This window comes from Lacticaseibacillus parakribbianus, from assembly GCF_025490915.1.
GTDB lineage: Bacteria > Bacillota > Bacilli > Lactobacillales > Lactobacillaceae > Lacticaseibacillus > Lacticaseibacillus parakribbianus.
Window position 1 is genome coordinate 171,842 of record NZ_JANQBA010000001.1, and the last position, 226,743, is coordinate 398,584.

General features: G+C 61.5%; 210 protein-coding genes, 3 tRNA genes, 1 other RNA gene, 1 pseudogene and 1 other annotated feature (2 of these 216 only partly in view). Of the genes and pseudogenes, 51 read left to right on the top strand and 164 right to left on the bottom strand.

The genetic code is table 11. From position 1 onward, the window contains the following. Positions 1 to 62 carry the 5' end (the start) of an SLOG family protein gene (locus NUH19_RS00805; protein WP_262314657.1) on the bottom strand. It extends 517 nt beyond the left edge of the window, so the window shows 62 of its 579 coding nt (coding positions 1-62); it begins with the start codon at positions 60 to 62; its stop codon lies off the left edge, out of view. 66 nt (positions 63 to 128) lie between these two features. On the opposite strand from NUH19_RS00805, the gene recU reads away from it, so the two are divergent. Together recU and NUH19_RS00815 are read left to right on the top strand one after the other, a co-directional pair. Beyond that, entirely contained in the window at positions 129 to 746 is a 618-nt protein-coding gene (gene recU / locus NUH19_RS00810) for a Holliday junction resolvase RecU (protein WP_262314658.1), read from the top strand. Further along, entirely contained in the window at positions 739 to 3,021 is a 2,283-nt protein-coding gene (locus tag NUH19_RS00815) for a transglycosylase domain-containing protein (protein ID WP_262314659.1), read from the top strand. The genes recU and NUH19_RS00815 overlap by 8 nt, the downstream gene beginning before the upstream one ends. A 66-nt stretch (positions 3,022 to 3,087) precedes the next feature. On the opposite strand, the gene NUH19_RS00820 is transcribed toward NUH19_RS00815, so the two are convergent. The 9 genes from NUH19_RS00820 to NUH19_RS00860 are packed head-to-tail and all read right to left on the bottom strand — an operon-like array spanning position 3,088 to position 17,898. After that, positions 3,088 to 3,555, bottom strand: coding sequence for a deoxycytidylate deaminase (locus NUH19_RS00820; protein ID WP_262314660.1), 468 nt, complete (start codon positions 3,553 to 3,555; stop codon positions 3,088 to 3,090). Then, positions 3,548 to 4,216: an endonuclease III domain-containing protein gene (locus tag NUH19_RS00825; RefSeq protein WP_262314661.1), complete on the bottom strand. Its 669-nt coding sequence runs from the start codon at positions 4,214 to 4,216 to the stop codon at positions 3,548 to 3,550. The genes NUH19_RS00820 and NUH19_RS00825 overlap by 8 nt, the downstream gene beginning before the upstream one ends. 10 nt (positions 4,217 to 4,226) lie before the next feature. Beyond that, positions 4,227 to 4,838 (bottom strand): DnaD domain-containing protein, encoded by a 612-nt coding sequence (locus NUH19_RS00830; RefSeq protein ID WP_262314662.1) that lies wholly within the window; start codon positions 4,836 to 4,838, stop codon positions 4,227 to 4,229. Between the two features lie 53 nt (positions 4,839 to 4,891). Continuing rightward, a complete protein-coding gene (gene asnS, locus NUH19_RS00835) occupies positions 4,892 to 6,190 on the bottom strand; it encodes an asparagine--tRNA ligase (RefSeq protein ID WP_262314663.1) in 1,299 nt (432 codons plus the stop codon). Positions 6,191 to 6,227: 37 nt separating this feature from the next. Then, positions 6,228 to 7,406, bottom strand: coding sequence for a pyridoxal phosphate-dependent aminotransferase (locus tag NUH19_RS00840; RefSeq protein ID WP_262314664.1), 1,179 nt, complete (start codon positions 7,404 to 7,406; stop codon positions 6,228 to 6,230). Between the two features lie 26 nt (positions 7,407 to 7,432). Continuing rightward, complete coding sequence (locus NUH19_RS00845; RefSeq protein WP_262314665.1) at positions 7,433 to 7,924, bottom strand: cell wall elongation regulator TseB-like domain-containing protein; 492 nt, start codon at positions 7,922 to 7,924, stop codon at positions 7,433 to 7,435. Continuing rightward, positions 7,911 to 10,718, bottom strand: a complete 2,808-nt coding sequence (locus NUH19_RS00850) for a helicase C-terminal domain-containing protein (RefSeq protein ID WP_262314666.1) — start codon at positions 10,716 to 10,718, stop codon at positions 7,911 to 7,913. The genes NUH19_RS00845 and NUH19_RS00850 overlap by 14 nt, the downstream gene beginning before the upstream one ends. Positions 10,719 to 10,751: 33 nt before the next feature. Then, entirely contained in the window at positions 10,752 to 14,408 is a 3,657-nt protein-coding gene (gene addA / locus NUH19_RS00855; RefSeq protein ID WP_262314667.1) for a helicase-exonuclease AddAB subunit AddA, read from the bottom strand. Then, positions 14,392 to 17,898, bottom strand: a complete 3,507-nt coding sequence (locus tag NUH19_RS00860) for a PD-(D/E)XK nuclease family protein (protein ID WP_262314668.1) — start codon at positions 17,896 to 17,898, stop codon at positions 14,392 to 14,394. Before NUH19_RS00860 ends, addA begins: the two co-directional genes overlap by 17 nt. A 134-nt stretch (positions 17,899 to 18,032) precedes the next feature. Here NUH19_RS00860 and mvk point away from each other — a divergent pair, with 134 nt between their 5' ends. From mvk to fni, 3 genes are read left to right on the top strand one after another with little or no spacing between them, the layout of a single operon-like run. Then, positions 18,033 to 18,983: a mevalonate kinase gene (mvk, locus tag NUH19_RS00865; protein ID WP_262314669.1), complete on the top strand. Its 951-nt coding sequence runs from the start codon at positions 18,033 to 18,035 to the stop codon at positions 18,981 to 18,983. Then, positions 18,980 to 19,936, top strand: coding sequence for a diphosphomevalonate decarboxylase (gene mvaD, locus NUH19_RS00870; protein ID WP_262314670.1), 957 nt, complete (start codon positions 18,980 to 18,982; stop codon positions 19,934 to 19,936). Before mvk ends, mvaD begins: the two co-directional genes overlap by 4 nt. Position 19,937: 1 nt before the next feature. After that, on the top strand, positions 19,938 to 20,969 hold the full coding sequence (gene fni, locus NUH19_RS00875; protein WP_262314671.1) for a type 2 isopentenyl-diphosphate Delta-isomerase: 1,032 nt from the start codon (positions 19,938 to 19,940) through the stop codon (positions 20,967 to 20,969). Positions 20,970 to 21,018: 49 nt separating this feature from the next. On the opposite strand, the gene NUH19_RS00880 is transcribed toward fni, so the two are convergent. From NUH19_RS00880 to NUH19_RS00905, 6 genes are all read right to left on the bottom strand, one after another. Next, positions 21,019 to 22,356: an RsmB/NOP family class I SAM-dependent RNA methyltransferase gene (locus tag NUH19_RS00880; RefSeq protein WP_262314672.1), complete on the bottom strand. Its 1,338-nt coding sequence runs from the start codon at positions 22,354 to 22,356 to the stop codon at positions 21,019 to 21,021. Further along, positions 22,343 to 23,305, bottom strand: a complete 963-nt coding sequence (locus NUH19_RS00885) for a hypothetical protein (protein ID WP_262314673.1) — start codon at positions 23,303 to 23,305, stop codon at positions 22,343 to 22,345. The genes NUH19_RS00880 and NUH19_RS00885 overlap by 14 nt, the downstream gene beginning before the upstream one ends. 15 nt (positions 23,306 to 23,320) lie before the next feature. After that, a complete protein-coding gene (locus tag NUH19_RS00890) occupies positions 23,321 to 24,052 on the bottom strand; it encodes an SAM-dependent methyltransferase (protein ID WP_262314674.1) in 732 nt (243 codons plus the stop codon). A gap of 49 nt (positions 24,053 to 24,101) precedes the next feature. Beyond that, a complete protein-coding gene (locus NUH19_RS00895; protein ID WP_262314675.1) occupies positions 24,102 to 24,446 on the bottom strand; it encodes a metal-sulfur cluster assembly factor in 345 nt (114 codons plus the stop codon). Positions 24,447 to 24,454: 8 nt separating this feature from the next. Beyond that, on the bottom strand, positions 24,455 to 24,664 hold the full coding sequence (locus NUH19_RS00900; protein WP_262314676.1) for a 2-hydroxymuconate tautomerase: 210 nt from the start codon (positions 24,662 to 24,664) through the stop codon (positions 24,455 to 24,457). Between the two features lie 592 nt (positions 24,665 to 25,256). Next, the gene (locus tag NUH19_RS00905) at positions 25,257 to 26,159 is read right to left on the bottom strand and encodes a YitT family protein (protein WP_262314677.1); all 903 of its coding nucleotides are present in this window, start codon (positions 26,157 to 26,159) and stop codon (positions 25,257 to 25,259) included. A gap of 212 nt (positions 26,160 to 26,371) precedes the next feature. On the opposite strand from NUH19_RS00905, the gene NUH19_RS00910 reads away from it, so the two are divergent. Further along, positions 26,372 to 27,781, top strand: coding sequence for a C69 family dipeptidase (locus NUH19_RS00910; protein ID WP_262314678.1), 1,410 nt, complete (start codon positions 26,372 to 26,374; stop codon positions 27,779 to 27,781). A 46-nt stretch (positions 27,782 to 27,827) separates the two neighbouring features. On the opposite strand, the gene NUH19_RS00915 is transcribed toward NUH19_RS00910, so the two are convergent. The 8 genes and pseudogenes from NUH19_RS00915 to NUH19_RS00950 form a co-directional block, all read right to left on the bottom strand. Further along, complete coding sequence (locus tag NUH19_RS00915) at positions 27,828 to 28,622, bottom strand: Nif3-like dinuclear metal center hexameric protein (RefSeq protein WP_262314679.1); 795 nt, start codon at positions 28,620 to 28,622, stop codon at positions 27,828 to 27,830. A gap of 9 nt (positions 28,623 to 28,631) precedes the next feature. Beyond that, complete coding sequence (locus tag NUH19_RS00920) at positions 28,632 to 29,324, bottom strand: tRNA (adenine(22)-N(1))-methyltransferase (RefSeq protein WP_262314680.1); 693 nt, start codon at positions 29,322 to 29,324, stop codon at positions 28,632 to 28,634. A 92-nt stretch (positions 29,325 to 29,416) separates the two neighbouring features. After that, positions 29,417 to 30,523, bottom strand: a complete 1,107-nt coding sequence (gene rpoD / locus NUH19_RS00925) for an RNA polymerase sigma factor RpoD (protein ID WP_262314681.1) — start codon at positions 30,521 to 30,523, stop codon at positions 29,417 to 29,419. A 51-nt stretch (positions 30,524 to 30,574) separates the two neighbouring features. Then, positions 30,575 to 32,383 carry a DNA primase gene (dnaG, locus tag NUH19_RS00930; RefSeq protein WP_262314682.1) on the bottom strand — a complete coding sequence of 603 codons (1,809 nt, stop codon included), beginning with the start codon at positions 32,381 to 32,383 and terminating at the stop codon, positions 30,575 to 30,577. A gap of 148 nt (positions 32,384 to 32,531) precedes the next feature. Next, positions 32,532 to 34,601 carry a glycine--tRNA ligase subunit beta gene (gene glyS, locus NUH19_RS00935; RefSeq protein WP_262314683.1) on the bottom strand — a complete coding sequence of 690 codons (2,070 nt, stop codon included), beginning with the start codon at positions 34,599 to 34,601 and terminating at the stop codon, positions 32,532 to 32,534. Further along, entirely contained in the window at positions 34,601 to 35,497 is an 897-nt protein-coding gene (glyQ, locus tag NUH19_RS00940) for a glycine--tRNA ligase subunit alpha (protein ID WP_262314684.1), read from the bottom strand. Before glyQ ends, glyS begins: the two co-directional genes overlap by 1 nt. 272 nt (positions 35,498 to 35,769) lie before the next feature. Continuing rightward, positions 35,770 to 36,336: an LOG family protein gene (locus NUH19_RS00945; protein WP_262314685.1), complete on the bottom strand. Its 567-nt coding sequence runs from the start codon at positions 36,334 to 36,336 to the stop codon at positions 35,770 to 35,772. 101 nt (positions 36,337 to 36,437) lie between these two features. Next, a pseudogene (locus tag NUH19_RS00950) lies at positions 36,438 to 39,821 on the bottom strand (MMPL family transporter); the annotation flags it as partial. Positions 39,822 to 39,985: 164 nt separating this feature from the next. Between NUH19_RS00950 and NUH19_RS00955 the strand changes: the two are divergent. Then, positions 39,986 to 40,576 (top strand): TetR/AcrR family transcriptional regulator, encoded by a 591-nt coding sequence (locus NUH19_RS00955; RefSeq protein WP_262314687.1) that lies wholly within the window; start codon positions 39,986 to 39,988, stop codon positions 40,574 to 40,576. Between the two features lie 56 nt (positions 40,577 to 40,632). Here the strand turns inward: NUH19_RS00955 and NUH19_RS00960 are convergent, their stop codons facing one another. Both NUH19_RS00960 and NUH19_RS00965 read right to left on the bottom strand, forming a co-directional pair. Next, positions 40,633 to 41,451 carry an HAD family hydrolase gene (locus NUH19_RS00960; RefSeq protein WP_262314688.1) on the bottom strand — a complete coding sequence of 273 codons (819 nt, stop codon included), beginning with the start codon at positions 41,449 to 41,451 and terminating at the stop codon, positions 40,633 to 40,635. Continuing rightward, complete coding sequence (locus tag NUH19_RS00965) at positions 41,451 to 42,008, bottom strand: TetR/AcrR family transcriptional regulator (protein ID WP_262314689.1); 558 nt, start codon at positions 42,006 to 42,008, stop codon at positions 41,451 to 41,453. Before NUH19_RS00965 ends, NUH19_RS00960 begins: the two co-directional genes overlap by 1 nt. A 276-nt stretch (positions 42,009 to 42,284) precedes the next feature. Here NUH19_RS00965 and NUH19_RS00970 point away from each other — a divergent pair, with 276 nt between their 5' ends. Next, positions 42,285 to 44,030: a glycoside hydrolase family 2 protein gene (locus tag NUH19_RS00970; protein WP_262314690.1), complete on the top strand. Its 1,746-nt coding sequence runs from the start codon at positions 42,285 to 42,287 to the stop codon at positions 44,028 to 44,030. 47 nt (positions 44,031 to 44,077) lie between these two features. Here NUH19_RS00970 and NUH19_RS00975 read toward each other — a convergent pair whose 3' ends face one another. Continuing rightward, complete coding sequence (locus NUH19_RS00975; protein WP_262314691.1) at positions 44,078 to 45,112, bottom strand: hypothetical protein; 1,035 nt, start codon at positions 45,110 to 45,112, stop codon at positions 44,078 to 44,080. Between the two features lie 285 nt (positions 45,113 to 45,397). Next, positions 45,398 to 46,141 (bottom strand): amino acid ABC transporter ATP-binding protein, encoded by a 744-nt coding sequence (locus tag NUH19_RS00980; RefSeq protein ID WP_262314692.1) that lies wholly within the window; start codon positions 46,139 to 46,141, stop codon positions 45,398 to 45,400. A 213-nt stretch (positions 46,142 to 46,354) separates the two neighbouring features. Here NUH19_RS00980 and NUH19_RS00985 point away from each other — a divergent pair, with 213 nt between their 5' ends. Further along, a complete protein-coding gene (locus tag NUH19_RS00985) occupies positions 46,355 to 46,492 on the top strand; it encodes an SPJ_0845 family protein (protein ID WP_262314693.1) in 138 nt (45 codons plus the stop codon). 47 nt (positions 46,493 to 46,539) lie between these two features. On the opposite strand, the gene NUH19_RS00990 is transcribed toward NUH19_RS00985, so the two are convergent. The 3 genes from NUH19_RS00990 to clpX form a co-directional block, all read right to left on the bottom strand. Then, on the bottom strand, positions 46,540 to 46,830 hold the full coding sequence (locus NUH19_RS00990; RefSeq protein ID WP_262314694.1) for a nucleoside triphosphate pyrophosphohydrolase family protein: 291 nt from the start codon (positions 46,828 to 46,830) through the stop codon (positions 46,540 to 46,542). Between the two features lie 12 nt (positions 46,831 to 46,842). Continuing rightward, positions 46,843 to 47,442: a ribosome biogenesis GTP-binding protein YihA/YsxC gene (yihA, locus tag NUH19_RS00995; protein WP_262314695.1), complete on the bottom strand. Its 600-nt coding sequence runs from the start codon at positions 47,440 to 47,442 to the stop codon at positions 46,843 to 46,845. A gap of 119 nt (positions 47,443 to 47,561) precedes the next feature. Then, positions 47,562 to 48,818 (bottom strand): ATP-dependent Clp protease ATP-binding subunit ClpX, encoded by a 1,257-nt coding sequence (gene clpX, locus NUH19_RS01000; RefSeq protein ID WP_262314696.1) that lies wholly within the window; start codon positions 48,816 to 48,818, stop codon positions 47,562 to 47,564. Positions 48,819 to 49,046: 228 nt separating this feature from the next. Here clpX and NUH19_RS01005 point away from each other — a divergent pair, with 228 nt between their 5' ends. Next, positions 49,047 to 49,178 (top strand): hypothetical protein, encoded by a 132-nt coding sequence (locus NUH19_RS01005; protein WP_262314697.1) that lies wholly within the window; start codon positions 49,047 to 49,049, stop codon positions 49,176 to 49,178. A gap of 584 nt (positions 49,179 to 49,762) precedes the next feature. Here NUH19_RS01005 and tig read toward each other — a convergent pair. The 12 genes from tig to NUH19_RS01065 form a co-directional block, all read right to left on the bottom strand. After that, positions 49,763 to 51,082: a trigger factor gene (tig, locus tag NUH19_RS01010; RefSeq protein ID WP_262314698.1), complete on the bottom strand. Its 1,320-nt coding sequence runs from the start codon at positions 51,080 to 51,082 to the stop codon at positions 49,763 to 49,765. A 129-nt stretch (positions 51,083 to 51,211) separates the two neighbouring features. Next, complete coding sequence (gene trpA / locus NUH19_RS01015; protein WP_262314699.1) at positions 51,212 to 52,000, bottom strand: tryptophan synthase subunit alpha; 789 nt, start codon at positions 51,998 to 52,000, stop codon at positions 51,212 to 51,214. Then, positions 51,993 to 53,186: a tryptophan synthase subunit beta gene (gene trpB, locus NUH19_RS01020; RefSeq protein ID WP_262314700.1), complete on the bottom strand. Its 1,194-nt coding sequence runs from the start codon at positions 53,184 to 53,186 to the stop codon at positions 51,993 to 51,995. Before trpB ends, trpA begins: the two co-directional genes overlap by 8 nt. 13 nt (positions 53,187 to 53,199) lie before the next feature. Then, the gene (locus NUH19_RS01025; protein WP_262314701.1) at positions 53,200 to 53,772 is read right to left on the bottom strand and encodes a phosphoribosylanthranilate isomerase; all 573 of its coding nucleotides are present in this window, start codon (positions 53,770 to 53,772) and stop codon (positions 53,200 to 53,202) included. After that, a complete protein-coding gene (gene trpC / locus NUH19_RS01030; protein WP_262314702.1) occupies positions 53,772 to 54,554 on the bottom strand; it encodes an indole-3-glycerol phosphate synthase TrpC in 783 nt (260 codons plus the stop codon). Before trpC ends, NUH19_RS01025 begins: the two co-directional genes overlap by 1 nt. After that, positions 54,551 to 55,573 (bottom strand): anthranilate phosphoribosyltransferase, encoded by a 1,023-nt coding sequence (gene trpD, locus NUH19_RS01035; RefSeq protein WP_262314703.1) that lies wholly within the window; start codon positions 55,571 to 55,573, stop codon positions 54,551 to 54,553. The genes trpC and trpD overlap by 4 nt, the downstream gene beginning before the upstream one ends. Before the next feature lie 491 nt (positions 55,574 to 56,064). Continuing rightward, positions 56,065 to 56,952 (bottom strand): DUF4767 domain-containing protein, encoded by an 888-nt coding sequence (locus NUH19_RS01040; protein WP_262314704.1) that lies wholly within the window; start codon positions 56,950 to 56,952, stop codon positions 56,065 to 56,067. Between the two features lie 283 nt (positions 56,953 to 57,235). Continuing rightward, entirely contained in the window at positions 57,236 to 57,658 is a 423-nt protein-coding gene (gene mgsA, locus NUH19_RS01045; protein ID WP_262314705.1) for a methylglyoxal synthase, read from the bottom strand. A gap of 86 nt (positions 57,659 to 57,744) precedes the next feature. Next, on the bottom strand, positions 57,745 to 58,437 hold the full coding sequence (locus NUH19_RS01050; protein ID WP_262314706.1) for a class A sortase: 693 nt from the start codon (positions 58,435 to 58,437) through the stop codon (positions 57,745 to 57,747). Positions 58,438 to 58,515: 78 nt separating this feature from the next. Further along, positions 58,516 to 59,361 carry a hypothetical protein gene (locus tag NUH19_RS01055; protein ID WP_262314707.1) on the bottom strand — a complete coding sequence of 282 codons (846 nt, stop codon included), beginning with the start codon at positions 59,359 to 59,361 and terminating at the stop codon, positions 58,516 to 58,518. Continuing rightward, positions 59,358 to 60,101, bottom strand: a complete 744-nt coding sequence (locus tag NUH19_RS01060) for a gamma-glutamyl-gamma-aminobutyrate hydrolase family protein (protein WP_262314708.1) — start codon at positions 60,099 to 60,101, stop codon at positions 59,358 to 59,360. Before NUH19_RS01060 ends, NUH19_RS01055 begins: the two co-directional genes overlap by 4 nt. Positions 60,102 to 60,261: 160 nt before the next feature. Continuing rightward, positions 60,262 to 61,704 (bottom strand): 6-phospho-beta-glucosidase, encoded by a 1,443-nt coding sequence (locus NUH19_RS01065; RefSeq protein WP_262314709.1) that lies wholly within the window; start codon positions 61,702 to 61,704, stop codon positions 60,262 to 60,264. 172 nt (positions 61,705 to 61,876) lie between these two features. Between NUH19_RS01065 and NUH19_RS01070 the strand changes: the two genes are divergently transcribed. Then, the gene (locus tag NUH19_RS01070; RefSeq protein WP_262314710.1) at positions 61,877 to 62,722 is read left to right on the top strand and encodes a MurR/RpiR family transcriptional regulator; all 846 of its coding nucleotides are present in this window, start codon (positions 61,877 to 61,879) and stop codon (positions 62,720 to 62,722) included. 78 nt (positions 62,723 to 62,800) lie between these two features. Here NUH19_RS01070 and recO read toward each other — a convergent pair whose 3' ends face one another. From recO to rpsU, 9 genes are all read right to left on the bottom strand, one after another. Beyond that, a complete protein-coding gene (gene recO, locus NUH19_RS01075; RefSeq protein WP_262314711.1) occupies positions 62,801 to 63,580 on the bottom strand; it encodes a DNA repair protein RecO in 780 nt (259 codons plus the stop codon). Further along, positions 63,580 to 64,482, bottom strand: a complete 903-nt coding sequence (gene era / locus NUH19_RS01080) for a GTPase Era (protein WP_262314712.1) — start codon at positions 64,480 to 64,482, stop codon at positions 63,580 to 63,582. Before era ends, recO begins: the two co-directional genes overlap by 1 nt. Beyond that, entirely contained in the window at positions 64,479 to 64,868 is a 390-nt protein-coding gene (locus NUH19_RS01085) for a cytidine deaminase (RefSeq protein ID WP_262314713.1), read from the bottom strand. Before NUH19_RS01085 ends, era begins: the two co-directional genes overlap by 4 nt. Before the next feature lie 22 nt (positions 64,869 to 64,890). After that, positions 64,891 to 65,286 carry a diacylglycerol kinase family protein gene (locus tag NUH19_RS01090; protein WP_262314714.1) on the bottom strand — a complete coding sequence of 132 codons (396 nt, stop codon included), beginning with the start codon at positions 65,284 to 65,286 and terminating at the stop codon, positions 64,891 to 64,893. Further along, positions 65,270 to 65,728 (bottom strand): rRNA maturation RNase YbeY, encoded by a 459-nt coding sequence (gene ybeY / locus NUH19_RS01095; RefSeq protein WP_262314715.1) that lies wholly within the window; start codon positions 65,726 to 65,728, stop codon positions 65,270 to 65,272. The genes NUH19_RS01090 and ybeY overlap by 17 nt, the downstream gene beginning before the upstream one ends. Before the next feature lie 3 nt (positions 65,729 to 65,731). Next, the gene (locus NUH19_RS01100) at positions 65,732 to 67,858 is read right to left on the bottom strand and encodes an HD family phosphohydrolase (protein ID WP_262314716.1); all 2,127 of its coding nucleotides are present in this window, start codon (positions 67,856 to 67,858) and stop codon (positions 65,732 to 65,734) included. A gap of 20 nt (positions 67,859 to 67,878) precedes the next feature. After that, the gene (locus NUH19_RS01105; protein WP_262314717.1) at positions 67,879 to 68,847 is read right to left on the bottom strand and encodes a PhoH family protein; all 969 of its coding nucleotides are present in this window, start codon (positions 68,845 to 68,847) and stop codon (positions 67,879 to 67,881) included. A 106-nt stretch (positions 68,848 to 68,953) separates the two neighbouring features. Beyond that, entirely contained in the window at positions 68,954 to 69,397 is a 444-nt protein-coding gene (locus tag NUH19_RS01110) for a GatB/YqeY domain-containing protein (RefSeq protein WP_262314896.1), read from the bottom strand. A gap of 116 nt (positions 69,398 to 69,513) precedes the next feature. Next, the gene (gene rpsU, locus NUH19_RS01115) at positions 69,514 to 69,690 is read right to left on the bottom strand and encodes a 30S ribosomal protein S21 (protein WP_054661478.1); all 177 of its coding nucleotides are present in this window, start codon (positions 69,688 to 69,690) and stop codon (positions 69,514 to 69,516) included. Positions 69,691 to 69,942: 252 nt separating this feature from the next. Here rpsU and NUH19_RS01120 point away from each other — a divergent pair, with 252 nt between their 5' ends. Then, positions 69,943 to 70,773, top strand: a complete 831-nt coding sequence (locus tag NUH19_RS01120; protein WP_262314718.1) for a pyruvate, water dikinase regulatory protein — start codon at positions 69,943 to 69,945, stop codon at positions 70,771 to 70,773. Positions 70,774 to 70,836: 63 nt separating this feature from the next. On the opposite strand, the gene NUH19_RS01125 is transcribed toward NUH19_RS01120, so the two are convergent. The 9 genes from NUH19_RS01125 to hisS form a co-directional block, all read right to left on the bottom strand. Beyond that, a complete protein-coding gene (locus NUH19_RS01125; RefSeq protein ID WP_262314897.1) occupies positions 70,837 to 71,751 on the bottom strand; it encodes a deoxyribonuclease IV in 915 nt (304 codons plus the stop codon). Between the two features lies 1 nt (position 71,752). Next, on the bottom strand, positions 71,753 to 73,153 hold the full coding sequence (locus NUH19_RS01130; RefSeq protein ID WP_262314719.1) for a hypothetical protein: 1,401 nt from the start codon (positions 73,151 to 73,153) through the stop codon (positions 71,753 to 71,755). 77 nt (positions 73,154 to 73,230) lie between these two features. Continuing rightward, positions 73,231 to 74,139, bottom strand: coding sequence for a YitT family protein (locus NUH19_RS01135; protein ID WP_262314720.1), 909 nt, complete (start codon positions 74,137 to 74,139; stop codon positions 73,231 to 73,233). Between the two features lie 128 nt (positions 74,140 to 74,267). After that, positions 74,268 to 74,681, bottom strand: coding sequence for a hypothetical protein (locus NUH19_RS01140; protein ID WP_262314721.1), 414 nt, complete (start codon positions 74,679 to 74,681; stop codon positions 74,268 to 74,270). Next, positions 74,668 to 74,874, bottom strand: coding sequence for a helix-turn-helix transcriptional regulator (locus NUH19_RS01145; protein ID WP_262314722.1), 207 nt, complete (start codon positions 74,872 to 74,874; stop codon positions 74,668 to 74,670). The genes NUH19_RS01140 and NUH19_RS01145 overlap by 14 nt, the downstream gene beginning before the upstream one ends. 103 nt (positions 74,875 to 74,977) lie before the next feature. Then, positions 74,978 to 75,403, bottom strand: coding sequence for a peptide-methionine (R)-S-oxide reductase MsrB (gene msrB / locus NUH19_RS01150; RefSeq protein ID WP_262314723.1), 426 nt, complete (start codon positions 75,401 to 75,403; stop codon positions 74,978 to 74,980). Between the two features lie 62 nt (positions 75,404 to 75,465). Then, complete coding sequence (locus tag NUH19_RS01155; protein ID WP_262314898.1) at positions 75,466 to 76,236, bottom strand: nucleoside phosphorylase; 771 nt, start codon at positions 76,234 to 76,236, stop codon at positions 75,466 to 75,468. A gap of 35 nt (positions 76,237 to 76,271) precedes the next feature. After that, complete coding sequence (aspS, locus tag NUH19_RS01160; protein WP_262314724.1) at positions 76,272 to 78,071, bottom strand: aspartate--tRNA ligase; 1,800 nt, start codon at positions 78,069 to 78,071, stop codon at positions 76,272 to 76,274. After that, positions 78,068 to 79,354: a histidine--tRNA ligase gene (gene hisS, locus NUH19_RS01165; RefSeq protein ID WP_262314725.1), complete on the bottom strand. Its 1,287-nt coding sequence runs from the start codon at positions 79,352 to 79,354 to the stop codon at positions 78,068 to 78,070. The genes aspS and hisS overlap by 4 nt, the downstream gene beginning before the upstream one ends. Before the next feature lie 342 nt (positions 79,355 to 79,696). On the opposite strand from hisS, the gene NUH19_RS01170 reads away from it, so the two are divergent. Further along, the gene (locus NUH19_RS01170) at positions 79,697 to 81,016 is read left to right on the top strand and encodes an N-acetylmuramoyl-L-alanine amidase family protein (RefSeq protein WP_420844656.1); all 1,320 of its coding nucleotides are present in this window, start codon (positions 79,697 to 79,699) and stop codon (positions 81,014 to 81,016) included. 62 nt (positions 81,017 to 81,078) lie between these two features. Here the strand turns inward: NUH19_RS01170 and NUH19_RS01175 are convergent, their stop codons facing one another. The 16 genes from NUH19_RS01175 to NUH19_RS01250 all read right to left on the bottom strand — a co-directional run bounded on the left by NUH19_RS01175 (position 81,079) and on the right by NUH19_RS01250 (position 100,006). Then, complete coding sequence (locus tag NUH19_RS01175; protein WP_262314726.1) at positions 81,079 to 81,705, bottom strand: HAD-IA family hydrolase; 627 nt, start codon at positions 81,703 to 81,705, stop codon at positions 81,079 to 81,081. Next, positions 81,695 to 82,150 carry a D-aminoacyl-tRNA deacylase gene (gene dtd / locus NUH19_RS01180; RefSeq protein ID WP_262314727.1) on the bottom strand — a complete coding sequence of 152 codons (456 nt, stop codon included), beginning with the start codon at positions 82,148 to 82,150 and terminating at the stop codon, positions 81,695 to 81,697. The genes NUH19_RS01175 and dtd overlap by 11 nt, the downstream gene beginning before the upstream one ends. 47 nt (positions 82,151 to 82,197) lie before the next feature. Next, positions 82,198 to 84,426 (bottom strand): RelA/SpoT family protein, encoded by a 2,229-nt coding sequence (locus NUH19_RS01185; protein ID WP_262314728.1) that lies wholly within the window; start codon positions 84,424 to 84,426, stop codon positions 82,198 to 82,200. A gap of 189 nt (positions 84,427 to 84,615) precedes the next feature. Beyond that, a complete protein-coding gene (mreD, locus tag NUH19_RS01190; protein ID WP_262314729.1) occupies positions 84,616 to 85,155 on the bottom strand; it encodes a rod shape-determining protein MreD in 540 nt (179 codons plus the stop codon). Beyond that, positions 85,145 to 86,017 (bottom strand): rod shape-determining protein MreC, encoded by an 873-nt coding sequence (mreC, locus tag NUH19_RS01195; RefSeq protein WP_262314730.1) that lies wholly within the window; start codon positions 86,015 to 86,017, stop codon positions 85,145 to 85,147. The genes mreD and mreC overlap by 11 nt, the downstream gene beginning before the upstream one ends. Positions 86,018 to 86,095: 78 nt before the next feature. After that, on the bottom strand, positions 86,096 to 87,100 hold the full coding sequence (locus NUH19_RS01200) for a rod shape-determining protein (RefSeq protein WP_276580098.1): 1,005 nt from the start codon (positions 87,098 to 87,100) through the stop codon (positions 86,096 to 86,098). Between the two features lie 119 nt (positions 87,101 to 87,219). Continuing rightward, on the bottom strand, positions 87,220 to 87,867 hold the full coding sequence (radC, locus tag NUH19_RS01205) for a RadC family protein (protein ID WP_262314732.1): 648 nt from the start codon (positions 87,865 to 87,867) through the stop codon (positions 87,220 to 87,222). 38 nt (positions 87,868 to 87,905) lie between these two features. After that, a complete protein-coding gene (locus NUH19_RS01210; protein WP_262314733.1) occupies positions 87,906 to 89,186 on the bottom strand; it encodes a bifunctional folylpolyglutamate synthase/dihydrofolate synthase in 1,281 nt (426 codons plus the stop codon). A 144-nt stretch (positions 89,187 to 89,330) separates the two neighbouring features. Next, complete coding sequence (locus NUH19_RS01215; RefSeq protein WP_262314734.1) at positions 89,331 to 90,686, bottom strand: L,D-transpeptidase family protein; 1,356 nt, start codon at positions 90,684 to 90,686, stop codon at positions 89,331 to 89,333. A 169-nt stretch (positions 90,687 to 90,855) separates the two neighbouring features. Continuing rightward, entirely contained in the window at positions 90,856 to 91,527 is a 672-nt protein-coding gene (locus tag NUH19_RS01220; RefSeq protein WP_262314735.1) for an ABC transporter ATP-binding protein, read from the bottom strand. Position 91,528: 1 nt separating this feature from the next. Then, positions 91,529 to 92,584, bottom strand: a complete 1,056-nt coding sequence (locus NUH19_RS01225) for an ABC transporter permease (RefSeq protein ID WP_262314736.1) — start codon at positions 92,582 to 92,584, stop codon at positions 91,529 to 91,531. Between the two features lie 4 nt (positions 92,585 to 92,588). Further along, positions 92,589 to 93,086 (bottom strand): TetR/AcrR family transcriptional regulator, encoded by a 498-nt coding sequence (locus NUH19_RS01230; RefSeq protein ID WP_262314737.1) that lies wholly within the window; start codon positions 93,084 to 93,086, stop codon positions 92,589 to 92,591. Between the two features lie 621 nt (positions 93,087 to 93,707). Continuing rightward, positions 93,708 to 96,350 carry a valine--tRNA ligase gene (locus NUH19_RS01235; RefSeq protein ID WP_262314738.1) on the bottom strand — a complete coding sequence of 881 codons (2,643 nt, stop codon included), beginning with the start codon at positions 96,348 to 96,350 and terminating at the stop codon, positions 93,708 to 93,710. A gap of 50 nt (positions 96,351 to 96,400) precedes the next feature. Then, positions 96,401 to 96,603: a binding site (T-box leader), on the bottom strand. A 160-nt stretch (positions 96,604 to 96,763) separates the two neighbouring features. Beyond that, positions 96,764 to 97,414 carry a redox-sensing transcriptional repressor Rex gene (locus tag NUH19_RS01240; protein WP_262314739.1) on the bottom strand — a complete coding sequence of 217 codons (651 nt, stop codon included), beginning with the start codon at positions 97,412 to 97,414 and terminating at the stop codon, positions 96,764 to 96,766. A gap of 200 nt (positions 97,415 to 97,614) precedes the next feature. Then, positions 97,615 to 98,832, bottom strand: a complete 1,218-nt coding sequence (gene thiI, locus NUH19_RS01245) for a tRNA uracil 4-sulfurtransferase ThiI (protein ID WP_262314740.1) — start codon at positions 98,830 to 98,832, stop codon at positions 97,615 to 97,617. 13 nt (positions 98,833 to 98,845) lie between these two features. Then, the gene (locus NUH19_RS01250) at positions 98,846 to 100,006 is read right to left on the bottom strand and encodes a cysteine desulfurase family protein (protein ID WP_262314741.1); all 1,161 of its coding nucleotides are present in this window, start codon (positions 100,004 to 100,006) and stop codon (positions 98,846 to 98,848) included. Between the two features lie 398 nt (positions 100,007 to 100,404). Between NUH19_RS01250 and NUH19_RS01255 the strand changes: the two genes are divergently transcribed. From NUH19_RS01255 to NUH19_RS01280, 6 genes are all read left to right on the top strand, one after another. After that, the gene (locus tag NUH19_RS01255; RefSeq protein WP_262314742.1) at positions 100,405 to 108,702 is read left to right on the top strand and encodes a mucin-binding protein; all 8,298 of its coding nucleotides are present in this window, start codon (positions 100,405 to 100,407) and stop codon (positions 108,700 to 108,702) included. Positions 108,703 to 109,168: 466 nt separating this feature from the next. Next, on the top strand, positions 109,169 to 110,074 hold the full coding sequence (locus NUH19_RS01260) for an ABC transporter ATP-binding protein (RefSeq protein ID WP_262314743.1): 906 nt from the start codon (positions 109,169 to 109,171) through the stop codon (positions 110,072 to 110,074). Between the two features lie 12 nt (positions 110,075 to 110,086). Then, positions 110,087 to 110,980, top strand: coding sequence for an ABC transporter ATP-binding protein (locus tag NUH19_RS01265; protein WP_262314744.1), 894 nt, complete (start codon positions 110,087 to 110,089; stop codon positions 110,978 to 110,980). Between the two features lie 37 nt (positions 110,981 to 111,017). Continuing rightward, entirely contained in the window at positions 111,018 to 111,737 is a 720-nt protein-coding gene (locus tag NUH19_RS01270; RefSeq protein ID WP_262314745.1) for an ABC transporter permease subunit, read from the top strand. 78 nt (positions 111,738 to 111,815) lie between these two features. Further along, the gene (locus tag NUH19_RS01275; RefSeq protein ID WP_262314746.1) at positions 111,816 to 113,024 is read left to right on the top strand and encodes a sensor histidine kinase; all 1,209 of its coding nucleotides are present in this window, start codon (positions 111,816 to 111,818) and stop codon (positions 113,022 to 113,024) included. Beyond that, complete coding sequence (locus NUH19_RS01280; protein ID WP_262314747.1) at positions 113,021 to 113,644, top strand: response regulator transcription factor; 624 nt, start codon at positions 113,021 to 113,023, stop codon at positions 113,642 to 113,644. Before NUH19_RS01275 ends, NUH19_RS01280 begins: the two co-directional genes overlap by 4 nt. A 262-nt stretch (positions 113,645 to 113,906) precedes the next feature. Here NUH19_RS01280 and NUH19_RS01285 read toward each other — a convergent pair whose 3' ends face one another. Beyond that, complete coding sequence (locus tag NUH19_RS01285) at positions 113,907 to 114,440, bottom strand: helix-turn-helix domain-containing protein (RefSeq protein ID WP_262314748.1); 534 nt, start codon at positions 114,438 to 114,440, stop codon at positions 113,907 to 113,909. A gap of 367 nt (positions 114,441 to 114,807) precedes the next feature. Here NUH19_RS01285 and NUH19_RS01290 point away from each other — a divergent pair, with 367 nt between their 5' ends. From NUH19_RS01290 to NUH19_RS01300, 3 genes are all read left to right on the top strand, one after another. Then, the gene (locus NUH19_RS01290; RefSeq protein WP_262314749.1) at positions 114,808 to 116,115 is read left to right on the top strand and encodes a replication initiation factor domain-containing protein; all 1,308 of its coding nucleotides are present in this window, start codon (positions 114,808 to 114,810) and stop codon (positions 116,113 to 116,115) included. 82 nt (positions 116,116 to 116,197) lie between these two features. Continuing rightward, the gene (locus NUH19_RS01295; RefSeq protein ID WP_262314750.1) at positions 116,198 to 116,395 is read left to right on the top strand and encodes a DNA-binding protein; all 198 of its coding nucleotides are present in this window, start codon (positions 116,198 to 116,200) and stop codon (positions 116,393 to 116,395) included. A gap of 88 nt (positions 116,396 to 116,483) precedes the next feature. Next, complete coding sequence (locus NUH19_RS01300) at positions 116,484 to 117,542, top strand: tyrosine-type recombinase/integrase (protein ID WP_262314751.1); 1,059 nt, start codon at positions 116,484 to 116,486, stop codon at positions 117,540 to 117,542. Between the two features lie 69 nt (positions 117,543 to 117,611). Here the strand turns inward: NUH19_RS01300 and rpsD are convergent, their stop codons facing one another. Both rpsD and NUH19_RS01310 read right to left on the bottom strand, forming a co-directional pair. Beyond that, on the bottom strand, positions 117,612 to 118,223 hold the full coding sequence (gene rpsD, locus NUH19_RS01305) for a 30S ribosomal protein S4 (protein WP_262314752.1): 612 nt from the start codon (positions 118,221 to 118,223) through the stop codon (positions 117,612 to 117,614). A gap of 175 nt (positions 118,224 to 118,398) precedes the next feature. After that, the gene (locus tag NUH19_RS01310; protein WP_262314753.1) at positions 118,399 to 118,881 is read right to left on the bottom strand and encodes a GAF domain-containing protein; all 483 of its coding nucleotides are present in this window, start codon (positions 118,879 to 118,881) and stop codon (positions 118,399 to 118,401) included. Between the two features lie 171 nt (positions 118,882 to 119,052). Here NUH19_RS01310 and NUH19_RS01315 point away from each other — a divergent pair, with 171 nt between their 5' ends. Continuing rightward, positions 119,053 to 120,759, top strand: a complete 1,707-nt coding sequence (locus tag NUH19_RS01315) for a septation ring formation regulator EzrA (protein WP_262314754.1) — start codon at positions 119,053 to 119,055, stop codon at positions 120,757 to 120,759. A gap of 77 nt (positions 120,760 to 120,836) precedes the next feature. Here the strand turns inward: NUH19_RS01315 and wecB are convergent, their stop codons facing one another. The 25 genes from wecB to NUH19_RS01440 all read right to left on the bottom strand — a co-directional run bounded on the left by wecB (position 120,837) and on the right by NUH19_RS01440 (position 143,352). Next, on the bottom strand, positions 120,837 to 121,991 hold the full coding sequence (gene wecB / locus NUH19_RS01320; protein WP_338085516.1) for a non-hydrolyzing UDP-N-acetylglucosamine 2-epimerase: 1,155 nt from the start codon (positions 121,989 to 121,991) through the stop codon (positions 120,837 to 120,839). A 148-nt stretch (positions 121,992 to 122,139) separates the two neighbouring features. Continuing rightward, positions 122,140 to 122,826 (bottom strand): methionine ABC transporter permease, encoded by a 687-nt coding sequence (locus tag NUH19_RS01325; protein WP_262314755.1) that lies wholly within the window; start codon positions 122,824 to 122,826, stop codon positions 122,140 to 122,142. Then, positions 122,826 to 123,878: a methionine ABC transporter ATP-binding protein gene (locus tag NUH19_RS01330; protein ID WP_276580099.1), complete on the bottom strand. Its 1,053-nt coding sequence runs from the start codon at positions 123,876 to 123,878 to the stop codon at positions 122,826 to 122,828. The genes NUH19_RS01325 and NUH19_RS01330 overlap by 1 nt, the downstream gene beginning before the upstream one ends. A gap of 21 nt (positions 123,879 to 123,899) precedes the next feature. Further along, positions 123,900 to 124,718 carry a MetQ/NlpA family ABC transporter substrate-binding protein gene (locus NUH19_RS01335; protein ID WP_262314756.1) on the bottom strand — a complete coding sequence of 273 codons (819 nt, stop codon included), beginning with the start codon at positions 124,716 to 124,718 and terminating at the stop codon, positions 123,900 to 123,902. A gap of 384 nt (positions 124,719 to 125,102) precedes the next feature. Beyond that, positions 125,103 to 126,692: a glycoside hydrolase family 3 N-terminal domain-containing protein gene (locus tag NUH19_RS01340; RefSeq protein ID WP_262314757.1), complete on the bottom strand. Its 1,590-nt coding sequence runs from the start codon at positions 126,690 to 126,692 to the stop codon at positions 125,103 to 125,105. Between the two features lie 77 nt (positions 126,693 to 126,769). Next, positions 126,770 to 127,963 (bottom strand): FtsW/RodA/SpoVE family cell cycle protein, encoded by a 1,194-nt coding sequence (locus NUH19_RS01345; protein ID WP_262314758.1) that lies wholly within the window; start codon positions 127,961 to 127,963, stop codon positions 126,770 to 126,772. Positions 127,964 to 128,035: 72 nt separating this feature from the next. Continuing rightward, positions 128,036 to 128,257 (bottom strand): DUF2969 family protein, encoded by a 222-nt coding sequence (locus tag NUH19_RS01350; protein ID WP_262314759.1) that lies wholly within the window; start codon positions 128,255 to 128,257, stop codon positions 128,036 to 128,038. Positions 128,258 to 128,271: 14 nt separating this feature from the next. Next, entirely contained in the window at positions 128,272 to 128,556 is a 285-nt protein-coding gene (yidD, locus tag NUH19_RS01355) for a membrane protein insertion efficiency factor YidD (protein WP_262314760.1), read from the bottom strand. Between the two features lie 4 nt (positions 128,557 to 128,560). Then, positions 128,561 to 128,731, bottom strand: a complete 171-nt coding sequence (locus tag NUH19_RS01360) for a DNA-directed RNA polymerase subunit beta (protein WP_262314761.1) — start codon at positions 128,729 to 128,731, stop codon at positions 128,561 to 128,563. 23 nt (positions 128,732 to 128,754) lie between these two features. Further along, complete coding sequence (gene mreB, locus NUH19_RS01365) at positions 128,755 to 129,744, bottom strand: rod shape-determining protein (protein ID WP_262314762.1); 990 nt, start codon at positions 129,742 to 129,744, stop codon at positions 128,755 to 128,757. Between the two features lie 58 nt (positions 129,745 to 129,802). Next, entirely contained in the window at positions 129,803 to 130,036 is a 234-nt protein-coding gene (locus NUH19_RS01370) for a DUF1146 family protein (protein ID WP_262314763.1), read from the bottom strand. Positions 130,037 to 130,193: 157 nt separating this feature from the next. After that, on the bottom strand, positions 130,194 to 130,604 hold the full coding sequence (locus NUH19_RS01375; protein WP_262314902.1) for a F0F1 ATP synthase subunit epsilon: 411 nt from the start codon (positions 130,602 to 130,604) through the stop codon (positions 130,194 to 130,196). 35 nt (positions 130,605 to 130,639) lie between these two features. Next, positions 130,640 to 132,091 carry a F0F1 ATP synthase subunit beta gene (atpD, locus tag NUH19_RS01380; RefSeq protein ID WP_262314764.1) on the bottom strand — a complete coding sequence of 484 codons (1,452 nt, stop codon included), beginning with the start codon at positions 132,089 to 132,091 and terminating at the stop codon, positions 130,640 to 130,642. A gap of 66 nt (positions 132,092 to 132,157) precedes the next feature. Continuing rightward, positions 132,158 to 133,090 carry a F0F1 ATP synthase subunit gamma gene (locus NUH19_RS01385; protein WP_262314765.1) on the bottom strand — a complete coding sequence of 311 codons (933 nt, stop codon included), beginning with the start codon at positions 133,088 to 133,090 and terminating at the stop codon, positions 132,158 to 132,160. 11 nt (positions 133,091 to 133,101) lie between these two features. Beyond that, a complete protein-coding gene (gene atpA, locus NUH19_RS01390) occupies positions 133,102 to 134,616 on the bottom strand; it encodes a F0F1 ATP synthase subunit alpha (RefSeq protein ID WP_262314766.1) in 1,515 nt (504 codons plus the stop codon). A 5-nt stretch (positions 134,617 to 134,621) separates the two neighbouring features. Beyond that, positions 134,622 to 135,179, bottom strand: coding sequence for an ATP synthase F1 subunit delta (atpH, locus tag NUH19_RS01395; protein WP_262314767.1), 558 nt, complete (start codon positions 135,177 to 135,179; stop codon positions 134,622 to 134,624). Beyond that, complete coding sequence (gene atpF / locus NUH19_RS01400) at positions 135,166 to 135,654, bottom strand: F0F1 ATP synthase subunit B (RefSeq protein WP_262314768.1); 489 nt, start codon at positions 135,652 to 135,654, stop codon at positions 135,166 to 135,168. The genes atpH and atpF overlap by 14 nt, the downstream gene beginning before the upstream one ends. 47 nt (positions 135,655 to 135,701) lie before the next feature. Next, entirely contained in the window at positions 135,702 to 135,914 is a 213-nt protein-coding gene (gene atpE, locus NUH19_RS01405; RefSeq protein WP_125702956.1) for a F0F1 ATP synthase subunit C, read from the bottom strand. Positions 135,915 to 135,928: 14 nt separating this feature from the next. After that, positions 135,929 to 136,651, bottom strand: a complete 723-nt coding sequence (gene atpB / locus NUH19_RS01410) for a F0F1 ATP synthase subunit A (RefSeq protein WP_262314769.1) — start codon at positions 136,649 to 136,651, stop codon at positions 135,929 to 135,931. Positions 136,652 to 137,813: 1,162 nt separating this feature from the next. Further along, positions 137,814 to 138,443, bottom strand: coding sequence for a uracil phosphoribosyltransferase (gene upp, locus NUH19_RS01415; RefSeq protein WP_225047091.1), 630 nt, complete (start codon positions 138,441 to 138,443; stop codon positions 137,814 to 137,816). An 86-nt stretch (positions 138,444 to 138,529) separates the two neighbouring features. Next, complete coding sequence (locus NUH19_RS01420) at positions 138,530 to 139,762, bottom strand: serine hydroxymethyltransferase (protein ID WP_262314770.1); 1,233 nt, start codon at positions 139,760 to 139,762, stop codon at positions 138,530 to 138,532. Positions 139,763 to 139,804: 42 nt separating this feature from the next. Then, positions 139,805 to 140,821 carry an L-threonylcarbamoyladenylate synthase gene (locus NUH19_RS01425; protein ID WP_262314771.1) on the bottom strand — a complete coding sequence of 339 codons (1,017 nt, stop codon included), beginning with the start codon at positions 140,819 to 140,821 and terminating at the stop codon, positions 139,805 to 139,807. Then, positions 140,802 to 141,674 (bottom strand): peptide chain release factor N(5)-glutamine methyltransferase, encoded by an 873-nt coding sequence (gene prmC, locus NUH19_RS01430; RefSeq protein WP_262314772.1) that lies wholly within the window; start codon positions 141,672 to 141,674, stop codon positions 140,802 to 140,804. The genes NUH19_RS01425 and prmC overlap by 20 nt, the downstream gene beginning before the upstream one ends. After that, a complete protein-coding gene (gene prfA, locus NUH19_RS01435) occupies positions 141,667 to 142,746 on the bottom strand; it encodes a peptide chain release factor 1 (protein WP_262314773.1) in 1,080 nt (359 codons plus the stop codon). Before prfA ends, prmC begins: the two co-directional genes overlap by 8 nt. A 9-nt stretch (positions 142,747 to 142,755) precedes the next feature. Continuing rightward, entirely contained in the window at positions 142,756 to 143,352 is a 597-nt protein-coding gene (locus tag NUH19_RS01440) for a thymidine kinase (RefSeq protein ID WP_262314774.1), read from the bottom strand. Positions 143,353 to 143,500: 148 nt separating this feature from the next. Here NUH19_RS01440 and NUH19_RS01445 point away from each other — a divergent pair, with 148 nt between their 5' ends. Further along, a complete protein-coding gene (locus NUH19_RS01445; protein WP_262314775.1) occupies positions 143,501 to 144,862 on the top strand; it encodes a Mur ligase family protein in 1,362 nt (453 codons plus the stop codon). Between the two features lie 15 nt (positions 144,863 to 144,877). Then, positions 144,878 to 145,219: an SHOCT domain-containing protein gene (locus NUH19_RS01450; protein WP_262314776.1), complete on the top strand. Its 342-nt coding sequence runs from the start codon at positions 144,878 to 144,880 to the stop codon at positions 145,217 to 145,219. A gap of 138 nt (positions 145,220 to 145,357) precedes the next feature. Here the strand turns inward: NUH19_RS01450 and sufB are convergent, their stop codons facing one another. From sufB to sufC, 5 genes are read right to left on the bottom strand one after another with little or no spacing between them, the layout of a single operon-like run. Beyond that, the gene (gene sufB, locus NUH19_RS01455) at positions 145,358 to 146,794 is read right to left on the bottom strand and encodes a Fe-S cluster assembly protein SufB (RefSeq protein WP_262314777.1); all 1,437 of its coding nucleotides are present in this window, start codon (positions 146,792 to 146,794) and stop codon (positions 145,358 to 145,360) included. Continuing rightward, positions 146,787 to 147,230: a Fe-S cluster assembly sulfur transfer protein SufU gene (sufU, locus tag NUH19_RS01460; protein ID WP_262314778.1), complete on the bottom strand. Its 444-nt coding sequence runs from the start codon at positions 147,228 to 147,230 to the stop codon at positions 146,787 to 146,789. Before sufU ends, sufB begins: the two co-directional genes overlap by 8 nt. Beyond that, entirely contained in the window at positions 147,217 to 148,413 is a 1,197-nt protein-coding gene (locus tag NUH19_RS01465) for an aminotransferase class V-fold PLP-dependent enzyme (RefSeq protein ID WP_262314779.1), read from the bottom strand. Before NUH19_RS01465 ends, sufU begins: the two co-directional genes overlap by 14 nt. Then, positions 148,406 to 149,401 carry a SufD family Fe-S cluster assembly protein gene (locus tag NUH19_RS01470; RefSeq protein WP_338085517.1) on the bottom strand — a complete coding sequence of 332 codons (996 nt, stop codon included), beginning with the start codon at positions 149,399 to 149,401 and terminating at the stop codon, positions 148,406 to 148,408. Before NUH19_RS01470 ends, NUH19_RS01465 begins: the two co-directional genes overlap by 8 nt. Further along, the gene (gene sufC, locus NUH19_RS01475) at positions 149,394 to 150,161 is read right to left on the bottom strand and encodes a Fe-S cluster assembly ATPase SufC (protein ID WP_262314780.1); all 768 of its coding nucleotides are present in this window, start codon (positions 150,159 to 150,161) and stop codon (positions 149,394 to 149,396) included. The genes NUH19_RS01470 and sufC overlap by 8 nt, the downstream gene beginning before the upstream one ends. A 253-nt stretch (positions 150,162 to 150,414) precedes the next feature. On the opposite strand from sufC, the gene NUH19_RS01480 reads away from it, so the two are divergent. From NUH19_RS01480 to NUH19_RS01495, 4 genes are read left to right on the top strand one after another with little or no spacing between them, the layout of a single operon-like run. Continuing rightward, positions 150,415 to 151,062, top strand: a complete 648-nt coding sequence (locus NUH19_RS01480) for a response regulator transcription factor (protein ID WP_262314781.1) — start codon at positions 150,415 to 150,417, stop codon at positions 151,060 to 151,062. Then, positions 151,052 to 152,056 (top strand): sensor histidine kinase, encoded by a 1,005-nt coding sequence (locus tag NUH19_RS01485; RefSeq protein ID WP_262314782.1) that lies wholly within the window; start codon positions 151,052 to 151,054, stop codon positions 152,054 to 152,056. Before NUH19_RS01480 ends, NUH19_RS01485 begins: the two co-directional genes overlap by 11 nt. Positions 152,057 to 152,109: 53 nt before the next feature. After that, the gene (locus tag NUH19_RS01490) at positions 152,110 to 152,778 is read left to right on the top strand and encodes an ABC transporter ATP-binding protein (RefSeq protein WP_262314783.1); all 669 of its coding nucleotides are present in this window, start codon (positions 152,110 to 152,112) and stop codon (positions 152,776 to 152,778) included. Further along, entirely contained in the window at positions 152,775 to 155,120 is a 2,346-nt protein-coding gene (locus tag NUH19_RS01495; protein WP_262314784.1) for an FtsX-like permease family protein, read from the top strand. Before NUH19_RS01490 ends, NUH19_RS01495 begins: the two co-directional genes overlap by 4 nt. Before the next feature lie 52 nt (positions 155,121 to 155,172). Here the strand turns inward: NUH19_RS01495 and NUH19_RS01500 are convergent, their stop codons facing one another. Further along, on the bottom strand, positions 155,173 to 155,538 hold the full coding sequence (locus NUH19_RS01500; RefSeq protein WP_262314785.1) for a pyridoxamine 5'-phosphate oxidase family protein: 366 nt from the start codon (positions 155,536 to 155,538) through the stop codon (positions 155,173 to 155,175). 129 nt (positions 155,539 to 155,667) lie between these two features. Then, positions 155,668 to 156,603 carry a formylglycine-generating enzyme family protein gene (locus NUH19_RS01505; protein WP_262314786.1) on the bottom strand — a complete coding sequence of 312 codons (936 nt, stop codon included), beginning with the start codon at positions 156,601 to 156,603 and terminating at the stop codon, positions 155,668 to 155,670. Positions 156,604 to 156,840: 237 nt separating this feature from the next. Here NUH19_RS01505 and NUH19_RS01510 point away from each other — a divergent pair, with 237 nt between their 5' ends. Both NUH19_RS01510 and NUH19_RS01515 read left to right on the top strand, forming a co-directional pair. Next, positions 156,841 to 157,716 carry a zinc ribbon domain-containing protein gene (locus NUH19_RS01510; protein ID WP_262314787.1) on the top strand — a complete coding sequence of 292 codons (876 nt, stop codon included), beginning with the start codon at positions 156,841 to 156,843 and terminating at the stop codon, positions 157,714 to 157,716. Positions 157,717 to 157,725: 9 nt separating this feature from the next. Continuing rightward, the gene (locus NUH19_RS01515) at positions 157,726 to 159,351 is read left to right on the top strand and encodes a zinc ribbon domain-containing protein (protein ID WP_262314788.1); all 1,626 of its coding nucleotides are present in this window, start codon (positions 157,726 to 157,728) and stop codon (positions 159,349 to 159,351) included. Between the two features lie 106 nt (positions 159,352 to 159,457). On the opposite strand, the gene NUH19_RS01520 is transcribed toward NUH19_RS01515, so the two are convergent. Next, positions 159,458 to 160,900, bottom strand: coding sequence for a hypothetical protein (locus NUH19_RS01520; RefSeq protein WP_262314789.1), 1,443 nt, complete (start codon positions 160,898 to 160,900; stop codon positions 159,458 to 159,460). A 147-nt stretch (positions 160,901 to 161,047) separates the two neighbouring features. On the opposite strand from NUH19_RS01520, the gene NUH19_RS01525 reads away from it, so the two are divergent. Genes NUH19_RS01525 through NUH19_RS01535 form a run of 3 tightly spaced genes read left to right on the top strand, consistent with a single transcriptional unit; the run spans position 161,048 to position 165,421 of the window. Then, positions 161,048 to 163,237, top strand: a complete 2,190-nt coding sequence (locus tag NUH19_RS01525) for a vWA domain-containing protein (RefSeq protein WP_262314790.1) — start codon at positions 161,048 to 161,050, stop codon at positions 163,235 to 163,237. Continuing rightward, the gene (locus NUH19_RS01530; RefSeq protein ID WP_262314791.1) at positions 163,234 to 164,634 is read left to right on the top strand and encodes a pilin N-terminal domain-containing protein; all 1,401 of its coding nucleotides are present in this window, start codon (positions 163,234 to 163,236) and stop codon (positions 164,632 to 164,634) included. The genes NUH19_RS01525 and NUH19_RS01530 overlap by 4 nt, the downstream gene beginning before the upstream one ends. Continuing rightward, a complete protein-coding gene (locus NUH19_RS01535) occupies positions 164,621 to 165,421 on the top strand; it encodes a class C sortase (RefSeq protein WP_262314792.1) in 801 nt (266 codons plus the stop codon). Before NUH19_RS01530 ends, NUH19_RS01535 begins: the two co-directional genes overlap by 14 nt. A 175-nt stretch (positions 165,422 to 165,596) precedes the next feature. On the opposite strand, the gene NUH19_RS01540 is transcribed toward NUH19_RS01535, so the two are convergent. Next, the gene (locus NUH19_RS01540) at positions 165,597 to 167,027 is read right to left on the bottom strand and encodes a C69 family dipeptidase (protein ID WP_262314793.1); all 1,431 of its coding nucleotides are present in this window, start codon (positions 167,025 to 167,027) and stop codon (positions 165,597 to 165,599) included. Positions 167,028 to 167,172: 145 nt separating this feature from the next. On the opposite strand from NUH19_RS01540, the gene NUH19_RS01545 reads away from it, so the two are divergent. From NUH19_RS01545 to NUH19_RS01575, 7 genes are all read left to right on the top strand, one after another. Next, positions 167,173 to 167,243: transfer RNA gene (locus NUH19_RS01545), tRNA-Gln, on the top strand. 129 nt (positions 167,244 to 167,372) lie between these two features. Then, positions 167,373 to 167,443: transfer RNA gene (locus NUH19_RS01550), tRNA-Gln, on the top strand. A gap of 117 nt (positions 167,444 to 167,560) precedes the next feature. Continuing rightward, the gene (locus tag NUH19_RS01555) at positions 167,561 to 168,193 is read left to right on the top strand and encodes a TMEM175 family protein (RefSeq protein ID WP_262314794.1); all 633 of its coding nucleotides are present in this window, start codon (positions 167,561 to 167,563) and stop codon (positions 168,191 to 168,193) included. Positions 168,194 to 168,302: 109 nt separating this feature from the next. Further along, positions 168,303 to 168,761 (top strand): hypothetical protein, encoded by a 459-nt coding sequence (locus NUH19_RS01560; protein WP_420844659.1) that lies wholly within the window; start codon positions 168,303 to 168,305, stop codon positions 168,759 to 168,761. A gap of 89 nt (positions 168,762 to 168,850) precedes the next feature. Further along, a tRNA-Glu gene (locus NUH19_RS01565) sits at positions 168,851 to 168,922 on the top strand. A 165-nt stretch (positions 168,923 to 169,087) separates the two neighbouring features. Beyond that, on the top strand, positions 169,088 to 169,420 hold the full coding sequence (locus NUH19_RS01570; protein WP_262314796.1) for a DsrE family protein: 333 nt from the start codon (positions 169,088 to 169,090) through the stop codon (positions 169,418 to 169,420). Between the two features lie 270 nt (positions 169,421 to 169,690). Next, positions 169,691 to 169,819, top strand: a complete 129-nt coding sequence (locus NUH19_RS01575; RefSeq protein ID WP_262314797.1) for a hypothetical protein — start codon at positions 169,691 to 169,693, stop codon at positions 169,817 to 169,819. Positions 169,820 to 169,873: 54 nt separating this feature from the next. Here NUH19_RS01575 and NUH19_RS01580 read toward each other — a convergent pair whose 3' ends face one another. Then, positions 169,874 to 170,782 (bottom strand): Gfo/Idh/MocA family protein, encoded by a 909-nt coding sequence (locus tag NUH19_RS01580; protein WP_262314798.1) that lies wholly within the window; start codon positions 170,780 to 170,782, stop codon positions 169,874 to 169,876. Positions 170,783 to 170,959: 177 nt separating this feature from the next. Between NUH19_RS01580 and NUH19_RS01585 the strand changes: the two genes are divergently transcribed. Together NUH19_RS01585 and NUH19_RS01590 are read left to right on the top strand one after the other, a co-directional pair. Continuing rightward, complete coding sequence (locus NUH19_RS01585) at positions 170,960 to 171,631, top strand: sunset domain-containing protein (protein WP_262314799.1); 672 nt, start codon at positions 170,960 to 170,962, stop codon at positions 171,629 to 171,631. Next, positions 171,631 to 172,533 carry a DNA/RNA non-specific endonuclease gene (locus NUH19_RS01590; protein ID WP_262314800.1) on the top strand — a complete coding sequence of 301 codons (903 nt, stop codon included), beginning with the start codon at positions 171,631 to 171,633 and terminating at the stop codon, positions 172,531 to 172,533. Before NUH19_RS01585 ends, NUH19_RS01590 begins: the two co-directional genes overlap by 1 nt. Positions 172,534 to 172,729: 196 nt before the next feature. On the opposite strand, the gene NUH19_RS01595 is transcribed toward NUH19_RS01590, so the two are convergent. The 3 genes from NUH19_RS01595 to NUH19_RS01605 form a co-directional block, all read right to left on the bottom strand. Next, positions 172,730 to 174,070 (bottom strand): glucose-6-phosphate isomerase, encoded by a 1,341-nt coding sequence (locus NUH19_RS01595; RefSeq protein ID WP_262314801.1) that lies wholly within the window; start codon positions 174,068 to 174,070, stop codon positions 172,730 to 172,732. Between the two features lie 135 nt (positions 174,071 to 174,205). Next, positions 174,206 to 175,054 (bottom strand): GRP family sugar transporter, encoded by an 849-nt coding sequence (locus tag NUH19_RS01600; RefSeq protein ID WP_262314802.1) that lies wholly within the window; start codon positions 175,052 to 175,054, stop codon positions 174,206 to 174,208. Between the two features lie 849 nt (positions 175,055 to 175,903). Next, positions 175,904 to 176,500, bottom strand: coding sequence for a VanZ family protein (locus NUH19_RS01605; protein ID WP_262314803.1), 597 nt, complete (start codon positions 176,498 to 176,500; stop codon positions 175,904 to 175,906). A 178-nt stretch (positions 176,501 to 176,678) separates the two neighbouring features. On the opposite strand from NUH19_RS01605, the gene NUH19_RS01610 reads away from it, so the two are divergent. From NUH19_RS01610 to NUH19_RS01625, 4 genes are all read left to right on the top strand, one after another. Beyond that, on the top strand, positions 176,679 to 178,874 hold the full coding sequence (locus tag NUH19_RS01610) for an LTA synthase family protein (RefSeq protein ID WP_262314903.1): 2,196 nt from the start codon (positions 176,679 to 176,681) through the stop codon (positions 178,872 to 178,874). A 193-nt stretch (positions 178,875 to 179,067) separates the two neighbouring features. Continuing rightward, entirely contained in the window at positions 179,068 to 179,829 is a 762-nt protein-coding gene (locus NUH19_RS01615) for a hypothetical protein (RefSeq protein ID WP_262314804.1), read from the top strand. A 37-nt stretch (positions 179,830 to 179,866) separates the two neighbouring features. Continuing rightward, positions 179,867 to 180,439, top strand: a complete 573-nt coding sequence (locus tag NUH19_RS01620; protein ID WP_262314805.1) for a hypothetical protein — start codon at positions 179,867 to 179,869, stop codon at positions 180,437 to 180,439. A 156-nt stretch (positions 180,440 to 180,595) separates the two neighbouring features. Continuing rightward, positions 180,596 to 181,894: a Y-family DNA polymerase gene (locus NUH19_RS01625; protein ID WP_262314806.1), complete on the top strand. Its 1,299-nt coding sequence runs from the start codon at positions 180,596 to 180,598 to the stop codon at positions 181,892 to 181,894. Here NUH19_RS01625 and NUH19_RS01630 read toward each other — a convergent pair whose 3' ends face one another. The 5 genes from NUH19_RS01630 to NUH19_RS01650 form a co-directional block, all read right to left on the bottom strand. Beyond that, positions 181,895 to 182,395 carry a hypothetical protein gene (locus NUH19_RS01630; protein WP_262314807.1) on the bottom strand — a complete coding sequence of 167 codons (501 nt, stop codon included), beginning with the start codon at positions 182,393 to 182,395 and terminating at the stop codon, positions 181,895 to 181,897. Positions 182,396 to 182,497: 102 nt separating this feature from the next. Beyond that, a complete protein-coding gene (locus tag NUH19_RS01635) occupies positions 182,498 to 182,932 on the bottom strand; it encodes an ACT domain-containing protein (RefSeq protein WP_262314808.1) in 435 nt (144 codons plus the stop codon). A 69-nt stretch (positions 182,933 to 183,001) separates the two neighbouring features. Continuing rightward, complete coding sequence (locus NUH19_RS01640; protein ID WP_262314809.1) at positions 183,002 to 183,346, bottom strand: hypothetical protein; 345 nt, start codon at positions 183,344 to 183,346, stop codon at positions 183,002 to 183,004. An 81-nt stretch (positions 183,347 to 183,427) separates the two neighbouring features. After that, positions 183,428 to 184,903 (bottom strand): sensor histidine kinase, encoded by a 1,476-nt coding sequence (locus tag NUH19_RS01645; RefSeq protein WP_262314810.1) that lies wholly within the window; start codon positions 184,901 to 184,903, stop codon positions 183,428 to 183,430. Beyond that, entirely contained in the window at positions 184,900 to 185,628 is a 729-nt protein-coding gene (locus NUH19_RS01650; protein WP_262314811.1) for a response regulator transcription factor, read from the bottom strand. Before NUH19_RS01650 ends, NUH19_RS01645 begins: the two co-directional genes overlap by 4 nt. A 161-nt stretch (positions 185,629 to 185,789) precedes the next feature. On the opposite strand from NUH19_RS01650, the gene ssrA reads away from it, so the two are divergent. Together ssrA and NUH19_RS01660 are read left to right on the top strand one after the other, a co-directional pair. After that, positions 185,790 to 186,155: a transfer-messenger RNA gene (ssrA, locus tag NUH19_RS01655) on the top strand. Between the two features lie 258 nt (positions 186,156 to 186,413). Next, positions 186,414 to 186,752: a hypothetical protein gene (locus tag NUH19_RS01660; protein WP_262314812.1), complete on the top strand. Its 339-nt coding sequence runs from the start codon at positions 186,414 to 186,416 to the stop codon at positions 186,750 to 186,752. A 44-nt stretch (positions 186,753 to 186,796) separates the two neighbouring features. Here the strand turns inward: NUH19_RS01660 and NUH19_RS01665 are convergent, their stop codons facing one another. The 24 genes from NUH19_RS01665 to NUH19_RS01780 form a co-directional block, all read right to left on the bottom strand. Next, on the bottom strand, positions 186,797 to 188,158 hold the full coding sequence (locus NUH19_RS01665; protein ID WP_262314813.1) for an amino acid permease: 1,362 nt from the start codon (positions 188,156 to 188,158) through the stop codon (positions 186,797 to 186,799). Between the two features lie 146 nt (positions 188,159 to 188,304). Next, a complete protein-coding gene (locus NUH19_RS01670; protein ID WP_262314814.1) occupies positions 188,305 to 188,760 on the bottom strand; it encodes a hypothetical protein in 456 nt (151 codons plus the stop codon). Between the two features lie 96 nt (positions 188,761 to 188,856). Further along, positions 188,857 to 190,047, bottom strand: coding sequence for an acetate/propionate family kinase (locus NUH19_RS01675; protein WP_262314815.1), 1,191 nt, complete (start codon positions 190,045 to 190,047; stop codon positions 188,857 to 188,859). A 2-nt stretch (positions 190,048 to 190,049) separates the two neighbouring features. Continuing rightward, positions 190,050 to 191,066: a class I SAM-dependent methyltransferase gene (locus tag NUH19_RS01680; RefSeq protein WP_262314816.1), complete on the bottom strand. Its 1,017-nt coding sequence runs from the start codon at positions 191,064 to 191,066 to the stop codon at positions 190,050 to 190,052. Positions 191,067 to 191,136: 70 nt separating this feature from the next. Continuing rightward, entirely contained in the window at positions 191,137 to 191,346 is a 210-nt protein-coding gene (locus tag NUH19_RS01685) for a hypothetical protein (protein ID WP_262314817.1), read from the bottom strand. Continuing rightward, on the bottom strand, positions 191,333 to 191,800 hold the full coding sequence (locus NUH19_RS01690; protein WP_262314818.1) for a prepilin-type N-terminal cleavage/methylation domain-containing protein: 468 nt from the start codon (positions 191,798 to 191,800) through the stop codon (positions 191,333 to 191,335). Before NUH19_RS01690 ends, NUH19_RS01685 begins: the two co-directional genes overlap by 14 nt. After that, a complete protein-coding gene (locus tag NUH19_RS01695; protein WP_262314819.1) occupies positions 191,772 to 192,011 on the bottom strand; it encodes a hypothetical protein in 240 nt (79 codons plus the stop codon). The genes NUH19_RS01690 and NUH19_RS01695 overlap by 29 nt, the downstream gene beginning before the upstream one ends. A 38-nt stretch (positions 192,012 to 192,049) precedes the next feature. Next, positions 192,050 to 192,499, bottom strand: a complete 450-nt coding sequence (locus NUH19_RS01700; protein ID WP_262314820.1) for a prepilin-type N-terminal cleavage/methylation domain-containing protein — start codon at positions 192,497 to 192,499, stop codon at positions 192,050 to 192,052. Further along, positions 192,496 to 192,813: a prepilin-type N-terminal cleavage/methylation domain-containing protein gene (locus NUH19_RS01705; protein WP_262314821.1), complete on the bottom strand. Its 318-nt coding sequence runs from the start codon at positions 192,811 to 192,813 to the stop codon at positions 192,496 to 192,498. The genes NUH19_RS01700 and NUH19_RS01705 overlap by 4 nt, the downstream gene beginning before the upstream one ends. Further along, positions 192,810 to 193,787 carry a type II secretion system F family protein gene (locus tag NUH19_RS01710; protein WP_262314822.1) on the bottom strand — a complete coding sequence of 326 codons (978 nt, stop codon included), beginning with the start codon at positions 193,785 to 193,787 and terminating at the stop codon, positions 192,810 to 192,812. The genes NUH19_RS01705 and NUH19_RS01710 overlap by 4 nt, the downstream gene beginning before the upstream one ends. After that, the gene (locus NUH19_RS01715; RefSeq protein ID WP_262314823.1) at positions 193,784 to 194,632 is read right to left on the bottom strand and encodes an ATPase, T2SS/T4P/T4SS family; all 849 of its coding nucleotides are present in this window, start codon (positions 194,630 to 194,632) and stop codon (positions 193,784 to 193,786) included. Before NUH19_RS01715 ends, NUH19_RS01710 begins: the two co-directional genes overlap by 4 nt. 109 nt (positions 194,633 to 194,741) lie before the next feature. Further along, positions 194,742 to 195,173, bottom strand: coding sequence for a MarR family winged helix-turn-helix transcriptional regulator (locus NUH19_RS01720; protein WP_262314824.1), 432 nt, complete (start codon positions 195,171 to 195,173; stop codon positions 194,742 to 194,744). 15 nt (positions 195,174 to 195,188) lie between these two features. Beyond that, positions 195,189 to 196,763, bottom strand: coding sequence for a HAMP domain-containing sensor histidine kinase (locus tag NUH19_RS01725; RefSeq protein ID WP_262314825.1), 1,575 nt, complete (start codon positions 196,761 to 196,763; stop codon positions 195,189 to 195,191). Continuing rightward, positions 196,763 to 197,449, bottom strand: coding sequence for a response regulator transcription factor (locus tag NUH19_RS01730; protein WP_262314826.1), 687 nt, complete (start codon positions 197,447 to 197,449; stop codon positions 196,763 to 196,765). Before NUH19_RS01730 ends, NUH19_RS01725 begins: the two co-directional genes overlap by 1 nt. A 360-nt stretch (positions 197,450 to 197,809) precedes the next feature. After that, a complete protein-coding gene (gene gndA / locus NUH19_RS01735) occupies positions 197,810 to 199,234 on the bottom strand; it encodes an NADP-dependent phosphogluconate dehydrogenase (RefSeq protein WP_262314827.1) in 1,425 nt (474 codons plus the stop codon). A gap of 80 nt (positions 199,235 to 199,314) precedes the next feature. Further along, positions 199,315 to 199,860 carry a YceD family protein gene (locus tag NUH19_RS01740; protein ID WP_262314828.1) on the bottom strand — a complete coding sequence of 182 codons (546 nt, stop codon included), beginning with the start codon at positions 199,858 to 199,860 and terminating at the stop codon, positions 199,315 to 199,317. After that, the gene (locus NUH19_RS01745) at positions 199,853 to 201,016 is read right to left on the bottom strand and encodes a nucleotidyltransferase (RefSeq protein ID WP_262314829.1); all 1,164 of its coding nucleotides are present in this window, start codon (positions 201,014 to 201,016) and stop codon (positions 199,853 to 199,855) included. The genes NUH19_RS01740 and NUH19_RS01745 overlap by 8 nt, the downstream gene beginning before the upstream one ends. Next, positions 201,013 to 201,765: a class I SAM-dependent DNA methyltransferase gene (locus tag NUH19_RS01750; RefSeq protein ID WP_262314830.1), complete on the bottom strand. Its 753-nt coding sequence runs from the start codon at positions 201,763 to 201,765 to the stop codon at positions 201,013 to 201,015. The genes NUH19_RS01745 and NUH19_RS01750 overlap by 4 nt, the downstream gene beginning before the upstream one ends. Continuing rightward, positions 201,762 to 202,121 (bottom strand): ribosome silencing factor, encoded by a 360-nt coding sequence (rsfS, locus tag NUH19_RS01755; protein WP_276580115.1) that lies wholly within the window; start codon positions 202,119 to 202,121, stop codon positions 201,762 to 201,764. The genes NUH19_RS01750 and rsfS overlap by 4 nt, the downstream gene beginning before the upstream one ends. Before the next feature lie 16 nt (positions 202,122 to 202,137). Further along, positions 202,138 to 202,740, bottom strand: coding sequence for a bis(5'-nucleosyl)-tetraphosphatase (symmetrical) YqeK (yqeK, locus tag NUH19_RS01760; protein WP_262314831.1), 603 nt, complete (start codon positions 202,738 to 202,740; stop codon positions 202,138 to 202,140). Then, positions 202,733 to 203,374 carry a nicotinate-nucleotide adenylyltransferase gene (locus NUH19_RS01765; protein WP_262314832.1) on the bottom strand — a complete coding sequence of 214 codons (642 nt, stop codon included), beginning with the start codon at positions 203,372 to 203,374 and terminating at the stop codon, positions 202,733 to 202,735. Before NUH19_RS01765 ends, yqeK begins: the two co-directional genes overlap by 8 nt. A 20-nt stretch (positions 203,375 to 203,394) precedes the next feature. Beyond that, complete coding sequence (locus tag NUH19_RS01770) at positions 203,395 to 203,706, bottom strand: YhbY family RNA-binding protein (RefSeq protein WP_262314833.1); 312 nt, start codon at positions 203,704 to 203,706, stop codon at positions 203,395 to 203,397. Positions 203,707 to 203,716: 10 nt separating this feature from the next. Beyond that, positions 203,717 to 204,823, bottom strand: a complete 1,107-nt coding sequence (yqeH, locus tag NUH19_RS01775; protein WP_262314834.1) for a ribosome biogenesis GTPase YqeH — start codon at positions 204,821 to 204,823, stop codon at positions 203,717 to 203,719. Beyond that, positions 204,810 to 205,331: a YqeG family HAD IIIA-type phosphatase gene (locus NUH19_RS01780; protein WP_262314835.1), complete on the bottom strand. Its 522-nt coding sequence runs from the start codon at positions 205,329 to 205,331 to the stop codon at positions 204,810 to 204,812. Before NUH19_RS01780 ends, yqeH begins: the two co-directional genes overlap by 14 nt. 248 nt (positions 205,332 to 205,579) lie before the next feature. On the opposite strand from NUH19_RS01780, the gene NUH19_RS01785 reads away from it, so the two are divergent. Further along, entirely contained in the window at positions 205,580 to 206,518 is a 939-nt protein-coding gene (locus tag NUH19_RS01785) for an NADP-dependent oxidoreductase (RefSeq protein ID WP_262314836.1), read from the top strand. Between the two features lie 59 nt (positions 206,519 to 206,577). On the opposite strand, the gene NUH19_RS01790 is transcribed toward NUH19_RS01785, so the two are convergent. The 5 genes from NUH19_RS01790 to NUH19_RS01810 all read right to left on the bottom strand — a co-directional run bounded on the left by NUH19_RS01790 (position 206,578) and on the right by NUH19_RS01810 (position 210,592). Continuing rightward, entirely contained in the window at positions 206,578 to 208,275 is a 1,698-nt protein-coding gene (locus NUH19_RS01790; protein ID WP_262314837.1) for a M3 family oligoendopeptidase, read from the bottom strand. A 593-nt stretch (positions 208,276 to 208,868) separates the two neighbouring features. Beyond that, the gene (gene rplT, locus NUH19_RS01795; protein ID WP_225047021.1) at positions 208,869 to 209,225 is read right to left on the bottom strand and encodes a 50S ribosomal protein L20; all 357 of its coding nucleotides are present in this window, start codon (positions 209,223 to 209,225) and stop codon (positions 208,869 to 208,871) included. 54 nt (positions 209,226 to 209,279) lie between these two features. Further along, entirely contained in the window at positions 209,280 to 209,480 is a 201-nt protein-coding gene (gene rpmI, locus NUH19_RS01800) for a 50S ribosomal protein L35 (protein WP_003565872.1), read from the bottom strand. A gap of 31 nt (positions 209,481 to 209,511) precedes the next feature. Further along, entirely contained in the window at positions 209,512 to 210,018 is a 507-nt protein-coding gene (gene infC, locus NUH19_RS01805) for a translation initiation factor IF-3 (RefSeq protein WP_262314838.1), read from the bottom strand. 205 nt (positions 210,019 to 210,223) lie between these two features. After that, on the bottom strand, positions 210,224 to 210,592 hold the full coding sequence (locus NUH19_RS01810) for a hypothetical protein (protein ID WP_262314839.1): 369 nt from the start codon (positions 210,590 to 210,592) through the stop codon (positions 210,224 to 210,226). A gap of 118 nt (positions 210,593 to 210,710) precedes the next feature. Between NUH19_RS01810 and NUH19_RS01815 the strand changes: the two genes are divergently transcribed. Further along, positions 210,711 to 211,244, top strand: a complete 534-nt coding sequence (locus tag NUH19_RS01815; RefSeq protein ID WP_262314840.1) for a histidine phosphatase family protein — start codon at positions 210,711 to 210,713, stop codon at positions 211,242 to 211,244. 75 nt (positions 211,245 to 211,319) lie between these two features. On the opposite strand, the gene thrS is transcribed toward NUH19_RS01815, so the two are convergent. From thrS to NUH19_RS01875, 12 genes are all read right to left on the bottom strand, one after another. Further along, a complete protein-coding gene (thrS, locus tag NUH19_RS01820) occupies positions 211,320 to 213,290 on the bottom strand; it encodes a threonine--tRNA ligase (protein ID WP_262314841.1) in 1,971 nt (656 codons plus the stop codon). Positions 213,291 to 213,630: 340 nt separating this feature from the next. Beyond that, positions 213,631 to 214,548, bottom strand: a complete 918-nt coding sequence (gene dnaI / locus NUH19_RS01825) for a primosomal protein DnaI (protein WP_262314842.1) — start codon at positions 214,546 to 214,548, stop codon at positions 213,631 to 213,633. Beyond that, the gene (locus NUH19_RS01830; RefSeq protein ID WP_262314843.1) at positions 214,545 to 215,912 is read right to left on the bottom strand and encodes a replication initiation and membrane attachment family protein; all 1,368 of its coding nucleotides are present in this window, start codon (positions 215,910 to 215,912) and stop codon (positions 214,545 to 214,547) included. Before NUH19_RS01830 ends, dnaI begins: the two co-directional genes overlap by 4 nt. Positions 215,913 to 215,974: 62 nt before the next feature. Further along, positions 215,975 to 216,445, bottom strand: a complete 471-nt coding sequence (gene nrdR, locus NUH19_RS01835; RefSeq protein ID WP_262314844.1) for a transcriptional regulator NrdR — start codon at positions 216,443 to 216,445, stop codon at positions 215,975 to 215,977. 93 nt (positions 216,446 to 216,538) lie between these two features. Then, complete coding sequence (coaE, locus tag NUH19_RS01840) at positions 216,539 to 217,144, bottom strand: dephospho-CoA kinase (RefSeq protein WP_262314845.1); 606 nt, start codon at positions 217,142 to 217,144, stop codon at positions 216,539 to 216,541. Continuing rightward, entirely contained in the window at positions 217,141 to 217,989 is an 849-nt protein-coding gene (gene mutM / locus NUH19_RS01845) for a DNA-formamidopyrimidine glycosylase (RefSeq protein ID WP_262314846.1), read from the bottom strand. Before mutM ends, coaE begins: the two co-directional genes overlap by 4 nt. Before the next feature lie 11 nt (positions 217,990 to 218,000). Next, the gene (gene polA / locus NUH19_RS01850) at positions 218,001 to 220,652 is read right to left on the bottom strand and encodes a DNA polymerase I (protein ID WP_262314847.1); all 2,652 of its coding nucleotides are present in this window, start codon (positions 220,650 to 220,652) and stop codon (positions 218,001 to 218,003) included. A 201-nt stretch (positions 220,653 to 220,853) separates the two neighbouring features. Continuing rightward, entirely contained in the window at positions 220,854 to 221,564 is a 711-nt protein-coding gene (locus tag NUH19_RS01855; protein ID WP_262314848.1) for a Bax inhibitor-1/YccA family protein, read from the bottom strand. 201 nt (positions 221,565 to 221,765) lie between these two features. Beyond that, complete coding sequence (gene murC / locus NUH19_RS01860; protein WP_262314849.1) at positions 221,766 to 223,091, bottom strand: UDP-N-acetylmuramate--L-alanine ligase; 1,326 nt, start codon at positions 223,089 to 223,091, stop codon at positions 221,766 to 221,768. Positions 223,092 to 223,117: 26 nt separating this feature from the next. Then, positions 223,118 to 225,682 carry a DNA translocase FtsK gene (locus NUH19_RS13220; protein WP_262314850.1) on the bottom strand — a complete coding sequence of 855 codons (2,565 nt, stop codon included), beginning with the start codon at positions 225,680 to 225,682 and terminating at the stop codon, positions 223,118 to 223,120. Between the two features lie 96 nt (positions 225,683 to 225,778). After that, complete coding sequence (gene ytpR / locus NUH19_RS01870) at positions 225,779 to 226,417, bottom strand: YtpR family tRNA-binding protein (RefSeq protein WP_262314851.1); 639 nt, start codon at positions 226,415 to 226,417, stop codon at positions 225,779 to 225,781. 20 nt (positions 226,418 to 226,437) lie between these two features. Next, positions 226,438 to 226,743: the 3' portion of a thioredoxin family protein gene (locus NUH19_RS01875; RefSeq protein WP_262314852.1), read on the bottom strand. 15 nt of this gene lie beyond the right edge of the window; the window shows 306 of its 321 coding nt (coding positions 16-321); its start codon lies off the right edge, out of view; the stop codon is at positions 226,438 to 226,440.

Sequence of the window (226,743 nt, forward strand, 5' to 3'; positions counted from 1 at the left end):
GAATCGCCGTAAGCGTTCAGCTCCCAGGACCGGTAACCGGTCAACCACAGGCGTGTTCCCATCGCGTCCTCCCATTCGATTAGGCCAAATCTCCCTGGCTTGTTATAATAAGGCCAGGAGTTGATCGCATGCCCATTCACTACCCTAATGGTAAGCCATACCAAGACGTCGCGCAACCGGCGGCCCCGCGCCCCGTTTCCTACGGCGGCCGCGGCATGACGCTTGAAGACGAGCTGAACCAAAGCAACCAGTTCTACCGCGCCGCCAACAAAGCGGTGGTGTACAAGAAACCCACGCCGCTTCAGATTGTCAAGGTCGACTATCCCAGCCGCGCCCAGGCGGTGGTCAAAGAGGCCTACTTCAAGACGCCGTCGACCACCGACTACAATGGGGTCTACCAGGGCTACTACCTGGACTTTGACGCCAAGGAAACCAAAAACAAGCAGAGCTTTCCGCTCAAGAACTTCCACCCGCACCAGGTCGCCCATTTCAACGCCTGCCTGGCCCAGGCCGGCATCTGCTTTGTGGTGATTCGCTTCGTCACGTTGCGCCGCCTGTTCGTGTACCCGGCCAGCGCCTTGAACCGCTACTGGCAGGCCAGCCTGGCCGATGGGCGCAAGTCGATTCCACTCAAAGAAATCGAGACCCACGGCTTCGAGCTTCACCCCAAGCTGCAGCCACCGGTGCCGTACTTAGACGGTGTCGACTGGCTGATTGCAACCAAGAAAGGACAGACACATGGCTAATCAGGCCCCATCGAGAATGGCCAAGCGGCGCCAAAAACCCGCTAAAAAAGCAAAGAAGCGCGGCGGCCGCTGGCTGCGCTTCTTCAAGTTCGCGGCGCTGGCCGTGGTGGTGGCCTTGGCCGCCGGCATCGGCCTGTTCGCCTACTACGCCAAAGACGCGCCGGCCATCACCAAAACCGAGCTGATGAGCGGCGGCGGCTCCACGCTTTACGCCAGCAACAACAAGGCGCTGACGCACCTGGGCGTGGAAAACCGCGTCTACGCGACCGCCGACAAGATTCCCCAGCGGCTCAAGGACGCCGTGGTGTCGATTGAGGACCGGCGCTTTTATAAGGAGAAGTTCGGGGTCGACCCGATTCGCATCGCCGGGGCGGCCTTTGCCAACCTCAAGGCCAAGGTGACCGGCAACACCGCCGGGCTGCAAGGTGGCTCCACCTTGACCCAGCAGCTGGTCAAGCTGTCGGTGTTCTCCACCAAGGTCTCCGACCAGACCCTGCGGCGCAAGGCCCAGGAGGCCTGGTTGGCCGTCAAGGTCGAGCGCAGCTACTCCAAGGAGCAGATTCTCGAGTTTTACATCAACAAGGTCTACATGAATTACGGCCAGCGGGGCATGGCCACCGGAGCCCAGTTCTACTACGGCAAAAGCCTGAGCCAGCTCGACTTGGCCCAAACCGCGTTCATCGCCGGGCTGGCGCAGTCCCCTTCCGGCTACGACCCCTATGTCTCGCCGGCCCGGGCCACGACCCGCCGCAACGCGGTGCTCGACGCGATGCTGCGCGACAACAAGATCACCCAGGCCCAGGCGGCCACGGCCAAGGCCGAGGCAATCAGCACCGGCCTGAAGAAGAAAAGTGAAATCACCAACACCGCCTTGGTCGACAAGGTGATCGATGCCTACCTGACCCAGGTGATCAAGCAGGTCAAGGCCAAGCTTCACGTCGATCCATACGCCGAGAACCTAAAGATTTACACTAACCTAGACTACAACGTTCAAAAAAAGCTATACGAAATTGTAAACGACGGCCAAGACGTCGTTTTCCCGGACAACAAGATTCAAACGGCGGTGACGATGACCAATCCGCAGACCGGTGCCGTCGTCGCCCAGATCGGCGGCCGCAAAACCGGCAACGTCCGGCTGGCGTACAACCGCGCGACCCAAAACGACCGCAGCAACGGCTCGACGATGAAGCCTTTGATGGACTACGCGCCTGCCATCGAGTACCTGAACTACTCGACGGCCACCATGCAATCCGACACGCCTTACAACTATCCCGGCACGAACACCCCGCTGTACGACATCGACCACAAGTACATGGGCACGATGACGATTCGCCGCGGCCTGGAGCTGTCCCGCAACATCATCGCCATCAAGACGCTTGAGGCCGTGGGGCTGACCAAGTCTCTGAACTTCATCAAGGGGCTGGGTATCACCCTGCCAGCCAACCAGCAGGTCTACCCAAGTGGCATCGGGGCCTCCGTGACCACGGAGCAAGAGGCCGCCGCTTACGGGGCCTTGGCCAACGGCGGCACGTACTACAAGCCAAGCTACGTCAAAAAGGTTGTGACCCCGGACGGCGATTCGGTCACCTTTCAAAACGCCGGCACCCGGGCGATGAAGTCCAGCACCGCCTACATGGTGACCGACATGCTCAAGGGTGTAATCGCCAAGGGGACCGGGATGGCCGCCCAGATCAGTGGCCTTTACCAGGCCGGCAAAACCGGGACCACGGATTACGCGGCCAACGAGTTGGCCGCCAACGCCGCCTTGAAGGGCACCGCCAAGGATTCCTGGATGGTCGGCTACACCCGCTACCGCGTCGCCTCGGTGTGGCTGGGTTACGACAAGGCCAATACGGCCGGCGTCACGACGGCCATGCAGCTGATTCCCAAGGAAATTTACAAGGTGCTGATGACCTACGCGTCCTCGAGTCTGCCCAACAAGGATTGGGTCAAGCCGGAGTCCGTCATTGCCAAAACCGTCAACGGCAGCCGCGAGCTTTATGTACGCGGGTTTGCCCCGACCACCCCGGCCGTCAGCTCATCCAGCTCCAGTTCGGTCAGCTCAAGCGTTGCGACCACCAGCAGCGCGACCAGTTCAAGCGTCCTGAGCTCGAGTTCAAGCAGCGCAAGCACCAGCAGCGTTGACAGCTCCAGTGACTCCGAATCAAGCGGAGCGAGTGACGCCGGGTCGACGCCTGCGACCGAGTCACCGAGCAACTCCGTCAGCCTGCCCGAAACGCCAAGCAAGACGGAATCAAGCCACACCACCCAGTAGAACGCATGCCAAAAGACCGCCCCCCTTGTGTGAGGACGGTCTTTTTGCATGGGCCAAGCCGGCGCGTCAGGCCGACTCCTGCGTCAGTTGAACCACGGCCACGTGATGCGCGGCCAGCAGTTCCAGAGCGTAGGGGTCGTTGTGGTAGGCCGATTGGTAGTAGACGGCGGTGATGCCAGCTTGAATCAGCGCCTTGGTGCAGTTCAGGCACGGGAAGAAGGTCACGTAAACCGTCGCGCCCTTGGTCGAGACGCCGTTTAAAGCGCATTGCAAAATGGCGTTCATCTCGGCATGCAGGGTGCGGATGCAGTGGCCGTCGCGCATCAGGTGTCCAGCGGTATCGCAATGTGGATCCCCGGCGATGCTGCCGTTGTAGCCCGTGGCAATGATGCGGTGGTCGACCACCAAAACCGCACCGACCGTCGCCCGTTCGCAGGTCGACCGCTCGGCCACGTTGCCGGCCAGTTTCATGAAGTAGTGATCCCACGACTCGCGGTGGCCGTGGCGCTTGGAGTCAACGATTTGATCAGGCATGTGTTGGTCCCTCCTTGGACTTGCGGGCAACCGGCTTGTAATCGGCCGCAAAGGCGGCCCAGGCCGGGCCCGGTGGTAGCTTGGGGTTGCGGGCGGTCAGCCACTCCCGCCCCAGGCGAATCAGGGCGCGGTGCAGGTTGATCCAGGTTGCAGGCGGCATCAGCCCCTCCAGACGCCGCTGGATGGCCTGCGGGGTCGCATTGGGCGGTGCGATGCCAAACCCGCGAATGATGCGCGAAACGTGGGTGTCCACGGCGACGCCGGGAATGTTGAAGGCATCGGTTCGCACCACCGTGGCGGTTTTGGGCCCGACCCCAGGCAAGGCCACCAGCGCCTTAGTCGACTCGGGGACCTGGCCGTCGTACCTGGTCACCAGCGCCTGGCTCAAGGCGACCAGGTACTTGGCCTTGTTGTGGTAAAGCCCCAGGCGGTCGATGTAAGGCTCGATGACCGCCGGGGTGGCCATCGCCAGCGCCGCGGCATCCGGGTAGGCCGCAAAGAGCCGTGGGGTCACCGCGTTGACGGCCACATCGGTGGTTTGCGCCGACAGCAAGACGGCGACCAGAATTTGAAATGGGGTCTTGGCGTTGAGCGTCGGGGGAACACCAGGGTACAGCGCGAGCACGAGGTTCAACAGTTTCACCGCGCGTTTGTCGTCCATGTCGTACCTCCTACAAGCCCAGGTGCCGGTTCTTATCCGCCTGCACCTCCGCCGGCGTGGTGAAGTGTCGCCGCTCCCAGCCAATCAGGATTTTATCCATGTAGCGCAGCGAATACACCCGGTTGAGCACGGCCTCGCGCAGCGCCAGTTGGATCATCTCTGGCTTGTAGTGGTCAACGGTCAGCCAATCGCCGATGGTCTGCTGCTCGATGGGTGACAGTGGCCGGCCGAACTCCACCTCGATTTGGCTGAACACCGTCTTGCTCGCCTGGTCCTGTGCCGTGATAGCCTGGCGGTCCAGCGGCGCCAGCACCTGAGCCAACAGCGGGGTCACGTCGTACTGGTCGAACTGGCGGCCGTCGCGAGCGGTGGCATTGAGCCGCCGAATCGCCTTTTTATCCGTCAGGCTTTGAATCACCCCGAACACCTCCTGCGGCCGCAGCTTGGCCGCCTGCCCAAGCGCCGCCAGGTCCGGCGTCTCGGTGTGGTGCTGGGCCCATTGCAGCAAAAACAGGTAGGTGACAAACTCGCGGTGGGTCAGCTCGGTCTGCGCGAACCGCGCGAATAAGGCGTCGGACACGCTGGTGCTGCCGGCCTGCAGGTAATCGGTCAAATTAGGCATGGTGACTCCCTTCTCAGTGCAAAAAGAGACTGATCGCCCAGTCTCTTGTGTGCTTACGGCTTGATGCGGTTGATCATGCGGGGGAACGGAATGGTCTCGCGCAGGTGATCGAGGTGGCAAATCCAGGTGATCGCGCGTTCCAGCCCCAGCCCGAAGCCGGCGTGAGGCACACTGCCGTACTTGCGCAGGTCAAGGTACCATTCGTACTCGGCCAAGTCGAGCCCCTTGGCTTCGATGGCGGCCTTCAGCTTGTCGTAGTCGACTTCACGCTCGGAGCCGCCGATGATTTCGCCGTACCCTTCCGGCGCCAGCAGGTCGGCGCAGACATACGTGTCGTCGCGGCCTTCCTCCGGCAGCATGTAAAACGGCTTGATCGCCTTCGGGTAGTTCAGGACAAAAACCGGCTGCTCGAACTGATCGGACAAGTAGGTCTCCTCCGGTGAGCCGAAGTCTTCGCCCCACTTGACGTCAAAGTCTGCCTTTTGCAGCATCTCAATCGCCTCATCGTAGCGAATGCGCGGGTAAGGCAGCTTGGTGTACTTCCTGAGCGTCTCAACGTCGCGGTCCAGCAGCTTCAGGTCATAGGCGCAGTGGTCAATCACGCTTTGCACCAAAAAGGCGATGTAGCGTTCCTGCACCTGCAGGCTCTCCTCCTGGTGTGTGAAGGCCATTTCGGGCTCAATCATCCAAAACTCGGTCAGGTGCCGCCGGGTCTTGCTCTTTTCGGCGCGGAACACCGGGCCGAAAGTGAACACCTTGCCGTAAGCCATCGCCCCGGCTTCGGCGTAGAGCTGGCCGGACTGGCTGAGGAAGGCCGGGCGATCGAAGTACTCGGTTTCGAACAGCTCGGTGGTCCCTTCCGGCGCGGAGCCGGTAAGAATCGGCGCGTCCATCTTGATGAAGCCTTCTTGGTTGAAGAACTCATAGGTCGCGCGAATCATTTCGTTGCGAATCTGTTGAATCGCAAACTGGCGCTTGGACCGCAGCCACAGGTGACGGTGGTCGAGCAGGAACTCGATGCCGTGCTCCTTAGGCGTAATCGGGTAGTCATCGGCGCCACCCAGGACCTCGATGTCGTGAACCTCGATTTCGTAGCCGAAGTGGCTGCGGGCGTCTTCGTGAATCTCGCCGGTCAGCCACATGGACGTTTCCTGGCGCATGTCCTTGGCGGCCTGGAAAACGGCCTCGCTGACCTTGTTTTTGAGCACCACGCCCTGGAAAAAGGCGGAGCCGTCGCGCAGTTGCAGGAAGGCAATCTTGCCGCTTGAGCGCTTGTCGGTCAGCCACGCCCCGATTTTGACTTCCTCGTTGACGTGGTCTTTGGCATCGATGATGCGAATCTGTTCTGTCATGTTATCCCCCTGTGTCATTAGAAAAGTGATGCAAATGCTAGTTCTGGCCGACGAAGGCCTGAATGCGGCTGATGGCCTCGACCAAATCGGCCTTGGCCGCCGCGTAGCTCAGCCTGGCGTGATCCGGCAGGCCGAACGCCCGGCCCGGCACCAGCGCCACGCCGGTTTCGGCCAAAAGTGCCGCTACGAAATCGTCGACCGACGTGTGGTGGGTCAACGTCGCCGCCCGGCGAACGTTCGGGAAGAGGTAAAAGGCCCCTTGTGGCTTGTCCGGCAGCTCAAAGCCTGGCACCTGAAGCAGCAGCGGGTAAACCGTGTTCAGCCGGTCCTCAAAGGCGTCGCGCATCGCGGCCACGCTTTGGCCGTCGCTTGAAAACGCGGCGATGGCCGCGTACTGCGCGGCGGCGGTTGGGTTGCCGGTCGCGTGGCCCAGCAGCTTGGTCATGGCGGCGATCAGCTTTTCCGGCCCGGCCGCAAAGCCAATGCGCCAGCCGGTCATCGCGTAGGACTTAGAGGCTCCGGAGATCAGCACCGTGTTGGCGGTGATGGCCGGATCGATTTGGATAATGGAGGTGTAAGTCGCCCCGTTGTACAGCAGGTCGCGGTAGATGTCATCGGCTACCACCAGTATGTCGTGGCGCAGCGCCCAGTTGCCGATCAAGGTCAGCTCGGCCTTGGTGTACACGGCGCCGGTCGGATTGCTCGGCGAGTTGATGATGACGGCGCGGGTATGTTTGGTGCGTTGCGCCTCGAGGTCATCGACGGTGACCTTGAAGTGGCTGCTGCTCATCACCGCGCGTGGCACCCCACCGGCGAGGCGCACCTGCTCGACGTAAGAGACCCACCCGGGAACGGGAATCAAGACCTCGTCACCGGGGTCCAACAGCACCTGGAACAGGCCATACAGCGCCAGCTTCGCCCCGGTGGTCACCACCAGCTGCTTGGGGCTGTAACGCACGCCGGTTTGGTCCAGCACATGCGCCGCAATCGCGTCTTTGAGCGCCGGCAGCCCGGCGGCCGGCGTGTAGAAGCTGGCCGCCCCGCTTTGGATCGCGGCGACCGCCGCCTGGTCGATGAAGTCGGGTGTGGTGAAGTCCGGCTGGCCGATCGACAAGTCGAACACGGTTTCCCCTCGCGCCTTCATCTCCTTGGCCAGGTTACTGACCGCAAGCGTCGCGCTGGGGGCGACGTTCAAAATTCGTTTGGCTAAATGCAAAAGCGTCACTCCAATCGGGTCTCCCCTTATAGGTTACGAATCGCTGCCAGCTCCTCACCGGTGGCAAAGTCGTAAGTCACATACCCAAGTTTACCAGACTTTGTGCGATAGCCAATATCCCAGACAAATTTCTTTGCCCGGCGGCTCAAGCCAATGCTTGAGATGCGCTTGGGCGCGTAGCTGGCCGCGACCTTGGCCAGCGCCTGCTGGCGGGTGATGCCGGCGGATTGGCGCAGCACGTGGACCTTACCGGTTTTTTGGCGGATGACCACGTACACTGCGCGGTGGTCGGTGGTGGTGCCGGCCACGGTCAGGTAGGAGTCGCGCTGCGTGTCCCAGTAAAACTGCGACACCGTGGTGACCTTGGCCTGGCGCTTGGCGATGGCCGCGGCCTGCTCGCGAACCGACCGCAGCGGCGAGACGCTTTTGGTCCACACAAACACGACGGCGGCCAACAGCGCGATGCCGGCGATCAGGCGCAACAGGCGAAACATTCTACGACGATTAGCTGGACGCATGGGCGTCCTCCTTTCTTGAGTCCGTTGCCGCCTGGCGCGTCAGCCAGTCACGGCTATGCAAAACGGCCGAAGCCAGCGGCAAGACGGTCGGCTTCAGGTTAGGCAAGCTCTTGGCGAGCTTGCGGCCGTAAGCGGTAGTGGTCAGGCGCGGGTCCAGCACCACGAACACCCCGCGGTCGGATTCGGTGCGAATCAGGCGGCCGAAGCTTTGGCGAAAGCGCAGCGTGGCCCTGGGCAAGGCGTCGGCCTTGAACGCGTCTTGGCCGGCCTGACGAAGCGCCACGTAACGCGCCTTGGTCACCGGCGCGTCCGGCGCATCAAATGGCAGCCGGGTCAAAATGACCATCTCCAGCTGCTTGGCCGGGTAATCGATGCCCTCAAAGAAGCTGGCCGCCCCCAGCAGCAGACTGTTGTGGCCCAAAGCGAAGCGCTTGGCGATTTTCTCCGCCGAACCGGTCACGCCCTGGGCCAAGACCTCCTTGTCGCGACCGATTGGCATCGCCGCCAGCCGCCGGTACACCGCGGCAATCACCGCAAGCGACGTGAACAAGGCGATGGTCTGGTGCTCGCCGGCCGCAAGCGCGGCGATGGCCTGAGCCAAGTAGTCGGCGTAGGCGTCGGGCGTGAGGTCCTGCACATTCGGGGCGTCGGCCACGGCCACCACAGCAGCCTGGCGCTTGTAGCGAAACGGGCTGCGCAGCCGCAGGCACTGGTCCTCGGGTAACGCGGGGTAACCCAGCTGGCGGGTCAAAAAGCCAAAATCGCGATCGACGGTGAGCGTCGCCCCGACAAACGTGGGGGCACAAAAATGCGCAAGCGCCGCCTGCAGCGGCTCGGCGACGCGGAAGCGGTCCCAGGTCATGCCCAGGCCCATCGCCCCCGCCCCGGTTTCAAGCGTCACGCAGGTCACCCCGTCGGCGCTGGCGTCCAACACCGCCGGCGTCAGCGCGACCACCTCGGCCTGAATCGCACTCAGTGCCGCCGTCAGTCCGGCCAGGGCCTGAAACACCGCCGCATCCGAGGTTAAAAAGCGCTCGGGTCGCGCCGCGTAGACGCCGCTCAGCTGGCGGCAGGCCGCAATCAGCCCGGCTAGATCTCGGCCCAGCCGCTCCCGCGGCTGAAGCAGTGCCGCCTTGAGCCAGCTGACCTGCTCGGGCATCAGCATTTTGGTCACCGCCGCAAGCGGCGGCTGGCGGAAGAAGTGGTGAAACAGCGTGGTCTGCAAGTCGGCGACCTGCTCCTGCAGGCTGTCAATCTGCTGGCGCATCGTGGTCAGCTGGTAGCCACGTGCGATGTCTTCTGCAAATAGGTGCTGCAAGTCGCGGTGGTTACGCCACTCGAGCAGACCGCGCAGGTGGTTGAGGTGAATGCGCAAAGCCGGTAGCGCTAATCGGTGCGAGAACGCCGCCGCGGTGTTGTCGGCAAAGTGCTGGGCCTCATCCACCACCAGAAACGGCGGGTTGGCGAAGCGCAACGCGTCAAAGTGGCGCGACAGGTAGGCGTGATTGGTCACCACCACGAAGGCACCGGCCACCGCCTGCTGCTGCAGGCGGTAGAAGTCGACCGCCGCGTACGGGTCCCCCGCGGCCGCATCGGTGGTACCGGTGTGGCGAATCCGGGCGAACAGCGGCGCCTTGTAGGTGGTCAGGTGCAGCTCGTCGAGGTCCCCGGTTTGCGTCTGCGTCAGCCAGACGATCAGGCGCAGCTGCAATAGCCGCGAAAGCCGGTCGTCGACGGCCGGCAGGCTGACATCCAGCTTCTGCAAGTCGAGGTAGTGCCTCGCGCTTTTGAGCATCACCGCCGGTAGCTCTCGCCCAGTCATCGCGGCCACCTGCGGAATGGTCGCCATCAGCTGCGCCTGCAACACCGTGGTCGAGGTGGCCACCACCAGCTTGTGCTCGGCGTCTGCCACATACGCGTATGGCAGCAGGTACCCAAGGCTTTTGCCAAGGCCGGTGCCGGCCTCAATCATCAAGGGTTTTTGGGCGGTCGTCGCATTGGCGTAAATCGCATCCATCATCTTGGCCTGGCTCTTGCGGAACCGCAACTGGGGCCGCAGCAGCTTGCGCTTGGCCGCGTCCCCTGCCGGGTAGGCCGGCGCCGCCCCCAGGGGCGAAAGCAACGGCTGCGGCCGGCGTAGCACGAAGCGGCCGCACCGCACCTGAGAGGCGGCCAGCGCAACGCCTGGGACCGTCTGTGCGGCCAGCCAGTCGCCGGTTTGGCGAATCAGGCTGCCGGCCAGCTGCGCCAGCTGTTTTTGGGTCACGCTGGGCAGCGCCTGCAAGCGGTCGCGCAACTGCCACAAGAGCTTGGCGGTCGACACCGCGTCGGAGTCGGCGCGGTGCGGGTTGTCGTGGCGAATCCCCAGTGCGTGGGTCAGGTCGGCCAGCCGAAAACTCGGCGCAGTCGGGACCAGAATCTGGGCCAGCTGCACGGTGTCGATGGCCGGGCCAATCAGGGGCCGGGAGCCGACCCGGGCGAGCTCGGCGCTTAAAAACGGGTAGTCGAAATTGACGTTATGCGCGACGATTACCTTGCCTTCCAGCAGGTTTTCAATCATGTAGGCGACGTCTTCAAAGTACGGCGCCGCCACCAGGTCGGCCGGGTGAATGCCGGTCAGCGCCTGAATGGCCGCCGGCACCGGCCGGTCGGGATTAATCAGCTGCGAGACGGTTTGAATGATCTGGCCGTCTGCCATGATGGCACAGCCGAACTGAATGATCCGATCGCCTTCGTCGACGCTGGTGCCGGTAGTTTCCAGGTCAATGACGGCGTATGTGGAGGGAAAAGTCATGCACTCACCAATTTTCTCAAGTCTGCTTCCATTCTACTCTGGTTGCGCGGCCAGGTCGACCACCGCCCCGGTGGCCAGGGCCACCAGGTACTGATGAACTACGGGCTGACCCGTGGCCGCGGTCAACGCCGCGGCGTACATCGCCAGCTGGCTGCGGTACCGCGCAATCAGCGGCGTGAGGTCTGGGGTCACGTGGTCCGTTTTATAATCGAACAGCGTGAGGCCGTCGCCGCTTGCGTAGTAGCCGTCGATAATCCCGTGGACCAGGATGTCGGCGGTTTCGTTGGGCATGTCGGCAAACAGCGTGTTGGCCGGCCGCAGCAGCGAGAACGCCGCCTCGCGGTGCAAGGTCTGACGGTGTTGAATGATGGCTTGGCCCAAACCGCCCTCAAAAAACGCGACCAGCCGCGCCACGGCAATTTTTTCGGCCACCGCTGCCTCCAGGCTGCCTTCCTGCACCAGCCGGTCAATCAGGGCGCTCAGGTGAGCCGCGTCTTGGGCCTGGCTCAGATCCGTCAGCTGCAGCACCAGGTGGGTGGCGGTGCCGATGGCCGTGGCGCTGGCCGCCTGCGTGGCGGTCAGAAACTTCGGACTGGCAAACTCGCCGACAAAGCGGTTACCGTCGGTTTGCGCCGCGGCCTGCAACAGCTCTTGCTGGGTGGGATCGGCGTAGGCCTGCTTGATTTCGGACACCGTCTGAAAGCTCGTGGTCTGCGTCGCTAGCTCGTGCGGGTAGGTAAAGGCCAACCAGTCGGCCAAGGTCCCAGGCGTTGCGGCCGCGGCGGCCGGCGCCGGCTTGGCGGTCGGCGCTTGAAGCGGCGGCTCAACCTTGCTGATGAACCGCACATCGATCGGGGTCTCGAACGGCGCCAGGGCCGCCAGCGGATGGTCCGAGACCGATTGCGTTCGGGCAATCGCCATCCCCAGCCAGTCCAGGTAGGAATGCGCCCCCGCCCGTTGCCCCGCCGGCAGCAGCAGCGCCGAATCGCTTTCGTACTTGGCCCAGCGCTCCTTGAGCTTGGCCTGATCCGGCGTGGAGCCGATGATCACCAACCGCTGCTCGGCACGGGTCAAGGCAACGTAAAGCAGGCGCATCTCCTCGGCGCGAAGATCGGCGGCCTTGGCCGCCTTGGCCGCCGCAAACTGCGGCAGCACATAGGTTTCGCGGGTGGCGGGATCCAGCCACTTGACACCCAACCCGTCCTTGGTGGCAATCACCGCCTGCTGAAGGTCCTGCTGGTTCATTCGCTTGCCGGTGTTGAGCAAAAACACCACCGGAAACTGCAGCCCCTTGCTGGCGTGAATGGTCATCAACCGCACCGCGTCGACGTCGGGCTCCAGCGTGACCGGCGTGGCCAGGTCCTTGGCCTTTTTTTGCATCAGCTCGATGAAGTGGATGAAGGCAAACAGGCCCTTGAAGCCGCCTTGTTCGTAGCTGGCGGCGCGAGACGCCAACGCCTGCAGGTTGGCCTGGCGCTGGGTGCCACCGGGCAGGCCGCCGACGAAATCCAGGTAGCCGGTGCGGTCGTACAGGTGCCAAATCAGCTCGACCAAGGCGTGTTCCCGGGCAAAGTCGCGGTACTCCTCAAGGTCTGCCAAAAAGGCCTGGCACTTGCGCCGGGTCGCCGCGGCAAAGGCCGTGCCGCCTGCTTGCTGGGTGAAGGTCAACAGGGCCGCGTCAAAGGTTGCGTGCGGCTGAGCCAGGCGAATCAGCGCCAAGGCGTCGGCGGAGAGCCCAACCAAAGGCGACCGCAGCACGGCCACCAGCGGAATCTCCTGCAGCGGGTTATCGATCACCCGCAAAAGCGACAGCATCACCATCAGCTCGGTGGTCTTAAAATAATTCTTGGCGTTGCCGATGACAATCGGCACGTTGGCCGCGGCGAACACGCTTTGCAGCGTGACGTTTTGCTTGCTGGCTCGGGCCAAAAGCGTGATGTCCTGGTAGCGAATGCGGCGCGTTTGGTGGGTCTCGGCGTCGTACAGCTGGTAGCTTGGGTCTTGTACCATCTGCTGAATGTGGGCGACCACCATTTGGGCCTCGGCCTGATCGCGGTCCAATGCGGCCGCGTCTTCGGTGTCGTCATCGTCACCGGCGGTCTCCGCCTGGGTCTCATGAATCAAGAATTCGGTGGTCGGCGCAAAGTCGCGGTACTTGTCCGGATCGCCCAAAACCAGTTGCGCCGGCTTATCGTAGTCCATGGCCCCCACCTGACGGTCCATGATCTGGCTGAACACCAGGTTGGTGAAGGCCAGCACGTTTTGGCTGGAGCGAAAGTTCTTGGTCAAGTCGATGCGCCGCCCCACGCCCGGCGTGGCCGGGGCTACGGCGCTTTCAAAGTCGTGGTACTTGCTCAAAAACAGCGTGGGGTCGGCCAGCCGAAAGCCGTAAATGCTCTGCTTGACATCCCCGACCATGAACCGGTTGCCCGGGTTTTGGCGGCTGACCGCCGCCAACAGCGCCTCTTGCAGCTGGTTGATGTCTTGGTACTCGTCGACCAGCACCGCATCAAAGTCGGCCTGGTAGCTGGCCGCCACGGTTTGACCGGTCTGCGGATCCTTGGCGGTCAGAATCTGCAAGGCGGCCTGCGCGACATCGGCAAAGCCCATCACCTGCCGCCGCGCCTTTTCCGCGGCCAAGGCGCCCATGTACCGGCTGGCCACGGTACTCAAAAGCTGCACCATGGCTCGGGCCTTGGGCAGCGCCTGGGCCAGGTCGGCCGGGGTGATGAGATAGGCCGCACTCAGGCCCTCGACCGCCTTTTTGATCCGGTCACGGTCTTTTTTGGCCTGGTCTTTAAGGGCCTTCATGTCCGGCGTCAGCTTGCGAACGGTCGGCCACTTGGGCCAGCTGATGCCGGCCAGCACTGCCTGGGCCGCCGCGTAGCTGCTAGGTGCTTCGGCAATCGCGTTGGTCAACACATCGAGCGTGTCGGCCAGGTTGCCCGCATAAGCCGCCAACTCGCCGCCGGGCAGGTCGACTTGCCGGCGCAGCCCCTCGAGCTCCCCGGCCGCCGCGACCAGCCGGGCTGCGGTGTCAGGCCACATCCACTGGCTCACGGCGCGGTCCGTGCCGGCTTCGTCGTAGGCGGCCGGCAGCTTAGCCAGCCAGGCCGCGGGGTCGGGGGTGGTCATGGCGAAGGTCACCAGGTTGGCCACGATGTCTTGCAGCTCGGTGCCGGTCGGTGAATTGGTGAAGTTGTCCACGAGATCGGCGTAGGCCGCCTGGTCCGGGCCGGTGTAAAGCGTCTCCTGCAGATCGGCCCACACCGCGCTTTGAATCATCAGGTCCTCGGTGTCATCCGTTAGCTGGCGGAAGCCCGGCGCCAAGTCGATCACGTAGTAGTACTGCCGCACCACCTGCAGCGAAAAGGCGTCGAGGGTCATGATCGACGCGGCGTTCATCTTGGCGACCTGGTTGGCCACGTGCTGGCGCTGGGCTGCCGTCAGCGGGTCGCTTGGTGCCGTCAGCTCCGCCTTCAGGGCCTGCTGAATCTTGAGTTTCATCTCCGCGGTCGCCGCGTTGGTGAAGGTCACAATCAGCATCCGGGTCACATCGGCACCGGCCACCACCATTTCGACGATGCGCCGCACCAGCACGGCGGTTTTGCCCGAGCCGGCGCTGGCCGACACCAGCAGGTCGCTGCCTTGCAGGCGAATGGCCGCCAGTTGATCAGTCGTGAATCCCATCGTTGTCCTCCTTTGCTAAAAGCGCTAAGACCTCACCCAGGCTCAGCCGCGCGACGTGGTGGTACGAATCCACGCCGGTGGCCGGGTCGAACAGCATGATCGCCTGGTAATCGCTGTTGGTGATCACCGTGCTTTCTTGGTCGAATTGAATCGGTGCCAGGTCGATGGTCCCGGTCAGAATCTTGGCCGCCGCCGCCTGAATCATGCGGCGGTTGTGCGCCAAAAACGCGGCGAGTCCCGCCGGCGTCAGCCACTTCTTGTAGCTGCCGTCGATCGCCTGCTTGCCGGTCACACCGATCGGCACCACGGCCGATTTGCCGCCATGCGCGAGGTCTTGATCCAGCGCCACCGCGAGCTTGACGGCCGAAGCCTGATCCTCCGGCAGGACCAAAAGCCCTGCCATGCGATGCTTTTTGAACCGCGCGGCACTGGCGTCTTGGCCCGGCAGGTAATCGAGCTTGGGCCGCTTGAACATCATGTATACCCCACCGGCCGGCGCCGCCTGCGTCTTGCTACCGCTTTGGTAGGCGTCGATGTAGGTCAACAGCTGCAGCGACACGCCGTAAAAGGCCTTTTGCGGGTCAAAGTCGTGATCGGAGGACTTGTAATCGACCACCAGGAAGTAATCCTGACCGTCAACTGCGACCTCGTCCAGCCGGTCGATCTTGCCGCGAACGCTGATCGTGCCACCGGTGGTCACCGGCAGCACCAAGGGCGGCAGGCTGGCCGCTCGGGCGTCGAGGGCCCCAAAGCTCAGCTCCGTAGCCCGGGGGCGAAACGCCGAGCGGTTCAGTTGACCGGCGACGGCGCTGAGCATCCCGACCAGCATCCGCGCGATGCGGCCCTGAACCGCCTGCATCGCCGTTGAGCTCAGCAGAATTTGGTACTGCGGCATGGTGGTGACATCGTCACGCAGCCGCGCCGCCACCGCCTTTTCAATCTCGGCGAGGCTGGGGTTTTCCGGCACGGCCCCTTCCCAGTCGGCCACCAGGGTCGCCATCACATCGTGGTACAGCGTCCCCAAATCCGCCGGCGTCAGCTCGAACTCGGGCCGCTTGGCCAGCTTCAGCCCGTAAGCCAGGAAGTACTCGTACGGATTGCGGTAGAATGACTCGAGCCGCGACACCGACAGCTTCAGGTGATCGCCGTAGAGTTTTTGGGCCAGCTGCGGGTCAAGCGTCCCCACCGCGTTGCGGTAGTCGATGCTGGTCGCCAGCCGGGCGGTCAAGGCGCCGAGCTTGGGGTCTTGACGCAGCGCGGCGTACACCGCCTGCCAGCCTGGGGCCACGGCGATTTTTTGGTCACGGGCCAGCCGGGCGACGGTGATGAAGTCGGTCAGCAAACTCCGCGGGGTGCCGGCCACTTCAGCCACTGCGGTCTGCGGCGTCACCGTGCTCCAAAATGCAAGCGAAAGGCCCAGCCTTGCACGCATCGCCGTGAGGTACGGCGACGCCTGGTTTTGGTCCTCCGCGTAAGTGGGATAGCTGACCGTCAGCGTCTCGGCCCCGGCCATCATGCCCAGGTAGTTGACGAACGGATCGCCCAGCGTGGTGTCGGCCCCGGTTTGCGGCAAAAAGGCGCCGTCCGGCAGCCGCTCCTGAAGCACCGCGCGGTCGCCGGCCGTCAGCACCCCGGCGTCCGTCGGCGTGTCCGGCATCACGCCGCTGGTGGCGCCGATGACGAACACATGCGCAAAGGTCGCCTGCCGGGCCAAGGCGGTTTCGGACACCACGACCTGATCGAGCGTCGAGGGAATCTGAGTGAACGTCGCCCCGGTGATGCCGGCGGTCAAGAGCGCGATGAACTGGTCGCGGTCAAAGGCCGCATCGCCGAGCAGCGCGACGTAATCGTCCAGCAGCCCGACAAAGGTGGCCCAGGCCTGCTCGCCGGCCGTCGAGGCGCTGATGTCGCCGGCGTCAATGGCCGCCTGGCGCCAGTCCGCCAGCCGGTGCTGCACCCCGCTTTGGATCAGCCAGTCGTACAAGCTGGCGGCTGCCGCTCGCCCGTCGGTGCAGGCGGCAAGCGCCGTGAACAGCGGCGCGACCTGCTTGGCCACCAGATCCTTGATCAGGTTGATCTGCGCAGTTTTGACCGGGTCGTTGTCGGTGCGGTCCTGGTCGGCGTAGCGCTGAAAGTAAAGCCACGGGGTGTCTGAAAGCCACAGCTTGCCGGCGATGCCGGTTCGCAGCAGGTGGTTGTCGCAGACGTCAAGCGCCGCCCGAAAGTCGGCCACGGTCACGCCGGTTGGCAACAGCAGCTCGGTTCTAAGCAGCCGCATGATGTCTTGGTACTGGAAGTGGTGCTGCCACACGGCAAACAAGCTGTCGAGCAGGGTCATCAGCGGGTGGTCTTGCATCGGGTGTTCGACGTCCACGAACACCGGCACGTCAAGGCTTTCAAACACCGGCGCGATCAGGTCCTTGTACGGGTCCAGGTGCCGGGCGATCACCAGCATGTCCTGGTAGCGGCTGCCTTGGTGAACCAGCTGGTTGATGCGCGTGGCGACGGCTCGTAGCTCGACGAACGGCGAGCTGGCCACGGCCAAAGTCACCCCAGGCACCGGCTTGGGCTGCGCGGCGGGACTGGGCAGCGGCACCAGGTTGGTGTCGTCTTCCCAAAACTGGGCCACCGCCGCCATGGCCGGTGAAAGCTGACGCGGCGGCGCCTGGCGGTCCAGCCGCACCGGCTGGTTGGCGGCGAAAGCGGCGTCGACCAAGGCGCGGTAAAGCCGCGCCGCCGGCAAGAAAAGGTAAGGCGGCGCCGGCACCTCTGACACCCCGTGGTCGAGAACCAGGGCCACGGTCACCTCTTGGGCGCAACTCACCAGCGTTTTGACCAGATCACGCTCGGTGGCCGACAGGTCATTGAAGTGCTCGAGGAAAAAGTAAGTGTGGGACAAGTCGCGCTGCGAAAGCGCCTGCGTCAGGGCCGTCACCAGGCTCGGCGTGGTGACGTAAGGACCGATAGCCGCCTCGTAAGCGGCCAGCAGCACCACCAGGTCGGCGAACTTGCGCCCCTGGCGGCTGGTCGGACTGAGGCCTTGGATCGCGTCGGCCAAGGCGGCCGCCGTGACGCGGCCCAGGGTCAGCTCGCTGAGCTGCTTGGCCAGCTGCGCGATGAAGCCAGGCTTTTTGGCCTCACCAGGATACACGCGCAGCTCGCTTTGGTGCTCGCTCAACAGCCGGGCGACCAGCATGGTGTTGGCCGCCGCATCGAGGCGGGGCTGCTGATAGACCGGGTCGTTTTTGAGAAAGTACCACGCCAGGCGCGAAATTGAGAAGGTCTGCACGGCAAACTGCGCGTAGGTGGTCACGTCCCGGTCGCCGCGCAGTCCCTGCAAAAGCCCCACCTCCGCCTCGAACTTCACGTGGTTGGGCACCAAATAAAAAATGTGGGCCGCCGGGTCCTTGGCCCGGGTGGCCTTGATGGCCGCGATGATCGCGCGGTGGTGATCCTGCGCCGCCGTACCGAGAATGAACTGAAGCCCCATCGTCACTCACTCCTTGCTGGGTCGAATTTGACAATGCCTTAAGTTTACCATACGTGCCTAGTTGAACCCGGGCCTTTGCGGTATCATTATAAGAAGTTAATCTGCCGGTCCCGCCGGCGCAAGGAGCGATTCGCTTGAATTCTGCAACAGGAACCAGTTTTGCCAAAATCATTCTGATCGGCGAACACGCCGTCGTGTACGGCCAGCCGGCCATCGCCTTGCCGGTGCCGACCATCCGCCTGACCGCCTCGCTGACGCCGCGCAATGACGCCGCTCAGCTGATTCACACCAGCTACTTCACCGGGGCTTTGAGCGATTCGACCGCCACCGACTTTGCCGGCATCGCGGCCCTGGTCACGGCGCTTTTGGCCCATTTTGAGGCGACCAACCAGGGGTTTGAGCTGACCATTCAAAGCCAGCTGCCGGCCGAGCGCGGCATGGGGTCCAGCGCCGCCACCGCCACCGCCATCATCCGGGCGTTTTACGCGGCCTTTGCGACGCCTTTGGCCCGACCAACGCTTTTGCAGTGGGCCGCCGTGTCCGAAAAGGCGATCCACGGCAACCCTAGCGGCCTGGATGCGGCGACCACCAGCGCCGTCGTGCCGCAGTGGTTCGTGCGGGGTCAGGCGCCGACGCCGATCGCCTTTCCGGCCGCTGGCAGCCTGGTGATTGCCGACACCGGGCTGCTCGGCCAGACCAAACGCGCCGTGGCCGCCGTCGCGGCGCTGCGCAAGGCCCAGCCGGCCCAGTGTTCGGCGCATCTCTCCGCCATCGGCGCCGCGGTTCGCCGGGCCGCCTTGGGGCTGGCCCAGTCGGACCTGCCAAGCCTTGGGGCGGCGCTTGACACCGCCCAAGGTGAGCTGGCCGCGCTGGGCGTCAGCGCCCCCGCGTTGGACCGCCTGATTCAAGCGGCCAAGGGCGCCGGGGCCCTGGGGGCCAAGCTGACCGGCTCGGGCCAAGGCGGCTGCATGATTGCCCTGGCCGACACCCCGGCCGCCGCCGCGCGGATTGAGGCCGCCTTGCAGGCCACCGGGGCGACCCAGACTTGGCGCCACGATTTTGCCGAAAGCGAGGAACCCGCATGACACTGGCTCGCGCCCACACCAACATCGCCTTGATCAAGTACTGGGGCAAAAAAGACGCCCGGCTAATCCTGCCTTACACCAGCAGCATCTCGCTGACGCTGGCCGACTTTTACACCGACACCCGCGTGACCTTCGACCCAACGCTTGGTGAGGACCGCTTCACACTGGACGGGACAATCCTGCCGACCACCAAGGTCACCCCTTTTCTCGACTTAGTGCGTGACCTGGCCGGTCGCCACCAGTTCGCCAGCGTCAGCTCGGTCAACCACGTGCCGACGGCCGCCGGGCTGGCCAGCTCGGCCTCGGCCTACGCCGCCTTGGCCCTGGCCGCCAGCCGCGCGGCCGGGCTGCGCCTGGCGCCGCGGGAGCTGTCGCGGCTGGCGCGGCGCGGTTCGGGGTCGGCCAGCCGCTCCCTGTTCGGCGGCCTGGCGATTTGGCACCGCGGCTTCGATGACGCCACAAGCTTCGCCGAAGCGCTACCTGCCCCCAAACTGGACCTGGCGATGGTGGTGGTGCTGGTCTCCGCCAAGGCCAAGGCCAAGGCCTCGCGCAGCCTGATGGCCAATACCGTGGCGACCAGCCCCTACTACCCCGCCTGGGTTGAACACAATCAGCAGGCTTGCGAGCGGATGCTTCAGGCACTCGCCGCCAGCGACTTTGAACGCATCGGCGAGCTGACCGAGCAAAGCGCGATGCAGATGCATGCCGCCATCATGGCCGGCGACCCGGCGTTCACCTACTTTCAGCCCGAAACCTTGGCGGCCTGGCAGACCGTGCAGCAGCTGCGAGCGGCCGGCGTTGCCGCCTACGCCACCATGGATGCCGGACCCAACGTCAAGGTGCTGACGCTCGCCGCTCACGTCCCGGCCGTGGTCGCCGCCTTAACCCCGCAGTTTGCCGGGCGGCTGTTGACCACCCGCCCGGGGCCGGCCGCCACCGTTTTGGAGGATTAACATGACCCAGTCGGTTCAATCACACCGCAAGGACGAACACGTCTTCTTGGCGGAAAAATACTTCGCACCGGCGGCCGCCGCCGGCTTCGATCAGGTGCGGCTGTTGCACAACCCGCTGCCCGAAACGGCGGTCGAACACGTCTCGTGTCGGCCTGCCCTGTTCAACTGGCGCTGGCCGTTTTTTATCAACGCGATGACCGGCGGCTCCACTCAGACCAAGGCGCTGAACGCTCAGCTGGCCGCCGTGGCACAGGCCTGTGACCTGGCCATCGCCAGCGGCTCCCAGTCCGTGGCGCTGCGCGAACCTGACCTCGTCGACACCTTCGCCGTGCTGCGGGAGCAGGCCCCCACCGCCTTCATCATGGCGAACCTAGGGGCCACAGCGGATTTGGCCGCGGTTCAAGCGGCCGTCGCCGCCGTCGGTGCCGATGCGATTGAGATTCACCTGAACACCGTCCAGGAAGTGGTCATGCCGGAAGGCGACCGCGACTTTCACTGGTTGGCCAACCTAAAGCGCCTCGTCGAAGGCGCCGCGGTGCCAGTGGTGGTCAAGGAGGTCGGCTTTGGCATGACCCGCGAGGCCCTGGCGGCGCTGGCCGGAATCGGCGTTCAGGTCGTCGACCTCGGCGGCCGGGGCGGCACCAACTTCGTCACCATCGAAAACGCCAGGCGCCCCGACCGCGACCTCGCCTACCTCACGGACTTTGGGCAGACCACCGTGGAGTCGCTGCTGGAGGCCCAGGGCAGCAGCATGGCGGTGATTGCGACCGGTGGGATTCGCACCCCGCTGGACGTCGTCAAGGCCCTGCGCCTCGGCGCCAGCGTCGTGGGCATCAGCGGCCTAATCCTCCACTGGCTGATTCAAGACGGCCAGGCCGCGACCATCGCCCGGCTGCGCAGCTGGCAGGCCCAGCTGCCGGCGCTGCTGGCGATGCTTGGGGCAAGCGACCTGCAGGCCCTGAACCGGGTGCCGGTGGTCCTCAGCCCCACGCTTGAAAGCTACGCCAGACAGCGCCAGTTGCCGCTGCCGTGACGCCAAAATGGCCCTCCCACGATGATTGTGGGAGGGCCATTTTGGCGGGTTAAAAGCGCAGCCCCTTGGGGAATGCGTTTTTGATGGTGCCGTTGACCAGCTTGCCGATGGCAAAGGCCTTGTCGTCCAGGGTCAAAAGCACCGTCAGCTTGCCGCTCAGGCCAGGCCGCGCCAGCGTCTCGCCGTGGCAGTAGCTGGCGTATTCGGCGGCGCTGACCGGCACCACGCACCGAAAGGCCTGCGGCGCAAGCGCCGTGGCCAGGCTGTGGCTGGCCTCAAAGCGGTTCTTCTTGAAGGTGCCAAGCTGAAGCCCGGGGCGAATCACGCGCAGCCGCGCCAGGTCCGGCGCGTCAAGCGGCAGCGCGTAAAGCTGGTCGCGCCAGGGCCAAAGCAGCCGATCGGCCAAAGGCGTCGTCAGGCTCGCCTGTTCGAACGCCTGCCAGCTCGCCTTGTCGACCGAACTCAGCCGACCCGGTTGGGCCGGACCGACCGGGCGGCCCGCGTCGCCCTCGGGCTTGCGGAATTTCGCCACGAAATGCCCCTCGCCGGCCAACCGCTGCGGCCACAGCCGCGCGGTTTTTTTCAGGTTGGGATCGCCGTTAGCCCATTCCGGGCGACCATCGGCGATGCCGGCGGGTTTGGCAATCGGTTCAAGCGCCCAGCCCAGCGTGGCGACGGCCCAGGCCGCAATCTGCTCGTCTTCTTCGGGGGCGAAGGTACAGGTCGAGTAAACCAGGGTACCACCCGGCCGCAGCATGGCGTCGGCCTGGGTCAGAATCTCCTTTTGCCGCGCCGCGCAGGTCGCCGGGTAAGCGGGCTGCCAGTACTGCATCGCGTCGGGATCCTTGCGAAACATCCCCTCCCCGGAGCACGGGGCGTCGACTAGAATGCGGTCGAAGTAACCCGGCAGCGCCTGGGCCAAGGTCGCGGGGTCATTGTTGGTGACCACGGCGTTTTGCAGGCCGAAGCGCTCGACGTTGGAGGCCAAAACCCTGGCGCGGCCCGTGTTAATCTCGTTGGCAATCAGGACGCCTTGGTTTTGCATGAAGCTGGCCAGGTGCGTGGTTTTGCCGCCTGGGGCCGCACACAAGTCGAGCACCCGCTCACCCGGTTGCGGCGCTACCGTGGTGCCGACGAACTGGGCGCTTGGCTCCTGGCTGTAGACGTACCCGGCCACGTGGTCGATGCCGTGGCCCGCCACCTTGCCGTAATGCCCCCAGGTACTCCAGGGAATCGCGGGACCGGTGACCTCAAGCGCCGCCTTGGGCCGCAGCGGGTTTTCGCGGAAGCCGTGCTGCACCGGTTGCGCGAATGTTGCCAAAAAGGCCGGGGCGCTGGCCCCCAAAAGTGTCGTGTACTTGGCTGCAAAGCCTTCAGGCAATGTCATCTACGTCGTCCTTTCGTGCTTGGTGCCGGGTCCAAAACCACAGCGCAAGGGCCCCAACGGCCCAAAGCGCCACGGCAAAACCCAGCATCCGAGTCTTGTCTGTCAGGTAAAACCACCACCACGACCCCGCCACCCCGGCGGCGGCGGCAATCGCGCTGTGGCCAAGCGCCCGGGTGAAGAGGCTGCGAGCGTAGCGCTGGCGCATGGTGGCGTCCAGTCCTTGCGGCAGCCCCACGTGCATCAGTCGAGCGGCCAAGGCGGCCAGCACCACCGCACCGGCCACCAGGCCAACGCTGCGCAGGATCGTCAGGCCGACCTCGGCCCACCAGGAGCGGTTGCCGGTGGTGTCGTAGGTGTAGGCGTGCCAGCTCACCCCCAGCAGCTTGCCCAGCGCGGCGCGTTGGGCGGCCAGGTGCTTGCCGTCGACGTAAATGGTGGTTTGACTCAAGCGGACCGCCGGCGTCGCCTGGCCGCTGGCGTTTTGAAAAATCACGCGGTTGAGCGGACTGGCACCGCGGGTCGCGACCACCCCAAGCACCGGGACGAAGCCGGCTTGGCCCTTGAGGTACTGCTGGCTGCTGCCTGTGTACAGCGGCTTGACGGCCTGGCCAACCACCACCACTGGCAGTGCCGAGCGCAAATCGGCGTCCGAGAACCACTGGCCCGAGCTAAGCGGCAGGCTGCCGTAATCGCCGTTGGCGTACAGCAGCCGGCGGTTGGCACTGACGCGAAACTGCACCTGCAGGTCGGCCAAGTTGGCGGCCGCAAGCTGCTTGGCGGCCGTGGTCACGGTCGTGGTTTTGGCCGAGTGCCCCACCAAGGCGTTCTCCGACAGGCCGTAGTGGTCCAGCCGGTCAGCGTATTCGGATTGGTCGTGCAAAGACCAGGTCCAGCCGGCCAGCACAATCAGGCCGATCCACAACAGGTCAATGATCACGAATCGCTTCATAGTTTCTCCTTTGGGCTAGCGCATCAGGTACAACCGCTCGTTGATCGCGTCAAACCGCGGCAGCGCGCGGTTGACGGTCAGCAGCCGACGGTCCGGCACGAACTGCGCGAGCTGCCAAAACAGCGTGCTGTTGGTCGCGCCGCGCCGCTCGCCAATCACAAACAGGCGCAGCTGGGGAAACGACCGGCGCAGCGTCAGCAGGAAGCTGGCGTCGCTCCACTCGTTGTCCGGCGACCACGCCATCACCACCGCGTCGACTTGGTCGCCGTAGCGCCACAGGGCCGCGCTGGCCCCGGCTTGCTGCAGCGGCACCAGCGGCGTTTGACCCGTCACGTTGTGGCTCACCCAGGCCAGCGGGTCCGTGGTGATTACCTGGTTGCCAACCTCTTGCAGCCCACGCGAGACGTAGCCGTTGCCGGCCGCAACCTCCAGGTAGCGCATCGGTCCAAAGGCCGCCTGCCAGCTGGCAAAAAAGTCGCGCTGCACGAACGCCCACATGCCGAAGTGATAGGCGATGTACTGGCGAAAGTGCCGGGCCAGGTGATCGAATGCCTGCAGCCGTCGCGCGACGCCCTCGGGCTCCCCCAGCCAGGTCAGGGGATCAAGGCCCAGCGGCGGCAGCGCGGTCTGCGGCAGCCGCTGGGCCTGGACCGCCCGGCGCCAGTCGCGCATCGCGGTGACTTGCGCCTGCAGCGCCTTTTGGTCACAGGTCGCCGCCAGTTGTGTCACGTGTTGCCAGTAATCCATAGGGCCTCCCATTCGGTCTCAGCAAAAAGGCCGCCAGCGGCGGTCTTGATCAGTGAATACCCAGCGCCATTTTGGCGTAGCGCGTCATCCGGTCCGGACTCCACGCCGGGTACCACACCAGGTGAATGTCAACCGACTCGATGCCATCGATGGCCAAAAGCGCGTGGTGAATGCTATCGTCCAGGATGTCCGTCAAGGGGCAGCCCATCGTGGTCAGCGTCATCTCGATGTCGCAGTGACCATTCTCGTCCAGGTCGACGCCGTAAATCAGCCCGAGGTTGATGATGTCGATGCCAAGCTCGGGGTCGATGACCAACTCAAGCGCCGCCACGATTTTTTGTTTCATGTCGGCGAAGTAGGCCGCTTCCTCCGGGGTCTGTGTGTCTTCTGCCATGGGCCCTCCTACTCGTCTGACTTCAACACGCCGCCGACTGCGTAGTGTTCCTTCGCCATTTCGTTGAGCACAATGTGGATGTGTTCCTTAGGGGCCCCGGTGTTCTTGGCAATCGCCGTGGTCACGTCGGCCACCATCTGGCGCAGCTGCTCGGGGCTGCGGCCGGCAATCAGATCAATGTGTACTAAAGGCATAGTCGTCTTCCTTTCGTTCGCCACGCAGGCTAATAACGGTTCTATTATCACACATTCAACCGGGGATGACTACCGCAAACTTGCCGAGGGTCGACCGCGATCGGCGCAACTGGCACCCGCCAGACAAAACCGCCGCGACCCGATTGTTGCGGCGGCCGCGCCGAAGCCACCGGAGACGCAGGTTCCGGTGGCCTTGGCCTGATTCGGTTACGTTCCTGGCTTCTACTGACCGTGGTGGTGCAATTGCGCCCACCGGTTCCGGTCATCCGCGCGGCTAACTCGTCTGGGAGTGGCGGTGGCCGGCCTGCAGCCGGTGGGGTGGTGCGAATCCGGGTCCCTGGTTTCCCCTCGCTTGATTCCGGGGTTGCACTAAAACTCTCGAGCTCAAAGCCGTGTGGCAATACACTGCGGCTTGGCATGGGTGGGGGCTGTTGCCTTGGTGCGAGCCGCTGGCGCAGTCCCGCGCAGTGGATACTACGGCAACCAAGGCCTTGGCCGCCTCCCCGCACAAGAACAATCATTCGCATGTAGCTTAACACTGGACCAATTTGCCGTCAAGCAAGTTGCCTCGCCGGCCGTCAGGTAAGCAAAAGGCCGCGGTTTCCCGCGGCCCGGGCTACTTCAGCGCGGCCTTGCGCTTGGCGTCTTGCTGCTCGGAGGTCAAAAACTCCCCGACCACGTCGACGGTGTTCAAGATATCGATGAAGGCGGCGTGGTCGGCCTCAAGCGTCGCCTGCGTGAGGTCGTACAGCTCGTAGCGCGTGATCACAATCATCAAGGTGGTGTTCGGCCGCCCCAAAAACCCGCCGCGGCTTGGCATCACCGTGATGCCGCGAATCAGCCGGGCCCGAACGGCGGCGACCACCGCGTCCTGCTTTTCCGTCACAATCATCGCCGTGATTTTCTGGTTGGAGGTGTGAATCGCGTCGACCACCCGCGTCATGCAGTAAATCGAGATGATCGTGTACAAGGCGCTTTCCCACTGGACGCCAAAGCCGGCGACCAGCACAATCGCGAAGTTGATGGTGAACAGCAAGGCCCCGACCGTGCGGCGCGTGGTTTTGGCCAAGTACATCGACAAGATGTCCAGACCGCCGGTGGAAAAGCCGAACCGCAGCGCGATGCCGACGCCGGCGCCGGTCAGCACCCCGCCAAAAATCGCGTTCATCAAGGGGTTGGTTGACAACGCATGCACCGGCAGCAGAATCGCCAGTACCGAGATCATCACGGTGTTCAAGAAGCTGAAGGCGGTGAAGCCCCGCCCGAGCTTGCGCCAGCCGAGGTAGGCCAAGGGCAGATTCAAAAGCAGGTTGAACCAGCCGGTGACGTCGTGGTGGGTCACCCCGATGGCCTGCAGGAAAATTGAAATCAGCTGGGCAACCCCGGTGGCCCCGGCCTGAAAGACCCGTGCCGGGGTGAGAAAGAAGTTCAAGGCGATGGCCGTCAGCAGCGCGGAAACCACCGCGACCCCCAACCGGCGCAGCGTGTCGTGATCATCGTAACGGGTAAGTGTCGCCATTGCGAATTACTCCTTTTATGTCTATGATTCATAGACAAATATTTATGATTTATAGTCTGGCCGCAAGCGGAAAATGCGCCAACTCCCCTAGGATACACGCTGGGTTGCGGAATTAACAGCCTTCTTTGGAACTTTTTGCTACAATAAGGGCAGACCCCGACCGAGTGTCTACAAAACGTGGACACCCGGTCGACACTGAAGGAGGAATCTGCATGACACGCAGTTCATGTACCAGCATTCTGATCGGCAAAGGCGCAAGCGCCGATGGCAGCGTGATGATCGGTCGCAACGAGGACAGCAAGGCGGCCTGGCCCAAGCACGTGGTGGTCCACCCGGCGCGAACCGACGACGCCCCCCGCACGTTCACATCCAAGGACAACGGCTTCACGCTGCCGCTGCCGACTCGCGCCCTGAAGTACACCGCGACCCCGGAATGGACCGACCAGTACGGCCTGTTTGAAGAGGCCGGCATCAACGCGGCCGGCGTGGCGATGAGCGCCACGGAAAGCGCCTATGCCAACCCGCGCGTCCTGGCCCACGACCCCTTTGTGGCCGCCGGTATCATCGAAGAAGCGATGGTGACCGTGGTGCTGCCTTATATCCACGCCGCCAAGGAAGGCGTGTTGCGCCTGGGCAAAATCGTCAGCCAGCACGGCACCGGTGAGGCCAACGGCGTCTTGTTCGCCGACCACGATGAAGCCTGGTACATGGAAATCGGCAGCGGCCACCACTGGGTCGCCCAGCGCATTCCCGACGACTGCTACGCCGTGGTCGCCAACCAGCTGGCGATTCAGCGCGTCTTGCCGGATTCGCCGGACTTCCTGTACGACGCCGGCCTGTTCGACTTTGCCGCCGAACACCACCTGTGGGAACGCGGCACCAGTTTCAACTTCCGCCACATTTTCGGCACCACCGGGCCGTTCGATCACACCTACAACACCGCCCGGGTCTGGGACGGCCAGCGCCGGCTCAGCCCGTCACGCGAGGCGACGCCGCTGGACGACAACCTGCCGTTTTGCCTGCAGCCGGACAACCCGCTGTTCGTCGACGACGCCTTTGCCGTTTTGAGCGCCCACTTTGAGGAAACCGAGTTCGACCCGGCCGACAGAAGCGCCGCCCACAACCGTCGCTTCCGCCCCATCAGCCTCGCCCGGACGCAAGAGGCCCATGTGCTGCAGCTGCGGCCGGACCTGCCTTACGAAATCGCCGACCTTCACTGGACGGCGATGGGCGTCGCCGCGCAAAGTCAGTTCGTGCCGTTTTTCGCCGGCACCACGACCACCCCGGCCGACTACCAGCGCGGGGCCCTGCCGGCTAGCCTCGATTCGGCCTACTGGCAGTACAAGCTCGCCGGCGTGTTGATGGACGCCCACTTCAAGTACTTCGCCAATGACTTGAACAACGTCCAACAGGCCACCCACGCCAAGTTGTTGGCCAACATCGCCGCCACCGACGCGGCCAGTGTTGGCTGCGACAAGGACGCCTTGGCGACGCTTGCGACCCAGGCCACCGCGGCCAGCGCCGCCATCAGCAAAACGGCCTGGCAGGCCTTCACCATGCGGCTGCTGGAGCGGTCGACGGACCTCAGCCCGTTGAACTTCACCACCGACCCCAACCTCTAGCCACTCAAAAGGCCGGTGCGACTTCGCACCGGCCTTTTGAATGGGCTCAGCAAAACGTGAAGGGATCGGTGTTGAGCTGCGACGCCAGCACCTGCACCGGCCAGTTGGCGGCCTGGGCCCATTGGATCAAAAGCCCTCGCACCTGCGCTTTCATGATCGATTCGACGTGGTGGCCGGGATCGATCACCGGCAGTCCCGCCGCCAGCATGTCGTGGCCGGTGTGGTAGTACACGTCACCGGTCACGAACACATCGGCCCCGGCGGCCAAGGCATCCAAGTAGCACTTGCCCCCGTCACCGCCCAAAACCGCCACGCGGGCAACCGGCACGGTCAGGTCAAGGGCCACGACCCGCAGGCCGCGCAGGCCGAACACGTGCTTGAGCTCACGGGCAAAGTCGCCCAGGGGTTGCGGGTGCAACAGGTCGCCGATGCGGCCCATGTTCGCCAAATCGCCACTGGCCACGAAGGGCTGCACGTGTTGCAGCCCCATCGCCGCGGCCAGCCAGTCGTTCATCCCGCCGGTCGCCCGATCGAGGTTGGTGTGAGCCGCGTAAACCAGAATGTGGTGTTCGATCAGCCGCGCGTACATGCGCTTTTGCGGATCGGCGAAGTCGAGGTTTTGAAGCGGGCGAAACACCGCCGGGTGGTGGGCGACAATCATGTCCACGTTCTTGGCAATCGCCTCGTCCACCACCTCCGGCCGCACGTCAAGCGTCACCATCACCGTGTGAACCGGGGCGGTCGCGTCCCCAATCTGAATGCCCACCGGGTCCCCTGGCACCGCCAGGGTCTTGGGGGCGAACTGCTCGAGGCGGTCAATAATCGTTTGGCCTGTCAGCATGTCTCTCTCCTAACGCTCGGCCTCGAACAAGGCGAGCCGGTTGGTCTCTTCTTCCTTCTTCGCCGATAGCGCCTGGCTGGACTGGGCCAGGCTTTCCAGCACCGCTTGGGTCTTTGCGATGCGGTGATCCAGCTCCTTCAAAAACAGCGGGCTGCGCCGCTTGCGCAGGACCGGTCCCAAGATCAGGTCGGACTTGGTGTATGGCACCTCCGGCTTGGTCTGGCCGGCCACGATGATCGGGTAGACGTGGCCGCCGTCTTCCAGCAGGTCCTCGTCCAGGATGCCGAACTCATGGGCCGCAAGCCAGGTCCGCACCGTTTCGTCGTCGCGGTTGGGCGCGAGCACCAGCGTCTCCGTGCCGTCGAGCTGGGCCAGCCCCGCGGTCAAAATGTCTTGAATCAGCAGGCCGCCCATGCCGGCGATAAAAATGGTGTCGATGCCATCGGCGGCGGTGAGCCCCGCCAGGCCGTCCGCCTGCCGCACCTCAATCGTCTCTTCCAACCCGTTGGCCGCCACGTTGGCCTTGGCAATCGCCACCGGCCCGGCGCCGATATCCGAGGCGACGGCAAAATCGATCAGCCCGGACTGGGCCAGCTGAATCGGCAGGTAGGCGTGATCGGTGCCGATGTCGGCGATGCGCCGGCCGTCGCCCAAGAAGTTGGCGATGTGCTGCAGCCGCGGGGACAGGTGAATTTTTTCCATGACAGTTTTGCTCCTCATCTTTAACTGCTTCCAGTATACATGACCCGTGCGGCCACGACACGCAAAAAGACGCCGACCGGCGCCTTTTGTGGTTATTCCAAGAAATCCTTGAGCTGCTTGGAGCGGCTCGGGTGGCGCAGCTTACGCAGCGCCTTGGCCTCGATCTGGCGAATCCGCTCGCGCGTGACACCGAAGACCTTGCCGACCTCCTCAAGGGTGCGGGTGCGGCCGTCGTCCAGCCCAAAGCGCAGGCGCAAGACGTTCTCCTCGCGGTCCGTCAGGGTGTCCAAAACGGATTCCAGCTGCTCCTTGAGCAGCTCGTAGCTCGCGTGGTCCTCAGGGCTGGTGGCGTCTTGGTCCTCGATGAAGTCGCCCAAGTGGCTGTCGTCCTCTTCCCCGATTGGGGTCTCAAGCGACACCGGCTCTTGGGCAATCTTCAAAATCTCACGCACCTTGTCCGTCGGCATGTCCATCTCCGCGCCGATTTCCTCGGGGGTTGGTTCGCGGCCGAGGTCTTGGAGCAGCTGGCGCTGAATGCGGATCAGCTTGTTGATGGTTTCGACCATGTGAACCGGAATGCGAATGGTCCGGGCCTGGTCGGCAATCGCGCGGGTGATCGCCTGGCGAATCCACCAGGTCGCGTAGGTGGAGAACTTGAAGCCCTTGCGGTAGTCGAACTTCTCGACGGCCTTCATCAGCCCCATGTTGCCTTCTTGGATCAGGTCCAAAAACTGCATGCCCCGCCCGACGTAGCGCTTGGCGATGGACACCACCAAGCGCAGGTTGGCCTCGGCCAGCCGCTGCTTGGCCTCTTGATCGCCCTGCTCGATTTTAAGCGCCAGGGCGACCTCTTCGTCGGCGGTCAAAAGCGAAACGCGCCCGATTTCCTTGAGGTACATGCGAACCGGGTCGTTGATCTTGACGCCACTCGGGGCGGACATATCGGACAACTCTTTTTTGGAGACGTTCTTTTCCTTTTTCAAGGAGCGCTCGGACGGGTCACCGTTGGCGTCGACCACGGAGATGCCATTGTCCTCCATGTTCTGCATCAGTTCATCGACGGCTTCACTCTTGAGGGCGAATGGCTTGACGATCTGGGTCACCAACTCCTCGTTGGTAATCTGTTTTTTGGCTTTGTAATCCTTGATGATTTGTTTTACTGCGGTTTGGTACTTTTTGTTGGTCGTCTCTTCAGCCATTAAAGTTCCTCCTTAGCCGGCGCAGGTTCGGCGCCTTGGGTAACAACTGGATCACACGGTTTTTTTGAGATTAATGTACTGCACGGTCAGCTCACGCACTAGGGCCGTGTCGCCTAGCGTTTGGGCCTGACTCAGGCGCTGCTTGACCTGCGCCAGCGTGGCCACCTTGCGGCCGGTACCGACCAGGTCGATCAGCTCATCGACCACCGAGTCCGGCCCGTCCGGCAGCGGCTCAATGTCGATGCCGGACACCACCGCCGCAAGCGGTGGTGCCAGCGTGTCGATGAACCCCGCGACGCTGGGCGTCGCGGTGCCATGCGCGTAAGCCAGCCAGGCGTCAAACAGGTCCTGGTAAGGCGCCGTCGGGAACTGGAAGGCCTGATTGTGCAGCCGCCGCGCCAGGTCCGCATCGCGCCAGGCCATCTGCAAAAGCCGGCGCTGGGCCAACTCGTAGCGGTCGTAGTGAGCAGCGGCAGGCGCCGCGGTTGGACCAGCGAAGTCGGCTGCTTCCGGCGGCGGTGGCCCGAAGTCGACCGGGGCCGCCGCGGTGCTGACCGGCGGGGCCTGCGCCTGCAGCGACTGCTGCAAGGCACTGGTCGGCACCCCGGTCAGCTCGCTGAGCTGGGTCAGATACACCGCCTGGGCCACCGGGTCGCCCTCCCCGGCCACCTCGCGCAGGGCCTGGTCGATGTAGGCTAACTTGTCTTGATCGGAGGTGAGGTCGCGCCCCGCGGCCAGGTAGGTCAGCTTGAAGCCGATTGGCGTGACGGTGTGTTCGACCTGCTTTTGAAAGGCCGCCGCGCCTTTTTGCTGGATGTAGTCGTCCGGGTCCAGCCCCTCGGGCAGCACCGCGACGCCGACTGCCAGCCGCGGGTGCTGGCGAACCAGGCTCAAGGCGCGATCCGCCGCCTTTTGTCCCGGCGCATCGCCGTCGTAGCAGATGGTCAGCCGCTTGGTGTGGCGGGCGATGATTTCAACCTGCTCGGCGGTCAGGCTGGTTCCCATCGAGGCGATGCCGGTGGTCACCCCAGCCTGGTAAGCGGAGATGACATCCATGAAGCCCTCAAACAAAATGGCCCCGCCTGCCTGCTTGAAGTCGTCCTTAGCCGCGTCGAGGTTGAACAAGACGTCACGCTTGTTGAACAGCTCGGTTTCCGGGCTGTTCAGGTACTTGGCGACGCCCTCGGCCTTGCTCAGCAGGCGACCGGAAAAGCCAATCACGTCGCCGTAAACGTCGCGCAGCGGAAACATCAGGCGGTCGACGAAGCGGTCGTACAACTTGCCTTCCTGATCCTCGACGAACAGACCCGAGGCCCGTTGCTCGGCGTAATCGACGTCGTGGCTGTCCAGGAAACTCTTGAGCAAGGTACGGTCCTTGGGCAAGTACCCCACCGCAAAGTGCTCAAGCGTCGCCGTGCTCAACCCGCGCTTGGTGGCGTAGGCCAAGGCGGGCTCGCCGCTTTTGGTCCCCATCAGCATGTGCTGGCACAGCTCGGTGACGAGCTTCAGGATTTCTTTTTGGCGTGTGACGGCTTGGCTTTCCTGGCGCTTGGGCCCGTCGATGGTGACACCAAGCGGCACATGGGCGAACTCGGCGACCTTGGCCACCGCCTCCGGGAAGGTCAGGTGGTCGTGTTCCATCGCGAACTTGAACACGTTGCCGCCGCGACCACACGAAAAGCACTGGAAAATCTGCTTGCTTTCGGACACCGAGAAGCTCGGCGTCTTCTCCTGCTGGAACGGGCACAGGCCAAACAGGTTTTGGCCCTGCTTGTGCAGGCTGACGTATTGGCCGATGTAATCGGCGATGTTGACCGTGTTGCGGACCTGATCGATCGTTTCGTTCGGGATCATCACCATGCGCTCACCCCCAGTCTGTGGTCGATTGCCGGATTAGCGGTAAAAAGTCGCACCTCTGTGAAGAAATGCGACTTTCGTTTTTTGATTTACCGCACACTAATACAAGCTATAGTATACGCGTTTTTCCCGGGGTGTCAAATCCGGCTGGTTACTTCACGATCACCGCGGTGACGTCGCCGAACTGGTGAATCATCGCGGCTAGGCCGGTCAGCTCGGACAGGCGGTTCGCCCGGACGGCCGGGTCATCGGCCATGATCATGGTTTCGGTGAAGTAATCCGTGATCGCCGGGGTCAGGCCGCGCAGGGCCTGATAGTTGGCCTCGCTTGGCTGATCGCCGTAGCCGCTCTTGGCCGCGCTGATCGCATCGTGCAGGGCCTTTTCGGTGCTGTTTTCGAACAAGGCGGAGTCGACGGCGACGTTGACCGGCTGCTTGTCGGCGATCCGCACAACGCGGCCCAGCGCCTCCATCACGGCCTTGTTGTCCGAGTCATCCTGGTGCTTGGTCAAAACGGCGGCGGCGTCAATCATCCCCGCCACATCGACCGTGGTGCTGTTGACCACGGCATCCAAGATGTCGTGTCGGCTGGTGGTCGCAGACAGGTACTGGGCGACGCGGTCGCGCATGAAGTCGGTCAGGGCAGCCTGGTTGTGGGCGTAATCCAGGCCGCTGGTTTGGTCGGCGGCAGAAAGTGCCGTCACCACCGCCTGTTGCACCGCGGTGACCGGGAATGACCAGTGGTGTGCGGCAATCATCCGCACAATGCCAAAGGCCTGGCGCCGCAGGGCATACGGGTCGTTGGAGCCGCTTGGAATCAGGTCGACGGCAAAGAAGCTCATCAAGGAATCCAGCTTGTCGGCGATCGCAAGCAACGTCCCCACCGTGCTGGTCGGCAGCTCACCGTCGGCCGAAATCGGCTGGTAGTGCTCCTTGATGGCCAGGGCCACGGCTGGATCTTCGCCGGCCAGCGTTGCGTAAACCTGACCCATCACGCCTTGCAGCTCGGCGAACTCACCGACCATCGCCGTGACGAGGTCGAACTTGTAAATCTCGGCCGCACGCAGCAGGTGTCCCTTGTCGGCCTCGGCCAAACCGACGCGGTCGGCCAAAAGCCCCGCAATTGTCTTGACTCGGGCCATCTTGGCGGCCATCGAGCCGATCTTGTCGTGGAAGCTGACCGTCTGAAGCCGTGCGACGTAATCGGCAATCGTCTTCTTTTGGTCCTCGGCGTAAAAGAACGCGGCGTCCTCCAGCCGGGCGGTCAGCACCTTGACGTTGCCGGCGATCACGTTGTCTAAATACTCGGTGTTGCCATTGCGAACGCCGATGAACGCGTTGACCATGCGCCCGGCAGCGTCACGGGCGTAAAAGTAGCGCTGGTTGTCCTTCATCGAGGTGATCAACACCGCCTCGGGAATTGCGAGGTACTTCTCATCGAAGCGACCGGCAAAGGCGGTCGGCCACTCCACCAGGTTGTTGACCTCTTCCAACAGATCCGCATCCAAGTCGATGGTCCAGTCGTTGGCCTCGGCGATGGCGGCGATTTGCGCCGCGATTTTGGCCTTGCGGTCGGCCGGGGTGACGATCACCTTTTGTGCCAAAAGCGCCGGCACGTAATCTTGGGCCGTGGCCAGCTCAACCGGCTCGCCCAAGAAGCGGTGGCCTTCGGTGCGGCGGCCGGCCTGAATGTCCAGCAGCTGCATCGGAATCACCTGGTCGTCCAGAAGCGACACCAGCCAGTGAATCGGGCGAATGTATTCGAAGTCGTTGGCCCCCCACTTCATGCGCGTCGGGAAGGTCAAGGATTTGACCACGTCGATCAGCCCCGGCAGCAGTGCGGCGGCCGGCTTGCCGGCGATGGCCTTGTGCAGGTAGACGTAATCCACGCCCTTGATCGCGCGGAACGTGATGTCATCCACGGTCATGCCCTGACCGCGGGTGAAGCCGATGGCCGCCTTGCTCCAATTGCCCTCGGCGTCCTGCGCAATTTTTCTGGCCGGGCCCTTCACGTCTTCTTCAACATCGGCCTGCTTGGCGGCCAGCCCCGACACCAGAATCGCCAGGCGCCGCGGCGTCGCGAACTGCTCGATGCGGTCGAAGGCGAGGTGGTTGTCGTTCAAAAAGGCCGCCGCCTTATCGGCCAGCTGCTTGAGGCTTGGGGTGACCACATGGGCCGGCATGTCCTCCAAGCCGATTTCTAACAGATAGTTGTGAGCCATTATTTTACCTCCTGTTGGTGCTTCAGCAGCGGGAAGCCGAGCTTCTCACGCTCGGCGACGAATGCCCGAGCCACCTTGTGGGCCATTTTGCGAATGCGGTTCATGTAGCCGGCGCGTTCCGTCACCGACACGACGCCACGCGCGTCCAGCAGGTTGAAGGTGTGGCTGCACTTGAGAATGTAATCGTAGGCCGGGTGAACCAGCCCAAGGTCCATCAGGCGCCAGGCCTCCTTTTCGTAGGCGTCAAAGAAGCCCAAAAGCATCTCTTGGTCGCTTTCTTCAAAGCTGTACTTGCTGTGCTCGTACTCAGGCTCCTTGAAGATGTCGCCGTAAAGCACCCCGTCGCCCCATTCCAGATCAAAGACGTTGTTGACGTCTTGGATGTAAGAGGCCAACCGCTCCACCCCGTAGGTGATTTCGGAGGTCACCGGCGACACGGTCAGGCCGCCCACCACCTGAAAGTAGGTGAACTGGGTGACTTCCATGCCGTCAAGCCAGACCTCCCAACCAACACCGGCGCAGCCCATCGATGGGTTCTCCCAGTTGTCCTCGACGAAGCGAATGTCGTGTTCCAAAGGCTCGATGCCCAAGGCACGAAGGGAGTCCAAGTAGTAGTTTTGAATTTCCTTTGGGCTTGGCTTCATCACCACCTGAAACTGGTGGTGTTGGTACAGGCGGTTGGGGTTTTCCCCGTAGCGCCCATCGGCCGGGCGGCGGGAAGGCTCGACGTAAGCCGCGGCCCAAGGCTCGGGGCCGATGGCGCGAAGGAAGGTGTACGGGCTCATGGTCCCGGCCCCCTTCTCCGTATCGTAGGACTGCATCAGCATGCAGCCCTTGTCGGCCCAGAAGTTTTGCAGCGTCTGGATCATCTTTTGGACGCTCATTTTCTCTGTCATGGTGTTCTCCTTTGATTACCGGTGCCGGCCGGTGGCACAAAAAAACGCCACTATGCCAAAGTTGACATAGGGACGCTTCCACGCGGTTCCACCCTACTTCAAGGCCGAGGCCTTGCGCTTGCTTGCTGGCTCGAAAACGCCGGTGACCTGCGCGGCGGCAAGGCTTACACTCCCCCTTGCTCGCTGAACGCCGCTTGTCAGGCACCCTTTTTCTCAGCACCGATTTATTTGTCTCTCATTATACCACACGCCGCCTGGTTGGCAAGCACCGCTCAGCGGTAGCGGCGAACCGCCGGCGGCTCGTAGGCGGCCATGAAGGCGGCGATGGCGGTCAGGTCGGGCGAAAAAAGGAGTTTACTGCGGTCGGTGGCGGTCAAAAACCCGGCGGCGACCATGTCGTCGAGCATCGCGGCCAGGTGCCGCCAGTAGCCGCCAACGTCGTAAAAGGCGCAGGGCCCGGCAAAATCCCCAATCCGCGTCCACGAAAAGGCCTGGCTCATTTCCTCCAGGGTCCCCGGACCGCCAGGCAGCGCGATGCAGCCATCCGCGAGCGTCAGCATCCGCTGCTTGCGAACCGACATGTCGGCCACCACGTCGAGGTGCTTGAGCCCTGGCAGTGCCGCACCGCGGTCGTAAAGGTTCTGCGGCATGATGCCGATCACGTCGCCCCCTGCCCCCAGTGCGGCCTCAGCCACGGCCCCCATCAGGCCATTGCCGCTGCCGCCGTATACCATGGTCCAGTGCTGCGCCGCCACGAAGCGGCCCAGCCGCCGCGCCGCCGCCACGTAGGCCGGCCGGTTGCCCGAGGCCGCCCCGCAAAAGATTGCCACTGTTGTCATCAGCTTTCCCCCCTATCAGGCCCATGATACCAAAAAAGTCGCCGGTCAAGGCGACTTTTCGCGGCGAATCAGTGGATGGCGTGTTCCCGCCGCTCGTGCCAATCGGTCAGGCTGATTAAGGCCGACATGGTCAGCGGCAAGACGATGACCAGAATGACTAGGCCGAAAATCACGCCCAGGGCCACCTGAATCAGGGTGGTGACGCCGCTTGGCATTAGGGCCGCGAACGTTCCGCCCAAAATGATGGCGGCGGATACAACGACGGCGCCAATGGCCGTCGCCGCCTTCAGCATGCGCGACTTCAGATCCGGTTCGGCCGCGTTATCCTTGTAGCGAATCATCAAGAAGATGCTGTAGTCGACCCCCAGGGCCATCAGCATGATGAAGGTGAAAAACGGCGTGTTCCAAGTCAGCATGGCGCGACCCAGCACGTGAGCGGAAACCAGCCGGGTCAGCCCCATCGCGCTGACATAGGCCGCAAGCAAGGTGCCGATGATGTTCAGCGGCTGCAAAAGCGACTGGGTGACCACAATCAGGGCCAGGCCGATCCCGATCACCATGATGGCCGCGGTGCGGGTGAAGTCACCGTTGGCCAGCTGACGCAGGTCGTGGTCCTGGGCGGTTTGACCACCGATGGCAACCGTGGCCCCTGCCAGCTTACCGTGCTTGAGCTCGGCACTCAAGTCACGCTTCAGCGTGGTGAACTGGCGGTCGGTGGCACTCGAGTTCGGGTCGCCCGTAAACACCACGGTCAGCGTGGTGATTTTGCGCCCCGCGGCCATGTAGGCGGCCAGGGCCGGCGCAAAGGCCTTGGCGTCGATGCTAGACTGCGGCAAGTAAAAAGCCGAACCGAGGTAGGAGCCTTGCAGGCCGCCGAGGTACTGGCGCATCGCCTTGTTCCCGCCTTGAAGGGTTCCCAGTCCCTTGGTCGCGGTTTTCAGGCCGGCTTGAAGCTGACCGACCTGGTCGACCAACCCGGACATCTGGGTCTTCATCTGCTGAACCCCGGCGTTGACCTTGGTGTTGCCGGCGGCTAGCGTCTGCGCCCCCGCGGTCAGGGCCTGACTGCTGCCGGCGAGCTTTTGGGTGCCGGCGTGTAGCTGACCGGCCCCTTGCGCCAGCTGGGTGTTAGCCGAGGCGACCTGGGACGCACCGGCATCGAGCGTTTGCGCCCCGGTCGCCACTTGGGCGGCCCCGGTGCTGACCTGGTTGAGGCCGCTGGCCAAAACGGTGTTGGCCGCAGCCAACCGCGTACCCGCAGACGCCAGCTGCGCGTTGGCAGACGCCAGCTGCGTGGCACCTGCGGCCAGCTGATTGGTGCCGCCAGCCAGGTTCTTCGTCCCCGTGGCCAGCGCCTGGGTCCCGGTGGTCAGCTGCGTGACCTTGCCGGACAAAGCTGGCAGTGTGGCCGTGAAGGCGGTCACCTGGTCGTTCATCGTTTGGGCCCCAGCGGTCAACTGGGTCACCGCGGTTTGCAGCTCGGTGATGGCCGCCGCGGAAAGCTGACCCTTGGTCGCCGCGGTAATCAGCGGCATCATGGCAGACATCGAATCGGCCAGCTTGGCCAGCTGATCCACCTTGGACTGAAGGGTCTGCATCCCCGCGCTCATGGTGCCGGTACCGGCTTGCAGCTGCGTCAACTTGCTGGTGAGGGCCGGTAGCTGCTGGGTCAAGGTGGTCACCCCAGCGGCCAGTGTCGCACTGCCGGTCGCGGTTTGACCGGCACCGGCGGCCGCCGTCTTGGCGCCGCTGGCAACTTGGGTGGCGCCGCTCACCACGGCCTGGCCGCCGCTTGCGACCGCCTTGGCGCCGCCGGCGGTCTTGGTCGCCCCGCTGGCCAGCTGACCGGCCGCGACGTTGGCGCTTTGAACGCCGGTCGTGTAGGTTCCCAGGCCGCGGTTCAGCGTTTTAGCGCCGCTTGCCAGCTGCTGGGTGCCAGCGGCTAGCTGCTGAACCTGCTTGACGCTTGCGCCGAGGTTGGCGGCGTCAAGCTGCGTGGTTGCCCCGCTCAGGCCGGCCTTGATCTGGGCCAGGCCCTTTTGCGAGGCGGCCAGCCCCTGGGTGATGGTGGCCAGCTGCGACTTCAGGTACATCGCCGTGATCTTGGTGCCACCCGGCTCGGTGACGCTCGCGACGGTTTTCACCCCTGGCTCCTTTTGCAGGTACTGCGTCAGCGCGTCGATGGCCGCAAGCTTGGCCGGCGTATCCAGGCGCGACTGGCTTTGAATGTAGATGGTTGCCGGGGCGGTCATTCCCTTGGAGAAGTGCTTTTGAATGACGACGTAGCCGGCCTTGCTCGGGTAGCTGCTCGGCAGCTCGTCGGCGCTATTGAAGTTCTCCTCGGCGCCAAAGGTGGCGGCAAAAGGCACCGCCAGGGCGAAGACCGCGGCCAAAATCACCGCCGGCCTGGCCAAGGCGGCCTTGGAAAGGCCGTGCCACAGCCGTGAGCTCGTGCTGCCGCCGGCCACCTTGCTCGGCCAAAACAGCCGCTCACCAAGCGTGGCCATGAAGAACATGTTCAGCGTGAGCAAGACGGGCAGCAGCACCAAGACGCCGATGGCCACGGCCGACGCACTTTGGTAGAAGGAAAACTTGGCCAGCCACAGCACGGAAAAGCCGATCAGGACCGAGACCCCGGAATACAGGACCGTGCGACCGCCGTGGTGCCTGGTCGCGCGCATCGCGTCTTGGGCCGATTGCCCCTTGGCCAGCTCACCCTTGAAGTAATCGTACAACAAGATGTTGTAGTCGGTGCCAATCCCAAACAAAACCACGACCAAAAAGACCTGCGTGAAGTTTGAAATCGGAAAACCAGCGTGTTGCGCGAGGTTCATCACGATGCTCAGGCTGGTGATGAAGGCCACGCCGACGTTCAAAAGCGAGATCACCGGCACAATCGGCGAGCGGAACACCAGAATCAAGACCACGAAGATGAAGACAATCGCGATCACCTCGGTTTTTTGGATCCCCCGCTCGGTGACGGTGGAGAAGTCGTCATTCAAGGCGTCGACCCCGGTCACGTAGGTCTTGACCCCGGCCACCTTCAGCTGGTGGGTCAGTGCCGCGACCTGCGGCTTGACCGTGCCGGTCTTCTTGACGGTGATCTGCGCCAGTTGGGTGGTGCGATCCGCCGCAATCAGCTGCTTTTTGGTCTGGGCGTTGGCGTTGGGCGCGAGCACTGTCTGCACGTTCAGGTGCTTTTGGCTGTGCAGCGCGGTCAAGGCGGCATCGATTCGCTCGCTTTGCGCCGCGGTCAGCTTGTGGCTGCCGTTGCTGAAAACGGCGGTGTACGTGCGAACGTTCTTGTTGCCGTTGGCCTTTTTGGCAATCCGGTCGGCGACACTGCTTTGAACGCTGGCCGGCAGGGTGACCGCGCCTTTTTGGCGCACCAGCGCCGAGACGTTGGGCAGCGTGACCACGGCCACGATCACGATGAGGAGCCAGGCAATCAGGGCCGGCCACTGTTTTTCACGAAACTTCTTCACTGAAATCACATTCCTTTGGGTGCGTTAATTATCTAATCTTAGACAGTTGTCAAAACACAACTTCGATGATAAAGTGGACGCGGTGAGGAAGCAAGTGACAACACCCGGATGCCTGACCAAGTTTAGACAAACGACTAGGCATTGTCCAAAAGGAAGGCGATTTCATGAAATACGATCCGACTCGCAAGCAGCCGCGCGGCATCATTCGCACCCAACGCGCGTTCAGTGACGCAATGTTCGGGCTGCTGGCGCAAAAGCCGTTCGAAAAAATCACGGTCAACGAGCTGTGCCAACTGGCCGACTACCCCCGGGCGACGTTTTACAACTACTTCGACGACAAGTACGACCTGATCGGCTACTGCTGGTACTGCCTGAGCAAGGAGATTCACCTGACGGACGTTCAGAAAAACCCCCAAGACGGCGCCTTGCTCGAGCTTTTCAACCAGGCCTACCGCGTGTTTGGCGCCCATCAACCGTTGTTGTTGGCCATCGTGGCGCAAAACCCGCTGGACAGCCAGCTGGTGGCTAATTTTTTGCACCACTTCGCCGGCGTGGTCGAGGACCTGATTGTCACGCGGTTGCGGCTGCAAGATACCGTCACGCCGGTGGCCCTGGTCGCCAAGCACTACAGCAACACCGTGCTGCTGATTCTCGAGTGGATTTTCCTGGACCAGCACCTAGTCCCCCTTGAGGAAGCCCAGGGCTACCTCAAGGACCTGCTGACGCCACCGACCACCCGTACCGCCAACGACTGATACGAATAGGCGCCTGCTTCCCCAATCGGAAGCAGGCGCCTATTTTCATGTTTCAATCACCCGCGTTGCGGCAGGCGGCCAGCCAGCACCAGGTCGATGCCTTGAAGCACCCCGGCCTCGTCGTTGCTGGCGGTGTGAAAACCGGTGTAAGCCGCCATGTTCGGGGTGGCGTTGGCCATCCGCACCCCGTAACCCACGGTTTGCATCATTTCGATGTCGTTATCGGTATCGCCGAAGGCCATCATCACGGCCGTGGGGATGCCAAGCGCCGCCCCCAGCTGCTTCAGGGCTCGCCCCTTGTTGACCTTGGGTGCCATCAGGTCGATGAAGGTCGGACCGCCGACCGTCACGGCCAGGCGCGGCTGAAACTGCGGCCGGTAAAAGGCCGCTGCCTGCGCGTAGGCGTCGCCGGCGGCCAAGTACACCGTGGTTTTGGGCACAGGCATGTCAAGCGCCAGCAGGTCCGGCACGAACGCCATGTTGGCGATGAAATGCGCCATGTCGTTTTCGACGCCACGGTCCGCCTCCGCAAACAGTGTCGCGTCGAGGCTGCAGACGAAGGGGATGCCGATGCCCCTGGCACGGGTTTTGGCCACCACCTCGCGGTAGGCTTCGGGCTGCATCAGGTTGGTTGCAAGCAGCTCACCGTGCCGCTTGATTACCGCCCCGTTCTCCGCCACCAAGCTCATGCAATCCAGCACCGGAGCGAACATCGCCTCCAGCGTGTAGACCGCACGGCCGCTGGCCGCGACGAACTCGATGCCGGCCTCCGCCAGCCGCCGAATGCGGCTGAAGGTCCCGGCCGGCAGGGTTTTGTCGCTTAATAAAAGCGTTTGGTCCAAGTCACTGGCGATTAGGCGAATCGGGGTCATCATCAAGCGCCTTTCACAGTCGTGGCAAGGGCCACCAGGTGCTGATCCAAGGCGGCGACCACGCTGGCTTGATCGGCACTCAAGCTGCCCTGCAGCCAATCCCCCACCAACCCGATCATCCCGGAGACGGCGTAGCTCAGCGCAAGGGTCGTGTCGGCATCCAGCGGGTTGAGGTCCCAGGCCGAATTGAGGCTTGCAACCAGGGTCTGCTTGATGCGCCGGGTCACGGCGCTTTCGTTGGCGCTGTCTTTGACCAAATCGAGAATCGGCCGCTGGGATTGCAGGTAGCTGATGCAGGTGGTCAACCAGTTCTGGTAGCTGCCACCGATGGCCTGAATGCTGGCGGGTTCGAACTGCTTGACCAAGGCGTCGACCACCTGATCGACGATGCTGGCCTCAAGCGCCGACAAGTCCTTGTAATGCAGGTAAAACGTACCGCGGCCGATGTCGGCCAAGTCTGCGACCGCGGCAACCGTGATGGTCTCCGGGGCCGCGGCGCGGCGCAACGCCACGTAGGCGTTTTCGATTGCACGGCGCGTCTTGATTACGCGTCTGTCCATAAGCTCGCCACCTTGTCGTGTTAATTGATAAACATCCGTTTGGTAATGAACGCATTTTACCACGTCGACGCGAGTTACGCCAGCCGTTGCAAGTGACAATGAACTGGTGTTCATTAACATTCATGAGTCGGTTAAAGTGCAAGCCTTGCCTGCCGTCAGCGGCGGTGATCGCGGCGTACCGAAATTTCCTGCTCGCAATTGTCTATTTCCCGGCGGTGGTCTACGATAGAGGTAACTCATCCGCCGCTGTGTGGCGGCGTCTCGGAGGCGACCTGAATGACCCAATCATTACCGCACGACGCAGCGGCGCAATCACCAACCGCGCCGCTACTCGACTACCCCAGACCACAGCTGCGCCGCGCCAACTGGCAGAGTCTGAACGGGGCTTGGGATTACGCGATCACCCCAACGGCCGCGGAGCCGGTGGCCTACGACGGCCAAATCTGCGTACCCTTCTCGCCGGAAAGTCGGCTGTCCGGCGTCTCGCGCCAACTTCAGCCGGACGAGACCCTGTGGTACCGCCGCACGGTTGACTTGCCTTGGCACAGCGCGGGTCAGCACGTGCTGCTGCATTTCGGGGCCGTCGACCAATTCTGCCGCGTGTTCGTCAACCGCCAACCGGTCGGCGAACACCTTGGCGGTTACTGGCCCTTCACCATTGAGCTGCCGACGGACGCGCCCACCATCGAGCTCATTGTCGCGGTTCAGGACCGCTCCGACCGTGGCCTTGAGGCATACGGCAAGCAAAAGCTAGATCGCGGCCACATCTGGTACACTGCCCAAAGCGGCATCTGGCAAACGGTGTGGCTGGAGGTCACCCCGGCCGTCTACATCGCCGATTTGACCATCACGCCGCAGGTTGCGAGCCAAAGCGTTAAGGTTAATGTGCGGCTGAACCAACCGGGCCACGCCGCGATCACGGCGACGGTGCGTCAGGCCGGCGCAATTGTCGCCCAGGCCACCACCGACCGGGCCACCTTGACGTTGACCCTGCCGCGGCCCAGGCTGTGGTCGCCGCGCGATCCGTTTTTGTACGACCTCGAGCTCTTGGCCGGCGAAGACTTGGTGCAAAGCTACTTTGGGATGCGCGATTTTGCCCGAGGCAAGGACCGGCACGGCCACGCCGCCTTTCTCCTCAACGGCCAGCCGCTTTTCCAATCCGGTCTGCTGGATCAAGGCTACTGGCAAGACGGGCTTTACACCGCCCCGAGCGACGCGGCGATGGTGGCGGAGCTGACTGCCATCAAGAACATGGGCTTCAACATGCTGCGCAAGCACATCAAAATCGAGCCGCTACGCTGGTACTACCACTGTGATCGACTGGGCATCCTCGTCTGGCAGGACCTAGTGTCCGGCGGCGGCCCCTACCAAGACCTCGTCATCCGCCAGCTGCCCTTCCTCGGCGTGACGCTGGACGACCACGACTACGCACGGCTCGGTCGCGGCGACGCGCGGGGCCGGGCGCGGTACCTGAGCGACCTCGACGCCACGGTTGCCCTGCTCAAAAACACCGTCAGCCTCTGCACCTGGGTCCCTTTCAACGAGGGTTGGGGCCAGTTCGACGCGCTTCGCACGGCCGGGCGGCTGCGCAAGCTCGACCACACCCGGCTTTTGGATCACGCCTCCGGCTGGTACGACCAAGGCGGTGGGGATTTCAAGAGCGCCCACCGCTACTACAAACCTTACCGGGTGACGCCGGACGCCAAGGGACGCATTCAGGCGCTGACTGAGTTTGGCGGCTACACCCTGGCGGTGCCTGGACACACCGACACGGCGCGACCATACGGCTACAAGCAGTTCAAAACCGCCGACGCGCTGACGGCGGCCATTCAAAAACTTTACCGGACCAAGGTCTTCGGGAACCTCAAGGCGGGGCTGGCCGTGGCGATTTACACCCAGGTCTCAGACGTTGAAGACGAGTGCAATGGCCTGTGGACCTACGACCGCGCCGAACTCAAGGTCGACCCGGGCGTCTGGCAGGCCATCAACCGCCGCCTTCAAGACCAGTACAACGCGCAATAACCGCGCAAAAAAAGACGATGCAGCGCTGTGCATCGTCTTTTTGCGGGTCAAAGCGGCGGCTCGGCCGCGGCAAACGCGGTCGCAAACAGCTGGTAAAGCGGCATCGCCAGCAGCTGCCGCGACATCAAAAGCGTCACCTCGGCGTGTTGCAGCTCCCGCAAGGACAGCCGCCCCGCCGCCCCGGCCACCTCGTCGGCGGCCTGCAGTTGAAGCCAATCCTGCGAGTTGTCGGCGTTCACCACCACCGCCACGGTCTGGCCGGTGTAGCGCAGCAAAAAGTTGTGAACCAGTGTCTGCAGCGCGTCCAGCCGGGCCGTGGTCATCAGGTCCGACCGGGCGTCGAAAACAACCGCCAGCCGCGAACCGCTTGGCAGCGTCCGGGCGTGCCACAGCATCACGACGGCATAGGGAAACAGGCTGGCCCAAGGGGTTGGCGGCGTCGCCCCCGCTTGCGCCAGCCACAGCGCCGTCGGGTGGCCCCCGGCCTTGGCCAGCTTCAGGCACTGCCGCGCCAGCGTGGCCGGCGTCATGCGCCCACTTTTGACCTCCATGCCGCGCCGCCAAGTCCCCCCGGGCCACTGCGCCGCCATCGCCGCCACGACCTGGGGCCCGTCGGTGATGCTCGAGACAATCATCTGGTCGTCACCGGTGAAGCTTTCATCGATGAACACGGTGCGGTGTGTTGCCGTCACCACCGGCGCGGTTTCGGCCTCGGTTCGCTTGAGCCTGGCCTTGAGCCGCTTTTGATCGTTGCGCCGGGCGAGCTTTCTGGCCTCTGCCCGGGCCGTCTGGGACTGCGGTCCGGATGCGATCTGGCGCTTGGGCTTGGTCCGCTTGACCGGTCGCTTGGACTTGGCCGCGTCCTTGGCCGCAGCGGCAGCCGCGTGTTTGGCCTCGCGCAGCTGCCTGCGCTGGACCTTAGGCGCCAGCGCCAAAAACGTCGCGATCAACGCGGCGGTGCGAGGCGCCACCGCCTGGCCCGTGACGGCCCGGCGCAAGGTCGTCGGGGCGATGCCGATGGCTGAGGCCACCACCTGCTGAGTGGCCTTGGTCCGGCGAAGAAAGACGTTCAGGTTATCCACGCGCTCACTTCCTTTGGCGTAAGCTTACCACGTTTGGCGGCGCCACGCGCGTTTGGCGCTCGCGTCGCGTTTTGCAAGCCAGATTTACAAAGATTGACGTGGATTCGCGGCCAAAGCTGTTATGCTTAAAACCGTAAACAAACTAATTTGCTTACACCCCAAAAATTTCGTCGTCGCACGCGGTGCCCCCACACCGTGTGCCGAAAAAAGCCGCAGTCGCGGCTTTTTTTGCGTCTGCGGGCGCAAAAAGCCCCCGCAGCCATCGCTGCAGGGGCGCCTACTCGCTTACTGGGCCAGCACCTTGCTCAAGAAGTCTTGGGTCCGCGCCTCCTTGGGTGCGGTGAAAATCTGCTCCGGGGTGCCTTTTTCGGCGATCACGCCTTGGTCCATGAACCAGACCTGATCGGCCACCTCACGGGCAAAGCCCATTTCGTGGGTGACCACCACCATCGTCATGCCGGACTTGGCCAGGTCCTGCATGACCTTGAGCACCTCGCCGACCATTTCGGGGTCAAGCGCCGAGGTCGGCTCGTCGAACAGCATGACATCGGGTGCCATCGCCAAGGCCCGGGCGATGGCCACCCGCTGCATTTGACCGCCGGACAGGCTGGCCGGGTAGGCATCCGCCTTGTCGGCCAGGCCGACTTGATCCAGCAGCGCGTTGGCCTTGGCGGTGGCCGCCGCCTCGGTTTCGGCCTTGACCTTCATCGGCGCCAACTTGATGTTCTCAAGCACCGTCATGTTCGGGAACAGGTTGAACTGCTGGAATACCATACCCATTTTCTCCCGCACCGAGTCCAGCTGCTTTTCGCCCAGCCCCACCAGGTTCGTGCCTTCGAAGGTGATGCTGCCGCTGGTCGGCTGGTTCAGCAGGTTCAGGCTTCGCAGGAAGGTCGACTTACCGCCGCCGGACGCGCCGATCACGACGATCACGTCCCCTTGGTTGATGGTTTCGGAAATATCGTTCAACACCACGTTGTCACCGAACTTCTTGACGAGGTGGTCGATCTGAATTAATGGCTTGCTCATGCTTAACTTCCTTTCGCGGGACCGCTGCCGGTCCGGGTCACGCGCCGCTGCCAAGGCTTTTGGGTGCAACGCCTGCGTGTTATCTTGATTAGATCATACGCCGTAATTTATTTTTATGCAAGTAATATGCAAATCTTTTTTGCGGTGGTCGCGCTAGCCAGGCGCCGGGCAGCATGCTATAATGCGGTCAGAACCTGCAAAGGAGTGGCGCTCATGGCATTAAAGGTGAATACAAAGACCGACTGGGGCGAAATGTTCGACAAGTTCGCCACCGTCCCGGCCGAGGAGAAAAAGGCCGGCCCCGATCCCAAAAAGGCGGAGAAGACCGCCAAGGAAAAACCAAAGAAGTGACCGCAAAAAATGGCTGCCGCCCCGCGTGGGGTGACAGCCATTTTTTGCTACAGTTTCGCGTTCGGGTACTTGGCCTTGAGCGTCTCCAGGTTCGCGCTGGCCACCTCGTCGAAGGGAATGTCTGCCCACAGCGCAATCTGCGACAGGTACCACAAAACGTCGCCGAGGTTGGCCTTCAGCTCGTCTTTGTCCAAATCGTAACCCTGGAAGGTGTACTTCTTGACCAAATCGACGACCTTGCCGCCGTCCGAGGCCAACCCCAGAGTCAGGTTGGTCAACACGTGCTCGTTGCCGGCCAGCGTCTTGTTGGCCTTGGTTTGATAATCATTCAGCTCCACAATCGTCCTCCATCAATCCCCAGCGGGCAGTCCCGCGGTGTGTTCCAGCCACGCCCAAACAGCATCCTTACCTTCACCAGTTTCGGCGGAAAACAGCACCAGCTGGTCGGTTTGGTTCAGGTCAAGCGTTGCTTCAATCTGGTGAATCGTCTGGGCTCGCCGGGCCCGACTGGTTTTGTCCACCTTAGTGCCAACCACCAGCACCGGCTGGTTGAAGTACTTGAGGTACTGGTACATGCTGACATCGTCTTCGCTTGGCACGTGCCGCGCATCGACCAGCAGCACCGCACCGCGCAACGGCTTGCGCGTGGTCAGGTACTCCTCGATCATCGCCGCAAACTTCGCCCGGGCGGCCTTGGAGACCTTGGCGTAGCCGTAGCCCGGCACATCGACGAAGTACAGCTGCGACTCGATGTCGTAGAAGTTCAGGGTCTGGGTCTTACCCGGCACACTGGAAGTTCGCGCCATCGCCTTGCGGTCGATCAGGCGGTTGATCAGGCTGGACTTGCCGACGTTGCTGCGGCCGACGAAGGTGATCTCCGGGTAGCCGGTGGCCGGGTACTGGGTCTTGCTGGCGGCGCTGATGGTTAATTCCACATGGTTCACTTTCACGGGGGTTCCCTCCTTAACTGCACCTTAGTGTAGCACACAAAAGCGACCGGCGGGACGATGAAAACCGCCGGCCGGCGCGGCATTAAAAAAGCCGCGCCAAACGCGCGGCTTCGCTACAACTAAGACGCCTTGCGCCCGTTTTCGAGCTTCATCTCCGGGACCCCGGTGCCGTCGACGGCGGCCTTGGTGACCACCGCCTTCTTGACTTCCGGCCGGCTCGGCAGGTCGAACATCAGATCCTGCATCACGGCTTCGATGATTGAGCGCAGGCCACGCGCCCCGGTGTCGCGCTCGATCGCCTTGTGGGCAATCGCGTGCAACGCGGCCGGCGTGAACTCAAGCGCCGTGTCATCCAGGCTCAAGAGCTTTTGGTACTGCTTGACCAAGGCGTTCTTCGGCTCGGTCAAAATCCGCACCAGGTCATCTTCGGTCAGCTTCTCCAGCGCGGCGATGATCGGAATGCGGCCGATGAATTCCGGGATGATCCCGAACTTCATCAGGTCTTCCGGCACAATCTGCTGCATCACGGACTTGCTTTCGTCGTAGCCCTTGGCCTCGTCGGAGTTGGCGCCAAAGCCGATGGTTTTTTCGCCCATCCGGTTCTTGACGATCTGCTCGATGCCGTCGAACGCCCCACCGACGATGAACAAAATGTTCGTCGTGTCGATCTGGATGAACTCCTGTTGCGGGTGCTTGCGGCCGCCCTGCGGTGGCACGTTGGCGATGGTGCCTTCAAGAATCTTCAAAAGCGCCTGTTGCACGCCTTCGCCCGACACATCGCGGGTGATCGAGACGTTCTCGGACTTCTTGGCAATCTTATCGATTTCGTCGATGTAGATGATGCCCTTTTCGGCCCGCTCCACGTCGTAATCCGCGTTTTGCAGCAGCTTCAGCAGGATGTTTTCGACGTCTTCACCAACGTAACCGGCCTCGGTTAAGGTCGTCGCATCGGCGATGGCGAACGGCACGTTCAAAATCCGGGCCAAGCTTTGCGCCAGGAAGGTCTTCCCGGAACCGGTCGGGCCGATCAGCGCGATGTTGGACTTTTGCAGCTCCGTGTCGCCTTCCTCGGCCACTTCCATCTGGTTGACGCGCTTGTAGTGGTTGTACACCGCCACGGCTAAGGCGCGCTTCGCGGCGTCTTGCCCGATGACGTAATCGTTCAAAATCTTCAGGATTTCGGCCGGCTTTGGCACTTCCAGCTGGCCCTGAACGGCATCTTCTTTGAATTCCTCATCGATGATCTCTTTGCACAGGTCGATACATTCATTACAAATATATACACCAGGGCCAGCAACGATCTTTTTCACCTGGTCTTGTGACTTGCCGCAAAACGAGCAGGTCACCGGGCCGGTGGTCTCAACGTTGTCAAACATGTTTCAGCACCCCTTTGTTTAGGCACGCGCCGGTTGCGACGCGTTAATTGACTTCATCCAGACTAGCATACAGCAACGGCATCTGCAAGCCCCGGGCTCGCGTCGCGCCGTGATCGCCGGCGCTCGGCCAACCGGCCGCGGCCGACTTAACCAAAGCTTACCGAAATCCCCGCAAAAACGCTAACTTTCCCCGGCATACTGAGCTTGTACCGGAAAGGATGAGTCCACATGACAATGCTCTTGATCGGCGCCGTGAGCGTCCTTGGCCTGCTGGCCGCCATGACCGTTATCGCAGGTGGTGCCACCAGGCGCCGCCAACCCGTTTTGATTCCAATCGAGCGCCGTTCCCCGCGCCGCTGACGCACCGCCTTGGCCGACCCGGCTCACCACCGGGTCGGTTTTTTGTGCTGAACGTCAAAAACCGCCACAACAACGCGTGTTGTGGCGGCCGCGCCGAAGCCAGCGGCGCGGATTTCGCCGCCGGCCTAGGCCCTTCGTGCTGATTCGTTGCGCCGGTCGAAGACTGCCGGCGGTTTGCGGCCCGTCTTCGGCCGTCTGGAACAAGCCACGCGCCGAGCCCCTCCGCAGCTACCTCGCATGCGAGTAGGAGAGCCAGTGACACTGCGCGTGGGTGGTGGTCCAACCCTGGTATTCGGGCCCGCAGGTGGGCGCCGTTACGCGAAAACACGTGTGTTGAAAGCCAGATTCGGCTTGGTATGAGCGGGGTACTGGGAATGCTTATCTCCCGGACCGTTCCCCATGGGCAGTGGACGTATCAGCGACCAAGGCCTTTGGCCGCCTCCCTGTCCTAGAATAATCATCCAAGGCCAGTGTAAGCCCTGCCATCGTGGTCGTCAATTTTTACGCTCACCCTGGCAGGGCTTTCACCGCCTCGGTCGCAACGCCACGAAAAAACCCCTGCCGCAACAGGGGTTTACGCACAATTAGTCTTCTTTGGCAGCCTTGTCTTCCTTGGCGGCTTCGACTTCCTTGGCGCTGTCGGTGATAATCTTGATGGCCTTCTTGACCCCGATGTCGTGCTTCAGCATGTCATCGGACAAGGCGCGGCGAACGGCCTTTTCGTCCATGTTGTACTCTTCGGCCAGGTCCTTGATCTCGGCGTTGACTTCGTCTTCGCTGGCGTCAAGCTTCTCCGCTGCGACGATGGCCTCAAGCACCAGGTTGGTCTTGACGCGCGTCTCGGCGTTGGCGGCGAACTGCTTCTTCAGGTCGTCTTCGGAGGTGCCGGTCAGCTGGAAGTACATCTTCGGGTCGATACCCTGCTGCTGCATGTTGCCCATGTACTGATCGTACTGGTTCTGGGTTTCGGTGTCGAGCATCGCTTGTGGCACTTCTTCGATGGTCGCGTTGTCAACCGCCTTGGCGATGGCCTGCTCCTGAATCGCGTCCTCGGCGGCCTCGACCTTCTTTTGCTGCAGGTCGGACTTGATCTTCAGCTTGAGTTCGGCCAGCGTGTCGACGTCTTCGTCAAGGTCCTTGGCAAAATCATCGTCAAGCGCAGGCAGTTCCTTGCTCTTGACTTCGTGAATCGTGGTCTTGAATTCGGCTTCCTTGCCGGCAAGGTCTTTGGCTTGGTAGTCTTCAGGGAAGGTGACCTTGACGATCACATCTTCGCCGGCCTTGTGACCGATCAGTTGGTCTTCAAAGCCCGGAATGAAGGAGTTGGAGCCCAGCTCAAGCGCGTAGTTCTTGGCGGAGCCGCCGTCGAACTCGGTGCCGTCGACGGTGCCGACGTAATCGATGGTCACGGTGTCGCCCTTTTCAGCGGCCGCGTCTTCCTTGAGCACAAGCTCTGCTTGGCCCTCACGCTTGGCCTCGAGGTCCTTGTCAACGTCGGCATCGGCCACGTCGCGGTCCTGCTTGTCGACGGTCACGCCCTTGTAGTCGCCCAGCTTAACATCAGGCTTGACGGTGACTTCGGCGGTGATCACCCAAGGCTTGCCTTCGTCCATGGATTCGATGTCGATCTTTGGCTGGTCGACTGGGTCGATCCCGGCTTCCTCAATGGCAGCTTCGTAGCTGTCCGGCAGCAAGATGTTCAGCGCGTCTTCGTAAAGCGCGGATTCGCCGTACATGCGGTCGAACACGGTGCGAGACACGTGACCCTTGCGGAAGCCCGGTACGTTCAGGTTCTTCTTGACGCGGGTGAACGCCTTGTCCAATCCTTCTTTAATTTGGTCTTGTTCGATTTCAAAGGTCAAAACACCGGTAACGGTGCCTTTCTTTTCCCATTTTGCAGCCATGCTGTACCTCCGACATAAGTTTTCGCAATTCGTATTGCATACTTTTCACAGTGTACACGAAAACCGCGGGATTGTAAATGTAACCGCGGTTTTTTTGACAAGTAAAAAGCCTTGGCAATGCGCCGGTTCCTATGCGTCGACCTCGGCCTGACGCACCGCCGCGACCATGTCGCGGGTGTAGGCCGCGATGGCGGCCGGCGCGTCGTCACCGGCCGCTGCAGCCTGGGCGACGATGGCCGAGCCGACAATCACCCCGTCGGCCAGGCCGGCCAATTCACGCGCCTGTTCCGGCGTGTGGACCCCGAAGCCGACGCAAAGCGGTGCGTCGGTCACCTGCCGCAGTGCGGCGATTAAGTCAGGCAGGTTCTGCGCGAAGCCGGCGCGTTGGCCAGTCACCCCCAGCGCCGAGACGATGTAGATGAAGCCGGTCGCATCCGTCACAAGCTTCGCCAGGCGCGAACCCGAGGTCGGGCTGACCAGCGGGATCAGGTCCAGCCCGTGCTTTTTGGTGAATGGTAGAATCTCTCCCGCCTCCTCGGCCGGCAGGTCCGGAATCACCAGCCCCGCCACGCCGAGTGCCGCGCAGCGCCTGCAAAAGGCGTCGTAGCCGTACTTGAACGGCAGGTTGGCGTAGGTCAAAAAGACCAGTGGGACCTGCGTCTGCTTGCGAATCTCGGCGACGATGTCAAATACCCCGTTGACCGTGATGCCACCGGCGAAGGCTCGCAGCCCCGCCGCCTGAATCACCGGCCCGTCGGCGATAGGGTCAGAGAACGGCACCCCCAGCTCGACGATGTCGGCGCCGGCCTCGGCCAAGGCGACGACCGAAGCCACCGTCCGTGCGGCGCTTGGGTCGCCGGCCGTGACGAACGGAATGAACGCCTTGTGGTTCTTGAATACCTCGCGTAACTTACTCATGGATTTCTTCCCCCCGGTACTTGGCAATCGATGCGACATCCTTGTCGCCGCGACCCGACAACGTGCAGATGATGCTCTGATCCGGTCGCATGGTCGGCGCCAGCTTTTGGACGTAGGCGACGGCGTGGCAGCTTTCGATGGCCGCGATGATGCCTTCCTGCTTGGCGATGAACTCAAAGGCGGCGACCGCCTCCTCATCGGTGATGCCGACGTACTCGGCGCGACCGGTGGCCTGAAGCGCCGCGTGTTCCGGACCGATGCCCGGGTAGTCCAGCCCGGCGGAGATGGAGTAGACCTTGGCAATCTGCCCCTCCTGGTTTTGGAGGAAAATGGACTTCATGCCGTGGAAAATCCCCGGGGTGCCAAGCTCCAGCGTCGCGGCGGTTTTGCCGCTTGCAACCCCTTGCCCCGCTGCCTCGACGCCGTACAGGCGAACGCTTGGGTCGTCCAGGTAGGCCGCAAAACTCCCAATCGCGTTGGAACCGCCGCCGACGCAGGCGACAATGGCGTCCGGCAGCTTGCCGGCCACGGTCTGGTACTGCGCCTTGGATTCCTTGGAAATCACCGACTGGAACTCGTGAACCATCGCCGGGTACGGGGCCGGGCCCATCGCCGAACCGATGACGTAAAACGTATCGTCTGGATGTGCGGCCCAGTCCTGCAACGCCGCGTTGACCGCGTCCTTGAGCAGGCCTTGGCCGGAGGTGACGGCGTTGACCTTGGCCCCGAGCAGCCGCATGCGGTACACATTGAGCTGCTGGCGCTCGGTGTCCTCCTTACCCATGAAGACCTCGCATTCCATGCCGAACAGCGCGGCGATGGTCGCCGTCGCCACCCCGTGCTGACCGGCCCCGGTTTCGGCAATCAGGCGCGTTTTGCCCAGCCGCCGGGCCAAAAGCACCTGGCCGATCACGTTGTTGATCTTGTGGGCGCCGGTGTGGTTGAGGTCCTCGCGCTTCAAGTAGATTTTAGCGCCGCCAAGCGTCTCGGTCATCCGCTTGGCGTAGTACAAAAGCGACGGCCGGTTGGCGTATTCGTTCAAAAGCCGGTGGAACTCGGCCTGAAACTCGGGATCCTGCTTGGCCGCCTCGAAGGCCGTCGTCAGCTGATCAAGCGCCGTCATCAGGGTTTCCGGGACGTACTGGCCCCCGAATTCGCCGAAGCGATTATCAATAGTCTGTGTCATCTTAGTCTTCCTTTCATTTAACCTCACGCGCCGCCGCCACGAACGCGGCGACTAGCGCCGGGTCCTTGCCCCCTGCCCGCTCCAGCCGGCTGGAGGCATCCACCACGGCCGGATTGGCCAGGCGAATCGCCGCGGCGACATTGTCGGCCGCCAGTCCTCCAGCTAGCATCAGCGGCCGGTTCGTCGCTGGCAGGGCCTGCCAATCCAACGCCTGCCCTGACCCGTCGCCGGCATCGCACAAGGCGTAATCCGCCGGCGTCTCAGGCGCCGCGGCGGTCACTCGGGCCATCACCAAAAACCCTTGGCGCTGCAGCGTCACCACCGCGGCGGCGCCGCAAGGGCGATGGAGCTGCACCGCGGCCACGACGCCACGCAGGCCGGCAATCAACTGGGAATCCGGGGACAACAGCACCGCCACCGGCACAATGCCTGGCGCCAGCTGGGCTGCCAGTACCCGGCACTGGGCCACCGTGACGCGATGGCGGCCCGGCGCCAGCACGAAGCCGGCGTAATCCGGCCGAGCGGCGTTGACCGCGGCCACATCGGCGGCGGTCATCAGGCCGCACACCTTCACCTGCACCGACATCACCGCACCGCCTCCCTGAAGGCGGCGATGGTGGCACCACGGTCTGAAGCCCTCATCAAGGTCTCGCCGATCAAGGCGCCGTTGAGGCCGGCCCGGCGCAGCCGCGCCAGCTGGGCCGGCGTTTGAATCCCGCTTTCGGCCAGCACCGCCACGCCGCTGGGCACCAGCGGCCGCAGCCGGATGCAGGTGGCCAGGTCGACCGTGAAGGTGGTCAAGTCGCGGTTGTTAATGCCGATCAGCCGTGGGTGAAGCGCCAGGGCCCGCGCGATTTCAGATTCGTTGTGGCATTCGATCAGCACTTCCAGCCCCAGACGCTCGGCGTAGGCCGCGTACTCGGCCAACTGGACGTCGCTGAGAATCGCCACGATCAAGAGCACCAGCCGGGCCCCCGCAACCTTGGCCTCGTCAATCATGTAGCGGTCGATGACGAAATCCTTGCGCAGCACCGGGGTGGTGACCGCCTGCGTCACGGCCTTGAGAATCGCAAGCGAGCCGTGGAAGTAATCCGGTTCGGTCAGGCAGCTGATCGCGTCGACTCCGGCCGCCGCGTAGTCTTGGGCAATGCGCAGGTAGGGAAAATCGCCGGCAATCACCCCTTTGGACGGCGAGGCCTGCTTGATTTCGGCTATCAGGCCGAAGTGATCGGCCAAGGCGGCGGTGAAGCCGGGCGTCGCCTTGGCCGGCAGCGCCTGGGCGGCTTGGGCGAGCTCCACCGGAGGCACCAGCGCCTGGTGGTTGACCAGGCGCCGCCTTGTTGCGGCCACTAAATCATCGAGAATCATGCGATCACCTGCTTTGAATTGGCGGCCAAGACGTCATTCAACCGCTGCTGAGCGGCGCCACTGGCCAGTGTGGCCTGGGCCAGGGCGATGCCGGCGGCCAGGCTGGCACTGCGGTGGGCCAAAAACAGGGCGACGCCGGCGTTCATCACCACGGCGTCACGCTGCGCCGCGGTCGCGCGGTTGGCCAAAACGGCCCGTGTGATCGTCGCGTTTTGCGCCGGGGTGCCACCGGTCAAAGCAGCCGGGGTGGCCAAAGCGAGGCCGTAATCCCGCGGATCGATCACCGCCGGCGTCAGCTTGCCGTGGTCGATCATCACGGCTTGCGTCGGTCCGGTCACGGTCACCTCGTCCAGCCCGTCTTGGCCGTGGACCACGGCGCCTGAGGTCACGCCCAGCTGAACCAAGGCTTGGGCCATGGGCCCAAGCAGCGCCTCTTTGTAGACCCCGAGCAACACGGTACTTGGCTTGGCGGGATTGCTCAGCGGCCCAATCAGGTTGAAGATTGTGGGGAAGCCAAGCGCCTTGCGCGTCGGCCCGACGAAGCGCATCGCGCGGTGGTACTGCTGGGCAAAAAGAAAGCACAGGTCGTATCGCGCCAGCAGGCTCGCGCTTTGAGCCGGGGTGGCCTGGATATCGTACCCCAAGGCCTCCAAGACATCGGCGGCCCCGCTCTTGGAGCTGGCGGCGCGATTGCCGTGTTTAGCCACCTTGACGCCGGACGCGGCAATCACGAACAGGCTGGTGGTCGAGATGTTGAAGGTGTTGTGGTGGTCGCCACCGGTGCCGACGATTTCAAGGACCGGACCTGCCGGGGTGAAGGCCAGCGCGTTGTCTCGCATCGAGGCCGCCGCCCCGGCAATCTCCATCGGCGTCGGGCCCTTGGCCGCCATCGCCGTGAGGTAGCTGGCAATCAACTGCGGGTCGACTTGCCCCTGCATCAGCTCGTCATGGGTGGCCTTCGTCTGTTCAAAGCTCAGGTTGTGGTGAGCCAGTAATGCCGTAATTGTGTCGTTAATCATCGTTTGCTCCTTGGTGCCGCTGCACCTTGCCAAGTTCCCGCCGCCGACTGCCGGGCGTCGCCATCGCTTGCCTACCATTGTTCTCACCGCCTTCTCAGATTGATTGCAAAAAAATTCCGCCCCCGACCAGTCTTCACGACTGATCAAGGACGGAATTTCTCCGCGGTGCCACCTCAATTGGCAAGTACCTAGGTACTCGCCCGCTTTGCGAAGGGCCAACACCCTCCCGGCAACTGACGTGTGTCGAAACGTCCACCCTGACTGGCCCGAAGACGCCCGCGGGAGCCAATGGCTGGTCGCGGTAATCCAGGTTTTTGGGGTGACCCTCAGTGGTCCATTTAACTGCCTGCGTTCGGCGACACTCTCAGCATCGGTCGCTCTCTTTACGGGCACAACAGTTGTTATCTCCACTTCAACGGTTTGAGACGAAATGTTCGATTGCCTAGAATATAGTCCGATTCTCATCGGCCGTCAATACTTTTCTCATAATTTTAACGGTCGAGGGCGATTGTGTACCCGCTCAGCTGGCTCAGCGGCCGCGAATCGCTCGCCGTACTGAACCTGGCCTCGATGCGAACCCGACCCGAAGCCAGGGGCGTCAGGCGGTACAGCAGGCGATCGTGAAGGCCATCCAGGCAGGCCACCGTCAGCGAGCCGTCTGGTTGCGTCACGTTCAGGTGGTAGGGTCCCCCGCTCGTGTTCACAATGCGCTCCGTGTTCCACTGAATCGGGGTCTTGGTTGGGGCGAACTCGACGCTGGCCCGTTGCAAAATTGCCGTGGCGGCGTGAATGTCTTTGATCGGCGCCACCGGGGCGTCCGGCACCGCGGTCGTCCCCGACCGCCAGATGTCCTTGAACGCCTTGGTCAATGCGGCGTCGGCCGGCGGGGTGAAAACCGTCGTGCCGGCCGCGTTGCTTCGCTCCTGCTTGGTCGCCAAAACCTGTGGCTGACCGGCACGAATGGTGAAGAGCAGCAGCTGGCTTTGGCCCAGCACCGCGTTGCTGTCGTTGCAATAAGCCGCCAGCAGCGTGTAGTCGGCGGTCGCCTGGTTGCCCTTGACCCAGGCCACCTTGATGGACGCACCGGGCTTGCGCCAGGCAATCAGGTTGCCGTCAATCAGCGCGTTGGGCATATCCGCGGCGTCACTGTAATAGGTCCCGTTTTGGGCCTGGGTGTAGCGGTGGTAGACGAATCCTTGCTGATTGCCCCAAGCCGTGACGAACCGGGTCAGTTCCTTGGCCTTGGTCGCGTTCCAGGCCAGCCGCTTGACGCTCGCCTGGCCCGAGGCCGCCTCGGTGCCTTGCTGAGGCCTTGGGCTGCAGGCGGCCAGGCTCAACAGCGCCGCGCCTGTGACCAGCACTCGCCAGATTTTCAACATGTGTGACCCTCCGTTTCTGAGCTCGATTGTAGCAAAGCCGGCGGCAACACTCAATCGCGTCGCGCATTCAGTCCCGATAAGATAACGCCGATGGCTAGCGTCTTGAAGGGTCACAAGCAGATTTGCCAAAGCATATTTACAAAACCTGACGCAAAAATAACAGGGCCAACGTGTAGTATGACATTAGGGACATCCCCCAAATGTTCCCAAACTGACTGTAACACCGCACGTTTCCCCAAAACGTGTTTCCCTGGTCGCCCCCCCAAGGCGACCTTTTTTGCGTTCAGTAGGCCTCGTGCTTCGTGGTGTCGCCGGTCACCAGGGTGCGAAAGTTGACGAACCCCGCGTCCAACCCCCGCAACAGGACCTCGGCCGCCCCCAGGTTGGTGGCCAACGGCACCGCGTAAACATCGGCGAGGCGAATCAGCGCGTTGACGTCCGGCTCGTGCGGCTGGGCCGTCAGCGGATCGCGCAAAAAGATAACCAAGTCCAGCGCGTTTTGAGCAATCAAGGCGCCGATTTCCTGGTCGCCACCCAGCGGTCCGGAGTGAAAGCAGGTCACCTCAAGACCGGTGGCCTCCGCCACGATGCGGCCGGTGTGGCCCGTCCCATAGAGCCGATGGCCGGCCAGAATCTCGCGGTAAGCCGTCACTAGCCGCTTCATCTCGGGTTTCTTCTCGTCGTGGGCAATCAGTGCAATGCGCATCGAATCATCTCCTTTGGGACCAGCATACCGTAAGCGCAACCAGCCGCGCAAGCATCAAAAAACCGGCGCCCAAGCGCCGGTTGCGGTCAGTCCTCAAACATCTTGAGGTTGGTCTTTGTGACCTTGGTTTTCTTGACGAACTCGCCGCGAACAATCACGCGGTCGTGCCGGCTCTTGGTCGCAATCTCGCAGGTAACCAAAGTGATCAGCCTCTTGCCCGGCACATCATCGACCCACTGCACCTGAGACATGTCCACCAACACCTTCTTGGTCACCCGGTACTCGAACACGTGCTTGAGGTCGGTCAGGTAAATTTTGTCGCCCTTCTTGGCGTAATCCAGCGCCGAGAACAGCAGGCCATTCCAGGTGATGTCGTGGCCGGCCAGCGCGTAATTACCCTTGCCCATCACGTCGTTGGCCTTCATCGTGGCCGCGCCGACGGACATGTTGTCGTTGTCGAGCCCCTTGAGAATCGGCAGCTTCAGCTTCACCGCCGGGTAGGCCATCAGCCCGATGGAGTCCTTGCTGGCCATGGTGGCGCTGGCCACCGTTTTAAGGTCGAGCGCCGAAACACTGTCGAAGTCGAAATTGGCCTTCTTTTTTTGATTCTGCTCTATGGACTTGCGTGACACCGACTTGAGTGTCGAGGTCGACATCTCCTTGACCACGAACATCTTGATCTGTTCGTTGAACACCATTGCAAGGCCTAACAATAGGCCCAGCGTCAGCAAAACGCGCAAGGTCCAGACTTTGGCGCGGCTGTGCTTTTTCTTTGCCACAACTTTCCCTCCTGTCCGATTCGTTTGTGTCATTGTACAACGTCTGCGACTCAAGGACAAGCCGGCACCACCTGACCGCTACCCGCGACTCATGTAAACGGTCAGCGTCGCCTTCCCATAGGCAAAGCTGACGGTCACACCGTTGCTCACAATCGGCTTGGGCGACTGGTTGGCGGCGTGTGCCTTGGCCGCCGCCGCAAGCCCCGCGCTGACCGCGCTGCTCTTGGCCCCCACCGCCGTGGTCAAAAGACCCAGCTGGGTGCCAAAAGCGCCGGTACCCATGCTGGTTTCAAGCGTGTTGAGCTTGACGACAGTGGTCAGACTCAGTAGCTGACCATCATCGACGCTCGCCGTCACCTTACCGCCGGCCGTTGCGGTTACCACCTTCTGGCCCGTGACCGCAGTCGGCAACTGGTGGGATTTTGCGGCCTTCTTAGCCGCCGCGGCAATGGCGCTGGCTGCGGCCTGATCGCGGTCGAATGCGGCCTGTTGCGCCGCCGACCGGGTGGTTTTGAGCTTAGCCGCCTTGGCCGCGGCCGTGAGCTTGGCGCGTTCATCCTGGCTGAGGTACGTCCCCCACAGCGCCTGGTTGTAGCTGGTCGCCACCGCGCGGTAAGGCCCAAGCGCCGTCGCGGCCGGCACCTTCACCTGCTTGATCTGGCTGCCGGCCACCAGCCGCAGTGTTCGCGCGACCACCGCCTGGGGCAGGCGGATGGTGAAACGCCCGGCAGCGACCTTGACCGTTCCCTTGACCTCAGGACTCGAATAGCGCACGTATGCGTACCCTTTGGCGGTACCGCCAATCATCACGCTGGTGCCGCCGGCCACGGTGCTTGCGGGTTGCACGGTCAGCGTCTTCGCCTGCCGGCAGCCGGCCAGCCCGAGCGTCAAGGCCAGTAAGGCGACCCACTTGCCCCCCTTCATCGGCTTGTCTCCGCTCGCGCAATCAAGTCCTTAAACAGCGTCAGCTGCTCGGGATGGGCTCGCCACATGTTCTCGGGGTGCCACTGCACCGCCAAGAAGCGGTCGTTGGCCACCGATTCCACCGCCTCGATCACACCGTCTTGGGCGTGGGCTACCACTCGCAGCCCCGTCGGCAGCGTTCGCACCGCTTGGTGGTGGCGCGAATTGACGAAACCGGCGGTCCCGACCAGCGCCGCCAAGCGACTGGCGGGCGCGATCGTCACGTGGTGGGTCGGATTGGCCCCCGGGGCGGCCTGCGCGTGGCGTAGGCGGTAGTCTGGGTCTTGCGTTGCAAGGTCTTGGTAAAGCGTTCCGCCAAGGGCGACACAGGCCACCTGCAGGCCGCGACAAACACCCAAAAGCGGCTTACCGGCAGCCAGTGTGGCCCGAATCAGCGGGATTTCAAAGGCGTCGCGCAAGCGGTCGGTGGCGCCAATGGCCGCCACCGGCTCCTCACCGTAATAGGTGGGATCCACATCCGGGCCGCCGGGCAGAATCAGCCCGTCAATATGCGGGAGGTAGGCCTCGGCCAGCGCCGCGGCGGCAACTTCGCTGGCCGGCCGGGGCAAAATGATTGGCAGGCCGCCGGCGGCCACCACGGCCTCGACCAGCGGTGCCGGTGCGTACGGGGCAAGGCGTTGATTGAGCGTCGGCGCGGCGTCATCCAAGGCGTCGGCGACCACAGCGATAAGAGGTAACATCGACTCACCTGATTTCACAATTGAAGTGGCTTCAATATAGCACGTGCCACGCTAAGAGACAACTTTGGGGGTGTATCCCCTAACGCAAAAAAGCGCGGCGGCCGCCGCGCTTCTTCGGGTGCGTATTCGAGGTGCTGACGCTGGCGCGAACCTGCGTCAATTAGCCCAGATCCGCTCCGTTGCTGGCGATGACGCGCTGGTACCACGCGAAGGAATCCTTGCGGCTGCGTGCCAGGGTGCCGACGCCGGCGTCGTTTTTGTCGACGTAGATGAAGCCGTAGCGCTTGTCCATCTGGCCGGTTCCCGCCGAAACCAGGTCGATACAACCCCAAGGCATGTAGCCCCAAAGCTTAACGCCGTCTTCAGCCACCGCCTGAATCATCTGCTCGATGTGAGCCTTGAGGTAAGCGATGCGGTACGGATCGTGAATCGCGCCGTCCGCTTCGACCTTGTCGTAGGCGCCAAAGCCGTTTTCGACAATCATCAACGGCAGGCGGTAGCGTTCCGCTAGCCAGTTGAGGCTGTAACGCAGCCCCACCGGATCGATCGGCCAGCCCCAATCCGAGGTCTTGAGGAACGGATTGGCCACCGCGGCGTTCTCCCCGTTGAAGTCGTAATGCGGATTGCTTTCCTGCCAGGCCACGGTCCCGGAGGCGTAGTAAGAAAAGCCGACGTAATCCACCTTGCCAGCGGCCAAGGCCGCCCGGTCGGCAGCCGTGATGTCCGGCCGCATGCTGGTGCGAGCGAAGAAGGCCTCCATGTAATCCGGGTAGGCGCCGAACACGTGAACGTCGCTCCACCAGAAGCGCTTTTGCATCGCCTTGTCGGCCATCAGGATGTCTTCCGGCTTAGCGCTTGCCGGATATTGCGGCGTGAAGTTGACCATGCAACCGATTTCGAAGTTCGGATTAATCGCATGCCCCGCCGCCACGGCTTCGGCCGAGGCCACCAGCTCGTAGTGGCTGGCCTGATACATCGCCGCCTCCTTCTCCTTGAGGCTGGTGCCTGCCGGGAAAAGCAGGCCGGAGTTGGTGGCCACCGCGAACTCGTTTTGGTAGCTGCACTGGTTGTTGATCTCGTTGAAGGTCATCCAGTAACGCACCGAATCCTTGTAGCGGGTGAAGCAGACCTTGGCGAACCGCACGAACAAGTCGATCAGCCGCCGGTCGCGCCACCCACCGTACTCGGTCACCAGGTGGTAAGGCATCTCGAAGTGCGACAACGTGATGACGGGTTCGATGCCGTACTTGTGACACTCTGCGAACACGTCATCGTAAAACTGCAGCCCCGCCTCATTAGGCGTCGCCTCGTCGCCGTTCGGGAAGATCCGCGTCCAGGCAATCGAGGTGCGAAAGGCCTTGAAGCCCATCTCCGCAAACAGCGCGATGTCTTCCTTGTAGTGGTGGTAAAAGTCAATCGCGGTGTGATTGGGGTAGTTCTTGCCCGGCAGCACCCCGGCCGTAATCTCACGCGGCACCCCGTTGGCCCCCGCGGTCATCACATCGGCAATAGACACGCCCTTGCCGCCTTCCTGCCAGCCGCCTTCCAGCTGATGCGCCGCCACCGCGCCGCCCCACAGAAAATCATCAGGTAATTGAGCCATGCTGAACCCTCCATTCTCGTATTTGCCCCTTCACTTTAGCATGTTCGGTCAACGTGGCCAATCGTCTGGCCACCGATTGGCCACAATGTTCAGTAAGTTGCCAGAACACGCCTTAACGCTTGAACATTTTGTTCAACCCGCGGTATGCTTAGCTCAAAAAAAGGAGTCCAACATGAACCTACTGAGTCGTCTATTGACCACCGCGAACCTGACCCCCACCGAGCAGCGCATCGCCGCTTTCATTCACCAATCTCCGGACCGCGCCGCAGCGCTGACCATCCAGCAGCTGGCGCAGGCCACCTTTGCGTCCCACTCCGCGGTGGTGCGGCTGGCCCAAAAGCTGGGCTACACCGGCTTCGTCCCGCTGCGCAAGGCGCTTGAGACCGAGAATCTTCAGCGCCTCTTGGCCCAGCGACCGGTCGACGCGAACTTTCCCTTCCGCACCGGCGACACCGCCATGACCATCGCCCAGAACTTGGCCGACCTCACCACCGCCACGGTTCGCCGCACCCTCACCCAGCTAGATGCAGCCGCGTTGAACCAGGCCGTTGACCGCATCCAGGCCGCCCAGCGGTTGTTTCTCTTTGCGGTCGGCGACTCCCAGATTCGGGCCCGCAGCTTTCAAAACGAGCTGACCAAACTCAACAAGTTCGCCGTTTTGGCCGGCGCGTATCAGGATGAGTCCTGGGCCGTGGCCGGCCTGACCGCACACGACCTGGCAATTTTTATCAGCTACGGCGGCGCCATCCACTCCCAGCTGGCCACCCTGCGCGTCCTGGCCGATTGCGGCGTCCCGACGCTTCTGATCACCGGCAACGCCGACAGCGCAGGGCGAGCAGTGGCGACGCAGACCATCGTTGCCGCCCAACCGGAGTACGACCTGATGAAAGTCGGCACCTTCGCCTCTCAAGCCGCCTTTGAGTACCTGCTGGATGTGCTGTTTGCCGTGCTTTACGCCCGAGATTACCAGCACAACCTCGCCCGAATCAAGACCCGCGTCAACCGCCAACAGCCCTGAGCCCTTGGCGGTTGACGCGCAAACGGCCGGCGGCAGCGAGCTTGAGCTCACTGCCGCCGGCCGCTTTTAATCCTGGTCTCACTCACCCCGTGGTGGCAGTTGGTCTTGCCACTTGGGCATCTGATCCAAGAAGCGCTTGGCCTTAGGGACCACGCCGACCATGTCGGCGTAAATGCGGTCCAACACACGGCGCAACTCGACCTTGGTCGCCGCGCTGACGGAGATATTGTGCAGCTGGTGAAGATCCAATACCGAAAAGCGCCGCAGCAGGTACAGCGCCTTGGGCTGCACCCGAAAGCGGTAGGCGTCCAAGTGCCAGTGATCCTGGCACAGCAGCCCGCCGTACCGCTCGGAAAAGTCCAGCGGTAGGTCGTCGCGCCCATCCAGGACGCAACCGCGCCACTCCGGTTGAACGCCGAAGGCCCCGAGCAGCTGCACCTCGGCAATGTTCGTGATCACGGCCGGATCCAGCCCTTCATCAATCAAGGCCAGGGCCGTGGCCGCAAAATCGTACCACCGCCCGAGCGGCTCGCCGTCCTCAAAGGCCTGATCGATCAGCGCCAGCACGTAGGTTGCGTAGGCGTTGAGCACGATGTCACCAGCGATGGTCATGAACTGCCGAGCGTCTTTGACCGTGCTCATGAACGACAGGCCGTCTTGGTTGATGGTGCCGACGTAAGTCCCTTGGGTGAACGGGAGAATCCCGGCTGTCATTTTGAACCCCGGCTTACGTGCCCGGTTGAACATGAACATCTTCTTGCCGAACCGGTCGGTCATCAGCTTGACCAGCATGTCGGATTCGCGGTAATTGTGCCGCGCAATCACCAGCCCGGCGAACTCGGCGAGCTCGCGGGACATTACCGCAGGTCCTTTTTGTTGTAGCCCAGGCTCTTCAGGTAGGCGTTATTATCACGCCAGTTCTTTTGAACCCGGACCCACAGCTTCAAGTTGACACGCTCACCCAACAGGCCCTCGATTTCGCGCCGCGAGCGGGTACCAATCTGCTTGAGCATCGCCCCACCCTTGCCGATCACGATGGCCTTTTGCCCGTCTCGCTCGACGATGATGTAGGCCTCAATTTGCAGCTTGCCGGTTTCGCTGCGATCCTTCATCCGCTCGACCTGAACGGCTACGGAATGCGGAATCTCGTCGTGGGTCAGGTGCAAGATCTGCTCGCGAATCAGCTCGCCGACCACGAAGTACTCAGGGTGGTCGGTCAGCTGGTCGTCCGGGTAGTACTGCGGCCCCTCCGGCAAGGCGGCGGTCAAGTCGTGCAGCAGGTCGTCAACGTTGTTGCCCTCGGTGGCGGAAATCGGGTAAACCGCCTTGAAGTCGTGGTCCTCCTTGAAGCCGGCGATGTAAGGCAACAGATCGTCTGGGTGAACCAGGTCGATTTTGTTGACAATCAAATACACCGGCACGTGAACATGGGCCAGCTGATCCAGAATGTATTGGTCGCCCGGCCCCTTCTTCTCGTCTGCGGCAACCATGAACAGCACGGCGTCGACCTGATTCAGCGTCGACAAGGCCGCGGTGTCCATGTAGTCGTCCAGGGCGTTTTTGGGCTTGTGAATACCCGGGGTGTCGACGAACACGACCTGGGCCTCGGGTTCGGTGTAGATGCCGTTAATCTTATTGCGAGTGGTCTGCGCCTTGGGGGACATGATGGCGATCTTTTCCCCCAAAATACGGTTCATGAAGGTGGACTTCCCCACGTTCGGGCGTCCGATGATGGCAACAAAGCCGGAGTGATGTGTCAAGCGTTCAAATCTCCTTTCAGGAATGCGCCGGGCAACAGCTCGGCGACGGTGGTTTCTTGGGTGGCGCCGGCCAGGTTGGCCAAGGTCACCGCGGCGTCTGGCGCCATGAACTCGGCCATCACCTGGCGGCAGGCGCCGCACGGTGAAACCGGGCCAGCGGTATCGGCGACGACCGCAATGGCGGTAACCTCGGTGCAGCCGGCGGCGACGGCCGCAAACAGTGCGTTGCGTTCGGCACACATCGCCAAGCCGTAGCTGGCGTTTTCGATGTTGCAGCCGGTGAACACCCGCCCGTTGGCCAGCACCGCCGCCCCCACCTTGAAGTGGGAGTAAGGCACGTAGGCCAAGTCGCGCTGGGCGATTGCGGCCGCGATTAAATCAGGCATAGTCTACCTCCAATGACTAGACTTAATGACCCAAAAGACGCCAGGCCACAGGTAAAAACACATAGGCGCCGCAGATCACCGCGATCATGGCCGCGACCAGCACGGCCCCGGCCGACATGTCCTTGATGCGCTTGGCTCGCAGGTCGAAGCGGTGGTCGACCACCAGATCCACCACCGCTTCGATCACAGTGTTCCACAGTTCAGCCAAAAACACGAGTAGAATCGCCAGGATCAAGACAAACCAGTCGAACCGGCTGACCCGGAAAATGGCGGCGCAGGCCAAGACCACCAGTGCAAAGACGGACTCACGCCTGAAGTTACCCTCGTGGCGGAAGGTTTCCGAAAGCCCCGTCCAAGCATGCTTGGCGGAGCTCACCCAGTGGTGGTTTTTGGCCGTGCGTTTATCGGGTGAGGCCATAGGCAGACAGGATCTTTTCCTGAAGCGGGATCATGACGGCCTCGTCCTCCGGCTTGATGTGATCGTAGCCGTTGAGGTGCAAGAAGCCATGCACGACGGTGTAGCCCAGCTCGCGCTCAAAGGAGTGGGCGTAATCCACCGCCTGACGCGCTACTTGGTCTGGGTCGATGAACAGGTCACCGATGTTGCGCGGAATGTCGTCGAAGCCAATCAGGTCCTCGTCGCCTTCCTCGATGGCAAAGCTGATGACGTCGGTCACCCGGTCGGTTTTGCGGTACTCGCGATTGATGCGGTTGATCTCTTCGTCGGACACAATGGTGATGGCAATCTCCGTGTCGTCCTTAAGCTCGAGCGCCTTGCCGGCAAAGGCCACCAGGTCTTCCACCAACTTGGTGTGAGCGGCGTTGAGCCGCTTGTCGTCATCGATCAGTTCTAGGTCCATGAGTTAGTTCTCCTTGTCTTCGTTGTTCAGTTTGGGGTATTCAATCCGGTTGTAAAAGGTGCTGGCCAGTCCGTTCACCAGTGAGCGTTCCACCACGGCGAACTGCGCCATGCTGATCGGCGCCTCCGAGAACTGGCCGTCAACCACCCGCTCGTTGATGATGTTATGCACGAAGGTCGCGATGCCATCCGGGGTCGGGTGCTTCATCGACCGCACCGCCGCTTCACAGGTGTCGGCGATGTTCACCACGGCGGCCTCAAGCGTCTGCGGCTTGGGCCCCGGGTAGCGGAAAGCCGCCTCTTGCGTCGTCGGGTCGGCGTTTTTGGCGGTGATGTAGAAATACTTCATCAGGGTGGTGCCGTGGTGCTGGGCACAGACATCGATGATGAACTGCGGCATGTGCCGCTTTTGCAGCATTGCCACACCGTCTTGGACATGGGCGAAAATAATCGCAGCCGACTCCTGCGGTGACAGCTGGTGGTGCGGGCTCTCAAACCCCGCCGGCATGTTCTCGGTGAAATACAACGGCCGCGTCAGCTTGCCGACGTCGTGGTAGTAACAGGCCACGCGCGTCAGCATCTGCCGGCCGCCGACCGCCGCCACCGCGTTGGCGGCAAGGTTGGCCACCATCATGCTGTGGTGATAGGTGCCAGGCGCCTCTTCCAGCAGCTGCTTGAGCAGCGGGTCGTTCGGGTTGGACAGCTTGTTGAGCCGGAAAATCGCGTCGTCGCGCCACAGCATCTCAAGGTACGGAGTGACGCCGATGGCCAGCCCGTAACCCAGCACCAGACCGATCAGCGTGTAGCCGATGGTCTGCCAAGTGCTTGAGCGCATGAAATCCGCGCCTTGCATCAACAGCAGGCTGAGGTTCAGGGCGAAGTTGACCCCTAGGACCCAAAAGGCGACGCGGCCCAACACATCGTTCAGCCGCACCCGCGAGATCATCACGGCCAACAGCCCGGTGGTCAGGTACACCACCGCGGTGCCACCGGTGAAGATGTAGCCGGTGGTCGAGTAAAAGGCGAAGTAGGCGAAAAACGTCTGCATCAAGGCCGCGAGCAACGCGAAGCGCCGCCCGATGAAGGTGCGAAGAATCAGCGGTGCAAAGGCCGCCGGCAACAGCAGCGTCAAGTTGAGCTGCCCGGTGGTGGCGACAAAGCGCAGCGCCGCCATCACGGCGAGCATGAACAACATCACGCCGGTGTAAAGCGCGGCGTTTTTGACCCGTTCGTGAAGCGGGTAAAGCCGCAGCAGCGCCAAAAGCGCCACCACCTGAACCACCTCAAGCACGATCAGGCCGATCAACGCCAGCGGCTTAGGTTCCTTGGTCAGGCCCAGCACCGCCAGCTGGTGCATCGCCGTGGCATCCACCAGGTGGCCTTCCTGGACGATCACCTGGCCTTGCATAATCAGCACTGGGCTGACCGCGGCAGCCGCCGCGGCCTTCTTAGCCTTGGTCTGGGTGGCGTCGATCAGCTCATTGGGCACGATGGTCGCCGTCACCAACTGCCCGGCCAGCCCCCGCGCCGTTTTACTCAGGTTGGTCAACCTGAGCGTGGTCTTGGCGCTTTGCACCGCTGCCGTCACCGTGTCCGGTGTGAGTTTACCGGCCATCTGGGTGGTGACGACGCCTTGCGCCGCCGTGAACACCGCCGTGCGGGTGCTAGCCGTCAGGTCGAATAGCTGCTCGTAGAAGCGATCGCTCAGCTGATAAAAGTACGGGTAATCCGCCTTAGCGTAGCTTTCGCGAAAGGCCTTGCGCAAGGTCGTCGGGCTCGGGGCCTTGTAGCTGCCGGACTTGGCCTGAGCCTTGCTGGTCTCACTGGTCACGGTGGCGGCTACCGCCTTTTTGAGTCGGCTCAGCGCGTCCTGCTGCTTGCCGGCGATGGTGTTGTCGAAGGCGTAGACCGGCGTGACCGCGTTTTTGGCCGCGGTTTTGGCCTCCTTCGAACGCTTCACATCCTGCACCGTCTGCGTCGCGATGATGGTCTGCGTCGCCACCGAGTTTTCCTTGATGCTCAAGGGTTGCGGCAGCACCTGCCACACCAGCATCAAGAAGCTTGCCACCGCAAACAGGGCCACAATCAGGCCTGTTCCGAATTGCCGCATGTAGCGCTTTTGCTTGTGCATGTGCCTGCCTCCTGGGTCGTCTAAGCCTGAGGTGCGTGTGTCCCGTACGCCTGGATAATCTCGGCCACAACCGGGTGCCGCACCACGTCGCTTGCGGCGAAGGTGGCAAAGCCGACGTGATCGAGCCCCTGCAGAATCTGCTGGGCCTCAATCAGCCCGGACACCTGGTGGTTGGGCAGGTCGATCTGAGTGATGTCGCCGTTGACAATCATCTTGGAGCCGAACCCCAGGCGGGTCAAAAACATCTTCATCTGCATGCGCGTGGTGTTTTGCGCCTCGTCCAGAATCGCAAAGGCGTTGTCCAGCGTCCGGCCGCGCATGTAGGCCAGCGGGGCGATTTCAATCACGCCGCGGTCCAGTAGCCGGTTGGTGTGTTCGGTGCCCAGCACGGCATGCAAGGCATCGTAAATCGGTCGCAGGTACGGGTCGACTTTCTCCTTCAGATCACCCGGCAAAAAGCCCAGGCTTTCGCCGGCCTCGACCGCCGGGCGCGTCAGGATCAGCCGCTCCACCTCACCGGCCTTCAGCGCCGCCACCGCCATCACCACCGCCAGGTAAGTTTTCCCGGTGCCGGCCGGGCCGATGCCGAAGGTGATGTCGTTGTGGCGAACCGATTGAATGTACTGGCGCTGGCCGAAGTTCTTGACCCGGATTGGGGCCCCCTTGGCGTCTCGAATCAGCGTCTCCGCGTACATGTCCGCGAAGTATTCCAGCGTTCCGCGCTTGGCCATGTTGATGGCCGACGCCACATCCTGCGGTGCAACGCTGATGCCACGGTTCAACAGCGCGATCAGCTGCCCAAGCAGCTGAAAGGCGAGGCTTGCCGCCCGGTTGTCGCCGCTGATTCGCAGCTCCTGGCCGAACGGCGCGATCAGCACGCCCAAGCCTTCTTCGATGAGCTTGAAGTTCTGATCGTTGATGCCGGCCAGTTGAATCGCCTGATCCGCATCCGCAAGGGTGATGAGTTTTTCTGTCGTGTCTGTTGCCAACACATGGCCTCCAATACCGCTAGTCTGCTTTCATTCTATCATAAACCTAGGCGTTCCCGACGGCCAGCGAGACGAAAAAAGCAGGCATCCGCCTGCCTCAATCCGCTTAACCCAGCTTGGCCTTGACCAGCTTGTTGACCAATGCCCCGTCGGCCTGGCCCTTCACGCGTGGCATCAGCGCCTTCATCACCTTGCCGAAGTCGCCCTTGCCGGTGGCGCCGACTTCTGCAATCACCTGGTCGACAATGTCGGCCACCGCCGACTCATCGAGCTGCTTGGGCAGGTAGGCCTCAACCACCTTGATTTCGGCCTCAAGTGGGGTCACCAGGTCGTCGCGGCCGGCCGCGGCGAACTCCGCCAGACTTTCCTTGCGCTGCTTGAGCTCGGTGGTCATCACGGCGATTTCCTCGGCTGGCGTCAGGGCCTCACCCTTGGCGATCTGCTTGTTTTGAAGCGCGGCCTTAAGCATCCGCACGGTGCTGAGCGTCTGCTTGTCCCTGGCCTTCATTGCGTCTTTCATCTGTGCGTTCAACTGGTCCATCATTGCCATTGTCATTACCCTTTCCTGATTGTGATCATTGCCATTATAGCAGTTTTGCGCCGCGGCCGGTGAGCCGGGCCGGCAAAACAAAAAAGCCGGGGACAGGCCCCGGCCGGTGATGCTGATTAGAACTTCTTGCGCTTGCGAGCTGCTTCTGACTTCAGCTTCCGCTTAACGCTTGGCTTTTCGTAGAACTCACGCTTGCGGTATTCGGCCAATGTACCTGACTTGGATACGGTGCGCTTGAAGCGCCGAAGAGCATCATCGAGAGATTCGTTTTTCTTAACGACCGTCTTTGCCATATGATATCCCTCCCTCCGACACTGTGTAACCACCGACAGATATCATTGCCAACAGTTCTTGACCATTATATCGGACTTGAAAAAACGCGTCAATACGGCATTCCCAGTTTCTTGCGATTCACGCGAAAAAATTTGCCATTTTAAGTAAAAATTGCCGGCCAGCGGCGCCGCCGGGCAAACCGCCGCACATTTGTGTTAAAATAACGCTATCATTAACATTTCGGGCGTCCTGTGCCCAACCGGAGGAATGACATGCCGCAAGAAACGAATTACTACATTATCTCAGACTCCATCGGCGAAACCGGGCTGAAGCTGGCCCAAGCCGTGGCCGCCCAGTTCGGGGACCAAACCGCCCACTACCTGCGCTTCCCGTTCACCCACGACGAGCCCAAGCTGATGGCGACCTTGGACGCCGCCAAGCAAGACAACGGCGTGGTCATCGCCACGCTGGTCACACCGGGGCTGGCGAAGCTTGGCAAGACCTACGCCAAGCAGATCGACCTGCCCTTCATCGACGTGATGACGCCGATGGTCGGTGCCGTCAGTGATCTGACCGGCGCCACCCCCAGCGGTGTGGCCGGGGCGGTTCACGATCTGAACGAAAAATACTTTGACCGCATCTCGGCCATGGAGTTCGCCGTCCTTTACGACGACGGCAAGGATCCAAAGGGGTTCTTAGAGGCCGACATCGTGCTGCTAGGGGTTTCACGCACCAGCAAGACGCCGCTGTCGCTGTTTTTGGCCAACCGCAACCTCAAAGTCGCCAACCTGCCGCTGGTGCCCAACGCCCACATTCCGGCCGAGATCTACAAGGTTGACCCGAAGAAAATCGTCGGGCTGACCACCGACGCGTCGGTGTTGATGGAATTTCGCCGCGAGCGCATGATTGCCTACGGGTTGAACCCGGACACCGCCTACTCCGCAAGAGGCCAGGTCGACGCGGAGCTCAAGTTTGCCGCCGACCTGTACGAGAAGCTCGGCTGCATGGTGATTAACACCGCGAAGCGCTCAATCGAAGAAACCGCCATGCTAATCCTCGAACGTATGGGCCTGGACGCCTTTGACGATGCGGCCAAGCACTAGACAACCAAAACTGGCCTGCAAGACGCCGAAGCGCCTTGCAGGCCAGTTTTTGAGTACACGGGGCTAGGCGCGGTCGACTTGTGCATCGGCCGCGGCGGCCAGCGTCGCCAAGGCGCTTGGCTGGTAGGCCCCGCTGCGCAGCCAGCCTAGCTCAACGCCGTAGGGTGGCAGCTGGTGCTTCTTATCGGTACCGACGTAAGGCGTCTCCAAAATTTTGGGAATGCCCGCGAGCTGGGGATGATGCGCGATGGCGTTCAGGCAGTCAAAGCCCAGGGTGCCGGCCCCGATGTTGGCGTGGCGATCCTTATGCGCCCCTTGTGGATTCTTGGAGTCGTTGAGATGCACCACCGCCAGCTTGTCTAGGCCGATGATGTGGTCGAAGTCGTTGAGCACCCCGTCGAAGTCATCCTTAACCGGGTAGCCGGCATCGCTCATGTGACAGGTGTCCATGGTGACGGCCAGCTTGTCGTTGCGCGAGACGCGATCGAGAATGGCCGCCAGCTCCTCGAAGCTGCGCCCGACCTCGGTGCCCTTGCCGGCCATGGTTTCAAGCGCCACCAGCACCGTCTGGTCGGCATTAAGAATGCGATTCAAACCGGCGGCAATCTGGGCGATGCCAGCCTTTGCTCCGGCGCCGACGTGAGCCCCGGGGTGGAAAGGCATCGCGTAAGCATGCAGCGCGTCGGCCCGGGCGATTTCTTCTTGCATGAACTGAATCGCAAACTCGAAGCTGTCAGGCTTGGCGGTGTTACCGAGATTGACGATGTAAGGCGCGTGAATCACCAGGTGCGACAGCCCGGCCGCCTGCATCGCGGCCAGCCCTTCGGGAATCTTCATCTCACTGGTGGGCTTGCGCCTCGTGTTTTGCGGGGCCCCGGTGTAAAACTGCAGCGTCGTCGCACCGTATGACACGGCCTCGGCCACCGCTCCGGGGAACATTTTGGGCGCCTTCATCGAGACATTGGCCCCAATCAACAGCTCAGTCGTCGTCATCGTCTTCCTCCTCATCGTGAATGAACCAGTCACGTGGCGTCGCCAGTCCCAGCACTTCCTTGGTCTTGCTCAGCGGATACGGGACGCGATCTTTAGCATAGTAATCCATCGCCACAATCGTGCCCACCGATTGGTTGGTTCCGACCGGCACAAGCACCCTGTCGCCAACTGCTATACTAGGATCGCTAGTGCGGTAGCTATAAGCCTGCCCATCGTGGTGAAACAAGACCTTGCAGTACAGCAGATCGTCCGGGGCCGGGCGGTGGCGCGTGAAGATGCGTGGGTCCAGCATCAGCGGGGCATTGGCCGCCAGGACCTGACCGATTTTGTAGGCAATCGTTGGCCAGTTAGTGAGCTGATCGGCCAGCGCCAGGTTCCCACGTAGCGTCTTCATCCCCGAGTAGCGAAAGGTCGCGTTGACCACCAGATCCGCCTGGGACTGGCGCGGTTGGGGGCGGTCGAAGGCGAAGGTCAGCTCATCCAGCAACGCTGGCACCGCCGACCCGGTCACCGTCAGGGCCACCGAGGTCGCAGGCGTCTCGGACACATACGAAATGGCGGCCTGATTGCGCTTCAGCGTCAAAAGCGCCGCCTCACCGTACTGAACGTTCAGCTTAACCAGCACGTCGGGATCGCGGTCGAAAAGCCACAGGTGAGGCAAACTCACCACCAGGCGAATGGCATCGGACAGCAGTCGTTGCGCCGGCGTCCAGCTCAGCGGCCCATAAAAGCGCCGCGTCTGGCCACCGGTGGTGTGTACCTCTGCCGTCCAACCGTCGCCGGGCACCAGCTGATCTTGATAGTCGTCAAAGTATTGCGACAGGCGCAGGAGCAACGCGTCCATTGCCTCGGCAACAAGTGTGGTGGCGGTCTCCGACCGGGAATCGCCGCCGCTCAGCTGGCTCGTGAGCGTCGCGGTATTCGGTGTCAGCTTCAGCGTCTGTGTCCCTGCCGCGGCCGGCAGCGGCTGACTCGGCGAATCGGTCGCGACGCTGGTCAAAGTGAAGGCCGCAAGCGGCCCCAGCGGCCGACTCAAGACCTCAAGCCTTGCGAGGGCCAAGACGAACCACTGATAGTTGTCTTCGGTTTCTAACCCACCCCACGCCCACTGGCTGACCCACTCGTACTGGGAGTAAATTAGGTTGCCCAAACTCAACGCGTCGTCGATGTGATCGGCATAGGCCGTCAATCCAGCCAGGGTGTTCAACGCCGGCGCTACCGGGTACATGTACTTGACTCGCGCGTAGGCGTCCATTTTGAACGGGCTAGTCACCAGCGCCTCTTTCAGCTGCGGCGCCAGTGTAGTCAGGGTGTTGGTCGCGTGATGCGCCTCAAACCGCGTCAGCCAAGTGCTGGCAAACCGGTGTGTGGCCGCTCGATGTTTCATTGTCTCACCTCCGCCCCATTGTACCAAAAAACAGCTGCCGGCTGGCAACTGTTTCGGAATCGGACACTCACGCGGCGTCAATCTGTCTTGGGCTCGTAGAAGTGGCCCATGATTTTCACCGACTCGGTGATGGAGACGAAGGCGTAAGGATCGGCCTTGCGCATCGCCTTTTCGAGATCGTACATCTCCGCACGGGAAATGATGGTGAACAGAATCGTCTTTTCCTCGTGGCGAAAAGCCCCTTCGGCGTCGTGGACGATGGTGATGCCGCGGCGCAGCGTGTTTTGAATCTCGTTGACCACCGCTTTTTGCTGCTCCGTGACGATCATCACTTGCAGCCGCTGCTGGCGCGTGTACAGCGCGTCCATCACCTTGCCGTTGATGAAGATGGCCAGGGCGGAGTAAAGCGCGTGTGGCCAGCCATTGACGAAACCGGCGAGGAAAATGATCACGATGTTTACGGCGATGTTGACGGAGCCAACCGTCGTGCCGGTTTTTTTGCGCCAAACGATGCCGATGATGTCAAGGCCACCGGTCGAGATGTTGTTGCGCAGCGCAAAGCCGGTCCCCAGCCCGTTGACCACGGCCCCGAAAATCCCGCAGACAATCGGGTCGGTGGTCAAAGGCTTCACGACGCCGAGCAGGCGAATCGACACGGTCGAGAAGATGACCGCAAGGAACGTGAACAGCGTGAAACGATGCCCAATCTGGCGCCAGGCCAAAACGAACAGCGGCACGTTCAGCAGGAACAGCAGCGTCCCGGTGCTGAATAGATCGGTGGTCCGCATCCCGAAGACGGGCAGGTCGAACCACTTCCGCACGACCGTCGCCAGCAGCTGCGCAGCCCCGGTGATGCCGCTGGCGAAGACGCCGCCCGGCTCCCAGAACATGTTCAGCGCAATGGCCACGCAGATACTGTAGAAAATCGCCGCGGAAAACCGGCTCCAGTTCTGGTGTCTGCGAATCAGTCGCTCAATGTCTTGCATCTAAGTCATCCTCCTATTCGGTAGACTCAGTATAACACGCCGGCGATTTGCGGCGCTGCCAAAATCACGCGGCGAACCGCAGAAGGGGTGCGGTTCGCTGGCTTCAGCCGGTGACGATCACCTAGCAATCAGGACCGGTCGCGGAAGTGGTTGGCGTAGCAATTAATGCCGCCGACCACCGCGGCGACCGCCAGCCCGGCGAAAGCGCAGATCACCGGGTGTGTGAAACCGGCGATGACGAAGAACAGGCCGCCGGCCAGCAACCAGGTCCCGGCGGTAATCGCCGCCAAGAAACGCCAGGACTGCCGCGGCGCGTCTTGCATCGGGGTGCTGATGTTCACCGACAAAATCAGCACCGTGTAGCAGCCAACCATCAGCGCCGCAAACAGCGGCTGGCGGTACGAAATCACGTCGTCGTACGCCTGACCACGCCACAGCATCACCCCGAGCACCGCCGCGATGAAGAGATTCTCCACCGCAAAGGCCGCCTTGATGTTCTTCAGGTTGCGCTGAATCAGCCGCTCGTCTTTAATCCGTTTCATCCTTATCCTCCCAAAAGACGCCATCCAGCGTCTGCCCTAGCTGCCGACAGATCCCGATGCACAACCGCAACGAGGGGTTGTACGCCCCTTTCTCAATCAGGCTCAGGGTCTGGCGGGTAATGCCCACCGCTTCCGCCAATTCCTTTTGGGTCAGCCCACGCGTCACGCGCAGCTCCCGCACACGATTGTCCATCTGTCCCTCCCGTCACATATATCTTCCATTACAGGGAAAATATAAGTTACATCCGAAAGAAAGTCAAGCACAAAAAAACGGGCTAATCAGCCCGTTTCGCGTGTCATTTGAATAAGGAAGCGTAGGCCCCGTACCCCTGCGCCTCAAGTTCGGCCGCCGGGATGAAGCGCAGCGCCGCCGAGTTGATGCAGTAGCGCAGGCCGCCCGCAGCCGCGGGACCGTCCGTGAAGACGTGGCCCAGGTGTGAGTCGGCCGCCGCGCTGCGAACCTCGGTGCGTTCCATCCCGAAGCGCGAGTCGCGCCTGTTGGTCAGCTTGGCCAGCGGCTTGGTGAAGCTCGGCCAGCCGCACCTCGCATCGTACTTATCGAGGCTTGAGAACAGTGGCTCGCCGGACACCACATCGACGTAGATGCCGGGTTGATCGAAGTCGTCGTACTCCCCAGAAAACGGCCGCTCGGTGCCGCCTTCCTGGGTCACGCTGCGCTGAAGCGGCGTCAGGGCCGCGATACGTTTTGCCTTGTCGTCCATGTTCATCACCTCAGCCTCAGTATACACAATCGGTTTCACGTACACAATCTAGTTGTGCAGCTTCACTTAAGCCGATTGGCCAGTGCCAAGGCCAGTGCAAAAAAGTCCGCACCAGGCACGGCACGTTCAGCCCGCCTCTCGTGCCACTGTCCGGCAGCCGCATCAAGGTGATCGGCGGCAGTGAAGAATTGATAGGTGGCAACCCGGCGGTAGGCGCCCCAGGCCGCAATGGCCGCCGCCTCCATGTCGACAACCCGGCAACCCGCCGCCTTGCGTCTGGCGGTTTTGGCCGCCGTCTCGCGGAAGAAGGCATCGGTACTCCAGGTTTTGGCCGTGACCGCGTCAATGCCCTCCACCTCAAGCGCCGTGAGCAGTTCGGCAACCCGCGTCGGTGCCATGGCAATCTCCGAACTCGCCGGCGCGTAATGGTAGCTGGTGCCCTCATCGCGAACGGCCGCGGTTGGCACAATGACCTGATGTGTCTTGAGCGACTGATCCAGCACACCACAGGTTCCAAACAGGATTACCCGTTTGACGCCCAATGCCATCATCTTCTCCAGGCGGCTGATGACCACCGGCGCCCCCAGGCCAGCCGGCACCACCGTCACCCCGGCGTGCCAATATATCGAGACATCGCCGGACAGACTGTGCAGGGTCCCGATTCGCCTGGTCGTCGCGGCCCGACTCACGGCCGATACCACCGCTTGGCTGAACGGCATTATCAAGGTTTCCGCAACCGGTTCACTGGTTTCTGAGTCGGTCGCCCAAGGCGTGATAAGCCCCTCCGCAGGATCGAATTCGTCAAGTATCATGCGCAGATCTCCTTTCGGCATATGCAAAAGGCCGTCAACGAGACGGCCTTTTCAGGTTACTCTGTCAGCTCGTCATCCCCGGCGTGGGCAGCCTCGGCGTCGACCCCGGCGCGAACCTGGATGCCAAGCTCGGCCAACTGCGCGTCCTCAACCGGCGTCGGTGCCTTGGTCATCGGCTCGGAGGCCTTGCTGTTCTTCGGGAAGGCGATCACATCGCGGATGTTGTCGCGACCGGCCAAAAGCATCGCCAACCGGTCCAACCCAATCGCCATGCCACCGTGCGGCGGGAAGCCGTAGGTCAAGGCCTCAAGCAGGAAGCCGAACGCCTTTTCGGCCCGTTCCGGCGTGAAGCCCAGGGCACGAAGCATTTTCTCCTGAATCTCGCGGTCGTGGATACGAATCGAGCCGGAACCCAGCTCGTAGCCGTTCAGCACCAGGTCGTAGCTTTGGGCGTGGGCCTTGTGCGGATCGGTGTCAAGCAGCGCCACGTCCTCCGGGTTCGGCATGGTGAACGGGTGGTGCGCCGAAACCCAGCGCTGAATCCCTTCGTCGTACTCGAACAGTGGCCAGTTGGTGATCCAGCAGAAGTGGAAGGCGGACTCGTCAATCAGGCCGAGCTCGTGGCCGAAGTGGCTCCGCAGGTAGCCGAGGCTTGCGGCCACGACCTTGGCGGAGTCGGCGACGAACAAGATCAGGTCGCCGGCCTTGGCGTTCAGTTTGGTCGTGAGGGCCGCGCCGTCCGGGAAGAACTTAGCAATCGGACCGCTGATGCCGTCATCGGTCACCTTCAGCCAAGCCAGACCCTTGGCGCCGAAGCGCTTGATGTACTCCTGTTGGGCCTCGATCTTTTTGCGGGAGTAATCGGCCGCAGCCCCTGGTGCGACGATGGCGCGAACCTGGCCACCGTTGTCCAGCGCGGACCGAAAGACCTTGAAGTCCGAGTCGGCGACGAAGGCCGACAGGTCCTGAATCTCCATGCCAAAGCGCAGGTCTGGCTTGTCCGAGCCGTACTTGTCCATCGCCGTCTGCCACTCGATGCGCTCGAACGGCAGGGTGACGGTGATGCCCATCACGTCCTTCATGATGCGGGCCGTCAAGCCCTCCATGATGTCTTGAATCTCCTTGGCCGACAGGAAGCTGGTCTCCATGTCGATCTGGGTGAATTCCGGCTGGCGGTCACCGCGCAGATCCTCATCGCGGTAGCAGCGGGTGATCTGGTAGTAGCGGTCGAAGCCGGCACCCATCAACAGCTGCTTGAACAGCTGTGGCGATTGCGGCAGCGCGTAAAAGCTGCCGGGGTAAACACGGGACGGCACCAAGTAATCACGGGCGCCTTCGGGGGTGCTGGCGGTCAAGGTCGGGGTCTCGATGTCCAAAAAGCCGTTGTCGTCGAAGTAGTGATGCGCCGCCTGCATGATTTTGGCTCGCGTGATCAAGCCCGCCTGCATCTCCGGTCGGCGCAGGTCCAGGTAACGGTAGCGCAGCTTGGTTTCCTCCGCGGCGTTGACCCCATCCTCGATTTCAAACGGCGGGGTTTGTGCCTTGTTCAGAATCGTGGCGGTCGCGATCTCAACTTCGATTTCGCCGGTTTTGATCTTCGGGTTGGCGGCGGCGCGTTTTTGCACCGTGCCGGTGACCTCAATCACGTACTCGGAACGCAGCTGGTTGGCCACCGCCAGGGCGTCCGCCCCGAATTCCTGGGAGAACACCAGCTGGACAATGCCGGCGCGGTCGCGCAGGTCGACGAAAATCAGGTTGCCCAGGCTGCGGCGCTTTTGCACCCAACCCTTCAAAGTCACGGTTTGGCCGATGTTTTCGGCGGTGACGTCGCCGGCGTATAAACTTCGCTTACTCATTTTGCTTCCTCCATCATGGCCTCGTAGACCGTCTTGAAGTCCTTGAGGATGTCGGCTTGCGGCACCGTCTGCTGGGTGCCGGTTGCCATGTTCTTGATTGCCACCGTGCCGTCGGCGAGCTCGGTTTCACCCAGCGTCATCACCAGCTGGGCGTTTTCCTTGTTGGCCGACTTGAACTGGGCCTTGGGCTTGCGACCTAGGTAGTCCAGGTCAACGGCAAAGCCCTGCAGGCGAATCGCATGCGCCAGGCGCGTGGCCGGCGCCACGGCGTCGTCCGAGATCGTCACGATGTAGGCCGGCAGGCTCGGTTCAACCTGCTGGTCTTGCATCAACAGCATCAGGCGCTCGATTCCCATCCCAAAGCCGATGCCCGGGGTTTCGGGGCCGCCGAGCTCCTCAACCAGGCCGTTGTAGCGGCCGCCGCCGATGATGGTGGTGTAGCCGCCGCCAAAGACCGGGTCGTTGCTCATCACCTCAAAGATCGTGTGGTTGTAGTAATCCAGCCCCCGCACCATGTCGGCGTCGACCACGTAGTCGATGCCTAGGTCCTCCAGCAGCTGGCGTACGGTGTCAAAATGCGCGTGGGCACTCGGCGTCAGGTAATCCAGAATCTTCGGGGCGTTGGCGACGATTGCCTGATCCCCCTTGTCCTTGGAGTCCAGCACCCGCAGCGGGTTTTTGACCAAGCGAACCTTGGAGTCTTCGGACAGCTGATCTTCAAAGGGCGTTAGGTAATCGATCAGTGCCTGGTGATAAGCGGCGCGGGACTCGGGATCCCCCAAGCTGTTCAGCGCCACGCGCAACGACTTGGCGCCAAACGCGGCGAGCAAGTCCGTCGCCAGGGCAATGACCTCGGCGTCTAAGGCCGGACTGTCGGCACCAAAGGCTTCGACGCCGATCTGGTGGAACTCACGCTGGCGACCGCTTTGGGGCCGCTCGTAGCGAAACATCGCGCCCATGTAGTAGACCTTGTAGGGTTTGGCGAACTCGGGGCCAAACAGCTTGTTTTCGACGTAAGCCCGAACCACGCCGGCGGTGCCTTCCGGCCGCAGCGCCATCATCCGGCCGCCCTTGTCCTCGAAGTTGTACATCTCCTTGGTCACAATATCCGAGGTTTCGCCGCTTGAGCGGGTGAAGACTTCCTGGTTCTCGAACAGCGGCGTTCGCACCTCGCGGTAGCGGTAGCGCTCGAGCACGTCACGAGCACGGTTTTCCACCCGCTGCCACAGCTCGCTTTGGCCCGGCAGAATGTCTGCGGTGCCTTTTGGTCGTTGATAACTCATAATTGTCCTCCTTCAGGTGTCGGGACGCGAAAAAAAAGCACTGCCCCCTCTTGACGAGGGTGCAGCGCACGGTACCACCTTGTGATTTAACTCGGCCATAACGGTGGCAACCGGAGCGCGTCTGCCTCAGAAGTGTCTTTTCGGTCGGTCCCGGCTTTCACCATCCCGGGTCGCTTCACGTTGACCTATCCTGCTTCGTCATCGGCACATTGATTTAACAGCTACGATAGACGGTTTTGCGAGACTTGTCAAGCGGCCGGCAAAAATTGCCGGAGGTCGCGCAATTCCCGCGGGGTCTTGGTATAATGAAACAAAAGCAAAAAATTGTTAGGGATGATGAGATTGTCACAACCCAAGCTCAAGCGCTGGCCGCTGATCCTCGCCTTCGCGGCCTTGATCGGTTTGTCCGTCGCCACCAGCACCGTTTTGGCTTCAAGCCAGACGCTGACCGTTCGGGCCAACCTGCTGAACGTGCGACTGGGCCCCGGCCTTGCCTACGCCGCCATGGGCCAGGTTCAAAGCGGTACCCGGCTGACCGTGCTCAAAAAAGAGAATTCCTGGTACCAGGTACGACTGGCCGGCAACAAAATCGGCTGGGTCGCCAGCTGGCTGGTCGCGAACACCGAGGCCAGCACCAGCACGGCCAGCGTCGCCAAGGCCAAGGTGGCCGTCAACGTTCGTCAAACCGCGACAACCAGCGCCAAGGTCTTGGGGACCCTGAAGGCCGGCACCACGCTTGACGTGCTGTACCAAGAAGGCAGCTGGACCGAAATCGCCTACCACAACACGGCGGCCTGGGTCACCTCAAGCGCCGTTCAGCTGACCGGGGCAACCACGGCGCTGGCCGCCCCGAAGCAGACCTACGTCAAAAAGGCCGCGGCCCCCACCCGCAGCCTGACCGTCACCACCAACATCAGCGTAAACCTGCGCCAGGCCGCCGGCATCAACGCCCCGATCGTTGAGAAGCTCGCCAAGGCGACGAAGCTGACGGTGCTGAGCCAGACCAGCGACTGGTACCACGTTCGCACCGCAGGCGGCAAGTCCGGTTACGTGGCGAGCTGGACCGTCACCACGCCTGGCAGCAGCACCACCAAGGCGGCCACTAGCCTGGCCGAGGCCACCATTGTGCTCGACCCTGGCCACGGTGGTCAGGATGCCGGGGCCGAATCCACCGGCAAGAAGTACGAAAAGACCTACACGCTGGCCATGGCCAAGGCCATCGGCGCCGCCCTTTCCGCGCAAGGAAGCAACGTGATTTACACCCGCGACGCGGACACCTTCGTTGACCTGGAACCCCGCGCGACCGCCTCCAACAACGCTCACGCCGACGCCTTCATCTCGATTCACTTCGACTCAAGCCCCAACCCCAACGAGGCCTCGGGCTTCACCACGTACTACTTCAGCGCCACCACCAGCAAGCCGCTGGCCTTGGCCCTCAACCAATCGCTGGGCAAGGCCCTGAGCCTGACCAACCGCGGCACCGCTTACGGCAACTTCCAGGTGCTGCGGGATAACAAGCAGCCGAGCGTCCTGATGGAAATGGGCTACATCAACACCGACAAGGACTTCAAGCTGATCGCCAGTCCCGCCTACCAGCAGCGCGTCGCCGTCGCCGTGGTCCAGGGGCTGCAGGCCTACTTCCAGGCCGGTAACCACCAATAAACAGCCGCATTAAAATAAACACCCGTCATCGACATGACGGGTGTTTATTTTAGTTTCGACGGTCAGCGACCGAAAAGCGCCGGAATCTCGTGCAGGTGATCGACGTGGTACTCGGCCATCGGCGCATCCCCCAGACCATCGACATCAAAGTAGATGCCGGCCACCCCGGCCGCCTGCCCGGCGACGATATCGAGCTTGCGATCCCCGATCATTGCGGCAGTCGTTGCCGGCAGCTGCCAGCGGTCGAGAATGTACAACACCGCATCCGGCTTAGGCTTTCGCGCCAGGTGCAGATCGGACGTCACGCCACCGGCGAACAGGTCGCGCAGGCCGGAGTTGGCCAAAAGCTGCCACGCCGAATTATCGCGGTGGGTCATCAGAAAGTTACGACCGCCCTTGGCCACCACCGCCTCAAGCGTCGCTTGGGCCTCGGGGTACGGCTTGCAGGCCAACACCCGCTGCACCTCGACATCGTGGTACTCGGCAAAAATCGCGGCGGCATCCCAGCCGCGCTGCGCCGCACAGTCTTCAATCACCGCGTGAACCGAGGTTTTCTTGGTGGTGATCAAAAGCGCGGCGGGATCGACCGCCACCCCGTGCTTGGTCAGCGTCTCGTGCAAGGCACTCAGGATGCTCGGGTAGGTGTCGTAGAGGGTGCCGTCCAGGTCCCAGATTGCGTCAGTTAACATGTTGTTCCTCCGTGTCGAATAAAATGGTGACCGGGCCGTCGTTGATCAGGCTGACCTGCATGTCGGCCCCGAACACGCCGGTAGCCACTTGCAGGTTGGTCGCCCGCATGCGAGCGACGAACAGATCGTACAGCTGCTCGCCAAGCGCCGGGGCAGCCGCGGCGGTGAAACTGGGGCGGTTGCCCTTTCGGGTGTCGGCGTACAGCGTGAACTGGGAAATCGCCAGCACCGCCCCGCCGACCTGGGCGAGGGCCAAGTTCATTTTGCCTGCCGGGTCGCTGAAGACCCGCAGCTTGCTGATCTTAGCTACGAGGTAATCCACATCGGCCGGCGTGTCGTTGGGCCCGACGCCCAACAACACCACAAAGCCGCGGTCGATGCGCCCACACACCTCCCCATCGATGGTCACCTGCGCCTGGCTGACGCGTTGCACAACTGCTTTCATACGCTCTCCTTTTTCCAAAAAACAGGGCCGCTTCCGCGGCCCCAGTGTCATCCCTGCTTGCGCTTGACTTCGTAAATGTCCGGCACGTTCTTGATCGCATCCATCATGCGCTCGAGGTGAGCGAGGTTGCGGATCCCCACGGTCACGTGGATGTCCGCCATCTTGTCGTGATCGACGCGGCCGTTGATGTTAGTCAGACTCTTGGTCTGCGCGTTGAGCGTCTGCAGCACCTCGTTGAGCAGCCCGTTGCGGTTGTAGCCGTAGATCTCAAGGTCGGTGTCGAACAGCTGAGTCTGATCGTTCATGTTCTGCCACTGCACGTCGATCAGCCGGCCGGCGTTGACCGGATCGGACATGTCGACGTTGGTGCAGTCCTGGCGGTGAATGGTGACGCCGCGGCCCTTGGTCACGTAGCCGACAATCGGGTCACCCGGCACGGGGCTGCAGCACTTGGCCAGGTGAACCAGCAGGTTGTCGACGCCTTCGATGACGACGCCTTCCTCGGTGCGGCTGGTCGGCTTGCGTTCCTTGGACACCGTGGTGACCTTCTGGTTGGCGGCCAAAATTGCGGCCTCGCGCTCCTTTTGGTCCGCAGCCTCCTTCTCCCGCCGTGCCTTTTCGGTCAGGCGGTTGGCGATGACGCGGGGGCTGTACTCGCCGTAGCCGATGGCCGACAGCAGCTCGTCTTCGGTGGTGAAGTTCAGCCGCTGCAAGAGCGCCGCCATGGCCGGCTTGCCGCCCATGAAGTCGCGCGGCGAAAGGTCCATGTCGGTGAGCGCATGCTCCAACGCGTCGCGGCCCTTGTCGGCGTTGACACCCTTGTCTTCTTGCTTGAAGTAGCGGCGAATCTTGTTGCGGGCCCGGGACGTGTAGACTAGGTTAATCCAGTCGCGGGAAGGCTTGGAGCCGGAGCTCGTCAGCATTTCGACGATGTCGCCGTTTTTGAGCTGGTAGTTCAGCGGCACAATCTTGCCGTTGACCTTGGCGCCGACACTCTTATTGCCGACCTCGGTGTGAACCAAGTAGGCAAAATCCAGCGGCCCGGCGCCTTTGGGGAGCTCGTAAACGTCACCGCGCGGCGTGAAGACGTAGACGCGGTCGGTGAAGATGTCGCCCTTGACGCTTTCCATGAAGTCGGCGGCGTCGCTGCTTTCGTCTTGAATCTCCAGAATCTCGCGGAATAAGTCGAGCTTCTTGCCGGTTTTGTCGTACTGAACCTCTTGGGTCTGACCTTCCTTGTAGGCCCAGTGGGCCGCGACGCCGTACTCGGCGACGTGGTGCATCTCCGCCGTCCGAATCTGCACCTCAAGCGGCTTGCCCTTGGGCCCGATCACCGTGGTGTGCAGGCTCTGGTACATGTTCGCCTTGGGCATGGCGATGTAATCCTTGAAGCGGCCCGGCATCGGCTTCCACTGGGTGTGAATGGCACCGAGCACTGCGTAGCAGTCCTTGATGGTTTCAGTGATCACCCGCACCGCCAGCAGGTCGTACAGCTCGTCGAACTGCTTGTGCTTGTCGCGCATTTTCTTGTAAATCGAGTAAATGTGCTTGGGGCGGCCGTAAATCTCGTAGCTGATGTTGAGGTCGGCCAGCGATTTTTTGATGTCGACAATGGCCGAATCGATGTAGGCCTCCCGCTCGCCGCGCTTAGACTTCATCAGCTGCGCAATCCGGTAGTACTGCTGCGGGTTGAGGTAGCGCAAAGAGAGGTCTTCAAGCTCCCACTTGATGGCCGAAATCCCCAGCCGGTCGGCCAGTGGCGCGTATATTTCAAGCGTCTCGTTGGCGATGCGCCGCTGCTTGTCCGGCCGCAGGTGCATCAGGGTGCGCATGTTGTGCAGCCGGTCGGCCAGCTTGACCAAAATTACGCGCATGTCCTTGGCCATCGCCAGAAGCATCTTGCGGTGGTTCTCGGCCAGCTCGTCCTTGTGGGCGACGTAGGTCACCTTGGACAGCTTGGTCAGCCCATCGACGATCACCGCGGTTTCGGCGCCGAATACCTCTTGAATGTCGCCCAGCGTGATGTTGGTGTCCTCCACCACATCGTGCAGGTAACCGGAGGCCACCGTCACCGGGTCCATCTTCAGCTTGGCCAAAATACCGGCCACCTGAATCGGGTGAATGATGTAAGGCTCACCGGACTTGCGCCGCTGGTCCTTGTGAACGTATGCGGCAAAATCATAGGCTTTCTTGACGAATGCGAGGTGCTCGTCGTTCATGTACCCCCGGCACAGGTCAAACACCTCTGCTTGGGTCAATTCAGGTTCTTCAGCCATGTTGTTCCTCCTTCTTGCAGCGGCCGGCGCAAGGCAGCAGCCAACGCAATGCGGCACGTGAGACCACACCGTGAAAACACAATTGATTTACCCTAGTATAGCGTATGCCCTCCGCGAATCAAAGGGGCGAAGCCGCCGGGAAGCAAACAACGCCTCTTGCGGCCGGGGCCGAAGAGGCGTTGTGTACGCTCAGTCTTGTTCCGCAATGCGCAGCGACTTCAGCAGCCGCGCCAGCGGGGCGTAGACGAGGGCAAACAAGATTAGGTTGACCGTCAACCCGGGCCCGACGTGCCGCGCGATCAGGGGAATCAGGCCGACGCTGGTGGCGCCGAGAAACCGCGCGACGAAGTAGTTGGCCACGATGTAAGTGATCAGCGTCAAGATCACCACCGCGCCGACGTACAAGGCGGTTTTGGGGATCAGCGGCTCAATCTGCCGCACCACGTAAACTAAAAGTGGCCACAACAACAGGTTGACCCCGAGCATCCCGGTGTAAAAGCTGTCTGCAATCAGGCCGACGACCGCCGCGATGGCAACGATGTAGGCCTCATCCGGCAGCACTAGGGCAATCATCACCAAGGCCATCAAGGTCAGCTGCGGCACCCCGGTGAAGGCCGGCACCATCAGCCACTGGGCCAAAACCTGGGCCAAGGTGCCATCGAGCAACAGCGCCACGGCCAGCACCAAGGCGACCCAGCCGTGACCCTTGAAGACGGGATCAGTTAGCATTGCCGTCCCCTCCGATCGTGCGGTCGATGACGGTGACCACGCTGGCGTCTGCGAGGTTGGCGGCCGGCTTCAGGTAAACCGTGTTGGCCAGGCCGAAGTCATCCTGCTTGACGCTAGCCACCGTGCCGATGAACAGCCCCTTGGGGGTGCTGCCGCCAAGCCCCGAGGTCATGACGCGCTGGCCCTTCTTGAGGTTCTCCTTGGTGTCGATCTGGTCCATGATCAGCTGGTTTTTTTTCTCGCTGTAGCCGCTGATCACCCCGTTGATGATTTTGCCGCTGCCGGTGATAATCTGGGCGGCGAAGCGGTCGGCCGCCTTGTTGTCGGTCGACAAAAGCTCAACCTTGGCGTTGGTCTTGGCGACTTCGACCACCCGCCCCAACAGTCCGGAACCCGACATCACCGGCATGTTCTTGGCGACGCCTGCGCCTGAGCCCTTGTTGATCACCAAGATGTTGCGCCAGTCGTTGGGCGAGCGCAACATCACGGTGGCCGAAATCTGGGTGTAGTCGCTCAACGTGGCATTGAGCTGCAGCTGCTTTTTGAGCGCCTTGTTCTCCTGGGTCAGCGTCTGGTTGCGCACCTTGGTCTGCGCCAGGTCGTCGATCTGCGCCTTGAGCCGCTTGTTCTCCTGGAACGTGTTCAACAGCTGGTTGATGTCGTCCAACCCGCCCTTGAACAGCCGCACCGGCCCGGACACCACACGGCCGCCGATGCCGACCACGTCGTTGCCAATCTGCTGAATCAGCGGTGGGGCCGCCCGGTTGTTACGCACCGTGATCGAGGTGAAGATCAGCCCCAGGCTGGTCAGCAAGGCGATCATCAGCACGATCATTTTTTTGTTTGAAAAGAACTTCTGCATCCTAACCTCCCGGGGAGCGACGGTCACTGAACGAAAGGGGCCGGTCCAAAACGTCGTGTTTTGTCACCGGCCCGCAGCTTAGTGTTTTTTGAGGACGTCGATGTTCTTCAGCGACTCGCCGGTGCCGATGGCCACGCAATCGAGTGGATCCTGCGCGATGAACACCGGAACCTTGGTGGCATCTGAGATCACCTCGGGCAGGTTCTTGAGCATCGCCCCACCGCCGGTCAGCACGATGCCGTGGTCGATGACGTCGGCCGCGATTTCCGGCGAGGTCTCCTCGAGCGTCTCCTTGATGGCGTCGATGATGGCCAGCACGATTTCGTTGATGGCGCTGGCCACGTCGGTCGCCGAGACGTCGATGGTCTTGGGCAACCCGGACAGCAGGTCGCGGCCGCGAATGGTCATCGCGTCGATGTCCTTGGCCTTTTCGATGGAGGCGGAGCCAATCTGAATCTTGATGTCCTCGGCCGTGCGTTCGCCGATCAGCAGGCTGAAGTTCTGGCGAATGTAGGTGATGATGGCCTCGTCAATCTTGTCGCCGGCCATGCGAATCGAGCGGCTGGACACGATGCCACCCAAAGAAATCGTGGCGACGTCCGTGGTGCCACCGCCGATGTCCACGACCATGCTGCCGGTCGGGTCCATCACCGGCAAGCCGGCGCCGATGGCCGCCGCGTAAGGCTCTTCGATGACGAAGGCCTCCTTGGCCCCGGCCACCTTGGCCGCGTCGATCACGGCGCGTTTTTCAACTTCCGTGACTCCGCTTGGCACGCAAATCATGACCTGCGGGTGATTGCTCTTGCCGCCCAGCGCCTTGTCCATGAAGTACTTGAGCATCGCCGCGGTGGTGTCGTAATCCGCAATCACGCCGTCCTTCATCGGCCGGATGGCGTTGATGTTGGCCGGGGTGCGGCCAATCATCGCCCGGGCCTCTTCACCCACGGCAATAATCTCGTCTGTTTGCGAATTCTTGGCGACGACGGAAGGCTCGTGCGTGACGATTCCCTTACCGTCGACGTACACGAGGGTGTTGGCCGTGCCAAGATCAATTCCGATATTTTTCGATCCTAATCCGAGCAAAATATTCTCTCCTTCAAGTGACTGCCGTTTTTCGGTCTTTTGCATTATAGCATACTCGCCGCACCGACCACACGTCGGCCGGCCAAAACCCGCGCAATTCGGGGGATATTTGTAAAATTTTAAACCTTCTTAGCCAAGTGATACGAGTAATAGTTATCCCCGCCGATCACTAGGTGGTCGACCAATAGCACCCCAACCGCCAGCCCCGCCGCCTGGAAGCGGTCGGTCATCGCGTCGTCCAAGGCGCTGGGCGTCGCGCGGCCGCTGGGGTGGTTGTGAACCAGCACGACCCCGGCGGCATTGAGCAAAAGCGCCGCGCGAAACACCACCCGCGGGTCGGCCACGGCCCGGTCCAGGCCGCCTCTGGCCACCTCACGCTCCCCGATCACCGCCTGCTGAACGTCCAGGAAAATCGCGTGGATCACCTCTTGCGACCGGCCGGCCAACCGGGCCACCATGGCCGCACCAAGCGTTGCGCTGGACACCGCGGTCCCCTGCCGCAGGACCTGGCGGCGCTGAACCCGCATTCCCAGCTCAATGGCTGCACTCAACACGCAGGCCTTGGCCAGGCCCAACCCGGGCAGTGCCTGCAGCTCGGCCACTTCGGCCACCCGCAGCTGGCGCAACTGCGGGTAAGCGGCCAAAACCGCCGCCACGGTTTGGTGTAGCGGCACCGCGGCGCTGCCAAAGCCCAACAGCGCTTGCACCAGTTCCTCATCGCTCAGCGCGGCGGCGCCGTACTGGCGGATTTTCTCTCGCGGCAACATAATCTCCTCCCCGCGGTCTCACACCGCGTTACAAGAGATTACGCCAACAGGGTCTGCCGCACCGCGGCGGCCAGGTACAAGGATCCCGCGATTACCACCGGCTCGTCGCGGTAGTCGGCTAGGTGAGCGGCCAAGGCCGACTGCCAGTCGGCAAACGTCGCCAGCCGCGCCTGGTCCGGGTAGTCGCCAAGCGCCGTGGCGCGGGGATTGTCCGGCACCGGCACCAGCCACAACCGAAAGCTAGTGCGTTCAAGCAGCGAAAGCATCGTCTTGACGTCCTTATCGGCCAACGCACCGATGATCAAAGTCAGTGGGCCGCGGCCGAACACCTGGTGCAGCGCGTCAATCAGCGACTGAATGCCCTGTGGGTTGTGGGCACCGTCGATCACGATCAAGGGGTCGGCGGAAAGCTGCTCCATTCGCGCCGGCCAAGTGCTTTGCGCCAAGCCGCGGCGAACGGCCGCGGCCGGCAGCGGCACCCCAAGCGCCGAAGCGGCCAGCTTGGCCGCCCGAATCGCCACCCCGGCGTTTTGCACCTGGTAGGGACCGACCAAGGGAATGCGCAAATCGCCCAGCCGCCCGTCAGCGTCGCGGTAGTCGAAGCGCTGCCCCCAGCCGTCGAGCTTGGCCTGGCCGACCGCAAAGTCGCGGTCTTCAAGCAGCCACCGGCTGCCGGTCGCCTGCGCCCGGGCCGCGACCACCGCCGCCGCGGCCGCCGGCAGCGCCGCAGTCACCACCGGCCGGTTGGGCTTGATGATGCCGGCCTTGTGCGTGGCCACGCTGGTCAGCGTGTTGCCCAAAAGCTTGGCGTGGTCCAGCCCAACGCTTGTGATCACGCTGACCAGCGGATCGATCACGTTGGTGGAATCCGTGTCGCCGCCGATGCCGACCTCAATCACCGCGACGTCGACGCGCTGTTCGGCGAAGAACCAAAAGGCGATGGCCGTGATGAACTCAAACTCGGTCACCCCAAAGCCGGGCTGTTGGGCCTGCAGCCGCTTCAGGGCCGCCGCCCCGGCGTCGTAGGCCAAAGCGAGGTCAGCGTCTGCAATCGGCTGCCCGTCGATGGCAATCCGTTCGTTGAAGCGCATGATGAACGGCGAGGTGAACAGCCCCACCGTCAGCCCGGTGGCCGACAGCATGTGGGCGATGGCGTTGGCGACCGAGCCCTTCCCGTTGGTGCCGGTCACATGGACGTACCGGCCGCGCTGCGGATCGCCCAGCGCCGCTAACAGTGCCGTGATCCGCTCGTGACCGCCGCTTTTGGCCAATCGCGGCAGCGCGTGAATCGCCGCCACCGCCTGTGAATAAGTCGTCATATCCTGCCCCTTTTCCGTTGCATTCCGGGCTTGCCCGGGTCTTAGTCAGTATACCGCAAAAAGGCGCCGCTCGGACCCCGCCGGTTCGACGCGGCTGCAGACGCAAAAAAACGGCACCGAGGCCAAGGCCCGGGTGCCGCATGCTCAAAAGACAATGACTGGGGTGCCGGTGTCGACCACCGGGTAGAGCTTGGCGATGAAGGATGGCGGGTTGTTGACACAGCCGTGAGAGCCGTGTTCCTTGTACCAGTCGCCGCCGTATTTTTTTTGCCACGAGCTGTCGTGCAGCCCGACGCCGGTGTTGTCGATTGGCATCCAGTAAGAAACCGGCGTCGCGTAATCCGCGCCGCGCAAAATCGCGTTGCGCTGCTTGCTCCAGATGGCGAACACCCCACTCGGCGTCGGCGTCGACGGCTTGCCGGTGACGACATCCGTGTCCATCAGCAACTTGCCGTCCTTGTAGTACCACTCGTGTTGATTGACCTTGTCGACCTCGATGTAGGTGTTGCCGATGTCTGAACCATCCGCGTGGTAGCCGGTGCCGACGTGGCTCAGGGCGTAGGTGAAGTCCTTGCCCTTCAGAATCTCGGCGACCACCTTGGGCGTCTCCGTGGCGCTTGGAATGCTCCAGCCGTAGATGCCGGCGGGAACCGTCACCGTACCGCGCTTGGTCGACTTGAACTGCCGGCTCTTGGTGTAGGTGCCGTACTGCGCGTTGATTCCTTGAATGAAGGCCTTGACGCCGGCGCTTGAGACGCTGATTTTGCCGTCGGTGTAGCTCAACCACTTGTGCAGGGTCTTGGTGGGGATTGTCACCGTGTGGTTTTGAATCGTCAGCTTAGCGTCAAGCTGGCTGATTGCCTGCAGCTTCGCCTTGGCCTTCACCAGGCTAGCCGACTGCTTGGTGATTTTGGGTTGAACGTACGTAGTCTTGAGGTCGACTGCGGTGCGGTTGCTGGTCACCGTGGCCACGATGGCCTGGCTCAGCCGCTTGGCGCTGATCTGGGTGCCGGCCTTTTCGGGCTGAATCTCGAAGCGGTCGGCCGACGCCACCACCTTGGCGTCGACCGGGGCCTTGCGCGAGCCGTTGAGCTTGCCTGCAAGCGTCGTCGCGTACTGGTCGATCTGCTGATCCTCGCCGACCGCAAGCATCGCCGCCTTGTCGGAGCCGGCCAGCACCACCGCGCTGAAGCCCCAAGGGTTCTGCTTGGCCAACAGCTTCTTGAGCTGTGCCTTGAAATCACGCTTCAAGCCCAGCTGCGTCCCGCTGGCTTCGGCGACGGTTTGGCCGCCTTCGGTCAGCTTGTAGGTGACGCCTTTGAAATGACTGACCACGGCGGTGTTGGCCGCGGCGACGGTTTTGCCGCCAACCGCCACGCCGAAAACCGTGGTGTTCGGCAGGAATCGCGCCTGGTAGTGGCGGCTGCGGGCGACATAGGCGCCACCGGCCACGACCACAACGGCGGCCAGGCCGATCAGGATTGCGTGTTGTTTTTTCATGAGGCATCTCCTTGCTTAATCTCCCGCCGGGCGACGGGAATGGGCATATTATAACACGACTTGCGTCAACCTGGCGCGGTTGACGCTCGGGCCGCGGCCCAACGCTCGGCTTCATTATACCTTTATGACAAAGAGATGACAATATTACATTACCGTGTCACGGCCGTAATCAGACCCGCGCCAGCCGGCCGTCTGTCATGTCAAACACCGCGTCGGCGAACGGAATCAGGCGCTGATCGTGGGTGACCACCACCACCGCCTTGTTGCGGGTGTGGGCGAGCTCGGCCAGCAGTTGGCCGACCACCTGCACCCGCGGTCCGTCCAAGGCCGCCGTCGGCTCATCGGCCAGGAGAATGGCCGGATCCGGGTACAGTGCCCGGGCGATGGCCACGCGCTGCTTTTGGCCGCCCGACAGCTCCGCCGGGTACTTGCCCACCAGGTCGGCGATGCCGAGCTGAGCCAAAAGCGCGGCTAGCGCGGGGCGCGACAGGTTGCCGGTTTTCTTGATGCGATCGACCAGCTTGAACTGATCGGCCACCGTCAGGTACGGCAGCAAGTGGTAGGCCTGCAGCACAAACCCGATGGTGGTCAGCCGCAGCTGCTCGCGAGCCTTGGCGCTGCGACTTTGGTAGGCCTCCCCGGCCACGGTGACCACCCCGGCCGTTGGGGTCAACAACCCCCCGGCGATGGTCAAAAACGTGCTTTTCCCCGAGCCGGACGGGCCGACGATCAGGCTGAGCGAGCCGGCTTCAGCGGCAAAGGAGACGTCGTGCAGAACCTGCACCCGGGCGCTGCCCTGGCCGAAGACCTGATCGACGTGTTCAAGTGTTAAAACTGCCATATTATCCTCCAATCACGCTGATGGGATCGACCTTGATGACCGAACGAACCGGAATCAGGCCCCCGATCAGCGCCATCACGACCAGCAGCGCGGCGACACCGGCCAACACCGGCACGTCAAACGCCATCGGCACGGCCGCAGGCATCGCCACGGCGGTCACCACCGTCAGCAAGGTGCCGATGACAAGCCCCGCCACGACCAGTAGCACCGATTGCGCCAGCGTCGCGCGAACCAGCACCCCGCTTGGCACCCCTTGAACGCGCATCACCGCGTAGTTCGGCAGCTTTTGCATGGTCAAGATGTACAGGAACACCGCGATGACGATCAACGAAATCACCATCAAAAAGCCGATCATCAGCTCGAAGGTCATGTTCTGGGCCGAATACCCCGGCAGCTTGTTGATGAAGGTCTTCAGCTGGTAGGTTTGAAGCGCCGAGTCCTTGGCCTTGTATGCCGCGTTCTTGGACACCACCGCGCTGGCCACCGGCCCGGGCATCAGGTTCTTCAGCGTTCGCCAGGCGGCGAGTTGGCCGTAAATCACCGGCGCGATGTTCATCTTGGCGTTGTCGGTGAAGCCGACGATTGTGTAGGCCTTTTTGTCGGCGTTGAGCTTGACCTGGTCGCCCACCTTGTAGCCGGCCTGCTCAAAGGCGGTGTCGGCCACCACCTGATGCGCATTCTGCGGCTTGTGACCGGCCGTCAGCTTGACGGTCTTGGCCACGAACTGCGTCGCGTCCAGGCCAATGAACACGGCACTTTCGTTGGCGTGACCCTTGGCCTTGGCGACCACCGACGCCTGGCCGATGTAGGCCTCGTCGGCAGACAAGGTGCCGGCTTGAGCCTTAGTCAAAAGCGACTGACGCATGTCCACGTTGGCGTTAGCGTTGAGCGTCACGTTATCGACGCCCCACGACGACAGCGCCGCCGTGTTTTGCCGGGCCAAGCCCAGCGCCAGGCTGGTCAAAATGAAAATCAGGTAGCTGATCAGCACAATCATGGCGATAATCAGCCCCGAGCGCAGCTTCTCCTTGCGCAGCTCCTTGAGTGCTAAAAACATCGTGTCATCTCCGAATCTTTGCGACGGCGGCCGCAAGCTGCTGTAGCCGCGCCGCCTGAGTGTCAGGTGCCAAAATCACGTCCTTGATGGTTTGGTGGCACAACACGGCCACGGCCCACGCGCTCGGGGTCTCGGCAAGCGCCGACGGCCGGTTGCCCAGCACGCTTTCATTGGCGCGAAAGTGCTGCTGGATCAAGGCCCCGTACTCGGAGTCCTGGACGCTGTCGAGAAAGGCCCGGGTGGCCGCCACGTAATCGGCGGCGCTACCTTGGCCTGGCAGCCCGGCGTGAATCGCGCGCATGGCCTGGCCGAACAGGTACTGATACGCGTCGGTCAGGTCCGTGAAGTACTTGTAAAACGCCCCGCGCGCGATGCCGGCCGCAGTCACGATGCGGGCCACCTGGGCCTCCGCCAGCGGATGCGCGGAGAACTCCTGCAACAGGGCCTGGGTCACCCGCGCCTTTTTGGGCTGGGCCAAGTTCATGAACGTTGTCGAAACCATAATCCCCCTCCATCTGTGTGGTCGACGCCTCACCTGGGCCGCTTCTCGCAAAAAAGTGACACAGTGTCAACTCAGCTAGTATAGCATTAAGTGACACGGTGTCAACTTAAAATCAAAAAAACCCGCCGCATGTTGCGACGGGCGCGGCGAAGCCACCGAACTCACACTGTCCGGTGGCCTTGGCCTGATTCGGTTACGTTCCTGACTTCGTCTTACCAAAGCGGTGCCATTGCGCCCACCGGTTCCGGTCATCCGCGCGGCTAACTCGCTTGGGAGTGGCGGTGGCCGGCCTGCAGCCGGTGGGTGGTGCGAATCCGGGTCCCTGGTTTCCCCTCGCTTGATTCCGGGGTTGCACTAAAACTCTCGAGCTCAAAGCCGTGTGGCAATACACTGCGGCTTGGCATGGGTGGGGGCTGCGGTGCGAGCCGCAGGATGTGCCCCGCGCGGTGGATAACAAAGCAGCTGTGGCCTTATGCTGCCTCCCCGCACAAGAATAATCATTCGCGGATAGCTTAACACCGGACCAATTTGGTGTCAAGCATTTTGCCTCGCGTCACACCCACGCCAAACACCCGGCGCGATTTCGCGCCGGGTGCCTGCAAAACTGCTGGTACTGGCTCGCTACTTGGCCGCCTGAAGCTCCGCGATGCGGGCATTGGTGGCCGCCAGCTTGGCCTCAAAGTCGGCCTGCTTGGCCTTTTGCTCGGCGACCACGGCCGCCGGGGCCTTGGCCAAAAACCCTGGGTTGCCCAGCTTCTTGGTCACGCGGGTGATCTCTTGGGTCAGCTTGCCGGCCTCTTTTTGCAGCTTGGCGATTTCCTCGTCCAAGTCGATCAGCTCGGTCAGCGGCACGTAGACCGTGGCCCCGGAGATGACGGCCGACGCCGCAAGCGTCGGCACCTCAAGGTCTGGGCCAACCTCAAAGCCGGCCGTGTGAACGAAGCGGTCGATGAACTCAGCGTTGGCCGTGAACAGCGGCGCCAAGGCCGCGTCCTGCAGCCGCACCTGCACGTCAAGCGGGGTGCTGAGCGGCGCGTTGACCTCGGTGCGAATGCCGCGAACCGCGCGGATCAGCTCGATGATCGCCTGCATGTCGGTGATCGCCTGGTCGTTGTCGAACTCGGGGTGAACCACCGGGTAGCTGGCCGTCACGATCGACTCGCCGATGTGCGGCATGGTCAACCAGATTTTCTCGGTCACGAACGGCATAATCGGGTGCATCAGGCGCAGCACCTGATCCAGCACGTACATCAGGTTGACGCGCTTGGCGGCCTTGGCCACCTCGTCGTCACCGGTCAGGACCTCCTTGGCCATTTCGATGTACCAATCGGCCAGTTCGTTCCAGATGAAGTTGTACAAGTCGCGCTCGGCCTCGCCGAACTCGAAGCTGTCGAACTTGGCGGTGACGCTGGCGACGGTTTGGTTCAACCGGGCGAACAGCCACTGGTCCGGCAGGTCGAAGGTCGCAGGATCGGGCTTTTGATCGGCAGTGGTGTCGGCCAGGTTCATCAAGACGAAGCGGGACATGTTCCAGATCTTGTTGACGAAGTTCCAGCTGGCCCCCATCTTGTCCCAGGAAAAACGCGTGTCTTGGCCCGGCGTCGAGCCGTTGATCAAGAACCACCGCAGCGCGTCGGCGCCGTATTTTTCGATGACGTCCATCGGGTCGATGCCGTTGCCCAGGCTCTTGCTCATCTTGCGGCCCTGCTCGTCGCGAATCAAGCCGTGCAGCAGGACGTTTTTGAACGGCCGCTTGCCGGTGAACTCAAGGCCCTGGAAAATCATCCGCGCAACCCAAAACGGAATGATGTCGTAGCCAGTGACCAGCGTGTCGGTCGGGTAGTAGCGCTGGTAGTCGGCCGCCTGTTCGTCCGGCCAGCCCATGGTCGAAAACGGCCACAAGGCAGAACTGAACCAGGTATCCAAGACATCGGGGTCTTGCTCCCAGTTCTCGGCGTCTTCAGGCGCCTCCAGGCCGACGTACATCTCGCCGGTCTGCTTGTTGTACCAGGCCGGAATGCGGTGGCCCCACCAGAGCTGCCGCGAAATCACCCAGTCGTGAATGTTTGCCATCCAGTTCAGGAAGGTGTGCTCGAAGCGTTCCGGCACGAAGGTGATCTTGTTGGCCGTGGCCTGGTTCTTGATCGCGGCCTCAGCCAAAGGCCCCATTTTGACGAACCACTGGGTCGACAGCCGCGCCTCGACCTGAACGCCGGTGCGTTCGGAGTGGCCGACGCTGTGGACGATCGGCACAATCTTGATCAAGTCGCCGCTTGCCTGCAGGTCCTTGACCAGGTTCTTGCGGCACTCGAAGCGGTCTTGGCCGGCGTACTTGCCGGCGACGGCGTTCATGGTGCCGTCGTCGTTCATGCAGTTGATGCGCGGCAGGTCGTGGCGGTTGCCGACCTGAAAGTCGTTGGGGTCATGCGCCGGGGTGATTTTCACCGCGCCGGTGCCGAACTCGGGATCGGCGTGCTCATCGGCGATGATCGGAATCTCGCGCCCGACCCCGGGCACGATGACGGTCTTGCCGATCACGTCTTGGTACCGCGCGTCGTGGCCATTGACCGCCACCGCGGTGTCGCCGAACATCGTTTCCGGCCGGGTCGTGGCGATTTCAATGCCGCCTGGGGTCCCATCGGCGTACTTGTAGATCATGTGGTAAAACGCGCCTTGGTCGTCTTGGTGCAGCACCTCGATGTCGGACAACGCCGTGCGAGCCTGGGGATCCCAGTTGACGATGTACTCACCGCGGTAAATCAACCCCTTGTTGTAGAGGTCGACGAAGACCTTGCGAACCGCCTGGCTCAGCCCGTCGTCCAGCGTGAAGCGTTCGCGGGAGTAGTCCAAAGACAGGCCCATTTTGCCCCACTGCTTCTTGATGGTGGCGGCGAACTCATCTTTCCACTCCCAGACCTTGTCGACGAACGCGTCGCGACCCAGGTCGTAGCGGGTGATGCCTTCCTGGCGCAGCTTGGCCTCAACCTTGGCCTGCGTTGCGATGCCGGCGTGGTCCATCCCCGGCAGCCACAGGGTGTCAAAGCCCTGCATCCGCTTTTGGCGAATAATCATGTCCTGAAGCGTCGTGTCCCAGGCGTGGCCGAGGTGCAGCTTGCCGGTGACATTCGGCGGCGGAATCACGATGCTGTATGGTTTAGCCGACTTGTCGCCGGACGGCTTGAAGACGCCTTGTTCCAGCCACTTCTCGTAGCGCCCCGCCTCAACCGCCTTGGGGTCGAATTTTGGTGCCAGTTCTTCTTTCATTGAACGTCCCTCCATGTGTTGCGTGACTAAACAAAAAAGACCCGTCCCAGTTCTAGGACGAGTCAGCTCGCGGTGCCACCTAAATTGAGGGCCAGCGCCCTCCAGCTTATCGGATAACGGGCGTGGCCCGGCCTTTCCTACTCGGTTCAAAAAGGCAGCTCGCAAGCTACAATCGCGCGTGACGTCAAGGCTTGCACCGACCGCCTTGTCGCTGAAAACGTCACCGCGCGACCCTCTTGTTCAACGCGTTACCCGCATTATAGGCCAGCGGCTGGCCGGCCGTCAACGAAAATTTGACCAGGCGCCGGCCGTACCGGCGGCGATTCTCACCGCAAGGCGCCGAACCACCGCGCGACACCGCCCCGGCCCGGCCCCGGTTCTCGCCGGCGGCCAGCCGCCTGCGACCGCGGGAATCACCGGGCCTTTTCGTGGGCGCCCTTTTGGTGGGCAACGTACAGCAGGCTTTGAAGCTCCGAGGTCAGATCGATGTAGCGAATCGTGGTCCCCGGCTCACAGACCACCGGCTGCGGGGCGAAGGTGAGAATCGCGTTCACCCCGGCCGCCTCCAACGCGTTGACCACCGCGGTCTGCGACGTGCTGGGCACCGCCAGAATGGCGGTGTGCATCGCCGGGGTCAGGTGCTCTTGAAGGGTTGCGAAGTCGTAGACCGGAATGCCGGCGACCACCGTCCCGACCTTGGCCGGATCGGCATCAAAGGCCATGGTGATGTTCAAATCGGGGTTGCGCCGGAAATTATTCTCCATCAGCGCCGCCCCGAGGCCACCGACCCCGACTAGCAGCATCTCCTCGCGGCTTTGGACGTCCAAAAGCTTGCCGAACTCGTCGACTAAGGTGCCGACCGAGTAGCCGTAGCCGCTTTTGCCCAGCTCCCCGAAGCTGGAAAAATCGCGGCGGATGGTCGCAGACGGAATGTGAATAATCTCGCTAAGGCGGTCCGAACGGATGCGGCTGATGCCCTGCTGCTGGAGCTGCTGCACCGCGCGGTAGTACAACGGAATTCTGCGAACGGTCGCCTTGGAGACTTGTGCCTTGGTGTTTAACAACGTCTTCACCCCTCGTGATAACTGTTACCGCTTTCAGTTAATAGTTTATCACGAAGATTGTGAACGAGCAAACAAAGTCTGGTTGCAACCCGCATTTTCACTGATTTTTGTTCGTCAGTCCCACTCCGGTCTGAGCCCAATTGGCTTGGCGACCCACACAAAGACCCCGAAGCGATTGCGCTTCGGGGTCTGACAAGGCTTTAAAGCAGTTCGGCGATGACGTCTTGATTTTGCGCCATGAACTCGTCGGAGCTGCGAATCTCGGTGATCTGAATGCCGGCCAGGGCCCGGGCCATCAACCCCTCGACGTCCAGCTTGCTCTCGTAGTACCGGGCCTTATCCAAGTTGGGCTTGGTCTTGGGCGCCGGCGGAGCGAAAATCGTGCAGCAATCCTCGAACGGCATGATCGACAGCGCGTAGGTGTCGATGTCTTCGGCCACGCGGATAATCTCGTTTTTGTCCATCGTCGCCACCGGCCGGATGATCGGCATTGTGGTGACGTCGTTGATTGCAACCATGCTTTCAAGCGTCTGCGACGCGACCTGACCGACCGATTCGCCGTTGAAAATGGCGAGGGCCCCTTGCTGCTTGGCGATGGCCTCGGCCAGCCGCAGCATCAACCGCCGCTGAATCGTCATCAGGTAGCCCTCCGGCAGGCTGGACTTAATGGTCTCTTGAATCTCCGTGAACGGTACCTGGATGAAGCGAATGCTGCCGACGTAAGGCGCTAGCTTGGTGGTCAGCTGCTTGGCCTTGGCCAGGGCCTGGTCGCTGGTGTAAGGCGGCGAGAAGAAGTGAACCATTTCGATGTCGACCCCCCGCTTGAGGGCCAGGTAGCCGGCCACCGGCGAGTCAATCCCACCGCTGAGCATCAACACGCCCTTGCCGGCCGTGCCGACCGGCAAACCGCCGGCGCCCAGGACCGTTTTGGTCGAGAGAAAAATCGCCTCGCGCCGCACCTCGACGCGCAGCACGTAATCCGGGTCCTTCATCTTGACGACCAGATCCGGCCGGGCGTCGGTCAGCATGTCGCCGAGGTTCAAATTCATCTCGTTGGTATCCAGCTCGAAGTTGTGGTCCGAACGCTTGGTCTGAACCTTGTACGAGGCCCCGGTCGGGACGGTGGCCGCCATCAGCTCGAGCACCGCTTCGTGAACCGCCGGCATTTCCTTGGCCACTGCGACGGAGGGCGAGAAGCTTTGGATACCAAAGACCTTCCCGAGCCGCGCCATGACCGCGTCGGCGTCTTCGCCGTTCAGGTCAATGTGCAGCCGGTCACGCTTGGGGTGCATTCGCAGCGCCGGGAACTCGTGGAGGGCCTTGGTGACGTTGCCGTTCAGCCGGCCGATGAAGGCCTGACGGTTCTTACCCTTGGTTGACAGCTCGCCGTAGCGAACCATGATTTCACTGTATTGCACAGTATCTTCCTTCCTATTGTTGGGGGGTGGCAAAAAGCTTGGCGAAGCCAGCGTAAACCTGATCGAAGGCCGCGTTGAAGGCATCGGCCTCGGCCAAGGTGTTCTGGTCGTCCAGGCTGACGCGAATCGCGCTGGTCGCGATCTGGCTTGGCACGTGCATCGCCGCCAGGGTGCTGGACTCGGTGCCCTTTTTGCTGGAGCAGGCACTGGTGGTGCTGATGTAGATGTCGTGTTGCTCAAAGGCGTGAACGATGGTCTCGCCACGCACCCCAGGCAGCGCAAAGCACAAAATGTGCGGCGCAAAGTCCGGCGTGAGCTGGCTGAACATCACGACATTGGGGAACTTGGCGACGTGTTCGTAGATGCGGCGGCGAATCGCCTGCTCATGCGCCACCTTTTGGTCCTCGTCGGTTAACAGCAGCCGCAAAGCCTTGGCCATCGCCGCGATGGCCGGCGTGTTTTCGGTGCCCGAGCGCTGGTTGTCCTCCTGGCCGCCACCGGCCAGAAGCGGCGCGATGTGGCGGCCTTCCTTCATGTAGACGAAGCCGGTGCCGCGCGGCGCGTGGAACTTGTGCCCGGAAAACGTGATGAAGTCGATCCGCGGGTTGCGCAGCGTCGCCATCAACCCCTTGCCGATGCCTTGAACCGCATCGACGTGGAAGTGAACATTCGGATGGTCGGCCAGAATCGCCGCAATCTCATCGAGCGGCTGCTTGGCGCCGACCTCGTTGTTGACCGCCATCACGGAGACCAGAATCGTGTCGTCGCGCAGCGCATTTTTCAAGTCGTTGGGGTCAATGAAGCCGCGGTGGTCAACCGGGAGGTAGGTCACCTCAAAGCCCAGCTGCTCGAGCTGGTGCATCGTGTTGATGACCGCGGGGTGCTCAATGGCGGTGGTGATCAGGTGCCGGCCGAACTGGCGCTTCTCAAAGGCGGTGCCCTTGATCACCCAGTTATCGCCCTCCGTGCCGCAGCTGGTGAAGTAGATCTCGTCGGGCTTGGCCTGCATCAGCGAGGCAATTTGCTTGCGGGCCCCTTGCAGCATCGCGTCGGCCTTGCCGCCAACGGCGTGAAGGCTGCTGGGGTTGCCGTAAAAGTCCTCCGAGACGGTGCGGTAGGTGTCTAGCACCGCCGGCAGCGCCTTGGTGGTTGCACTGTTATCAAAATAAATCATGTGGGTCGTTCCTTCCAAATTGTAAGCTACTGCGTCTCATTATAGCAAAAGGGCCCCGCCGGCGGTAGTCAAAGATGCAGCGGCCTGACGACCAGGGCTGGCCCGGCGAGTCGGCTTATCGTCACGGTCACCCACCGCAGCCAGCTTAGCGCCAAGTAACGCATTGGTCGCGCCGCTCGCCAATAGGTCGCGGTGGCAATCAATTGATTGGTATGCTGCATATACCGAACGACCGGCAGGCGGTTCACGCCGCGTACACCGCCTGCATCGCCGGCCGTCAAGCCGGAAATTTGACAGCTAATTTTACCGATGCTACCATTCACGAATAATCGCTGATTCTGCCAATTGGCGGTCATCGATAGTCATTGGTATGGTTGAATTCTCTAAGGAGGAATACTATGTCACGGCATTCATCGACGCACCTGAAAGACAGCACGACCGAGCGCAAGTTGCGCTTCAGGCTCTACAAGTCCGGCAAATTCTGGTTGGTCGCCGGCACGGCCTTTGGGATTTGGCTGGCCAAACCGCACAGCGTCGGCGCAGCGAGCGCCGAAGGAGGCGAGGCGCCTGCTTTGACCACTGCGGCGCCTGCGACCGCCAAAACACCGACCGTCCCGCTGCGAAGCTCTGTTTCCTCGGTCAACGAAGACACCCCGGCGCCGGAGACGTCAACCACGACTGAACAGCCGACTGACGCCGGCGCTGCCGAGACCGCGGCGACCGATCAAGTCGCATCTGAAACCGGCCCTGGTGAACCGGGTGCAAAACCAAGCGATGGCGCTGGCGATGCGCCAGCCACCACCACCGAATCAACGGCAGGGACGACCTCGTCCGCAACGGACTCGGACGACACAACCACCGACACGACTGGGCCCGATACACTTGAATCCGATCAGCCCGCAGTGCCAACCGCTGCGGACACCACAGCGGCCGGCCCAAAAGTGGCCGCTCCAACGGCTGCCGCCAGCCCGAACGCGCAATCGAAAACTGATTCAACCAAGCTGCTAGGTGCGGTCACTACTGCGGCCAGCACCACTGCGGGTAAACTCGCGGCAGTCAACGACATCGAACCCGACATCGAGGAACCGGATGACCCGCCAGTGATTACGACGCACTCCGCCACGATCACCGGCACCCCTGCCTGGGACGCCAAGGTCATCAGCGGCACCGCCACCCCTGGCAACACCGTCAAGCTTTGGCGAGGTGGCGAACTCGCGACTACAACCGTCGCCAGTGATGGAAGTTGGACGTTTGACCTCGCAGGCCTTGACCCTGACCTTGACCTGACCAAGGCACTGGCAGTCCGAGAATACAATCCAAGCGGTCAGTCAGTCGGTGTCGTCGCCGTGCCGTATTACCAGTACGTCACACATCAAATCATACAGCGCGATGGCATGAAAACCGACGCAAGTGGCAACTATCTCGATCAATTCAGTTTTACCGATTACGTCCTGATTCCAAGTCAGGCGTCACTTTCCGGAGACACCGTGAACCTAACGTTCGACTACTCGCCAATATACTCTTGGCCGCCACTGCGCCACAGCGATTTTCCCGTGATCGATGGCCTGGTCGCACAGTGGCGTGCAATCCCCGAACGTGTCAGTGTTTCCAATGTGACCACCATCGACGCAATCTATTACTTTCCGGCAACGATTCAAGTGTCCCCGCTGGCCACTAACGACGACGTGACAACGGCCGTCACACCCAAGGTGGCGAACACGCCGGTTTCAAGCCTGCATTTAATTTCACCGAATTATCCAGCCGGCGTCACAACGACCGACTTAACCAAAACCGTCACCCGCACGATTCACTTCGTCGATGAAGCCGGCGATACGGTGGCGCCAGACGTCGTTCAAGAAGTTAAGTATACCCGAATCGGCACCGTCAGTTTTCTGACCAATCCGCCCACCGTCAGCTATTCGAATTGGGTCGCAGCCGACCCGGTGTGGTCCGAGGCGGCAGCACCACTTGTCAAGGAATTGGTCCCGAGTCAAACCACGGTTGCCGCCGTGACAACGACCGGGGATACCGGCGACGAAACGGTGACCATCACCTACTTTCCGCAGATTGTGAATTTCGAGGGCCCCAAAGACGCCGGGACCCCGGTCTCGACGAACCCAGACGACCCCCGCAAGTATCCCGAGGGTATGACTCCGGCCGACAGCTACCTGACCAAGACCCGCACCATCGTGTTGATCAATGCGGTCACCGGGGAGAGCTTCAACGAGGACACGCGGCAGGAGGTACGATTCGTTCGGCGTGGCGTGCTTGATTTCGGCCAGACGCCGCCGGCCATCACCCAGAGCGAATGGTGGGTCCTCGACATCCAGTGGGGCGGATTCTTTGCCCCGGCCAAGCCAGGGATGGTCGCCGGCCCGACGTCCATTCCAGCTCAAAGCGTTTTCGAGACGAGTGATGACGTGACGGTCTACATCCGTTATTACCCGAGTGTGGAAGTGGTGACCAGCGATAATCCCAAGACCCCAGGCGATAAGGTTGGCCTCGATGATGAGGACCCGCGTGTTTATCCAGACGGCCTGACCGTCAGTGATCTGAAGCGAACAATCAGCCGCACCATCACCTTCGTCGGCCTGGACGGTGACCCCGTCGCAGCGACCGAGCATCAGGAGGTCACCTTCACGCGCAGCGCAACCGTCGACTGGCGCGGCGATAACCCGACGCTCGTGTACAGCGATTGGACGACCGCCAATGCCAGCTTCGATGAGGTCCCAAGCCCCGTCGTGCCAGACCTGGTTCCCGCCAGGGCCACCACTAAGGCTCTGACTGTGACGGCTACGGATGCCGACGTCCAAACCATGGTCCTCTACTTCCCCGCCATCGCCGAAGTCTCGGCCACCGCGCCGCAGGACGGTGGCACCCCGGTCAGCAATCTGACAGACGATCCACGCGTCTACCCCGCCGACGTCGGTAAGACTAATTTGAACAAAACGGTGACCCGGACCATTAAGTACGTCACCACAGAAGGCACCGTTTTGGGGACTGTTGCACAGGAAATTGCCTACACCCGCGATGCAAGCGTCAATTTCAGCACAGGCACCGGCGTCACCAGCTACGAACCCTGGCAGACGACCGACGCCGTCTGGCCGGCCCGCTCCAATCCCGATTTTGTTGGTTGGGTTGCAGGAACCAGCACGGTTGTAGCCGTCACCACCACGGCCGACACACCGGATGAGACAGTCACGGTGGTGTACTACCCAGACCAAGTGACCGTGACGTCTGATGCGCCCAAGAATCCGGGCGACAAGGTTTCCGAGGATCCGACTGATTCCCGAACCTATCCAGCAGGCGTCGCGGCCAATGAGCTGAAGCGATCAATCACCCGGACCATCACTTTTGTCAATGGTATGACAGGCGATACCGTGGCGACCGATGTCGTGCAGACCGTGACGTTCACCCGCGATGCCACCGTTGCCTTCGGCGCTGGCGACCCGGTTGTCAGCTATACGCCCTGGCAAAGCACAGACGACCAGTGGTCGGCGCTGACAAGCCCGGTTTTGCCGGGGCTACTGGCCAACTCCACAGACATCGAAGCCGTCACGACGACTGAAGACACAGCGAGTGTGGCGGTAAACGTCTCCTACTACCCAGACCAAGTGACGGTCACCCCTGACCAGCCCAAGAACCCAGGAGATGCGATTAACCCTGAAGATCCGAACGACAACCGAGTGTATCCGGAAGGCGTGGCGCAAAGCGACTTGGTTCGCACCGTCACCCGCACCATCCAGTACCAGCTGGCCGGCGTTCGGGCCGATTTTCCATCCCAAAACCAGCAAACCGTCACCTACACCCGCAACGCGACCGTCAACCTCGCCACCGGTGCCGTGAGCTACAGCGACTGGACCACGGCGAATGCGATCTGGTCGTCTGTGACCAGTCCTGACGTGCCACAGCTCGTGCCATCCCCCAAGCAGGTGCCAGCCTTCACCACCTCAGACGACTCGAGCGACGAAACGGTAACCGTGCTCTACTACCCGGCGATTCTCACGGTGACCCCGGCTGATCCCAAAGAGCCAGGTGAGGCGGTAGATCCAACCAACCCCGAGGATGATCGTGAGTACCCGGCAGGCGTCTCGCAGCAGGATTTGACCAAAACTGTCACCCGCACCATCAAGTATGTCGATGAAACCGGTCAGCCCGTCGCCGCCGACGTCATTCAGCCAGTGATTTACACCCGCGCGGCCACGGTTGATCTGAATGCCGGTGTCACCTACACCGACTGGACGAGCACGGATGCCACATGGGCCGCGACGACCAGCCCAAGTGTGGTCGACATGCTGACTTTCACCAAAGTCGTTGCAGAAAGCGCCACCTCCGCCAGCACTACCGACGAAACCGTGGTTGTGACCTACTTCCCGGCGATTATCACAGTTGAACCGACCGCACCGCACAATCCCGGTGATCCGATCGAGTCGACCAATCCCGATGACAACCGTGAGTACCCAGCCGGTGTCACCGCCAAGGACTTGAACCGAACAATTTTCCGTATCATCAACTATTCGGCCAATAATGGTGATCTCGCAGCCAGCACCGTTATCCAGCCTGTCACCTACACGCGCAGTGCAACGATTAACCTGAATCAGCTCAGCGCGACCGACCCAACCGCAGGCATCACCTACAGCGCCTGGACTACGGCCGATGAGACCTGGCCGGCGGTCACCAGTCCATCGATTTCCTCGTGGATCACCTTCACCAAGCAAGTCGACGTGGCAACCACCACGGTGGATACGCCAACTACGATTGTGAACGTAATCTATTACCCATCCCTACTCACCATCACCGCCGATGAGCCGCAAGCCGCAGATGTTCCAGTCGATGCGACAGATCCAAATGATAAGCGTGTCTACCCTGCTGGCGTTGACACAGACGACCTCAATCGCACAATCACCCGGACAATCACCTACGTCAATGCTGATGGGACCCAGCTCGGCGACGTTGTGACTCAAGTAGTCAAATACACCCGCTCGGCAACAATCGACTTGAATCGGGTGGATGCAAGCGACCCGCTCGCAGGCATCACCTACACGCAATGGTCGACAACCGATGCGGAATGGCCTCAGGTCAAAACACCTGAGCGAAGTGGACTGATTCCCAACGCACCAGAAGTTAGATCAGTTACGACTACGCAAGACACAGCCGACGCGGCAATCACCGTCACCTACTACCCTGCCGGCCTGACAATCTCACCAGATTCACCCAAACAACCTGGTGAGGCGGTAGATCCAAGCAATTCGGATGATAACCGTGTCTACCCTGCTGGCGTTGACACAGACGACCTCAATCGCACAATCACCCGGACAATCACCTACGTCAATGCTGATGGGACCCAGCTCGGCGGCGTTGTGACTCAAGTAGTCAAATACACCCGCTCGGCAACAATCGACTTGAATCTGATGGATGCAAGCGACCCGCTCGCAGGCATCACCTACACGCAATGGTCGACGACTGATGCGGAATGGCCTCAGGTCGCCAGTCCGGCACGTACTGGCATGATTCCGAACATGAAGGAAGTTGAGGCACGCATAACCAGTCCTGTTACCGTTGACTCGACAATCACGGTCGTCTACTTCCCGGCCACTATCACGGTTTCACCGGACAATCCCAAGAACCCAGGCGACAAGGTCAGCCCAGATGACCCCAATGATAACCGTGAGTACCCGGCCGGAGTGACCGCCGCGGACTTGAAGCGAGCAGTGACACGGGTAATCAGCTACGTCGATGAACTGGGCAACAGCCTTGCCCAGCCACAGACCCAGTCTATAACCTACACGCGCAGTGCGATGATTGATCTGAATCTGGTCGACCCAGCCAATCCTGCAGCCGGAATCACCTACACGGATTGGACAACGGCTGATGGGACTTGGGCCGCTGTTGTAAGTCCAACCATCGCCGGCAAGGTGACCTTCGTTAAAACCGTTGCGGCGCAGATGACAACCGCTGACACCGACGATGAAACCGTCACCGTTATTTACTACCCGGCCATTTTGACGGTCCAGCCGACGGCGCCGAAGAACGAAGGCGACAAGGTGACCCCCGAAGATCCGGCCGATTCGCGCGAGTACCCGGCCGGCGTCAGTGCAAGCGACCTGAACCGCACCATCAGCCGTACCATCACCTACGTCGACGCCAATGGAAACCAACTCGGCGACGTCGTGACCCAGGTAGTCAAGTACTTCCGCTCGGCAACCGTGGACCTGAACCTAGTCGACGAAACCGACTCGCTTGCGGGAATTGTCTATACACCATGGGCCACCACCGACGCCGAGTGGCCCCAAGTGACCAGTCCAGCGCATGTTGGCCTGACGCCAGACATGCCGGAGGTAGCGGCGGTCAAAACCAACCAGGATACCAACGATGCATCCGTCACCGTCACCTACCGCGCAACCATCATCACGGTTACCCCGGACCAGCCCCAAAACCCCGGGGACAAGGTCGACCCGACCAACCCGGACGACGACCGTGTGTACCCGGCCGGCGTCTCGACGGCCGATTTGAACCGCACTATTACGCGAACCATCAGCTACGTGGATGAGCTCGGCAATCAGATTACCCGGCCAGTCATTCAGACCGTCACCTACACGCGCAGCGCAGTGCTTGATCTGAGCCTGATCGATGCGGATGACCCAGGCGCCGGCATCACTTACACGGACTGGACGACCCGCGATGCCGTCTGGGCCGCGGCCGACAGCCCGACCTTCACTGGCCAAATCACCTTCACGAAAGTCGTGGGGGCTCAGACAACCACAGCTGAAACCGCCGGCACAACCGTCACCGTTACTTACTACCCGGCCATTTTGACGGTTCAACCGACCGCCCCGAAGAACCAAGGCGATAAGGTCACGGCTGACGCCGCTGATCCGCGGGAATACCCGGCCGGTGTCAGCGCCAGCGACCTGAACCGGACCATTACGCGAACAATCAATTATGTCGACGCCAGTGGCAACCAGATTGCCCCAAGCGTCACGCAAACCGTCGCTTACTACCGCTCGGCCACCGTCGATTTGACGCGCATCGACGCCAACGACCCGCTGGCCGGCATCACCTACACGGCTTGGGCGACGGCAGATGGCACCTGGGCCGCCGTGGCGAGCCCGGCCCTCAGTGAGCGAATCCCCGATGTCCTGGTCGTGGCGGCTCAGCGGCCCACGGTTCAAACCGCAAGCACAGCCGTCACGGTCACTTACTACCCGGCCATTTTGACCGTTGTGCCAACCGCCCCGAAGAACCAAGGCGACAAGGTCACGGCTGACGCCGCTGATCCGCGGGAATACCCGGCCGGTGTCAGCGCCAGCGACCTGACCCGCGTGATCACCCGCACCATCCGCTACGTCGATGCGCTCGGCCAGGCGGTGGCCGAGCCGGTGATCCAAACCGTCACCTACTGGCGCATTGCGACCGTCGACTTGAACCGCGTCAACGCCACGGACCCGACAGCGGGGGTCGTCTACACCGGCTGGACAACCAGCGACGGCACCTGGGCCGCGGCTGACAGTCCGGCGGTTACCGGGCTCGCCACCCGCACGAACGTGGTTGCCGCAGCCAAGGTCGCGTTCGCCACTCCGAGCCAAAGTGTGCGGGTCACGTACTACCCGGCGACCATCACCGTCACGCCGAATGAGCCGAAGAATCCAGGCGACAAGGTCGATCCAGCTAACCCAGATGATGACCGCGTGTATCCCGAAGGCGTTGGCCAGGCCGACTTGAACCGCACCATCACCCGCACGATTCGTTACGTCGACGCTGACGGCCAGGTTGTGGCCGACACCGTGGTTCAGCTTGTCACCTACACGCGCGAGGCCACCATTGACCTGAGTGGTGACGTGACCTACACCGCCTGGACAACAGCGAATGCCGAGTGGCCGGAGGTCCTCAGTCCCGCCCAAGCAGGGCTGACCACGTTTACCCAATCGGTTGCGGCTAACACCGTCGCCCCCGACACGCCCGACGCCGCCATCACCGTGACTTACTTTGCCACCACCGTCACGGTGGCACCGGGCGACCCGAAGAACCCAGGCGACCGAGTTGACCCAACCAATTCAGACGACCCGCGGGTCTATCCCGCTGGCGTCGCCCAAGCCGATTTGAACCGCACCATCACCCGCACCATTCGCTTCGTCGATCGCACCGGTCGGGAGCTGGCCCAGCCGGTCATCCAGACCGTGGCCTTCAGTCGCACCGCCACCGTGACCTACGCCGCGGATGGCAGCGCCACCGTGGTTTACGGTGACTGGCAACCGACACAGGCCGCCTTTGCGGCCTACGACGCCCCTGCCGTCGCAGGCTACACGGCTCGCTCGCCGCAAGTGGCAGTGCTGAGCGTCACCGCGAATGATGCGAACATTCAGGATGTGGTGCAATACCTGCGCAACCCGGCCGACCCAATTCCGGTACCGACACCCAAACCGAACCCATCGGTCACGCCAAAGCCTGCCCCGAAGCCGTCTTCAACTGGTGACCGCCCCGACGTCTCTCCGCAGTCGCCGATGCAGCCGCAACCGCTGATTAATGGCCAACCGGCAAACCCCACGCCACAAAACGACAGCGCGAGTGCCGCCTTGCCGCAAACCGGCGAGACAACCGCACCGCGGCTCAGCCTCCTCGGCCTAGCTCTGACCGGTACCATGAGCCTTTTGGCCCTGTTCAGCTTCCGGCGCCGCCGCATCGGTAAACGTCGCTAGTCGTCCCCGATTCGTTCCAAGCCTCACGAACGCCTGGCAGTCGCCAGGCGTTTTTTGTCTCGTCACGCAAAAAAACACACCCGCAAGCGGATGTGTTCGGAAAGTCGATTACAGCTTCTGGTGGTAACGATGCAAACAGTATCAACTTGGTTCAACACAAATCTAGACAAATCAGTATATTTAACGAACCATCTTCGACGTCGCGTTGTGATAATCGACATAAATTGATAACTTCTGCAACAACGTGCAACACCTGAGCTGACCCGTAAATATAAAGTATAGAGGTCGTACGTCTTCCGGACGTGCGATTTTTTGATGGTTCAAACTTGGGTCGAATCATTCGCAATTAGTCATATCTGACTTTCAACACTGCCCGAACGGGCAACCGAAGTTTGCCCGTTCAGACGATGGCAGCATTCATGATTCACGGTAAGCTAGGTTCATCAGTTAATTACAGGAGGCAAACATGACACAAGCAGCATTAAAAGTTGATCATCTCACGAAGGACTTTGGGCACGGCCGCGGCATCTTCGACGTTAGCTTCGAGATTCACCCCGGCGAAGTTTTCGGATTCCTCGGTCCTAACGGCGCTGGCAAGACCACGACCATTCGCCACATTACTGGTTTCACCAAGCCAGGGTCCGGCTCGGTCAGCGTTCTTGGCCTGGACGCCACCACCCAGTACAACCAAGTGATGAAGCACATCGGCTACTTGCCAGGGGAGATCGCGCTGCCAGAAAACGTCAGCGGTTGGCAGTTCATTCGGACCATGCAACAGATGCGCGGCGTCAAAGATGACACATACTTGAACCAACTGCTTGAAATGTTTGACCTCGACCCTAGCGGCAATACCAAGCGCATGAGCCTTGGTACCAAACGTAAGCTCGCGGTAGTCACCGCCTTTCTGGCCGACCCAGAGATCCTCATTCTTGATGAACCGACCAGCGGGCTTGATCCAGCGATGCAGGCGCAATTCATTCAGTTCATGGTGTCTGAGAAGCGTCGCGGCAAGACCATCTTGCTTTCCAGTCATATTTTCCCAGAAGTCGAAGCAACCTGTGACCGCATTGCCATCATCAAAGATGGCAAGATCGTGTCGCAAGTCGACGCCAATAAGCTCCAGAACAAAGATGTGAAGACTTACGAGCTGTTCTTCGCCACCGAGCACGACCGCGACTTGGCGGCCAACGAGCTCGGCGGCGCTAAGAGCAAAGGTGGCTTGAAGGTGAAGGTCAAAGCGGCAGAGATTGGCGACTTCTTCGCCAACCAGATCAAAGGTCGCCATATCACGAAGCTGGTTGAAGACAAGTTCGATCTTGAATCTTACTTCATGAACTTTTACCGCACCGACAAGGTCTTCAAAACGATTTAACGGAGGAACACAATGTTAGCAATGGTTGAAACTAAGCAATTATCCAAGAACTACAAGCACGATCGCGGCGTGCATGGCATGAACATGGCAATCCAGCAAGGCGAGGTCGTCGGTATCGTCGGCAAGAACGGCGCGGGCAAAACCACCACCATGCGTCTGCTGATGGGGTTCATTCACCCAAGCGAAGGTTATGCAGCGATTCGTGGTATGGACGCCTGGTCTAAGGCTGCCAAGACCAAGCCGCTGATCGGCTATGTGCCAGGCGAGATTGCCTTTCCCGACACCAAGTCCGGAGCGACTTTCTTGCAAAACGAATTGGCTCTGTTGCGTGCCAACAAGGACGAATACGTCAATGAGCTGATCCAGCGCTTCAAGATCGACCTCACTGCCGACTTGCGCCGCATGAGTAAAGGCATGAAGCAGAAGACCGCGCTGGTGTGTGCGTTTATGACCAAACCACCGCTGTTGTTGCTAGACGAGCCGACCACCGGTTTAGACCCCGTGATGCGCGATGCCTTTATCGATTTGATCCTTCAAGTCAAAGCGCAAGGTACCACGGTGTTCTTGAGTAGTCATATGTTCAACGAGCTGGAGCGCACTTGTGACCGCATCATGTTCCTCAAAGACGGCCAAGTAATCGACGTGCTCGACCAGGAAAAATTCGCCGAGATCCACGCCGCCCAGCGGGTGACGATCGTTGCTTCGACGAACGACGGTTTCGAGCGCCTGTTGACTAGCAAGTTTGAGCTGGTGCGCGAAGACCCGCTACACAACACTGTGGTGCTGTTGGTGCCCAATACCGACGAAGACAAGCTGTTGCAACTATTGGGTGAAGTCAAACTTACCGACGTCAGTTTTGCGATGCAGACGCTGGATAACTACTTCGAGAAGGAACTGGAGCTGTAATACAGTTTCGTATACAAGAAAGCGAGCAAATAAAATCATGAGTTTTCCATTACTGAAACAAACCTTTAAGTCCAACTTCGCCGTCTGGGGACTGGTGACCTTGGTGATGAACGTCATCTTAGCCCAACTGATCATGATGAAGCAGACCCAAGCCTTAGTCGGGCCAATGTACTACGGTATGCTGGCGTCAACGATGGTCGCGTTGTTTGTGGTGATTTCCGGTAACAAGTTACTCGCCGGCCAAGTCGACCAAGGCTCGATGGCCTATATCCTCACCGCGCCAATCCGCCGGACTACCGTCGCAATCACGCAGCTGGTGTACATGGTTGGGAGCCTCGTCGTCACTTATGGTGCGATGGCAGGTGTGTCCGTGATTGCTAACAACATCGCTGATGCCGGGTTCAAGACGCAGACACTGCTCAACTTGAACTTCGGCGCGTTCATGGTCGCCTTGGCCTTTGCCGGGATTATGTTTGCTGCTTCCGGGATCTTCAACCTTTCCAAGTACGCGTTCGGCACTGGTGGCCTACTGGTCATCTTGTTCATTCTCTTAGCCATCGTCGGTTCCTTTGCCGATTACGGTGTGGCCGGGCTGGAAAATGTTCAACACTTGACCATCGTTAGCCTATTCGACTACAAGAACATCTTGGCCGCCGGTTCCAAGTGGTTGCCCAAGTTGGCCGCCCTGGGTGGTATCGCGGCTGTGACCTTTGGTATCGGCACCACAGCCTTTGCCAAGAAGGACTTGCCACTTTAATACAAGACGATGTGTCTTCGATGGACACATCGTTTTTTGCGAAGAAAGAGCGTATCATTCAAAGCAGAGGATGGCTGTATGAATAAGAAAACCCCATATCACGTGTTGCGCCTGCCATTGATGTTGTTCATGTTAATCATCGGCTTTGCCGCCTTATATGTGGCACGCACCATCACGAACATCACGCTATCTAGCGGTTGGCTAACGCATTATGTTGACATCACTGTTGATTGGCAGGAGCAAATTATTGTCGGCGGCTTGTTGGCTGAAGAGGTATTACTGTGGTTTGGCGATTGGCTAATTCGCCGCGGCCGGCTGTGGCTGTTGCTGCCGCAGCTGGCCTTTACCCTCAGCACCACCATTGCCTTGAGTAATCAGATGCCCGTGATGTTTTTCGGGGTAATCCCGGTCATGGCCATTGAGATGATTACCTTATATTCTCGGCCGCGCCGCGTATTGGCGTGTCTGGCCGGGGTCAGCTTATTGATCTGGCTGGCGTATGTTGCGTTCAACGGCTGGCTGCAAGGCGCCGTGGTATTGGTCGGGCTGCTGTTCATGTTGCTTGTGGTGATGGCCTACTGGCGTTTTTTTCAGCAGCAACAAGCCGCCCGTCAACGCGCCGAAGACCTGGTATCTGAACTCAAAATTGCCTACTCGCAGGTGGAAGAATCGACGGTACGCACCGAGCGCCAGCGGGTGGCGCGTGAACTGCACGACACCTTGACCCAAGGTTTGGCTGGGACGGTTATGCAGCTGGAGGCAGCACAGGCGTTCATGCAGGCGGGTAAAGATGACCGAGCGCTTGAAGTGATTCAAGGCGCCACAGGTATTGCGCGCGACACCTTGCGCGACACGCGACTGACGTTGACAGACTTGCGTGCGACTTCGGAACAGAGCTTAACGGCGCGGCTGGAGCTGCTGGCCGAAGCCTTCATGAAGAACTATCACTTAGAGGTGTCGATCAAGATGAATTATATCCCGGATTACTCCGGTGCCCAGCTCACCGAGATCAGCCGTATTGTGTCAGAGGTGCTGATTAACGTGGTCAAGCACACCGACACCAAGCAGGCAATCGTGCGCGGAGAGTCGTTTGAAGACATTTTCAGACTGCAGGTAATCGACTTCGGTGAAGGCACGGTCGTAAAGAAGAAGTCCGGCCATTTCGGGATGCAAGGTATGCACGAGCGCGCTGCGGCGCTTGATGGTGCGTTGACCGTCGTCAGTACCCCAGGCGAAGGCACCACCGTAACCTTGACCATGCCAATAACGAAGAAGGAGCAATTATGAGCATTCGCGTTTTGATTGTAGACGATCACCAGATATTACGCACTGGCCTGGCGCTGATCATGGAAACCACGCCAGGTATGGAAGCCGTCGGTACAGCCGTTGACGGCCAAGACGGGTTAGCTAAAGTCGAAAAATTAGCGCCAGACGTGGTATTGACCGACATTCGCATGCCGAACATGGATGGTATCGCAATGCTGCGTGAGTTGGCGCAGACCCACCCGGCCTTGCCGGTGGTGGTGTTGACGACGTATGATGACCAAGAGCCGATTCAACAGGCCTTGCGTCTAGGGGCCAAAGGCTTCATGCTCAAAGACGCCGACAAGGACACCATCGTCAAGACGATTCAAGGGGCCATCAACGGCCAAGTCTATGTTGAGCCTTCTCTGATGGGCAAGGCAGTCGCGGCGCCGGCGCAAGAGAAACCGCAACTCAATGAACGTAACCAGCAAATCTTGAAAATGGTGGCCGAAGGATTGCGTAATATTGACATCGCCAACGCGTTGCATTTAAGTGAACGAACGATCAAGGCCCACCTCACGGAGATCTATAATCAACTAGGCGTGTTTACCCGCGCCGAGGCGGTGGCAACGGCGCTACGTGACGGGTTAATTGAACTGTGATAGTTCGAATACTGCTGATGTCCTAGGCTAGATATAAAACGATGCTGGACCGGGTGCCGGACAATGCTGATTGGCGTTTTTCACGCTTCGTAAGTAATTAATTAATCATATTGTTATACATGACTGGCTCACGGTGAAAGTGAGCTATTTTTGTACGACGACTTGAAATTAATGTTTGAAGCATATCCTATTTGAAGCGACAGAAGCGTTTGGGAGTGCCACATGGAGTGCCGCATATTGAGAATATCGTTTCTCGTGAGGATTATTCGTTTTGGGAGTCCTGAAATTCTTGTATCGCTTTGATTTTGTCATAAAGTTCGTCAATCTGTTTCACTGGCAGTCGCCGATATCGTGAGGGACGCGTTACAATCCGACCGTTTTCATCTAATTCAGGATCCGGTTCGCCATCTTCGTCGTAGTGAATATCAGGTTCAAAGTATTTGAAGATCATCTCAAGCTCTTCGGCTAGATGATCGAGTTGGCGAGGACTGAAATCTTCCATTCGTCGCGTTAGTCGATCCACCCTTTCTAGTTTCGGCAGGTAGTCGTCGATTCGATCCAGTATCGCGCCAGCGCTATGAATATGTTGTTCTGCCGGCGAACCAAATAAGTCGGCGGCTGTGACATCAAGGGCTTCGGCTAATAGATCGAGGGTTTCAAACGAAGTATAGCTGACCCCTCGTTCCATTTCTGAAATGCTTTTGGGAATGATATGCACCTTTTCGGCCAGCTGCTTTTGTGTCATACCGCGAGCTAGGCGAAATTTTTTTACGTTGGGACCAAAGTTTTCAATCATTGTGATCACCTCGATTTCATTTTACAAGGCAGGTTTCTGGGACACAACTTTTAAGCGGTAGCCCTCTATCTCTGGGTGAGTTTCACCGTGTATTCACAGATTGGGGCAAGCTTGTTACGCTTATTTAGCAATGAAAGGTATCACCAAATTATGAAGGGAGGAGATTGCCTTATCGCGTGGTTTCGAGCCCGACGCAGCGCAATCAGTGTTGCCGGACTGCTCGCCTCGGCGCCGCTGCGTGCGAAGCGAAAGCAAGCGAGCGCCGATGGCGGCGGACGGCGTAGCCGGCCGCCAAGACCCCCGTTTACTAACAGGGGGGTCGTAACTGAAGACAATCGGCCTGATTACCGGGTTCAACCTTTGACTGATGCAAATAACCTTGACCAGACACGATTCCGCGTGGTCTGGTCAGACAGGAGGACAATTGAAACATTGGAGTGACTCAGTGCGCAAACGACGCCTAACCCTGAAACTAACGCAATTACAACTCTGTAAAAGGCTTGGAATTACAGAACGTCATTTAAGCCGCATTGAGAACGGTTCACCTTGCAGCGGAGGCCTGCAGATGCATATAGACAAGGTGTTGAACAATTGGACAGACAAGCCCGAGTTGCACGTGTTGATTGATTATGTCCGGATTCGTTTTCCTACCCAGGCGGTGAGCTCGATTATGCTTGACGTGCTTCACCTCAGTACCGACCACCTGCTGACCGAACCTCGAGCACCCTTTGGCTATGAGACCACCCTATCTCTGGGTGAGATTAAACTTTATACCTCATCCCCACAGCAACCCAAGCTGGGCACATTGTTAGAGCTGCGCGGCCAGGGCTGCCGTCAGTTTGAAAGTTTGCTATTAGGCCGCGGAGAAACTTGGTACGACTTCCTTGCCACCTGCATGGAAGCACATGGCGTCATGAAGCGATTCGACTTGGCGGTCAACGACATGGTCGATATGTTGGACATCCCTGCGCTCATCCAAAAAATCCGAAATAATGAATGTATCACGGTGATGCGCCAGTTTGAGGGCATCACGTCTGGCCGGATCTACCATGAGGACGGCGAGGATGACGATGACGAAACCGGAACGACCTTGTATATCGGCTCAAAGAAAAGTGATTTGTATTTTTGCTTATACGAAAAAGACGTCGAGCAGCGCAAACATCCTCGGAAGTCCCGTTCTGCAAGTGGCGTCTACAATCGCTTTGAAATCCGTCTGAGTAATGACCGCGCGACCAAAGCGGCGGAGGATCTGCTGAACTACCGGGATGAGGAGCGGACAATCTTTGGCATCATCAAGCGCTACCTGCGTTTTGTCGATGCTAGGCCCACCGATCGATTGAAGTGGCCGGTCAACAAGACTTGGGAAAGGTTCGTCGGCCAAGGACGCGAACCGCTTCGCCTAACCATGGCCCCTCAGCCCTTAGATCTGAATCGAACTCGTGCCTGGATTGACAAGCAAGTCGCACCGATGCAACGCGTTCTGCATGAAATTGATGGTTACTGGGGCAATCAGCAGACCATGAACGCCATTCGCAACGCGCCACTAACAGAAAAACACGAGAAGATGATTGCACAGTACACCACTGAATCCGACCAGCTGCAGAATGGCCTATTTGAATCAGAACCTGAATGTGAGCAATCAAAAAAGGATGACCACGCCGACCAAAGCATGTAGTCACCCTTCACAGATAAGATATGCGTCCTATCTGGCTTGATTATCTCACACAACCTCGTTGAAGATAAGGAGTGAGATTAATATGGAACAACTGAATACTAGGCAACTCCCCTATCTGCTGAATCGGCAACAAGCCGCAGATTTTCTTGGCATTGATCCGGTGACCTTCGACAAAGTCTTTCGCCGTCATCGCGATTTTCGCTGCTCTATGATCGGTAAACAGGCACGCTTCACCGTTGAAGAACTGACGAGCTTTGTCCGCCTGCACCTCGCCGACTAAGTTGTGGTTGTCGATTAAGCAGATTGGATGCTAAGCTGAACCCATGTATTTACGGGGTCAGCTTAGTTTTTTTAGGAGGAAAACAAGTATGGCTTCATTCATGAAACGCGGTAAAAGTATTTTGACGCAGGTCGCCTTCACCAAGAATGGAAAGACTTATCGGTTATCGAAGTCTTTCTCGAACAAGCAGGACGCTCAAATTTGGGCGCACACGCTGGAGATGAAGAAGGCCGGCGGTGTGGATCTCGTGGACCGCCAAACGCCGATGATGGACTACTATGACTACTGGCTCGAATTCGCCAAGAAAGGAGAACTGAAGGAAACGTCCTACCTGTCCTATCGAAGAATCGGCCAGACCTTTCGTAAACTGTTCGACGACGTCCGCCTCTGCGATGTGACCGACACATACTTGCAAAAGATGCTGGATGAGTACGGGCAAACTCATGCCCAAAAGACGGTCAGTGACATGGTGCGCCCGCTTCGCGCCATGCTTAAATATGCGTATGCGCACGGCCTGTTGCTCAACGACATCTCAAGCTTGATCAGAGCACATGGCAAGGTGTCCGAAAAACGAAACGTAGCCTTGTCAATCACCGACATGCGAACGCTGAAGCAATACTGCCTGGAGCATGCCGAGGAAGACGAGTTTTGCGTGTTGGTGCTAGTTGCCCTACTGACAGGCTTACGCCGTGGTGAGTGCCTCGGCCTGCGCCCAGATTCCCTATTCGAGGAACCAACGGATTGCGGGATTCATGTTCGAGAACAACGCAGCCCGTGGGTCAAGCGCGACAAAACGCTGAAAACCAAGAACGCCTACCGCACGTTGTCGCTGCCTCGGGAAGTGTTCGAACTGCTCAAACAAATCGAGCCAAAGTCAGACGGCTACATTTTTGAAACCTACGGGTATCGTGTCGCCCTGCGGTTAGAGCCGCTGTTGCAAGCAGCGAAGGTCAGGCACACAACTTTTCACGGCTTACGAGACACGTTTGCCTCATTCCTGTTCAGCCAAGGTATCGACTTAGCCTACGTTTCGAGGCACCTGGGTCATGCCAGCTTGAGCATTACCCAGGACTACTACATCTCGCTGATGCCAGAAAAAAAACACGCCCAGAATGGGCGTGCAATGGACCTGCTGTCGAAACTGTAGCTTCTGCAACAATCTGCAACAGCAGAGGCCCGATAAACGTTGAGTTGACAACGTTGGTGGTCTTGAATATTACAGCTTCTGGTTGTAGTATTCAACGACCAGCGCTTCGTCAACATCTGGTTCTAGTTCTTCGCGCTGAGGCAGCCGAACGAGGGAACCTTCCTTCTTGTTGTCATCGAAGGTCACGTAAGCAGGGCGGGAAACCGTGCTTTCGAGCGCTTCGTTGACAATTGCCAGGTTCTGGGAGCGCTCGCGCAGGGCGATCACTTGGCCAGGACGGACTTCGTAAGAAGGAATGTCAACGCGCTTGCCATCCACGGTGATGTGACCGTGGTTGACCAGCTGGCGAGCCTGCGGACGCGTGGTCGCAAGACCCAGACGGAATACCAGGTTGTCCAGACGGGTTTCGAGCAGGATCATGAAGTTATCACCGTGGGTGCCTTCCTTGATCTTGCCGGCGCGAATGAACAGGTTCTGGAATTGGCGTTCGTTCAGACCGTACATCCAACGCAGCTTCTGCTTTTCGGTCAGTTGCTGACCGTATTCAGAGACCTTGCGGCGTTGGTTGTTGCCGTGGTCACCAGGGGCGTACGGACGACGCGCGAGTTCCTTACCAGTGCCGGAAAGCGACAGGCCGAGACGGCGGGACTGCTTCCAGCGAGGACCAGTATAACGAGACATATTGAAATTCCTCCAAGAATTAAGATTGTTGGAGTAAGTTAATGAATGCGAACTCAGCACACGGGCAGTCACGCTAAGCGTTCACCTTAGCAGCCGGGTTACTGTGCTCTCTCACAAGGAGTTGCGCCACTGGAGCCGACCATGCCGTTCGCCGCTGCATTAAATTACTCGCGGTCTAGTATACCAAAGCCAGGGCCGCGGCGTCAAGGTGTTTTGCAAGCGCCGCGGCAAAGGCGGTGAGGACTTCCTGATCGGCCGCGGTGAAGCGGTTCAAGGAAGGCGAATCGAGGTCCAAAATGCCGATGCACGTACCGTCGACCACCACCGGCACGACGACCTCCGAGTTGCTGGCGGCGTCACAGGCGATGTGCCCGGCAAAGGCGTGAACATCGGGTACCAGAAGCGACTGGCCCGAGGCAAAGCTGGTCCCCACCACCCCGCTGCCCGGCTTGATGTGCATGCAGGCCACCTGGCCTTGGAACGGGCCGAGGTCCAGGGTCTGAGTCTGCTTGGAATAGAGGTAAAAACCGCACCAGTTGAGGTCGGCCATGGTGTTGTACAAAAGGGCGCTGGCGTTGGCCAGGTTGGTCACCGGGTTGGGTTCCCCCTCCAGCAGCGCATCCACCTGCGCCACAACGATGGAATCGAGTGTTGTCATCTTATCACCTTTCAAAAAACGCAAGATGCCGGCCTTTTTCCCGCTAAAAGCCTTTCATGTTCAGGTTCTTTTTGAGATACTAGGGGCAAGGAACTTGCGCAGACTAGTTTGTCGAGAATTCTAGTGGATAAGGCGGCAAATTGCAAGTCGCGCGATGTGGAAGGTGTAATCATGGTGTGGATCATAATCGCAGTACTAGCAATCATCATTATCGTGGGGCTCGGGCTTTGGGCCTTTCAGATTAAGAACAACCGGGCCATCCAGAACCTGGACACGCGCATTTCGACGCTGGACAGCGGCGAGGTCACCGGCTTGATTCGCAACATTGCCCAGCTCGGGCTCACCGGCGCCAGCGAAACGGCGTTCAAGGCGCAGCAAACCGCGTATCAGAAGCTGGCGGAAGGCGAGCTGACCGATCTGCAAACCGCGCTGTTGGATGTCGAGCAGGCCAACAAGCAGTTTCGCTTCAGCACGGTCAAAGAAGACCTCGCCACCATTGACAACCTGCGCGAGAACTCGGCTAAGCGGCTGCACGCGATTCGCCAGGCGTTGCTGGCGATTCAGGAAAGCGAGGCCGACAACCGCCGGCTCTTGATGAACCTGCGCGAACGCTACCAGGCCGCCCGAAAGACCATTTTGGCCAAGAGCTTCGCTTACGGCGACGCCTTGCCGGCCCTGGAGTCGGCGCTGCAGGCGATTGCGGCGCAGCTGTCGGAGATTAACCAAACCAACAGCGACGGCGACCACGACCTGGCCAAAAAGCAGCTGGGCAAGCTCAAGCTGAGCGTCGCTTCGGTCGAGCTGGAGGTCAAATCCCTGCCGCCTTTGGTCAACGCCGTGGTCAACGAGTACCCCCAACAGCTGGCCGAAATCACGCGCGGGTACGAGCAGCTTGCGCAGCGCCACTTCCAGTTCACCGAGGATGTGCCGGCCACCGCGCAGGCGATTCAAGACCAGGTGACCACCGCCGCCACGCAGATCGAGTCGCTTGAGGTGACCGAGCTGACCGCCAACTCGGAAACCATCGCCAATCGCATCGACGCGCTTTACGCCGTGATGGAAAAAGAGTTGACCGCTAAGGAAAGCGTCGACAAGGCCCAAGGCGACCTGCGCCAGTTCATCAACCACGCCTACAAGCAAAACCACGCCCTTTTGATCGAGCTAGATCACATCAACCAGTCCTACCAACTCAACCACGACGAGCTCAAGCAGGCTAATGGGCTGAAGCAGCAGCTCGATGAGCAGGCCAAGGTTTTCGAGGCCGAAAGCGCCCGGCTGGCCGACCACCAGGCCGTGTATTCCGAGGCCAGCGCCACCTTCGCCAAAATGCGCGGCGACCTCAAGGACATCGAGCTCAAGCAGCAGGCGATCAACGCCAGCATCGGCGGCTTCCGGGCCACCGAGGAGAAGGCCGCCAAGCAGGCCGCGCAGTTCGTGATGGACCTGCGCGACGTCAAGTACGAGGTCTCCCGCCACGGCCTGCCCGGCCTGCCCAAGGCCTACCTGGATTACTTCAACGCCTGCTCCAAGGCCGTGGCCGACCTGAATCACGACCTCAACCAGGTCAAAATCGACCTGGATGCGATCGCCAAGCAGCTGATTCAAAGCGCCGAGGACATCGAATCGCTCAAGCAAAAGAGCCGCGAGTTGATTCAGGCGGCCGGCATGACCGAGGAGCTGCTCCAGTACGCCAACCGTTACAAGACCACCCACGAAGACATCGCCCAGGCCGTGGCCGAAACCAAGGCCGCGTACGGACGCTACGACTACAAAACTGCGGCCGACACCATCGCCACGGCGCTTGAGGCCACCGAGCCCGGCAGCTACAAGAAGGTCGAAGACGACTACTTGGCGGCACAGGACAGCGCCTTGTTCTAACCGAATCGATGACAATCCAAAGACGACCTCCGCAACGTTGCGGGGGCCGTCTTTTTGCACGTTTTGGGTCAGTTCGCTCAGGCCTGGGCGGCCGGCGTGAAAGGCCGAGGGGCTGGGCCACCGGCGAACTGATGCGCGATGGCGGCCAGGATGCGCGTCGTCGCCTGCCCATCGCCGTAAGGATTCTTGGCCTGAGCCATCGCGGCGTAGGCCGCCGGGTCATCCAACAGCGTGGTCATCGCGGCGGTGACCGCCGCGGGATCGGTCCCGACCAGCTTGAGCGTCCCCGCCGCGACCCCTTCCGGCCGCTCAGTGGTGTTGCGCAGCACCAAAACCGGCTTGCCCAGGGCCGGCGCCTCCTCCTGCACCCCACCGGAGTCGGTCATGATAAAGTCGCTTTTGGCGGCGAGGTTGTGGAAGTCCACCACGTCAAGCGGCGCGATCAGGTGGATGCGAGCATCCCCGTCCAAGGCGGCATGGGCGACTTTTTGCACCGCGGGGCTCAGGTGAACCGGGTAGACAACCTCGACGTCTGGATGCGCATCGACCACGGCGCGAATCGCCTTGAGCACCCCGGCCATCGGCGCCCCTTGGTTCTCGCGGCGGTGCATGGTCACCAAGATCATGCGCTTGCTTGCGTCCAGCTCGTCCATCACCGCGTGGTGGTAGTCGGGCCGCACGGTTTGCTGCAGCGCGTCGATCGCCGTGTTGCCGGTGACGTAAATTTTGGCTGCGTCGTGCCCCTCCGCCAGCAGGTTGCGCTTGGACTGCGCGGTCGGGGCGAAGTACAGATCCGCCAGCACATCCGTCAGCTGGCGGTTCATCTCCTCGGGGTACGGGTCGTACTTATGCCAGGTGCGAAGCCCGGCCTCGACGTGGCCGACGGGAATCTGCTGGTAAAAGGCGGCGAGGCTTGCGGCCAAGGTCGTCGTGGTGTCGCCGTGAACCAGCACGATGTCCGGACGTTCGGCCGCCAGAATCGGCTGCAGTTGGGTCAAAACGGTGCTGGTAATCTCCGCCAGGCTCTGCTGCTGGCGCATGATGTTCAGGTCGTAATCCGGCGTCAGCTTGAAGATTTCAAGCACCTGATCGAGCATCTCGCGGTGCTGCGCGGTCACCACCGTCACCGGCGTGAACTGGTCGGGCCGCTGGGCTAGGGCCAGGCACAGCGGTGCCATCTTGATGGCCTCCGGTCTGGTGCCGAACACCGTCATTACTTTGATTGTCTTCACGTGAGTCGTCCTTTCCCCCGCTTGCGGCGGTTCAAGTTCAGTCTACCAGAAATCTCGGGTTGCGCCAGCCGCTTTACCAAAATCTTGATTTTTGCCGGCGCCGCGTCACGCAAAAAGGCAGGCCCGTCCCCGGACCTGCCTCACCGGCTTAGTGATGCAGCTTTCGCGCAATCACGTCGCCGACGAACTGAATGACGAACACCAAGATCAGCATCAGGATCATCGCCGTCCAGATGACGTCGTTTTGGTAGCGCTGGTAGCCGATGGCGATGGCGATGTTACCCAGGCCGCCGCCGCCGACCGCGCCGGCCATCGCGGTCAAGCCAATCGCGCTGATGATGGTCAAGACGCCGACGCGAACCAGCTCGGATGCGCCTTCGCGCAGGTAGACGCGAAAGACGATGGCCCAAGGACCGAGGCCCATCGCCTGGGCCGCCTCAATCACGCCGGGGTCAACGGTCAACAGCGCGTTTTGGACCTGCCGGGCGAAGAACGGTGCCGTGCCGAGAATCAGCGGCACCAGGGCCGCGGTTGGGCCGATACCGGTGTGGACCAGCAGGCGGGTCAAGGGGTAGACCACGGCCAACAGGATGATGAAGGGAATCGAGCGGAAGATGTTGACCACCTTGTCGAGAATGAAGTACACCGGTCGGTTGGGCAACAAGCCGCCCTCATCGGTCAAAATCAGCAGGAACCCGAGGAACAGCCCGAGGATGCCGGAGACCACCGCGGTCCAAAAGGTCATGTAAAGCGTCTGCCAGATGGCCTGAAGAATGCCGCCATCACCGCCCCAAAGGGGCATCACGTTCGGCAAAATTTTGTTCAGCAGAGACATTAGGCATCCTCCCTTTCGTTCAAGTCCTGCACGGTCACGTCGTTGGTCGCAAGATAGCCGAAGGTCCGGTCGATGTCTTCCGCCGTGCCGCTCAGCACCACAATCAGGTTGCCAAACGGCGTCCCCTGAAGGATCTGAATGTCACCGAACAAGATGTTGGCGGTGACGTTGAAGTCCTTGTACAGCGTTGCGACCAGCGGCTGGTCGGTCGAGGCGCCGAGGTAGGTCAGCCGCACCAGGCGGTCCGGCGCCTGCAGGTTGGCCACCGCGGGCTGCTGCTTGACCGCGGCGATGGCCGCGTCCAGCTGCAGGGTCGTGTCGATGAAGTCTTTGGTCAGCTTCTGCTCGGGCTTGGCGAAGATGTCCAGCAGGTCGCCGCGCTCGATGATCCGCCCGTCGTCCATCACGGCGACCTTGTTGCAGATCTGCTTGACCGCCTCCATTTCGTGGGTGATCAAGACGATGGTCAGGCCGAGCTTTTGGTTCAGCGTCTTCAGCAGGTCCAAAATCGCGCTGGTGGTCTTGGGGTCAAGCGCCGAGGTCGCCTCATCCGAGATCAGAATCTCCGGATCCGAGGCCAGGGCCCGGGCGATGCCGACGCGCTGCTTTTGGCCGCCTGACAGCTCCGCCGGGTAGGCGCCGGCGCGATCGGCCAGGCCGACCAGCTCGAGCAGCTCCGCCACCTTGGCCTGAATCTCGGCCTTGCTCTTGTGGCCGCGCAGCGGAAAGGCCACGTTATCGGCCACCGTCCGGGAGTTCATCAGGTTGAAGTGCTGGAAAATCATCCCGATGCGCTTGCGCTCACCGCGCAGCGCCTTGGCGTCAAGCGCCAGCATGTCCTGACCCAAGACGGTCACCTGGCCGGCGGTCGGCCGCTGTAGCAGGTTAATCACCCGCACCAGCGTGGACTTGCCGGCACCGGAGTAGCCGACGATGCCGTAGATGTCGCCGCGGTTGACGGTGAGATCCACGTGGTCGACCGCATGGACGCTGCGGGCCTTTTCCTTGAACAACACATCGATTTGATTGAGCGTGATAATCGCTTCAGCCATGATGATCCTCGCTTTCGCTAATTAGAACTTGTAGTTCCAGGCCGGTTCGGTCGAGTTCTTGTAGTACTTCTTCAGAAGCTTCGCAGTGGCCGCGGTTTGGTAGGCCTTGACGATCTTTTTGTAGGTCTTGTTGGACTTGTCCTTGGCCGACTTGGCCGCAATCACATTGACGTAAGGCTTGGACTTGGCGTTGATCTTTTCAACGTAAATCGCGTCTTTGGGGTTCAGGTTCGCGGCGGCGGCGATGTCGTTGTTGACGATCGAGGCGGCGACGTCCTTCAGGTTCCGCGCGGTCTGGGCCGCATCCAGCTCAACGAACTTCAAGTCCAGCTTGTTGCTGGTGATGTCGCGAATGGTCGGGGCGTCAACGCCGCTCTTAAGCTTGATCAGCCCGTACTGCTCGAGCAGCTGCAAGGCGCGGCCTTCGTTGGAGGCGTCGTTAGGAACAGAGACCTTGTCACCCTTCTTCAGGCCGGCCAGCGACTTCAGGTCGTTGGAGTAAGCACGCATCGGGCCGATGTAGGTGGCCCCGACGCTGGTGATCGTCTGGTTGTGCTTCTTGTTCCAGGTGTCCATGAAGGAGATGGTCTGGAAGGAGTTGAGCTGCACGTCGCCGTCGTTCAGCGCCTGGTTCGGCGTATTGTAGTCGGTGAACTCGACCAGCTTGATGTTGACGTCCTGCTTCTTCAGGCGCTTTTGGATGTCCTGCCAGATGTCTTTGTCGTTGCTCATGATGCCAACCTTGACCGTCTTACTGTCGGCCGACTGACCACACGCGGCGAGGCCGAATACCGGCAGTGCCAGTGCCAATGCAACAATTGCTTTTTTCCATAATTTCATGATGAATCCTCCCAATTTTTGCAAACTATTGTGTTCAGAACAGTCGGCCAAGACGCAAAAACACCGCTCCTAACCAAAGTTAGAAGCGGTGTCCCGCGGTACCATTCTAATTCGACAGACTTCCCGGGAGTCTGCCCTCACTAACGGGTCGTAATCAACCCGCGTGCAAGATAATGGATGCCAGCCATTGCAGCCTTACCCGAAGGTTCGGTGCACCGATCCGTGAGCCATCTTCGTGCCGACTTGCTACCCCGCTCTCATCTACCCGGGTTTTCTGTGCAGTCGTGTCAGCCTTACTCTCTCACATCGTTCGTTTGCGTTCTGAATTGTCTTCGATATTACTCAGTTTTCCCGCCGGTGTCAAGCCTTGGCCGGAAAAAAGTTTCAGCGGCGGTGACGCCCCCGCGGTCGCGCCAACCGCCAAGCGACCCCGACCCCGCCGGCAACCACGGCGACGCCGGCCACAAGCCAGGGCCACCAAGCCGCGTGGCGGGGCTTGGCCTTGTCCGTCGCCTTGGTGTCGGCTGTCGAATCCGCCTTGCTTGGCGCGGTGCTGGCGCTGCTGCCGGCGGTTTTCGCCTTGGCCGGCAGCGTGAGCGATTGTGGCACCAACACGCGTGAGGCGTTGGTGCCAAGCACCACGCTGACGGTCAGGTGCTGAGCCGTCGCACGTAGCGGCAGTCGCAGCGTGAAGCGGCCCTGCTCGTCGGTTGTGGTGCGGCGAAGCAACTTGGTGCCCTGGCGAACCTGAACGCCTTGGCTGGCCGCCGCCTTGGCCGTGAGCTGACCGGCCACCGTGGCGGTATTACCGCTCACCGTCGGCTTGCCCAGCGTCAGCGTCGGGAGGTGCAGATCGGCGGTGGTCAACAGGCCCAGCTTGCGCTTGAGCTTCAGCAGACGCAATACGGCGTGTTGCACCGTCGCTGCGGTCACGTCGCCGGTTTGGACGGCCTGCTTGATCGCCGGAATCCCGACCGCGTAGTCGTCGGCCATGATCGCGTCGTTGCCGGCCTTCAGCGCCAGCACATCCGGGGTCTTCAGGCCATGGGCGGCGTCGTACTGCTGAATGGCGCCCATCGCCAAGTCGTCGGTGATGATGACCCCGTCAAAGCCCAGCTCGTGGCGCAGCAGCCCGGTAATCACCTTGGGCGACAGCGACGCCGGCAGGTCGGCGTCGATCTGGCGCATCACGATGTGCGTGACCATGATCGAATCGACCCCGGCTTCAATCCCGGCCTTGAACGGCACCAGCTCGTGGCTCATCAGCTGGGCCTTGGTGCGGTCCACGGTCGCAAATAGCTTGTGGGTGTCGACGGCCGAACCGTAGCCGGGAAAATGCTTCAGCGTCGCTGCCACGCCGGTGCCTTGAATCGCCGGCACCACCTTGCGGATGTAAGCTGCGGTGCTGTCAACGCTTTGCCCCAGCGTTCGCGCGTAGATGAAGCTGTTGGGATCGCTTGAGACGTCTGCAATCGGCGCGTAGTTCCAGTTGATGCCGAGCGCCTTGAGCTGCTTGGCCTGGGCGGTGGCCGTCGCCAGCACCGCGTTCAACCCGCCCTGGGCAAAGGCCTGCTGCGGTGACAGGTAGCGCGTCGGGTAGGCCGGCGAATCGTTGAGCCGCGACACCGTGCCGCCTTCTTGGTCCGTCGCAATCAAAAGCGGCAGGGACGCGGCCTTTTGAAACCGCGCCAACCCCGCCTTCAAGCTCGCCGTCGGCTTGGCCATGTCCGTACCAAACAGGATCAACCCGCCCAGGTGGTACTTGGCCACGTCTGCGGCGGTCGTGTCGTCGCTCGCCGGCTTTCTGGCGATGAACAATTGACCGATCTGCTCGTCCAGGCTCATGTCGGCCACGGCCTGCGCCAGCTGGGCGTCGCTCGGCGTTGCGGCCGTCACGGCGCGGCGCGGCACGGCCGTCAGCGCCAGCGTCGCCGTCAGCGTCAGCGCCAGTCCCCAAACCCTAATTTTTCTCATCTTCTCCCGCCTTTCGTAAGCATCGTATCACACGCCGCGGCGTAAAAAAAGCACCCAGGCCACGGCCTGGGCACCCTTCACTTGAATGACTCTTCCTCCCGCGAGAACATGTAGCTCTGGTGGTGGAAGCGCATCGACAGCACCATCCCCACCGACAGCATGTTCGCGAGCAGGAACGACCCCCCTTGCGACACAAACGGCAACGGAATCCCGGTCAAGGGCAGCAAGCCGATGTTCATCCCGATGTTTTCAAACACGTGAAACAAGATCATCATGATGACGCCGGTCGCGATGTACGCGTAAAACTCGTTTTGCGTGTCGAAGGTCACCCGAATCATCTGGTAGATCAAAAGGAAGTACAGGAGAATCAGCGCCGCACAGCCGATGAACCCGAACGCCTCGCCGATGGCGGAAAAGGCCATGTCGGACTCTCGCACCGGCACCGAGACCTTCAGGTTGTTGAAGCCGCGGCCGAACATCTCGCCGGAGCCGATCGCCTTCATCGACTGCCACAGCTGGTACGACGAGCCGCTGGTGGCGCCGGCCGGATCCAGCCAGGAATCGATGCGCTTGAACTGGTAGTTCTTGAAGCCGACGTGCAACAGAATCTTGCGGCCCCAGTCCTCAATCACCAGCAGAATCGTGCCGGTGCCGATGGCGGCCGCCCCCAGCCCAATCGGCAGGATGATGCGCCAAGTGATGCCGGACACCAGCACGACCCCGGCGAAAATCGCCGCAAACACCAGCGAGGTCCCGAAGTCCTTTTGCAGGATCATCAGCACCAAAACCGGCAGCGTCCAGAGCAGCATCTCGCCGATTAACCGCCAGTCATTGGCCCAGCTGTGCTTCATCGCGACGTTGTGGTTGGTCACCACCCGGGCCAACATCAGGATGTAGGCGGGTTTCATCACCTCGGAGGGCTGAAAGGTCACGGGGCCGAACTTGAACCAGCTGTGAGCCCCCGTATTTCTGGCCACATCCGGATCGTAAAGAAACAGCACGGCAATCAACAGCAGAATGCCCAGGCCATACAGCAGCGGTGCCACCCGCCACAGCTGCTCGGCGTCGAACTGCATGACGAAGAATATCCCGGCGCCGCCGATCACGTACCACAGCGCCTGCATGATCATCGCCCGCATCGGTCGCGCCGACGCGTCGCTTGACACCGCCATGTAAATCGCCGCCATGCCGAACAGCGCCAGCAGCATCACCGACAGGATGATGCCGTAGTCGATTCGGTCTTCTTTTTTGCGCGTTCGCGTTTGTGCCATCTGTGCCTCCCGTGTTATCGTCCGAAACAAAAAACCGCGCCGAAGCGAGCCTCGGCGCGGTGGTTGCCCCACTCAGCTGTGGTGCAAGTGGTACTCCGAGATCAAAAACGAAACGGCGTCGTCCATCGTCTTGAACCGGTTCGCGCTGGTCTGCCCGGCGATGTACGCCAGGAAGCGGTTTTCGATCGGTTCAACGTAGCCGATTTCGTTCTTGGCCACGGTCAGGACCGACACCGTGTGGCCGTTGCGGGTCACGTCTTCTTGTTGAACCATGATTTTTTGTTCCTTCGCCATGAAATGCTCCTTGTCTAGTGATGAAAGTTGAACTGATCGGCCTCGGCGATGTTGCGCTCGGGATCCGGATTGCGCCGCAGCGTGAAGAAGTCGGGTACCGGATCCAGGCCACCGCGAATGAACGGGTTGCAGCGCAGAATCCGCGCCAGGCCCATGATCAGCCCCTTGATGGCACCGTGCTTGACCAACGCCTGAATCATGTAGGTCGAACAGGTCGGGTAATAGCGGCAGCTGGGCGGCAGAAGCGGCGAGATGAAGCGCTGGTACCCCCGCACCAGCCCCATCAGCAATCTCTTCATGCCGCTACCTCAGAAAATCGAGGATGTGCGACCAGGTGCTAGGGGCAAGCACCGCCCATGGGTCGCCGCCGCCGATGGCGTAGCCGACCATGGCTCCGATGACCAGCGCCGCAATCACGAGGATCACCAGGATCAGCAGGTGTTTCAAGACGCGTGTTGCATACTGTGAGCTCACCGCTTGCCCTCCTTTACCGGTAATCAGTACTGCTTGTGATGCGCGATGTTGTCCAGCAAAACGCCGGTGCCCAGTGCGACGGCGTCCAGCGGATCATCGGCCAACAGCACCGGCACCTTGAGCTCGGCGGCAAACAGGTGGCTGATGCCCTTGAGCAGGGCGCCGCCGCCCGTCAGCATGACGCCGCGGTCGATGATGTCGGCCGAAAGCTCCGGCGGGGTCTTCTCCAAGACGTCCTTAGCGGCGCTGACAATCGCGGCCATCGTGTCGCTCAGCGCCTCTTGCACCTCGGCGCTTGTGACCTCGACCTCGCGCGGCAGGCCGGTGGCGATGTCGCGGCCGCGAACCTCCATCTTCTCCTCCGGGTCGGCCTCGTACACGGCGCCGATCTGAATCTTCAGCTGTTCGGCGGTGTGCTCACCGATCAAGAGCTTGTGCTTGTTTTTGACGTAGGCGGCGATGGCCGAGTCCATCTTGTCGCCGGCCAGGCGCAGGCTGCGGCTGGTGACGATCTCGCCCATCGACAGCACGGCGACGTCGGAGGTCCCACCGCCGATGTCGATCACCATGTTGCCCTGCGGCTGAAAGATGTCCAGGCCAGCGCCGACCGCGGCGACCTTCGGCTCGAACTCGAGGTAAACGCGCTTGCCGCCGGATTTTTCGGCGGCCTGAATAATCGCCTTTTGCTCAATCGAGGTGATGTTGGTCGGGGCGCAGATCAAGATGTTAGGCTTGGACATGAACCCCTTGACGTTCAGCTTGTTGATGAAGTACTCAAGCATCGCCTCGGTGATGTCAAAATCGGCGATCACGCCGTCCTTGAGCGGGCGAATAGAGCGGATGTTGCCGGGGGTACGACCCACCATCTTGTAGGCCTCGGTGCCCACCGCCAGCACCTTGCCCGTGTGTGTATCGATCGCAACGACGGACGGCTCGTTCAGCACGATGCCCTTGCCCTTCACGTTGATGAGAACGTTCGCGGTCCCCAGGTCGATCCCAATGTCTTTTGCCATTGTCTTCTTCTCTCCTCAATGATTTCTAACACAAAAGTATACCACAGCTTCGCCGCGCTTACAGCAAATACTGCAGATCCCGCGCCGCCCCCAGCAGCGACAGGAAGAATTCGCTGACCGCAAAGCCCAAGGCGATCGCGACAAAAACCATCAGCAGCTGGCTCTCCCGCACGTGATTGGGGCGAAGCAGCTTGTCAAACCGCACCGCCGTCAGCAGGCGAAAGCTGATCAGAATGAAAACAAAGTGTGAAAGCATGGTCACCGCCGCGGTGATGCCGAGTCCTCCGTACATGTGGTACCTCCCAGTCGTGTAATGTCTAAGGCCATGATACGTCAATGCCCCTCGCCGTGGCGCGGCCGCCAGCGACTTTGAGAAAAACTTCAGGAGTCGCGGCCGCGCCTTGCGCCCCACGCCAAAAAGGCCTGCCGCGTGGCAGGTCTTCCTGGAATTATTTGCCGGTTTTGACGTGAATCCGGTTGATCGCGCGTTGCAGGGCAACCTGGGCGCGTTGCAAATCGTCGCTGTCCTTTTGGGCTTTCGCCTCTTGGATGCGCCGTTCCGCTCGTTGCCGGGCCGCCTCGGCGCGAGTCAGGTCGATGTCACGGGCGCGTTCCGCGGAATCCGCAACGATCGACGCGGTGTTGGCGGAGACTTCCATGAAGCCGCCGTTCACCGCGATCTCGTCTTCGTGCCCCGGGTTGTCGGTGCGGCGAACCCGCACCTCACCGATCGTCAGCGGTGCGACGATCGGTTCGTGGTTGGCCATGATGCCCATGTCGCCGGTCGTTGTTTTGACAATGACCATGCTGGCGTGGTGATCGTACACCAACCCGTTGGGGGTCACGATGTTGACCCGCATGACTTTTGGTTGTTCAGCCAAGAAGAATCCCCTCCTTAGTTCGCAGCCGCTTGCAGCGTGTCGCCTTGTGCTTGTTCAGGGTCGTAGCCCAGGCTCTTGGCCTTTTCGACCACGTCTTCGATGCGGCCGACCAGGCGGAAGGCTTCTTCCGGGTAGTCGTCCATCTTGCCGTCGAGGATCATCTTGAAGCCCTTGACCGTCTCTTCAACCGGCACGTAGCTCCCTGGCAGGCCAGTGAAGCGTTCCGCCACGTTGAAGGATTGCGACAGGAAGAACTGAATCCGCCGGGCACGGGCCACGGTGGTTTTCTCGTCGTCGGACAGCTCATCCATCCCAAGAATTGAGATGATGTCTTGCAGCTCCTTGTAGCGCTGCAGAACTTGCTGAACGCGGGTCGCAACTTTGTAGTGCTCCTCGCCGACGATGTCCGGCGTCAAGGCACTGGAGGAAGACTCCAGCGGGTCAACGGCCGGGTAGATGCCTTGCTCGGTCAGGCGCCGTTCCAGGTTGGTGGTGGCGTCCAAGTGGGCGAAGGTCGTGGCCGGCGCCGGGTCCGTGTAGTCATCGGCAGGCACGTAAATCGCCTGAATCGACGTGACGGAGCCCTTCTTGGTCGAGGTGATCCGCTCCTGCAGCTGGCCCATTTCGGTGGCCAGCGTTGGCTGGTAACCAACGGCCGACGGAATGCGGCCGAGCAGCGCGGAAACTTCGGAACCCGCCTGGGTGAAGCGGAAGATGTTGTCGATGAACAACAGCACGTCTTGGCCTTCGACGTCGCGGAAGTACTCCGCAATCGTCAGCCCGGTCAGCGCGACGCGCATCCGGGCACCAGGCGGCTCGTTCATCTGCCCGAACACCATGGCGGTGTTTTGGAGCACGCCTGATTCCTTCATTTCGAAGTACAGGTCGTTCCCTTCACGGGTGCGTTCGCCGACCCCGGTGAAGACCGAGATGCCGCCGTGCTCTTCGGCAATGTTGTGGATTAGTTCCTGGATCAAAACGGTTTTGCCGACCCCGGCACCCCCGAACAACCCAACTTTCCCCCCACGCAGGTAGGGTTCAAGCAGGTCGATGACTTTGATCCCGGTTTCGAGAATCTCGGAGCTTGTGCTCAGGTCCTCGAAGGCCGGGGCATCTTTGTGGATGCCGTCGCGCCGGTGATCGGGTCCGAATGCCGGACCATTGTCGATCGTCTGCCCCAAAACGTTGAATACCCGGCCAAGTGTGTCCTTGCCGACGGGAACGGAGATGGAGCCACCGGTATCGGTGGCCGTCATCCCACGCACTAACCCATCGGTCGAGTCCATGGCGATGGTCCGCATCACGCCGTCGCCGAGCTCAAGGGCGACTTCCAGCACAAGCTGTTTGCCGTCCCCTTTCTCGACGTTCAGCGCGTTGTTGATTTCGGGTAAATCATCGTTAATCGGGAATTCGACATCGACAACAGGGCCGATCACTTGCACGATTTTACCTAAGCTATTACTCAATGAAATCGTCCTTCCCTGTTGTGATTTGATGCGAGCGGCGCAAAGGCGTCACCCGCCGCGCTGGCCTTACGCCAGTGCATTGGCACCGCCGACGATTTCGGTGATTTCCGTGGTAATCTGCGCCTGGCGGGCCCGGTTGTAGGTCACGGACAGACGGGAAATCAGGTCGTTGGCGTTGTCGGTCGCGCTTTTCATCGCGGTGGTGGAGGCCGCGTGCTCGGCCGTCTTGGCGTCCATGATGGCGCCAAAAATCAGACTCTCCGCGTACTGAGGCAAGATTGCCTCAAGCACGGCGTCTGGATCGGGCTCTGTCAGGTACTCGATGTTTGCATCTGCCACCTCAGCGACGTCAAGGTCAGTGATCGGCAACATCTTTTCTGCCCGGAAGGCAGAGGTCAGCGAGTTGACGTGGTGGTTGTAGCACACGTACAACTCGTCGAAGACGCCGTTGTCAAACATCGTCACGGCCGTCTTGACAATCTCCCGCACTTCATCGAAGGTCGGGATGTCCGAGACGCCGCGGTACTCGTAGGCCAGGTTCAAACCCCGGCTCTTGAAGAAGTCGGCCCCGGTGCCGCCGACGGCCATGATGACAAAGTCGTCTTTGTCCTTGTGGTCGTCGGTGAACATCTGCATCATGGCCTTCAAGATGGTGGAGTTGTACCCGCCCACCAGGCCACGATCGGATGTGATCACCAGGTAGCCGGTTTTTTTGACCGGCCGTTCCGCCAAGAGGTTGGCCACCTGCAGCCGCTCGGCCGAGACACCGGCCCCGGCCTGCAGCGCCTCGCTTTGCTGCCGCTCGATTTCGAGCAGCTGCGCGGCGGCAAGGTGGGTCACGATTTCACGCACCTTGTTGGCGTACAGTTGGTAGGCGCTGGACCGCTTTTCAATCTGACTGAGCTTAGAACCCGAGACCATCTGCATGGCCTGGGTAATCTGCCCGGTTTTCTTGGTGGAAGCGATCTGGCGCTTGATGTCCATTAATGATTCAGCCATGCCGCACCTCCTTATTTGTCGGTGCTGCTAGCAAAACCATCCGCAAAGCCCTTGATCAGCTCGTCGAGCTTAGCGGTGTCCGGCAGCTTGCCGGTTTCTCGAATCTGGGCCAAGAGGTCGGCGCCGTTGCTGTCGGCGTAATCGAACAGCTCGTCTTGGAACCGCGCGATGTCGTCGATGCCGACCGTGTCCAGGAAGCCATGGGTCAGGGCGTAAAGGATCAGCACCTGCTTGGCCACCGGCAGCGGCTTGTGAACCGGCTGCTTCAGCACTTCAACGGTGCGGCGGCCGCGGTTCAGCTTGGCCTGCGTGGCGGCATCCAAATCGGAGCCGAACTGCGTGAAGGCCTCAAGCTCACGGAATGAGGCGAGGTCCAAACGCAACGTCCCGGCAACCTTCTTCATCGCCTTGATCTGGGCGTCGCCCCCGACACGGGAGACGGACAGCCCGGCATCGATCGCGGGACGGGTGCCGGAGTAAAACAGGTCGCTTTGCAGGAAAATCTGGCCGTCGGTGATCGAAATCACGTTGGTCGGAATGTAAGCGGAGATGTCCCCGGCCTGGGTTTCGATGACCGGCAGCGCGGTCATCGACCCGCCACCGAGCTCATCGGAGAGCTTGGCCGCACGCTCCAGCAAACGGGAGTGCGTGTAGAACACGTCACCTGGGTAGGCTTCACGGCCTGGCGCCCGCCGCAGCAGCAGCGACAGCTCACGGTAAGCGGTCGCCTGCTTGGTCAGATCATCGTAGATAATCAGGACGTGCTTGCCGTTGTACATGAACTCCTCGCCCATGGCGGCACCGGCGTAAGGCGCGATGTAAAGCATCGGCGCCGGTTCGGACGGGCCGGCGGTCAGCACGATGGTGTAATCCATCGCCCCGTACTTGCGCAGCGTTTCGACCTGCGTGCGAACCGTCGAGTCTTTTTGCCCGATGGCCACGTAGATGCAGATCATGTCCTGACCTTTTTGGTTGATAATCGTGTCGATCGCAATCGACGTCTTACCGGTCTTGCGGTCGCCGATGATCAGCTCACGCTGACCGCGGCCGATTGGGACCAGCGAGTCGATCGCCTTCAGCCCGGTTTGCAGCGGTTCCGTGACGGACTTGCGCTGCATGACGCCCGGGGCCTTCACTTCGATCGGCCGGTGCTTGGTCGTGTCGATTGGGCCCTTGCCATCCACCGGCTGACCCAGCGCGTTCACGACGCGCCCGATCATGGCCTCGCCTACGGGAACGTCCATGATGCGACCGGTGCGTTTGACCTGGTCGCCTTCACGAATGTTGTCAAAATCCCCCAAAATGATGATGCCGACATCATCACTTTCAAGGTTTTGGGCCATCCCGTATGAGCCGTTGGCGAATTCCAGTAATTCACTGGCCATCGCGTTCTTGAGGCCGGTCGCACGTGCGATCCCGTCACCGACGTAGGTCACGGTGCCGACTTCCTCGACGTTCAGGTCATCTTGATAACTTTCAAGTTGTTTTTTGATCAGAGAACTGATTTCCTCAGTCTTGATGCTCATCCGGTTCACCTCTTTTGCGTATTGGTGAGCAACTGCTTTTGAAGCTTGCCGAGGCGCGTCGCAATCGTGCCATCGATGATGCGATCATCGGACACGACCTTGACGCCGCCGATGATGCGTGTGTCGACCACCTGGGTCAACACCACATCCTTGGCCGCAAACTTCACAGCAATCGCTTGTCGCATTGCCTGTGCCTGCGCTTCGCTCAGCGTCTGGGCCGTGGTGACCTGTGCCTTGACGATGCCGGCTTCTTCGTTGAAGCGGCGGTCAAAGGCGTCGATCACGCGGCTCAGGCCGCCGATGCGACCGTTGACAAAAACCACGTCGATCAGGCTCTGGACCAACTCACTGCAGTCGCGCTTCAAAAGCGCAAGCAGGGCGTCCTTTCGAGCCGTCGCCAGGTCCTTGCCTGCCAGGGCAGCAAGCAGGTCTGGGTTTTGGTCGATAACAGTTGCGAGTTCTAATAGCTCGTCATGCACCGCTTCCAGGCTGTTGTTTGCGGATGCAACCTCAAACAGGGCCTTGGCGTAGCGCGGTGCGACCATCTGATCAGTGACTGCCATTGGCATCACCTAAATCCTTGATGTACGAGTCGATCAACTCGGACTGGGTATCGGCATCCAATTCCTTGCCGATGATCTTCTTGGCAATCGCCAAGGAGAGATCCGCAACGTCATTCTTCGCGTTGTTCAGCGCATCTTGCCGCTCTTGGGCAATGTCTTTGTGTGCGTTGAGCTTCAGCGTGTCCGCCTCGGACTTCGCGGCAGAGACGAGTTCCTGACGTTGCTTTTCGCCGTTTTCCTTCGCCGTGTTGACGATCTTAACGGCATCGGCCTTGGAGTTCTTCAGCTCGGCCTGGCGCTTTTCGGCCAATTCCTTGGCTTCCTTGCGTGCGTTGTCCGCGTAGTCCAGATCGCCTTCGATCTTTTCTTGACGCGCCAACATAATCGCCGTCACCGGCTTCCAGGCCACTAACCCGACAAGTACCAATAAGACAGCGAAGGTGACGATGGTGAAAAGCATATCGCCTGCAGTCATATTTTAGACTCCCTTCTATTGACACGGGCAAAGTCGCCCGCGTTGTCTTACTTGCTCAGCAGCATGAACGCGATAACGATCGCCATGATCGGCACCGCTTCAATCATGCCGACGCCGATGAACATGGTGGAACGCAGGGAACCGGAAGCTTCCGGCTGGCGTGCCATACCCTCAAGAGTCTTGGAAATAACTTGACCGTTACCATAAGATGCAGCGAGTGCGGCAAAGGCGGCGGCGATAGCAGCAGCGATGTATTGCATGATTTTTCCTCCTATTATTCAGAAACTACCTTTTCAGACGTGTATACCGTCGCTAAGGTGACAAAAATGTACGCTTGAATCGTACCAATGAACACTGAGAACCCTTGCCAAATCATCTCGACCAGGAAGGCGCCGACGAATGAAACAACGCCGACAGCGCCATGACCCGAGAACGCGAGCTGTTTAATCAAAAGCAGCAGCACTTCCCCCGCGAAGATGTTCCCATAAAGACGCATCGACAGCGTGACGAAGTTCGTGAAGTTCTCGAGGATGGTGATCGGAAGCAGGAACGGGACCGGCGAAACGTATCCCTTCAGGTAACCCTTCATGCCGTTGAAGACCACGCCGAAGAAGTGCGACAGCACCATGACCATCATGCCCAAACTCATGGTGATGATGGGATCGGCCGTCGCGGAACGGAACCAGGTCTTCCCGCCCACATCGACCTGAAAAATCAGGCCGATCTGGTTGTTCACAAAGATGAACAAGAACAGCGTGAAGGCGAACAAACCAAAACGACTGCCTTCCTTCCCAGGCATCGACTGCTTGACGATGCCATTGATGAAGTCGATCAGGTATTCCAATACGTTTTGCCTGCCGTTGGGACGAAGCGTTGGCTTGCGCGACAGGGCAAAGACGAAGAGGAACACCAGAATCGCACTCACCAGAATCGCCAGGTCGTTGGCCGGGTTGAAACGCAGTCCGAAGAGTTCGAATGTGGGATAACTTTCGTTCACAGAATTCACCTCCTTAACCGAAGCAAGGTGGCACCAATATGTACGGACGTCAAGCGGCGGCGTGCAGTGTCACAATGTTTCTTAATTGCGGATTGGCGGATACCTATCCGACAAACACACTGAACACTTTAACACCTTTCAATCAAAAAAACAAAACAAACCAGCGAATTTTCAGTCCCGGTCTCATGCACTTTTCATCGAATTTTTCAAAATCCGAACGGTCCGTGACCGCAATTGCGCGACGCGGGAAACAAACAGTGCTGGCGGTGTGTACCACTTGGCCAGAATGGGTCTATCGGCCATTGACATCCGTGCGGCGAGCCCCTTGCAGCCTATAATATGGTAGGAACTGTTGCCCCAGCTCCACCATAACATGCCGGTTCCAACTTGCCAACCGGCGTCGCCTCGTGCAAGCGCCGCTTGCGAGCATAAAAGTTGCCAGGTAACCGCTTACCTGCTAAGCTAAATTCAAGTGATCACTAGGATAGGGGTCGGTGGCCGGCCACCGTGACAAACCCTTCTTCGGCGGCGATCCAGTGGCAAGCGCCACGCTACCTCACGCAGACCAGGCCCCAGCCCGGCCCCGTCCGATGCTATCAGTGGAACCCGTCGTACCTTGGGCGGGAATCATTAATCGTAGTGGATAACCGGTTGCAGCATTATCAAACGTCCAACTCCAAGTACGGAGGTAGCTGCGGGCGGGAGAGGCGGCCGGGACGCGTACCGGCCAGCACAACAAACCGTTCCGGAGGCCCGGAAGGTGTGCTGGCTCAGGCGGCGTAACCCGTTTTAGAGCCAAAGCACGACCGCCTGCTCAGGCGTGTGGATGTCACCGCACGGCGCAGTCCTAAGTTAGGCGGGTACGACCCCAGCCCCGCGGCACCATCTGCAGGAACTGGGACGGCGGCACCGCGCGGTAGTGGCAACAAGCTGCCAGCCGGTGCCGGACAGGTGCGGGACCTGGTTTTGGCCCCAGCGCGGCGCTGCAGCGTCGTGGTGGGACAGGAGCCTGGCCACCCAACGCCTTGTAGACCCCCACTTGACCACAATGCCCAGATCCGCCGCCGGGGTACTTCCCGCCGGCGGATTTGGTGCGTCCTTTTGGTTCAAGCCGCTCACGGCAACAAAAAAAACGCCTGCAAGCAGGCGTTTTTCGCTGTGGTTACTTGGTGCCGAAGAGCCGGTCGCCGGCATCGCCCAGGCCCGGGAAGATGTAGCCGGTGTCAGTCAGGTGATCGTCAAGCGCAGCGGCGTAGATGTCAACGTCCGGATGCGCATCCTGGACGGCCTTGACCCCTTCCGGCGCGGCAACCAGCACCACGAGGCGCATGGACTTGGCACCGCGCTTTTTGAGCGCTTCGATGGCCATGTTTGCACTCCCACCGGTGGCGAGCATCGGGTCGACGATGAACAAGTCGCGCTGGTCGATGTCGGCCGGCATCTTCACGAAGTATTCGTGCGGCAAAAGCGTCTCTTCATCGCGGTACATCCCGATGTGGCCGACCTTGGCCGCGGGAATCAGGCGCAGCACGCCGTCGACCATGCCCAACCCGGCACGCAGAATCGGCACGACGGCCAGCTTCTTGCCGGCAAGCTGCTTTTGCGTCGTCTTCCCCATCGGCGTCTCGATTTCAACATCTTCAAGCGGCAGGTCGCGGGTGATCTCGTACACCATCAGCTCGGCGATCTCGTTGGCGATCTCGCGGAACTCCTTGGTGCCGGCGTTCTTGTCGCGAATCAGCGTCAGCTTGTGTTGAATCAGCGGGTGGTTCAAAACCGTAAATTTGCCCATGTGCAAATGGTCCTCCTTTATTTATGGCAAACGCCAAGTTCCATCTGGGAACTTGGCGTTATTGGCATTTCTGCCCAAAACCTTGTCTATGATACAGGATGACGGCCGGTCAGCGCAAGTACTGATTGGCGAATCTGGGCCAAAACTTCGGGATTTTCACGATTTTGGAGGGTGCGGGAGATCAGGTGGGCGACTTCCTTGCAGTCAGCCGGCGTGAAGCCGCGGGTAGTGATGGCCGCGGTGCCGACGCGAATGCCGGAGGTCTTGAACGGGCCGTTGAGCTCGCCTGGAATCTGGTTTTTGTTGGTGGTGATCATCACCGAATCCAGCAGGTCCTGCACCTCGCGGCCGACGACGCCGTAGCCGGTGACGTCCAAGAGCACCATGTGGTTGTCGGAGCCGCCGGAAATCATCTTGAGGTGCGGATCTTCCGCAAAGCCGGTACACATCGCCTGCATGTTGGCGACAATTTGCTTGGCGTAGTCCGCAAACTCGGGCTTGAGGGCCTCGCCCAGCGCGACGGCCTTGGCCGCGATCACGTGGTCGAGCGGCCCACCTTGAATGCCGGGGAACAGGGCCGAGTTGATCGCCTTGCCGTACTGCTTCTTGGCCAAAATCATGCCACCGCGGGGACCGCGCAGCGTTTTGTGCGTCGTGGTCGTGACCACATCGGCGTATGGCACCGGGCTCATGTGGACGCCCCCTGCCACCAGCCCGGCGATGTGGGCCATGTCGACCATCAGGTAGGCGCCGACGCGGTCGGCGATGTCGCGGAACCTGGCAAAGTCGATTTCGCGGCTGTAGGCCGACGCCCCGGCGACGATCAGCCGCGGGTGAACCGCCTCGGCCTGCGCCTCAATCGCGTCGTAATCCAGCCGGCCGGTCGCCGGATCCAAGGCGTAGTGGTAGAAGTGGTACTCCTGGCCGGAAAAGTTCACGGCCGCGCCGTGGGTCAGGTGCCCGCCGTCGGTCAGATCCATCGCCAAGACCTTGTCACCGTCTTCCAAAAACGCGCGGTAAACCGCCATGTTGGCCTGCGACCCCGAGTGCGGCTGGACGTTGACGTACTCGGCCCCAAACAGGGTCTTGGCCCGGTCAATCGCCAGTTGCTCAATCTGGTCGATGTAGGTGTTGCCACCGTAGTAGCGGTGGCCCGGGTAGCCTTCGGAGTACTTGTTGGTGAGCACACTGCCTTGCGCCGCCCGCACCGCCGGGCTCACGATGTTTTCTGACGCGATCAATTCAATGTTTTGCTGCTGGCGTTCCTCTTCTTGCCGGATTGCGGTGAACACTTCCGGATCGATCTTCAAAAAATCCATGTGCGACACTCCCTTCGAATTGCCTTAAGTATAGCAAAGGGTTCAGTTCCCGTCGCGTTGGAAGTGCGTATTGCCAGCGGATTTTAACAGCCGGTTCATGTAAGCGGCGCCAAGGCCATCTTGGGCGAAGGCCTCCGCGAGAATCAGCTTGATGGTGGGATGCAGGTCAAACCAGCGCAGCCCGGCAAACAAGTTGTGGGTGGCGCTTTGAACGTCTTCGCCCAGGCTGTAACTCGGCACGGCGGCCGGCACCTGCGTCAGCAAGTCGTCGGTGGCCATCACACCGAAGGGCTGTCCTTGGGCCTTGGCCCACGCCAAGGCCGCCTGCAGGTCGGCCGGGTGGTCCAAAACCACCACCTGGGCGCTTGGCGCGTAGTGCTTGTACTTCATCCCCGGGGCCTTGGGGGTTTCCTTGGCCCCGACTTTGTGGTGGTCGGTCGCCACTTCGCCGATGATCGGGGCCAGCATGTCCGGGGTCACCTCGCCAGGCCGCAGGATCGCCGGCGGCTGAACCGTCATGTCGATCACCGTCGACTCCACCCCCACGCTGGTCGGCCCGTCGTCGAGAATGCCGGCGATGGCGCCGTCAAAGTCGTGCAGCACATGTGCCACCCGGGTCCCGGAAGGCTTGCCCGACAGATTGGCGGAAGGCCCGACAATCGGCCGGCCGGCCAGCGTGATCATCTGCCGCGTCAACGCGTTTTGCGGCATCCGAAAGGCCGCGGTCTGCAGGCCGCCGGTCACCACCATCGACAGGGCGTTAGGCCGAATGTTCAAGATGATGGTCAACGGCCCGGGCCAAAACGCGTCCATCAGCCGCTTGGCTTCAGGCGTGATGGTCGCATACTGCGCGACCATCTCGGGACCGGCCACCGTCACAATCAGCGGGTTGTCCGCCGGCCGGTGCTTGGCCGCGTAGACCTTCAGCGCCGCCGTCGGGCTGGTGGCGTCGGCCCCGAGCCCGTAGACGGTTTCGGTGGGAAAGGCCACGACTTCCCCTGCCTTGATCAGTGCCGCGGCCTCGGCCACGGTATCCTTATCAAACACTTGTGTTTCCATTGTCTCTCTCCTTATCGCTGGTTTCGTCAAGCCCGGTCAGGCGAACCATGCGGTCCCACCCGGCGAGGTCCTGGCGAAACGTGACCTGGGCCTCGGGCAGCGCCTGGCCGAACAACGCGGCCAGGGCCTTTTTTTGGTGGTAGCCGAACTCGAGGTAAACCGCACCGCCTGGGTTCAGGTGAGCCGCAACGTCCTGCGCGAACCGGGCAAACAGCGCCAGGCCCGAGTCTTCGGCAAACAGCGCCAGGTGCGGCTCGTAGGCCAGGGTGCTTTGATCCATCACCCCGACCTCCGCCGGGCTGATGTACGGCAGGTTGGCCACGATGAAGTCATAGCGCCCCAGACTGGCAAACAGGTCGCTTTGAACGAAGCGAACGGACCGGTCGAGCCGTTGGGCGTTGTGCTGCGCCACTTCAAGGGCGGCCGTCGACACGTCGCTCAGGGTCATCGTCGCCTTCAGCTGCTTGGCCAGGGTCAGCCCGATGGCGCCGCTGCCGGTGCCCAAATCTAGCCCGGTGGCCGCTTCCTGCTGCTCGCTTGCGGCCCAGGCCACCAACTCCTCGGTTTCAAAGCGCGGAATCAACACCGCCGGCGTGACGGCAAACAGGTCGCCGTAAAACGGGGCCAGCCCGACGATGTACTGCGCCGGCTCGTGGCGCAAAAGCCGCGCCAGGTCCTGGTCGAACTGGGCGGCCAGGGTCTCGGGCATCGCGTCGCGGCCGTGCAGGCGCAGGCCGCTTGGCGTGAAGTTACCGCGCAGCTCCAGCACGTACCGGGCCCCATCCGGGTCAATTCCCGCCTGGGTGAGCAAAGAAGACGCCCCGCGGAGCGCCTCATCGTAAGTCTTAGTCATTGATCGATTCCAGCTTGGCGGTTTGGTCCTGCACAATCAAGGCCGCAATGATGTCATCGAGCTCGCCGTTCATGATGCGGTCCAGCTTGTTGAGCGTCAGGCCGATGCGGTGGTCGGTCACCCGGTTTTGCGGGTAGTTGTAGGTGCGAATGCGCTCCGAGCGGTCGCCCGAGCCGATGGCGGTCTTGCGCTGCTCGGCGTATTCGGAGGCGTTTTGGCTTTCGTAGAAGTCGTAGACCCGGGCCCGCAGAATCTGCATCGCCTTTTCGCGGTTTTGCTGCTGGGAGCGCTGATCTTGCATGGTCACGACAATCCCAGTCGGCAGATGGGTCATCCGCACCGCCGAGCTGGTCTTGTTAATGTGCTGGCCACCGGCACCGCTGGAGCGGTAGACGTCGGTGCGAATGTCCTTGGGGTCAATTTCGAGGTCGACCTCATCGTACTCGGGCATCACGCCGACGGTGGCGGTGCTGGTGTGAACCCGGCCGGCGGATTCGGTCACCGGCACCCGCTGGACGCGGTGAGCGCCGTTTTCGTACTTGAGCTTGGAGTAAACGGAGTCGCCCTGAATGAGGACGGAGACTTCCTTGTAGCCGCCGACTTCGGTGGGGTTCTCGTCGATGATCTCGGTGGTCCAACCCTGCTTTTCGGCGTACTTCATGTACATGCTCAACAGATCGGCGGCAAACAGGCTGGCCTCGTCGCCGCCGGCCGCGCCGCGAATCTCCATGATGATGTTCTTGTCGTCGTTGGGGTCCTTCGGGAGCATCAAGATCTTGATTCGGTCTTCCAGCTGGCCGACTTGCGGCCGCAGTTCGGCCAAGTCTTCTTTGGCCAGCTCTTCCATGTCCGGATCGTGGCTTTCGCGCAGCATTTCGTCGGCCTCGTCGATGTCCGACTTCACCTGCTTGTACTGGCGATACGCGGCAACGACCTCCCGCATGCTGCCTTCTTCCTTAGAGAGTGCCAGGTAGCGCTTCGTGTCTGCCAGCACCTCGGGGTCGGACATCAGCTCCTGCAGCTCGTCGTAGCGATCCAGCAGCCCGTCTAATTGTTCGAAAATCTTGTCCATGGCTCCTCCTTATTTGGTCGGTTGCTCGCCCAGCAGGTCCGCGGGCGGGAAGTAGTAGTGGTGGCGGCACACCGGGAAGTAGGCCTCGTTGCCACCGATTTGAATTTGCTCGCCGGCGTATACCGGGTGATGATCGTGGACGCGCAGGTTCATGATCGCCTTTTTGGCGCAGAACCAGCAGATGGTCTTCATTTCCTCGATTTTGTCGGCGTAGAGCAGCAGGTACTTGGAGCCTTCGAACAGCTCGTTGCGAAAGTCGTTCTTCAGCCCAAAGGCCATCACCGGAATGTGCAGCTCATCGACCACCTGGGCGCATTCGAACACGTGGTGCTTTTGCAAGAACTGTGCCTCGTCGATCAGCACACAGGCGGCGTTGATGTTTTGGGCCTTCACCAGCTCAAAAACGTTGGTGGTCGCGTCGATCGGATGTGCTTGGCGGCTCAAGCCGATGCGCGAGGCCACCACCCCCACCCCGGAGCGGTCGTCCAACGCAGAGGTCAAGATGATCACCTGCTTGTTTTGCTCCTCGTAGTTGTGGGCCACCTTCAAAATCTCGATCGACTTGCCCGAGTTCATCGCGCCGTACCGGAAAAACAGCTGCGCCATCCTGCACACTCCTTTTTATGAAAATACCCTTCCCAGTATAACGAATCACCGGCGCAATTGACACCGGCGGCCGCGATTTTTTCGCCGACCGCCGCGGCCTTGTGTGTTATCATTAACCAGATAGTGTGACAGAAAGGCGCGTTGAACAATGAAAATCACCGTAAGGGCTCGCTTGGCGATTGCGCTGGGCCGGCTCAGTTACTGGTACCTCCACAAATTCCGCGGCGGCGGCAGCTCGTTTCCGGGCAAGCTGGCGCTGCGCATCGACCCCAACGTCATGGACGCCTTGGGGCAGGACCGCGACGTGATCATCGTCACCGGCACCAACGGCAAGACGCTGACCACCAACCTGATTGTCAAGGTGCTGCGCCAAAAGTACCAAGACGTCTTGACCAACCCCACCGGCTCCAACATGGTCCAGGGCATCACCACCGCCTTTTTCGCCCATCAGCCGGTGGCCGGCGCCAAGCGGCCGCTGGCGGTGCTTGAGGTCGACGAGGCCAACGTGGCCCCGGTCGCCCGGGCCTTGCACCCCAAGGCCTTCGTGATGACCAACATCTTTCGTGACCAAATGGACCGCTACGGCGAATTCTACACCACCTACGAGAAGATTCTGGCCGGTGTCCGGGCCAATCCCACCGCGACGGTGATGGCCAACGGCGACGCGCCGATTTTCTCCTCGCGCGAGCTGCAAAACCCGCTGCGCTACTTCGGCTTTGACCTTGGCCAAGACGACAACGCCGACACGGTGGCCCCGCCGAACACCGACGGCGTCTTGTGCCCGGTGTGCGAGCACATCCTGCACTACCATGCGTTGACCTACGCCAACCTCGGCGACTTCTTTTGCCCCAACTGCGGCTTCAAGCGGCCGGTGCTCGCCCACACGGTGACCGCGATCACCGAGCAGACCCCGACCAGCTCGGCCTTTGCCATCGATGGGCACCCCTACCAGCTGGCCATCGGCGGCACGTATAACATCTACAACGCCTTGGCCGCCTACGCGGTCGGCGCCGAATTCGGCATCACCCCGACGCAAGTCACCCAGGCCTTCAGCTACGACGAGCAGGTCTTCGGCCGCCAGGAGGAAATCGCGATTGGCGAAAAGCAGATCACGCTGATTCTGGTCAAAAACCCGGTCGGCCTCAACGAGGTGCTGGACATGATCCAGCGCCAGCCCGAGCCGTTCGGCTTTGCCATGCTGCTCAACGCCAACTACGCCGACGGCACCGACACCAGCTGGATATGGGACGGCAACTTCGAGCAGCTGGTTCAAAGCGGTCAGGCCACGACCTACTTGGTCGGTGGCGAGCGGGAAAAAGACGTCGCCTTCCGCATGCAAGTCGCAGGCGTCCCCCAAAGCGAGCTGATTGAGCGGCCGAGCCTGGACGACGTGATCACCGCCGTGGCCGGCTTCAAAGAAGACAAGGTCTACGTGCTGGCCACCTACACCGCCGTACTGCAGCTGCGTCAAAAACTCAGCGCGGCCGGCTACATCAAGGCCGGCTTTTAACCCAAGGAGGTCACGATGAAGCAGACTAAGTCCAACTGGGGCTGCGGCGCCTTAATCGTCGCCGCCATTGCCATCAGCCTGCTGGTCACCTACTGGTACGTGTTCGTCGCCTTGGCGGTGCTGGGCGCGGCCGTCTGGTATTACGTGTACCAAAAGCAGGCCAAGGCCAAAGCGGCGGCAGCCGAAGAAGCCCGACAGGCGGCGGCGACCGCCAAGCGTGAGGCGGCGGAGCAGACCAAGGTTGAGCAGATTCGCCGCTTCAAGGCACTGCTGGACGACGGCGCCATCACCCAAGCCGAATACGACCAGCAAAAAGCCCGGATTCTGGGCGACGGTCAAGACCCGCTGGACTTTTAGCCACCGTCATCTCGCCATCCCCAAACAGGCCCTGCATCGAAACGATGCAGGGCCTGTTTGTGTCGCAGTTCAGATTTAGGTGGCAACATTGTGGCACAGCAAGCTCCGCTGGAACCGCTTAGCCGCGTCACGTCGGCCTCAGCCGACGCTGCCTTCCATCTCCATGCCGATCAGGCGGTTGAGCTCCACCGCGTATTCCATCGGCAGTTCCTTGGTGAACGGCTCGACGAAGCCCATGATAATCATCTCAGTGGCCTTGGCTTCGGGAATGCCGCGACTTTCCAGGTAGTACAGCTGGGCCTCCGAGACCTTGGACACCTTGGCCTCGTGCTCCATCGCTACCGTCGGGTTGTGAATCTCGTTGTACGGAATCGTGTCGGACTTGCTTTGCTCATCCATCAGAATCGTGTCGCACTCAACGTGGCAAAAGGCGTTGTCGGCCTTGTCCGTGAACCGCACGGTGCCGCGGTAATCGACACGACCCCCGTCTTTGGCGATGGATTTGGAGACAATCGAGCTTGAGGTGTTCGGTGCGTTGTGAATCATTCGCGCCCCGTTGTCTTGGTCGACGCCGGCGCCGGCGACGGCGATGGACAGCATCGTGCCGTGGGCCCCCGCCCCATCTAGGTAGACGCTGGGGTACTTCATCGTGGTTTTAGAGCCGAGGTTGCCGTCGACCCACTCCATGGTCGCGTTTTGAAGCGCCTGGGCCCGTTTGGTTTCAAGGCTGTAGACGTTTTTGGACCAGTTTTGGATGGTGGTGTAGCGGCAGTAAGCGTCGTCTTGGACGAAGACCTCGACCACCGCGGCGTGAAGCGAATCGCTGGAGTAGCTCGGGGCCGTGCAACCCTCGACGTAATTAATATGAGCCCCGGGGCCGACGATGATCAGGGTGCGTTCGAACTGCCCGGTGTTTTCCGCGTTGATCCGGAAGTACGACTGAATCGGCACGTCGGTTTGAACGCCGGCCGGGACGTAGATGAAGCTGCCCCCGGACCAGACCGCCGAGTTCAAGGCGGCGAACTTGTTGTCGTTGGGATGAACCAAGGTGCCGAAGTACTGCTTGACGAGGTCCGGATGCTCCTTCAGCGCCGAATCCATGTCCATGAAAATGATGCCGAGCTTGTCGAACTCGTCTTTCATGTTGTGGTACACGACCTCGGATTCGTACTGCGCCGAGGCGCCGGCCAGGTACTTGCGCTCGGCCTGTGGCACCCCGAGGCGGTCGAACGTGTTTTTGATGTCGTCCGGCACATCCGCCCAGTCGCGGTAGGTGCGATCCGTCGCCTTTTGGAAGTAGCGCATGTTGGCCAGGTCCAGGCCGGACAGGTCGGGGCCAAACGCCGGATCCGTCATCCGCAGGTAGGTGTGATAGGCCTTGAGCCGATAATCCAGCATCCACTGCGGCTCGTGCTTCTCCTTGGAAATCGCGCGAACGGTGTCTTCGGTCAGGCCGCGGCCGGTGGTGAACACCGGCGCGATGTCGTCCTTGAAGTCGGCCGGGTTGCTTTCCGGCAGAAAATCGACGGCCGCCGCCACCTGCTCGTTGTTCTTGGTGTTTTTGGTCTCAGTCATGTTCCGCTCCTTTCGTCAGCGCCTGGGCCGCGGCCTTCCAGGCCAGGGTCGCACATTTGACCCGGGCCGGGAATTGGTGAACGCCCTTGAGAATGGCCGCATCGCCCAGCGCCGCCTCGTCTTTGACCTGCCCGTCGATCACTAGGTCGGAGAAGGTCGCCACCAGGTTCAGCACATGCTGCGGCGTCTGGCCGATGATGCGGTCGGTCATCAGGCTGCCTGAGGCCTGTGAAATCGTGCAGCCGCTGCCGGAGAAGGCTGCGTCCTTGATCACGCCATCCTTCACCTCGAGCGCCAGCGTCAAGACATCGCCGCAGCTTGGGTTGCGGACCGTCACCTGGTGGGTCGGCGCCGCCAACGTCCCGTGGTGGCGCGGGTGATACGCCTCGTCCAGAATCACCTGGCGATAGAGCTGATCGAGTTTAGTCAGTGCCAAGAAAATACCCCCTTGCCGCGGCGACGGCGGCGGCCAGCCGGTCGCAGTCGTCGGCCGTGTTGTAAAGCCCGAAGCTGGCGCGAACCGTCGCCGGCACCCCAAGCCGCGCCATCAGTGGCTGGGCACAGTGGTGACCGGCCCGAACGGCAATCTGCTGCTCATCCAAAAACGTCGCCAGATCGTGCGGATGCACCCCGGCCAGGTTGAACGACACGATGCCCAGGCTGTTGGCCGAGCCGTACACGGTCACCCCTGGCGTCGCCGAAAGCCCCGCTCGCAGTCGCCGCACCAGCCGGTCCTCCCTGGCGCGAACCGTTGACCAGTCCTGCGCCTGCAGGAACTCGATGGCCGCGGCCAACCCGAAGGCGCCGGCGATGTTGGGCGTTCCCGCCTCGAACTTCAGCGGCACCTCCGCCCAGGTGGATTGCGCGTCGGTGACCGAGTCGATCATCTCACCGCCGAACTGCACCGGTGGCATCCGCTCGAGCAGCGCCTGCCGGCCGTACAACGCGCCGATGCCGGTCGGCCCGTAAATTTTGTGACCGGAAAAGGCGAAGAAGTCCGCCCCCATCGCCTGCACATCGACCGGCATGTGCGGGGCGCTTTGGGCCCCATCGACGACGACAAAGCCCCCATTAGCGTGAACCGCATCGGCCAGCTGCCGCACCGGCACCAGGCCACCGGCGACGTTGGTCACTTGGGCGACGGCCAAAATCTTGGTCTTAGGCGTGATCAACTTGGCCAGCGCCTGTGGATCGGTTTCGCCAAGCGGCGTCACCGGCGCGACGACGAACCGGGCCCCGGTTGTGGCCGCAAGCTGCTGCCAGGGAATGAAGTTGCTGTGGTGCTCGGCGGCGCTGACCAAAATCTCGTCGCCTTCACGCACCACCAGCGGTCCGAAGCTTGACGCCACCAGGTTCAAGGACTCGGTGGTGCCGCGCGTGAACACGATTTCTGACGCCTGATTCGCGTTCAGGAACCGGGCGACTTGCCCCCTTGCCGCCTCGTAGCCCTCGGTAGTGTTGTAGGCCAGCTGGTACAGGCCGCGGTGAACGTTGGCATTGGCGTCCACGTAGTAATCGTTCAACGCATCCAGCACGGCCTGTGGCTTCTGGCTGGTCGCCGCCGAGTCCAGGTAAACTAGGTCGGGGTGGCGCTTGAAAAATGGAAATTGTTCACGCATCTGCATTCACCAGCGTTTCATCGATTGTGTCAAACAGCGTCTGCTTCAGCTGTGGATCCTTGATTTCGGCCAGACCGGCCTCCAGGAATCCGCGAATCACCAGGCGCGAGGCCAAGGCTTTGCTCAGGCCGCGACTCATCAGGTAGTACAGCTGGGCCTGGTCGATGCGCGTCACGCTGGCGGCGTGGCCGGCGGTGACGTCGTTTTCGTCGATCAGGAGAATTGGGTTGGCGTCACCCCTGGCCTCTTGCGCCAGCATCAGCACCCGGTTTTCCTGCTGGTTATCGGCGCCTTGGGCCCCTTGCACGATGTGGCCGATGCCGTTGAAAATCAGGTGGGCGGCACCGGTGATGACGCCGCGTTGATTGATGTGGCCACCGGTTTTGCGGCCGTAGTTGGTCATGCGCGTGGTGTAGCCCAGGTGCTGACTGCCGCTGGCCAAAACGCCGACGTTAACCGTCGCCCGGGCGCCTTCGCCGACCAGGTCACAGGTGATGAGGCTGGCGCCTGAGTTGTGGGAGAAACCGGCGACCGTCCAGTTCAGGCTGGCACCGGCGGCAAGCGTCGCCTTGCGCAACGCAACGGCCGACTCGGCCGCCAGCGCGTCGTAGGTCAGCCAGTTGACCGTCGCGTCCTCACCGACTTCAAGCCACACCCCGATCGCCAGGTGCTCGCCGCGACCCTGCCACGAATCCTGCAGCGTCACCGTGGCCCCGGGCGCGACCACCACATGCACCAGGCCGCTGCCCTCGGCCGGGCCTTGGATGAACACGGGCTCGCCTTGGTAGCCGGCCGGCACCGTCAGCGTGACGCCGGTTTGACCGGCGCCTTGCAGCCAGTCCTCCAGACCGTCTTGCGGCGCCACCTGCAGGCCGAACGTTCGCGTGACCGCCGCGTCGGCGGTCACACCAACCGGCACCGCCGCGGCCGGCGCCTTCTTCAGGGCCCGAGCCAGCGCAATTTTAGGGGTGCTGGGCAGCTCACGCATCGGCTTCACCCGCCTTCAGGTGTGTGTAACCGGTTTTTTCAAGCGACTTGGCCAGCTCGGCACCGCCGGTTTCGATGATCTCGCCGTCTTTCATGACATGCACGAAGTCGGGCACGATGTAATCGAGCAACCGCTGGTAGTGCGTGATGATCAGGCTACCGAATTCCGGCCCCCGTTGGGCGTTGACGCCCTTGGCCACGATGCGCAAGGCGTCGATGTCAAGCCCGGAGTCGATTTCGTCAAGCAGCGCAAACTTGGGCTTAATCATCATCAGCTGCAAGATTTCGTTGCGCTTTTTTTCGCCACCGGAAAAACCCTGGTTCAAGTAGCGGTCGGCCATGTCCTCCGGCATCTCAAGCGTCGTCATGGTCTGGTCCAGTTCCTTGAGAAAGTTCATGATCGAAATCGGGTCATCCTGCGACCGCCTGGCGTTGACCGCGGCGCGAATGAACTCGGCGTTGGTGACCCCGGCGATTTCGGCGGGATACTGCATCCCCAAAAACAGCCCGGCCCGGGCCCGGACATCCACGCCTTGGTCCAGCAGGCTTTGGCCGTCGAGCAAAATGTCGCCTTCGGTCACCTGGTAGCGCGGGTTGCCCATGATGGTCTCGGCCATCGTCGACTTACCGTTGCCGTTGGGCCCCATCAGCGCGTGAATTTCCCCGGTGCGGATGGTGAGGTTGACGCCGCGCAGAATTTCCGGGTGTTCGGGCTCGTCTTTGACTTTGACATGCAGGTTCTTGATTTCTAGTGTGCTCACAGTGTCGCCTCCAGTTGATTTTCGTCTCCATTGTACGTCATTCAAGCCGTCAAAACAAACGCTTTCACGAACAGCTGATTGCCCATTTCAGGCGCATTTGCGCTTTTTATAGCACAGTTGCCCGGCGTACCTTACTACAGAAGACTTGCGATGCTCCTATTATAGCAGTGTGAGTGAGTCCTTACTGCATTTATTGCGTTTGGCGTGACCGAATCCGTCGCCTGGGCTATGATAGCCTGAGGAGGTGGACCAGATGGAACTGCTGATTGTCGAAGATTCCCAGCCGCTGGCGGCCAGCTACGCCACGTACTTGGCCCCGGTGGCCCGGGTCACCTGCGTGTGTACCCTAGCCGCCGCCAGCGCCGCGGTCACCGCCCGGCCACCGGACGCCGTGATTTTGGACCTCGCGTTGCCGGACGGCGACGGCTTGGCCTGGCTCACCCAGTGGCGACCGCTTTTGGCCGCCAAGGTGCTGGTGCTGACCGCCAACGATGCGGAGCAGGCCGAGCTGACCGGGCTTGCGCTGGCCGAAGACTACGTGGTCAAGCCGGTCAGCCTGCGCGTGTTGGCCGCCCGGCTGGCCAAGCTGGTGCCGCCAACCGCCCTGACGCTGGGCGACATGACCGTTAACTTGAGCCGCGCCGAGCTGTCGCGCGACGGTCAGGTCATCGCCTTGTCGGCCACCGAGTGGCGTCTGGTGGCGTATTTTGCCCAAAACCAGGGGCAGCTGCTGACTCGGGCCCAGCTGCTGGCGGTGATTTGGGATGCCCGCGACCAGGTGGTGTCGGACAACACACTGACCGTGACCGTCAAGCGCCTGCGGGAGAAGTTGGAGGCGGATCCGGCTCACCCGGCCCTGATTCGCACGATCCGAGGAATGGGGTATTTCATTGAGACTTAATGCCTTCTCACGCCCGGAGGCCCGGGCCATCGCGTGGCTGGGGCTGGGGCTTAGCGGCCTCACCGCCGGCGGTTTCGGCGTCGCCGCGGCGCTGGCCCCGGCGGCGCGGCTGCCGCTTTTGGCCTTGGGCGCAATCGCCGTCGCGGCGATTGCCTGGGCCTGCAACCGCTGGCTGCGCCATGTGCTGGCGGCGCTTGACGCGATCGCCACGCAGCTTCACCAGGCCGCTCGCGGTGAGGTGAGCTACCCGCTGACGCAAAACGACGAGGGCCTGTTCTCGGCGCTTCACAACGACTTGTACCACTACGTTCGCCAAAATTCGGCGGCCAAGGCCGCCCTGGCCCAGGACCGGGCCCAGCTCGCCGTGGCGATTCAAGACATCGCCCACCAACTGCGAACCCCGATCGCCACGCAGGCCAACCTGATTGAGCTGTTGGCCACCGCAGACACCGGCACCACGGCGGAGTTGGCCCAGCAAAACGCGCGGCTTCAGGCCCTGGTCGAACAACTGATTCTGCTGGCCCGAGTCGACACCCACACGCTGAGCCAAAACCGGCAAAGCGTCTCCCTAGATGCACTGCTGCGCCAGAGCCTGAACTTCCTGTTGCACCAAATCGCCGAGGCCAACCTGGAGGTCGTCTGGCAGGTGCCGGCCGCACTCACGATCGAGGTCAATCCGCGCCTGATGCAAGAGGCGTTCATCAACCTGCTGAAGAACGCGGCGGAACACGCCCCGGCCGGCAGCCGCCTGATTGTCGGCGCCACTAAGACACCGCTGAGTACCACGATCACCATCCAAAACTTCGGCGAGCCGCTGCCGGCCGCAGATCTGCCCCATGTCTTTGAGCGCTTCTACCGCGGCAGCCAAAGCGTCCCCAACAGCCTGGGCATTGGGCTGGCGATTGCGCATGGCGTCATTGCCGCCGCAGACGGGCGCGTGACGCTTGCGAACACGCACCCCGGCGTTTTGACCACCGTCACCCTTTTTCACTGACTGTCACCCGCCTGTCACTTGGGGTCGGTATCTTAAGCGTGGAGGTGTTCATCATGTCAATTTTAACCGCAACCGATCTGACCAAAACATACCCCGGTGAGGAACGCCCGGCGCTGCAAGACGTGTCTTTGCGCATCGAGGCCGGCGAATTCGTCGCCATTGTTGGCCCTAGTGGCTCCGGCAAGTCGACGCTCCTGCACATGCTCGGCGGCGTCGATCGGCCGACCACGGGCCACGTCGCGCTTTACGACACCGACCTCGGCGGCCTGAACGAAACCCAACTCGCGATTTTCCGCCGGCGCCAGGTGGGGCTGATTTACCAGTTTTACAACCTGATGCCGACACTGACGGTGGGTGAAAACATCACGCTGCCGGCCGAGCTGGACGGCAAGCACATCCCCGACTCGGAGCTGACCGAGATGCTGGCGGCCCTTGGGTTGACTGCCAAGGCCCACGCCCTGCCGAGTCAGCTGTCGGGCGGCCAGCAACAGCGCGTGGCGATTGGTCGGGCGCTGATTAACCAGCCGGCAATCGTGCTGGCCGACGAACCGACCGGCAACCTCGACCAGCGTAACTCGCAGGAAATTATGGACCTGCTGCACTACGCCAACATCAAGCAGGGGCAAACCGTGATTGTCATCACCCACGATCCGCAGATTGCCGCCCAGGCCCAGCGCGTTTTGACCATCGAGGACGGCCGGTTGACGGAGGCGCAGTCATGATCATTGCCAAAATCAGCTGGCAAAACCTGCGGCAGACGCCGGCTCGCACCCTACTGACCATTCTGGCCATGGGCGTCGCCGCCACGCTCGCCGTCGCCTCTTTAGTCGGCCTGCGCAGCGCCCAGCGCAGCCTGTTCAGCTACCAGCGCGATCAGACCCAGGCGCTGATCGGCTTCAGCGACCTGACCGAAAAGCAGCGCCGGTCCCTGACCGCCACCAACGAACTGGTTCACCAGCACCAGTTCGTCACCACCGGTACCGCGCGGCTGGGCAAAAACAAGCTACCGGCCGTCGTGGTCACCCCTGCGACCATGCGGCAGCTGGGCCCCGCCCTGCTGAGCAGCGGCCGTTTGCCGCGACGCGCAACAGAGGCGCTGTTGGCCGACAACTGGCTGGGCGGCCACGCGAAGCTTGGCGACTGGCTGACAATCAGACAAAACGGCCAACGCCGGCGGATTCGCGTGGTCGGCACGATGAGCCCTTACAATCGCAGTTACCTGACCACCGGCGGCTTGCTTCAACAGCAGTCCCGGTTGCCAGCGGGGCGTTACGGACTATTGGCCGACCTCACCGCCACCCAAAACGCCCGGGCTCGCGTGGCGGCCCTGGCAACCAAGGCCGGCGTGACGGCCTCACACTATCAGCTGAACGATGACGCCTTGGCGGTGATGGGTGAGGCCAACAAGCGGCAGACGCGCCTGATTATCATCGGCACGGTGGCCGGGGTTTTGGCCGTGATCAGTGTGGCGGCCTTGCTGCTCATCTACACCAGCATCAACTTGACGGTGCAGGCCTACCGCACCCGCTACGGCCTGCTGCGCTCGCTTGGCACCACGCCCAAGCAGCTGCGCCACATTGTGCTGAGCGAAGCACTGATGCTTTTGGCACCGGCCCTGCTGCTGGGCTTTGGCTTTGGCATCGGCGGCATGGCGGTGACCCTGGGCTGGCTGAACCGGCTGTTCGTCCACAGCGACTTCGCCTTTGCGCTGCACCTGACCGTCGACTGGCTGCCGCTCACCGTGGCCGCCGTCTTCATGGCCGCCGTGACCCTCATCGCCGCCGCCCGGCCGGCCTGGCGAGCCAGCCGCGTCTCCCCAATCGCGGCCATCCGTGCCCAGGCGGCCTCACCCAAGGTCTCCAAGCGCCGGTTGCGCCCCGGTTTTTGGCTACGTCACGTCGAGCAGCCGACGCTGCGGCTGGCCCTGCGCAACTACCGCCGCACCGACCGTAAGGCGACGATGATGGTCACTTTGGTGGTGACCGTCGCGTTGTTCGTCGGCCTGACCGGCTTCAGCGCCAACTTCCTGCGCGATTACGGCACCACCGACGGCGCCGACATCACGGCAACCACCGGTGGCAACCAGCTGCAGGCGATGAGTCGGACGCTTCAGGCCACCGGCGCCGTCGAGCAGCAGTTGGTCGCTCAGCACCTCGGCCTGGACGTCAAGCAGGGACCGCTGTTTTTGAAAGGCTTTGACCTGTCGATTTACGCAGTGGATGCAACCCTGGCTCGCCAACTCGGGCACCCCCTACCCCTGCTGGTGAACACCCGGGTGCAAACCGAGGACAGCAAGGGCCGCACCGTGATGACCCCCACCGTACCGGCCGGCTACCACCGACCGCTCACGCTGCGCGACCCGGTGTCGAAAAAAAGCGTGACCGTCTCGCCAACCATCGTGCCTCACCGCGCGAACACGCCCGAGGCGCTGGTGGTGGATTCCAACGGTGAAGTCGGCCTGTTCATCTCAAGGGCGCAGTTCAAACACTGGCAACAAAAGCTCGGGTTGAAGACAACCAATGTCACCACCGTCGCCGCCGTCAAGCTGCGCGACGCCAACACGCACAAACAGGTTGCCGCCGCCGTGAAGGCCCGCGTCAGCGGCGTCAACGTGATTGACGCCGTCGCGGCCGATCAAGAGTCCTACGCCATCACCACCATGATGCGGGTGTTGATGAGCGGCTTTGTCGCCCTGTTGGCGCTGGTCAGCCTCGCAACGATTGCCAATCACACCTTCGCCGATCTGATGGCCTCGCGCCAAAGTCTCGCGATGATGCAGTCAATCGGCACGACGCCGGGCCAGCTGACCGCGGTCAAGAGCCTGGAGTACGCCTTTTTGATGGGCCAGGGACTGCTCTACGGTGGCACGTTGGGCGCCGGAGTCAGCTACGGCCTGTGCATGCTGCTGTGGCAAGGCACCCCGGATCACCCCGGCTACCTGTGGCCGACCTTCGGCCTGGCCACGGCGGCAATCACCATCGGCCTAATCTGGCTGGCCTTCGTCTGGGCGACTCGGCGACTGCTGACGCACCAAGACATCGACGCCTTGATTCGCCGTGCGTGAACAAATGCCTCGCACCACCGCAACTGCGGTGACGCGAGGCATTTTGCCGTCGCTAGATTTTTTGTTCAACGTCATCGATGGTCACAATCAGCAGCCGCGTCAGCCACGGGAACTGCGCCTTCTTGGCGTCAAAGGCCGGACCCGAGGCGACGAAGCGGCCCCGCCCATGGACGTGAAACCCGGCGCCGGGGCCGACCGTTCCGGTGACGGCCTTGCTGCCAAAGGTCAGGGTGACGCGGTTGTCCGTTGGAAAATCGGCCTCGATGCTGTGCATGCCGGCCGCCGGAATCCATAACTCGCCGTCTTGCAGCGTCACGTATGACATCCATGTATTCACCACATGGGCCGGGGCTGCATTAACCGTAATGATTGTGACCGGCCCCTCATGTTTTAACACATCAAGAAAAGTCTGATTCATTTTCCCGCTCCTTTCGCAATCCGCAGGCTCATTCCTGCACGATTCGCTAAGTGCAGTATACGCCGCCACCACAGGCAACGGCACATCCCAATCTATCTTCTTTGTATCATTAAGCATCCATGTCCTGTACTAGCGACGGGGCAGGCAGCAATCCATCGGCTGGGCCCGACGCGTCGCCTGCTCATCAGGAGCAGCCACCCGGTCTTGAGCATGCCGAACGCAGCGGAAGCCGAGATTTGACGCTGAGGACTGCCCCGCCTCGCCGTTGCGAGCACTCAGCCGGTATCGTTTGCAGTACGACTCGTGGCAGAGGAATGACCCCCCGCGGGTGGCGAAGACCTGGTCCGGCGCCAGGTGATCCATCGACGCAAAATCCTTGGCCGAAAGCATCGCCAGGCTCGTCAGCGGGATGCGTGCCGGATTGAGGCACCATTCCCAAACGTTGCCGATCGGCTGGTAAAGGCCGTAGCCGTTGGGCTCAAAACTGCGAACCGGTGCGGTCCCGACGAAGCCATCCGCGGCGCTGTTCGTGTTGGGAAAGTCCCCCTGGAAGGTGTTGCAGTGAAACTGGTCCCCCGCGGTCAAGGAATCCCCCCAGTACCAGTGGTCGTTCGTGCTGCCGCCGCGAGCCGCCACCTCCCACTCAACCTCGGTCGGCAATGTCGCCTGAGCCCAGCGGCAGTAGGCCAGCGCGTCATCGCGCGAGACGTGAACGACCGGGTGATCGCCTAGCTGTGACACATCCGAGTCGGGGCCGAAGGGATGGGCCCAATCCGCGCCGGCCACCGCGAACCACCATGGCATCCCCGGCACCGGGCGACTGGCCGTCAAGGTCTCGGGGCTGGCCAGCAGGTGGAACACGAAACTGTCACCGAAGCGTTCCGCGTCCGTCTTGTAGCCCGTGGCGGCGACGAAGGCGGCGAATTCGGTGTTGGTCACCGTCGTTGCGCCGATTTCAAAGTCTGGAACGGTCACCGTGACCTTGGGTGTCTCGTTGTCCTGAAAAAAGCCCTTGGTCCGGTCGTTAGTGCCGATCTGATACGTACCGCCTGGAATCTTAATCATGTGTGCCTCCTCAAAGTAATGGCAATGCCAGTCTTGAATGCGTTCCCATTCTAACACAGTTTGACCGTTCTGTGCTATTTTGTACGACAAGCCAACGCGGCGCGGCGCGGTAAAAAAATTGACGGCAAGCGTTTTTTTATCACACAACGATTGCGGTAACGGCGGGTTTGCCGTATCATCTAAAATGTTATAATGTCATTATTTTGAAAATTCGGTCCCACGAAAGGAAGTCATTCTATGAAAACATGTCCACAATGCGGCGCCCAACAAGAGGAAAGCGCCAAGTTCTGCACTAACTGCGGCTTTAACTTTGCACAGGCCGCCCAGCAGCCGGCCGAACCCACACCGGTTCAGGCCCAACCGGAGCAGGCTCAACCAGAGCAGGCTCAACCGCAACAGCCGACCCCGCAGCCAACCCCTGCCCCACAGCCGGCCCAGCCGCAATCCGATTCGCTGGCCAACGCCAAGCAGGCCGGCCTCAACTACTGGAGCTGGCTGATTGCCAGCGTCAAGCGGCCGACCGCAAGCGACCTCACCGGTGGCCGGTACTACGGCCTGGTCTCCTTGCTGCTCATCGCCTTTTTCACCACCGTATCGATCGTTAAGCCGATGTTCTCGGCGGCCAACACGGTTAGCTCAGCGGCCAACATTTTCGGTGAAAACGTGTCCAGTGCCGTTTCCAGCACCGCCAACAGCGCAGTCTGGGGTGCGGGCTTTCGGCTGTTCATTCTGCTGGCCTGCGTTGACTTCGTGCTCTTTCTCGGCGCCTTTCTCGGTCGCCGCGCCATCACCGGTCAACCGAGCGACTTCTGGGGCTTGCTGACGCGCTACCAGCAGCGCGTGGGTATCAGCGTCTTTTTGAGCTTCGCCGCGGCCGTGCTCGGCCTCTTCGCCGGTGCCGCCACCATCACGGTGATTGCGCTGATTATCAGCCTGAACTTTGTCTTCCAAACCGTCGCCTTCTACCAGGTTGCCTTGGGTACCCCGCAAAAGGGTGGGATGGATCCCGTTTACACCCTGGTTTTGATCAACGTCGGCATGACGATTGTTAACCTGCTCATCATCACCGTGTTCGGCAGCTCGCTGGTCGACATGGTGCAGCACCTGTTCTAGGAGGATTCCATGACGCAATTGTTCTTTCTTCAAGCCGACACCGGGGCCGGTGCCGCCACTCAGTTTTGCCCCAACTGTGGCACCAAGGTCACGGCCAACGACCGCTTTTGCCCCAACTGCGGCTTCGATTTGACACCAAAAGTGGCCCCAAAGGCAGCCGCCGAGGCTGAGACGCCAAAGCCTACCCCGGCGCCACAACCCGCCGCACCAAAGCCGGCTAGCGAGCCGGCCGCGACCACCCCGAATCCGGTCCCACACCCGACCACGCCAACCACCCCGACCGCGACGCGCAGCCAGCAGGCCAAGCCGATGAGTCGCCAAGGCAAGATCAAGCTTGGCATCGGCATCGGCGTCGCCGTTGTGCTTTTGGGCGGCTACTTCGGCCTGAAAACCTACTACGCGCCGGCGCGGCAGGTCAGCCGCCTGATGACCACGGTCACCAGCGGCAGCAAGGCCAGCTTCGCCAAGGCGATGGCGACCACCGACCCGGGGTTGAATCTCAACCAGGCCACGGTCGGGCCGTTCGTCACCTACCTGCGAGCCGACAAGGAACGCCTGGCCAACTTCACCCGCACCCTGCAAAGTGGTGCCACCTCGCGTTACGGCGTGAAGCTCACCACGCGCGGCAAACACTGGCTGCTTTTCCCTAAGTACGTGCTGGCGGCGGACACGCCGACCTATGTCGAGCTGACATCCAGGCGCAAGGGCGTCACACTTTTGCAGGACGGCAAGCGCCTGGGCACCACCAGCGCCAGCAGCAAGTCGCTCAAGGCCGGCCCACTGCTGCCTGGTCAGTACCGCTTCTCGGCCACCGGCCAGGTTGCGGGCACCAAAACGACGGCCAAGCTGCTGGTCACTGTCGACAGCAACGGCGACCAAGCACCGGTGGCCTTTGACTTCAACACGGTGAAGTTGGACGTCTCCTCGGATCTTGAAGGCGGCCAAGTCACCGACACCAACGGCGACAAGCTCGGCACCATCAAGGACGGCACGGCCAAAATCGGGCCGGTGGTCTACGTCAAGGGGCTGAAGTTCTTCGTCACCAAGGCCTTCAAGTCCGGCACCGTCACCACCCAGAAGTACAATCCGGCGGATGAAGCCGACACCAGTACCAACATCAACGCAGAGGTAACGCTCAACAGCAGCGGTACCCTGGACGAGGACACCGCCGACAACATGGTCTACAACGTCTTGAGCGGGGTGCAAAGCCTGTCTTCGGCCAACGATTCAGACCTAGCCGACTACTTCACCGACACGTCCAACAACGCCTACAAGTTCTTCCACGACGTCGGCACCAGCTACGCCAAGCGCGACGATGTCTCGTACTCCGGCTTCGGCGGTCGCGCGGTTAAGGTGATCCGGACGGATGCCGACGAATGGGACGTGACCTTCGACATGACCTACACTGTCGATTACACCGATTCCGAAAAAGACGAGCGCGTTCAGACCTTCACCGGCGATTTGACCGTGAAGTCCGCCGGCAAGGACGACTACGGTGATCCGACCTACAAGATTACCGGCATGAAGACCACGACCAGCAAGGGCCAAACCGTGCCGGCCATGACCAAGGTTTACGATAACAACGCGAACACCGACGCCGACGGTCCCACCGGCGACTCGGATCGCGTCTACTAGCGCCAGATTCTGGCTGTGACGTCCCAGCCGACACCAAAACCGGCACGTTTTCCCTCGCGGAGAACGTGCCGGTTTTGTTTTGCCCACCGCTGTTGGCTGGCCGCAATCATCCACCTACCCGGGCGGCTCGGGCGGCAGCCAGGGAGATGACCTTCGATCGCACGTTGCCCTCATCTGAAACCAGCAGCGCGGCCAGCGCTTCGGCCTGCTCCGGTGTCAGTGCCGAGGCGGCGGCCAAGTGCGGAATCAGCGCCTGCAGCATGAGCCGCCCCGCCGCAAAATCGCCCTGATTCTGCAATGCGGCCAGCACCGGAGCCGCTGCCGCCGCGGTCCAGCGCTTGGGCGTCTGCAAGGCGCTGGCGTACAACCCGTCGTACCAGGCCGCCACGGTCAACACCGCGGTCGCCTGGGCGACCTGGCGCCGCAGCCGCGCATTGGCCGAATCGCTCCAGATCTCTCGAGCCACCGCAACCGCGGCGTTGTGCATTCGCGTCGCATTGGCCTTGCGCCACTGGCGACCATCGCACTCGGTCACATGGACCAGCTGCAAGTACCGCGCGTCTGGTTCAAAAACCAGGGGTGATGGCGTCAATCCCGGCTGAAGCCACGCGGCGCGAACCGCCTGCTGCTCGGCGTAGTCCAGCATGAATGCTCGCAGTCCCGCCTCGTCATCGGGCGCGATCCCGCTTTCCCCCATCGCAATCAGCATCCGCTTGTTCTCGCGCCAACGCGTCGGGTCCCCGGCCGCCTCCAGCGTTTGAGGCGCCACCGCGGCCACGGCACGGCAACAACTGGCCGCAGTGGCCGCCTTTAGCCAGCCATGGGCCCCACCAAATGTCAAAAAGTCTGTCACAAGCGGCGTCAGCGCCGCCAAAACGGCTGGCTCCAGCGGCAGTTCGCAGCCATACAACGTGATCATCGTCGCCTTGAGCGCCTGCTGCGTCCAGGTCTTGGGCGTCTTGCGGTGCCACTTGTACACCGCCTCAACCAACGTCACCAGCGCCAGCTGGCAAAGCGCCGGCGGCAGTGGCGTTTTGGGGCCGCCAGGGGTAGCGAGAAACTGGTCGGTCCACGCCTCGGCGTCTTGCATGAGCTTGCGGTACGTCGCTTCGTGAAACGCCGGCATCCCCGGTCCTTCCGCAATGTCAAGCGATCCGGGCAGCGCCGGCTCATCGGTCGCCTCAGCCAGCGCTGCGAAACGCTCGTCGAACAAGGCGATGACCTCGTCGGGGGTAACCGCTATGCGCCGTTGCTGGCAGGCGAACAACAAAAAGTATTCTGAAATTTCCAGTGCAATGGTCACCGGTTCTTCGTCAACTACGGCCGAAGCGAGGAAGCGGTCGAGTCGCGCCAGGCCCTTGGAGAGCTCCCGGCCGTGCCACTGCGCAAGCGGTCGCGGCGATACCCCGGCCAGCGCGTTGCCCAGCAGCGCAATCACGGCCTCAATTTGATCCGCGCCGTAGCCGGTGACAATCCGCCGGTAATCTGTCGATTGAATGAAGTGCTGCCAGGCCGGGCGCAGCAAGGCATTGATTGTAGGAATCTCCATGTGTCGCCTCCGTTTTCTTCAGATTATACGCCAAACCTGGCGACACGCCAGTTTGAAGTCTCACACTTCCAACGGGTCTTTTTTAGTGTGGCGAGGGTATCCGTTGGGAGCCGGCGTAATCTTTAGAGACGGGCAAAGGAGGTGCTCATGACGAAAAGATGGCAACGACTCATCGCGGCTGCTGCCGGGCTTTGGCTGGTCGCACCGCTTCCGGTTCGGGCGGCAGATGGCGATCCATTCGCGGCAATTAAGCCCAGCGGCATTGTCAATCCCTGGAACATGCCGCTGCAGGCGAGCCTGGGTATTCCGCTCACCTCGCTGGGGCCAACAACCTACCACACGTTCGCTGGACCAACCGGCAGTGGCTTAACTCGTCGCACTGTCGAACAGACTCCCACCCACTTCACGGTCACCACCGAAACCGTAGCCGGCACCATCGCTGCCACCGGGCCGCAAGACATTGTGCTGGTGGTGGCGGTCAGCCCCGCCAACCGGGGACTAGCGACCACAGCATTGACTCAGGTGGCCGATGGCCTGCTCACTGCCACAACCAACAACCAAGTTGCGGTGTTGAGCAGCCAGCAAAGCACCGCCGACACACTCACCACGACCCGACTGACGGCCGGCGATGGTCAGACGTTCACGGCCAGTCCGACCGCCTTAAAGGCCATTTTCCTGCCAGTCAACCAGACGCCGGCGGTCGACAGTGCCTTTCAGGTTGCGGCGGCGCTGCTGCAAAATGAAACGCTCGGGGCTCGCCCCCTAGCAGCCAAGCGCATCCTCGTGCTGACAGACGTGACAGCCGGCGTTCGGGCGGGACCACCAATCACGAACGGCGCCAGCGCCGCTCAACCGCTTGAACAAGACCCGATGCTTGCGTCACCACTGCCTCGCCGCGATGTGGTTGCACTGCACGGTGCCGATGCCTTTGTGCTGAGCGGCGGTGGTGGCGAAACGCTGATTGCGTCTGACAGTGACGCGTTGCGTAACGCTGTGAACCAACTACTCGCCCCCGCCTTTGCACCAATCATCAATGCGACCTGGCACGACCAACTGACGCCGGCCTTCAACATTATCACCGGCGCCACTGTAACGGCGCCGACCTTGACCTGGTTTCGCCTCGATGCCAACGGCGTGACGCAACCACGGCAGCCGCCGAGCTACAGCGCCGCGACGCTTACCACCGTCGGGTCAACACTAACTGCGCCCGATCTCACGCTTGCCAGCACCCCGACTTACCGCGATGGCGTTCGTGTCACGTACACGGTTGACGTCACACCACCATACAAAGACAATCTGTTGCACCTCATCAACACCGGCACCGAACTGACGATTCCACAACCCGCACCTTGGGCCCTGTACTACGCGCCTGTGGCGGCTAAACGCACGGCGAGCGTGATGACGCTCAACATCACGGTCACAATCTCGCCACTACTGACCGAATGGCAACTGCCGATGCCCGACGCCAGATACGTCTTGAGGACGACCCAGCCGGGCGCGACGACCTACGTTGAAACGTCACTCATCTTCAGTTCTGCGACCATCGCAAAGACTAATGACCTGACACGTTACGTGAACGCCCAACCCGTTCAGTACAAGGTTCTCGCTGCCGGAATGCCCGACTACACCACCCAAATGACGCCTGACCCCATCGATAATGCGCTAACTCAACCCAGCGTTACTGTCGTGCTACTCCCCAAGCTAACCACCCTGAGCTGGGAGGTCCCCAAACTCCCGAACGGCGGCGCGGCCACCGTGACCGTCATCCGTAATGGACAACTGACCCGCGAATTTGATTCGACTGACGGTCAACTCACCGTTGAGTTGCCGGCCGGCCAGTATCAAGTGACCCCGGCGGCACCGCCTGGCTTCACTGGTGACACCCAGTCGCTCACACTGACCGGTGACGTGGAAAAAAACACGCTGATCCAGAATCCAATCGACTTGCCTACCGCCTTAACCGTATCACTGAAACCTTTCACGCTCACCGGTGATGCCGACTGGGCCAAGGCGACGCTGACCAAGGCCGGCCAGGTTCTGGAGCCCAGTGACGACAGCTTCGCTGATTTGACCCCCGGTACCTACGTCCTCACCAGCGGGACAACCAGCGGCACCTTCACAATTAACGCAGACGGCAGCGTGACCAGCCGCGGCGCGTTGCGCGTTGCGGCCACCCTGACCGCCGGCGCCGCGCCCAATCAGTTGCGCTTAACCCAAGTCCCGAGTTCGACCTCGACCCCCGTTTTGCCCGCAACCGGTGGGACTGGCGGCCTTGCTATTCTCGGCGGCCTGTCGCTGCTCGGCTTGGGTCTCATCCAAAGGAGGAACCACGCATGAAGAAGTACTGGTTCGCACTACTGGCAATTTTTGGCCTCTGGCTCATTCAGTCACCGCAGCCGACCCAGGCCGCCACCACGGTGGTGCTGCACCCTCGGCAGGTGATTGACAACCTGAACGTCCCTAACACCGGTGCCGCCATGTCCGAGCTAGCGGCGCTGCCGACAGTCGCAGGCGTCACGTACAGTGCCTACGACATCACCACCTTGTTCAACGAAAAAAGCCGTGATCAAAGCATCGCCGCTGCCCAGGCGAGCATCGCCAGCAATTGGGAGCAGCTGGGAGTCGGCTACACCCCGGTCGCCACGGCGACGGCGCAAGACGATGCCATCACCTTCAAGGACCTGCCCACCACGCAAGACAGCCTGGACCGTGTTTATCTCTTCACCCAAACCGCCGGTCCCACGGGGCTTTTGAAACCGCAACCCACGGTGCTTGGGCTTGATGGCACCGACCGCGATTACGTGCTGTATCCCAAGAGCACCGGCGCCAGCCTGACGGTGAGCGTCGCGGGAGAACCGATCGATTCCGCCCTGGTGGCCAGCGTTCCCCGCGGTGCAGTATTGACTTACACCGCGAAGTTCACCATTCCGTCAGACATCGCGGCAAGCCTCACCAACGCCTCAGGCACCTTCGCCAGCCTGACCGTCGCCACGGCAATGTCGGCCGCCGGCACCCAGGCTGTGGCCGACAGCCTCGCTGTAACGGTCGCCGGCCAGCCCGTTGTGGCCGATTGGCTCTCGCTGGATACGCCGATCACACTGGCCGCCCTGCCCCAACCGGCCAAAGCCGCCCTGGCTGCGCTGGCCGGCCAGACCATCACCGTCTCCTATCAACGCCAGGTCGTTGACCCGCAACCCACGGCCGACCTCGCGAACACCCTGACCGTGACCTGGGCCGGCAGCGGCGAGCCCAGCGTTTTGACCGCCGATAGCGCCGCGGTTGAAACCGGTGGTCAGCGCTTCGCCGCGATCAATCCCTTCTCAAAAGACGGCGTGGCCGGTGGCGCCTTCGTCGTCGCTAAGACCGGCACCGCACCCGCGCAATACGCCAAGTTCTCAGCCACCACGCTGAATTGGGTCAGCGACCCGGCGGCGGCCACGAGCTTTAGCGCCGCGGCAGATGGCAGCTTCGCCGTCACCGGCCTGGCCGCCGGCGACTACCAGCTTGAGCAGCTTGCCGCGGCAGACGGCTATCGCTTCGTCGAGCCACTCACGCCGTTCACCGTTGCATCCGGTCGGCCCGGCACCGCCGAAAACGCGGTGAAGACGGTGTTTCAGACGCCACTCACCGGCATTCTGCCGGCCACCGGCGGCCTCAGCCTGCTGGTGCTGCTGATTGCGGGTACCCTGTTGACCGGCTGGGGACTGCACCGCCGTCGCCATGCGTCGGCGTAAGCGCGGTCGCCTCGCGATTGCACTCGGGCTCATGCTGCTCACCATCGCCTTTGCGGCCCCGGCGGTGAATGCGCTTTGGACCCAGCAAGCCTTGACCATGGCCCAAACCCAGCTGCAGGCCAATGCCGCCGCCGAGAAGGCGGAGAAGACGGCACAAAATCGCCTGCTGGCCACCACGGATCTGCTGCCCAATGTCGACGTGTTCGCCACGGGCCAAGACGCCGGTTCCGCGGCCACCCACCTGGTCGGGCAGGTCACCATTCCAAAGCTGGCGCTGGTTGTTCCCCTGTTTGACACTAGCAGTCCGGCGTTGTTGCAAGAAGGCGCCGTGATTGTGCTGGGCACCAGCTTTCCCAGTGGCGATCCCAACACCCACGCCGTGATTGCCGCTCACAACGGCCTGCTGGGTAAGGAGCTGTTCACCCACCTCGACCGGCTGACGATTGGTGACCGCTTCGTCGTCACGATTGGCACCACGTCTCGCACCTACGCCGTCGAGCGGCGCCTGGTGGTCGCACCTGATCAAACCGACACGCTGCGCATCGAGCCCGGACGCGAACTAGTCACGCTTTTGACCTGCACCCCTTACATGATCAACTCCAAGCGACTGCTCGTGACCGCTCACCGCGTCGCATCGGCGACCACCGCGGCTCAAGACGCACGTCGCGGGGCCGCTGCCGCCGTGACCTGGGCCTGGGCTCGGCTGGCCGCACTGCTTCTGGTTGCCGGCGGGGCGGTCGGCTGGTGGGTCTGGCGCAGACGGCAAAAAAGAATCCGATTACACTAGACAGGAAACCGCATACACGCTATAATATCCCTTGTCTTGTGTTATCAGTGCTAACGATTATCGCGACGACAGACAATTTTCAGGCGCCACCTTCGATTCAGGGTCGAAGGTGGCGCCTTTTTTGGCGCGGCCGGGCAAAAAAAGACCCCCTCTTGCGAGGGGGTCCGAGCTGCGGTTACAGGTTCTTGTCCATGTTGAACGTCAGCCGCGACAGCTCCATGCTCTGCATCAGCAAACTCTCGATCTGGTGCTGGGTGGCCTGCTTGACCTGCGCGACAATCTTGTAGTTGGCCTGAGTCAGGGCGTCGGTCAGCGCCTGGCCGGTGAGGTCTTGGGTCTCCGCATCGGTTTCGGCGATGTGAATCCGAAACTGGCGGGACAGCTCCGTCAGGTAGTCGCGGTTTTGCTGGATGAACTTGCTGTAGTGGCCTTCAACCAGCGCCCCCAAGGAGCGGTGCAGCCAGTAGGCCGAATCGGCACCGTAAGTCAGCGTCTCAGGGGTGTTGGCGTAGCTTGGGTCGGTGTCGTCGGCGTTGCAGTAAAACGGCACGTACGGGCTGTACGTCGGCATCCCGAGGTTCAGCCACATGATGGCGACGTGGCCGAAGTCGGCATCGCCGCGCAGCTGCAGGATGTGCGAGTTTTGCGTCCGGTTCAAGCCAATCGGCCGGTAGCGCAGGCGATCGGCCTCCGCCCCGTGGCCGAACGGATCAAAGCGGGTCTCGTTGTAGTGGCTGCCCAGAATCTGCGCAATGTCCTCGCGCGTAATCTTGTGGTCGGTGTGCATGATGAACGGCAGCTCCGCGGATTCCGGCTCTTCCGGGACCTCTGGGTTCAAAATGTGGTGACCGTACCAGACCCGTGGGGTGTTGTAGTGGCGATCCTTTTCGTTCATCGTGCCGAAAATGTGGCGGAAGTTCCACCCGCTTTGGTCCGGGTTGAGGTGGTGATCCTCGACGAACTCACGAATCCCCTCGCTCCAGATGAAGTTGTCCGCATCGTCGAAGTCCACCTGCTGAATCGCCACCTGGTTGGCCGCAATCGCGTAGGCATCATCGGGAATGCGCTGGGCAACCCAGTGGTGCCCGGTCACGATTTCCATGTACCAGACATTGTCCTTGTCGGAGAAAAGCACGGAATTGCCGGCCGGCGAGCCGTACTGCTTGATCAGCTGACCAAGGTACTCCACGGCGTGACGGGCCGACTCGACGAACGGCAGCGTCATGTTGACGATCAAGTCCTCATCCAGGCCGTCTTCAACCAAGGGGTCAAAGGCCAGGGTGCGTTCGTTGCCGTAGGTGCTTTCCGTCGCCGACATCGCCACGTTCTTGGCGTTAATGCCGCTTTCCTCGTAGTCGCCGAGCTTGGCCGTGTCGACGTTTGGCACCGCGTTGTAGCGGTAGCCGTTCTCCGGCAGCGGTGCGGTGAAGCCATTGAGCGGCGACTTGACGCTCAGCCCCTTCTCACCCCGCCAAGCCGGGTGCATGTAAAAGCGGTGCGGTGCAAGCACGTGGAAGGTGTCATCGTTGCGCGCGATCATGGTGCTGCCATCAATGCTTGCGGCCTTCCCAACTAAGATCGATGTGCAGGCGGTTTCTTTCTTCATTTGTGAGCCCCTCTTTTCCAAAGTGTAACTTTAGTGTACGCCATTCACCTGGGAAAAGAAAACCGAACCCGCCCGAAAAAAATTTGCGTTAGGCGTTGACAGCCGCGCCTTTTTCACCTAAACTAATAAACGTTCGATAAGTTATTGGGTAGTAGCGAAGTGGTAACGCAGTGGACTCTGAATCCATAATCATAGGTTCGATCCCTATCTACCCAATCATTCCGTGCCGGCTGGCGCGGATTTTTTTATTCTTGCACCGCCGATTTAAAAAAATCGAGAAAGTGTGACTCAGGCGTTGACAACGTCCCCATTTTCTCGTAAACTAATACTCGTTCGTTAAGTCATTGGGTAGTAGCGAAGTGGTAACGCAGTGGACTCTGAATCCATAATCATAGGTTCGATCCCTATCTACCCAATCATCCAGCCGTCTCGGTTTCAGCCGAGGCGGTTTTTTCGTGCCGCGAGCCCTCACGCTTGCCTTCCACCGCGGAAACAACGATAATGGGGCCACATGACCACCGGGAGGGATTCAATTGAGCAAGGCACGGGTCAATGCACTGAGCGACGGGGTGTTCGCGATTCTGCTGACGATTTTGATTCTGGAGTTTCAACCGGCCACGATTCACCCGGGCCAGCTGGGTCAGGTCGTGGCGCGGCAGGCGCCGCTGTTTGCGATGTACATGCTGTCGTATTTTTACGTCGGCACCAGCTGGCTGTTTCACCACGACTACTTTCAGTACGTAAAGCACACCAACCGCACGCTGAACATCCTGAACCTTTTCATTTTGTTCACGGTCACGCTGGTCAACTACGCGATGGTGCTTTTGATTGAGGCGCTGACCAACGGCGACGCCCGAGACATTCAGCTGGCCTTCATCGTCTACGATGCCGTCGCGCTTTTGATTTCCCTGTCGTTTCTGATTGTGTACCGCTACCTCGAGCACCACCCCGAGCTGCAGAGCTTCACGGGCATCGAGCGCCACTACAACCGCATCCGCTTGGATCCGGCCCGCAGCGTTGCGATTTACCTAGCCTCTGCCGCCGCCACCTGCTTCTCCAACGCGCTGGCTGGCCTGCTGCTGGTCGCCGGCGTCATTTTTCACTTCATCGCCTACCTGCGCTTCAGTCGCGTCATTCACATCGGGGTCCGGTCGCGGCGGCCTTAAAAAAGTCACAATTGCGTGTTATCTTGGGTCCAAAGGGAGTGAGCAGATGCGCCGACAACATCAACAGGCATTGCGAAAGAAGCGAAAGAAAAGGTGGCCGCGCGTGGTCATGGCCATCGTGCTGCTGCTGGTGGCGCTGGGGGTCGTGTTCATCGTCGCCTTCCCCACCATCAACAACACCTGGCGCAACACCACGGGCAACGACACCCCGGCCGACACGGCGGTGAAAAACGAACTGGTCAAGCAGATCGAGGCCCAAAAAACCGGGAACGCCGACGTCGACGCCCGGCTGGACACCGCGGCCAGCACCCTGAGGGCCACCAAAATGGCCACCATCGTCAAGGCGGCCGGTGACCAATCGGCCATGGCGGCGCTCTTAAAGCAGACCACCGGCGCGTCCAGCGAGCAGGCCAAAGCGGCTTCCGCCCTGCTGTTTGCCAACCAGTCACTGGCGGGGGTGCGAGAGGCCGTGGCGGCCGGCGACTGGGTCAAGGCCTACCAAGCCTACCGCGACCTGAACGGCACGGCGGCCTTGACCGAGCTCAAGGCGGCACTTGGGCAGTACTAGTTTTAGGCCGGTAAAACTTTTTTTGGCAGAACGGTTGACGCCAGCACCAAAACCCGGTATAGTAGTTTTTGTGCTTGAGGCGCATTCATTGCCCGTTGGTCAAGTGGTTAAGACGCTTGGTTCTCAGCCAAGAATCACGGGTTCGACTCCCGTACGGGTGATAACAGTAGTTCTGCAGTAAAAAACGGAAAGTCATCGCGACTTTCCGTTTTTTCGTGTCTCGCGACTCGCGATTGCCCCTGCCTTCCAGCTGCGCTAAGATAACGGTGAGGTCATCTCACCTTTGCCTTGCGGTGACCACCGATTTTTTGGAGAGGAGTCTTCACATGAACGTCATTTTTCACCTCGATGAGCCGAGCAAGTGGCCCATCGCCCTGGGCAACGTGACCAACTACCTCGCCGCCGCGGCCGCCCAAGGCAGCGTGGGGCAAGTTGAGCTTTTGATCAACGGCCCGGCCGTCCTCGGTGCGACCAAGGCCGGCGGCCAGCCCCTCGCCCCGCTGGTGGCCGCCGGCGTCACCGTGGCGGTTTGCGCCAACGCGATGAAAAGCCACACGATTACCGCCGCGGCGCTTCAGCCCGGGCTGACCGTCGTTGCTGCCGGCGTCTTCGAGCTGGCCCTGCGCCAACACGCCGGCTACGCCTACATCAAGCCCTGATAATCAGCGTGAGCCGCCGTGCCTGGCAATCAGCGCGTCGGCCCTGCCCCACATCGCCCACAGCGTGACGCCATGCCCCACCAGCGCCAGTAACAGCCATCCCATCAGCATTGCCATCGCCTCCTATTTTCACCCCCACCATAGCGCCGCAATGTAACGTTTTCTGCACGGTAAGGTAAAAATTCAGGCACGTTTTGTAAAAATCACGTAAAAACCCGCCGGCTCGGAAAAGCCGACGGGTTTGCCCGGTCAAAGAACCCGGAGGTCTACATGAAAAAACTATCGCTTGCCGCCGCAATCGTCACGACGGTTGCCGGCGGCGTCACCCTCCTGTGCGGGGCGGTGACGCTGGCTAGCGGCATCGTCGGCCTGGCCGCCAACCGCGGCCAGCGGCTCTGAACGGCCGACCGCTGGCTACGCCGGCGGCCACCCCAACACAAGGCATCCGCCCCATTACAGCTGCTTGACCATGTCCGTGAGGATGGTGTGGGTCAGGCGGCTTGTTTGTGGTGCCACCGGGTTGGTCGCGGATTGCGCAACCGCCGCCACAAAGGCTCGAATCATCGGCGCAAAGCCGCGCGTCTCAAGCATCGGTTGCCAGTCCGGGGCCTGGGTCGTTCGCACCTGGCTGCCAGTGTAAACCTGCAGCCGGCTGAGGTCTTGAACCCGCGAAATGCCGGCCGTGGTGGCGACCGTCGCCTCCTCCAGGTTGCTGCCGGCCACCAGATTGATGGCGGCCGTGCCGCGCAAGCCGGCGGCCGTGAAGGTCACGCTAGCCTGCTCGAGCAGCCCCTGGTCGTTGAGGTGCAGGCTGTACCGTGCCTTGGGTTCCTCGGGAAAGCCGGCCAGCGCAAGCGCCGTGTCCAGCGGGTGAATCAACAGATCGAAAATGGCGTGTTCCGGCGCCTGCGGATCGGCCGCGCGGTTCTTCGTCACCTGCACTAGGTTCTTGTCGGCAAGCGCCGCCAGGGCCTGAATCTGCGGGGCGAAGCGGCGGTTGAAGCCAACCGTCAGCAGCTTTTGGTGCTGGGCCGCCAATAAATACAGCTCCGTCACCTGGGCCTGCGTCGTGGCCAGCGGCTTGTCGACGAACACATTGACGCCGCGGGCCAGGAAGTGCTTGACCAGCTCGTAGTGAACCGCCGTGGCGGAATGAATCATCACCGCGTCGAGGCTCAGCTGATCGAGGGCGGCGACGTCGGTCCCCGCCGCCACCATGTGAAACTGATTGGCCAGCCGGGTGACCTTGGCCAGGTCGCGGCTTTCCAGGTACCACTGCACCTGGTCTTGCATCTGGGCGTAAACCGGAAGGTAGGCCTTTTGGGCGATGTTGCCCAGGCCAATCACACCGATGTTTAACATACTGCTCACCTTTTTTCATTAGTCGTTAAACTAACGCTAACACAGCCTTCAGGCGGGGTCAAAGCCGAACGGAAAAATTTAGAAACAATGATGAAAATGCTTTCAGCCCTAGAAATCCGCCCGTCCTTCCCGGATAATGAGGAGGTCCGTGGAGACAACTCATTGGGGGGAATATTGATGAAACGACACACGTTGCGCCGCAGCGGCCTGGTCGGCCTGCTGATTGCCGCGCTGGTGGCCACCGGCACCGGCTGCGCCGCGTCGAGCACCGCACCGGAGCCACCGCACATCACGCAGGCGGCCAAAACCGCGGCCGCCAAGCAGCAGCGAACCAAGGTGGCACTGACGGCGGCGCTCGCCAAAAAGCAGGCCAAGGCCGCCAAGCTCAAGAAGGAAAAGGCCGCGCTTGCGGCCGAGCAGGAAAAGCGCGATGAGGCTGCGGCCCAGGCGTCAAGCGTCGCGCAGGCAAAGGCCGACAAGCTCGCCAAAGCCAAGGCAGCCGCAGCGGCCAAAGCCAAGGCAGCCGCAGCGGCCAAGGCTAAGGCGGCCGCAGCGGCCAAGGCTAAGGCGGCCGCAGCGGCCAAGGCTAAGGCGGCCGCGGCGAGCCGGGCGGCGTCGTCTCGCGTCGCGGCTGCGAATCGGGCCACGACCAGTCGCAAAGCCGCCGGTGGCAGCCGCAAGCAAGGCAACCTCGACACCGGCGCCGCCAAGACCATTGTCGGAAACGTGAACTCGAAAATCTACCACGTTCCGGGCCAGGCCAGCTACCGCATGAACTCGGCCAACGCGGTTTACTTCGCCACCGAGGCGGAGGCGCAAGCGGCCGGCTACAGAAAGGCGAAACGCTGATGACAAAAACAATGACGCGACTCGCCCTCTTGGCCGGACTCCTGCTCTTGACCGGCTGCAGTGCGACACCGACCAAACAAGCCGATCCGGCCTACACCAAATTCCAATCTAGCACCAAGGCCACCCGGGCCGCCAACAGCAGCCTTGAGGCGGCCATCGCCGACACCGACCAAGAGATTCACCAAACCACCGCAGACATCGCGACGCTCAAGGCCGACCTGGCCGACTCAAGTAGCACCGCCTCAAGCAAGGCCGGCAGCAAAGCCACAACCAGCGCCAAGGCCAGCAGCAAGACGAAGGCCACGGCCGGCGGCGCCACCAGCCCCGCAGCACTTGCGGCCAAATCCTACGCCGGCGACCAGGAGCTGACCGTGGACAACAACGCCCCGGGCTTTGCCGCAAGCGAGCTTAGCACCGCTCACGGCGCCTGGGAGCGTTACGCGAACCTGGACGCCGACAACCGCGCGGTGGTGGCCGACGCGCTGCTCAACACCAGCCTGATGCCGACGACCGATCGCACGGCGCTGACCTGGGATCCGACCGGCTGGCACAACCGCCGCACCGCCCACGGCTGGCTTTACAATCGCAGCCACCTGATCGGCTTTCAGCTCTCCGGGGAGAACAACAACCCCAAAAACCTGATCACCGGCACTCAGTCTTTGAACAACCCACTGATGCTGGCGCATGAAATGGACATCGCCACCTACCTCAAGGGCAGCAGCAAGCGCTACGTTCGCTACCAGGTGCGGCCGATCTACCGCGGCCATGAGCTGGTGGCCCGAGGCGTTCAGATGCGTGCCCAATCGGTTGGCGACAACACCATCCGCTTCAACGTCTACATCTTCAACGTCGAAGACGGCTACACCATCAACTACGCCACCGGCACCAGCACCACCAACTGATTCACCAAGCGTCGCGGCCACGCGGCGCTTTTTTACTGGCCAGGCCGATACGCAAGGTCTGCTGTGGGGCCGCGCGGCGCCCTAGCCGGCCGGCGACGCCGCCCATTTTGGAATCACCGCTAAAACACCGGCCCAAGACCGGCAGCAACAAAAAAGCACCCACGCTTTTCAGCGCAGGTGCCTGTCGCGCGTCCGATTACAGGCGAGCGTTCAGTTCCTTGGTCATGTCCTCGTAGCCGGGACGGCCAAGCAGGGCGAACATGTTCTTCTTGTAGGCTTCGACCCCTGGCTGGTTGAACGGGTTGATGCCGTTCAGGTAGCCGGAGATGGAAACCGCGGCCTCGAAGAAGTAGATCAGGTAGCCCAGCGTGTAGGCGTCTTGCTTGGGAATGGAGACGGTCATCACCGGCACCCCGCCATCGGTGTGGGCCAGCACAACGCCTTCGTAGGCCTTGCGGTTGACTTCGCTCATGGAGCGGCCTTCCAGGTAGTTCAGGCCGTCCAGGGAGCCTGGCTCCGCCGGAATGGTCAGGTCGTGGTTCGGCTGCTCAACCCAGACGACGGTTTCCATCAGGTTGCGCAGGCCTTCTTGGATGTACTGACCCAGGGAGTGCAGGTCGGTACTGAAGTTGGCGCTTGATGGGTAGATGCCCTTTTGGTCCTTGCCTTCGGACTCGCCCATCAGCTGCTTCCACCATTCGCCCAGGTACTGCAGCGTCGGCTCGTAGTTTTCGAGCAGCTCGGTGGTGTAGCCCTTGCGGTACAAAATGTTGCGGTAAGCCGCGTACTGGTAGGCCTCGTTCTTGGCGAGGTCGGCGCTTGCGTACTCGGTGCGGGCGTCTGCGGCCCCCTGCATCAGCTGGTCGATGTCGCCACCGGCAACGGCGATTGGCAAAAGCCCAACGGCAGAAAGCACGGAGAAGCGGCCGCCGATGTCATCCGGCACAACGAATTCTTCGTAGCCCTCGGCATCGGATTCATCCTTCAAGGCACCCTTGGCCCGGTCGGTGGTGGCGAAAATGCGATCCTTGGCGGCTTCCTTGCCGTACTTGGCAATCAGCTTGGCCTTCAGGACGCGGAACGCGATGGACGGCTCCGTAGTGGTCCCGGACTTGGAAATCACGTTCAAGGAGAAGTCGCGGTCGCCGATCACGTCCAGCAGGTCGGACAGGTAGGAGCTGGAAATCGAGTTGCCGGCGAAGTAGACCTCCGGCAGCTTGCGCCCAGGTTCCGCGTTGCGGAAGGTGTGGGACAAGAAGTCGATGGCCGCCCGGGCGCCCAGGTACGAGCCACCGATGCCGATAGCAACGAACACTTCGGAGTCTGCCTGGATCTTTTTGGCCGCGGCCTTGATGCGGGCGAATTCGTCCTTGTCGTAGTCAACGGGCAGGTCGATGAAGCCGCGGAAATCGTTGCCGGCACCGGTGCCTTCGCGCAGTTCCGTGTCAGCCGCCGTCACCAGCGCCTGCATCTGACCAAGCTCGTTGTCGTGAACGAACTTGCCCAACTTGGATGAATCAAATGAAATGTGAGCCATAAGAATCTGTTCCTCCTAAGATTTGTTCAGTAGTCGGTTTCAACTTTAAGCATGTTTTCACCCAAAAGCAAGGTGTACCACCGCGATTGTGAAAAGTCACCAGTCGGTAACACCTCTACATATTATAGCACCGGACTACTTCATCATGCCCAAGACCACCCCGCCGGCGATGATCAAAAGCGAGCCCCAGGCGATCCAGGTCATTTCCTTGTGGGTCTTGCGTTCGCCGAGCAGGAAAATCGCCCCGAACGTCGAAATCACGATGCCCATCTGAGACATCGAGTAGGCAATCGCCAGGCCGACCTGCGCCATGGCCATCAGCATGAACACGTTCCCGGTCCCCCACAAGACCCCGGTCAGCACGTTCTTGCCGGTTTCCTTGTTGAAGGCGTCGTGGCCGATCGAAAACAGCAGGGCCCCGATCACCATGCCGACCGCCTGTGGCAGCACCACGGCCGTGGCGTCGAGGTGGCCGGCGTTGACCACAATCGTGTAGCCGGCGTAACCGGCCGTCGAAAAGAGCAAGGTCCTAAGCCCCTGGGCCAGCCTGGTGTCGGCCGCGGCGGTGTCTTTTTCCTTGCGGGAGGTCAAAATTGCCCCAAGCACCAGGAACAACAGGGCCAAAAGCCCCATGCCGACGTCCTTGCCGCTTTGCCACTCGTGGAACAGCAAAGCCCCGGCCAAGGTGTTGGCAACCAGCTGCATGCCGGTGGACATCGGCACGGTCATCGACACCCCGATGTACTTCATGGTCTGGAACTGCTGGCTTTGGCCCAGCGCCCAGAACAGCCCGGACAAAATCCCCAACGCCCAGACCTTCGTGTCGAGAACCGGCCGCATGATCAGCCACGTCCCAATGCCGAACACCAAAGCCCCTAACGTCATGCCGAGCGTCTGCTGGTATGCGTTACCGCCCAATTTGGCACTGACAAGCCCGATTGATCCCCAGGCCAGTGCCGGGATCAGCGCGATAATGATTGCCATTTAATTTCCTCTTTTCATCTCAGGTTGTTTTCTGCAAAAGTCACAAGTAGTTATTTTATCGTGATTTCGTTTTCAACACAAGCCCGGGGCGGCCGCGTCATGTTTCTGCAAACGGATTCTGAATTCGGTTGCACGACTCGACCACTGGGCCCCCCTTCGCGGCGAATGCCCGGGGGTGGGGATTTGCGCAAAAGGCCACTTTTGCAAAAGTTTCGGCAATTTTTTTGTGAAATCGGCGCGTGTCGCGCACTTTTTCCAAGTGGCTTTCACAAAGTCGTTTCCGGCTTACTTTTTTTCTGAAAATTTGGTCGGTTCAGAATCACGGCCTGCCGTTATTGAATTCACCCGCTTCAAAGTAGCATGAAAATGGCGATGTGGCCACTTTGCGGTTTGCGCAAAAAAGGCCGAGGCAGCAGGCTGCCTCGACCGCGCCGAAGCCACCGTGAGGGACTCCCACGGCGGCCTTGGCCTGCTTACTGGTGTTTTGCTCGTTCCCAAGCGGACTTGCAGTGGCGCTTGCCCCCTGTCAGTTCGGCACCGCAGCTACCTCGCAAGCGAGTAGGCACCGGACTGTGCGACAGGAAGATGGTGGTCCACACCCTGGTGGTCGGTCCCAATCGGAGGGGACCGTTGCACGAAAACGTCGGCGTTGTTGCCTGGTTCGGCATGGCATGAGTGGGGTACTGGGAATGCTTATGTCCCGGACCGTTCCCCATAGACGGTGGTCGTGCTGCGGCTGTGATCAAAGCCGCCGCCCCGTCCTAAGATAATCATCTGAAGCTAGTGTAAGCCCTGTCATTTTAGCTGTCAAATTTTAAACTCGACATCAAAAAACCGCCGAGCCAGGACTCAGCGGCGAATCAACGTGAACAAGACGTACCCTAAGACGGCCCCGACCGTGTTGAAAATCAGGTCGTCGATGTCGGCCACCCCGCTGTACAGCAGAAACTGCAGCCCTTCAATCGCAACCGACAGGCCGACACCGGCCAAGAGCACGCGCCACAGCCGGGGCTTGCGCAAAAGCCCCGCCAGCCCGTAGCCAAACGGCACGAACCACACGACGTTGCCCAAGGACTGGTACCAAAAGTCCAGCTGCGATGCCCCGTTGCGCAGCTTCAGCGTCTCGACCAGGGGCTGCCAGTTGATGTCTGCCAGCGGGTGGTTGAAGTAAAAGTGCAGCTGCCACGGGTAGTACCACTGCCGAAACACCGTCAGCATCAACAGCAAAATCACGTAGCCGGCAAACACCGCCACCTTCAGCTCGTGGCCGAACACGAGCGGCTTGTGCCGCAGGCCGCGCCACAGCAAGCGCAGGGCCAAAAACACCAGCAGGTACAGGATGGTTTTGTCTAGGCTGTACATCATCAGCCGCACCAACGGAAAGTGGTTGATGCGGCCCTCCAAGTGTTCGCGGACCACTTGGTACACCGGACCCAAAAAAAGCATAAGCGCCTCCAATCGCCCACTCATTCTACCAGACCGCCCGGGGCTTCCGTCGCCGTTTAAGGCATTCTTACGAAAAGGTGGCCGGGTCTCATTTCGTTTGCCCCCCTCAGGCGTTACGGGTACAATGAAACGGAACCTTTACGAACGGGAGGATACCGTGAAAAACCTGATCAAGCGCATGCGTTCCACGCGCCTCGGCTTCTTAAGCCTACTATTGATATTGATCTGGCTGAAGACCCTGTTCGCCTACTACGTTGACTTCAAGCTCGGCGCAACGGGCCTTCTCCAGCAGATTATCTTGTTCTTCAATCCGCTGGGGGCGTCGGCTGCGCTGCTGTCTTTGGGCCTGTACCCGCGCCGGGCCAAGGTTGGCTACTGGCTGGGCGGCGTGATTTACGTCCTGCTGTGTACACTGCTGCTCACCAACGTCTTGTACTACCGCGAGTTTTCCGACTTCATGACCGTCGGCACCGTGATGAGCGTCAAGAACGTCTCGTCCGGCCTGGGTGGCTCGTTTGTCAACATGATCATCTGGCAGGACCTGGTGTTTGGCGTCGACATTCTCGTGGCCCTAGCTGGCTTTTTGGGCTACGGCGTCTGGAACCTGTGGCGCTACAGCCACCACCAGCCGCTGCGCTGGCCGCACTTTGGGCTGCGCTTCGACGCGCGGCCAATGCCCTACCACGTCCCGCAGGCGGTGTCTGCCGTGGCCGTCGCGCTGTTTGGCCTCAACATGACCATCAGCGAGTTGAACCGGCCGCAGCTGTTGACCCGGACCTTCGATCGCAACTACATCGTCAAGTACCTAGGACTGGCACCGTTCACCGTGTACGACGCCTTTCAGACGGTGCAAAACAATCAGGTTCGCGCCACCGCCGACAGCGCCGACATGGACAAGGTGCTGGCCTACACCAAGGCCCATTACGCCAAGCCGAGTCAAAGCTATTTTGGCGCGGCCAAGGGAAAGAACATCATCATCATCCACCTCGAATCCTTCCAGCAGTTTCTGATCGGCGCCAAGATTGACGGCCAGGAGGTCACGCCGTTTTTGAACTCGCTGGTCAAGGAAAAGGACACGCTGAGCTTCGACAACTTCTACCACGAGGTCGGCCTGGGCAAGACCTCGGACGCCGAAAACATGCTTGAGACCAGCACCTTCGGCCTGTCGACCGGCTCGCTGTTCTCAAGCCTCGGCACCGACAACACCTTCCAGGCCGCGCCGGCCCTGCTCGATCAATACGCCGGCTACACCAGCGCGGTGTTCCACGGCGGCAACGGCACCTTCTGGAACCGCAGCAACACTTACAAGAGCCTAGGCTACGATTACTTTTTCGACGGTGACTTTTACAACCACGAGGACGGCACCACCACCGAGTACGGGATCAAGGACAAGCTGATGTTCGCCGAGACCAGCAAGTACCTGACCCACCTGCAGCAGCCGTTTTACGCCAAAATCATCACGACCACCAACCACTACCCGTTTTACATCGCCGACTCGGACACCGACTTTCCGGATGCCGGCACGGCCGATCCTTACATCAACGGCTACTTCCGCACCGCCCATTACCTGGACGCCGCCTTGCGCGAGTTCTTCACCTACCTCAAGCAAAGCGGCCTGGAGCAAAACAGTCTGGTCATGATGTACGGCGACCACTACGGCATCTCCAATGACCGCAACCAGACGCTGTCAAGCGTTCTGACGGCCAGCACCTCCGATTCCACCGGCGACACCGCGGCCGACTGGACCGCCTTTGACGACACCAACCTGCAGCGGGTCCCGCTGATTTTCCACATGCCGGGCCTACAAGGCGGCCTCAACCACACGTACGGCGGCGAAATCGACGTGTTGCCGACGCTCTTGCACCTCGCCGGCGTCGACACCCACAACTTCGTGCAGTTCGGGACCGACCTGCTGGCGCCCAAGCACAATCAGGTCGTCGCCTTTCGCAACCACAACTTCGTGACCCCGCAGTACACGGTGCTCGGCAGCACCGTCTACAAGAACGGCACCGGGGCGGTGGTCACCCCGACCGCCGCGCTGCAAAAAAAGCTGGCGGCCATTCAAGAAGACGTCGACACCAAGCTGACCCTATCCGACACGCTGGCCACCAAGAACCTGTTGCGCTTCTACGTGCCAAGCGGCTTCACCCCGGTCAACCCGGCCAAGGCCGCGTTCAACCGCAGCCTGGCCAACATGCTGCAAGTGGAGCAAAAGAAGGGCAAGGCCTCGACCTCCTGGTTCAGCCAAAACCAGGCCCATCCCAGCATCGGCGACTACCAAACCGATGCCCCCGAGGTCCAAAGCAACCGCGATGTGATTACCCAATTCCCGGCCAAGGTTCGCAACCAGGCCACAAGCATTCTGACCAACTGAGGCGGTCGCCTGGCCACGCTTTCGCATCCCCAAGGCGCGTTTTGACAAACGCGCCTTTTTGGTGTGGTCCTTTCGCCGGGCGTTTCTTCCGGGGAAGTTCATATATTTTTCAAACCTGGCGGCTATACTCGTTATTGTAAAGGGCGAAAGCCTTTAATCCGGCGGGACTCCGCCAGCCAAGGCAGGTGACGACATGCGGTTTCTCGAACGAACTTTCAGTGCATTGCGCTACCACCGCGCCGCCTACCTGGCCGAGTTCGTCGCGAGCCTCCTGCTTTGTGCCGTCAGCATCCTGATGCTCACGGTTCGCGCCCAGGGGCTTGACATGCGCCAGAACTTCGGCGACCGGCTGGCGCAGTTCACGCCAAGCGCCGTCACTAAGGCCGGTCAGCTGATCGGCGGCGTCCAGCGGGCTTACAGCCAGCTGGATTCGCAGCTACTTTGGGCCTGGGGGCTTTTGATCGGCGCCACCGCGCTGGTCAGCTTCCTGTTCGCCCTGCTGTTTGCAAGGCGCCGGCGCCAGGAGAGCCTGGCCTACCTGATGGTGGGCAAAAGCACCGGCGCGATTCTCGCTCAGTACCTGCTTGAAAGCCTGATTGTCGCCGGCGCCGGCTTCCTGGCCGTCTGGCTGCTATGCCTGTTGTTCGGGGCGAACGCGGCCGGCTGGCTGAGTCAGCTGACCCGCGCCGGCTTTTCCGACCAGCTGCAAGGTACTTTGGCGACCGGCACCATTTCACGCGACCTGACGACGCTGATGCACTCCCATGTCACCACCTTCAGCGGTCCCGGCCTCCTCGTGCCCAACCAGGCGCCTGGGGCCCGGCCGGCGCTTGCCCTCAGCGGTGAGGGCTGGACCCTGATTGCCATCGTCGGGGCCGTCGCCTTCGGTCAGGCCGGCGCCTGGCTGCTGCACCTCGGGCGCCTGCGTTGGCACCTGCGGCGAAGCCAACCTTAGACCTTAGCGTTTTCCCTCACCAGAAAGGAGGGCCACCATGCCACTATTTCACAACCGCGCCGCCAAGGCCTTCCAAGCACAACTGCACCAACTCTTCAGCCCGGCGGATCTCTACTTCATCTATCAACCGGACCAGGCCACCCTGCAAACCACGACCCGGACTTACAGCCAGCAATTCCTGGCCAACGGGGCGCGGAAGGCGCTGGGCCTGATTGATGAAACCGACGCCGGCATCATTCCCTACCTCAGCGTCCAGGCCAACCTGCTGATCAACGGCCAGACCCAGTCGTTCGCCCTGATTCCCGCCGCCTTGCGCCGCGACCTCGTGTTCCTCGACCAGCCGGCGCGGGATCTGACGCCGGCGCAAAGCCTGTACGTTCAGCTGTTTCGCGGCCTGTTCGCCGGGCGTCAGTTCCTGCTCATGGCAGACTTTCCTCAGTCCATGACCCTGCAGGAGAAGCGCCTGTTCATGGACACCGCCACCACCGCCGTTCGCCAGACCAACACCAGCCTGCTGGTGCTGACCACCGACACCAACCTGGTCGCCGCCCATCCCGCCACGAGCTGGTGGGCGGCGCCAGACCTGCAGCCAACCGCCGCGGCGCAGTAGCCTGCCGCCGCCCAGTATGACGCGCCAAAAGGCCTTGCCGCAACCCCGCGGCAAGGCCTTTTGCGCGTTTTGCCCCCGCAAGGCCGCACGACACCGGTGGCATCGCGCTTGCTTTTTGCGAACACACGTTTGTATAATGAGGGGCGAGGTGATCCCATGTATGCCCAAGAACCCCACCGCGTGGTGTTTTTGATCGATAACAAGTCCTTTTACGCCTCGGTCGAATGCGTCGCGCGTCACCTGAATCCGCTCAAAACGCCGCTGGTGGTGATGTCCGAACAGGAAAACACCAACGGCGGCCTGATCCTGGCCACCTCGCCGACCGCCAAGGCGAACTACGGACTGCAGGCCAACGTCAGCCGGCAACGCGATTTGCCACAGGACCCCGCGCTGATCGTGGTGCCGCCGCGCGTGAACCTTTACATCAAGCGCAATCTCGCCATCAACACCATTTTTCAGCGCTTCACCGCGGCCGGCGACTGCTGGCCTTACTCCATCGACGAGTCCGTGCTCGACGTCACCCGCTCGTGGCGGCTGTTCGGCGCCTCGCCGCTCGCCGTGGCCAAGCGCATTCAGGCCACCGTTCACCGCGAGCTCGGGCTGTATCTGACCATCGGCATCGGTGAGAATCCGCTTCAGGCCAAGCTGGCACTGGATCTGTTCGCCAAGCACACGCCCGACTTGATCGGCGAGCTCAGCTACGCCACCTTCGCCGCCAGGATCTGGCCGCTCACCGAGTTGGACGCGGTGTGGAGCATCGGGGCTCGCACCGCCAAGCGCCTCAAGCGCCTCGGTGTCACCAGCATGTACGACCTCGCCCACCTGCCGCCGGCCGCCTTGAAAGCCGAATTCGGCATCATCGGCACCCAGCTGTTCGCCCTGGCCTGGGGCGTCGACCGCAGCGAGTTGGCGCGGCGCATTCGCGTTCGCGCCCCAAGCATCGGTAATTCGCAGGTGCTACCGCGCGATTACGCCACCCAAGAAGAGATCGAGCGGGTGATCACCGAAATCGCGCAGCAGGTCGCGGCCAGGCTGCGCCACCACCACCGCAAGGCCGGTCGCATCAGCCTGAGCATCGGCTTCTCCTACGCCGCAAGCGCGGCCGAGCAGCGCAGCGGCTTCAGCCACAGCGCGACCATTCCGCCGACCAATCAGGACGCGCCACTGGCCGCCGCCTTGGTGCGACTGTTTCGCAAGGCCTGGCAAGGCCAAGTGGTGCGTAACGTCGCCGTCAGCACCGGCCACCTGGCCCCCGACGTCGGCGAGCAGCTGAACCTGCTTGAGCCCGTGCGGACCCAGCTGCACCGCACCGACCTCAACCGCGCCTTGGACGACATCCGCACCCGCTTTGGCTTCACCCGCCTGGTGTACGCCACCAGCCTGCTGCAAGGGGCCACCGCCATCGCCCGGGCGGGGCTGGTCGGCGGCCACAACGGCGGCAACGCCTACGACTGACTACAGCGAAAAATGATAGGCGGTTTCATCGGCCAGGTGCATCGCGTCAACCACCGCCACCCCGTGCTGCTCCTGCACTTGGGCCAGCAGGTAATCCCGCACGTCCATGGTCAGGTAGGTCGTCACGCCCTGCTCGATCGCCGCAGACAGGCCCAACCCGTGGTGGCGCAGGCCGCGAATCTTGGCCCAGGTGTGGGCGAACATCACCCGCCCGGTCAGGTCAATGTGGACCCGCAGCGTCCCCTTGCGTTCGTGATCATCGAAGTGCAGCACCGCCACGCGAAAATGGGCACACCACACCGCGACCAGCAGCAGCACCGCCAGCCCCAGCGCGACCAAGGCCGCTAACGCCACCGCCGCCAGCAACCCACCGGCGGCCGCCAGCGGCACCCCGGCTAGCCAGACGCTGGCCACCAACACCGCAAGCACCAACATGAGAGCCGGCAGCAGCACCACCAACCCCAGGAAAATCACAAACACCAGCCGCACCACACGCCCCATGGGTCGTCGCCACCTCACATCAGATTAGATATCAGTTAGAATAACCCTCATTTTACGATTTTTCAAGCAGCAAAAAAGCGCAGCCCTCGCTGCGCTTTTGCGTCACTCAACCGAAATCAGCGTCACGTCCGTCACCCCGCGCGACCGCTTCAACGACGCCATCAGGTCGTCGACGGACCCCTTGAGATTCGAGATATCAAAGGAGATCACCACGCTGGCCCAATCGTGAATCGGGATGTTCTGATTGATGGTCACAATGCTGGCATCTGCGGCCGACATCGTGTTGAGCACCTCGGACAAGATGCCGCGGTCGTGGTGCAGCATCAACGAAATCACGGCCTTGCGCTGCGTCAGGCCGGTGTCTGGCATGAACACGTAATCCTTGTACTTGTAGTAGGTACCGCGGCTGATGCCGACCAGCTTAACCGCCTCGGACACCTGCCGCACCTGGCCGTTTTCGATCAGGTTCCGCGCCTTGATCACCTTGTCGACGACCTCGGGCAAGATGCTGCTATCAACGATGTAATACTTTTCCATGGGAAAGACCCCCGTGCCAAAATGTTGCCTTCATTGTACCACGAAAGCTAGACACGTGTTCCAGAATGTTTACGGTTCGAGATGTTCCTCGTGGTACCCGGTCGCCGGCCGCGGTGCCTGGGCTCGCGCCGCCGCGCGGCCCTGCAACCCGCGAATCACCAGCCGCACCAGCAGACCGCCGAACAACACGACGAACAGACCGCCGAGTGCCACCAGCCCCCAGTCGCGCTTGCCCAGCAGGCTGGCCAACGCCAGCCAGAGGCCAAGCCCCAGGCCGGCGGCGTTGACCACCCCGGCAAGACCGAACAACACGCGGTTACGCACCGCGTGACCCGGTCGGTAAGTCGGCGCAAACAGGTACTCGGCCAACGGCTCCAACAGAAACTCCAGCAAGCCGCCCAACAAATCCCCCATGCCCTCATCTCCTTTGAACCGATTATGCCACCACCAAGCCGCCGTGTCATCCGCCTTGGGTCCGACCACGCCAAAGGGGTTCTACTTGGTGTGGGTGATCGGTGCCTGCTGCGGCGCGGTTTCCTCATCCGGGAAGGTGACCTTGAAGGTGGTCCCCACGCCCTGCTGGGAATCGACGGTGATGCTGCCGCCGTGCAGCGTGACCAGCTGGTGAACGATGGCCAGCCCCAGCCCCGACTCACCGTACTTGGTGTTTTTGCGCGACGGATCGGCCTTGTAGTAGCGTTCCCAGATGTTTTGGACCTGGTCTTCGGTCATGCCGATGCCGGTGTCAGACACCGCCAGCTCGGTTTGGTGGTAGCCGGCCTTGGCACTCAGCGTGATGGTGCCGTTTTGCGTGAACTGGATCGCGTTTTGGGCGATGTTGAACATCACCTGCACGAAGCGGTCGTGGTCGGCGTATACCGGCACGTCGGCCGCGGCGTCAAGCACCAGCTTGTCGCCGGCGGCATCGGCCTTTTGCTTGAGCTGGGATACCATCCCCGCAAGCGCCTCAGCGGCGTTGAAGGTCTGCTTCTTGAGCAAAATCTGATTGGTGCGAATTTTTTCGTAGTCGAGGTTCTCGTTGACCAGGCGAATCAGGCGTTTGGTCTCGTTGCGCATCAGCTCGATGGACTGGCCCTTGCTCTCCTCGGGAATCGCATCGTAGGCCAGGCCCTCGAGCAGCCCGTTGATGGTGGTCAGCGGGGTTCGCATCTCATGCGCCGCATCGGCCATGAACTGGCGGCGCCGCTCCTCTTGCCGGTGAATCTCGGCCTGGCTGTCGCGCAGCGAGTGGACCATGTCCTGAAAATCATTGGCCAGATCCGACACCTCGTCGTGGCTCTTGCTTTGCACATGGACATCGACGTCATAATCACCTTCGGCCACCTGGTGGGTCACCTGGCGCAGCCGGTTAATTCGGTTGACCTGGTAACGGGCGACGAAATAAGACACGACGATGGCGACCAGCGCCGACAGCAGAAAGGCGATGAACAGGTTGTACTCGGTTTTGCGAATCGAGCTTTGGATGTTGTCGACCGGCGCATAGGCCGCGACCACGAACAGCAACTTGTCGCTGAGAAACACCGGCCGGTAGTAAATGGTCATGCTCTGCTGCTTGCCGTTTCTGGGGTTGGTGGTCAGCTCGGGCAGCGCCACCGAGGTCCCCTTCTTGAGCTTGGCCCAGGTCTTCGCCTCGATGCTCACGACCATGTTGGCCTGGTTGTTGGGGTAAACCGCGGCGTTGTCGGCGTTGTAGATCATGAAGTGGACGCGCTGGTTTTGCAGGATTTTCTCGGAATTTTGGATGAAGGCCGCGTTGGGCTCAAAGGCGCTGCGGGCGACGTTGACCTGCAAGGCGTTGTCGGCCAAAACGTCGGTGTACTCCTCCAGCTGATCGAAGCTGTTGGACCAGACGTTGGCGGTGGTCGAGCGAATGAACAGCACCGACACGATCGCCATCATGACGAAGATGACGCCGAAAATCGCCAGCATCTGCTGATAAAGCATCTTCATGCTTGCGTGTCCAAGGCGGAGTCATCGAACTTGTAGCCGACGCCCCACACGGTTTGAATGATCTGCGGCCCAACCCTCTCGATTTTTTGCCGCAACTTCTTGATGTGGGCGTCGACGGTTCGCTCGTCGCCGTAGTACTCGTAATCCCACACCAGCTGCAAAAGTTGCTCGCGCGAGAAGACCTGCTTGGGGTTTTTGGCCAGCGTGTGCAGCAAGTCGAACTCCTTGGGTGTCAGCCCCTCGATCAAAGACGAGTCGAGGTAGGCCTCGCGCGTCTTGGTGCTGAGCTTGAAGTGGGCGGTGACCACGTCGAAGTCGCCGTTGTCCGCCTCGGCGTCTGCGGTCGGTGCGACCTCAACCTCGGCGCGGCGGTGCAGCGCCTTGATCCGGGCCACCAGCGTGATCGGCGAGAAGGGCTTGGTCACGTAATCGTCGGCACCAAGCTCCAGGCCAAGCACCTGGTCGCTTTCGGAGTCACGCGCCGTCAGCATGATCAAAGGCACCGTGGCCGACAGCTTGCGAATCTCCTGAGCTACCTGCATGCCATCCATCTTCGGCAGGTTCAGATCCAGCGTGATGATGTCGAAGCTCTCAGGCGCCGCCTTGAACAGGGCCAGGCCCTCCTCGCCATCGTAGCCGTTGACGACCTCCCACTGCTCTTTTTTAAAAAACATGTCCATCATTTGGGCAACGCTCTCGTTGTCCTCAATCATCAAAATTTTCATTTTTTACTCCTCGGTTTAGCTTGTTGCAGGCATTCGCGGCCGGCAGTCACACAACCGCCGTGCGGCCGGGTCGGCGCAGTCTTTCTTCATGTTTCAGAGTAGCACGGCACCGGCCCTTTGACAAACGATTATCGCCCGTGCTACCATATAGGTTGCATATCGGGGGTGTAATGGTCTCGACATTGGTCTTGGCACCCGTGGTGCACTCCGGAGTCCGTCTCCGTCATCAACGGACACAGTTAATTTAACTGCAAACAAAGAAAACTCTTACGCTCTCGCTGCTTAATTAGCGCCTTAGCGTGATCCTCCCGTTGTCGCTCAAGCGGCGGATCTGGGTCTCAAATCAATTGAGCTACGGTCACCTTTCCCGTCTGAATCGGTGACAAGAGATCATCAGACTAGCGCTTGCGGGTCAGCCCTGTGACCTGGCGCACCGCCTGCGCGAATTTCAAATGAGGTCACTATGAGTGTAGAGCTGCGCTTCGCGGGGCTGATGGACAGGAGTTCGATTCTCCTCACCTCCATTGGTCAATCCCCGATGAACCGGCGACGCGATTTCCGCGTCGCCGGTTTTTGTTTGCGCCGATGACCCGTAAGTCTATGATGCCCGAAAGCTGTGAACATTCTGTGTCAAAAGCGGTGAGATTCCCGGACGCTGCGCCTGCAAGCGAGGCAACAAACTTGAACTCGGTGCCGCCAAGGTGGTGCAATAGCAGTGGCGGCAACCCGCCGCAGACGTCCAGTCCGGATCGACGTGAAAAGCTGGGATAAAGATGGGGGCAAACATGAAGAAAGTAATCGCAGCGCTGCTGACCGCCTTGACGGTGCTTTTGGTGCTGACCGCGTGTGGCGGCGCCAAGGCGGCCGACTACCCGACGGCGGCCAAGGCCGAGGCGGCCCTGAACGCCGGCAAGAAGCTGGAAGGCAAAACCGTGACGTTCAAAGTCCTGAAGGTGGAACCCAGGAGTGCCTTTGGCTACAACCTCGAGGCCGGCAAACACCTGAACTTTGCATCTGCCAAGAACCCAGGCGTCAAGAAGGGCGCGACGGTGACGGTCAAGGTGAAGAAGGTCGCGTCGATGCTGGGTTCGTACATCATCAGCTACACCGACCTGAAACAGTGACGCCAAAAAGGCCAGTCATCAAGGACTGGCCTTTTTGAATCCCACTACTGTTGAACGCGCCGGCGGTGCAGCCGGTATCCCGCCGCAATCGCCACCAGCCACGCCAGGGAAAGCAGGGCCGGCACCGCGGTTTCGCCGTGAACCAGCATCACCACCCCGGTGACGGCGAGGAAGGCCAGCGCCAGGTAATCGCCAACCGGAAACCAAGGCGCCTTGAAGGTGTTGGCCGTGGGATTGAGCCTGCGAAACTTGAGGTGAGCGACGAGGATGGCCCCCCACACGAAGAGGAAGCTGGTGGTCGCAACGCTTGAGATCAGCTTGAACACCCCGCCCGGCAGCAGCATATTCAGCACCACGGCCACGGCGATGATCAGCGTCGAGGCCAGAATGGCGTTGGCCGGCACCTGGCGCCTTGAGAGCTTGCCGAAGCGCGACAGGCGCGGGTTGGGGCTGTGCAGCGTGAGCGAAAACAGCATCCGACCGGTCGAAAACAGGCTGGAATTGCAGGCCGAGGCCGCGGCGGTCAGGACCACGAAGTTGATGATGTCGGCCGCCGCCCGGATGCCGACGCTGTCAAACACCTGGACAAAGGGGCTGGAGGTCGGGCTGACCGCAGACCAGGGGTAGATGCACATGATCACAAACAACGCGCCGATGTAAAACAGGATGATCCGCACCGGCAGCTCGTTGATGGCCTCGGGAATCACCTGCTTGGGGTTGGCGGTTTCACTGGCGGTCAACCCCACCATTTCCACCCCGGCAAAGCTGAAGGTGACCATCTGAAGCGACGCGAGAAACCCGCCGAGGCCCTTAGGGAACAGGCCGCCGTGGCTGACCAAGTTGCTCAGACCGGCCGTGCCGCTCCCGGTGCGGTAATGCACGATAATCATCCAAGCGCCAACGACGATCAGCGCGATGATGGCGACGACCTTGATCAAGGCGAACCAGAACTCGGCCTCACCGAACAGCCCGACGGAAATCAGGTTCACCAGCAGCAAAATCAACAGCGCCACCAGCCCCGGCACCCACTGCGGCACCTGCGGCAGCCAGTAGCGAATGTACATCCCCACGGCGGTCACCTCGGCCATGGCGATGGCCAGCCAGCAAACCCAGTAGGTCCAGCCCGTCACAAAGGCGGCGCCGCGGCCGAGGTAGCGGCCGATGAAATCGACGAAGCTGTGCTGTGACAAGTCGGACAGCAAAAGCTCCCCCATCGCCCGCATCAGGAAAAAGCACATCCCCCCGGCCAGCAGGTAGGCCAGAAGAATCGAGGGTCCCGCCTGGTGAATCGACTGCCCCGCCCCGAGGAACAGGCCGGTGCCGATGGTGCCGCCGATGGCGATCAGTTGAATGTGGCGGCTCTTGAGACTGCGGGAAAGCTCGGGTTGATCCGTGGTTTTAGACATGTGTGTTCCTCCAGACATGTCGTCAGTATACCAGTTCCCAAGGCCGCCACAAAGGCGTTCGGTCGCCCCGCCACACCAAAAAACCGCGCGGCCGGCCCGGCCTCACGCGGTTTTGTTCACTTTGCCAGCAGCGGCGTGAAATTAATTCACTTCACAATGACCACCCGCTGCGGCGGCATCTGCTGCTTCAGGTACTTGGCCAGTGTCGCGGCATCTTGCTTGAACATCATCTTGACCACGGTCACCTGACCGACCGTCGCGATCAGCTGGGTGCCACGCGAGGCGGCGCTCAGCTGCACTTGTGTCAGCTGCGCCAAGGGCCGCATGCTGGCAAAGCCGTTGATCAGCTCCATGCTGCTGATGCCGCGGCGCCAAGACGCAAACACCAGCAGCATGCCGACAATGAACAAGCCGCTGACGTAATCGTTCAACGTGTGGCTGGTGGCCACCGTGAAGCCGGCCATCAACACCGCCACGGTCAGGTAAAAGGCCAGCCAGCCGCGCCGGATTCGGGCCTTGAACACCAGGGTGTGTCGCACGTACAGCAAGGCTCCGGCGGCGATCACCAGCACCACCAGTAGCGCCCAATTCATTAGACTCATGCGCATCCTCCATTCATTGACGTTACCTTACACTTTTGATTGGCTCCGCACAAGCCCAAAAAAGGGGGAGGCCGCGGCCTTCCCCTGTCGTTGACATTACTTGCTCAGCCGAACCACGTCACGCGCGATCATCAGCTCTTCGTTGGTCGGCACCAAAAGCACCTTGACCTTGGAGTCGTCGCTTGAGATGATGCGTTCCTTGGCCATCACGTCGTTGCGCTCGTCGTCAATCTTGGCCCCGAAGACGGAAAGCCCCTCGATGATGCGCTTGCGTTCGCGCTTGTCGCCTTCGCCCATGCCGGCGGTGAAGACCAGCACATCGATGCCACCCATTTCGGCGATGTAGCCGGCGACGTACTTCACGATGCGGTTGGTGAAGATGTCGATGGCCAGCTGGGAATCCGGCCGCTCCTCGCGGGAGTTTTCGATTTCGCGCATGTCGGGCGACAGCCCGGAGATGCCGTACAGCCCGGATTGCTTGTTCAAAATGTCGATGATGTCCTGCGGATCACTCAAGTTGAGCTTTTGCATCAGGTAGGCGACCAAGGACGCGTCGATGTCCCCGCTGCGGGTGCTCATCGTGACGCCGGCCAGCGGTGTGAAGCCCATCGAGGTGTCAAAGGACTTCCCGTCTTTTTCCGCCGTGATCGAGACACCGGAACCCAGGTGCATGGTGACCATGCGCAGATCCTTGAGGTCCTTGCCCAAAATCTCGGCGGCGCGGTGGGACACGTAGCGGTGGCTGGTGCCATGGGCGCCGTACTTGCGAGCCCCGTACTTCTTGTAGTAGTCCTGGGAGATGGAGTACAGGTAGTTCATCTTCGGCATCGTGGTGTGGAAGGAGGTGTCAAACACGCCGACTTCCGGAACGCCTGGCAAAAGCTTCATGAAGGCACGGATGCCGTTGGCCTCGGCCGGGTTATGTAACGGTGCGTATTCCGCCAAGTCGTCCACTTCCTTAAGGGACTCAGGCGTCAGCAGCTCGGATTCCTTGAAGCGCTCACCCCCGGCGACGATGCGGTGGCCGACGCCTTCGATCTCGGCGTAATCCTTGATGATGTCAAGCTCGATCAGGGCCTTCAGCAGCATGTCGACGGCCATGTCGGCGGTTGGGATGTCTTTGACCACCACGTATTTTTGGCCATCGCCGTACTTGACCTTGAACTCGGAGTCGGTCAGGCCCATGCGGTCGACCATGCCGCTTGCGATCACGGTTTCCTCGGGCATGACGAACAGCTTCCACTTCAGCGTGGAGCTACCGGCATTAATTGCAAGAATCTTTGACATTGTTACATCTCCTCTAAATTAGTTGCAGACCATGTCCGCACCTCTGCCAAAAAGGCGCTGAATGCCTGCTGGTCCTCAAGCGCCGGGAATGTTCCCAGCAGCACCTGCTTGGCCTGGTGCGCGTTGGGGCCGGGCTTTTGCAGCACCAACAGCGACTTGCGAGCCGCCGCCGTGGCAAACAGCGATTCCGGCAGGTTGAGCAAGCCCTGAAAGTGCATGTGCCCGGTCAGCCAGGCGGTCAGGCCATTGGCTTCGGTGGACTGAAACACGCCGCTTGGCACGAAGAACAGCCCCAGACCGCCCGGCCGCAGCGCCCGCATGCTCTGCTCGATCAGCAGGTGGTGGGCGAAACTGTGGCCGGCGGTCGCCGCCGTGTCGAACTGCTTGGCTCGCTCGTCCAGCGGGTAGTACCCCACCGGCAGATCCGACACCACGAGGTCACGCCCCGTGGCCGCAAGCTGGGCCAAGGCGTCCTGGTGGTACAGCGTGACGTCCAGCTGCTGCATGCGCCCGCTCATGTCGGCGAAGGCCAGCAAGGACTCGTCGTTGTCAACCAAGGTGCCGCGCGTGGCCACGCCAAGGGCCGCATGCAGGCGGTTCATCACGGCGTAAATCAGGTTGCCCGACCCTGCCGCAAAATCGGCGACTTCAAGCGGCTCCTGCGCGTTTTTGATGAAGGTCGTGACCAGAAACGTCGCCAGTCCCGCCATCAGGTCCGGTGTCACCTGCTTGTTAGGCTCGATGCCATCCACCTGAATGGCCTTGACCAAGACCAGCTGCCAGGCCTCGCGAATCTCCTCTGCGGTGTAGGCGCCGAGGTCGATGGGGTCCAGCAAGGCAGTCAGCGCCTCGACGGTGGCCTGGCTAGGCTGGCCGTCGGTTCGGGCGATCTTGCCTGCAAGGAGGTCATCGCCAATCTCCACCGCGCAATCCAGGTAGCTGACATCCAGCTGCTTGTGCAGTTGCGTTGTCGCCGCCTCAAGCGCCGTGTAAAGTGACTTCAAATGTGCGTTTGACATAGTGCCTCCTTAAATGTACATGACCAATGATACCGGTCAACTGTATCATAATCAAGCGGTTTCTTTCGCATTATTCCGGCGTTTGGCTGGTATCGGGCACCTGGTGTTCCGCCTCCCATTCCGCATAGGCAGCGCGGAAAGCCTCCCGTTCCACCTTGAGCCGAACGCTGTACTCATCATGCCAGATTGCAAACTGCCGCGTCAATCCCGCGGCCAGCAGCAGCACCACGGCCAATAGCGCCAACGCACTGAGCAAGGCGCTGGCGCTACGGCAACGCATTCAGCACCCCCGACAGCGCGGCGCCGTCGACAAACGAGAGGCGAAAGCCAATCTTGTCGTGCGGCAGGGTGGTGAATTTGACCGCATTAACCCCTTCAATTAGCGGCCGATACCCCCCAAGCTCCGTGACCAGACGCAGTTGAGGGGGATTGGGCGACTTAACATATGCCTCGATGATGTCGGTCTTAGAATTGCCCTCCGCGTCGACCGGTCGCGGCATCGCCAGCCTGCCCTCGGACAGAATGGTCAGCGGCTTGCCGGCCGTGAACGTGGCCATCATGCGCTCGGCGTCCAAAGCATTGAGCGTCTCTCGCTCATGCGCCCAGCCGCGCAGGCCGAACGCCACCGCGGCCCCCCACAATTCGACAGACGCCGCCAGTAACGCCAAGGCGACGACTGCCTCAATCAAAGTAAAGGCCGCGCGATTACGGCCAGGTGCCCACCAATGTGTCATTCAGCCACACCTCCAGTTGATTGCCATGGTTTTTGACGACATAGTCGCTGTCACCAACCGTGATGGTCACTTCCCCATCCCGGTTTGGATCAAGCGATGCGAGCCCCACGCGAGCGGCATACCAAGACGCGGTTTCGATTCGCGCCGTCACCACCTGTTGCTGATAGCCATGCTGAACCAGCAGGATCACGGCCACAATCAAGGCAATCACACTCAAGGCCGCGAGGTGCTCGGCGAGAACCAGTGCCTCTAATCTTCTGAAGATGTGATCATCCCCCCACCGATGTTGAAGGTCAGCGTGACTTGACCGCCTTGGGAGCGTCTGAAATATAGTTTTTGGGCTTGCGTGAAGGTCCCAGGAAGCATCGGCATCAAAATGTCGCCACCGCTCTTCAACGGCTGGCCCTCTGCATCAACTAGGATTACACTGGCTGGCACCCGTAGCACCCAACTGCGCGGCGGGATCGCAACCACCTGAAACTGAATGCGTTCCTGATTGTACAGTAGCGAGCCGCCTTGCTTGGACAACAGCACCTCATGCCGCAGGTGGTCCCACTCGTCGACCAAGGCGGCGAAAAACTGGGCCTGCTCGCGGCGTTCGAGCTCGGCTCGCCCCACCCGCACCCCGATTAAGGCCAGCACCAGCGCGACGGCCAGGGCAACCGTCACCTCGATCAGGGTGAAGCCACGCCGCCTCATTTGACGGCAAAGCGCGGCGGCGTATCGCTGGCCACGTAGGTCGCACCGCTGGCCAACGCCTTTTGCTGCGCCGCGGTGATGATATTAGCCTTGACCAGCGCATCGACGCTGGCGAACGTACTGGTGGTCGCGCTTGGTGAGGCATAGGCCACCTCAATTTGGGTGTTCACGCTGGCCACCGTGGCCTCCAGCTGCTTGCTGTTGGCCTGCTCCAGCTGGGCGCGAATGGTCACCACAAGCGTCAGCGTCAAAACGATGATCAGCCCCAGCGCGGCTAAGACCTCAATTAATGTAAAACCCTTGCGTCGTTTCATCCGAATCCTCCCCCGCCGTACAGCGGTCCCAAAAGCGTCTGGTACATCAGCACAATCTGGATGCCAATCAGCAGAAACATCACCGGCTGCACCAGCGCCAACCACCGCTCGCTGCGAGCCGTCAGCGCCGCCAGCAGGTCCCGGGCTAACAGCGCCATCCCGTTGCTGACCAGGGCTGGAGTCTGCCCCATCCCCAGCAGCTTTCGCGCCGGCGGATAAACCAGCGGGTGATCCAGCACCGCGTCCAGTGCGGTGCCGGCCACCACCCGTGCCTGCATGCCCTGGGCCGTGTGGCGCCACACCCCCGGGGCGAGCGTCGCCAGCTGATCCAGGTAGGCCGTCAGCGGCAGCCCCCCGGCCAGAAACTGCGCCGCCCCACTGACGAACTGGTAGCGGTAGTAGTCTCGCGCCATCGCAGCCACCCCGGGCAGCCGCAGCAGCAACCGGCCACGGTGCAGCGGCGACAGGCGGTGCCAGCCTAGCGTCAACAGTCCCGCCACGACCCCCAAAACACCGACCACCACGGCCTGAATCCGCAATCCGGTGACGTGGCCGGTGCCAAGCGCCGGCAGCAGCTGAACCCACAGCACCCCTTGGATTCCGGCCAGAAACAGCAGCAGCACCACGGGGTAGACCAGCAGCTGCCGCAGGTGCCGCCAGCCGGCCTGCTGAAGCTGCAAAAAATCAAGCGCGGCCGCAAGTCCGGCCGTCAACTGGCCATGGACCCCGGCCAGCGTAGCCTGGGTCACCACCACCTGGCCGAACCCGGCGGCGTCAAGCGCCGTGGCGACCCCAGCCCCGGCCTCCAGCTGGTTGACCATGCGCCGCCAGTGGGTGCGGTACTTGGGCTGGCTGGCGGCCAGGTAGGCCAGCCCCTCGGCCAGGGTGAACCCAACCTGCAGCAGGCTGATCAGATCGCGCCCGGCGGCCAGCTGGACGCCGATCGGCAGCCGCGGCTTCCCCAGCCGACTCATTTTGGCCCCTCGTCATCGAAGCGAACCAGGTCCAACACCGGGTGCGGCACCGGCCGTGGAACCAGCGTGACCGCGGCCGCCGCGGTCACGGCCGCCTGGACCAGGGAGTCGACCACGCCCAGCGCCTGAAGCCGAAGCGGCACCAGCGCAGCGGTGCGCGCATGCACCGTGGTCAGCACCAGGTGGCCGCTGATCGCCGCCTCGCAGGCCTGCTGGGCGGTGGCGAAGTCTCGCACCTCGCCGATCACCAGCACATCCGGGCGGTGGCGCAGCGCGGCCTTGAGCAGCGCGGCGTAGGTCATATCGGCCTCCGGGTTGACCTGCAGTTGCACGAACGCCGGCTGAATGATTTCGACCGGGTCCTCGATGGTCATCACCATCTGCGTGGCGGCCAGCTGCGCGGCCACCTGGTACAGCAGCGTAGTCTTGCCGCTGCCGGTCGGGCCGCTCAGCGCGATCAGGCCCCGCCGGGCGGCCAGCGCTACGAGCGTCGCCACCACTGGGCGACTCCAGTCGTCAAGCGCCGGCACCCCGTGGAGAAAGCGAATCACCAGGGTCTCGCGACCGGCGTAATCCCCCACGGTGCTGAGGCGCAGCGGCGTCGCCAGCCCGGCCAGCGTGACCGCTCCCAGCTGGACGCGCCGGTGTTCGCTGACGTTCATTCCCGCCGCATACTTCAGGTAGTTCAGCCACTGGCGGCCCTGCGCCTGGCTGACCGTGCGATCGCTGGCCAGTCCAGTGCTGGTTCGCACCACCACGCGGTAGCCGGCCGGCTTGGGCAGCAGGTACAGGTCACTGGCCCAGGCGGCCACCGCCGCCTTGAGAATCGCCATCAGGGATTCCATCGACTCACCTCCTCATTAGAGATTCCGCCAACCGAGGCGATTCCCCCCGGTGAGCCCCGATTTTTTTGACGCCACGCAAAAAGCCACCGCCTCTTGGCAGTGGCTTGACTCAGTGGATGATCTCGGCGGCGACGCGGCGCATGATGCGCAGCAGGTCCTCGGCGTCTTCATCCCCGATTTGTTGAACCCAGCCGTAAAAGCGCTGGTGGATGGTCGCGTTCAGCGCGGTGGTCACCTGCTCGCCACGCTCGGTCAGCCGCAGGTACAAGCGGCGCCGGTCGGTGGCATCGCGCTCCTGGATGATGTAGTCGTTCTCAAGCAGCGTCTTAATCTGGCGCGAAATCGCGGCGCGGGTCACCCCGCGGGACTTGGCGACATCCGAAATCGACAGCTTCGAGCCGCGGTGCAGGTCGCGCATGATCAAAAACTGCTCAAAAGACAGCTTGTACTGCTTCATCGGGGCGGAAACCAGGTCGCCGACGTACTTGAACCCGGTCATGTACACCTCGATGTAATCGTCTAGCAGGTCCGGCTTGGCCATGGCCACGACTCCTCTCTAAAGTTGACTGTGCAATGTGGTCGGCTGCTCGCCGGCCGCCTTGGCCGCCTCCTGGGTTCGCAGCTTGTCCGCTAGCTCCGGTGTGATCACCGGCAGGTCGATGCGAAAGCTCGAGCCGTGACCCAGGGCCGAGTCGACCGAGATCTCGCCGTGGTAGCTTTCAACCAGCTGCTGGGCGATGGACAGCCCCAACCCGTTGCCGCCCTTCTCGCGGCTTCGCGCCTTGTCGACGCGGTAGAAGCGGTTGAACACCCGGTCGCGGTCCTTGGGGCTGATGCCTTCGCCGAAGTCCTGGACGGCCACCGCCACACCGTCGCTGTTCTCGGCGGCGGAGACGTGAATTTCCTTGCGCGTCGTCGAGTACTTGACCGCGTTGTCGAGCAAAATGATCAGCACCTGTTCAAGGTGGTTGCGGTACATGCGAATGAAGGTGCTGCCGGCCAGGTCGTTGTCCAGCGTGAACACGAAGTCGGCGTGAATCATGCGAAAATCATTGACCACCTGCTCGATAATCTGGTTGAGATCGCACACGGCGTTGGGAAACTGCACGTCGACCTGATCGGCGCGGGTGAGGTCGAGCATTTCCTGGATCAGGCTCTTCATCCGGGTGACCTCCTGCAGGCTGGCCGCCAGGGACTCGTTGAGCACCTCGGGGTCATCTTTGCCCCAACGGTTCAGCAGCTGGAGGTGCCCCTCCAGGATCGCCACCGGCGTTCGCAGCTCGTGGGAGACGTCTTGCACGAATTCGCTTTGCTGATCGATGAAGCGCTGGATGCGATCAAGCATTTCGTTGAACTCCAAGACCAGGTCACCGAGCTCATCGCGCCGCCGCAGCTGGGGAATCCGCACGCTGCTTTGGGGCTCCTCGTTGACCACGTCGATAGTCTTGGTGATCAGCTTGATTGGCTTGACGAAGTTTCGCGCCAAGAAGAAGCCGATGGCCAAAGAGACTAGCAGCGCCGCGACGAACAGGCTGCCGATCAGAATCCAGATCTGACGCATGGTCGCGTAAAACGCGGTCATGCGGTCGGTCACCTGCACAAAGCCGATGTGCCGCCCCGTGACCGTCGAGACAATCGGGGCGCTACCGACCATGCCCCGAAACTCGCTGTTTTGGAGCATGTCGATGCGCGTGGTGTTGACCTTGACCAGCGGCTCGTCGTGGTGGTGCGAGGAGAACACAATCATGCCCTGCTCGTCGTACACGGCCACGCTGATGTCGGCTCGCGAAATTTTTTGGATGACGGAGTCGGAGAAAATGCTGGTGCTAGAGCTGGCACTCTTGGCACTGTCGGACGCCGGCGCAGACATGCTGCTGGTGCCGTTGACCCGCGGCTCAACCGTTGACACGGAGAGGTTCGAAGCGACTGGGGATAATCGCTGCTCGACCGCGCTTAAGGTGTCGCTCACGCTGTTGCGTTCCTGCTCGACCAGAATCTGCCGCATCACGGTGACCAGCACCAAAGACAGCACCGTGAACGTGACAAAAATGCCGGCAGCAACGATGGCCGTCCACTTGAAGCCAAGTGGCAGCCGGTGGGTGCGGGTCGTCGTCTTTTTGGGGGCGACCATTAGGAGCGCATGACGTAACCGGTTCCCCGCACGGTTTGAATGTAGCTCGGCTCACCCGGCCGGTCGATCTTGTTGCGAATGTAGCGGACGTAAACGTCGACCACGTTGGTCTCGACGTCTGAGTGGTAACCCCAGACCTTGGATAGCAGGACGTCACGGGCCAAAACGACGTTGATGTTCTCCATCAAGGTCAACAGCAGCTCGTACTCGCGCTTGGTCAACTCGATGATGTCGTCACCGCGCCGCACGACCCGGTTCTCCTTTTCGATGGTCAAGTCGCGGTAGGTGATGGTCGTCTGCTTGGCCGCGTTGTGCTCGCCTTCGATACTGATGCGGCGCAGCAAGGCGCGAAGCCGCGCAAGCAGCTCCTCGATGGCAAACGGCTTGACGATGTAATCGTCGGCGCCGTGGTCAAGTCCGGAGACGCGGTCGATCACGGAATCCCGCGCGGTCATCATGATGATCGGGGTGTTCTTGACCTGCCGCACCCGCCGGCAGACCTCAAGCCCGTTCAGCTCCGGCAGCATCAAGTCGAGCAAGATCGCGTCCCAGTCCTCGGACAGCGCCGCCTCAAGCCCGGTGCGGCCGTTGAAGTGAACCGCGGTTTCGTATCCTTCGTGTTTCAGCTCGAGCTCGACGAAGCGGGCGAGGTTTTTCTCATCTTCAATAATTAAAATTCGGCTCATCGTTCTACTCCTTCGCGATTTCAGTTGGATTCAGCCGCCGCTGCCGATTTTCTCATTATCGGGGGCCGAACACGTGAATTTTCTCATGCAACTTCTTGCCTGCCTAGTGTAACACAGTCACGTTTTTTTGACTATCACACGAAGCTTTAACCATGACCTTTTTTGGCCGGTTGAGAGGAATTGTCAGGTACTCATTGGGCTAGTCCAATGAGTACGAAAGCTCGCGAATATTAATTAAATAATTACCGGTCTATTCCAATTTTGTGACCGGGTGGCGCCGGCCCGAGACGCAAAACGCGCAGCGACGCGCCGGCCTCAATGCTTGAGCCGAGCGTTGCTGCGCGTCAATGCTGCGTGAGTTTATTGTTCCTCGTACCAGGTGTAGTGGAAGGTGCCTTCGCGGTCCGTGCGGTTGTACGTGTGGGCCCCGAAGTAGTCGCGCTGAGCCTGGGTCAGGTTGGCCGGCAAAACCGCCGCGCGGTAGGAATCGTAGTAGGCGATGGCGGCGGAGAAGCCCGGCACCGGCACCCCGGCCTTGACCGCAAAGCCGACCAGGTCGCGAACGCTTTCCTGGTAGTTCTTGGCGATGGCCTTGAAGTAGTCATCCAAGAGCAGGTTCTTCAGCCCGGCGTCCTTGGTGTAGGCGTCGGTGATGTTTTGCAGGAACTTGGCGCGGATGATGCAGCCGGCACGCCAGATCTTGGCAATCGTGCCGTAGTCCAGGTCCCAGCCGAAGTGTTCCGAGGCCACGCGCATCTGCTCGAAGCCCTGGGCGTAGCTCATCAGCTTGGAGAAGTAAAGCGCCTTGCGGATCAGCTCGATGGTCGCCTTCTTGTCGGCGAACGTCACGTTGCCAACCGGGCGTGGCAGCACCTTGCTTGCGGCCACCCGCTCGTCTTTCATCGCGGAGATGTAACGGGCGTAGACGGACTCGGTGATCACGCTTTGCGGCACCCCAAGCTCCAAGGCGGATTGGGAACTCCACTTGCCGGTCCCCTTGTTGCCGGCGGCGTCGAGGATCAGGTCGACAATCGGCTTGCCGGAACCCAGGTCATCCTTGCGGGTCAAAATCTCGGCGGTGATGTCGATCAGGTACGAGGACAGCTCGCCTTCGCTCCATTCCTTGAAGGTCGCGGCGATTTCGTCAACGGACATGTTCAGCATGTTGCGCATCACGTTGTAAGACTCCGCAATCAGCTCCATGTCGCCGTACTCGATGCCGTTGTGGACCATCTTGACGTAGTGGCCGGCGCCGTCCGGCCCAATGTAGGTCACACAGGCCGCGCCGTCTTCGTCTGCCTTGGCCGCAATCTGGTTGAGAATCGGTGCGACCAGGTCGTAGGCGGCTTTTTGGCCGCCCGGCATCAAAGATGGGCCCTGCAAGGCGCCGAGCTCGCCACCGGAGACGCCCATGCCGATGAAGTTGATGCCGGACTTGTCCAGCTCGGCGTTGCGCCGGCGGGTGTCTTCAAAGAAGGTGTTCCCACCGTCGATCAGGACGTCGCCCTTGTCCAAAAGCGGCAGCAGCTGCGCGATGACCGCGTCGGTGCCGGCACCGGCCTTGACCATCATGATGATGCGGCGCGGCTTTTCCAAGCTGGCCACGAAGTCCTCAATGGTGTAGCTCGGCACGAGGTGCTTGTCGGCATGCTCGGTGGCAACGGCCTCGGTCTTGCTGCCGGTGCGGTTGTAAATCGCCACCGTGTAACCGCGGCTTTCAATGTTCAGTGCCAGGTTCTTGCCCATGACGGCCATTCCGATGACACCAATCTGTGGTTGATCCATAATCTGCCTCCTACTTTTTACGCGAAATTAAGCGTTCCTGCCTTATTTTAGCAAACTCAGGGGCAAAATTAAAGCCGGGCTCACTTATCCTGATCGTCGTCGAACAGCCCCTGCAGCTTGGCGAAGGCCGGGTTCGGCTTGGCGTCTGCGTGAGTCGCCGCGAAGTCGTCCTCGCTGACCACCGCCCAGTCGTCTCCTGCCGGCATCTCCCCGTCGGCGGCCTCGCCCGGCGTCAGCACCTGCATCGGAATCGCCAGCAGGATGTGATCGGTAATCGCCCGCATCAAGTCGAGTTCGTCGCCGTCTAGGTCGATCAGAAGCTGGCCGTCGTCGTACTTCTCGCGGTCCGAGGTTTCGGAAACGTAGACCTCGCTGAAGGTGAAGTCCAGCGGCCAGTCGACCGGCTTGAGGCTGCGCGTGGAAGGCACCACCAGCTTGCCGGCCACGGCAACGGTGGCGATGAAGTCCCCTTCCGTGAAGCGAACCGTGCCGCTCACGTGAATCGGGCTGACCGAGAGAATCTCCGGGTCGCGGCTTGTCAGCTCCTGTTCAAGCGCCAGCGTCTCGGCGAAGGCCAGCGGCGCGGCGCGGTGTTTCATTAAGTCTACCAAAGACCACTTAAGCATGAGTTCCTCCTTGGGCCGATCCGCTCAAGGGGATCCGTCCGTAATTTTGTGTCTGGTGCGTCAGCGTTTCAATCAGGCGATCGGCGCGGTGCTGGGCCGCCATCAGGCCATCCGGCGCCAGCATCGCGGCGCTGACGCGGGTCACCAGCGGCAAGGCCACCTGCTTTTTGACCTCGTGCAAAAACGCCTGGCCGACCGGCGTGAACCCCAGCACGTGCAGGTAGCGCCTGGCGCGGCCGGCTTGGACCTGTTCCTCGGTCAGGTTCAGCAGGGTACACAGGGCCAGGCGGCGCAGCCTGGCGTAGGTGTAGCGCTTGGACTTGACCCGGGCCATGAAGTCGGCAAAATCGGTGGCGGCGTCGATCTGCTGGGTGAAGCGGTACTCCAGCCCCTCGGCCATCGACGTCACCCGCCGCAGTTCGGCCAAGTCGGCGGTTTGAAGCCGGTAGCGCAGCAGCGGAAACAGCGCGTCCCACGTCAGGTGCGGCGCCGCCGCCAGCGCCGCTTGGGTGGCCGGCGGCACCAGCGTGCGTACCGCCGCCCCGGCGGCCACCGCCTGGCGAATCGCGCTGCCAGAGGCGGTGGTGCCGCAAGGGGCATCGGCGTCGTGTTCGGCGCCGACGCGAGCAAAGGGCAAAAGCGTCATCGCCGCCCCCTGCTGGTGGACGGCCTGGGCGTAGCTGAGCCCAAGCATCAGGTTGGGCTGCGTCGTGGCGACCCCGGTGACGCCTTCAAAGTAGCGGTTCAACTGGGTGGCGTAGGTCTGCGTGTAATCATCAAAATGCGTGGTCGCCGGTGGCGCCGACGCCAGCTGGGCGGCCAGGGCCGCGTAATCCAGGCCCGGCGCCTCGGTGCCAAAGGCCAGCGTCTCCACGCCCAAGGCGGCGAGCAGCGCGACCCCACCGGTGGCAAATTCCGAGGCCGCCTGCACGGCATCGAACACCGGCAGCTCGACCACCAAATCCGCCCCGCCGGCCAGGGCCGCGCGAGTGCGTTGCCACTTGTCGACAATGGCCGGCTCCCCGCGTTGCACGAAGTTGCCGGCCATCACGACCACCACCGCGTCGGCCTGGCTCAGGCGCCGAGCCGCAGCCAAGGCGTGAAGGTGGCCGTTGTGAAGCGGATTGAACTCCGCAATCATGCCAACGGCCTTCATTCGCCGGCCTCCCGCGCCTTCCTTGCGTGGAAGAACCAGCGAGTGCTGGTGTCCGCGATGGCCGCCGTCCCGAACTCGGCGGTCGCAGACACTAGCGCAAAGCCTGCCGCGGCCAGCGCCTGCTCAAAGTCGCGCTGCGGGTAGGTCCGCTCGTGGTGGGTCTCAAGCAGCGGGTGGTAGGCGTCCAGCTTCTCGTCGTACACGAAAAACGTCAGGTCGTGCTCCACGCTGTGCGGCACCGCCCCTTCGTAGCTGCTCCACATGAAGGCGTAGTCCTCGGTCTGGTAGTTGTACATGTAGCCGGGAAAGACCTGGTCCATCTGGTAAAGCGAATGCGCGTCGAAGAAAAAGTCGCCACCGACCGGCAAAACGCTTGCGACCTGCCGGAACACGGCGGTGACCGCCGCGAGGCTTGGCATGTAGCACAGCGAATCGTCAAAGCAGGTGACCACGTCGTACTGCGGCATGTCGGAGAGGTCTTGCATGTCGCCCATGATCAGCGGAATGTTGCGGCCCTCTCGGTCGATTTTCTGCTCGGCCAAGGCCAGCATCTCACCGGACAAGTCGAAATCGGTGACGGCAAACCCGGCCGCATCGAGCAAAAGCGCCAGGCTGCCCGAACCGCCGGCCAGCTCCAGGAGCTGCTGCCCGGCGGGGGCCACCCGTGCGACCACGTAGTCGCGCCACTGGGTGTAAAGCGTCTCATCCATCAGCGTGTCGTAGACTTGCGCGAATGTGCTGTAAATCATGCTTCCGTCAGCCACGCCGACAGGTCGACCAGCGGCGCCTGGGCCCAAAGCTTCTCCAGGTTGTAAAAGGCCCGGGCATCGGGCACAAAGACGTCCACGACCAGGTCACCGAAGTCCATCAAGAGCCAGTTGCTGCCCTTCTTGCCCTCGATGCGAACCGCGGGGCCACCGGCCTCTGCGACCTTGTCATCAATCGCATCGACGATGGCTTGGACCTGGCGATCGGAGCCGCCGGTCATGATCAGGAAGTAATCGGCCAGCAGGCTGACTTCCTTCATATCCAAGGCCACGATGTCCGTGGCCCGTTTGTCATCCGCGGCGCGAATCGCGATTTCAAGTAATTCTTCGGCTTTCAGAATGATTTCTCCTTTATTAGGCACGCGTTGTCACAAACGCGTTGTACGTCAGCAAAGTCTTCGGGTACACCACTTTGCGGTTGGCAATCAGGTAGGTCAGCGTGTTTTCAAGCTCGATGCGGGTGGCCTCGGTCATGTCGGTGGCCGCCGCCTCCCGCGCCTTTTGCTCGATGGGCAGGGCCCGGGCTGGCTCGATGAAGTCGGCGACGAAAATGATCTCGTCCAACAGCGTCATCTCGGGGTCGCCGGTGGTGTGGCGGCTGATCGCCTGCAGCACCAGCTTGTCGGTGATGCCGACCTCGGTTTCGATGAACCAGGTGCCGACGATGCCGTGCCACACGCCGCGGTTGTAGTTCAGCAAGTCGGGGTCAAAACCGTTGCGAACGATGGTCTCCTCGTAGGTGCTGACCGGCACCTGCTTGGCGTAGTCGTGAAGCAGCCCCGCTAGCCCGGCACGGTCGACGTCGGCATTGAAGCGTTCGGCCAGCTCACGCGCCGTCTGCTCGACGCGCAGGCAGTGCTGATAGCGCGGCTCATCCAGCCGGTTTTGCAGGTGGTTCAAAATCTCCGCGCGGCTCATGCCGTGGGTCAGGGTGCTTGGGTACGTGATTTCAGTCAAGGTAAAGTCCTTTCTCCCGAATGTACGTGCGAACCGCGTCCGGCACCAGGTAGCGAATGTCGCCGCCGGTGCGGATGCGCTCGCGCAGGGCCGTCGAGCTGATCTCGATCACCGGCGCGTCGACCCAGACAATCGGGTACGGCGTCGCCGGCACGTAGCCGCGCCGCCGGACGCCAACGAAGGTCACCAGCTTCATCAGCGCGTCGATCTCCCGCCACTTGGGCAGGTAGTTGACCATGTCGGCGCCGATGATGAAAAAGTAATCGGTGTCCGGGTGCAGCTTCTTAAGTACCCGCATGGTGTCGATGGTGTAGCTGACGCCGCCACGGCGAATCTCGGTCAGCTCCAGGTCAAACATGGGGTTGCCCGCAATCGCCAGGCGCAGCATGGCCACCCGGTCGGCCGCGTCGATCGCCTGCTTGGCATCGACGTGCGGCGGCTGGTTGTCCGGCATGAACAAGACCTTGGCAAGCCCCAGCTGGGTGCCGACCGCCGAAGCCATAATCAGGTGACCGTTATGCACGGGATTGAAGGTGCCACCAAACAGCCCGACTTGCTTCTTGCGCGGTCCCAGAATCTGGACGCTTTCGGCCGCGGTGATGACCGGCTGCGTTAACGTTTGCGTTGAATACACACGATCACTCCGTTTCGTGACTATAGTTTCTTGAGCGTCACCGACAGCTTGCGATCGGCGGCCTTTTCCGCCTCGCGGTAAACCACCAGGCTGTGGCCGATCACCTGCGCTACCTCGAGGCCCGGAATCTCCTGGCTCAGGTAGGCGCCGGTTTGCGCGGCGGTCGCTTCGGCGGTCGGCAACAGGCTGATTTTGATCAGCTCGTGGGTGTTCAAGGCGGCGACCACGCCGGCGACGAAGGTGGTGCTCAGACCGTTTTTGCCCAGGTTGATCAGCGGCCGCTGGGTCATCGCCAGGCTGCGCAGGTAACGTTTTTGTTTTCCAGTTAACATCTTTTCTCCTTTAAATCAGCGCCTTGCGCATCAACACATCAACGCCTTGCGGGGCGTAGCCGGCGACCGTCTGGCCGGCCGGCACGACGACCCAGCCCAACCCGGCGAACACCAGGTCGGACTTCTCCTTGGCCGTGAACTCGAAGCGGGCAAGCGGCGGGAAGTCGGCGCCAGGCCGCGGCGGGGTCAGCAGGCCGCCCTTGTGCTTGGCGTAGAAGTCATCGGCGTTTTCAAGCTTAGTGCGGTGCAAAAGCAGCTGGTTGTCGCAGTAGAAGGTGAAGCCGGACTTGCGACCGCGCAGGAAGTCGAACCGCGCAAGCCCCGCCAAGAACACGGTTTGGCCCGGGTTCAGCTGGAAGACGGTCGGGCGAATCGGCTTGGTCGGCGCCACCAGGTTGAGGTCGCGCGGGTCGATCACATGCGCCATCTGGTTGCGGTGGATAATCCCCGGCGTGTCGATCAGAAAGTGCCCGTCGTCCAGCGGAATCTCGATGCGATCGAGCGTCGTGCCGGGGAACTTCGAGGTCGTGATGAGATCCTTCACCCCGGTTAGCTGGCTGATGATGCGGTTGATCAACGTCGACTTGCCGGTGTTAGTCACCCCGACCACGTAGACATCGCGTCCCTGCCGCTGGTCCTCGATCACCTCTAGCAGGTCGGTGACGGCGGTGCCCTTCTTGGCGCTGGTCAAAATGGTCTTGACCGGCCGCAGCCCCTGGGCATGCGCCGCCTGGGTCAGCCAGTTGGTCACGCGCCGCGGGTTAATCGACTTGGGCAGCACGTCGGCCTTGTTGCCGACCAGGATTACCGGGTTGTCGCCGACGAAGCGGTGCAGCCCCGGAATCACGCTGCCGTTGAAGTCGAACAGGTCGACCACGTTGACGATCAAGGCGTCGCTTTGGCCCAGCGTGTTCAACAGGCGCAAGAAGTCGTCGTCGGTCAGCTCGACGTCTGCGACCTCATTGTAGTGGCGCAGGCGAAAGCAGCGCTGGCAGTACAAGTCGCCTTCCGGATCGGCCTTGGCCAGGGTGCTCGCCGGCAGGTAGCCGGCCTTGGTTTTGTCTTCCGTCTGCAGCTTGGCGCCGCAGCCGATGCAAACCAGTTCAGTGTTTGTCATTCAATTCCTCCAGGTAGTGCAGTGGGCTCATCATCTTGAAAATCAGGCGTTCAAAGAAGCGGTTGATGCGGGTGTTCCACTGATCGGTCTCAACCAACGGCCGCACCAGGATGGTGCGGACCCCGGCGGCGTTGCCGGCGACGACGTCGGTCAACAGCTGATCGCCGACCATCACACACGCGCTTTTGGCCAGCCCCAATCGCCGCACCGCGCGGTCGATGCCCACGGGCAGCGGCTTGAGGGCCCGCGGCTCGAAGGGCAAGTCGAGGTTGGCCACGGCGCGGCCGATGCGCTGGCGATTGTTGTTGGACACCACCATCACGGTGATGCCGGCCGCCTTCATCGCCGTCAGCCACGCGCGAAGCTCAGGGGTCCCGTCCGGGTTGTTCCAGGCAATCAGCGTGTTGTCCAGGTCGGTCAACACGGCCTTGATGCCTTGTTGCTTCAGGCTTTGCGCGGTCAGACCGTAAATGGCCTCAACCGCCCAGGTAGGGGTAAATACAGCCACGCAGGCGCCTCCTTCAAAGTTGTCATATCCCTTCATTATAGCACCCAGGGGCGTCAAGTTATAGCCAGTCGGCCGAGAAGTTGCAAACCACCCCACCGGCCAGCCGGCGCGACCGCCGGGACCCGGCACGGTTGGGTGCTGCCGCAAGGCATATTTCTTGCGTTCACCGCCGGGGTCGGTATACTGAAACTAGATGCCGATTGCAACGACTCGTGCCGTGCGGCCCAACCCGCGCAAGGAGGATGACCATGATCCGTTTTGGCTTTGATCAGTTCGGCGCCCCCGACGTCTTTCGCGTCGTCGACGCGCCACAACCCACGCCCAAGCCCGGCCAGGTCCAGCTGAAGGTGCTGGGCTTTGGGCTGAATCCCTACGACGCCAGCCTGCGCCGCGGCGAGCAGGCCGAAAGCCGACCGCTGCCGATGCCGATCGTGCCCGGCACCGAGCTGGTCGGCGAGATCACGGCGCTGGGCGCGGCGGTCCAAGGCTTCGCGCTGGGCGAGCGCGTGATCAACTACCGGCCGCTGGGCGGCTACAGCGACTTCGTGACGGCCAGCACCAACAAAATCGCCCGCATTCCCGCGACGCTTGCGCTGGACGTCGCGGCCGGGCTCAGCCAGGCCGGCATCGCCGCCTTTTCGCTGCTGCAGGCGCTTTCGCTTCGGCCGGGCCAGACCCTGGCGGTGGTCGGGGCCAGCGGCGCCGTCGGGGCGCTGACCGTGCAGCTGGCCCGGGCGGCCGGCCTGCGGGTCATCGCCGTGGCCAGCGCGGCCAACCGCGCCTACCTGCAGGAAGTAGGCGCAAGCGTCGCCTTGGCCTACGATCAAGGCACGGCCTGGCACCACTACCAAGACACCGCCGATGCGGCGGTCAACGCGGTCAAAGACGGCGCCGACAACGGGGTGGCGTTGGCCTTGACCAAGCCGACCGGCACACTTGTGACCACCGCCTTTGCCGCGGTGCCCAAGGCGCCCAAGCCCCATGTCGCGCGGTTGCAGCTGGGCAGCCACGGGCTGGTGCCGGCCCAAGACGCCTTTCCGACCCTGGTGAAGCTGGCCGAAGCCGGTCAGCTGACCCTGCGAATCGCCCGGGCCTTCCCCTTCTCCTTGCCCGGCGTTCAGGCCGGCCACATCGCACTGGAGCAGCACCACGCCGCCGGCAAGCTGGTCGTGATGAAGGACTTGTAGCCACTCCAAAAACGCGGTTGCCCAAGCGGCAACCGCGTTTTTGTGTGGTCGGATGGCGGCTAAAGCGCCGCATCATCCACTGCGTCAAGCGCCTGTGAAATGGCCACCAGCGTGTCGTCCAAGGCGCCAGGTTCAAACGGCGAACGCAGGTGTCCGGTGGCCAGCAGCTCGAGCAGCGTCTGGCTGCCGCCGGCCTTGGCCATGGTTTCGTAATCCTGCCAGGCCTTGGGGTCGTGATCGACGTTGAATCGCTTCCAGAACTGGTAGGCGACCACCTGGGCGATGGTGTAGTCGATGTAGTAAAACGGCGACTCGAAAATGTGACCCTGGCGCATCCAGTAGATGCCCGATTCAAGCGCCGCGTTTTCGCTGTAGTCCTTTTCCGGGTTGTACAGCTTCTCCAAGCGGCGCCACTCGGCCTTGCGCTGGGCCGGCGTCCAGTCCGGATGGGTGTAGACCTGGTGCTGGAAGTGATCGACCAAAATCCCGTAAGGCAAAAACTCCAGCGCCGCCTGCAAATGCGCGTAGCGGTACTTGGCGGTCTGGGTCCCGAAGAACTTCGGCATCCAAGGATACGCGATGAACTCCATGCTCATGGAGAAAATCTCCGCCGCCTCAAAGGTTGGAAAGACGCAGTCGCCGGGCTGAATCCACTTGGCCAGGTAGGTCTGAAAGGCGTGGCCGGCCTCGTGGGTCAGCACGTCGACGTCGCCCGAGGTGCCGTTGAAGTTCGAGAAGATGAACGGCGACTGAATCGCGGGAATGTACTCCGCGTAACCACCCGAGGCCTTGCCCGGCTTGGCCAACAGGTCCAGCAGGTGCGAGTCGATCATGTGATCGAAAAAGGCCCCGGCCTCCGGCGACATCTCGTGGTACATCTCACGGGCGGCTTGCACCAGCTGAGTGGCCGTCCCCTCCGGCTTGGCGTTGCCGGACTTGAACTGAACGCCCAAGTCGTAGTAGGCCAGGTGATCCAGCCCCAGGCGCTTGGCCTGCTTGGCGCGTTGCTTTTGAACCAGCGGCACCACCTTGGTCTGCACCTCGTGGCGATAGGTCGCGACCATGTCCTCGTCGTAATCGAAGCGGTCCATGAAGACGTAGCTCATCTCGGAGAAGTCCTTGAAGCCAAGCTTTTGCGCAATCGCCGTGCGGGTGTGAACCATGTCGTCGTACAGCTGGTCGAACTCGGCCTCATGCGCCGCAAAAAAGCCCCAGTAAGCGGCGTTGGCGGCCTTTCGCACCGCCCGGTCGGCGTCGTCGCGCAGCGGTCCAAGCTGCGCCAGCGTGTAGGTCTGACCGTCAAAGTCAACCTGGGCGCTTGCAATCAGGTCGGTGTAGCGGGAGGCCAAGGCGTTGGCCTTTTGCTGCAGGTCGATCACCTCCGGCCTGTTAGTGCGAAGCAGGTCCTTGGCCTTCAGAAAGTATGGCTTGGGGTAGATGGTCTTCAGCGCGTCTTGGTAGGGACTGGCCAAAACCGCCTTGAGGTAGTCGGTCTTGGCCGCGTCAGCCTGGGGTTCAAAATCGTTCCAAAAGGCGTCTTCCTGCGCGTAAAAAGCATCGCGCGTGTCGATGGTGTGGCGAATCTGCGCAATCATGCCTTGCGAGTCGACGTCGTTGATCAAAGCGGTGATCCGCTTGGCGACGGCCAGCGCCGCGTCGGCGTCGGTCGCCGCCTCAAGCGCCGCCGCACCGGCCGCAATGTCTCGCAGGAACGCGGCCGGATCCGGCCTGGTGTAAGTCACTTGGGTAAAGTCCATGTTCTTCCTCCTTCAGACGCCGAAGCGGCGCCAGTCGAGCAAAGCTCGTTGCTCCCATTATCGACCAGTGCGGCCGCTTTGACCAGCACCTGCGCAAAAATGGCCGCCGCAACGATTCGGTTGCGGCGGCCGCGCCGAAGCCACCGGACTCGGTGAATCCGGTGGCCTTGGCTTATTCGGTTACGTTCCTGGCTTCTGCTTACCGTGGTGGTGCCATTGCGCCCACCGGTTCCGGTCACCGCACGGCTAACTCGCTTGGGAGTGGCGGTGGCCGGCCTGCAGCCGGTGGGGTGGTGCGGCGTCCCTGGTATTCCCCTAAGTATGGTCCCGGGGTTGCACGAAAACTCTCGAGTTGAAAGCCGTGTGGCGATACACTGCGGCCTGGCATGGGTGGGGGCTGTCGCCTTGGTGCGAACCGCTGGCGCAGTCCCGCGCGGTGGATACTACGGCAACCAAGGCCTTGGCCGCCTCCCCGCACAAGAACAATCATTCGCATGTAGCTTAACACCAGACCAATTTGGCGTCAAACATTATGCCTCGTCATCACGCTGCAAAAAATCCCACCGCAAGCGCGGTGGGATTCACTAGTCAGATTAAGCCAAAGCCTTCTTGGCAGCGTCTGCAAGGGCCGTGAAGCCTGCAGGATCTGCGATGGCGATGTCGGCCAGCATCTTGCGGTTCATGTCGATGTTGGCAACCTTCAAGCCGTGCATCAACTTGCTGTAAGAAATGTCGTTCAGACGCGCTGCGGCGTTGATCCGCGCGATCCACAGGGAGCGGAAGTTGCGCTTCTTAGCGCGACGGTCGCGGAATGCGTAGCGGTAGGATACCATGACCTGAGCATTGGCTGCCTTGAACAGCAGGTGCTTGGCCCCACGGTAGCCCTTGGCGAGCTTTAAGACCTTCTTACGACGTTTGCGAGTTACGGTTCCACCTTTAACACGTGGCATTAGAAATTCCTCCTCTAATAATTAAGCGAACTGAGTAATGTGCGCGAGGCGCAATTACTTCATCTGGCTGAGCATCTGGCGGATCCGCTTCATATCGGAGTGGGATACCAATGCTGACTTGCGCAACTGACGACGTTGCTTCTTGGTCTTACCGTGGAAACGGTGGCTGGTGTAAGCGTGACCCCGCTTCAGAGCACCACTAGCGGTCTTCTTGAAGCGCTTGGCAGATGCACGGTGTGTCTTGAATTTTGGCATGACGATAATTCCTCCTAGTGACTTAGTCTGACTATTTCTTGTCAGCTTTTGGTGCGAGCATCATGAACATGCTCCGTCCGTCCATCTTCGGGCGGGCTTCAACAGTAGCCAATTCCTCAACGGCCTTGGCCATCTGCTCCAGAACCTTTTGTCCGAGGTCCTTGTGGGTGATCGCACGACCGCGGAAGCGGACGGTCACCTTGACCTTGTCCCCTTTTTCGAGGAACTTGGACGCGTTTTTCAACCGGGTGTTGAAGTCTGCCTCGCCGATGGTCGGGCTCAGGCGGATCTCCTTGATGCTGATGGTTTTCTGTTTCTTACGCGCCTCACGCTGCTTTTTTTGCAGCTCGAAGCGAAACTTCCCGTAATCCATGATCCGGGCAACTGGCGGCTTGGCGGTTGGGGAAACCAGAACCAGGTCCAGGCTTACCGATTGCGCAAGCTCGAGTGCCTCGTGCGTGCTTTTGACCCCGAGTTGTTCACCAGTCTGGGAAATCAGTCGAACTTCACGGGAACGAATCCCGTCGTTGACCATCATATCTCTTGCTATGGCAGTTCACCTCCGAAAATATTTTGTGACAAAACAAGGACGCCGAAGAGCCCACTATGAGCCCCGCCGCGTCGTTAAATACCGATCATATCAACCCAGCGGCCAGAGGCATAGGTGAGAAGCGGGAACTTCTGCTTGTTTTCTCAACGTTCTCTAGTATACGGACTCGCAGGCCGGGTGTCAAATGAAAGTTTCATTCATCGCCGGACCGCGACTGGTGCAGCGACTCAAGCCACTGGCGCCGCTTTAAGATTAGGTTGGCCAACCAGGTCACGGCCGCGATGCCGACGCTGCCAAACACCGCGACCCCGTGCGGCTCAAAGGCAATTAGGCTGAACCACCAGCTGGCGATGCCGTAGACGGCCCCAAGCGCCAAGGCCATCACCGAAAGCCAGATCAGGATGAATCCCCGCCCGTTGTGGGCCAGCAAGCGCATCATCCGCCGGTCGCGCCGCCCGGGCAGCGCCGCGAGCAGCAACACGCTGCCGGTCAAAAGCCCCATGGCAATCAGCTCGGTCACGCCAAAAAGCAGGAACCACGAGCCCCAAAGTTGCAGGATCACCCTACCGCCTCCATTTCTAGGAGACAGCTTAGCACGCCGGCGTTGCCGGTGCAAGCAGCGCCGCCCGCTTGCACCCGCCACCGCCAAGCGGTACACTGGCCAAAAACAGGAGGCCACCATGCAGATTGACTTGATTCGCCACTCGGAACCCGACTACGGCCAGGTTCGGGCCGCCGACTACTTCGGCTTTGGGTTGGATTTCAGCCAGCTCACCCCGCGCGGCGTTGCCATCGCCCAGGCCGCGGCGCGTGACCCCCGGCTTCAAGGCGTGGACCTGATGCTCAGCTCCCCTTACACCCGGGCCCTGCAGACGGCGCTTGAGCTGACCCGCCACACCGCGATTCCCGTGCAGGTGGAACTCGGACTGCACGAGTGGCGCCCCGACATGACGGGCACCAGGCTTCGCACCGCTGCTCAAGCCGACGAAGCCCACGCGGCCTTTTTGGCGCACCACGGCCGGGCCACCCCCGACAGTCCCTGGGACTACGAAACCGCCGCGCAGGTGCGCGCCCGGGCCGCCGCGGTGTTCGACCGCTACTCCGACCAGGGCTTCCACCACATCGCCTGCGTCACCCACGGCGTGGTGATGCGCCAGTTCCACCCGCAGGCCAAGATCGGCTACTGCGAGTTCATCACGATCGACTGGCGCTAGCGGCCGGCGGTCTAGCACCACCTGAAGGCAGCAAAAAAACGTTTCGCAACAAACTGCGAAACGTTTTTTAATTGCTTAATCGGCGAGCTTGGCGCCTTCGCCGCGCTTGTGCTTGCCGTCGCGGGAGAAGTTCTTGACTTCCGCCTGCACGGATTCGAGGAACATGTTGGCCGGCATCTCCTCGGAGTCGGACTTGCCGTACTTGCGAACGGACACGCTGGCCGCGTTCACTTCGTCATCCCCCACCACGATGGTGTAAGGAATCTTGTTGGTCTGAGCCTCGCGAATCTTGTAGCCCATCTTCTCGTTGCGAGCGTCAAGCTCTGGCCGCAGACCGGCATTGAGCAGCGCCGTCTTCAGGTTCTTGGCGTAATCCAGCTGCTTGTCGGAAACCGGGATGATTGCAATCTGGGTCGGGGCCAACCAGGTTGGGAAGGCACCCTTGTAGATTTCGGTCAGGTAGGCGATGAAGCGCTCCATGGTGCCGACGATGCCGCGGTGGATCATGACCGGACGGTGCTCCTGGTTGTCGTTGCCGACGTACGTCAGGCCGAAGCGCTCAGGTAGCATGAAGTCCAGCTGAATGGTGGACATGGTCTCGTCGTTGCCAAGCGCGGTCTTGGTCTGGATGTCGAGCTTCGGGCCGTAGAACGCGGCTTCACCTTCGGCCTCGTAGTAGTCCAGGCCCAAGTCGTCCATGGCGGCCTTCAACATGCTCTGGCTGCGGGTCCACATTTCCTCGTCGTCGAAGTACTTGGCGGTGTTCTTCGGGTCGCGGTAGGACAGGCGGAAGGTGTAGTCGTTGATGTTGAAGTCTTCGTAGACGTTCATGATCAGGCGCAAGATCTTCTTGAATTCCTCTTGAACCTGGTCGAGGGCGACGAAGGTGTGACCGTCGTTCAGGGTCATTTCACGCACCCGCTGCAGGCCGGACAAGGCACCGGACTTCTCGTAGCGGTGCATCATGCCAAGCTCCGCGATCCGCAGCGGCAGTTCCTTGTAGGAGCGGATGTGGTGCTTGTAGACCTGGATGTGGCTCGGGCAGTTCATCGGCCGCAGCTCGAGCATTTCGCCGTCGCCCATGTCCATCGGTGGGAACATGTCTTCGCGGTAGTGCTCCCAGTGGCCGGAGGTCTTGTAAAGGTCCAGGTTGGCCAGTACCGGGGTGTAAACGTGCTCGTAGCCATCGGCGAGTTCCTTGTCGATGATGTAGCGCTCGATCACGCGGCGAATCGTCGCGCCGTTGGGCATCCAGTAAGGCAGGCCGGCGCCGACCTTGGGATCGACGAAGAACAAGTCGAGGTCACGGCCGATGTTGCGGTGGTCGCGCTCCTTGGCTTCCTGGCGGCGCTTGGCGTCGTCTTCAAGCTCGGCCGCCTTGTAGTAAGCCGTCGCGTAGATCCGCTGCAGCATCGGGTTGGAGGACTTGCCTTCCCAGTAAGCGCCGGCGACGCTCAGCAGGGAGAAGTGCTTGAGGTCCTTCAGGCTTGGCAAAAGTGCCGAGAGCTCGAAGTCAAAGAAGTCGCCGAGCTTGAAGCCCGCAATCTGGTCGCCGTCAATCTTGGCCAGCAGCTGCAGCTTGAACGGCTCGTTGGCAAAGTAGGCCTCGGCCTCACTGCGGCTCAGGCTGGCCGCCTCGATCTCGGGGTTGGCCTTGACGATTTCGGCCATTTTGTCGGCGATGGCCGGCAGCTCGTCGATCGTCAGCTGACGGTCGTCGCGGTCAGTGTCGTAAAAGAAGCCATCTTCCTGCGCGGCGCCCTTGCCCAGGCGGGTCTCGGGGTGCAGGGCCTTGATGGCCGCGGCCAGCACGAAGGCGCCGGTTTGGCGCAGCACGGCCAGGCCGTCTGCGGAATCCTTGGTGACGATTTCGACGCTGGCGTCTGCGTTCAGCGCGTGGTCGAGGTTGACCAAGGCGCCGTCGACCTTGCCGGCCACGGCCTTTTTGGCCAGCGACGTGGAAATGGACTTGGCGATGTCCAGGATGGTGGCGCCGGCCTCAAATGGCTTGACGCTGTTGTCTGGGAATGTGATGCTGATCGACATAGAAATCTCTCCTTTTGGTAGTGAAAGCAGGGGCGAAAACAAAACGTCCCGGACGTCAATATGACATCCGGGACGCTAAACACGCGGTTCCACCCGACTTGAAAGCACTGCTTTCCTCTCGATTGGCGCATAACGACGCGACCCGGCCTCAACGAGGCACTCTCGGAAAGTGGTGCGGATCAGGTCCTGCTCGACTTTCAGCCACGGTCGAGGCTCTCTGGTGAAACATGGTCCTTATTGCTTTCGTCTTCGATACCTAGATTAAAGCACGTTCCGGCAGGCCGCGCAAGCCCAAGCGATGAAAAAGTTTGAAAATTGCCGACAGGTGTTCGCCAGTCGCCTACCCGTTGCGCCGGTCGCGGCCGCCGACCGCCACCTCGGTCGCCAGAAACCGAATGCGTTCCATGATGCGCTGGGCCTTGAGCCCCTCGTTGTTGCCGACCTCGACACCGGCCAAAAAGTCGGTCAGCTCCGCCATGGTCTTGTTGGAGGTGAACAGCGTCGGCAGCTCCTCTTGCATCCGGTACTGCAGCAAAATGCCCAGCACATCGTCGCGGATCCAGGGGCTGAGGCTTTCGGCCCCGATGTCATCGATCATCAGCACCGGGGCTTTCTTGATCGCATCGAGCTTGGGTAGCACCGTCTGGTCGCCGATCGCCGCTTTCATCTCCACGGCAAAGGTCGGCCAATGCACCAGCGTCGACGCCAGCCCCTGCTTGGCCAAATCGTTGGCCATCGCCCCCATCAGGTAGGTCTTGCCGACGCCGAAGGGCCCGGTCAGGTAAAGCCCTTTGTGAAAGGCCCGTGGCGCCTTGGCCAGCTCGGTGGTGAAGGTCAGCGCCTGAACCAGCGCATCCCCGCGGTTGGTCGGATCGTAGTCGGCCAGCCGCGCGGCCGCAATCGCCTTGGGCATGTTCAGCGAGGTCACCAAGGCCTTTTGCGACGCCTGGGCTTCTTGGGCGCGTTTGGCCGGGGTCGGCTCGTAGGTGATGTCGATCAGGCGATTGGACACCACCAGCTTGGGGGTGTAACCGGCCTGCTGCATCGGGGTGGTCACCTTGCCGTCTCGGGCGTTGACGTACTCGTAGATTTTGGCCGCGCCGCGGTTGACCGCGTCCGGGGCCAAGGCGTCGGCGTTTTGCTGTAGGAAGGCCTGCACCGCCTCATCCGCCACCGCCGCCTGCATCATGGTCGTGTAAGCCTGATTCAACCGGCGCTTGTCCATCACCTGCGCCAGCTCGTCTTTCATGGTTTTCATTGGCCGCTTCCTCCGTGTTCTTCAAGTTGGCGAAGCGCCGCCAGCCTGGCCGCGATTTCCGCCTGCTGGGAGCTTGACACCGCCTGCTCCTTGGGCTTGTAGTCGGCCTTGCTCCAGGCCGGCATCTGCTCCTGCCGCGCCGGGCGGCTGTTGCTGCGCCGCGCCGGCTGGCGGGTCTTGCGTTCTGCGAAGGCCTTGATCTCGGCCAAGGCACTGGCCGGGTCCGTGACACCGGCCTTCAGCCAGCGGTTGACGATGGCGTCCAGGTAGGCCTGGTTGAGCGAGTCGTTGGTCTGCAGGATGTAATCGACCAGCACGTTGATCGTCGCGTCCGGCAGCACGTGGCGCTGCACCAGCTTGCGCAGCGCGGCGATCTCGTTGGGTGCTGCGTACATATTGGGGTTCTTGGCCTTCTTGGTCGCCTCGAGAAATTCGCGAACCGACAGCTTGCTGGCTCGCGCAACCAAGGCGGCCTCATCCGCACTCAGCTTGCCCGTGGCCGCCGCGACGGGTTCGGGCGCGGCCGCAACCGTGGACTTGGGTACCAGGTGCGGCGCCTGTTCCTGGTAGGTCTGCTCGGCGTAAAGCCGAACCTGCCGCAGGTCGATTCCGCCGGTGACAAAATCCACCGCCGGCTCGATCAGCCGGGCCAAATCCACTGGCGCCAGGCCGTAAAACTTGGCAATCTGGTACAGCCGCGCCCGGTTGCGCTCGAGTTCGCTGACATCGACATTGGTGCGGCGCAAAAGCTGTGCCACCAGCGCCCAATCAAAGCCCTGGCCATCGCCCAAGGTGACCGCTGGCGTCGGCTTTTGGCGAACCTGGGCGTTATCGGCCGCCGCCTGCTCGGTTGGCGCGACGCGCGTCAGCGAGAAGACATCGAGCAGCTGCGCCGAGATGTTGGTCCAATTGGCGTTGTGAACGTTGCGCAGCGTGTAGCGCTCGGTCAGCTGGTGGTAGCGCTGCTCGCCGACGCGGTCGTACAGCAAAAGCCCGAGCGTCGGGTCGTGGAAGAAGGAATCGGGCTCGACCGGGCGGTGCAGCTCGTAGGCGTAAAAGCGCCCGAGGTCATCGACTTGCGTGTAGGTCTGAAGCAAGGCGACCGCCTCCAGCCGCACCCGCGCCTCGTAAAGCTCATCGAGGCTGACCCCGAGCATGTCCAAAAGGGCCGTTTGCTTTTGCCGCTCGCGCAGCGCCACCGTCGCCGGCGCGACTTGCCACAGGCTGAGGTACAGCGCCAAGGCGGTGGGGCCGATCAGCGGTTGGTACAGGCTGATGGCCACGTCTTGATCTAGGTTACTGAAGTACGTGGCCGTGGAGATGATGTAATCATCTTGGGCCATGAAGTTCGCCGGCCTTTGCATCCGGATTCCTCCTTTCGGCGCGACACGCCGGGTAAAAAAGGCGCCGGCGCAATCGCCAACGCCTATTTTTTGGACTGCTTTTCCTTCTTCATCATGTCCTGCAGCTCCTGCATGAAGACCGACATGTCCTTGAACTGCCGGTACACGCTGGCAAAGCGGATGTAGGCCACGTCGTCGACGTCGGCGAGCTGCTTCATCACGTACTCGCCGATGGCCTGGCTTGAGACCTCGTTTTCCCCGATCGCCCGCAGCTTGTTCTCCACGCCTTCGACAATCGACTGCATCTGTTCCATGGTGACCGGCCGCTTCTCGGCGGCGCGAATCAGGCCCTTGAGAATCTTCTCGCGGTTGAACTCCTCGCGGGTGCCGTTCTTCTTGATGACCAACAACGGCGTTTGCTCCACCCGCTCGAAGCTGGTGAAGCGAAACCCGCAGTTCTCGCACTCGCGGCGCCGCCGAATCGCACGGCCGCCGTCAGTGGGCCGCGAGTCAACGACCCGCGAGCTGTTGTGATGACAATGTGGGCATTGCAAAAGGCCACCCTCTTTGTAGTTGATACCACATTATAACACGCCACATGTAGTGTGGCACCTGTTTCAGGACAACAGTTCAGAAACACCGGCAACTCAGGCCTCGGGCCGGCTGAGCTGTGCCAAAAGCTGGCGCACCTGCTGGCCGCGAATCAGCTCGCCTTGCGAGTTGTCGATCAGGTAATCGGCCCGGGCGATTTTCTCCGCCAACGGCATCTGCGCGTTGATCCGCGCAAGCGCCGCCGCCTTGGTCAGCCCGTCTCGGGCCATCAGCCGCTCCAGTTGCACATGCGGCGGCAGCGTGACCACCGCCACCCCGTCGAAGGCGTCTTCGTAATGGGTCTCGTACAGCAGGGGAATCTCCCCCACCGCCACCGGGCAGCCCGACGCCTTGGCCTCGGCCAGCGCGTCGTTGATCGCCGCTCGCAGGTACGGGTGATCGATGGCGTTGAGCTGGGCGAGCTTGCCCGAGTCGTTGAACACCAGGTCCCCGAGCCGCCGGCGATCGAGGGTGCCATCCGGGCGAATCATGTCGGCACCGAATGCGGCGGCGATGGCCGCAAGCGCCGGGCGCCCCGGCAGGACAATCTCCCGGGCGATCACGTCGGCATCGACCACCGGGCAGCCCAACCGCCTGAAGACGGCCGCCACCGTGCTTTTGCCGGTGGCGATGCCGCCGGTCAAACCGAGCAAGTAAGTCATTGTGCTTTTCGCTTCCTTAAGGGCTGGCAGTGGGGACAGTAATGCGTCCCGCGCTGGCCCACTTTGGTCTTGACGATCGTGGTCTGGCAACGATCGCACGGGGTGTTCTCCCGGTCGTAGACGTGCAGCCGCTCCTGAAAGCCGCCGCGCTGGCCGGTCGCGTCCAGGAACGTGTGAACCGAGGTGCCGCCAAGCGCGGTGGCGGCGCCGAGAATCTCGATGATCGCGTCGTGCAGCCGCGTGGTTTCCGCTCGCGTCAGCGTGTTGGCCGGCTGCGCCGGGTTCAGCCGGCCGTGCCACAGCGTCTCATCGGCGTAGATGTTGCCGACCCCGGCCACCACGCTTTGGTCCAAGATCACCGACTTGATCGGCGCCTTGCGCTTGTGAACCGTCGCGTAAAACGCCGCGGCGTCAAAACTCTCAGCGGTCGGCTCCGGCCCCATTTTGGCCAGGCCGGCGACCACCTGTTCCTCTCGGCCGGTCTCGACCAGCTGCATTCGGCCGAACTTGCGCATGTCGTGGTAGCGCAGCTCGTGGCCGTCTTCAAAGGTGAACCAGACATGCACGAAGCGGTCGTGCGAGACCGCGGGGTCGGCGACCAGCTGGTACTTGCCTTCCATGCGCAGGTGCGACACCAACGTCACGCCGTTGTCAAAGCGCAGCAGCAGGTACTTGCCGCGGCGGTCGATGCCGGTGATGGTCGCGCCGATCAAGGCGGTTTGAAAGGCTGCCAGGCCACCGACCAGAATCTTGGCCCAGTCGGTGCCGATGGCCTCCACCTTGCGGCCGACGATCAGCTTGGTCAGCCCCCGCCTAACATTCTCAACTTCTGGTAATTCTGGCAAGGCGTCCTCCTTTACTTCGCGTCAAACCAGGTGGCGCCGTAGTGGCTTTCCACCTTCAGCGGCACGGCCAAGGCGACCGCCGAGTCCATCACCTTGGGCACCAGCTCCGCCAGGCGCGGCATTTCAGCCGCCGGGCCCTCGAAAATCAGCTCGTCGTGAACCTGCAGCAGCATGCGCGACTGCAGGTGGTTCTCATCGAGCATCTGCTGCATCCGAATCATCGCGACCTTGATGATGTCGGCCGCGCTGCCTTGAATCGGCGTGTTCATCGCCGTGCGTTCGGCGAACTGGCGCAGGTTGAAGTTTTTCGAGTGAATCTGCGCCAGGTAGCGCCGCCGGTGAAACAGCGTCTCGACGTATCCTTGCTCCCGCGCAACCGCCACCATCCGTTCCATGTAGTCGTGAACCTGCGGGTACTGCTCGAAGTAACCGTCGATGAAGGCCTTGGCCTGCTTGCGGGTGATGCCGATGTTCTTGGCCAGCCCGAAGTCGCTGATGCCGTAGACAATCCCGAAGTTGGTCGCCTTGGCCTGCCGGCGCATGTCCGGCGTGACCTGATCCGGGCTGGTCAGCCCAAAGATTTTCATCGCGGTGTTGGCGTGGATGTCGCGGTCTTCCTTGAAGGCCTCCTGCATGTTGGCGTCACCGGAAATGTGGGCCAGCACCCGCAGCTCGATTTGGGAATAATCGCTGGAGAAAATCTCCCAGCCGGGGTGCGATGGCACGAAGGCCTGACGCACCTGCTTGCCCACGCCGCGAGCCGGAATGTTTTGCATATTCGGGTCGACCGACGAGAGCCGCCCGGTTTGCGTCAGCGTCTGCAGGTAGCGGGTGTGAATCTTGCCGTCCGGCAAAACCGCCTTGATCAGACCGGCGACGTAGGTCGACTGCAGCTTGGCCACCGTGCGGTAGTCCAAGATGTCTTGAACAATCGGGCTGGCGTCTTGCAGCTGCTCCAGCACCTCAACGGAGGTCGAGTAGCCGGTTTTGGTTTTCTTGATCACCGGCAGCTTGAGTTTTTCGAACAACACCTCACCGAGCTGCTTGGGCGAGTTCAGGTTGAAGGTCAGCCCGGCCTCGCCGTAAATCTTCTCCTCCAACACGTGCATGCTGGCGGTCCATTCGTCGCCCATCTTGCGCAGCACCGGCTGGTCCAAGTGAATGCCGGCGATTTCCATTCGCGCAAGCACCTTGGCCAGCGGCAGCTCCAGGTCGGTGAACAAGGCGGTTTCGTCCTGATCCGCCAGGTCCTGGTTAAGGTGCGGCCTAAGCGCCAGCAGGGCCTTGGCCTTTTGCGCCAGGTGGGTGAACAACACGGCCTCCTCTGGCACCGCCCGCTTGGCGCCGGTGCCGTAAACATCGGCGTCGAAGGGCAGCTGGTAGTCGTGGTCCTGGGCAATCTGGCCGAAGTCGTTGCTGTTTTGGTCCGGGTTCAAGAGGTACGAGGCCAACAGCGCGTCAAAGTCGATGGGCCCAAGCGTGACCCCCAGCCGCGCCGCCGCGACCAGGTTGCGCTTGGCGTCAAACACGGTCAGGGCATGCCGGCCCAGCCAGTCGCGAAGCGCCGGCGTGGTCAACAGCGTCGCGTCGGGGCTGACCCAGATTCGGTCGCCGGCCGCGATCACAAAGCCGATTGGCTCAGCGACGTGGTAGTTCTCCGTCAGCATCTCCAGCTCAAAGGCCACCGGCCCTTCGGTGGTCGGCAGCACAGCGAGGTTCGCGTCGGTCAGCACGGTGTACTCCGGCGCCACGACCGCTGGGACCGCCTCGCCGTCGGCTGCCGCGGCAGCCGGCAGCTTGGCCAGCGCCTGGCGCATGTCAAGCCGCGTGAACAGGCCGCGCAGCGCCTCGATGTCTGGCCCGGTGTAGCGAATGTCGTCCAGGCCGATGGCAAGCGGCGCGTCCTGCAGGATGGTGGCGAGCCGCTTGCTCAAAAAGGCGTTGTCCCGGTCGTTGATCAGGTTCTCCTTCATCTTGCTGGGCTTGAGCTCGTCGAGGTTGGCGTAGAGGTTTTCGATGGAGCCGAACTGGCCGAGCAGCTTCAGCGCCGTTTTCTCCCCCACCTTGGTGACCCCGGGGTAATTATCGGAGGTGTCGCCCATCAGCCCCTTGAGGTCGATCAGCTGCCGCGGCGTGATGCCCAGCTTCTCTTGCATGTAAACCGGGGTGTAGGCCTCAAGCTCGGCGACGCCTTTTTTGGTCACCTGCACCGTCACGTGAGCGGTGGCCAGCTGCGTCAAGTCGCGGTCGCCGGTCACGATCACCGTGGTCATGCCGGCCGCTTCCGCCTGCTTGGCCAAGGTGCCGATGATGTCGTCGGCCTCGTAGTCTTGAAGCGCGTAATGCGCCATGCCGTGGTCTTCGATCATCTCGTGGATCAAGGGCAGCTGCTCCAAAAGCTCGCTGGGCGCCTTGTCGCGGTTACCCTTGTAGTCGTCGAACATCTTGGTGCGAAAGGTCCCGCCGCTTTTGTCGAAGGCGACCAGAATCCGGTCGGGCTTGACCTTGCTCACAATGTTGTCCAGCATGTTGTTGAACGCAAAAACCGCGTTGGTGTGCAGGCCTTCGCTGTTGGTGAAGCGATCGAGTTGGTTGTAAAGCGCGTAAAACGCGCGGAATGCGACCGAGCTTCCGTCGATCAGCAGTAATTTTTCTTTCGCCATAAGTCCCTCCATCTGTCTACTGCCATTGTAACATGCCGGGCAAGGCGCGGCCGCTCGCCGCCGCCAAAATCCAGGTGACCGCTCGCCGGTCCGGCCCAATGCCAGAGGCCCCCACCGACCACGTCGGCCGACGCAACGGGTCAACGCCTTGGGCCCAGACACCAAAAAACCGCGCCGAAGCGGCGCGGTCGAAGTCTACACTCAGTTGCGGTCGGAGCCGCCGAAAATCTGGAGAATCGCCAGAAACAGGTTGAGAAAGTCCAGGTAAAGCATCAAGGCGCCTTGAACCGCCAAGGCCCCCATGCTGTAGGTCGCCTGGCCGCTGGCATCGGCGGTCAGGTACATCCGCTTGAGCGCCTGGTTGTCCCAGGCCGTCAAGATGATGAAGATGACTAAGATGGCGTAGGCGATGAGCAGGCTCATGCCGCTTGAGTGCATGAAGAACATGTTAGCCAGGCTCATCAGGATCACGCCCCACAAGGCGGTGCCGGCGATGGCGCCGGGCCGGCTCAGGTCGCGGTTGGTGATGCGGCCGAACACCGACATCGACACGAAGACGATGGCGGTGGTGAACAGCGCGGCGGTGATGTTGGCCGTCGGGTAGATCAGCCAGATCGACGCGTAGGTGAAGCCGAACGCGGCGGTGATCAGCAAGTACACCACCGTGGCGTAGCTGGTGTTGGTGCGGGCCGCCTTGTTATTGATCACAAACGACAGGATCAAAGGCAGCAGCATCAACACGTAAAACACCACCGGGTGCTGGTTAATCGCGTTCAGGTACTGGGTCTGAAACACGCTGCCCAGCAGGTAGGAGATCAGCCCGGTGACCCCGATGCCGACCCCCACGGTTGCGTACACGCGGTTGAAAAAGCCCGCCACGCCAGTTTCATTGACAACACGACGTTCTTCCATCGTATCAGTCCTCTCTTCGTTGTTATAACACCCATTATACCAGCTTGCCCCAATTTGTCAGCCGGACCTTAGACCGATTTCGCCAGCAGCAAGACCGGCCGCAAGAACGGCAACCGGTGCGGTCACCGGCCGCGCCGGGTTCGCGGCGTCTCCCTTGGCAACCCAAAAAGCCACCGGTGTGGTGGCTTTTTGGGTCAGGCGCTAGTTGGCCTTGGGTGAGACATCGGACAGAAGGTTTTCGAAGGCGACCTCGTATTTTTGGATGTCGCCGGCCCCCATGAAGACGAAGGCCGCGTTGTCGTAGTCCAAAAGCGGCGACATGTCGGCAAGCGCGATGACGTGGCCGCCCTGCTTGATCTTGGCGGCGAGGTCTTCGGCCGAGACGCTGCCGGACTGCTCACGCGCCGAGCTGAAAATCGGCGTGATGTACACGGCATCGGCGGCACTCAGGGTCTCGGCGAACTCGTCGAGGTAGGCGATGGTTCGCGAGAAGGTGTGCGGCTGGAAAACCGCCACGACCTGCTTGTCCGGGTACTTCTGCCGCGCGGCGTCAAGGGTCGCCTTGATCTCGCTTGGGTGATGCGCGTAGTCGTCGATGATCACGGCGTTGCCCATGGTCTTTTCGGAGAAGCGGCGCTTGACCCCGGCGAAGCTGGCCAGCTCCCGGGCGATGTAATCGGCGTCCAGCTTTTCGGTGAAGCCGACGGCGACCACGGCCAGCGCGTTCAACACGCTGTGGTCACCGAACAGCGGCACGAAGAAGTGACCGATCAGCTTGCCCTCGTGAAAGGCGTCGAAGCTCGAGCCCGTGGTGGTGCGGCTGATGTTTTTGGCCACGAAGTCGTCCGTGTCCTTTTCACCGTAGTAGTACACCGGCACATCGACGTCCAGCTTGCGCAGCCACGGATCGTCGCCCCAGGCAAAAATCGCCTTTTTGACCTGCTTGCCCTCCGCCTCGAAGGCCGAGTAAACGTCTTCGATGCCGGTGTAGTAATCCGGGTGATCGAAGTCGATGTTGGTCATGATCAGGTAATCCGGCGAGTAGGCCAGGAAGTGGCGGCGGTACTCATCGGCCTCAAAGACGAAGAACTTGGAGTCCGGCGTCCCCTTGCCGGTGCCATCGCCGATCAGGTAAGAGGTCTTGTCGATGCCGCTCAAGGTATGCGCCAAAAGCCCGGTGGTGCTGGTCTTGCCGTGAGCCCCGGCAACGCCGATGCTGGTGTAGTTGGCCAGCAGCTTGCCGAGGTACTCGTGGTAGCGGTAAAACGGCAGGCCCAGGCGCTTGGCCGCCTGCACTTCGGGATGCTCATCCGTGAAGGAGTTGCCGCAGATGATGGTATAACCCGGCTTGATGTTGGCCGGGTCGAACGGCAGCATCTCGATGCCGGCCGCGGCCAGACCGCGCTGGGTGAAGGTGTACTGGGTGATGTCGGAGCCCAGGACGTGGTGGCCCAGGTCGTGCAAGATCTCGGCTAAGGCACTCATGCCCGAGCCCTTGATGCCGATGAAGTAATCAGTTTCTGTCAAAATGTGTTCCCCTCTTACTGTGCGGATTAATCGATTGGATCCGGCAGGTCTTCCTTGTTGAAGTAGACGTCGCGCGGCTTGGAGCCGTTGGCCGGCGAGATGTAGTGGCGCATCTCCAGTTCGTCGATGAGGTTGGCGGCGCGGTTGTACCCGATGGAAAAAACGCGCTGCAGCTTCGATGTCGAAACGTTTTTCTCCCCAACCAGGTACTTCAAGACCTCGGGGAAAAGCGCGTCTTGCGCCTCAACGGCGTTGGCGTGGGCGACCAGCTTGTCGGGCATAAACAGGTACTGCGGCGCTCGCTGCTGCTTGACGAAGGCGACGACGGCCTCGATTTCGCGGTCGACGAACGTCCCCTGCAGCCGAATCGGCTGACTGGCGCCGTTGCCAAGGTATAGCATATCACCTTTGCCCAGCAAACGCTCGGCTCCGTTGTGGTCGATGATGGTCCGTGAGTCGACTTGGCTGGCCACCATGAAGGCAATGCGGGTCGGAATGTTGTTCTTGATGGTCCCGGTGATCACGTCCACGGACGGCCGCTGCGTCGCGACAATCAGGTGAATCCCGGCCGCCCGGGCCTTGGCCGTGATTCGGGCGATGTAGTCTTGGAACTCCGAAGCCGCCACCATCATCAAGTCGGCCAGTTCGTCGACGATGATCACAATGTGCGGCAGCATCAGCCCAAAGTCGCCGTGAGCCGCCGCCATTTCGTTGAACTGCTTGAGGTTGCGAGCCCCGGCCGCGGCCAGCTTTTGGTAGCGTTCCTCCATCTCGTCGACCGCCCACTTCAGGGCCGCGCTGGCGGCCTTGGGATCGGACACCACCGGCGAGACCAGGTGGGGCAGCCCGTTGTAGACGGCAAGCTCCACCGCCTTGGGGTCGATCAAAAGCAGCCGCACTTGCTGTGGCGTCGCCTTGTACAACAGCGACGTCAAAAGCGAGTTGATGAACACGGACTTCCCGGAACCGGTGGCCCCGGCGATCAGCCCGTGCGGCATTTTGTCCAGCGTGGTGACCTGAGGCTGGCCGAACAAGTCAACCCCAAGCGCCACCGTCAAAGGCGACGCCGCGTCTTGGAACTGCGGCGAGTTCAGGACCTCCTTGAGCATCACCGGCCGCGGGTGCAGGTTGGGAATTTCGATGCCAACCGTCGATTTGCCGGGAATCGGCGCCTCGATGCGAATGTCCTTGGCGGCCAAGGCGAGCTTCAAGTCATCGGTCAAGTTGGTGATCTTGTTGACCTTGACCCCGGGCTCAAGCGCGACTTGAAACTGCGTCACGGTCGGCCCGACGGTGTGGGCCACCGTATGCGCCTCAACGTGAAAAGCGCTCAGCGTCTCGTCCAGCTGGGCCGCCTTAGCCGTAACCCAGCCCTCAAGCGCCGCGTGGTCCTCCACCACCGGATCGGCCAGCAGGCTCAGCGGCGGCATCTGGTATGGCGCTTGCGCCGCCTCGCCGGCCGCGGCCGCCTGCGGGTGAGACGGCGTGGATTGTGGCGACTGTGCGGCCGCAGTCGTTGACGGCGCGGCCGCGGGGTGTGACTCAGGCTGCGGGTGAGACGGCGAATCGGGCTGCGGATTGGCCTCGTGCGACGTCACTGCGGCCGCACTTGGCGGCAGCGTGGCGACGTCGGCTGCCGCGTCTTCCGGGGAAGCCGACGGTCGTCCGGCGGCCGTGGCCGCTGACGGCGCTTGGTCAGGGTCAGTGACAGGTCTCTGGGCCTGAACCGGGGTGCCCACCGGCGACGTCAGCGGTTGAAAGGCCGGTGCTCCCGCCGGCCGCTCACGCGCTGGGCCAGCGGCCGCCTGGCCCTTTTTGGCCGCTTTCTTGGCCTTCAGGTAGTCACGAACGGAATTCCGCACGGCATAGGGATTCGGCAGCTTGGACGGCCGCTGCAGTGGGTGCTCACGCCGCTCCGACTTCAGCTCCGGATCAGTGGGCAGCGGCTGACCCGCCGCAAGCAGCTCGGTCACCGTTGCGGTCACCGGCGTTTCGGCTGCCGGCGTTTCGGCTGCCGGCGTTTCGGCTGCCGGCGTTTCGGCTGCCGGCGTTTCGGCTGCCGGCGTTTCGGCTGCCGGCGTTTCGGCTGCCGGCGTTTCGGCTGCCGGCGTCGCCGCCACCACGGTGGCTGGCGACGCGGTTGGCGCGGCCTCCCCTACCGCAACGGTGGCCGGCTGCGTGGTCACCGCCGCTTGCCCGGCCGCAGGTGAGGCGACTGGGGCGGCGGTGCCAGTGTCTGTCAGCGCGTCAACCGTTGCAACGGCCGCACCGGCCACAGGGGCGGCCGGAATGGTCGCAGCTGCGGCGGCGGTTTCAATCAGAAACAGGTCGGCCGCGGTCGGCCGCAGCGTCGTCACGATGGCGGCGTAGTCGATTGCCGGCCGCTTGGTGCGGTGGTGGCTTTTGGGCACCGCAATCAGGGCCGCCAAGGGGTCAATCGAATGGCGCCCCGCCGTCCCTGCCGGCTCGCTTGCCGCCGCCGTTGTGGTCTGATGCGGTTTCGGCTCCCGTTGCATGCGCTTGGGCAGCGGATACGCCGGCTCAATTTTTTGTGGTTCCCGGTTGAACGCCGGACCGTCGTAGTGCGGCATCTCATCAACTCCCATTTTCACTAATGACCCAATTTTAACATAGGTTGCCCGGCCCCAATCAAAAAACCGCCGAAACCAGTCGGCGGTATGGTGGAACTAGTGCTGCTGCGCGGCGACGACCTGCGCAGCCAGCGCCGCGTCGTACGGGGTGCCGGCGGCCAAGTCGTCGGGCATAATCAAGATGCCACGCTGAGTCGGCGCCCCGGGAATCGCAAGCTCACGGGCGGCGCAAAGCATCCCGGCTGAGGCCACCCCGCGCAGCTCGCCGGGCCAGATCAGCTTGCCGTCCGGCATCATGGTGCCAGGCAGCGCCGCAACCACGGTTTGTCCAAGCGCAGCATTCGGGGCCCCGCACACAATCTGCTCGGTGCGGTCGCCCAGGTCCACCTGCGTGATGTGCAGGTGGTCGGAATCCGGGTGCGGCTCAAAGCCGACAATCTTGCCGATCACCAGGTGCGAGCCGTCGACCGCGAGCGTGCCCTCGAGCCCCGCCTGTTGCAGTGCCTCATTCAGCGCCGCAACCTGCGCTTCGGTCAGGAAAACCTGACCGGCTTGGGCGAGCGGTCCAACCCACTGACTGGCGTGGAAAAAATTGAAGCCCAAGGCCGCGCCCGTTTCATCGTAAATGCCCACGATGTCCTCGGCCGTCCGGGTGGTTTGCGCCGCGGTGTCCGGGCCAAGCACGGCCACGAGGGTGTCGCCCCACGCCAACTGGTTCACACTGGTGATCAACATTAGTGTCGTTTCCTCCTTAATTAAGCCGGCAGGCCGTTGATGAACGTCTCAACTTCCTGGCGGGTCTTGCGGTCGCCGTTGACGAAGCGGCCGATTTCCTTGCCGTCTTCGAGGGCGATGAAGCTTGGGATGCCCATGACGCCCTTGTCCTGGGCGATGTCGATGTTCTCGTCGCGGTCGACGTAGATGAACTGGTAATCCGGGTACTCGGCCTCAATCGCCGGCATCGCCGGCTTGATGAAGGTGCAATCCGGGCACCAGTCGGCGCTGAAGAACAGCATCTTCTTGCCGGCGGCGTTGGCCGCGGCCAGAATCTTCTCGTTGGA

Excerpts from the sequence above, each read along its gene's own strand:
- recU (WP_262314658.1), top strand. The coding sequence starts at position 129 with ATGCCCATTCACTACCCTAATGGTAAGCCATACCAAGACGTCGCGCAA.
- NUH19_RS00815 (WP_262314659.1), top strand. The coding sequence starts at position 739 with ATGGCTAATCAGGCCCCATCGAGAATGGCCAAGCGGCGCCAAAAACCC.
- NUH19_RS00820 (WP_262314660.1), bottom strand. The coding sequence starts at position 3,555 with ATGCCTGATCAAATCGTTGACTCCAAGCGCCACGGCCACCGCGAGTCG.
- NUH19_RS00825 (WP_262314661.1), bottom strand. The coding sequence starts at position 4,216 with ATGGACGACAAACGCGCGGTGAAACTGTTGAACCTCGTGCTCGCGCTG.
- NUH19_RS00830 (WP_262314662.1), bottom strand. The coding sequence starts at position 4,838 with ATGCCTAATTTGACCGATTACCTGCAGGCCGGCAGCACCAGCGTGTCC.
- asnS (WP_262314663.1), bottom strand. The coding sequence starts at position 6,190 with ATGACAGAACAGATTCGCATCATCGATGCCAAAGACCACGTCAACGAG.
- NUH19_RS00845 (WP_262314665.1), bottom strand. The coding sequence starts at position 7,924 with ATGCGTCCAGCTAATCGTCGTAGAATGTTTCGCCTGTTGCGCCTGATC.
- NUH19_RS00850 (WP_262314666.1), bottom strand. The coding sequence starts at position 10,718 with ATGACTTTTCCCTCCACATACGCCGTCATTGACCTGGAAACTACCGGC.
- addA (WP_262314667.1), bottom strand. The coding sequence starts at position 14,408 with ATGGGATTCACGACTGATCAACTGGCGGCCATTCGCCTGCAAGGCAGC.
- NUH19_RS00860 (WP_262314668.1), bottom strand. The coding sequence starts at position 17,898 with ATGGGGCTTCAGTTCATTCTCGGTACGGCGGCGCAGGATCACCACCGC.
- mvaD (WP_262314670.1), top strand. The coding sequence starts at position 18,980 with ATGACACTGGCTCGCGCCCACACCAACATCGCCTTGATCAAGTACTGG.
- fni (WP_262314671.1), top strand. The coding sequence starts at position 19,938 with ATGACCCAGTCGGTTCAATCACACCGCAAGGACGAACACGTCTTCTTG.
- NUH19_RS00880 (WP_262314672.1), bottom strand. The coding sequence starts at position 22,356 with ATGACATTGCCTGAAGGCTTTGCAGCCAAGTACACGACACTTTTGGGG.
- NUH19_RS00885 (WP_262314673.1), bottom strand. The coding sequence starts at position 23,305 with ATGAAGCGATTCGTGATCATTGACCTGTTGTGGATCGGCCTGATTGTG.
- NUH19_RS00890 (WP_262314674.1), bottom strand. The coding sequence starts at position 24,052 with ATGGATTACTGGCAACACGTGACACAACTGGCGGCGACCTGTGACCAA.
- NUH19_RS00895 (WP_262314675.1), bottom strand. The coding sequence starts at position 24,446 with ATGGCAGAAGACACACAGACCCCGGAGGAAGCGGCCTACTTCGCCGAC.
- NUH19_RS00905 (WP_262314677.1), bottom strand. The coding sequence starts at position 26,159 with ATGGCGACACTTACCCGTTACGATGATCACGACACGCTGCGCCGGTTG.
- NUH19_RS00910 (WP_262314678.1), top strand. The coding sequence starts at position 26,372 with ATGACACGCAGTTCATGTACCAGCATTCTGATCGGCAAAGGCGCAAGC.
- NUH19_RS00915 (WP_262314679.1), bottom strand. The coding sequence starts at position 28,622 with ATGCTGACAGGCCAAACGATTATTGACCGCCTCGAGCAGTTCGCCCCC.
- NUH19_RS00920 (WP_262314680.1), bottom strand. The coding sequence starts at position 29,324 with ATGGAAAAAATTCACCTGTCCCCGCGGCTGCAGCACATCGCCAACTTC.
- rpoD (WP_262314681.1), bottom strand. The coding sequence starts at position 30,523 with ATGGCTGAAGAGACGACCAACAAAAAGTACCAAACCGCAGTAAAACAA.
- dnaG (WP_262314682.1), bottom strand. The coding sequence starts at position 32,383 with ATGGTGATGATCCCGAACGAAACGATCGATCAGGTCCGCAACACGGTC.
- glyS (WP_262314683.1), bottom strand. The coding sequence starts at position 34,601 with ATGGCTCACAACTATCTGTTAGAAATCGGCTTGGAGGACATGCCGGCC.
- glyQ (WP_262314684.1), bottom strand. The coding sequence starts at position 35,497 with ATGACAGAGAAAATGAGCGTCCAAAAGATGATCCAGACGCTGCAAAAC.
- NUH19_RS00945 (WP_262314685.1), bottom strand. The coding sequence starts at position 36,336 with ATGACAACAGTGGCAATCTTTTGCGGGGCGGCCTCGGGCAACCGGCCG.
- NUH19_RS00955 (WP_262314687.1), top strand. The coding sequence starts at position 39,986 with ATGAAATACGATCCGACTCGCAAGCAGCCGCGCGGCATCATTCGCACC.
- NUH19_RS00960 (WP_262314688.1), bottom strand. The coding sequence starts at position 41,451 with ATGATGACCCCGATTCGCCTAATCGCCAGTGACTTGGACCAAACGCTT.
- NUH19_RS00965 (WP_262314689.1), bottom strand. The coding sequence starts at position 42,008 with ATGGACAGACGCGTAATCAAGACGCGCCGTGCAATCGAAAACGCCTAC.
- NUH19_RS00970 (WP_262314690.1), top strand. The coding sequence starts at position 42,285 with ATGACCCAATCATTACCGCACGACGCAGCGGCGCAATCACCAACCGCG.
- NUH19_RS00980 (WP_262314692.1), bottom strand. The coding sequence starts at position 46,141 with ATGAGCAAGCCATTAATTCAGATCGACCACCTCGTCAAGAAGTTCGGT.
- NUH19_RS00985 (WP_262314693.1), top strand. The coding sequence starts at position 46,355 with ATGGCATTAAAGGTGAATACAAAGACCGACTGGGGCGAAATGTTCGAC.
- clpX (WP_262314696.1), bottom strand. The coding sequence starts at position 48,818 with ATGTTTGACAACGTTGAGACCACCGGCCCGGTGACCTGCTCGTTTTGC.
- NUH19_RS01005 (WP_262314697.1), top strand. The coding sequence starts at position 49,047 with ATGACAATGCTCTTGATCGGCGCCGTGAGCGTCCTTGGCCTGCTGGCC.
- tig (WP_262314698.1), bottom strand. The coding sequence starts at position 51,082 with ATGGCTGCAAAATGGGAAAAGAAAGGCACCGTTACCGGTGTTTTGACC.
- trpA (WP_262314699.1), bottom strand. The coding sequence starts at position 52,000 with ATGAGTAAGTTACGCGAGGTATTCAAGAACCACAAGGCGTTCATTCCG.
- trpB (WP_262314700.1), bottom strand. The coding sequence starts at position 53,186 with ATGACACAGACTATTGATAATCGCTTCGGCGAATTCGGGGGCCAGTAC.
- NUH19_RS01025 (WP_262314701.1), bottom strand. The coding sequence starts at position 53,772 with ATGTCGGTGCAGGTGAAGGTGTGCGGCCTGATGACCGCCGCCGATGTG.
- trpC (WP_262314702.1), bottom strand. The coding sequence starts at position 54,554 with ATGATTCTCGATGATTTAGTGGCCGCAACAAGGCGGCGCCTGGTCAAC.
- trpD (WP_262314703.1), bottom strand. The coding sequence starts at position 55,573 with ATGATTAACGACACAATTACGGCATTACTGGCTCACCACAACCTGAGC.
- NUH19_RS01040 (WP_262314704.1), bottom strand. The coding sequence starts at position 56,952 with ATGTTGAAAATCTGGCGAGTGCTGGTCACAGGCGCGGCGCTGTTGAGC.
- mgsA (WP_262314705.1), bottom strand. The coding sequence starts at position 57,658 with ATGCGCATTGCACTGATTGCCCACGACGAGAAGAAACCCGAGATGAAG.
- NUH19_RS01055 (WP_262314707.1), bottom strand. The coding sequence starts at position 59,361 with ATGAAGGGGGGCAAGTGGGTCGCCTTACTGGCCTTGACGCTCGGGCTG.
- NUH19_RS01060 (WP_262314708.1), bottom strand. The coding sequence starts at position 60,101 with ATGTTACCTCTTATCGCTGTGGTCGCCGACGCCTTGGATGACGCCGCG.
- NUH19_RS01065 (WP_262314709.1), bottom strand. The coding sequence starts at position 61,704 with ATGGCTCAATTACCTGATGATTTTCTGTGGGGCGGCGCGGTGGCGGCG.
- NUH19_RS01070 (WP_262314710.1), top strand. The coding sequence starts at position 61,877 with ATGAACCTACTGAGTCGTCTATTGACCACCGCGAACCTGACCCCCACC.
- recO (WP_262314711.1), bottom strand. The coding sequence starts at position 63,580 with ATGTCCCGCGAGCTCGCCGAGTTCGCCGGGCTGGTGATTGCGCGGCAC.
- NUH19_RS01085 (WP_262314713.1), bottom strand. The coding sequence starts at position 64,868 with ATGCCTGATTTAATCGCGGCCGCAATCGCCCAGCGCGACTTGGCCTAC.
- NUH19_RS01090 (WP_262314714.1), bottom strand. The coding sequence starts at position 65,286 with ATGGCCTCACCCGATAAACGCACGGCCAAAAACCACCACTGGGTGAGC.
- ybeY (WP_262314715.1), bottom strand. The coding sequence starts at position 65,728 with ATGGACCTAGAACTGATCGATGACGACAAGCGGCTCAACGCCGCTCAC.
- NUH19_RS01100 (WP_262314716.1), bottom strand. The coding sequence starts at position 67,858 with ATGCACAAGCAAAAGCGCTACATGCGGCAATTCGGAACAGGCCTGATT.
- NUH19_RS01110 (WP_262314896.1), bottom strand. The coding sequence starts at position 69,397 with ATGGCAATGATGGACCAGTTGAACGCACAGATGAAAGACGCAATGAAG.
- rpsU (WP_054661478.1), bottom strand. The coding sequence starts at position 69,690 with ATGGCAAAGACGGTCGTTAAGAAAAACGAATCTCTCGATGATGCTCTT.
- NUH19_RS01120 (WP_262314718.1), top strand. The coding sequence starts at position 69,943 with ATGCCGCAAGAAACGAATTACTACATTATCTCAGACTCCATCGGCGAA.
- NUH19_RS01130 (WP_262314719.1), bottom strand. The coding sequence starts at position 73,153 with ATGAAACATCGAGCGGCCACACACCGGTTTGCCAGCACTTGGCTGACG.
- NUH19_RS01135 (WP_262314720.1), bottom strand. The coding sequence starts at position 74,139 with ATGCAAGACATTGAGCGACTGATTCGCAGACACCAGAACTGGAGCCGG.
- NUH19_RS01140 (WP_262314721.1), bottom strand. The coding sequence starts at position 74,681 with ATGAAACGGATTAAAGACGAGCGGCTGATTCAGCGCAACCTGAAGAAC.
- NUH19_RS01145 (WP_262314722.1), bottom strand. The coding sequence starts at position 74,874 with ATGGACAATCGTGTGCGGGAGCTGCGCGTGACGCGTGGGCTGACCCAA.
- msrB (WP_262314723.1), bottom strand. The coding sequence starts at position 75,403 with ATGGACGACAAGGCAAAACGTATCGCGGCCCTGACGCCGCTTCAGCGC.
- NUH19_RS01155 (WP_262314898.1), bottom strand. The coding sequence starts at position 76,236 with ATGCCGAAAGGAGATCTGCGCATGATACTTGACGAATTCGATCCTGCG.
- aspS (WP_262314724.1), bottom strand. The coding sequence starts at position 78,071 with ATGAGTAAGCGAAGTTTATACGCCGGCGACGTCACCGCCGAAAACATC.
- hisS (WP_262314725.1), bottom strand. The coding sequence starts at position 79,354 with ATGAGTTATCAACGACCAAAAGGCACCGCAGACATTCTGCCGGGCCAA.
- NUH19_RS01175 (WP_262314726.1), bottom strand. The coding sequence starts at position 81,705 with ATGTTAACTGACGCAATCTGGGACCTGGACGGCACCCTCTACGACACC.
- dtd (WP_262314727.1), bottom strand. The coding sequence starts at position 82,150 with ATGAAAGCAGTTGTGCAACGCGTCAGCCAGGCGCAGGTGACCATCGAT.
- NUH19_RS01185 (WP_262314728.1), bottom strand. The coding sequence starts at position 84,426 with ATGGCTGAAGAACCTGAATTGACCCAAGCAGAGGTGTTTGACCTGTGC.
- mreD (WP_262314729.1), bottom strand. The coding sequence starts at position 85,155 with ATGCTAACTGATCCCGTCTTCAAGGGTCACGGCTGGGTCGCCTTGGTG.
- mreC (WP_262314730.1), bottom strand. The coding sequence starts at position 86,017 with ATGCAGAAGTTCTTTTCAAACAAAAAAATGATCGTGCTGATGATCGCC.
- radC (WP_262314732.1), bottom strand. The coding sequence starts at position 87,867 with ATGTTGCCGCGAGAGAAAATCCGCCAGTACGGCGCCGCCGCGCTGAGC.
- NUH19_RS01210 (WP_262314733.1), bottom strand. The coding sequence starts at position 89,186 with ATGACGACTTATTCACAGGCGGTGGCGGCGATTCACGCGCTGCCGCGA.
- NUH19_RS01215 (WP_262314734.1), bottom strand. The coding sequence starts at position 90,686 with ATGAAAAAACAACACGCAATCCTGATCGGCCTGGCCGCCGTTGTGGTC.
- NUH19_RS01220 (WP_262314735.1), bottom strand. The coding sequence starts at position 91,527 with ATGGCAGTTTTAACACTTGAACACGTCGATCAGGTCTTCGGCCAGGGC.
- NUH19_RS01225 (WP_262314736.1), bottom strand. The coding sequence starts at position 92,584 with ATGTTTTTAGCACTCAAGGAGCTGCGCAAGGAGAAGCTGCGCTCGGGG.
- NUH19_RS01230 (WP_262314737.1), bottom strand. The coding sequence starts at position 93,086 with ATGGTTTCGACAACGTTCATGAACTTGGCCCAGCCCAAAAAGGCGCGG.
- NUH19_RS01235 (WP_262314738.1), bottom strand. The coding sequence starts at position 96,350 with ATGAAAGAAGAACTGGCACCAAAATTCGACCCCAAGGCGGTTGAGGCG.
- NUH19_RS01250 (WP_262314741.1), bottom strand. The coding sequence starts at position 100,006 with ATGATTTATTTTGATAACAGTGCAACCACCAAGGCGCTGCCGGCGGTG.
- NUH19_RS01255 (WP_262314742.1), top strand. The coding sequence starts at position 100,405 with ATGTCACGGCATTCATCGACGCACCTGAAAGACAGCACGACCGAGCGC.
- NUH19_RS01260 (WP_262314743.1), top strand. The coding sequence starts at position 109,169 with ATGACACAAGCAGCATTAAAAGTTGATCATCTCACGAAGGACTTTGGG.
- NUH19_RS01265 (WP_262314744.1), top strand. The coding sequence starts at position 110,087 with ATGTTAGCAATGGTTGAAACTAAGCAATTATCCAAGAACTACAAGCAC.
- NUH19_RS01270 (WP_262314745.1), top strand. The coding sequence starts at position 111,018 with ATGAGTTTTCCATTACTGAAACAAACCTTTAAGTCCAACTTCGCCGTC.
- NUH19_RS01275 (WP_262314746.1), top strand. The coding sequence starts at position 111,816 with ATGAATAAGAAAACCCCATATCACGTGTTGCGCCTGCCATTGATGTTG.
- NUH19_RS01280 (WP_262314747.1), top strand. The coding sequence starts at position 113,021 with ATGAGCATTCGCGTTTTGATTGTAGACGATCACCAGATATTACGCACT.
- NUH19_RS01285 (WP_262314748.1), bottom strand. The coding sequence starts at position 114,440 with ATGATTGAAAACTTTGGTCCCAACGTAAAAAAATTTCGCCTAGCTCGC.
- NUH19_RS01290 (WP_262314749.1), top strand. The coding sequence starts at position 114,808 with ATGCAAATAACCTTGACCAGACACGATTCCGCGTGGTCTGGTCAGACA.
- NUH19_RS01295 (WP_262314750.1), top strand. The coding sequence starts at position 116,198 with ATGGAACAACTGAATACTAGGCAACTCCCCTATCTGCTGAATCGGCAA.
- NUH19_RS01300 (WP_262314751.1), top strand. The coding sequence starts at position 116,484 with ATGGCTTCATTCATGAAACGCGGTAAAAGTATTTTGACGCAGGTCGCC.
- rpsD (WP_262314752.1), bottom strand. The coding sequence starts at position 118,223 with ATGTCTCGTTATACTGGTCCTCGCTGGAAGCAGTCCCGCCGTCTCGGC.
- NUH19_RS01310 (WP_262314753.1), bottom strand. The coding sequence starts at position 118,881 with ATGACAACACTCGATTCCATCGTTGTGGCGCAGGTGGATGCGCTGCTG.
- NUH19_RS01315 (WP_262314754.1), top strand. The coding sequence starts at position 119,053 with ATGGTGTGGATCATAATCGCAGTACTAGCAATCATCATTATCGTGGGG.
- NUH19_RS01325 (WP_262314755.1), bottom strand. The coding sequence starts at position 122,826 with ATGTCTCTGCTGAACAAAATTTTGCCGAACGTGATGCCCCTTTGGGGC.
- NUH19_RS01330 (WP_276580099.1), bottom strand. The coding sequence starts at position 123,878 with ATGGCTGAAGCGATTATCACGCTCAATCAAATCGATGTGTTGTTCAAG.
- NUH19_RS01335 (WP_262314756.1), bottom strand. The coding sequence starts at position 124,718 with ATGAAATTATGGAAAAAAGCAATTGTTGCATTGGCACTGGCACTGCCG.
- NUH19_RS01340 (WP_262314757.1), bottom strand. The coding sequence starts at position 126,692 with ATGAGAAAAATTAGGGTTTGGGGACTGGCGCTGACGCTGACGGCGACG.
- NUH19_RS01345 (WP_262314758.1), bottom strand. The coding sequence starts at position 127,963 with ATGGCACAAACGCGAACGCGCAAAAAAGAAGACCGAATCGACTACGGC.
- NUH19_RS01350 (WP_262314759.1), bottom strand. The coding sequence starts at position 128,257 with ATGGCGAAGGAACAAAAAATCATGGTTCAACAAGAAGACGTGACCCGC.
- yidD (WP_262314760.1), bottom strand. The coding sequence starts at position 128,556 with ATGAAGAGATTGCTGATGGGGCTGGTGCGGGGGTACCAGCGCTTCATC.
- mreB (WP_262314762.1), bottom strand. The coding sequence starts at position 129,744 with ATGGCAAAAGACATTGGGATCGACCTGGGGACCGCGAACGTTCTCATC.
- NUH19_RS01370 (WP_262314763.1), bottom strand. The coding sequence starts at position 130,036 with ATGTACGGAGGACTCGGCATCACCGCGGCGGTGACCATGCTTTCACAC.
- NUH19_RS01375 (WP_262314902.1), bottom strand. The coding sequence starts at position 130,604 with ATGCGGGTCAACATCGTGACCCCCAACGGGTTGGTGTACGATCACCAC.
- NUH19_RS01385 (WP_262314765.1), bottom strand. The coding sequence starts at position 133,090 with ATGGCTGAATCATTAATGGACATCAAGCGCCAGATCGCTTCCACCAAG.
- atpA (WP_262314766.1), bottom strand. The coding sequence starts at position 134,616 with ATGAGCATCAAGACTGAGGAAATCAGTTCTCTGATCAAAAAACAACTT.
- atpH (WP_262314767.1), bottom strand. The coding sequence starts at position 135,179 with ATGGCAGTCACTGATCAGATGGTCGCACCGCGCTACGCCAAGGCCCTG.
- atpF (WP_262314768.1), bottom strand. The coding sequence starts at position 135,654 with ATGACTGCAGGCGATATGCTTTTCACCATCGTCACCTTCGCTGTCTTA.
- atpE (WP_125702956.1), bottom strand. The coding sequence starts at position 135,914 with ATGCAATACATCGCTGCTGCTATCGCCGCCGCCTTTGCCGCACTCGCT.
- upp (WP_225047091.1), bottom strand. The coding sequence starts at position 138,443 with ATGGGCAAATTTACGGTTTTGAACCACCCGCTGATTCAACACAAGCTG.
- NUH19_RS01420 (WP_262314770.1), bottom strand. The coding sequence starts at position 139,762 with ATGGATTTTTTGAAGATCGATCCGGAAGTGTTCACCGCAATCCGGCAA.
- NUH19_RS01425 (WP_262314771.1), bottom strand. The coding sequence starts at position 140,821 with ATGGAAACACAAGTGTTTGATAAGGATACCGTGGCCGAGGCCGCGGCA.
- prmC (WP_262314772.1), bottom strand. The coding sequence starts at position 141,674 with ATGACTAAGACTTACGATGAGGCGCTCCGCGGGGCGTCTTCTTTGCTC.
- prfA (WP_262314773.1), bottom strand. The coding sequence starts at position 142,746 with ATGGACAAGATTTTCGAACAATTAGACGGGCTGCTGGATCGCTACGAC.
- NUH19_RS01440 (WP_262314774.1), bottom strand. The coding sequence starts at position 143,352 with ATGGCGCAGCTGTTTTTCCGGTACGGCGCGATGAACTCGGGCAAGTCG.
- NUH19_RS01445 (WP_262314775.1), top strand. The coding sequence starts at position 143,501 with ATGAAAATCACCGTAAGGGCTCGCTTGGCGATTGCGCTGGGCCGGCTC.
- NUH19_RS01450 (WP_262314776.1), top strand. The coding sequence starts at position 144,878 with ATGAAGCAGACTAAGTCCAACTGGGGCTGCGGCGCCTTAATCGTCGCC.
- sufB (WP_262314777.1), bottom strand. The coding sequence starts at position 146,794 with ATGACTGAGACCAAAAACACCAAGAACAACGAGCAGGTGGCGGCGGCC.
- NUH19_RS01465 (WP_262314779.1), bottom strand. The coding sequence starts at position 148,413 with ATGCGTGAACAATTTCCATTTTTCAAGCGCCACCCCGACCTAGTTTAC.
- NUH19_RS01470 (WP_338085517.1), bottom strand. The coding sequence starts at position 149,401 with ATGCGTGAGCTGCCCAGCACCCCTAAAATTGCGCTGGCTCGGGCCCTG.
- NUH19_RS01480 (WP_262314781.1), top strand. The coding sequence starts at position 150,415 with ATGGAACTGCTGATTGTCGAAGATTCCCAGCCGCTGGCGGCCAGCTAC.
- NUH19_RS01490 (WP_262314783.1), top strand. The coding sequence starts at position 152,110 with ATGTCAATTTTAACCGCAACCGATCTGACCAAAACATACCCCGGTGAG.
- NUH19_RS01495 (WP_262314784.1), top strand. The coding sequence starts at position 152,775 with ATGATCATTGCCAAAATCAGCTGGCAAAACCTGCGGCAGACGCCGGCT.
- NUH19_RS01500 (WP_262314785.1), bottom strand. The coding sequence starts at position 155,538 with ATGAATCAGACTTTTCTTGATGTGTTAAAACATGAGGGGCCGGTCACA.
- NUH19_RS01505 (WP_262314786.1), bottom strand. The coding sequence starts at position 156,603 with ATGATTAAGATTCCAGGCGGTACGTATCAGATCGGCACTAACGACCGG.
- NUH19_RS01510 (WP_262314787.1), top strand. The coding sequence starts at position 156,841 with ATGAAAACATGTCCACAATGCGGCGCCCAACAAGAGGAAAGCGCCAAG.
- NUH19_RS01515 (WP_262314788.1), top strand. The coding sequence starts at position 157,726 with ATGACGCAATTGTTCTTTCTTCAAGCCGACACCGGGGCCGGTGCCGCC.
- NUH19_RS01520 (WP_262314789.1), bottom strand. The coding sequence starts at position 160,900 with ATGGAGATTCCTACAATCAATGCCTTGCTGCGCCCGGCCTGGCAGCAC.
- NUH19_RS01525 (WP_262314790.1), top strand. The coding sequence starts at position 161,048 with ATGACGAAAAGATGGCAACGACTCATCGCGGCTGCTGCCGGGCTTTGG.
- NUH19_RS01530 (WP_262314791.1), top strand. The coding sequence starts at position 163,234 with ATGAAGAAGTACTGGTTCGCACTACTGGCAATTTTTGGCCTCTGGCTC.
- NUH19_RS01535 (WP_262314792.1), top strand. The coding sequence starts at position 164,621 with ATGCGTCGGCGTAAGCGCGGTCGCCTCGCGATTGCACTCGGGCTCATG.
- NUH19_RS01540 (WP_262314793.1), bottom strand. The coding sequence starts at position 167,027 with ATGAAGAAAGAAACCGCCTGCACATCGATCTTAGTTGGGAAGGCCGCA.
- NUH19_RS01560 (WP_420844659.1), top strand. The coding sequence starts at position 168,303 with ATGGCCATCGTGCTGCTGCTGGTGGCGCTGGGGGTCGTGTTCATCGTC.
- NUH19_RS01570 (WP_262314796.1), top strand. The coding sequence starts at position 169,088 with ATGAACGTCATTTTTCACCTCGATGAGCCGAGCAAGTGGCCCATCGCC.
- NUH19_RS01575 (WP_262314797.1), top strand. The coding sequence starts at position 169,691 with ATGAAAAAACTATCGCTTGCCGCCGCAATCGTCACGACGGTTGCCGGC.
- NUH19_RS01580 (WP_262314798.1), bottom strand. The coding sequence starts at position 170,782 with ATGTTAAACATCGGTGTGATTGGCCTGGGCAACATCGCCCAAAAGGCC.
- NUH19_RS01585 (WP_262314799.1), top strand. The coding sequence starts at position 170,960 with ATGAAACGACACACGTTGCGCCGCAGCGGCCTGGTCGGCCTGCTGATT.
- NUH19_RS01590 (WP_262314800.1), top strand. The coding sequence starts at position 171,631 with ATGACAAAAACAATGACGCGACTCGCCCTCTTGGCCGGACTCCTGCTC.
- NUH19_RS01595 (WP_262314801.1), bottom strand. The coding sequence starts at position 174,070 with ATGGCTCACATTTCATTTGATTCATCCAAGTTGGGCAAGTTCGTTCAC.
- NUH19_RS01600 (WP_262314802.1), bottom strand. The coding sequence starts at position 175,054 with ATGGCAATCATTATCGCGCTGATCCCGGCACTGGCCTGGGGATCAATC.
- NUH19_RS01605 (WP_262314803.1), bottom strand. The coding sequence starts at position 176,500 with ATGCTTTTTTTGGGTCCGGTGTACCAAGTGGTCCGCGAACACTTGGAG.
- NUH19_RS01610 (WP_262314903.1), top strand. The coding sequence starts at position 176,679 with ATGCGTTCCACGCGCCTCGGCTTCTTAAGCCTACTATTGATATTGATC.
- NUH19_RS01615 (WP_262314804.1), top strand. The coding sequence starts at position 179,068 with ATGCGGTTTCTCGAACGAACTTTCAGTGCATTGCGCTACCACCGCGCC.
- NUH19_RS01620 (WP_262314805.1), top strand. The coding sequence starts at position 179,867 with ATGCCACTATTTCACAACCGCGCCGCCAAGGCCTTCCAAGCACAACTG.
- NUH19_RS01625 (WP_262314806.1), top strand. The coding sequence starts at position 180,596 with ATGTATGCCCAAGAACCCCACCGCGTGGTGTTTTTGATCGATAACAAG.
- NUH19_RS01630 (WP_262314807.1), bottom strand. The coding sequence starts at position 182,395 with ATGGGGCGTGTGGTGCGGCTGGTGTTTGTGATTTTCCTGGGGTTGGTG.
- NUH19_RS01635 (WP_262314808.1), bottom strand. The coding sequence starts at position 182,932 with ATGGAAAAGTATTACATCGTTGATAGCAGCATCTTGCCCGAGGTCGTC.
- NUH19_RS01640 (WP_262314809.1), bottom strand. The coding sequence starts at position 183,346 with ATGGGGGATTTGTTGGGCGGCTTGCTGGAGTTTCTGTTGGAGCCGTTG.
- NUH19_RS01645 (WP_262314810.1), bottom strand. The coding sequence starts at position 184,903 with ATGAAGATGCTTTATCAGCAGATGCTGGCGATTTTCGGCGTCATCTTC.
- NUH19_RS01650 (WP_262314811.1), bottom strand. The coding sequence starts at position 185,628 with ATGAAAATTTTGATGATTGAGGACAACGAGAGCGTTGCCCAAATGATG.
- NUH19_RS01660 (WP_262314812.1), top strand. The coding sequence starts at position 186,414 with ATGAAGAAAGTAATCGCAGCGCTGCTGACCGCCTTGACGGTGCTTTTG.
- NUH19_RS01665 (WP_262314813.1), bottom strand. The coding sequence starts at position 188,158 with ATGTCTAAAACCACGGATCAACCCGAGCTTTCCCGCAGTCTCAAGAGC.
- NUH19_RS01670 (WP_262314814.1), bottom strand. The coding sequence starts at position 188,760 with ATGAGTCTAATGAATTGGGCGCTACTGGTGGTGCTGGTGATCGCCGCC.
- NUH19_RS01675 (WP_262314815.1), bottom strand. The coding sequence starts at position 190,047 with ATGTCAAAGATTCTTGCAATTAATGCCGGTAGCTCCACGCTGAAGTGG.
- NUH19_RS01680 (WP_262314816.1), bottom strand. The coding sequence starts at position 191,066 with ATGTCAAACGCACATTTGAAGTCACTTTACACGGCGCTTGAGGCGGCG.
- NUH19_RS01685 (WP_262314817.1), bottom strand. The coding sequence starts at position 191,346 with ATGCGTTGCCGTAGCGCCAGCGCCTTGCTCAGTGCGTTGGCGCTATTG.
- NUH19_RS01690 (WP_262314818.1), bottom strand. The coding sequence starts at position 191,800 with ATGACACATTGGTGGGCACCTGGCCGTAATCGCGCGGCCTTTACTTTG.
- NUH19_RS01700 (WP_262314820.1), bottom strand. The coding sequence starts at position 192,499 with ATGAGGCGGCGTGGCTTCACCCTGATCGAGGTGACGGTTGCCCTGGCC.
- NUH19_RS01705 (WP_262314821.1), bottom strand. The coding sequence starts at position 192,813 with ATGAAACGACGCAAGGGTTTTACATTAATTGAGGTCTTAGCCGCGCTG.
- NUH19_RS01710 (WP_262314822.1), bottom strand. The coding sequence starts at position 193,787 with ATGAGTCGGCTGGGGAAGCCGCGGCTGCCGATCGGCGTCCAGCTGGCC.
- NUH19_RS01715 (WP_262314823.1), bottom strand. The coding sequence starts at position 194,632 with ATGGAATCCCTGATGGCGATTCTCAAGGCGGCGGTGGCCGCCTGGGCC.
- NUH19_RS01720 (WP_262314824.1), bottom strand. The coding sequence starts at position 195,173 with ATGGCCAAGCCGGACCTGCTAGACGATTACATCGAGGTGTACATGACC.
- NUH19_RS01725 (WP_262314825.1), bottom strand. The coding sequence starts at position 196,763 with ATGGTCGCCCCCAAAAAGACGACGACCCGCACCCACCGGCTGCCACTT.
- NUH19_RS01730 (WP_262314826.1), bottom strand. The coding sequence starts at position 197,449 with ATGAGCCGAATTTTAATTATTGAAGATGAGAAAAACCTCGCCCGCTTC.
- gndA (WP_262314827.1), bottom strand. The coding sequence starts at position 199,234 with ATGGATCAACCACAGATTGGTGTCATCGGAATGGCCGTCATGGGCAAG.
- NUH19_RS01740 (WP_262314828.1), bottom strand. The coding sequence starts at position 199,860 with ATGCTTAAGTGGTCTTTGGTAGACTTAATGAAACACCGCGCCGCGCCG.
- NUH19_RS01745 (WP_262314829.1), bottom strand. The coding sequence starts at position 201,016 with ATGAAGGCCGTTGGCATGATTGCGGAGTTCAATCCGCTTCACAACGGC.
- NUH19_RS01750 (WP_262314830.1), bottom strand. The coding sequence starts at position 201,765 with ATGATTTACAGCACATTCGCGCAAGTCTACGACACGCTGATGGATGAG.
- NUH19_RS01770 (WP_262314833.1), bottom strand. The coding sequence starts at position 203,706 with ATGTTAACTGGAAAACAAAAACGTTACCTGCGCAGCCTGGCGATGACC.
- yqeH (WP_262314834.1), bottom strand. The coding sequence starts at position 204,823 with ATGACAAACACTGAACTGGTTTGCATCGGCTGCGGCGCCAAGCTGCAG.
- NUH19_RS01785 (WP_262314836.1), top strand. The coding sequence starts at position 205,580 with ATGATCCGTTTTGGCTTTGATCAGTTCGGCGCCCCCGACGTCTTTCGC.
- NUH19_RS01790 (WP_262314837.1), bottom strand. The coding sequence starts at position 208,275 with ATGGACTTTACCCAAGTGACTTACACCAGGCCGGATCCGGCCGCGTTC.
- rplT (WP_225047021.1), bottom strand. The coding sequence starts at position 209,225 with ATGCCACGTGTTAAAGGTGGAACCGTAACTCGCAAACGTCGTAAGAAG.
- rpmI (WP_003565872.1), bottom strand. The coding sequence starts at position 209,480 with ATGCCAAAATTCAAGACACACCGTGCATCTGCCAAGCGCTTCAAGAAG.
- infC (WP_262314838.1), bottom strand. The coding sequence starts at position 210,018 with ATGATGGTCAACGACGGGATTCGTTCCCGTGAAGTTCGACTGATTTCC.
- NUH19_RS01815 (WP_262314840.1), top strand. The coding sequence starts at position 210,711 with ATGCAGATTGACTTGATTCGCCACTCGGAACCCGACTACGGCCAGGTT.
- thrS (WP_262314841.1), bottom strand. The coding sequence starts at position 213,290 with ATGTCGATCAGCATCACATTCCCAGACAACAGCGTCAAGCCATTTGAG.
- dnaI (WP_262314842.1), bottom strand. The coding sequence starts at position 214,548 with ATGAAAACCATGAAAGACGAGCTGGCGCAGGTGATGGACAAGCGCCGG.
- NUH19_RS01830 (WP_262314843.1), bottom strand. The coding sequence starts at position 215,912 with ATGCAAAGGCCGGCGAACTTCATGGCCCAAGATGATTACATCATCTCC.
- coaE (WP_262314845.1), bottom strand. The coding sequence starts at position 217,144 with ATGACTTACTTGCTCGGTTTGACCGGCGGCATCGCCACCGGCAAAAGC.
- polA (WP_262314847.1), bottom strand. The coding sequence starts at position 220,652 with ATGGCGAAAGAAAAATTACTGCTGATCGACGGAAGCTCGGTCGCATTC.
- NUH19_RS01855 (WP_262314848.1), bottom strand. The coding sequence starts at position 221,564 with ATGGAAGAACGTCGTGTTGTCAATGAAACTGGCGTGGCGGGCTTTTTC.
- NUH19_RS13220 (WP_262314850.1), bottom strand. The coding sequence starts at position 225,682 with ATGCCGCACTACGACGGTCCGGCGTTCAACCGGGAACCACAAAAAATT.
- ytpR (WP_262314851.1), bottom strand. The coding sequence starts at position 226,417 with ATGTTGATCACCAGTGTGAACCAGTTGGCGTGGGGCGACACCCTCGTG.